This is a genomic window from Brevundimonas sp. NIBR10 (assembly GCF_027912515.1).
In the GTDB taxonomy this organism is placed as follows: domain Bacteria; phylum Pseudomonadota; class Alphaproteobacteria; order Caulobacterales; family Caulobacteraceae; genus Brevundimonas.
Genome location: NZ_CP115464.1, coordinates 958902 through 1180894, shown reverse-complemented (window position 1 = coordinate 1180894; position 221993 = coordinate 958902). Strand labels below are relative to the sequence as shown.

At 68.0% G+C, this 221993-nt stretch carries 226 protein-coding genes, 3 tRNA genes, 1 pseudogene and 2 riboswitches (1 of these 232 only partly in view); of the genes and pseudogenes, 136 read left to right on the top strand and 94 right to left on the bottom strand.

Annotated elements, in window-relative coordinates:
- Positions 1 to 1338 carry the 5' portion of a glycosyltransferase family 1 protein gene (locus tag O5K39_RS05735; protein ID WP_271146321.1) on the bottom strand. Its footprint begins 57 nt before the window's first position, so only the first 1338 of its 1395 coding nucleotides appear in the window; its start codon is at positions 1336 to 1338; its stop codon lies beyond the left edge, outside the window.
- Positions 1339 to 1475: 137 nt separating this feature from the next.
- Complete coding sequence (locus O5K39_RS05730; RefSeq protein WP_271146320.1) at positions 1476 to 5579, bottom strand: M10 family metallopeptidase C-terminal domain-containing protein; 4104 nt, start codon at positions 5577 to 5579, stop codon at positions 1476 to 1478.
- 167 nt (positions 5580 to 5746) lie between these two features.
- Here O5K39_RS05730 and argB point away from each other — a divergent pair, with 167 nt between their 5' ends.
- From argB to O5K39_RS05710, 4 genes are all read left to right on the top strand, one after another.
- Positions 5747 to 6688 (top strand): acetylglutamate kinase, encoded by a 942-nt coding sequence (gene argB, locus O5K39_RS05725; RefSeq protein ID WP_271147108.1) that lies wholly within the window; start codon positions 5747 to 5749, stop codon positions 6686 to 6688.
- Positions 6685 to 7347 (top strand): pyrimidine 5'-nucleotidase, encoded by a 663-nt coding sequence (locus O5K39_RS05720; RefSeq protein WP_271146319.1) that lies wholly within the window; start codon positions 6685 to 6687, stop codon positions 7345 to 7347. Before argB ends, O5K39_RS05720 begins: the two co-directional genes overlap by 4 nt.
- On the top strand, positions 7344 to 8201 hold the full coding sequence (dapD, locus tag O5K39_RS05715) for a 2,3,4,5-tetrahydropyridine-2,6-dicarboxylate N-succinyltransferase (RefSeq protein ID WP_271146318.1): 858 nt from the start codon (positions 7344 to 7346) through the stop codon (positions 8199 to 8201). The genes O5K39_RS05720 and dapD overlap by 4 nt, the downstream gene beginning before the upstream one ends.
- A gap of 113 nt (positions 8202 to 8314) precedes the next feature.
- Positions 8315 to 9295 (top strand): hypothetical protein, encoded by a 981-nt coding sequence (locus O5K39_RS05710; protein WP_271146317.1) that lies wholly within the window; start codon positions 8315 to 8317, stop codon positions 9293 to 9295.
- A gap of 51 nt (positions 9296 to 9346) precedes the next feature.
- Here the strand turns inward: O5K39_RS05710 and O5K39_RS05705 are convergent, their stop codons facing one another.
- Entirely contained in the window at positions 9347 to 10522 is a 1176-nt protein-coding gene (locus O5K39_RS05705; RefSeq protein ID WP_271146316.1) for an acetyl-CoA C-acetyltransferase, read from the bottom strand.
- A gap of 149 nt (positions 10523 to 10671) precedes the next feature.
- On the opposite strand from O5K39_RS05705, the gene O5K39_RS05700 reads away from it, so the two are divergent.
- The 5 genes from O5K39_RS05700 to O5K39_RS05680 all read left to right on the top strand — a co-directional run bounded on the left by O5K39_RS05700 (position 10672) and on the right by O5K39_RS05680 (position 13696).
- Positions 10672 to 11382 (top strand): hemolysin III family protein, encoded by a 711-nt coding sequence (locus O5K39_RS05700; protein ID WP_271146315.1) that lies wholly within the window; start codon positions 10672 to 10674, stop codon positions 11380 to 11382.
- Positions 11383 to 11474: 92 nt separating this feature from the next.
- Complete coding sequence (phaR, locus tag O5K39_RS05695) at positions 11475 to 12101, top strand: polyhydroxyalkanoate synthesis repressor PhaR (RefSeq protein ID WP_271146314.1); 627 nt, start codon at positions 11475 to 11477, stop codon at positions 12099 to 12101.
- A 13-nt stretch (positions 12102 to 12114) separates the two neighbouring features.
- Positions 12115 to 12489: a hypothetical protein gene (locus tag O5K39_RS05690; protein ID WP_271146313.1), complete on the top strand. Its 375-nt coding sequence runs from the start codon at positions 12115 to 12117 to the stop codon at positions 12487 to 12489.
- A gap of 227 nt (positions 12490 to 12716) precedes the next feature.
- A complete protein-coding gene (locus tag O5K39_RS05685; RefSeq protein ID WP_271146312.1) occupies positions 12717 to 13241 on the top strand; it encodes a hypothetical protein in 525 nt (174 codons plus the stop codon).
- A gap of 71 nt (positions 13242 to 13312) precedes the next feature.
- Entirely contained in the window at positions 13313 to 13696 is a 384-nt protein-coding gene (locus O5K39_RS05680; protein WP_271146311.1) for a hypothetical protein, read from the top strand.
- 166 nt (positions 13697 to 13862) lie between these two features.
- Here O5K39_RS05680 and O5K39_RS05675 read toward each other — a convergent pair whose 3' ends face one another.
- The 4 genes from O5K39_RS05675 to O5K39_RS05660 form a co-directional block, all read right to left on the bottom strand.
- On the bottom strand, positions 13863 to 14828 hold the full coding sequence (locus O5K39_RS05675; protein WP_271146310.1) for a hypothetical protein: 966 nt from the start codon (positions 14826 to 14828) through the stop codon (positions 13863 to 13865).
- 102 nt (positions 14829 to 14930) lie between these two features.
- Positions 14931 to 15212 (bottom strand): DUF427 domain-containing protein, encoded by a 282-nt coding sequence (locus O5K39_RS05670; protein ID WP_271146309.1) that lies wholly within the window; start codon positions 15210 to 15212, stop codon positions 14931 to 14933.
- Between the two features lie 12 nt (positions 15213 to 15224).
- A complete protein-coding gene (locus O5K39_RS05665) occupies positions 15225 to 15992 on the bottom strand; it encodes an ABC transporter permease (RefSeq protein ID WP_271146308.1) in 768 nt (255 codons plus the stop codon).
- Positions 15989 to 16945 (bottom strand): ABC transporter ATP-binding protein, encoded by a 957-nt coding sequence (locus tag O5K39_RS05660; protein ID WP_271146307.1) that lies wholly within the window; start codon positions 16943 to 16945, stop codon positions 15989 to 15991. Before O5K39_RS05660 ends, O5K39_RS05665 begins: the two co-directional genes overlap by 4 nt.
- Positions 16946 to 17103: 158 nt before the next feature.
- Between O5K39_RS05660 and O5K39_RS05655 the strand changes: the two genes are divergently transcribed.
- The 3 genes from O5K39_RS05655 (at position 17104) to O5K39_RS05645 (ending at position 19955) form a co-directional block, all read left to right on the top strand.
- The gene (locus O5K39_RS05655) at positions 17104 to 18009 is read left to right on the top strand and encodes a DUF1206 domain-containing protein (protein WP_271146306.1); all 906 of its coding nucleotides are present in this window, start codon (positions 17104 to 17106) and stop codon (positions 18007 to 18009) included.
- A 65-nt stretch (positions 18010 to 18074) separates the two neighbouring features.
- The gene (locus tag O5K39_RS05650; RefSeq protein ID WP_271146305.1) at positions 18075 to 18623 is read left to right on the top strand and encodes a lipocalin family protein; all 549 of its coding nucleotides are present in this window, start codon (positions 18075 to 18077) and stop codon (positions 18621 to 18623) included.
- Positions 18624 to 18638: 15 nt separating this feature from the next.
- Complete coding sequence (locus tag O5K39_RS05645; RefSeq protein ID WP_271146304.1) at positions 18639 to 19955, top strand: sorbosone dehydrogenase family protein; 1317 nt, start codon at positions 18639 to 18641, stop codon at positions 19953 to 19955.
- Between the two features lie 73 nt (positions 19956 to 20028).
- On the opposite strand, the gene O5K39_RS05640 is transcribed toward O5K39_RS05645, so the two are convergent.
- Positions 20029 to 20571 carry a hypothetical protein gene (locus O5K39_RS05640; protein ID WP_271146303.1) on the bottom strand — a complete coding sequence of 181 codons (543 nt, stop codon included), beginning with the start codon at positions 20569 to 20571 and terminating at the stop codon, positions 20029 to 20031.
- Positions 20572 to 20722: 151 nt separating this feature from the next.
- On the bottom strand, positions 20723 to 21199 hold the full coding sequence (locus O5K39_RS05635) for a hypothetical protein (protein ID WP_271146302.1): 477 nt from the start codon (positions 21197 to 21199) through the stop codon (positions 20723 to 20725).
- Positions 21200 to 21434: 235 nt separating this feature from the next.
- On the opposite strand from O5K39_RS05635, the gene O5K39_RS05630 reads away from it, so the two are divergent.
- The 7 genes from O5K39_RS05630 to mnmC all read left to right on the top strand — a co-directional run bounded on the left by O5K39_RS05630 (position 21435) and on the right by mnmC (position 27910).
- On the top strand, positions 21435 to 23237 hold the full coding sequence (locus tag O5K39_RS05630; RefSeq protein ID WP_271146301.1) for a long-chain-acyl-CoA synthetase: 1803 nt from the start codon (positions 21435 to 21437) through the stop codon (positions 23235 to 23237).
- A 252-nt stretch (positions 23238 to 23489) separates the two neighbouring features.
- On the top strand, positions 23490 to 24359 hold the full coding sequence (gene motA / locus O5K39_RS05625; protein WP_271146300.1) for a flagellar motor stator protein MotA: 870 nt from the start codon (positions 23490 to 23492) through the stop codon (positions 24357 to 24359).
- 123 nt (positions 24360 to 24482) lie between these two features.
- A complete protein-coding gene (locus O5K39_RS05620) occupies positions 24483 to 24878 on the top strand; it encodes a hypothetical protein (RefSeq protein WP_271146299.1) in 396 nt (131 codons plus the stop codon).
- A 93-nt stretch (positions 24879 to 24971) separates the two neighbouring features.
- On the top strand, positions 24972 to 25382 hold the full coding sequence (locus O5K39_RS05615) for a hypothetical protein (RefSeq protein WP_271146298.1): 411 nt from the start codon (positions 24972 to 24974) through the stop codon (positions 25380 to 25382).
- A gap of 13 nt (positions 25383 to 25395) precedes the next feature.
- Positions 25396 to 25593: a hypothetical protein gene (locus tag O5K39_RS05610; RefSeq protein WP_271146297.1), complete on the top strand. Its 198-nt coding sequence runs from the start codon at positions 25396 to 25398 to the stop codon at positions 25591 to 25593.
- 133 nt (positions 25594 to 25726) lie between these two features.
- Positions 25727 to 26029, top strand: a complete 303-nt coding sequence (locus O5K39_RS05605; protein WP_271146296.1) for a hypothetical protein — start codon at positions 25727 to 25729, stop codon at positions 26027 to 26029.
- A gap of 96 nt (positions 26030 to 26125) precedes the next feature.
- Complete coding sequence (mnmC, locus tag O5K39_RS05600; RefSeq protein ID WP_271146295.1) at positions 26126 to 27910, top strand: FAD-dependent 5-carboxymethylaminomethyl-2-thiouridine(34) oxidoreductase MnmC; 1785 nt, start codon at positions 26126 to 26128, stop codon at positions 27908 to 27910.
- Here mnmC and accD read toward each other — a convergent pair.
- From accD to O5K39_RS05550, 10 genes are read right to left on the bottom strand one after another with little or no spacing between them, the layout of a single operon-like run.
- On the bottom strand, positions 27907 to 28803 hold the full coding sequence (gene accD, locus O5K39_RS05595; RefSeq protein WP_271146294.1) for an acetyl-CoA carboxylase, carboxyltransferase subunit beta: 897 nt from the start codon (positions 28801 to 28803) through the stop codon (positions 27907 to 27909). The genes mnmC and accD overlap by 4 nt on opposite strands.
- Positions 28804 to 28813: 10 nt before the next feature.
- Positions 28814 to 29644 carry a tryptophan synthase subunit alpha gene (gene trpA, locus O5K39_RS05590; protein WP_271146293.1) on the bottom strand — a complete coding sequence of 277 codons (831 nt, stop codon included), beginning with the start codon at positions 29642 to 29644 and terminating at the stop codon, positions 28814 to 28816.
- The gene (locus O5K39_RS05585) at positions 29641 to 30090 is read right to left on the bottom strand and encodes a hypothetical protein (RefSeq protein ID WP_271146292.1); all 450 of its coding nucleotides are present in this window, start codon (positions 30088 to 30090) and stop codon (positions 29641 to 29643) included. The genes trpA and O5K39_RS05585 overlap by 4 nt, the downstream gene beginning before the upstream one ends.
- A complete protein-coding gene (locus O5K39_RS05580; protein WP_271146291.1) occupies positions 30087 to 30575 on the bottom strand; it encodes a hypothetical protein in 489 nt (162 codons plus the stop codon). Before O5K39_RS05580 ends, O5K39_RS05585 begins: the two co-directional genes overlap by 4 nt.
- 16 nt (positions 30576 to 30591) lie before the next feature.
- A complete protein-coding gene (trpB, locus tag O5K39_RS05575) occupies positions 30592 to 31806 on the bottom strand; it encodes a tryptophan synthase subunit beta (RefSeq protein ID WP_271146290.1) in 1215 nt (404 codons plus the stop codon).
- Positions 31807 to 31838: 32 nt separating this feature from the next.
- Positions 31839 to 32480 carry a phosphoribosylanthranilate isomerase gene (locus O5K39_RS05570; protein WP_271146289.1) on the bottom strand — a complete coding sequence of 214 codons (642 nt, stop codon included), beginning with the start codon at positions 32478 to 32480 and terminating at the stop codon, positions 31839 to 31841.
- A gap of 33 nt (positions 32481 to 32513) precedes the next feature.
- Positions 32514 to 33728: an FAD-binding oxidoreductase gene (locus O5K39_RS05565; protein ID WP_271146288.1), complete on the bottom strand. Its 1215-nt coding sequence runs from the start codon at positions 33726 to 33728 to the stop codon at positions 32514 to 32516.
- Between the two features lie 32 nt (positions 33729 to 33760).
- Entirely contained in the window at positions 33761 to 34513 is a 753-nt protein-coding gene (locus O5K39_RS05560; RefSeq protein WP_271146287.1) for a pseudouridine synthase, read from the bottom strand.
- Between the two features lie 25 nt (positions 34514 to 34538).
- Positions 34539 to 35450, bottom strand: a complete 912-nt coding sequence (locus tag O5K39_RS05555; protein WP_271146286.1) for a class I SAM-dependent methyltransferase — start codon at positions 35448 to 35450, stop codon at positions 34539 to 34541.
- 50 nt (positions 35451 to 35500) lie between these two features.
- A complete protein-coding gene (locus tag O5K39_RS05550; RefSeq protein WP_271146285.1) occupies positions 35501 to 35995 on the bottom strand; it encodes a hypothetical protein in 495 nt (164 codons plus the stop codon).
- 105 nt (positions 35996 to 36100) lie between these two features.
- Between O5K39_RS05550 and pgi the strand changes: the two genes are divergently transcribed.
- Complete coding sequence (gene pgi, locus O5K39_RS05545) at positions 36101 to 37717, top strand: glucose-6-phosphate isomerase (protein WP_271146284.1); 1617 nt, start codon at positions 36101 to 36103, stop codon at positions 37715 to 37717.
- 58 nt (positions 37718 to 37775) lie between these two features.
- Here pgi and O5K39_RS05540 read toward each other — a convergent pair whose 3' ends face one another.
- Positions 37776 to 38318: a hypothetical protein gene (locus O5K39_RS05540; RefSeq protein WP_271146283.1), complete on the bottom strand. Its 543-nt coding sequence runs from the start codon at positions 38316 to 38318 to the stop codon at positions 37776 to 37778.
- Between the two features lie 175 nt (positions 38319 to 38493).
- On the opposite strand from O5K39_RS05540, the gene O5K39_RS05535 reads away from it, so the two are divergent.
- From O5K39_RS05535 to O5K39_RS05520, 4 genes are all read left to right on the top strand, one after another.
- Positions 38494 to 39852: a tetratricopeptide repeat protein gene (locus tag O5K39_RS05535; protein WP_271146282.1), complete on the top strand. Its 1359-nt coding sequence runs from the start codon at positions 38494 to 38496 to the stop codon at positions 39850 to 39852.
- A 186-nt stretch (positions 39853 to 40038) separates the two neighbouring features.
- Complete coding sequence (gene groES / locus O5K39_RS05530) at positions 40039 to 40323, top strand: co-chaperone GroES (protein WP_271146281.1); 285 nt, start codon at positions 40039 to 40041, stop codon at positions 40321 to 40323.
- A gap of 55 nt (positions 40324 to 40378) precedes the next feature.
- Positions 40379 to 42025, top strand: a complete 1647-nt coding sequence (gene groL / locus O5K39_RS05525) for a chaperonin GroEL (protein WP_271146280.1) — start codon at positions 40379 to 40381, stop codon at positions 42023 to 42025.
- A 274-nt stretch (positions 42026 to 42299) separates the two neighbouring features.
- The gene (locus O5K39_RS05520) at positions 42300 to 43019 is read left to right on the top strand and encodes a cytochrome b/b6 domain-containing protein (protein ID WP_271146279.1); all 720 of its coding nucleotides are present in this window, start codon (positions 42300 to 42302) and stop codon (positions 43017 to 43019) included.
- Positions 43020 to 43038: 19 nt separating this feature from the next.
- On the opposite strand, the gene O5K39_RS05515 is transcribed toward O5K39_RS05520, so the two are convergent.
- Genes O5K39_RS05515 through O5K39_RS05495 form a run of 5 tightly spaced genes read right to left on the bottom strand, consistent with a single transcriptional unit; the run spans position 43039 to position 46341 of the window.
- Positions 43039 to 43740 carry a VIT family protein gene (locus O5K39_RS05515; protein ID WP_271146278.1) on the bottom strand — a complete coding sequence of 234 codons (702 nt, stop codon included), beginning with the start codon at positions 43738 to 43740 and terminating at the stop codon, positions 43039 to 43041.
- Positions 43727 to 44764 carry an ATP-binding protein gene (locus tag O5K39_RS05510; protein WP_271146277.1) on the bottom strand — a complete coding sequence of 346 codons (1038 nt, stop codon included), beginning with the start codon at positions 44762 to 44764 and terminating at the stop codon, positions 43727 to 43729. Before O5K39_RS05510 ends, O5K39_RS05515 begins: the two co-directional genes overlap by 14 nt.
- Positions 44761 to 45438: a response regulator transcription factor gene (locus tag O5K39_RS05505; RefSeq protein WP_271146276.1), complete on the bottom strand. Its 678-nt coding sequence runs from the start codon at positions 45436 to 45438 to the stop codon at positions 44761 to 44763. The genes O5K39_RS05510 and O5K39_RS05505 overlap by 4 nt, the downstream gene beginning before the upstream one ends.
- Positions 45419 to 46033, bottom strand: a complete 615-nt coding sequence (locus tag O5K39_RS05500; RefSeq protein ID WP_271146275.1) for a cytochrome b/b6 domain-containing protein — start codon at positions 46031 to 46033, stop codon at positions 45419 to 45421. Before O5K39_RS05500 ends, O5K39_RS05505 begins: the two co-directional genes overlap by 20 nt.
- 5 nt (positions 46034 to 46038) lie before the next feature.
- Positions 46039 to 46341, bottom strand: coding sequence for a PepSY domain-containing protein (locus O5K39_RS05495; RefSeq protein ID WP_271146274.1), 303 nt, complete (start codon positions 46339 to 46341; stop codon positions 46039 to 46041).
- Positions 46342 to 46549: 208 nt separating this feature from the next.
- Here O5K39_RS05495 and O5K39_RS05490 point away from each other — a divergent pair, with 208 nt between their 5' ends.
- A complete protein-coding gene (locus tag O5K39_RS05490) occupies positions 46550 to 47017 on the top strand; it encodes a rubrerythrin family protein (RefSeq protein WP_271146273.1) in 468 nt (155 codons plus the stop codon).
- A 300-nt stretch (positions 47018 to 47317) separates the two neighbouring features.
- Here O5K39_RS05490 and O5K39_RS05485 read toward each other — a convergent pair whose 3' ends face one another.
- From O5K39_RS05485 to O5K39_RS05475, 3 genes are all read right to left on the bottom strand, one after another.
- Positions 47318 to 47494 (bottom strand): DUF1328 domain-containing protein, encoded by a 177-nt coding sequence (locus tag O5K39_RS05485; RefSeq protein ID WP_271146272.1) that lies wholly within the window; start codon positions 47492 to 47494, stop codon positions 47318 to 47320.
- Between the two features lie 115 nt (positions 47495 to 47609).
- Positions 47610 to 48020: a hypothetical protein gene (locus tag O5K39_RS05480; RefSeq protein WP_271146271.1), complete on the bottom strand. Its 411-nt coding sequence runs from the start codon at positions 48018 to 48020 to the stop codon at positions 47610 to 47612.
- Positions 48020 to 48397, bottom strand: coding sequence for a DUF883 domain-containing protein (locus tag O5K39_RS05475; protein WP_271146270.1), 378 nt, complete (start codon positions 48395 to 48397; stop codon positions 48020 to 48022). Before O5K39_RS05475 ends, O5K39_RS05480 begins: the two co-directional genes overlap by 1 nt.
- A 203-nt stretch (positions 48398 to 48600) precedes the next feature.
- Here O5K39_RS05475 and O5K39_RS05470 point away from each other — a divergent pair, with 203 nt between their 5' ends.
- The 3 genes from O5K39_RS05470 (at position 48601) to O5K39_RS05460 (ending at position 51548) form a co-directional block, all read left to right on the top strand.
- Positions 48601 to 49503 carry an aldo/keto reductase gene (locus O5K39_RS05470; protein ID WP_271146269.1) on the top strand — a complete coding sequence of 301 codons (903 nt, stop codon included), beginning with the start codon at positions 48601 to 48603 and terminating at the stop codon, positions 49501 to 49503.
- A gap of 162 nt (positions 49504 to 49665) precedes the next feature.
- The gene (trpS, locus tag O5K39_RS05465) at positions 49666 to 50709 is read left to right on the top strand and encodes a tryptophan--tRNA ligase (protein WP_271146268.1); all 1044 of its coding nucleotides are present in this window, start codon (positions 49666 to 49668) and stop codon (positions 50707 to 50709) included.
- Positions 50710 to 50852: 143 nt separating this feature from the next.
- Positions 50853 to 51548, top strand: coding sequence for a GNAT family N-acetyltransferase (locus O5K39_RS05460; protein WP_348637126.1), 696 nt, complete (start codon positions 50853 to 50855; stop codon positions 51546 to 51548).
- 31 nt (positions 51549 to 51579) lie between these two features.
- Here the strand turns inward: O5K39_RS05460 and O5K39_RS05455 are convergent, their stop codons facing one another.
- From O5K39_RS05455 to O5K39_RS05445, 3 genes are all read right to left on the bottom strand, one after another.
- Complete coding sequence (locus tag O5K39_RS05455) at positions 51580 to 52320, bottom strand: dienelactone hydrolase family protein (protein WP_271146267.1); 741 nt, start codon at positions 52318 to 52320, stop codon at positions 51580 to 51582.
- Between the two features lie 312 nt (positions 52321 to 52632).
- Positions 52633 to 55080: an ATP-binding protein gene (locus tag O5K39_RS05450; protein ID WP_271146266.1), complete on the bottom strand. Its 2448-nt coding sequence runs from the start codon at positions 55078 to 55080 to the stop codon at positions 52633 to 52635.
- Positions 55081 to 55214: 134 nt separating this feature from the next.
- A complete protein-coding gene (locus tag O5K39_RS05445; protein WP_271146265.1) occupies positions 55215 to 55784 on the bottom strand; it encodes a hypothetical protein in 570 nt (189 codons plus the stop codon).
- A gap of 145 nt (positions 55785 to 55929) precedes the next feature.
- Between O5K39_RS05445 and O5K39_RS05440 the strand changes: the two genes are divergently transcribed.
- Complete coding sequence (locus O5K39_RS05440; protein WP_271146264.1) at positions 55930 to 57183, top strand: UbiH/UbiF/VisC/COQ6 family ubiquinone biosynthesis hydroxylase; 1254 nt, start codon at positions 55930 to 55932, stop codon at positions 57181 to 57183.
- Between the two features lie 6 nt (positions 57184 to 57189).
- Here the strand turns inward: O5K39_RS05440 and greA are convergent, their stop codons facing one another.
- Positions 57190 to 57666: a transcription elongation factor GreA gene (greA, locus tag O5K39_RS05435; RefSeq protein ID WP_271146263.1), complete on the bottom strand. Its 477-nt coding sequence runs from the start codon at positions 57664 to 57666 to the stop codon at positions 57190 to 57192.
- Positions 57667 to 57724: 58 nt separating this feature from the next.
- Here greA and O5K39_RS05430 point away from each other — a divergent pair, with 58 nt between their 5' ends.
- The 3 genes from O5K39_RS05430 (at position 57725) to O5K39_RS05420 (ending at position 60913) form a co-directional block, all read left to right on the top strand.
- Entirely contained in the window at positions 57725 to 58987 is a 1263-nt protein-coding gene (locus tag O5K39_RS05430) for a TIGR03862 family flavoprotein (protein WP_271146262.1), read from the top strand.
- A gap of 56 nt (positions 58988 to 59043) precedes the next feature.
- Positions 59044 to 59241, top strand: a riboswitch (yybP-ykoY riboswitch).
- A gap of 18 nt (positions 59242 to 59259) precedes the next feature.
- Positions 59260 to 59829 (top strand): TMEM165/GDT1 family protein, encoded by a 570-nt coding sequence (locus O5K39_RS05425; protein ID WP_271146261.1) that lies wholly within the window; start codon positions 59260 to 59262, stop codon positions 59827 to 59829.
- A gap of 85 nt (positions 59830 to 59914) precedes the next feature.
- On the top strand, positions 59915 to 60913 hold the full coding sequence (locus tag O5K39_RS05420; RefSeq protein ID WP_271146260.1) for a class 1 fructose-bisphosphatase: 999 nt from the start codon (positions 59915 to 59917) through the stop codon (positions 60911 to 60913).
- A 9-nt stretch (positions 60914 to 60922) separates the two neighbouring features.
- Here O5K39_RS05420 and O5K39_RS05415 read toward each other — a convergent pair whose 3' ends face one another.
- The 3 genes from O5K39_RS05415 to O5K39_RS05405 all read right to left on the bottom strand — a co-directional run bounded on the left by O5K39_RS05415 (position 60923) and on the right by O5K39_RS05405 (position 66770).
- Positions 60923 to 62134 (bottom strand): divergent polysaccharide deacetylase family protein, encoded by a 1212-nt coding sequence (locus tag O5K39_RS05415; protein ID WP_271147106.1) that lies wholly within the window; start codon positions 62132 to 62134, stop codon positions 60923 to 60925.
- Between the two features lie 116 nt (positions 62135 to 62250).
- A complete protein-coding gene (locus tag O5K39_RS05410; protein WP_271146259.1) occupies positions 62251 to 63684 on the bottom strand; it encodes a S41 family peptidase in 1434 nt (477 codons plus the stop codon).
- 209 nt (positions 63685 to 63893) lie between these two features.
- Entirely contained in the window at positions 63894 to 66770 is a 2877-nt protein-coding gene (locus O5K39_RS05405) for an ATP-dependent DNA helicase (RefSeq protein WP_271146258.1), read from the bottom strand.
- Between the two features lie 101 nt (positions 66771 to 66871).
- On the opposite strand from O5K39_RS05405, the gene O5K39_RS05400 reads away from it, so the two are divergent.
- From O5K39_RS05400 to O5K39_RS05380, 5 genes are all read left to right on the top strand, one after another.
- Entirely contained in the window at positions 66872 to 67117 is a 246-nt protein-coding gene (locus O5K39_RS05400) for a type II toxin-antitoxin system Phd/YefM family antitoxin (RefSeq protein WP_271146257.1), read from the top strand.
- On the top strand, positions 67117 to 67533 hold the full coding sequence (locus O5K39_RS05395; RefSeq protein WP_271146256.1) for a type II toxin-antitoxin system VapC family toxin: 417 nt from the start codon (positions 67117 to 67119) through the stop codon (positions 67531 to 67533). Before O5K39_RS05400 ends, O5K39_RS05395 begins: the two co-directional genes overlap by 1 nt.
- Before the next feature lie 78 nt (positions 67534 to 67611).
- Positions 67612 to 69111: an altronate dehydratase family protein gene (locus O5K39_RS05390; protein WP_271146255.1), complete on the top strand. Its 1500-nt coding sequence runs from the start codon at positions 67612 to 67614 to the stop codon at positions 69109 to 69111.
- A gap of 122 nt (positions 69112 to 69233) precedes the next feature.
- Entirely contained in the window at positions 69234 to 69536 is a 303-nt protein-coding gene (locus tag O5K39_RS05385; RefSeq protein WP_271146254.1) for a hypothetical protein, read from the top strand.
- Positions 69533 to 69958 carry a type II toxin-antitoxin system VapC family toxin gene (locus O5K39_RS05380; RefSeq protein ID WP_271146253.1) on the top strand — a complete coding sequence of 142 codons (426 nt, stop codon included), beginning with the start codon at positions 69533 to 69535 and terminating at the stop codon, positions 69956 to 69958. Before O5K39_RS05385 ends, O5K39_RS05380 begins: the two co-directional genes overlap by 4 nt.
- A gap of 63 nt (positions 69959 to 70021) precedes the next feature.
- Here the strand turns inward: O5K39_RS05380 and O5K39_RS05375 are convergent.
- Positions 70022 to 70098, bottom strand: a tRNA-Arg gene (locus O5K39_RS05375).
- Between the two features lie 143 nt (positions 70099 to 70241).
- Here O5K39_RS05375 and O5K39_RS05370 point away from each other — a divergent pair.
- On the top strand, positions 70242 to 71573 hold the full coding sequence (locus O5K39_RS05370) for a hypothetical protein (protein ID WP_271146252.1): 1332 nt from the start codon (positions 70242 to 70244) through the stop codon (positions 71571 to 71573).
- A gap of 3 nt (positions 71574 to 71576) precedes the next feature.
- On the opposite strand, the gene O5K39_RS05365 is transcribed toward O5K39_RS05370, so the two are convergent.
- Together O5K39_RS05365 and O5K39_RS05360 are read right to left on the bottom strand one after the other, a co-directional pair.
- Positions 71577 to 72362 (bottom strand): SseB family protein, encoded by a 786-nt coding sequence (locus O5K39_RS05365; protein ID WP_271146251.1) that lies wholly within the window; start codon positions 72360 to 72362, stop codon positions 71577 to 71579.
- 35 nt (positions 72363 to 72397) lie between these two features.
- Positions 72398 to 72970, bottom strand: coding sequence for an OmpA family protein (locus O5K39_RS05360; protein WP_271146250.1), 573 nt, complete (start codon positions 72968 to 72970; stop codon positions 72398 to 72400).
- A gap of 360 nt (positions 72971 to 73330) precedes the next feature.
- On the opposite strand from O5K39_RS05360, the gene O5K39_RS05355 reads away from it, so the two are divergent.
- The gene (locus tag O5K39_RS05355; protein ID WP_271146249.1) at positions 73331 to 74098 is read left to right on the top strand and encodes a hypothetical protein; all 768 of its coding nucleotides are present in this window, start codon (positions 73331 to 73333) and stop codon (positions 74096 to 74098) included.
- On the opposite strand, the gene O5K39_RS05350 is transcribed toward O5K39_RS05355, so the two are convergent.
- Complete coding sequence (locus O5K39_RS05350; RefSeq protein WP_271146248.1) at positions 74095 to 75951, bottom strand: von Willebrand factor type A domain-containing protein; 1857 nt, start codon at positions 75949 to 75951, stop codon at positions 74095 to 74097. The two genes, O5K39_RS05355 and O5K39_RS05350, sit on opposite strands and share 4 nt — an antisense overlap.
- A gap of 214 nt (positions 75952 to 76165) precedes the next feature.
- Here O5K39_RS05350 and O5K39_RS05345 point away from each other — a divergent pair, with 214 nt between their 5' ends.
- Complete coding sequence (locus O5K39_RS05345; protein WP_271146247.1) at positions 76166 to 78055, top strand: monovalent cation:proton antiporter-2 (CPA2) family protein; 1890 nt, start codon at positions 76166 to 76168, stop codon at positions 78053 to 78055.
- A 10-nt stretch (positions 78056 to 78065) separates the two neighbouring features.
- Here O5K39_RS05345 and O5K39_RS05340 read toward each other — a convergent pair whose 3' ends face one another.
- Positions 78066 to 78578 carry a hypothetical protein gene (locus O5K39_RS05340; RefSeq protein WP_271146246.1) on the bottom strand — a complete coding sequence of 171 codons (513 nt, stop codon included), beginning with the start codon at positions 78576 to 78578 and terminating at the stop codon, positions 78066 to 78068.
- 181 nt (positions 78579 to 78759) lie between these two features.
- On the opposite strand from O5K39_RS05340, the gene O5K39_RS05335 reads away from it, so the two are divergent.
- Positions 78760 to 79077 carry a hypothetical protein gene (locus O5K39_RS05335; protein ID WP_271146245.1) on the top strand — a complete coding sequence of 106 codons (318 nt, stop codon included), beginning with the start codon at positions 78760 to 78762 and terminating at the stop codon, positions 79075 to 79077.
- A gap of 3 nt (positions 79078 to 79080) precedes the next feature.
- Here O5K39_RS05335 and O5K39_RS05330 read toward each other — a convergent pair whose 3' ends face one another.
- From O5K39_RS05330 to O5K39_RS05310, 5 genes are all read right to left on the bottom strand, one after another.
- On the bottom strand, positions 79081 to 79368 hold the full coding sequence (locus O5K39_RS05330; protein ID WP_271146244.1) for a GNAT family N-acetyltransferase: 288 nt from the start codon (positions 79366 to 79368) through the stop codon (positions 79081 to 79083).
- A gap of 74 nt (positions 79369 to 79442) precedes the next feature.
- Positions 79443 to 79832, bottom strand: a complete 390-nt coding sequence (locus O5K39_RS05325) for a hypothetical protein (protein ID WP_271146243.1) — start codon at positions 79830 to 79832, stop codon at positions 79443 to 79445.
- A 9-nt stretch (positions 79833 to 79841) separates the two neighbouring features.
- The gene (locus tag O5K39_RS05320; RefSeq protein WP_271146242.1) at positions 79842 to 80744 is read right to left on the bottom strand and encodes a hypothetical protein; all 903 of its coding nucleotides are present in this window, start codon (positions 80742 to 80744) and stop codon (positions 79842 to 79844) included.
- Between the two features lie 137 nt (positions 80745 to 80881).
- Entirely contained in the window at positions 80882 to 81271 is a 390-nt protein-coding gene (gene folB / locus O5K39_RS05315) for a dihydroneopterin aldolase (protein WP_271146241.1), read from the bottom strand.
- Positions 81272 to 81274: 3 nt separating this feature from the next.
- The gene (locus tag O5K39_RS05310; RefSeq protein ID WP_271146240.1) at positions 81275 to 82048 is read right to left on the bottom strand and encodes an SDR family oxidoreductase; all 774 of its coding nucleotides are present in this window, start codon (positions 82046 to 82048) and stop codon (positions 81275 to 81277) included.
- Between the two features lie 338 nt (positions 82049 to 82386).
- Between O5K39_RS05310 and O5K39_RS05305 the strand changes: the two genes are divergently transcribed.
- The 10 genes from O5K39_RS05305 to pgsA all read left to right on the top strand — a co-directional run bounded on the left by O5K39_RS05305 (position 82387) and on the right by pgsA (position 90879).
- Positions 82387 to 83868 (top strand): calcium-binding protein, encoded by a 1482-nt coding sequence (locus O5K39_RS05305; RefSeq protein ID WP_271146239.1) that lies wholly within the window; start codon positions 82387 to 82389, stop codon positions 83866 to 83868.
- Positions 83819 to 85447, top strand: coding sequence for a M10 family metallopeptidase C-terminal domain-containing protein (locus tag O5K39_RS05300; RefSeq protein WP_271146238.1), 1629 nt, complete (start codon positions 83819 to 83821; stop codon positions 85445 to 85447). The genes O5K39_RS05305 and O5K39_RS05300 overlap by 50 nt, the downstream gene beginning before the upstream one ends.
- 128 nt (positions 85448 to 85575) lie before the next feature.
- Positions 85576 to 86046, top strand: a complete 471-nt coding sequence (locus O5K39_RS05295) for an NUDIX domain-containing protein (RefSeq protein WP_271146237.1) — start codon at positions 85576 to 85578, stop codon at positions 86044 to 86046.
- A 45-nt stretch (positions 86047 to 86091) separates the two neighbouring features.
- The gene (locus O5K39_RS05290; protein WP_271146236.1) at positions 86092 to 86541 is read left to right on the top strand and encodes a DMT family transporter; all 450 of its coding nucleotides are present in this window, start codon (positions 86092 to 86094) and stop codon (positions 86539 to 86541) included.
- 40 nt (positions 86542 to 86581) lie between these two features.
- Positions 86582 to 88492: an excinuclease ABC subunit UvrC gene (gene uvrC / locus O5K39_RS05285; RefSeq protein ID WP_271146235.1), complete on the top strand. Its 1911-nt coding sequence runs from the start codon at positions 86582 to 86584 to the stop codon at positions 88490 to 88492.
- A 25-nt stretch (positions 88493 to 88517) separates the two neighbouring features.
- Positions 88518 to 88826, top strand: coding sequence for a YdeI/OmpD-associated family protein (locus O5K39_RS05280; RefSeq protein WP_271146234.1), 309 nt, complete (start codon positions 88518 to 88520; stop codon positions 88824 to 88826).
- A gap of 32 nt (positions 88827 to 88858) precedes the next feature.
- The gene (locus O5K39_RS05275) at positions 88859 to 89482 is read left to right on the top strand and encodes a carbonic anhydrase (RefSeq protein WP_271146233.1); all 624 of its coding nucleotides are present in this window, start codon (positions 88859 to 88861) and stop codon (positions 89480 to 89482) included.
- 19 nt (positions 89483 to 89501) lie between these two features.
- Positions 89502 to 89765: a type II toxin-antitoxin system prevent-host-death family antitoxin gene (locus O5K39_RS05270; RefSeq protein ID WP_271146232.1), complete on the top strand. Its 264-nt coding sequence runs from the start codon at positions 89502 to 89504 to the stop codon at positions 89763 to 89765.
- Positions 89762 to 90226, top strand: a complete 465-nt coding sequence (locus O5K39_RS05265; protein WP_271146231.1) for a PIN domain-containing protein — start codon at positions 89762 to 89764, stop codon at positions 90224 to 90226. The genes O5K39_RS05270 and O5K39_RS05265 overlap by 4 nt, the downstream gene beginning before the upstream one ends.
- Entirely contained in the window at positions 90223 to 90879 is a 657-nt protein-coding gene (gene pgsA / locus O5K39_RS05260) for a CDP-diacylglycerol--glycerol-3-phosphate 3-phosphatidyltransferase (protein ID WP_271146230.1), read from the top strand. Before O5K39_RS05265 ends, pgsA begins: the two co-directional genes overlap by 4 nt.
- Here pgsA and O5K39_RS05255 read toward each other — a convergent pair.
- The 3 genes from O5K39_RS05255 to O5K39_RS05245 form a co-directional block, all read right to left on the bottom strand.
- Positions 90874 to 91398: a GNAT family N-acetyltransferase gene (locus tag O5K39_RS05255; protein WP_271146229.1), complete on the bottom strand. Its 525-nt coding sequence runs from the start codon at positions 91396 to 91398 to the stop codon at positions 90874 to 90876. The genes pgsA and O5K39_RS05255 overlap by 6 nt on opposite strands.
- Positions 91395 to 93452, bottom strand: coding sequence for a S46 family peptidase (locus tag O5K39_RS05250; RefSeq protein ID WP_271146228.1), 2058 nt, complete (start codon positions 93450 to 93452; stop codon positions 91395 to 91397). The genes O5K39_RS05255 and O5K39_RS05250 overlap by 4 nt, the downstream gene beginning before the upstream one ends.
- Positions 93453 to 93643: 191 nt before the next feature.
- On the bottom strand, positions 93644 to 95725 hold the full coding sequence (locus O5K39_RS05245) for a S46 family peptidase (protein ID WP_271146227.1): 2082 nt from the start codon (positions 95723 to 95725) through the stop codon (positions 93644 to 93646).
- A gap of 145 nt (positions 95726 to 95870) precedes the next feature.
- Here O5K39_RS05245 and O5K39_RS05240 point away from each other — a divergent pair, with 145 nt between their 5' ends.
- Genes O5K39_RS05240 through O5K39_RS05230 form a run of 3 tightly spaced genes read left to right on the top strand, consistent with a single transcriptional unit; the run spans position 95871 to position 98847 of the window.
- Positions 95871 to 97043 carry an ABC transporter permease gene (locus O5K39_RS05240; protein ID WP_271146226.1) on the top strand — a complete coding sequence of 391 codons (1173 nt, stop codon included), beginning with the start codon at positions 95871 to 95873 and terminating at the stop codon, positions 97041 to 97043.
- Complete coding sequence (locus tag O5K39_RS05235; protein WP_271146225.1) at positions 97040 to 97804, top strand: ABC transporter ATP-binding protein; 765 nt, start codon at positions 97040 to 97042, stop codon at positions 97802 to 97804. Before O5K39_RS05240 ends, O5K39_RS05235 begins: the two co-directional genes overlap by 4 nt.
- Positions 97805 to 97836: 32 nt before the next feature.
- Positions 97837 to 98847, top strand: a complete 1011-nt coding sequence (locus O5K39_RS05230) for a biotin/lipoyl-binding protein (RefSeq protein ID WP_271146224.1) — start codon at positions 97837 to 97839, stop codon at positions 98845 to 98847.
- 65 nt (positions 98848 to 98912) lie between these two features.
- Here the strand turns inward: O5K39_RS05230 and lysA are convergent, their stop codons facing one another.
- From lysA to argH, 3 genes are all read right to left on the bottom strand, one after another.
- Positions 98913 to 100199 (bottom strand): diaminopimelate decarboxylase, encoded by a 1287-nt coding sequence (lysA, locus tag O5K39_RS05225; RefSeq protein ID WP_271146223.1) that lies wholly within the window; start codon positions 100197 to 100199, stop codon positions 98913 to 98915.
- 185 nt (positions 100200 to 100384) lie between these two features.
- Positions 100385 to 100621 carry a hypothetical protein gene (locus tag O5K39_RS05220; protein WP_271146222.1) on the bottom strand — a complete coding sequence of 79 codons (237 nt, stop codon included), beginning with the start codon at positions 100619 to 100621 and terminating at the stop codon, positions 100385 to 100387.
- Entirely contained in the window at positions 100618 to 101982 is a 1365-nt protein-coding gene (gene argH, locus O5K39_RS05215; protein ID WP_271147105.1) for an argininosuccinate lyase, read from the bottom strand. The genes O5K39_RS05220 and argH overlap by 4 nt, the downstream gene beginning before the upstream one ends.
- A 61-nt stretch (positions 101983 to 102043) precedes the next feature.
- On the opposite strand from argH, the gene O5K39_RS05210 reads away from it, so the two are divergent.
- From O5K39_RS05210 to O5K39_RS05200, 3 genes are all read left to right on the top strand, one after another.
- Entirely contained in the window at positions 102044 to 102670 is a 627-nt protein-coding gene (locus O5K39_RS05210; protein WP_271146221.1) for a TlpA disulfide reductase family protein, read from the top strand.
- Between the two features lie 115 nt (positions 102671 to 102785).
- Positions 102786 to 104144, top strand: a complete 1359-nt coding sequence (locus O5K39_RS05205) for a glutamate--cysteine ligase (protein WP_271146220.1) — start codon at positions 102786 to 102788, stop codon at positions 104142 to 104144.
- 67 nt (positions 104145 to 104211) lie between these two features.
- Positions 104212 to 104285 (top strand) — tRNA-Gly (locus O5K39_RS05200).
- A 187-nt stretch (positions 104286 to 104472) separates the two neighbouring features.
- Here O5K39_RS05200 and O5K39_RS05195 read toward each other — a convergent pair.
- The 5 genes and pseudogenes from O5K39_RS05195 to O5K39_RS05175 all read right to left on the bottom strand — a co-directional run.
- A pseudogene (locus O5K39_RS05195) lies at positions 104473 to 105546 on the bottom strand (IS1182 family transposase); the annotation flags it as partial.
- Between the two features lie 109 nt (positions 105547 to 105655).
- Entirely contained in the window at positions 105656 to 106384 is a 729-nt protein-coding gene (gene istB / locus O5K39_RS05190) for an IS21-like element helper ATPase IstB (protein WP_271143524.1), read from the bottom strand.
- Positions 106371 to 107882 (bottom strand): IS21 family transposase, encoded by a 1512-nt coding sequence (istA, locus tag O5K39_RS05185; RefSeq protein WP_271143525.1) that lies wholly within the window; start codon positions 107880 to 107882, stop codon positions 106371 to 106373. The genes istB and istA overlap by 14 nt, the downstream gene beginning before the upstream one ends.
- 761 nt (positions 107883 to 108643) lie before the next feature.
- Positions 108644 to 109249: a response regulator gene (locus O5K39_RS05180; RefSeq protein ID WP_271146219.1), complete on the bottom strand. Its 606-nt coding sequence runs from the start codon at positions 109247 to 109249 to the stop codon at positions 108644 to 108646.
- Positions 109246 to 110673, bottom strand: a complete 1428-nt coding sequence (locus tag O5K39_RS05175) for an ATP-binding protein (RefSeq protein WP_271146218.1) — start codon at positions 110671 to 110673, stop codon at positions 109246 to 109248. Before O5K39_RS05175 ends, O5K39_RS05180 begins: the two co-directional genes overlap by 4 nt.
- 461 nt (positions 110674 to 111134) lie before the next feature.
- On the opposite strand from O5K39_RS05175, the gene O5K39_RS05170 reads away from it, so the two are divergent.
- From O5K39_RS05170 to O5K39_RS05105, 14 genes are all read left to right on the top strand, one after another.
- Positions 111135 to 111824: a TorF family putative porin gene (locus O5K39_RS05170; protein ID WP_271146217.1), complete on the top strand. Its 690-nt coding sequence runs from the start codon at positions 111135 to 111137 to the stop codon at positions 111822 to 111824.
- A gap of 51 nt (positions 111825 to 111875) precedes the next feature.
- Positions 111876 to 113828, top strand: coding sequence for a methyl-accepting chemotaxis protein (locus tag O5K39_RS05165; protein WP_271146216.1), 1953 nt, complete (start codon positions 111876 to 111878; stop codon positions 113826 to 113828).
- A gap of 165 nt (positions 113829 to 113993) precedes the next feature.
- Positions 113994 to 115946, top strand: a complete 1953-nt coding sequence (locus O5K39_RS05160; protein WP_271146215.1) for a methyl-accepting chemotaxis protein — start codon at positions 113994 to 113996, stop codon at positions 115944 to 115946.
- On the top strand, positions 115946 to 116227 hold the full coding sequence (locus O5K39_RS05155; protein ID WP_271146214.1) for an STAS domain-containing protein: 282 nt from the start codon (positions 115946 to 115948) through the stop codon (positions 116225 to 116227). Before O5K39_RS05160 ends, O5K39_RS05155 begins: the two co-directional genes overlap by 1 nt.
- Entirely contained in the window at positions 116224 to 116589 is a 366-nt protein-coding gene (locus tag O5K39_RS05150) for a response regulator (protein ID WP_271146213.1), read from the top strand. The genes O5K39_RS05155 and O5K39_RS05150 overlap by 4 nt, the downstream gene beginning before the upstream one ends.
- A gap of 2 nt (positions 116590 to 116591) precedes the next feature.
- A complete protein-coding gene (locus O5K39_RS05145) occupies positions 116592 to 118910 on the top strand; it encodes a chemotaxis protein CheA (protein WP_271146212.1) in 2319 nt (772 codons plus the stop codon).
- 2 nt (positions 118911 to 118912) lie between these two features.
- Positions 118913 to 119374: a chemotaxis protein CheW gene (locus tag O5K39_RS05140; RefSeq protein WP_271146211.1), complete on the top strand. Its 462-nt coding sequence runs from the start codon at positions 118913 to 118915 to the stop codon at positions 119372 to 119374.
- Positions 119371 to 120240: a protein-glutamate O-methyltransferase gene (locus O5K39_RS05135; RefSeq protein WP_271146210.1), complete on the top strand. Its 870-nt coding sequence runs from the start codon at positions 119371 to 119373 to the stop codon at positions 120238 to 120240. The genes O5K39_RS05140 and O5K39_RS05135 overlap by 4 nt, the downstream gene beginning before the upstream one ends.
- Positions 120237 to 121283, top strand: coding sequence for a chemotaxis response regulator protein-glutamate methylesterase (locus tag O5K39_RS05130; RefSeq protein WP_271146209.1), 1047 nt, complete (start codon positions 120237 to 120239; stop codon positions 121281 to 121283). The genes O5K39_RS05135 and O5K39_RS05130 overlap by 4 nt, the downstream gene beginning before the upstream one ends.
- A gap of 11 nt (positions 121284 to 121294) precedes the next feature.
- Positions 121295 to 121684, top strand: coding sequence for a response regulator (locus O5K39_RS05125; protein WP_271146208.1), 390 nt, complete (start codon positions 121295 to 121297; stop codon positions 121682 to 121684).
- Complete coding sequence (locus O5K39_RS05120; RefSeq protein ID WP_271147104.1) at positions 121684 to 122223, top strand: chemotaxis protein CheD; 540 nt, start codon at positions 121684 to 121686, stop codon at positions 122221 to 122223. Before O5K39_RS05125 ends, O5K39_RS05120 begins: the two co-directional genes overlap by 1 nt.
- On the top strand, positions 122223 to 122558 hold the full coding sequence (locus O5K39_RS05115; RefSeq protein WP_271146207.1) for a hypothetical protein: 336 nt from the start codon (positions 122223 to 122225) through the stop codon (positions 122556 to 122558). The genes O5K39_RS05120 and O5K39_RS05115 overlap by 1 nt, the downstream gene beginning before the upstream one ends.
- Before the next feature lie 2 nt (positions 122559 to 122560).
- On the top strand, positions 122561 to 123163 hold the full coding sequence (locus tag O5K39_RS05110) for a response regulator (RefSeq protein WP_271146206.1): 603 nt from the start codon (positions 122561 to 122563) through the stop codon (positions 123161 to 123163).
- Positions 123160 to 123615: a chemotaxis protein CheE gene (locus O5K39_RS05105; protein WP_271146205.1), complete on the top strand. Its 456-nt coding sequence runs from the start codon at positions 123160 to 123162 to the stop codon at positions 123613 to 123615. Before O5K39_RS05110 ends, O5K39_RS05105 begins: the two co-directional genes overlap by 4 nt.
- An 18-nt stretch (positions 123616 to 123633) precedes the next feature.
- Here the strand turns inward: O5K39_RS05105 and O5K39_RS05100 are convergent, their stop codons facing one another.
- Positions 123634 to 123837, bottom strand: a complete 204-nt coding sequence (locus O5K39_RS05100; protein ID WP_271146204.1) for a DUF1674 domain-containing protein — start codon at positions 123835 to 123837, stop codon at positions 123634 to 123636.
- 155 nt (positions 123838 to 123992) lie between these two features.
- Here O5K39_RS05100 and tolB point away from each other — a divergent pair, with 155 nt between their 5' ends.
- The 7 genes from tolB (at position 123993) to ftsH (ending at position 132062) form a co-directional block, all read left to right on the top strand.
- Complete coding sequence (tolB, locus tag O5K39_RS05095; RefSeq protein WP_271146203.1) at positions 123993 to 125375, top strand: Tol-Pal system beta propeller repeat protein TolB; 1383 nt, start codon at positions 123993 to 123995, stop codon at positions 125373 to 125375.
- A gap of 101 nt (positions 125376 to 125476) precedes the next feature.
- On the top strand, positions 125477 to 126043 hold the full coding sequence (pal, locus tag O5K39_RS05090; RefSeq protein WP_271146202.1) for a peptidoglycan-associated lipoprotein Pal: 567 nt from the start codon (positions 125477 to 125479) through the stop codon (positions 126041 to 126043).
- Positions 126044 to 126136: 93 nt separating this feature from the next.
- The gene (locus O5K39_RS05085; protein ID WP_271146201.1) at positions 126137 to 126553 is read left to right on the top strand and encodes a hypothetical protein; all 417 of its coding nucleotides are present in this window, start codon (positions 126137 to 126139) and stop codon (positions 126551 to 126553) included.
- Positions 126554 to 126639: 86 nt separating this feature from the next.
- Positions 126640 to 127767, top strand: coding sequence for a DUF3667 domain-containing protein (locus tag O5K39_RS05080; protein WP_271146200.1), 1128 nt, complete (start codon positions 126640 to 126642; stop codon positions 127765 to 127767).
- 40 nt (positions 127768 to 127807) lie between these two features.
- Complete coding sequence (locus O5K39_RS05075) at positions 127808 to 128659, top strand: tetratricopeptide repeat protein (RefSeq protein WP_271146199.1); 852 nt, start codon at positions 127808 to 127810, stop codon at positions 128657 to 128659.
- Between the two features lie 11 nt (positions 128660 to 128670).
- Complete coding sequence (gene tilS / locus O5K39_RS05070) at positions 128671 to 130113, top strand: tRNA lysidine(34) synthetase TilS (protein WP_271146198.1); 1443 nt, start codon at positions 128671 to 128673, stop codon at positions 130111 to 130113.
- Entirely contained in the window at positions 130110 to 132062 is a 1953-nt protein-coding gene (gene ftsH / locus O5K39_RS05065) for an ATP-dependent zinc metalloprotease FtsH (RefSeq protein WP_271146197.1), read from the top strand. Before tilS ends, ftsH begins: the two co-directional genes overlap by 4 nt.
- A gap of 19 nt (positions 132063 to 132081) precedes the next feature.
- On the opposite strand, the gene O5K39_RS05060 is transcribed toward ftsH, so the two are convergent.
- On the bottom strand, positions 132082 to 132474 hold the full coding sequence (locus O5K39_RS05060; protein ID WP_271146196.1) for a hypothetical protein: 393 nt from the start codon (positions 132472 to 132474) through the stop codon (positions 132082 to 132084).
- A 193-nt stretch (positions 132475 to 132667) separates the two neighbouring features.
- Between O5K39_RS05060 and O5K39_RS05055 the strand changes: the two genes are divergently transcribed.
- Genes O5K39_RS05055 through O5K39_RS05020 form a run of 8 tightly spaced genes read left to right on the top strand, consistent with a single transcriptional unit; the run spans position 132668 to position 138054 of the window.
- Positions 132668 to 133888 (top strand): acyltransferase family protein, encoded by a 1221-nt coding sequence (locus tag O5K39_RS05055; RefSeq protein WP_271146195.1) that lies wholly within the window; start codon positions 132668 to 132670, stop codon positions 133886 to 133888.
- Positions 133889 to 133947: 59 nt separating this feature from the next.
- Positions 133948 to 134592: a hypothetical protein gene (locus O5K39_RS05050; protein ID WP_271146194.1), complete on the top strand. Its 645-nt coding sequence runs from the start codon at positions 133948 to 133950 to the stop codon at positions 134590 to 134592.
- A gap of 7 nt (positions 134593 to 134599) precedes the next feature.
- Positions 134600 to 134902, top strand: coding sequence for a transcriptional regulator (locus O5K39_RS05045; RefSeq protein WP_271146193.1), 303 nt, complete (start codon positions 134600 to 134602; stop codon positions 134900 to 134902).
- On the top strand, positions 134902 to 135501 hold the full coding sequence (locus tag O5K39_RS05040) for a YdeI/OmpD-associated family protein (protein ID WP_271146192.1): 600 nt from the start codon (positions 134902 to 134904) through the stop codon (positions 135499 to 135501). Before O5K39_RS05045 ends, O5K39_RS05040 begins: the two co-directional genes overlap by 1 nt.
- Positions 135498 to 136301, top strand: a complete 804-nt coding sequence (gene folP, locus O5K39_RS05035; RefSeq protein WP_271146191.1) for a dihydropteroate synthase — start codon at positions 135498 to 135500, stop codon at positions 136299 to 136301. Before O5K39_RS05040 ends, folP begins: the two co-directional genes overlap by 4 nt.
- Before the next feature lie 39 nt (positions 136302 to 136340).
- Entirely contained in the window at positions 136341 to 136679 is a 339-nt protein-coding gene (locus O5K39_RS05030) for a multidrug efflux SMR transporter (protein ID WP_271146190.1), read from the top strand.
- A complete protein-coding gene (gene thiD / locus O5K39_RS05025) occupies positions 136679 to 137485 on the top strand; it encodes a bifunctional hydroxymethylpyrimidine kinase/phosphomethylpyrimidine kinase (protein WP_271146189.1) in 807 nt (268 codons plus the stop codon). The genes O5K39_RS05030 and thiD overlap by 1 nt, the downstream gene beginning before the upstream one ends.
- Entirely contained in the window at positions 137482 to 138054 is a 573-nt protein-coding gene (locus O5K39_RS05020) for a nucleotidyltransferase family protein (RefSeq protein ID WP_271146188.1), read from the top strand. Before thiD ends, O5K39_RS05020 begins: the two co-directional genes overlap by 4 nt.
- A gap of 61 nt (positions 138055 to 138115) precedes the next feature.
- Here the strand turns inward: O5K39_RS05020 and O5K39_RS05015 are convergent, their stop codons facing one another.
- From O5K39_RS05015 to O5K39_RS04995, 5 genes are all read right to left on the bottom strand, one after another.
- Positions 138116 to 138508: a hypothetical protein gene (locus O5K39_RS05015; protein WP_271146187.1), complete on the bottom strand. Its 393-nt coding sequence runs from the start codon at positions 138506 to 138508 to the stop codon at positions 138116 to 138118.
- A 149-nt stretch (positions 138509 to 138657) separates the two neighbouring features.
- Positions 138658 to 139620, bottom strand: a complete 963-nt coding sequence (locus tag O5K39_RS05010; protein ID WP_271146186.1) for a right-handed parallel beta-helix repeat-containing protein — start codon at positions 139618 to 139620, stop codon at positions 138658 to 138660.
- A gap of 1 nt (position 139621) precedes the next feature.
- Complete coding sequence (locus O5K39_RS05005; protein ID WP_271146185.1) at positions 139622 to 140464, bottom strand: phosphatase PAP2 family protein; 843 nt, start codon at positions 140462 to 140464, stop codon at positions 139622 to 139624.
- Entirely contained in the window at positions 140461 to 140940 is a 480-nt protein-coding gene (locus O5K39_RS05000) for a hypothetical protein (protein ID WP_271146184.1), read from the bottom strand. Before O5K39_RS05000 ends, O5K39_RS05005 begins: the two co-directional genes overlap by 4 nt.
- Positions 140941 to 141068: 128 nt before the next feature.
- Positions 141069 to 141404, bottom strand: coding sequence for a ribonuclease (locus O5K39_RS04995; RefSeq protein WP_271146183.1), 336 nt, complete (start codon positions 141402 to 141404; stop codon positions 141069 to 141071).
- 138 nt (positions 141405 to 141542) lie between these two features.
- Here O5K39_RS04995 and O5K39_RS04990 point away from each other — a divergent pair, with 138 nt between their 5' ends.
- The 4 genes from O5K39_RS04990 to thiC all read left to right on the top strand — a co-directional run bounded on the left by O5K39_RS04990 (position 141543) and on the right by thiC (position 146462).
- On the top strand, positions 141543 to 142160 hold the full coding sequence (locus tag O5K39_RS04990; protein WP_271146182.1) for a PadR family transcriptional regulator: 618 nt from the start codon (positions 141543 to 141545) through the stop codon (positions 142158 to 142160).
- A 312-nt stretch (positions 142161 to 142472) separates the two neighbouring features.
- The gene (locus O5K39_RS04985) at positions 142473 to 143456 is read left to right on the top strand and encodes an agmatine deiminase family protein (protein WP_271146181.1); all 984 of its coding nucleotides are present in this window, start codon (positions 142473 to 142475) and stop codon (positions 143454 to 143456) included.
- Positions 143456 to 144331, top strand: coding sequence for an N-carbamoylputrescine amidase (gene aguB / locus O5K39_RS04980; protein WP_271146180.1), 876 nt, complete (start codon positions 143456 to 143458; stop codon positions 144329 to 144331). Before O5K39_RS04985 ends, aguB begins: the two co-directional genes overlap by 1 nt.
- A 27-nt stretch (positions 144332 to 144358) precedes the next feature.
- Positions 144359 to 144467, top strand: a riboswitch (TPP riboswitch).
- A 165-nt stretch (positions 144468 to 144632) separates the two neighbouring features.
- Complete coding sequence (gene thiC / locus O5K39_RS04975; RefSeq protein ID WP_271147228.1) at positions 144633 to 146462, top strand: phosphomethylpyrimidine synthase ThiC; 1830 nt, start codon at positions 144633 to 144635, stop codon at positions 146460 to 146462.
- Between the two features lie 24 nt (positions 146463 to 146486).
- Here thiC and O5K39_RS04970 read toward each other — a convergent pair whose 3' ends face one another.
- Positions 146487 to 147506 carry a hypothetical protein gene (locus O5K39_RS04970; RefSeq protein ID WP_271146179.1) on the bottom strand — a complete coding sequence of 340 codons (1020 nt, stop codon included), beginning with the start codon at positions 147504 to 147506 and terminating at the stop codon, positions 146487 to 146489.
- Between the two features lie 131 nt (positions 147507 to 147637).
- Between O5K39_RS04970 and O5K39_RS04965 the strand changes: the two genes are divergently transcribed.
- Complete coding sequence (locus O5K39_RS04965) at positions 147638 to 148585, top strand: hypothetical protein (protein WP_271146178.1); 948 nt, start codon at positions 147638 to 147640, stop codon at positions 148583 to 148585.
- Here O5K39_RS04965 and O5K39_RS04960 read toward each other — a convergent pair.
- Positions 148582 to 149262 carry a DsbA family oxidoreductase gene (locus tag O5K39_RS04960; RefSeq protein ID WP_271146177.1) on the bottom strand — a complete coding sequence of 227 codons (681 nt, stop codon included), beginning with the start codon at positions 149260 to 149262 and terminating at the stop codon, positions 148582 to 148584. The genes O5K39_RS04965 and O5K39_RS04960 overlap by 4 nt on opposite strands.
- Before the next feature lie 259 nt (positions 149263 to 149521).
- Here O5K39_RS04960 and O5K39_RS04955 point away from each other — a divergent pair, with 259 nt between their 5' ends.
- From O5K39_RS04955 to gyrB, 4 genes are all read left to right on the top strand, one after another.
- Positions 149522 to 150055, top strand: a complete 534-nt coding sequence (locus O5K39_RS04955; protein ID WP_271146176.1) for a zeta toxin family protein — start codon at positions 149522 to 149524, stop codon at positions 150053 to 150055.
- Positions 150052 to 150234 (top strand): hypothetical protein, encoded by a 183-nt coding sequence (locus O5K39_RS04950; RefSeq protein ID WP_271146175.1) that lies wholly within the window; start codon positions 150052 to 150054, stop codon positions 150232 to 150234. The genes O5K39_RS04955 and O5K39_RS04950 overlap by 4 nt, the downstream gene beginning before the upstream one ends.
- A 351-nt stretch (positions 150235 to 150585) precedes the next feature.
- Entirely contained in the window at positions 150586 to 151626 is a 1041-nt protein-coding gene (locus tag O5K39_RS04945; RefSeq protein ID WP_271146174.1) for a hypothetical protein, read from the top strand.
- A 26-nt stretch (positions 151627 to 151652) separates the two neighbouring features.
- A complete protein-coding gene (gyrB, locus tag O5K39_RS04940) occupies positions 151653 to 154100 on the top strand; it encodes a DNA topoisomerase (ATP-hydrolyzing) subunit B (RefSeq protein ID WP_271146173.1) in 2448 nt (815 codons plus the stop codon).
- On the opposite strand, the gene O5K39_RS04935 is transcribed toward gyrB, so the two are convergent.
- Complete coding sequence (locus tag O5K39_RS04935) at positions 154097 to 154618, bottom strand: hypothetical protein (RefSeq protein WP_271146172.1); 522 nt, start codon at positions 154616 to 154618, stop codon at positions 154097 to 154099. The genes gyrB and O5K39_RS04935 overlap by 4 nt on opposite strands.
- A 116-nt stretch (positions 154619 to 154734) precedes the next feature.
- Between O5K39_RS04935 and O5K39_RS04930 the strand changes: the two genes are divergently transcribed.
- Positions 154735 to 154944 (top strand): hypothetical protein, encoded by a 210-nt coding sequence (locus O5K39_RS04930; RefSeq protein ID WP_271146171.1) that lies wholly within the window; start codon positions 154735 to 154737, stop codon positions 154942 to 154944.
- Positions 154945 to 154953: 9 nt separating this feature from the next.
- Here O5K39_RS04930 and O5K39_RS04925 read toward each other — a convergent pair whose 3' ends face one another.
- Positions 154954 to 155811, bottom strand: a complete 858-nt coding sequence (locus O5K39_RS04925) for an aspartate/glutamate racemase family protein (RefSeq protein WP_271146170.1) — start codon at positions 155809 to 155811, stop codon at positions 154954 to 154956.
- A 205-nt stretch (positions 155812 to 156016) separates the two neighbouring features.
- On the opposite strand from O5K39_RS04925, the gene O5K39_RS04920 reads away from it, so the two are divergent.
- A tRNA-Val gene (locus tag O5K39_RS04920) sits at positions 156017 to 156091 on the top strand.
- 52 nt (positions 156092 to 156143) lie between these two features.
- Here the strand turns inward: O5K39_RS04920 and O5K39_RS04915 are convergent.
- Both O5K39_RS04915 and O5K39_RS04910 read right to left on the bottom strand, forming a co-directional pair.
- Positions 156144 to 156761 (bottom strand): DUF6655 family protein, encoded by a 618-nt coding sequence (locus tag O5K39_RS04915; protein WP_271146169.1) that lies wholly within the window; start codon positions 156759 to 156761, stop codon positions 156144 to 156146.
- On the bottom strand, positions 156761 to 157201 hold the full coding sequence (locus O5K39_RS04910; protein ID WP_271146168.1) for a VOC family protein: 441 nt from the start codon (positions 157199 to 157201) through the stop codon (positions 156761 to 156763). The genes O5K39_RS04915 and O5K39_RS04910 overlap by 1 nt, the downstream gene beginning before the upstream one ends.
- A gap of 206 nt (positions 157202 to 157407) precedes the next feature.
- On the opposite strand from O5K39_RS04910, the gene O5K39_RS04905 reads away from it, so the two are divergent.
- On the top strand, positions 157408 to 159396 hold the full coding sequence (locus tag O5K39_RS04905; protein ID WP_271146167.1) for a hypothetical protein: 1989 nt from the start codon (positions 157408 to 157410) through the stop codon (positions 159394 to 159396).
- 4 nt (positions 159397 to 159400) lie between these two features.
- Here the strand turns inward: O5K39_RS04905 and nth are convergent, their stop codons facing one another.
- The gene (gene nth / locus O5K39_RS04900; RefSeq protein ID WP_271147227.1) at positions 159401 to 160090 is read right to left on the bottom strand and encodes an endonuclease III; all 690 of its coding nucleotides are present in this window, start codon (positions 160088 to 160090) and stop codon (positions 159401 to 159403) included.
- Between the two features lie 65 nt (positions 160091 to 160155).
- A complete protein-coding gene (locus tag O5K39_RS04895; protein ID WP_271146166.1) occupies positions 160156 to 161481 on the bottom strand; it encodes an NAD(P)/FAD-dependent oxidoreductase in 1326 nt (441 codons plus the stop codon).
- Positions 161482 to 161628: 147 nt separating this feature from the next.
- On the opposite strand from O5K39_RS04895, the gene O5K39_RS04890 reads away from it, so the two are divergent.
- The 5 genes from O5K39_RS04890 (at position 161629) to O5K39_RS04870 (ending at position 166374) form a co-directional block, all read left to right on the top strand.
- Positions 161629 to 162744 (top strand): HlyD family secretion protein, encoded by a 1116-nt coding sequence (locus tag O5K39_RS04890; RefSeq protein ID WP_271146165.1) that lies wholly within the window; start codon positions 161629 to 161631, stop codon positions 162742 to 162744.
- A 71-nt stretch (positions 162745 to 162815) separates the two neighbouring features.
- Positions 162816 to 164348 (top strand): DHA2 family efflux MFS transporter permease subunit, encoded by a 1533-nt coding sequence (locus O5K39_RS04885; RefSeq protein ID WP_271147226.1) that lies wholly within the window; start codon positions 162816 to 162818, stop codon positions 164346 to 164348.
- A 51-nt stretch (positions 164349 to 164399) separates the two neighbouring features.
- Complete coding sequence (locus O5K39_RS04880; protein WP_271146164.1) at positions 164400 to 164993, top strand: TetR/AcrR family transcriptional regulator; 594 nt, start codon at positions 164400 to 164402, stop codon at positions 164991 to 164993.
- A gap of 73 nt (positions 164994 to 165066) precedes the next feature.
- On the top strand, positions 165067 to 165837 hold the full coding sequence (locus O5K39_RS04875) for a creatininase family protein (protein WP_271146163.1): 771 nt from the start codon (positions 165067 to 165069) through the stop codon (positions 165835 to 165837).
- A 24-nt stretch (positions 165838 to 165861) separates the two neighbouring features.
- Positions 165862 to 166374, top strand: a complete 513-nt coding sequence (locus O5K39_RS04870) for a phasin family protein (protein WP_271146162.1) — start codon at positions 165862 to 165864, stop codon at positions 166372 to 166374.
- A 33-nt stretch (positions 166375 to 166407) separates the two neighbouring features.
- Here the strand turns inward: O5K39_RS04870 and purH are convergent, their stop codons facing one another.
- On the bottom strand, positions 166408 to 168012 hold the full coding sequence (gene purH, locus O5K39_RS04865) for a bifunctional phosphoribosylaminoimidazolecarboxamide formyltransferase/IMP cyclohydrolase (RefSeq protein WP_271146161.1): 1605 nt from the start codon (positions 168010 to 168012) through the stop codon (positions 166408 to 166410).
- Positions 168013 to 168132: 120 nt separating this feature from the next.
- On the opposite strand from purH, the gene O5K39_RS04860 reads away from it, so the two are divergent.
- The 13 genes from O5K39_RS04860 (at position 168133) to O5K39_RS04800 (ending at position 177370) form a co-directional block, all read left to right on the top strand.
- Positions 168133 to 168687: a NifU family protein gene (locus O5K39_RS04860; protein ID WP_271146160.1), complete on the top strand. Its 555-nt coding sequence runs from the start codon at positions 168133 to 168135 to the stop codon at positions 168685 to 168687.
- Between the two features lie 69 nt (positions 168688 to 168756).
- On the top strand, positions 168757 to 169356 hold the full coding sequence (locus O5K39_RS04855; protein ID WP_271146159.1) for a helix-turn-helix transcriptional regulator: 600 nt from the start codon (positions 168757 to 168759) through the stop codon (positions 169354 to 169356).
- Between the two features lie 66 nt (positions 169357 to 169422).
- Positions 169423 to 169806: a helix-turn-helix transcriptional regulator gene (locus O5K39_RS04850; protein WP_271146158.1), complete on the top strand. Its 384-nt coding sequence runs from the start codon at positions 169423 to 169425 to the stop codon at positions 169804 to 169806.
- A gap of 52 nt (positions 169807 to 169858) precedes the next feature.
- Positions 169859 to 170614, top strand: coding sequence for a tRNA (adenosine(37)-N6)-threonylcarbamoyltransferase complex dimerization subunit type 1 TsaB (gene tsaB / locus O5K39_RS04845; RefSeq protein ID WP_271146157.1), 756 nt, complete (start codon positions 169859 to 169861; stop codon positions 170612 to 170614).
- The gene (rimI, locus tag O5K39_RS04840; RefSeq protein WP_271146156.1) at positions 170611 to 171105 is read left to right on the top strand and encodes a ribosomal protein S18-alanine N-acetyltransferase; all 495 of its coding nucleotides are present in this window, start codon (positions 170611 to 170613) and stop codon (positions 171103 to 171105) included. Before tsaB ends, rimI begins: the two co-directional genes overlap by 4 nt.
- A 5-nt stretch (positions 171106 to 171110) precedes the next feature.
- Entirely contained in the window at positions 171111 to 171578 is a 468-nt protein-coding gene (locus tag O5K39_RS04835) for a Fur family transcriptional regulator (RefSeq protein WP_271147225.1), read from the top strand.
- A gap of 2 nt (positions 171579 to 171580) precedes the next feature.
- Positions 171581 to 171892 (top strand): hypothetical protein, encoded by a 312-nt coding sequence (locus O5K39_RS04830; protein WP_271146155.1) that lies wholly within the window; start codon positions 171581 to 171583, stop codon positions 171890 to 171892.
- The gene (gene miaB / locus O5K39_RS04825) at positions 171885 to 173279 is read left to right on the top strand and encodes a tRNA (N6-isopentenyl adenosine(37)-C2)-methylthiotransferase MiaB (RefSeq protein ID WP_271146154.1); all 1395 of its coding nucleotides are present in this window, start codon (positions 171885 to 171887) and stop codon (positions 173277 to 173279) included. The genes O5K39_RS04830 and miaB overlap by 8 nt, the downstream gene beginning before the upstream one ends.
- Complete coding sequence (locus tag O5K39_RS04820) at positions 173279 to 174268, top strand: PhoH family protein (protein WP_271146153.1); 990 nt, start codon at positions 173279 to 173281, stop codon at positions 174266 to 174268. The genes miaB and O5K39_RS04820 overlap by 1 nt, the downstream gene beginning before the upstream one ends.
- Before the next feature lie 11 nt (positions 174269 to 174279).
- Complete coding sequence (ybeY, locus tag O5K39_RS04815; RefSeq protein WP_271146152.1) at positions 174280 to 174741, top strand: rRNA maturation RNase YbeY; 462 nt, start codon at positions 174280 to 174282, stop codon at positions 174739 to 174741.
- Positions 174731 to 176377 carry an apolipoprotein N-acyltransferase gene (gene lnt, locus O5K39_RS04810; protein ID WP_271146151.1) on the top strand — a complete coding sequence of 549 codons (1647 nt, stop codon included), beginning with the start codon at positions 174731 to 174733 and terminating at the stop codon, positions 176375 to 176377. Before ybeY ends, lnt begins: the two co-directional genes overlap by 11 nt.
- Positions 176374 to 176817, top strand: coding sequence for a helix-turn-helix transcriptional regulator (locus O5K39_RS04805; protein ID WP_271146150.1), 444 nt, complete (start codon positions 176374 to 176376; stop codon positions 176815 to 176817). Before lnt ends, O5K39_RS04805 begins: the two co-directional genes overlap by 4 nt.
- 136 nt (positions 176818 to 176953) lie before the next feature.
- On the top strand, positions 176954 to 177370 hold the full coding sequence (locus O5K39_RS04800; RefSeq protein ID WP_271146149.1) for a helix-turn-helix domain-containing protein: 417 nt from the start codon (positions 176954 to 176956) through the stop codon (positions 177368 to 177370).
- A 106-nt stretch (positions 177371 to 177476) separates the two neighbouring features.
- On the opposite strand, the gene O5K39_RS04795 is transcribed toward O5K39_RS04800, so the two are convergent.
- Positions 177477 to 178004, bottom strand: coding sequence for an S-type pyocin family protein (locus tag O5K39_RS04795; protein ID WP_271146148.1), 528 nt, complete (start codon positions 178002 to 178004; stop codon positions 177477 to 177479).
- Positions 178005 to 178119: 115 nt separating this feature from the next.
- Between O5K39_RS04795 and coaBC the strand changes: the two genes are divergently transcribed.
- Genes coaBC through O5K39_RS04780 form a run of 3 tightly spaced genes read left to right on the top strand, consistent with a single transcriptional unit; the run spans position 178120 to position 180298 of the window.
- Entirely contained in the window at positions 178120 to 179346 is a 1227-nt protein-coding gene (gene coaBC / locus O5K39_RS04790) for a bifunctional phosphopantothenoylcysteine decarboxylase/phosphopantothenate--cysteine ligase CoaBC (protein WP_271146147.1), read from the top strand.
- A gap of 4 nt (positions 179347 to 179350) precedes the next feature.
- Positions 179351 to 179800 (top strand): dUTP diphosphatase, encoded by a 450-nt coding sequence (gene dut / locus O5K39_RS04785; protein ID WP_271146146.1) that lies wholly within the window; start codon positions 179351 to 179353, stop codon positions 179798 to 179800.
- 3 nt (positions 179801 to 179803) lie between these two features.
- Positions 179804 to 180298, top strand: coding sequence for a hypothetical protein (locus O5K39_RS04780; protein ID WP_271146145.1), 495 nt, complete (start codon positions 179804 to 179806; stop codon positions 180296 to 180298).
- On the opposite strand, the gene O5K39_RS04775 is transcribed toward O5K39_RS04780, so the two are convergent.
- The 3 genes from O5K39_RS04775 to O5K39_RS04765 form a co-directional block, all read right to left on the bottom strand.
- A complete protein-coding gene (locus O5K39_RS04775) occupies positions 180295 to 181236 on the bottom strand; it encodes a DMT family transporter (protein ID WP_271146144.1) in 942 nt (313 codons plus the stop codon). The genes O5K39_RS04780 and O5K39_RS04775 overlap by 4 nt on opposite strands.
- Positions 181237 to 181323: 87 nt before the next feature.
- Complete coding sequence (locus O5K39_RS04770) at positions 181324 to 181689, bottom strand: hypothetical protein (protein ID WP_271146143.1); 366 nt, start codon at positions 181687 to 181689, stop codon at positions 181324 to 181326.
- On the bottom strand, positions 181689 to 183302 hold the full coding sequence (locus O5K39_RS04765) for a helicase HerA-like domain-containing protein (protein WP_271146142.1): 1614 nt from the start codon (positions 183300 to 183302) through the stop codon (positions 181689 to 181691). The genes O5K39_RS04770 and O5K39_RS04765 overlap by 1 nt, the downstream gene beginning before the upstream one ends.
- A gap of 101 nt (positions 183303 to 183403) precedes the next feature.
- Between O5K39_RS04765 and O5K39_RS04760 the strand changes: the two genes are divergently transcribed.
- From O5K39_RS04760 to O5K39_RS04730, 7 genes are all read left to right on the top strand, one after another.
- Complete coding sequence (locus tag O5K39_RS04760; RefSeq protein WP_271146141.1) at positions 183404 to 184540, top strand: AI-2E family transporter; 1137 nt, start codon at positions 183404 to 183406, stop codon at positions 184538 to 184540.
- Positions 184541 to 184850: 310 nt separating this feature from the next.
- Entirely contained in the window at positions 184851 to 185720 is an 870-nt protein-coding gene (locus O5K39_RS04755; protein ID WP_271146140.1) for an outer membrane beta-barrel protein, read from the top strand.
- Between the two features lie 204 nt (positions 185721 to 185924).
- Positions 185925 to 190781, top strand: coding sequence for an NAD-glutamate dehydrogenase (locus tag O5K39_RS04750; protein WP_271146139.1), 4857 nt, complete (start codon positions 185925 to 185927; stop codon positions 190779 to 190781).
- Between the two features lie 136 nt (positions 190782 to 190917).
- On the top strand, positions 190918 to 191385 hold the full coding sequence (locus O5K39_RS04745) for a universal stress protein (protein WP_271146138.1): 468 nt from the start codon (positions 190918 to 190920) through the stop codon (positions 191383 to 191385).
- A 74-nt stretch (positions 191386 to 191459) separates the two neighbouring features.
- Positions 191460 to 192281, top strand: a complete 822-nt coding sequence (locus O5K39_RS04740; RefSeq protein WP_271146137.1) for an enoyl-ACP reductase — start codon at positions 191460 to 191462, stop codon at positions 192279 to 192281.
- A 276-nt stretch (positions 192282 to 192557) separates the two neighbouring features.
- Positions 192558 to 192773, top strand: a complete 216-nt coding sequence (locus tag O5K39_RS04735; protein WP_271146136.1) for a hypothetical protein — start codon at positions 192558 to 192560, stop codon at positions 192771 to 192773.
- 455 nt (positions 192774 to 193228) lie between these two features.
- Positions 193229 to 195508: an NADP-dependent malic enzyme gene (locus O5K39_RS04730; protein ID WP_271146135.1), complete on the top strand. Its 2280-nt coding sequence runs from the start codon at positions 193229 to 193231 to the stop codon at positions 195506 to 195508.
- A gap of 358 nt (positions 195509 to 195866) precedes the next feature.
- Here the strand turns inward: O5K39_RS04730 and O5K39_RS04725 are convergent, their stop codons facing one another.
- From O5K39_RS04725 to gshB, 4 genes are all read right to left on the bottom strand, one after another.
- Entirely contained in the window at positions 195867 to 197546 is a 1680-nt protein-coding gene (locus tag O5K39_RS04725) for a beta-lactamase induction signal transducer (RefSeq protein ID WP_271146134.1), read from the bottom strand.
- Between the two features lie 55 nt (positions 197547 to 197601).
- Positions 197602 to 199134, bottom strand: coding sequence for a response regulator (locus tag O5K39_RS04720; RefSeq protein ID WP_271146133.1), 1533 nt, complete (start codon positions 199132 to 199134; stop codon positions 197602 to 197604).
- Positions 199135 to 199322: 188 nt separating this feature from the next.
- The gene (locus O5K39_RS04715; RefSeq protein ID WP_271146132.1) at positions 199323 to 200918 is read right to left on the bottom strand and encodes a YifB family Mg chelatase-like AAA ATPase; all 1596 of its coding nucleotides are present in this window, start codon (positions 200916 to 200918) and stop codon (positions 199323 to 199325) included.
- A gap of 59 nt (positions 200919 to 200977) precedes the next feature.
- On the bottom strand, positions 200978 to 201925 hold the full coding sequence (gshB, locus tag O5K39_RS04710; RefSeq protein WP_271146131.1) for a glutathione synthase: 948 nt from the start codon (positions 201923 to 201925) through the stop codon (positions 200978 to 200980).
- Between the two features lie 141 nt (positions 201926 to 202066).
- Between gshB and O5K39_RS04705 the strand changes: the two genes are divergently transcribed.
- A complete protein-coding gene (locus O5K39_RS04705) occupies positions 202067 to 202405 on the top strand; it encodes a hypothetical protein (RefSeq protein ID WP_271146130.1) in 339 nt (112 codons plus the stop codon).
- Between the two features lie 41 nt (positions 202406 to 202446).
- On the opposite strand, the gene O5K39_RS04700 is transcribed toward O5K39_RS04705, so the two are convergent.
- From O5K39_RS04700 to rdgB, 5 genes are read right to left on the bottom strand one after another with little or no spacing between them, the layout of a single operon-like run.
- On the bottom strand, positions 202447 to 203262 hold the full coding sequence (locus tag O5K39_RS04700; protein ID WP_271146129.1) for a transglutaminase family protein: 816 nt from the start codon (positions 203260 to 203262) through the stop codon (positions 202447 to 202449).
- Entirely contained in the window at positions 203259 to 203690 is a 432-nt protein-coding gene (locus O5K39_RS04695; protein ID WP_271146128.1) for a YraN family protein, read from the bottom strand. The genes O5K39_RS04700 and O5K39_RS04695 overlap by 4 nt, the downstream gene beginning before the upstream one ends.
- On the bottom strand, positions 203687 to 204562 hold the full coding sequence (gene rsmI / locus O5K39_RS04690) for a 16S rRNA (cytidine(1402)-2'-O)-methyltransferase (RefSeq protein WP_271146127.1): 876 nt from the start codon (positions 204560 to 204562) through the stop codon (positions 203687 to 203689). The genes O5K39_RS04695 and rsmI overlap by 4 nt, the downstream gene beginning before the upstream one ends.
- Before the next feature lie 25 nt (positions 204563 to 204587).
- The gene (gene hemW, locus O5K39_RS04685) at positions 204588 to 205739 is read right to left on the bottom strand and encodes a radical SAM family heme chaperone HemW (protein WP_271146126.1); all 1152 of its coding nucleotides are present in this window, start codon (positions 205737 to 205739) and stop codon (positions 204588 to 204590) included.
- Positions 205732 to 206331, bottom strand: a complete 600-nt coding sequence (rdgB, locus tag O5K39_RS04680; RefSeq protein WP_271146125.1) for an RdgB/HAM1 family non-canonical purine NTP pyrophosphatase — start codon at positions 206329 to 206331, stop codon at positions 205732 to 205734. The genes hemW and rdgB overlap by 8 nt, the downstream gene beginning before the upstream one ends.
- A 572-nt stretch (positions 206332 to 206903) precedes the next feature.
- Between rdgB and O5K39_RS04675 the strand changes: the two genes are divergently transcribed.
- From O5K39_RS04675 to O5K39_RS04665, 3 genes are read left to right on the top strand one after another with little or no spacing between them, the layout of a single operon-like run.
- Positions 206904 to 207506: a DUF2975 domain-containing protein gene (locus O5K39_RS04675; RefSeq protein ID WP_271147224.1), complete on the top strand. Its 603-nt coding sequence runs from the start codon at positions 206904 to 206906 to the stop codon at positions 207504 to 207506.
- Positions 207507 to 207518: 12 nt separating this feature from the next.
- Entirely contained in the window at positions 207519 to 207755 is a 237-nt protein-coding gene (locus tag O5K39_RS04670) for a helix-turn-helix transcriptional regulator (RefSeq protein ID WP_271146124.1), read from the top strand.
- Between the two features lies 1 nt (position 207756).
- A complete protein-coding gene (locus tag O5K39_RS04665) occupies positions 207757 to 208320 on the top strand; it encodes a Smr/MutS family protein (protein WP_271146123.1) in 564 nt (187 codons plus the stop codon).
- On the opposite strand, the gene O5K39_RS04660 is transcribed toward O5K39_RS04665, so the two are convergent.
- From O5K39_RS04660 to ccmA, 3 genes are all read right to left on the bottom strand, one after another.
- A complete protein-coding gene (locus O5K39_RS04660; RefSeq protein WP_271146122.1) occupies positions 208317 to 209675 on the bottom strand; it encodes an ATP-binding protein in 1359 nt (452 codons plus the stop codon). The two genes, O5K39_RS04665 and O5K39_RS04660, sit on opposite strands and share 4 nt — an antisense overlap.
- A gap of 69 nt (positions 209676 to 209744) precedes the next feature.
- Positions 209745 to 210497 (bottom strand): heme exporter protein CcmB, encoded by a 753-nt coding sequence (ccmB, locus tag O5K39_RS04655; protein ID WP_271146121.1) that lies wholly within the window; start codon positions 210495 to 210497, stop codon positions 209745 to 209747.
- Complete coding sequence (gene ccmA / locus O5K39_RS04650; protein ID WP_271146120.1) at positions 210494 to 211117, bottom strand: heme ABC exporter ATP-binding protein CcmA; 624 nt, start codon at positions 211115 to 211117, stop codon at positions 210494 to 210496. The genes ccmB and ccmA overlap by 4 nt, the downstream gene beginning before the upstream one ends.
- Positions 211118 to 211316: 199 nt before the next feature.
- On the opposite strand from ccmA, the gene acnA reads away from it, so the two are divergent.
- Complete coding sequence (acnA, locus tag O5K39_RS04645) at positions 211317 to 214058, top strand: aconitate hydratase AcnA (protein ID WP_271146119.1); 2742 nt, start codon at positions 211317 to 211319, stop codon at positions 214056 to 214058.
- Between the two features lie 68 nt (positions 214059 to 214126).
- Here acnA and O5K39_RS04640 read toward each other — a convergent pair whose 3' ends face one another.
- From O5K39_RS04640 to O5K39_RS04630, 3 genes are all read right to left on the bottom strand, one after another.
- Complete coding sequence (locus O5K39_RS04640) at positions 214127 to 214534, bottom strand: hypothetical protein (RefSeq protein ID WP_271146118.1); 408 nt, start codon at positions 214532 to 214534, stop codon at positions 214127 to 214129.
- 53 nt (positions 214535 to 214587) lie between these two features.
- On the bottom strand, positions 214588 to 215487 hold the full coding sequence (locus tag O5K39_RS04635) for a hydrogen peroxide-inducible genes activator (protein WP_271147223.1): 900 nt from the start codon (positions 215485 to 215487) through the stop codon (positions 214588 to 214590).
- A 375-nt stretch (positions 215488 to 215862) separates the two neighbouring features.
- Positions 215863 to 216606 (bottom strand): class I SAM-dependent methyltransferase, encoded by a 744-nt coding sequence (locus O5K39_RS04630; RefSeq protein ID WP_271146117.1) that lies wholly within the window; start codon positions 216604 to 216606, stop codon positions 215863 to 215865.
- A 112-nt stretch (positions 216607 to 216718) separates the two neighbouring features.
- On the opposite strand from O5K39_RS04630, the gene O5K39_RS04625 reads away from it, so the two are divergent.
- Genes O5K39_RS04625 through O5K39_RS04605 form a run of 5 tightly spaced genes read left to right on the top strand, consistent with a single transcriptional unit; the run spans position 216719 to position 220404 of the window.
- Entirely contained in the window at positions 216719 to 217303 is a 585-nt protein-coding gene (locus tag O5K39_RS04625; RefSeq protein ID WP_271146116.1) for a hypothetical protein, read from the top strand.
- 14 nt (positions 217304 to 217317) lie between these two features.
- Complete coding sequence (locus O5K39_RS04620) at positions 217318 to 217956, top strand: hypothetical protein (RefSeq protein ID WP_271146115.1); 639 nt, start codon at positions 217318 to 217320, stop codon at positions 217954 to 217956.
- Positions 217956 to 218264 carry a transcriptional regulator gene (locus O5K39_RS04615; RefSeq protein ID WP_271146114.1) on the top strand — a complete coding sequence of 103 codons (309 nt, stop codon included), beginning with the start codon at positions 217956 to 217958 and terminating at the stop codon, positions 218262 to 218264. Before O5K39_RS04620 ends, O5K39_RS04615 begins: the two co-directional genes overlap by 1 nt.
- Positions 218265 to 218314: 50 nt before the next feature.
- On the top strand, positions 218315 to 219094 hold the full coding sequence (locus O5K39_RS04610) for a tyrosine-protein phosphatase (RefSeq protein ID WP_271146113.1): 780 nt from the start codon (positions 218315 to 218317) through the stop codon (positions 219092 to 219094).
- Complete coding sequence (locus O5K39_RS04605) at positions 219091 to 220404, top strand: chorismate-binding protein (protein WP_271146112.1); 1314 nt, start codon at positions 219091 to 219093, stop codon at positions 220402 to 220404. The genes O5K39_RS04610 and O5K39_RS04605 overlap by 4 nt, the downstream gene beginning before the upstream one ends.
- A gap of 12 nt (positions 220405 to 220416) precedes the next feature.
- On the opposite strand, the gene O5K39_RS04600 is transcribed toward O5K39_RS04605, so the two are convergent.
- From O5K39_RS04600 to O5K39_RS04590, 3 genes are read right to left on the bottom strand one after another with little or no spacing between them, the layout of a single operon-like run.
- Complete coding sequence (locus O5K39_RS04600) at positions 220417 to 220977, bottom strand: TadE/TadG family type IV pilus assembly protein (protein ID WP_271146111.1); 561 nt, start codon at positions 220975 to 220977, stop codon at positions 220417 to 220419.
- Entirely contained in the window at positions 220974 to 221513 is a 540-nt protein-coding gene (locus O5K39_RS04595; RefSeq protein ID WP_271146110.1) for a TadE/TadG family type IV pilus assembly protein, read from the bottom strand. Before O5K39_RS04595 ends, O5K39_RS04600 begins: the two co-directional genes overlap by 4 nt.
- 13 nt (positions 221514 to 221526) lie before the next feature.
- On the bottom strand, positions 221527 to 221964 hold the full coding sequence (locus O5K39_RS04590) for a pilus assembly protein N-terminal domain-containing protein (protein WP_271146109.1): 438 nt from the start codon (positions 221962 to 221964) through the stop codon (positions 221527 to 221529).
- Positions 221965 to 221993 lie beyond the last annotated feature (29 nt).

Here is a 221993-nt window from a genome sequence, read left to right as displayed (position 1 = left end):
GTCCCAGGTCACAGGCTTGTATTCCGTCAGGGAACGCTTCTCGAGCTTGGCGATCATGGCGTCGTCGGTAAAGGCGGAGATCAGGGCGTCGGTCCATTTCCGCAGATCGACCGGATCGATATAGAGCGGCGCCGTGCCACCAACCTCGCGCAGCGATCCCGCTTCGCTGCTGAGACAGGCCTTGCCCAGGGCCATCGCCTCGACCAGCGACAGGCCATAGCCTTCGTACTTCGACGGGAAGACCACGAACCGGGCCCTGCGGTACAACTCCGTCAGATCCTCATCCGGGATCCCCGACAGGATCAGGACCCGGTCGGCGATCAGGGGATTGGTGCGGATTTCCTGGACCAGGTTGTCCGTGTTCCAGCCCACCCGACCGACGAAGACGCACATGGCGTCGTCCGGCATCGCGCCGGACCGGACGCCATACTCGAACGCATCGACGATGGTTCGGTGGCTCTTCCTGGGCTCGATCGTCGAGACGTAGAGGAGGTATTGCTTGCCGGCCAGGGCGGTCGGGAAACCCGGCTGGGTCCCGGCGGCGGCTTCCACGATGTCGCTGCCGAGAGGCCAGGCTTCCAGCGGCATGGCCGGCAGTCGCCATTCCGACAGATGACGCGCCACATCGGCCTTGGTCGTCTCGGAGATGCAGAAGGCGTAGTCGGCCGTCCAGAACAGTTCGCCGAAATACTTCTTCAGCAGGTCCACATAGAAGGGCACCACATACTGGGGGTACAGCAGCGGAATGATGTCGTAGATGATGGCCAGGTATTTGAAGCCGGTCTTCTTGCGGATCTTGCGCATCCCGCGGACGTTCTTGTGTTCCCAGTCCAGACCGCCGTTGATGATCCAGGTCTTGGCGTTCATCGGGACCGGGCCGGACACCACCTGGCTGACACTGACCAGGCTGCGGCGACCGTCGGCGTTGACGTTTACGAAGCGGTTCTCTTCGCGCAGTTGCAACAGATCGGCCAAGGGTAGATCGGCCAGTCGCGACCGCAGCGCCAGAACCGCCTCGGCTCCCGTCATGTCCGTCGGCATGTCATCGAGGACATTGCCGCGTTCCGAGATCGACCGATCAAGGCGCAGGCCACGCATGTCGTCCAGGGCGATCCAGCATTCGCCGGCAAGGACCCGCTCGGCGAAGGCCGGCTGGATCACATAGTAGCGCTGGGTCGCCTGGTGGAAGAAACAGTACCGGACCGGCGAGGCGCAGCGGCCCTGGGCACGGCGAGCGATCTCTCGCTCGACCCGCGTGATGCCGACCGGCGCGCCGCCCCATGAAATGGAGGTCGTGATGTCGAAATAGATCGTCGTCATCGCGGGAGCGGACACCATCGGTCGTCGGTCATGTGAAAGCGCGGGCGTAGCGACGGCAATCCCCCCGGCCGGCCCGCGCTTCATGCCTAACGATCAATGACCTTGCTGGCAATCACTGCCGACGACAGCCGACATCGGATCGCGTTGCCCAGAAGCTACAACAGCCAGTCGCTGGGCTGACCTAGGACCGGGTGGAAGGCCGGATCGATCAGGACGACGTCCGGATCGCTGGGCAGGGTCAGGGCCGACGATGTCCAGTAGGCCCCCTTCAGCGAGGCGGCATCCATTGGGTCCGTGTCGAAGGCGTCGAAGGCCATCGGCGAGGCATCTGCGCCCAGGTCGAGCTCGGTCGGCCAGACGAAGACATCCGCCTGGGGCAGGGTCTCGACCACGGACTTGGCGACCGGCTCCAGCGCGCCGGCCCCGGCCGTCCACAGGATGTCGCTGGCGGTGACCGTGGCCCCCGCGACCTGGATCAGCATGTCGTTGGTGCCGTTGCCGCCGATGTCCACGAAGATGAACGAGCTGCCGCCGGTGTAGGCGATGCTGAAGACGTCCGTGCTGCTGGCGCGAACCGACTTGAGGTCGATCTTGTCCGTACCGACCGTGAAGCCGAACAGGGTATCGGCGGCCGATACGCTGGAGTCCGACGCGGCGAAATACAGGAAGGTGTCGGCCCCCGCCTCGCCGAACAACACATCCGCACCGCCGCCGCCGACCAGGATGTCGTTCCCGGCCCCGCCATAGATCGGATCCGCCAGACTGGATCCGACCAGAACGTCGGCGTTGCCCGAGCCGATCATGTAGATACCGTGGGTGTTGCCGTACAGGATATCACGGCCGTTCACGGCCAGGTTGGCGGCCGTCGTCAGGAACGCCCCTGTCGGGGTCTCGGCGAAGACGAAGGTCGAGCCGTTGTCGGTGCGGATCAGGCTGATGGAGGTGGTGCCCAGCTCCCTCAGGTCGATGAAGTCCGTGCCGGTCAGGAAGTCGTAAAGGTTGTCGAAGCCGGTCGTCTGGTTGGAGTCCGAGGCGAGGCGATACTCGAAGATATCCGCGCCCGCCCCGCCCGAGATGGCATCGGCACCGCGGCCGCCGATCAGGATGTCGTTGCCCCCGTTACCGACCAGGGGATCGGCGAAGCCCGTCCCGACCATGGTCTCGCCGGCCTCGGAGCCGATCATGAAGACGCCGTGCGTGGTCGCGTAGTTCAAATCCGACCCGTTGATCTCGCGTCCGATGGCCGCAAGCTGGAAGGCCCCCGCCGGGGTCTCGGCGAACAACACGCTGGAGCCATTGATGCGGGCGATGCTGACCGAGGTGGTGTTCAGGGCGTTGAGATCGATCCGGTCGATACCGGTCTGGAAGTCCGCGAGATTGTCCTGGGCGGCGGCCGTGGAATCGCTGGTGGCTTCGTAGACGAAGTAGTCGACGCCGCCGCCGCCGATCAGGGTGTCGGCGCCGCCACGGCCGGTGATGTAGTTGACGCCCGAAGTGCCTGTGAGGGTTTCGCCGGCAGCCGTGCCAAACAGATTGGTCGGCGTGGAGCCCGGCGTCACCAGCAGGATATCGGACTGGCTCACCGCTCCCTGGACCCGCACCGAGAACAGCCCGGCCGCCGTCGTGCCGGTGACGATGTTGTAGATGCCCGAGGCGGTGATCGCCACGCTGGTCAGGTTCAGCGCGATCAGGTCGATCCTGTCGACGCCCGTCTGGAAATCGCTGATGACGTCGTCGGCGACGCCTGTGTCGATGTAGGAATCCGCTCGTGAGTTGAAGCGGAAGGTGTCGGCACCCGCGCCCCCGGTCAGCAGGTCGTTGCCCCCGCCGCCGATCACAGTGTCGTCGCCGGCTCCGCCGATCAACCAGTCAGTGCCCGCTCCGCCGGTCAAGGCGTCATTGCCGTCGCCGCCATCCAGGGTCGATCCGCCCGAGGTCGGCGTGACCACGGCATGGCCCGGCACGGACACGTGCAGCGCATAGGTCGATCCCGCCACCATGGCACCGCTGGTGAAGGTGTTGTTGGCGTTGGTCAGCCACAGGGCGACCTGGATGTAATAGGTACCGGCCGTGGTGAAGGTGTAGCTGAGCGCCGAGTTCGTCGACTCCTCGCCGACGTCGGCGGCGTCGTCGTTCTGGGCCAGTTCGGTGCCGCCCCCGTCGAACAGCCGCAGGGTCGAATCGAACGAGGCCCCGTCGATGTCGAACCGCACCGTCTGCCCGGCTCCCACGGTCACCGCATAGTATTCGACGCCCGCATGCGCCGTGGCGACGACCGTGGCGTGGGGAATGGTCGTGGGATTGGTCACGCCGTCGCGCGCCAGCAGGTCGAAGCCGCCGTCCAGCGACACGGCTGTCGCGATGGTGTTGTTGGCCTCACTGGCAGTCTTGACGATGTCGGGCGCGCCGCCGCTGGTGCCCGGCGCTCCGGCGGTCAGGACGTCGTTGCCGCCCAGGCCGAAGATCGTATCGATCCCGCCGCCGCCCTGAATGGTGTTGGCCACGCCGTCGCCGGTCAGGGTGTCGTTGAAGGTCGAGCCTGTCAGGTTCTCGATCGAGATCAGGGTATCGGCCCCTTCCGTGCCGCTGGAGGTATTGGTCGTCAGACTGACCACCACGCCACCGCTGGCTCCGGCGTAGGAAGCCGTGTCCGTTCCCGCGCCGCCGTCAATCGTATCGTTGCCCAACCCGCCGAAGATTGTGTCGTTGCCGTTGACGCCTGCCAGGGCGTCGTTGCCCAGACCGCCCTCAATGGTGTCGTTGCCGTCCCCACCCACGATGGCGTCGTTGCCGCCCAGTCCCCGCAGGGTGTCTGCGAACGCCGTGCCGACGATGGAGTTGGCGGTGATGTCGCCGACGGCCGTGATGCCACCGGTCGGTGCCGGTGCCGCGACCGTCTGGTCCGAGAAACGCAACGCCTCGACGTTCGAGATCGTGTCGGTGCCCTCCGGCCCCACGACCGTCGCGGTGGTGCCGTTCCAGGTGATCGTATAGGCCGAGCGCAGGCCGCTGAAGACTGCGGTGTCATTGCCCAGACCGCCGTCAATGACGTCGTTTCCTTCGCCACCGGTCAGCAGGTTGTCACCCGCGTTGCCGAAGATGGTGTCGGCCCCGGACCCGCCGATGGCGATCTCGATCGAAGCTCCCACGGCGATGGAAACATTGCCCGTCTGGCCGCCGACGTTGGAAAAACTGCCCTGGCGCAGGTCGATGATCTGGGTCTCGCCATAGCCCGAGAAGTCGAGCGTATCGGTCCCGCCCGCATCCCAGACGCAGAACACGACCCGGCTCGCGCCCGACGTCGCCGAATAGTAGGCCCGGCCGGAGTTGGAGTTGAAGCCATAGACGGTATCGCCCGTCCGCGTCGTCATGTTCGCGCCGTACAGCCGCTGGGCCGCTGCGATGTCGTCCATCAGCGGCGCGGACGCATAGGTGCTGGTTCCGAAAGACCCGCCCGTGTTCGATTCGCTGAAGTAGCTCATCACCGTGTATTGGCGAGAGTCCTCGTAATAGGTCGCGTCGTTGGCATAGGTGATCGATACCCCGTCCGAGGCGTTATAGTCGGCCGGGTGGTGCAGGCCGATGGCGTGGCCGATCTCGTGCGTCAGGGTGTGCTGGCCATAGTTGAGCCCGACGGGGTTTATATTGGCCGTGAGCGAGATATTGACCCAGACGTCGCCGGCGTTCGACGTGTTCCGGGTATCTCCGGGGCCATAGGCGAAGGCGGCGGAACCCGCCGAGCCCGCCCCATAGTTGCCGAACAGGATCGAGGCGCTGTCCGAGTAGCCCGTCCCGGTGTCCTGGCGCACGAAGGTGATGTTGGCCACGTCGGACCAGGCGGCCAGCGCCACCAGGGTCGCGGCGATCTGGGCCGCGTTGAACTGGCTGAAGATCGAGGTGTCGCTGGGCATGGTCGCCGGGTCCGTGGCGCGGAACGCATAGGTCACGGTCGCGGCGGTTCCGAGGGCACCAGAGCCCCAGTGCAGGTTGTTGCGCGTGATCTGGACCCCGGCGGCATCGGTGGTCAGAGACGGCCTCGACCCCACCAGTCCGCCGCGATCGTCGGCGTTCAGGAAGGACAGGGGATCGTCCGCCGTCGTGTCGAGAACGGTATGGAATCCCCCGCAGCAGGCACAGGTCTGATAGCTGGCGATGTCGCCGAACACCCGTGTCGAAGGTCCGTCAGACACGCCGCCGCTGCCGACAGGCGTTGCGAAATCGAGCGATGTTCCGCCCTCTGCCGTTGCGAAGCCGAACATCTGATTTCCTACTCTGAAACGCCCCGGAGGTCAGCTTATCAAGCGCACCGAGTTCGGCAAGGCGCAAAGGACGGCACAGCTTGACACAGAGGGTTAACGTCGCGGGAGCGGCCCGGACCCGATTGACCGTGACAGACACGCCTCCCACCGCTATCAGCCCGCGCGTGATGGAAGACAACGACCGGCAATCCGAAGATCAGGCGCGCGACGCCCAGGCCTGGGCGACGGCCAAGACCCTGGCCGAGGCCCTGCCCTATATCCAGATCTATGACCGCGAGACGGTCGTCATCAAATACGGCGGCCATGCCATGGGCGAGACCGCCGTGGCCAGACAGTTCGCCGCCGACGTCGTCCTGTTGAAGCTGATGGGCGTCAATCCCGTCGTGGTGCATGGTGGCGGGCCCCAGATCAGCGCCATGCTGGAAAGAGCGGGCGTCAAGTCGAACTTCATCGACGGCCTGCGGGTCACCGATCGCGACACGATGGCCGTCGCCGAGATGGTCCTGTCGGGTGCCGTCAACAAGGAGATCGCCCACTGGATCAGCGTCGCGGGCAAGGAGGCGGACGTGCGCGGCGTCGGCCTGTCGGGCAAGGACGCCGGACTACTGACGGTCGAAAAGACCACCCGCACCCGCCGCGACCCTGACAGCCTGATCGAGCACGAGGTCGATCTGGGCTTCGTGGGCGAACCGACCCGGGTCGATCCCAAGCTGATCGCCGGCCTGATCGCTTCGGAGACTGACGACTGGGTGCCGGTCATCGCCCCGATCGGGGTCGCCGAGGACGGCCAGACCTATAACGTCAACGCCGATACCGTCGCGGGCGCCGTGGCCGGCTCGCTGAACGCCAAGCGGATGCTGCTGCTGACCGACGTGAAGGGCGTGCTGGACGGCGACGGCAACCTTATCCGCCAGATGTCGGTGGCCGAGGCGCAAGGGCTGATCGACACCGGCGTCGCCACCGGCGGCATGATCCCCAAGCTGCTGACGGCCATGGACGCCGTGCGCTCCGGCGTCGAGGCTGTCGTCATCCTGGACGGCCGCCGCCCCCACGCCATGCTGGTCGAGCTGTTCACCGAACACGGGGCCGGGACACTGGTGACGGCGTGACGCTGGATCTGTCGCACATCGACACCTGGGTCTTCGATCTGGACGACACCCTGTATCCGCGCGAGCAGGGGGTGATGGGTCTGGTCCAGGCCCGGATCAACGCCTTCATGGTGGACGCGGTCGGGTTGCCCGCCGACGAGGCGAAGGTGCTTCAGAAGCAGTTCCTGACCGAATACGGCACCTCACTGGCCGGGCTGATGGCCAACTATGCGGTCGATCCGGCCAAATTCCTGCGCGAGGTGCATGACGTGCCCCTGGACAGTCTGGAACCCAACCCGCGTCTGGCCGATGTTCTGGCCGGACTGCCGGGCCGCAAATTCGTCCTGACCAACGGCGCGCGCTTCCATGCCGCCCGCGTCATGGAGCGGATCGGGCTCACCGATCTGTTCGACGGCGTCTTCGCCATCGAGGACATGGACCTGACGCCCAAGCCCGCCCCCTCGACCTATCGCCATTTCGTCGAGCGGTTCGACATCGATACCCACCGCGCCGTCTTCTTCGAGGACACGCCCCGCAATCTCCAGCCCGCCAGGTCGCTCGGCATGGCCACCGTCCTGATCGGCGACGGTCATGGCCACGAGATCGGCCCGTGGGTCGATGCAACGGCCCCCGACCTGCTCGACTTCCTGACCCCCTATTCGCTCAAGGCCGCCGCATGACTGACCTCGCCCATCTGGAAACCGTCGTCGAACAGGCTTGGGAGGACCGCGCCGACATCTCGCCTGCGACGCACGGTGAGGTCCGCCACGCCGTCGAACAGGCGCTGGCCCTGCTGGATTCCGGCCAGGCCCGCGTCGCCACGCGCGGCGAGGATGGCGTCTGGACCACGCACCAGTGGCTGAAGAAGGCCGTGCTGCTGTCGTTCCGGCTAAACGAGAACGTCATCATGCGCACGGGCGATCGCGGCCCGACCTCGCACGCGCCCGGCGTCGGTCCCTACTGGGACAAGGTGCCCAACAAGTTCGGCGACTGGGCCGCCTCCGACTATCAGGCCGCCGGTTTCCGCTCGGTGCCCGGTGCCATCGTCCGGCATGGCGCGCACATCGCGAAGAATGTCGTCCTGATGCCGTCCTTCGTGAACATCGGCGCCTTCGTCGATGAGGGCTCGATGGTCGACGCCTGGGCCACGGTCGGCTCCTGCGCCCAGATCGGCAAGAACGTCCACCTGTCCGGCGGTGCCGGCATCGGCGGTGTGCTGGAGCCGCTCCAGGCCAATCCGACGATCATCGAGGACGGCTGCTTCATCGGCGCCCGCGCCGAGGTCGCCGAGGGCGTCATCGTCCGCGAGGGCGCGGTCCTGGCCATGGGGGTCTATCTGTCGGGCTCCACCAAGATCATCGACCGGGCCACCGGCGAGGTGTTCCGGGGCGAGGTGCCGGCCTACAGCGTCGTCGTTCCCGGCACCTTGCCCGACCCGAAGGGCGGTCCGTCGCTGTACTGCGCGGTTATCGTCAAGCGCGTCGACGCCCAGACCCGCGCCAAGACCGGCGTCAACGAACTGCTGCGCGACTGATTCCGCCCCACAGCTTGCGGGCGTTTTGGGCTTGACGCGACAACCGCCCCGCAACAGGACTGCATCCGGCCTCCACCGAGGCCTTCCTAATGATTTCCGGAGTCGATTTTCCGATGGCCGCCCTGCACGAAATGCACCCTTCGACGATCGAAGAGGCCCTGCCCGCCCTGGAGACCGACGTCTTCCGCGGCTATCTGGGTGACGACCCCGAGCGGATCCGCGCCATCATGCCGACCGACACCCCGGTCGATCCCACCTGCTTCACCGACGCCATGGGCGTGAAGGTGTCGCTCGACTACTGCCCCTGGATCTGGGACCGCACGGGCGTCGTCGAGACCCGCATTCCGATCCCGACCGACACCTACCTGGGCGAGGCGATCGAGTATGTCGGCTTTGCCGTCGCGGTTGAGAGAGCCACCGGCCGTGACACCCTGACGGTCGTCGAACTGGGCGCCGGCTGGGGTCCGTGGGTGTCGCTGGGCTCGGTGAATGCGCACCGGCTGGGCTTCCCCAACGCCCGCATCGTCGCCTTCGAGGCCGACGGCGACCGATACAACGCCCTGCGCCAGCATCTGGCGCTCAACAACATCGTCCCGGCCGACGCCCCCGCCGAGGGCGAGGGGAACGGCTATCAGTGGAAGCTGCATCACGCCGCCGCCCACTGGGAAGACAGTGTCCTGTATTGGCCCGCCGAGTCGAATGTGCTGGACGCCGGCATGGCCGCGATCACCGACCCCGACGCGACCAACGACTATCGCGGCCAGCCGATCGCCACCATCGAGGTCAAGGCCGTCAGCGTGACCCGCGCCCTGTCTCACCTCGACATCATCGATTTCATGCACATCGACATCCAGGGCGGCGAGGAAGACCTGCTGCCCCGCATCATCGACGACCTTGAGACCAAGGTCCGTGTGCTGTTCCTGGGCACCCACAGCCGCAAGATCGAGGGCGACTTCATCCAGATGCTGGGCGACCGCGGCTGGCACCTGTTCCGCGAGCGGCCCTGCCAGTTCTATCCGATGTCGGAGGCCCCGACCCTGGTCGGCCGCACCTACATGGACGGCGCCCAGCTGTGGATCAATCCGCGCCTCTGATCGGTTGACCGGACGGGCGGCTCGCCCGCCCGATCCGGCCGCTCACGGGCCTTAGGCCCGCTCCACGCACATCGCCACGCCCATGCCGCCGCCGATGCAGAGCGTGGCCAGACCCTTCTTGCCGCCGGAACGCTTCAGCTCGTGCAGCAGGGTGGTCAGGATGCGGGCGCCCGAGGCGCCGATCGGGTGGCCGATGGCGATGGCGCCGCCGTTGACGTTCACCTTGGCCGTATCCAGTCCCAGTTCCTTGACGACGCACAGGGCCTGGGCCGCGAAAGCCTCGTTGGACTCGATCAGGTCCAGGTCGGCGACGGTCCAGCCCGCCTTCTCCAGCGCCTTCTTCGAGGCCGGGATGGGCCCCGTGCCCATGATCGACGGATCGACGCCCGCCGAGGCCCAGGACACGATACGGGCCAGGGGTTCGATCCCGCGCGCCTTGGCCTCATCAGCTGACATCAGCACCAGTGCGGCGGCTCCGTCGTTCAGGCCCGAGGCGTTGGCGGCCGTCACCGAGCCCTCCTTGGTGAAGGCCGGACGCAGTTTCTCCATCGCCTCAATGGTCGCGCCGTGGCGGATGAACTCGTCCTTGTCGACGACGGTATCGCCCTTCTTGCCGGGGATGGTCACGGCGACGATCTCGTCGTCGAACCGGCCGGCCTTCTGCGCGGCTTCGGCGCGGTTCTGGGAGGTCACGGCGAACCCGTCCTGGGCGGCGCGGGTGATCTGCCACTTGTCGGCGATGTTCTCGGCGGTCTGGCCCATGTGATAGCCGTGGAAGGCGTCGATCAGCCCGTCCTTCAGCATGGTGTCGGTGAACTCGAGCGCGCCCATCTTCTGGCCGCTGCGCAGGAAGGCCGAATGCTGGGCCTGGCTCATGCTCTCCTGGCCGCCGGCGACGACGATGGCGGCGTCGCCCTGCATGATCTGCTGGTAGCCCAGCGCGACCGCGCGCAGGCCCGAGCCGCACAGCTGGTTCAGGCTCCAGGCCGGGGTTTCGATCGGCAGGCCGGCACCGATCGAGGCCTGGCGCGCCGGTCCCTGACCCGTCCCGGCCTGCAAGACCTGGCCCAGGATCACCTCGTCGACGTCGGCGGCGTCCACGCCCGCGCGCTCCAGAGCGCCCTTGATCGCGATCTCGCCCAGTTTGGACGCCGGCAGGCTGGACAGCCCGCCCATGAAGGATCCGACCGGGGTGCGGGCGGCGGAGACGATGACGACGTCAGTCATGGGTATTCATCCGGAGCTGAAATATTGCGTGGCGTTTCTGCCGCATAGGACGGCTTTCGTCACGCCCCATACGCCGGATTCAGCAGATGGTCATCGGCTTGCGTCCAGATGGAGGGAACGAACCGAACGGTCGGCGGCTTGATGGAGCCATGAGGATGCGCCTGAAGTCATTGTTTACCCATGTCTGCACGCCCGACGCGCTGGACATGATCGATCACTACCAGACCCGGGCCGAGCGCCTGGCCGATCTGTGGGTCCATATCACCGGCCTGTCCCTGGCCAGCGTCGGCGGCATCGTCCTGGCGGTGCTGGCGGCGATCTACGGCGGACCCGGAGCGGTCATCGCCACGGCGGTCTATGCGATCTGCCTGATCGCCATGCTGACCACTTCGACCATCTACAACTGGACCAACCCATGCGCCGCCCGGCCCGTGCTGAGGCGGATGGACGAGGCGGCGATCTTTCTGATGATCGCGGGCAGCTATACCCCCTTTACGACCCAGAGATTCGAGGGGATGTGGGCCATCGGCTTCACCCTGGTGGTCTGGGCCATCGCTGCGGCGGGCGTGGCGGTCAAGCTGGTCGCGCCCCGCATCTCCGACGCCTTCTGGAGCGGGGTCTATATCCTGTTCGGCTGGCTGGCGGTGGTGGCGATGAAGCCCATGCTGGAGACGGTTCATCCCATCGCCCTGGCCCTGCTGGTGCTGGGCGGGCTGATCTACACCACCGGCGTGTTCGTCTTCATCAGTCCCCGGGTGAAGTTCCGCCGTGCCATCTGGCACGGGTTCGTGGTGGCGGGTGCCGCCGTTCACTGGGTCGCAGTCCTCGTCGGGGTCGTCCTGGCCCCACAGCTGGCCTGATGTCGGGGTCCCGGAACGCGGTGCAACAAGCCTCTGGCGTCCGTCTTCGCACTGCGGGATACTGATCAAAATCGACAGGGAGCTGGATCGGCGTGGCTGACGACAAACCCAACACTGGCAAGGCCAAGGACGGCGACGTCGTCGTCATCAAGAAATACGCCAACCGCCGCCTCTACAACACTCGCACTAGCGCCTACGTCACCCTGGAAGACCTCGCCAAGATGGTCCGCGAGGGCACCGACTTCGTGGTCTTCGACGCCAAGACCAACGAGGAGCTGACCCGCCAGATCCTGACCCAGATCATCTTCGAGGAAGAGAGCCGGGGCGAGGCCCTGTTGCCGGTCCAGTTCCTGCGCCAGCTGATCGGCTTCTACGGCGGCCAGATGCAGGGGGTGCTGCCCTCGTATCTGGAGATGTCGCTGGAGAGCTTCTCGCGCCAGCAGGAGCAGTACCGCACCCAGGTCGCCAAGGCCTTCTCCAGCGGTCCGACCGGCAATCTGATGGAGGAGGCCGTCAAGCAGAACATGGCCATCTTCCAGAACGCCATGAAGATGTTCCCGGCCTTCTCGACCTACACCGCCGCCCGTCCCGAGCCCGAGGCCCCTCAGGAGGCCGCGCCGGCAGCCCCCTCCGGCCCCGATCCGCTGGACGAGATGCGCCGTCAGATGGAAGAGATGCGGGCCCAGATCGAGCGCATCGCCTCAACCCCCAAGCCGTGAGGACCGCCGGGCGATGACCGACGGCGTCCGACCCATTCCCCCGATCGCGGGCAATGAGCGTCGCTCCGGCGATCGTCGCGCGTCCCAGCGGCGCAGGCCCGGCGAAGGCCCCGCCTCTCGCGCCCTCGTTCCGACAGACATCGAGCCCGACCCTGCACAGGATGGCCCGGCAGAGCCTGCCCAGCGCGCCACCCTGATCCGCGACGTCAGTGCCGCCCCCGCAGCCGCCTTCGCAGCCCAGTTGATCGGCCAGGGCGGGCAGCGCACCGGCATTCGGGGCGGCCCGCCGGTCATGGATGCGGCCCGATCGACCTATCTGGGGGCCGAGTATTCGGGCGAGAAGGAGCGCCGCCCCCCCGTCGGCAAGACCGGCAAGACCGAGGTCTGATCCACCGACCCACGCGCCGTTTCGCCTGATGCGCGATCTGGCCTGGGGCTTGCAGCGAACGGGGCCTCTGTCCCGATCCAGCGGTCCCAGCCCATGTCATTCCTCCCTTCCGCCTTTCGCGCCTTCGACGTCATGGTGGTCGCCGTCCTGTTCGCCGCCCTGCTCTGACTTGACGCGGGCACGGGCCGGGCGGAGATCCGGTCCATGTCCCGCGCCCACGCCCCGTCATGAGTAACGCCCGCGCCATCCAGGCCATCGCCCTGGTCCTCGTCGCCGGGGGTGCCCTGGCCGTGCGCCTGTTGCAGGAGCGCAAGCCTGAACCCGCGCCCGACGACGAGACTGCCCGGCTCACCCCGGAGATCCGCACTCGCCTGACGGCCCTGCGTGCCGAAGCGCGCGACTGGACCCTGGGCCCCGACGCCGCCTCGCCCAAGGTCGTGCGCCGGGTCGAGACCGCCCTGAACACCCTGATCGACGACATCCTGTCCGAACCGGACGGCCCGCTGGAGGCCGCCGACGTCGCGGGTCGGCTGGGCCTGGGCCTGGCCGCCCTGAAGACGGCCCCCGCGCCGATGACGGCCCTGGCCTGGGGCCGGATGATCGAGGTCTGGTATGTGCTGGGGTTCCGCTCACCCACCGGCTATTTCAACCACGACCCGGCCGACCTGCCCGAGGGCTGGGGCGAACCCCTGCCACCCGGGTGGACCGCGCCGGACCGGCCCCGGCCGGTGGCCACTGGAACAGATCGTTAACCGGCGAGGCGCACCCTCAGGCCCTGACGCCCCCGTTTCCGCCCCCCGCTCCCCGCCCCATGGGTCTGACGATGTCGAGTATCCTCACCGGTTCCACCCGCCGCTCGCGCGACCATTTCGAGCCGCAGGATTCCGATCCGCACGAGCAGCGCCGCCTGCGCGGCCTGCTGGAGCAGATCGACTACACCGCCTTCATCTCCAACCGCGAGGTCATCGCCGCCTCCCTGTCGGTGATCGACGCGGCCATGTTCCAGCGCCTGGCCGTCTCGGTCGCCACGGCCCGCACGAAATGGGTCTCGGAGGCCCTGCGCCTATCCGAATCCGGCTCACCCGTCACCCCCGACCAGACCGCCCGCCTCACCGCCTTCCGCAGCGCCTATGAGGAACTGTCGGAGGCCTATGAGGGCCTGCGCCGCATGGTCGAGCGCGGCTACCTGACCCTGCGTACGGCCTGAGCGCTGATCCGAACGGCCGATAAAAAGCGTCGATCGTTTCAACCGTTTCAACCGTTTGAAAGCCGACGGCGACGGTCGCTATCCACCCCACATAGCTGCTGCCGGCCCATGCGCAAGGAGGCGGAAGGAATAAATTCCTTCCGCATGGCGTCGCCCTGCGTTCGCCTCAGTCCAGCGGCTGGGGCCGGGTCGAGATCGGGGCGTCGGGATCGGCCTGCGACGGCCTCGCGGCGGTCGGTGGCGGCGGCGCGGGGACGATCAGGGGCTGGGTCTCGATCGCGGGAGGGGCGACGGGCTCCGGCGTCGAGGCGACAGGCGCTCGCGTGGGCGCGGATGAGCGGGACGGCGCGGGTTGGGAGGCGGCCCTGGTCGGAGAGGTGGTCGGCATTGGTGGAACCGCGCGGGGCGCAAGCGCGGGCGTGGACGTGGGCGTGGGCGTGGTCACAGCAGCCTCGAGCGCTGAGGCGACCTCGGGCGGCGCGACCGGTGTCACCGGCACGGATGCCGGCGCAGACACCGGGGCCGTGACCTCGGCCGCCACGGGGGTCTCGATCGGAACCGTGCGGGTGGCGAGCCAGACCCCGCCTGCGGCCAGCAGCAGAACCGCCACCGCGCCACCGGCATAGAGGGGCATCCTGGACTTCGGCGCGGGCCGGGGTCGCACACCGATCGCGGCGGATGGGGCGACCGTTTCCGGCGCCGACGGGGGCGTCACCGTGGGCGCCAGGGGTACGGGCGATATCCGGGGCGCGGGCGGCAGGGGGCGGACCTCTGCGTCGATGGCGAGCCTCGCGGGTGCAGCGACGTGCGTGGACGCCGCCGTGGGGGCAACCGGTTGGGGCGTGGTCGGAGCGGCCGCCGGAGCGGCGGGCCGGGCCGGAGCCGCGCGGGGGATCATCGATCCGCTGAGAATGGACGAGGCCGAACCCGACGGGCGCGGGGCGGCGACCGGTGCCCGCATCGGCGGGGGCTCGGGCAGGGGCGGAAGCGGCGTCGCCTTCGGCAGGGGCCCGACCTGGAAGATCTGCGACGGCGGCCGACCCCACTGGGCCTGACGGCGCACGAAGGGCTGGTGCGCGATCTGGGACGGGGTCTGGGGGGTGTCTTCGGTCGCGTCGTCTCGATCGGTCATGGCGGGCTCACGCGGGGGTCTTCGTACGGGGCCGGAAGGCTTGCCCTCGAACCGGGTCGGATTCATGACCCGCTCCCCGGGGCGACTGTCGCGGCCCGCCGGTCAGCGGACCTGAACGCCCTTCCAGAAGGCGATGCGGTCGGCGATCTCGGCCGCCGCCGACTTGGGTTCGGGATAGTACCAGGCGGCGTCGGTGTTGGTTTTCCCGTCCACCTCGATCGAGTGATAGGACGCGGTCCCCTTCCAGCCACAGACGCTGGTCGTCGCGCTGGGTTTCAGCACGGCGGCGTCCACGGCCGCGCGCGGGAAATAGTGGTTGCCCTCGACCACGACGGTGTCGTCAGACCGCGCGATGACGGCCCCGTTCCAGACGGCTTCGACCATGACGATGTCTCCCTACGCCTTCAGGCGGTAGCCGGTCTTGAACATCCAGCCGACGATCAGCAGACAGACCCCGAGGAAACCCAGGGTCGCCAGAACGCTCCACCCCACCGCAACGTCCCCCGAGCCGTAAAAGGTCCAGCGGAAGCCCGAGATCAGATAGACCACCGGGTTGAACAGGGTGATGGTCCGCCACACCGGCGGCAGCATGTCGATCGAATAGAAGGACCCGCCCAGAAACGTCAGGGGTGTCACCACCAGCATGGGGATCATCTGCAGCTGTTCGAACCCGTCCGCCCAGATGCCGATGATGAAGCCGAACAGGCTGAAGGTGACCGAGATCAGCACCAGCATGGCGAACATCGCCACCGGATGCAGCACCTGCAAGGGCACGAAGAAGGCCGCCGTGGCCAGGATGATCAGCCCCAGCACCGCCGACTTGGTCGCCGCCGCCCCGACATAGGCGATGACGATCTCCATGGGCGACACGGGCGCCGACAGGATCTCGTAGATCGTGCCGGTAAACTTGGGAAAATAGATGCCGAACGAGGCGTTGAAGATCGACTGGGTGAACAGGCTCAGCATGATCAGGCCCGGCACGATGAAGGCGCCGTAGGCCACGCCGTCCACCTCGGTCATCCGCCCGCCGATGGCCGAGCCGAAGACGACGAAATAGAGCGCCGTGGTGATCACCGGCGTGACCACCGACTGCCACAGGGTACGCAGGGCCCGCGCCATCTCGAACCGGTAGATCGCCCAGACGCCGTATGCGTTGAAAGTCATGCGGCCGCTCCTGCCGAGAGGGTGGGCGTCTTGTCGCGATGCACGAGGCTGACGAAGATGTCCTCCAGCGAGCTCTGTTTGGTGTTCAGGTCCTTGAAGCCGATACCCAGCTCTTCCAGCGCGCGGATCAGGGACGGCACCCCGGTGTCCTCGGCATTGGCGTCGAACTCATAGACCAGCTCGTGGGCCTCGGCGTTCAGGCTGACGTTCCAGCGCGCCAGTTCGGGCGGCACGGCGGCCAGCGTCTCGGTCAGGTTCAGCGTCAGGGTCTTCCTGCCCAGCTTCTTCATCAGGGTGGCGGTCTGTTCGACGAGGATCAGTTCGCCCTTCAGGATCACCCCCACCCGATCGGCCATTTCCTCGGCCTCCTCGATATAGTGGGTGGTCAGGATGATGGTGACGCCGCGATCGCGCAGCTTTCGGACCAGCCCCCACATGTCACGGCGCAGCTCGACATCGACGCCAGCGGTCGGCTCGTCCAGGAACAGGATATCGGGCTCGTGAGACAGGGCCTTGGCGATCATCACCCGCCGCTTCATGCCGCCCGACAGCGTCATGATCTTTGAGTCCTTCTTGTCCCACAGCGACAGGTCCTTGAGCACCTGCTCGATGAAGGCCGGGTTCGGCGACTTTCCGAACAGACCGCGCGAGAAGGTCACGGTCGCCAGCACGGTCTCGAAGGCGTCGGTGGTCAGTTCCTGCGGCACCAGGCCGATCTTCGACCGCGCCAGCCGATAGTCCTTCTGGATGTCGTGCCCGTCGGCGATGACCGTGCCGGTCGAGGGCGAGACGATGCCGCAGACGATCGAGATCAGGGTCGTCTTGCCTGCCCCGTTCGGACCCAGCAGGGCGAAGATCTCGCCGCGTTCGATGGTCAGATCGACCTGTTTCAGGGCCTGCAGACCCGACTTGTAGGTCTTGGTCAGACCCGTGATGGTGATGGCGGACGGCATGGAGGCTCCCCGGTGCCCGACGTTGTCGTCCGGCCCGCCCGCGCAATATGGCGACGTTCGCTCGCCGCTCAAGACGCAAGGCGCGCCTTTGCCCTCCACGCCGCTGCATGGAGCCTTTGGGCACCGGAGGTGTTCATGCCGGTCGGGAGGCGCGCCACGTGAGAATCATCGACACCGCGCGGACCCGCCTCGACCGCTGGGTCCACCGCCTGCCTCTGGTGAAGACCCTGATCCCGGCCAGACGCCGCCCCGTCCACCACGCGATCGAGACGGCGGCCCGCATCGGCTATGGGGCGCTCGGCTTCGTCTATCTGTCGGCCGGTGTCCTGACCCTGCTGGCCGCCCTGGGGGTGCTCGACGATGCGGCAGGATCGCAGGAGACCACCCTCTGGCTGGCCGCCCAGCCGCTGGGCCGGGTCTGGTTGCTTCTTCTGGGGCTTGGGCTTCTGGCGTTCGTCCAGTGGTGCGTGCTGCAATCCGTCTTCGACGCCGACCACGAAGGCCGCTCTCGCGACGGACTGATGAAGCGGGCGGGACAGGGCGCCAACGGCCTGGTCCACCTGGCGCTGGCGCTGACGGCCCTTCGCCTGCTGTGGATCGACCGCCCGGCCGAGGCCCGGATCGAGGGCGCCGTCGCGACCCATGACGCCGCCGCGCGGGTCCTGGCCTTTCCGTCGGGCGACCTGCTGCTGATCGGGGTTGGACTGATCATCATCGGGATCGGGATCGGCAACGTCGTCAACGGTCTGCGCGCCGACTTCACCGGCAGGCTGACCTGTTCGGAGACCCTGTGCCGACGGCTGTCGCCCCTGGCCAAGGCCGGCAATGTCGCCAAGGGGGTGTCCCTGTTGCCGCTCGGCGTGTTCGTGGTGCTGGGCGGCCTGAGCTCACGCGCGTCCGAGGTCCGCACCTTCGGCGACGCCCTGGACGGACTGGCGGCCCAGCCGGCGGGGCCCTGGGTGCTGGGATGCGTGGCCCTGGGCTTCATCGCCTTCGGGCTGTTTTCCTTCATCGAGGCGCGCTTTCGCCGGATCAGCCCGCCCCGCGATCTGAGCGTCGGCTGAGGCCGCGTCCGTCGGCGGAACCTCGACGTAGCTGCGGGATTGCAGATGCGCTTATGGAGCGGACCATGTCCCTGAGAACCCTTCTGGTCGCGGCGACCGCCGCGATGGCCCTGTCGGCCTGCGTGACCGCCCCGCCCATGTCCGCCTACCGCGCGCCCCAGCCGGCCAAGGCGGTGGACGCCGAGCGCCTGTACAGTGGCCGCTGGCTCGAGATCGGGCGCACCCCGATGCGGCTGACCGACGGCTGCGTCGCCGGCACGACCAGCTACAGCCTGACCGGTCCCGACAGCCTGACCCTGCGCGACACCTGTCAGGACAAGACCCCGACCGGCAAGGAGAAGGCCATCGGGGCCCGCGCCACCATCCTGGACCCCGGGGCCAACACCAAATTCCGTGCCCGCTATTTCGGGGGCCTGGTGACCTGGGACTTCTGGATCCTGGATCACGACGAGGCCTACAGCTGGTTCATCTCGGCGGATCCGACCTTCGATCGGCTGTGGATCTATACCCGCACCGCGCCCTCGCCGGCGGAGCTGGAGCGGCTGGTCCAGCGGGCCCGCGCCTTGGGCTATGATACCGACCGTCTCGAGTTTCCCGCTCCGCTTCCGAACTGACCCGAAAGCCCGACCATGTCCCGACACGCCCTGATCCTGGTCTCGACCGCCGCCCTGGCCCTGGCGGCCTGTGGAGGGCCCGCGCCCCTGCCCCCCTCGGCCGGGTTCGGAAGCAATCCGACCCTGCCCGAGCCGCACAGAGGGCTGTTCCCGACCGTGAAGGTCGCCGACGCGGTGGGCTGGCCGGCGGGTGCCACGCCGATCGCGGCACCGGGGCTGAGGGTGCAGGCCTTTGCAAGCGGGCTGGACCATCCGCGCTGGATCTACCGCCTGCCCAACGGCGACATCCTGGTCGCCGAAAGCGCCGCCCCGCCCAAGCCCGAGGGTCTCAAGAAGGACGAGGGCATCAAGGGCTTCTTCCAGACCCTGTTCATGAAGAAGGCCGGGTCGGTCACGCCCAGCGCCAACCGGATCAGCCTGCTGCGCGACGCCGACGGCGACGGGATCGCCGAGATGAAATCCGTCTTCCTCTCGGGCCTGACCTCGCCCTTCGGCATGGCCCTCGCGGGGGGACGGCTGTACGTCGCCAACGCCGATTCCGTGGTCAGCGTCCCCTATCAGGACGGCCAGACCGAGGCCTCGGAGCCCCCGACCCGGCTCACCGACCTGCCGGCCCAGCGCAACCACCACTGGACCAAGAGCCTGGTCGCCAGTGCGGACGGATCCAAACTCTATGTCGGGGTGGGGTCCAACTCCAACATCGCCGACCACGGCATGGCGGAAGAGACGAACCGCGCCGCCATCCTGGAAATCGACCGGATGACGGGCGTCAGCCGCATCCATGCCGGGGGCCTGCGCAACCCGGTCGGCATGGCCTGGAACCCCGAAAGCGGGATGCTGTGGGTTGCTGTCAACGAGCGTGACGAACTGGGGGATGACCTGGTCCCCGATTACATGACCTCGGTGACACCGGGGGCCTTCTATGGCTGGCCCTGGAGCTATTACGGCCAGACCGTCGATGAGCGGGTCAAGCCCGCCAATCCCGCGATGGTAGCGTCTGCCATCCGTCCGGACTATGCGCTGGGGGCGCACACGGCGTCGCTGGGCCTGACCTTCTATGACGGCACGACCATGCCCCGGTTCAGGAACGGGGCCTTCATCGGCCAGCACGGCTCGTGGAACCGCAGCGAGCCCAGCGGCTACAAGGTCATCTTCGTGCCGTTCGCAGGCGGAAAGCCTTCTGGCCCGCCCCAGGACGTCCTGACCGGCTTCCTGAATGCGCAGAGCCAGGCCCAGGGTCGCCCGGTCGGAGTCCAGTCCGACCGGACCGGCGCGCTTCTGGTCGCCGATGACGTCGGCAACGTCATCTGGCGGGTCAGCCCCGCCGCCTGACGCGGCGTCAGTGGGACGCAGAAAGGCCCCGGCGGAGCGATCCGCCGGGGCCTTTTTTGTCTCTATAGAACCCTTAGGTCAGGGGCTGGACCGTGATCGCCGGGGCGGGCGGGGTCACGGGAGCGGGGGTCGGGACCGTGGGGCTGGAGGTCGGGGCCGCGACCGAGGGCGACCAGGCCTGCGGGCCGGTCGGTTCGGCCGGGGCCTGAACGCGCGGAGCGGGAGTGGCCTCAGCCGCCGGTGCGGAACGGGTCACGGGCGCGGCGCGGCGGACCGGCGCCGCTTCACGCGCCGCCGGGGCCGGGGCGACGGCAACCGGAGCAGGCGTCGTGGCCACGGGCGTCGAGCTCAGCGGCGGGCTGACGGTCGCCGGAGCTAGTGGCGTCGAGGCCACGGCGGTCGGGGCGGGCTCAGCCAAGGGCTGGGCTTCGTCACCGCCGCTCAGCAGCATCGTCGCGGCTCCACCGATCAGGGCCAAGGCACCGATGGGGGCCAGCACCATCCAGGTCTTCAGCTTCTTCTGCTTGGTCGGGCGACGCGCATAGGACGGCGTGAAGACGGCGTCCTGTTCTGCGGCAACAGGAGCCAGAGTGTCTTGAGTATAGGTGTAGGTCATCGTGATCCTCCAGAAACTTGGACCACAAAAACCAACCCGATCGATCGAGGTTCCGCCAAATCGACCATGACGCGAAGAAACACCATTCGCGCCACAATCGTGACACTTGGCGATTGTGGCAGCCTATACTCAAGAAGACGGCCGTCTCACCTTAGAAGCTGGTCACTTCCGAGATCGACAGAACGGCGCGCTTGGTCTCGCCTTCGGAATAGGTGCCGACCCAGATTTCATAGCGGCCGTTCATCGGCGACAGTTCCACGACCGGGTTGGAATCCTCGCCCGAATCGTCATCGCAATACCACCGCCCGTCCGGGCCGTTGACGATGAGGGTCGTGTCCGCATTCGAGATGGCCGAGATCTTGATGTTCGGCGCGCCCTTTGAGCTGCCGCTCCAGAACAGACGGACGTCGGGGCTTTCGGTGATATAGCCGGTGCAGCCGTCGAACCGGTCGTCGGCGTCGACACTGCCACCCGCCAGCAGGCTGAGCAGGGCGGGGTCGGGGGTGAAGCCGGCCGACAGATTGAGCTCGCCGTAGTTGGTGTCGCTGTCATAGTCCTGGGCCGAGACGCCACCGGCTCCCAATACGGTCATGCCCGCGACAAGGGCGCTCAGGATCAGGTTTCGCATCGTTTCGGGTCCCCATCCGCGTCGGCCAGCCCGAACGACGGTTGGCGGCGATCCTATGCGCGCCGCACCGTCTCCTTCAAGGCCACGCTTCCTGACGCGGCGTCACCGGCGCAACGGCGCCACGGCGGGGCTGAAAACCGTCCTGTGACGGCAAGTCCCTACTACGCGAGTTGACCCGGACCCGGCGGATGTCCCATCACAGCCTCAAGGCGACGTATCAGGAGTGACGACAACCATGGGTCTCGCAGCGAACATTCGGCGCGACCTCAAGTTCGCCCTCGGCCTGCGTGCGCTGCTCAACCGCATCAAGCCGATCCAGCTCGACAGCGACGTCCTGGTCTGTGACGACTTCGAGGAGGCGGTCGACAAATTCGGCGACAATGTCGCGGTCGAGGACGAGCATCGCTCCCTGACCTATCGCGAGCTGGACGCCCTGGCCAACCGCTATGCGACCTGGGCGCGGGGCCGGAACCTGCGCCGCTCGGACGTGATCGGTCTGGTCATGACCAACCGCGCCGAATATCTCGCCGCCTGGATCGGCTTCTCCAAGGTCGGAATCGCCACGGCCCTGATCAACACCAATCTGTCGGGTCAGGCGCTGGCCCACTGCCTGAACATCGTCAATGTCGCCCAGGTGGTCGCCGACGAGGACACCTGGAAACAGGTCGAGACCGCCCGCGCCCATGTGAACCGCACCGTGCTGCTCTGGGTCGTCGGCCTGAAGACCGAGGACGAGGCGTCGGAGCGGCGCAATCTCGATAATGCGGTACGCAGCGGCTCGTCGGTGCGCCCGCCCAAGACCGTGCGCGCCGGCCTGACCAACCGCGACACGGCCCTGTATATCTACACGTCGGGAACCACCGGCCTGCCCAAGGCCGCGCGCATCCCGCATTCGCGCGCCCGCACCTATATGCGCGCCTTCGCCGGCTGCACGAAGTCGGGGCCGGAGGACCGGATCTACAACGTCCTGCCGCTGTATCACTCGACCGGCGGTCTGGTCGGGGTAGGCCCCGCCCTGCTGAACGGCGGCCGGCTGATCCTGCGCAAGCGGTTTTCCGCGACCCATTTCTGGAGCGACGTGAAGACCTCCCAGGCGACGATGTTCGTCTATATCGGCGAACTGTGCCGCTACCTGGTCAACTGCCCGCCCCACGACGACGAGCGCGCGCACAAACTGACCCTCGCCTACGGCAACGGCCTGCGCCCCGACGTCTGGACCGACTTCCAGTCGCGGTTCGCCATTCCCCGCATCCTGGAATTCTACGGCTCGACCGAGGGCAATGTCTCGCTGTTCAATTTCGACGGCAAGGCGGGGGCCATCGGGCGGGTGCCCAAATTCCTCAAGAAGCAGATCAACATCCGTCTGGCCCGCTTCGACGTCGACACCGACGAGGTCGTGCGCGGCAACAACGGCCTGGTCCAGGAGGCCCGCGTCGGCGAGATCGGCGAGGCCATCGGCGCCATCGCCAACGACATCCGTCACGACTTCTCCGGCTATGCCGACAAGGCGGCGTCGGAAAAGAAGATCCTGACCGACGTCTTCGCGCGCGGCGACCGCTGGTTCCGCACCGGCGACCTGATGCGCCAGGATTCGGAGGGGTATTTCTACTTCATCGACCGGATCGGCGACACCTTCCGCTGGAAGGGCGAGAACGTCTCGACCTCCGAGGTCGAGCAACGCCTGACCGAGGCACCGGGCGTCAAGGAGGTCATCGCTTACGGCGTCCCCGTCCCGGGTCAGGAGGGCAAGGCGGGGATGGTCACCCTGGTGCTGGACGGCAGCCGCTTCAACGCCACCAGCTTCAACGCCTATGCCGCCGAACACCTGCCCGCCTATGCCCGGCCTGTGTTCGTGCGCATCGCCAAGACGCTGGAGACCACCGGCACCTTCAAATACCGCAAGGTTGATCTGGTCGCCGACGGCTTCGATCCGGCCAAGGTCGATGGGTCGGTCTATGTTCGCGGCGGCAAGGCCGGCTATCAGAAGCTGACGCCCGCCGGGTACGAGGAAATCATCTCGGGCGCGTTCCGGCTGTAGAGCCAGCATTCTTCCCCCGCTTGCGGGGGAAAGCGGTCCGTCGTCGAGCGAAGCGAGACCAGGACCGATGGGGGAAGTCTTCCTTCTTCGCCCTGCGCGCCACTGCCCCCATCGTCGCTGGATCGCTTCGCGATCGACGCGACACTTCCCCCGCAAGCGGGGGAAGAACAGAGCAGCCGTCCCGTACAGCTAACAGCCCCTTAAGCATTAACGGTCATGGTCGGCGCACTTCCCGCGCGCCCCGGACCCAATATGTTTCAGATCATCGGCCTCGTCCTGCTGTTCGGCCTCGTGTTCGGCAGCTATGCGATCTCGGGCGGCAAGTTCGACGTGATCACCCACGCGGCCCCGCACGAACTGATGGCCATCGGCGGCGCGGGCTTTGCGGCCTTCCTGATCTCCAACGGCGTGCCGGTGCTCAAGTCCTCGCTGGCCGGCTTCGGCAAGGCCTTCGCGGGCCCGAAATGGAAGAAGCAAGACTACAAGGACCTGCTGTCGCTGCTGTTCCAACTGACCAAGACGATGAAGTCCAAGGGCGTCATCGCCTTGGAAAGCCACATCGAAAAGCCGGGCGAGAGCGCGATCTTCCAGAAATACCCCAAGGTCATGAAGGACCATTTCGCCATCGACTTCATCTGCGACACCCTGCGGATGATGACGATGAACCTCGAGGATCCTCACCAGATCGAGGACGCGATGGAAAAGCAGCTCGAGAAACACCACCACGAGGCCGCCGCCGCCCCCCACGCCATCCAGAACCTGGCCGACGCCTTGCCGGCCCTGGGCATCGTCGCGGCCGTGCTGGGCGTCATCAAGACCATGGGCTCGATCACCGAGCCGCCGGAAGTCCTGGGCGGCATGATCGGCGGCGCCCTGGTCGGCACCTTCATGGGGGTGTTCATGGCCTATGGCATCGTCGGCCCCCTGGCTGCGCGCCTGCAGGCCATCGTCGATGAGGAAGCCGCCTTCTACAAGATCATCCAGTCGGTCCTGGTCGCCCACCTGCACGGCAACGCCGCCCAGATCTCGGTCGAGATCGGACGGGGCGACATCCCGTCCTCGGCCCAGCCCTCGTTCAGTGAGATGGAAGAGGCCCTCGCGGCGGCTCCGACCGACGCGTAGCAGAATGCCGGCGGCTCCAACCGACGCCTGAACCACCCCGCGCTGAAGCGTTGCGGGAACAGAGCTCGCCGACGGCCGTTTCGTCTCCACCAGCGACCGCGAGGTCGCGAAGGAGACCGTGCCATGAAGACCGCCATGCTGATCGCCGCCGCTGCCGCCGCCCTGACCCTGGCCGCCTGCAACAAGCCCGCCGAGGAAACCGCCGACACCTCCACCTCCGTCGTGCCCGCCGAGGCCACCCCCTCCGACAGTGCGATGGCTCCCGCCGACGGCGCGATGGCGTCGGGTTCCGCCGCGTCTGGCGCAGATCCAGCAGGCCCGATGTCCGCCCGCGCGCCTTCGACCGGGAACGCCGGCTCGGGCCAGGAGACGATGCGTCCCGCCGGGTCGGGCGCGATGTCGGGCCAGCCCATGGCCTCGACGGTGCCGAACGCCCAGGAGACGATCGCGGCCACCAAGCCGACCCTGTCGCCCGGCGGCGCCTCAAGCGGCCCGACGGCACCCCCCCCGGCCAACTGACGACAAGGAGCGGCGCGTCCGATTTCGCGCCGCTCCGCTCTTGCCTCGCGCGCCCGGCCGGAGGATTGTCCGCGCCGGGACGGGGGCGCAACCATGATGAACCGCACAACGGCGACGGCAACGAGCGTTCTGGCTTTTGCAGCCCTGGTTCTGGTCGGTTGCGGTCAGCAGGCCTCGGTGCCGGGTGCACCTGGCCAGACTGCGGAATCCTCGCTCGAGCCGATCGACGCTGTGCCCCTGCCGCTCGACGACAATCCCCTGACCCCGTCGCCTATGGTCGAGCAGCCCAGGGCCGAGGCGAAGAGCGACGACAAGCCCGAGGCCGCGACGGCGGAAGCCGCCGCTCCGACCACGGCAACCGAACCCGAAACGGCGTCGACCACAGCCGCCATGAACGCAGAGCCTGCGCCTCGCCCCCGTGTCGCGCCCGTGCCTGCTCCGAGGGACGCCTCGCCTCCGCCGCCTGAAAAGAGCGAGCCGGAAAAACCCGTCCTGAATTTCTGACCGGAGGCCCGTGATGCGTGTGTCCCTGATCCTGCTGGCCGGGCTCGCCCTTGCGGCGGCCGGCTGCGACCGCAAGCCGGAACCGCCTGCGCCGGCCGCGACGGCCCCGGACCCGGCTGCACCCGCCCCCGGCACCCAGGCGGCAGAGGCCATCGGCGCGGATTCCGACGACAACGCCGCCGTTCTGCCGCCCGACAAGAAGCCGCACTGACCTGACGTGCCGATCACGGATGATCACAGGCGATCACGGGCGCGTGAGAAATTCACTTGCGATTTGTCGCGACCCGTCCCTATCCTCCCCTCGCGGGGCTTCAAGATCCCGTGACATAGGAAGGAATTCCACGATGACCATTCGCCAACTGCTGGCCGTTTCGGCCGCCGGTCTCGCCGCAGTCGCCCTGGCGGCCTGCACGCCCAAGGCCGAGGAAAAGGCCGCCGACGCCGCCGCCGATTCGGCTGCCGCCGCCGACACCGCCGCTGACGCCGCGGCTACCGCCGACGCCGCTGCCACCGACGCCGCCGCCGCCGCCGGTGAGGCTGCATCGGCCGCTGCCGCCGCTGCACCCGCCGCCGCCGACTCGGCCATGGCGCCGGCCACGGGGGCCATGGCCCCGACCGCCGCAGCCCCGGCCGCCGAGAAGCACTAGAAGGCATCGTCCGGCGCATCCTTTCGGGTGCTCTGACGGATCGGGGGTCGCACGTCGTGCGGCCCCTTTTTCGTGTGAAAATGCTAAGCGAGCGCCGTGCCCCCTCCTCCCGACACCGCCGACGACGACGCCTCCCCCCGCCTGACCTGGGCCGAGGACGGGGCACCGCGTTCAGGCCGGTTCGGCGACGTCTATTTCTCGGCCGACGACGGCCTGGCCGAGAGCCGGGCGGTTTTCCTCCAAGGCTGTGGCCTGCCCCAGGCCTGGGCGGGGCGCGCGACCTTCACCGTCGCCGAGCTGGGATTCGGCACGGGGCTAAACATACTGTCCCTGCTCGACCTGTGGCGGCGCGAGGGGCCGGCGAACGCCCGCCTGCACGTCTTCACCGTCGAGGGCTTTCCCCTGAGCCGCGACGAGGCGGCCCGCGCCCTCGCCGCCTGGCCCGAACTGGCCGAGATTTCGGGCGTCCTGCTGGATCGCTGGCCCGCCGGCGATCCCGGTGTCCACCGGATCGACCTGCCCGGGTTCAACGCCGTGATCGACGTCGCGGTCGGCGAGGTCGTCGATGTCCTGTCCGCCTGGACCGGCCGCGCCGACGCCTGGTTCCTCGACGGATTCTCCCCCGCCCTGAACCCCGGGATGTGGTCCGAGCCCGTGCTCGACCTGATCGCCGCCCGGTCCGCGCCCGGTGCCCGCCTGGCCACCTTCACCGTCGCCGGGTTCGTCCGGCGTGGCCTGACGCAGCGCGGCTTCCAGGTCGACAAACGCCCCGGCCACGGCCGCAAGCGCGAGCGGCTGGAGGCGACCTTGCGTCCCACCGTCGCCGTCATCGGCGCAGGCATCGCCGGGGCCTCGGTCGCCCGCGCCCTGATCGCGGCCGGCTGCATCGTCACCGTGGTCGAGGCCGACCGGCCGGGCGCGGGAGGTTCGGGCTTCCCCGCCGCCCTCGTCACACCCCGTCTCGATGCCGGCGACGTCGGTATCGCGTCCTTCCACGCCCAGGCGCTGGACCGCGCCCGCGAACTGTATGCCACCGTCCCGGACGCCATTGTCGGCGAGGGGGTGGTCCAGCTCCATCAGACCGACCGCGACGCCGCCCGTTTCGACAGGATCGCCGCCCAGTCCTGGTGGTCACCCGGGGCCATGACCGTCATCGACGTCGCCGGGGCCACGGCCCGTCTGGGCGAAGAGACAAACACGGGCGGCCTGCTGATGGCCGGGGCCCTCGCGGTGGCCCCCGCCCCCATCCTGTCCGCCTGGATCGAGGGCGCTCGCCGCATGACCGGCACCGTCGCCGCAATCACGCCCGGCGAGAGCGGCGGCCGGTCCCTGACCGACCCCGACGGCGTCGTCATCGCCGAGGTCGACAGCGTCGTCATCACGGCGGGATGGGGCGCAGCCGCCCTCGCGCCCGATCTCGATCTGCGCCCCGTGCGCGGTCAGGCGAGCTGGGTCGAAGGGGGCACGACGCCCGCCGTCGCCTGGGGCGGTTACGCCGTGCCGACCACGGACGGCCTGTTGTTCGGTGCCACCCACGATCGCGACGACGTCGGGACGGATGTTCGCCCCGCCGATACCGAGCGCAATCTCCAGACCCTGGCCGCCCGCCTGCCCCGTCTGGCGCAGGTGGTTGGGACGGCCGGGCCGATTCAGGCGCGCGCCGCCGTCCGCGCCACGACCCGCGATCGCCTGCCGGTCTGTGGTGCCCTGTCCGATCAGCCGGGCCTGTACGTGCTCGGCGGCCTCGGCTCACGCGGATTCTGCGTCGCACCGCTGCTGGGCGAGCACATCGCGGCCGTGGTCACGGGGGTGGCATCCCCCATGGCGGACGATATGGCCGAACGTCTCGCGCCTGGCCGGTTCGCTGGAAGGCGCCCCTAGGCGGCGCGCCGACGCCCATCCATCAGCATGGACAGAACTCCGCCCAGCACGGCCGCCATCTCGGGGCGGCTGACGACGCGGTCGACCATGCCCTTTTCCTGAAGATATTCGGCGCGCTGGAAGCCGGGGGGCAGTTTCTCGCGGATCGTGCTTTCGATCACCCGCGCGCCTGCGAACCCGATCAGGGCCCCCGGCTCGGCCAGGTGAACGTCGCCCAGCATGGCATAGCTGGCCGTCACCCCGCCGGTAGTCGGGTCGGTCAGGACGACGACGTAGGGCAGCTGCGCGTCCTTCAGCTCCTGCACCGCCAGGGTGGAGCGGGCCATCTGCATCAGGCTGAGCGCGCCCTCCTGCATCCGGGCCCCACCGGCGGCGGTGAAACAGACCAGGGGCACGCCGCGTTCGATCGCGGCGTGGGCGGCGGCGATGAAGGCCTCGCCCGCAGCGGTGCCCAGCGACCCGCCCATGAAGCTGAAGTCCTGGACGATGGCGACGGCGGGGGTTCCGGCAATCTCGCCCGCCCCGATCATCATCGTGTCCTTGCGTCCGGCGGCTTTCCGCGCCGCGCTCAGCCGGTCCTTGTAGGACTTGCCGTCCGAGAATTTCAGCGGGTCCTCGGGCACGTCGGGCGTGGCGATGGCCTCATAGCGGCCGTCGTCGAAGGTGAAGCGCAGCCGCGTCTCGGCATTGATCCGCATGTGGCGGCCGGACGGCGTGACCCACAAGGCCGTCTCCAGATCCGGCCGGTAGAGCATGTCGCCCGAATCCGGATCCTTGACCCACAGGTTGTCGGGGGTGTCGTTGCTGCGGCGGCTGACGATCTTGCGCACGCCGGGAGCGAAACGGCTGAGCCATCCGCCACGTTTGGGTTCTGTCGATTTGTTGTCGGGCATGGTCGTGCCTTTAGACGGTTTCCGCCACGCGCGCACCTCGGACCGCATCGCCCAGAACCTTGACCTTGGCCAGCACGGCATCCACCGCCGAGGTTCCGGCCGACAGCGCGCCCGCGACCTCCTCGACCAGGACCGAGCCGACGACCACGGCATCGGCGACACGAGCGATCTCGGCGGCCCGTTCCGGCGTCTTGACCCCGAAGCCGACCGCGACTGGCAGGCCCGACGCCGCCCGCACCCGCTCGACCGCCGGCGCGACCGACACGGCCTGCGCCTCCTTGACCCCCGTCACGCCCGCGACCGAGACATAGTAGACAAAGCCCGAGGTACGCCGTGCGATGATCTTCAGCCGCGCATCGTCCGACGTCGGCGTGGCCAGCCGGATCAGCGAGACCTGGGCCGCATCCAGCGCGTCCGACAGGGGATCGGCCTCCTCCGGTGGGCAATCCACGACGATGCAGCCGTCCACCCCCGCCGCCGCCGCATCGCGCGCGAAGGCGTCGTATCCATAGGATTCGATCGGATTGAGATAGCCCATCAGGATCAGGGGGGTCTCGGCGTCGCCCTCGCGGAACGCCTTCGCCAGATCGAGCGTGCCGCGAAGCGTCAGCCCGGCCTTAAGCCCGCGCAGCGCCGCCCGCTGGATCGGCGGCCCCTCGGCCATCGGATCGCTGAACGGAAAGCCCAGTTCGATGATGTCGGCCCCGGCTGCAGGCAGGCCGCGTAGGATCTCCAGCGCCTCGTCGCGCGTGGGATCGCCGGCCATCACATAGGCCACGAACCCGGCCCGGCCCTCGGCCTTCAGAGCAGCGAAACGGGCGTCGATACGGGCGGTGGTCATTCGGCGGGTCTCGGAGGCGTCGGGCTTAGGGAAGCGGCAGGGCGGGGCGGGGGGCAGGTCCCCGCCGGGTCGACCGCAAACAGCAGATAGGCGGGGTCGCCGGGTGCCATGGCCTCGGTGCCGGGGAAGGCGGCGATCGACAGGCGCTGGCAGCCGCCGTCGTCCAGCGGACGGATCATCATCAGGGCGTTGGCGGCCCCTCCGGCGTCCTGCCAGCCCCGCGCCTTGGCAGCCTCGATATATTGAAAGGCCCGTTCGTTGCCGAGGGCGACGGTCGTGGCCAGACAGTCGAACGGCTTGCCCAGGCCCTCGAACCGCTCGCGCAGGCCCATGCATTCCGCAGATCGCGTCGTCCCGTCGAGCATCGGCAGTCCCAGGGCTTCGGGCAAAACCACGGCGGGCGTGGTCTGCACCGCCAACGCAGCCATCAGGGCCAGGACGCTCATTGGGCGGTCGATCCGGGGGGAGCCGCGCAGACATTGCCCGGAATGGTCGCGAAGCCGAGATAGCCCAGGCTGGTGGGTGAAGCCGGACGCGTGGTGTCGTAGAAGGCCTGCATCTGCATGCCGTCGCAGCCGCCGCCGTCACGACGACGCACGAAGACGACCCGGTTGTCGTCGCCGCCGGCCGCCAGCCAGCCCCTGGTCTCCAGATCGGCGATATAGGCCTCGGCGACCGTCCCGACATTGGCCATCAGGGCGGCGACGCAGAAGGCCTTGCCGTTCAGGCCGTACAGATTGCCGCAATCCGGCGCGAGTTCCGCACCCGGAAGCAGGGGTATGTCCGTCGCAGGCCCGCCCTGGGGCCCGATCGGCTGGGGCACGATGGGCGCGGGCGCGGTGGTCTGCACGCCATCCTGAACCGGTGCCTGGGCCTGGGCCACGCCGCAGACCGCGAGGGTGGCGGCGAGAGCTGCGATCACTGTCTTCATAAGCAACATTCGAGCCCTAGAGCTCGACTCCCAGATGTTTGGCCACCGCGAAGATGTCCTTGTCGCCCCGCCCGCACATGTTCAGCACCACGTCGCCGCCGGTGCCGACCTCGGCCGCGATCTCGCCGATGCGGGCCAAGGCGTGGCTGGGTTCCAGCGCCGGAATGATCCCCTCCAGCTTCGAGCACAGCTGGAAGGCTTCCAGCGCCTCCGCATCCGTCGCCGCGCGATACTCGGCCCGGCCGATGTCCTTGAGCCAGGCGTGTTCCGGCCCGATGCCCGGATAGTCGAGGCCCGCCGAGATCGAATGCCCCTCCAGTATCTGGCCGTCCTCGTCCTGGAGCAGGTACGTCCGGTTGCCGTGTAGCACGCCCGGCCGTCCGCCCTGGATCGAGGCCGCATGGTCCGGCCCGTCCAGCCCGCGCCCGGCCGCTTCGACACCGATCAGCCGCACGCCCGCGTCCTCGATGAAGGGATGGAACAGGCCGATGGCGTTCGACCCGCCGCCGATCGCGGCCACACAGGCGTCGGGCAGTTTTTCGCGCCTGGCCAGCATCTGGATCCGCGTCTCCTTGCCGATCACGCTCTGGAAGTCGCGCACCATGGCCGGATAGGGGTGCGGTCCCGCCGCCGTGCCGATCAGATAGTAGGTGTCGCCGACATTGGTGACCCAGTCGCGCATCGCCTCGTTCATCGCGTCCTTCAGCGTGCCGCGACCGCTCGTCACCGGCACCACCTCGGCGCCCAGCAGCTTCATGCGGAAGACGTTCGGCGACTGACGCTCGACGTCGGTCGCGCCCATATAGACCACGCACTGCAGGCCGAACCGGGCACAGACCGTCGCCGTGGCCACGCCGTGCTGGCCGGCGCCGGTCTCGGCGATGATCCGCTTCTTGCCCATCCGCATGGCCAGCAGGATCTGGCCCATGCAGTTGTTGATCTTGTGCGCGCCCGTGTGGTTCAGCTCGTCGCGCTTGAACCAGATGTTGGCCCCGCCGTGATGCTGGGTCAGCCGCTCGGCCAGATACAGAGGGCTGGGCCGCCCGACATAGTGGGTCAGGAAGTCGTCGAGCTCGGCCTGGAACGTTGGGTCAGCCTTGCACGCCTCGTACGCCGTGTTCAGCTCCAGCACGAGCGGCATCAGGGTCTCGGCCACGAACCGCCCGCCATAGGGGCCGAACCGGCCCTCCGCGTCGGGCATGGCGTACTGGTTGGGGATGATGGCGTTCACGGGCAGGACCTTCACGCGGGGAGGCGTCGGAATTAGGACCGGGCCACAGCCTTCAGAAAGGCCGCGATCCGGCCGGCGTCCTTAACACCCGGCGCGCTTTCGACGCCAGAGGACACATCGACCAGCGGTGCGCCCGAAACCCGCACGGCTTCGGCCACATTGTCGGGGTTGAGCCCCCCCGCCAGGAACCAGGGCTTCTGGAACGTCCGTCCGGCCAGCAGCCCCCAGTCGAACCGCGCCCCGACCCCGCCGGGCAGGGCCGATCCCTCCAGCGGCTTCGCGTCGAACATCAGGTGATCGGCGACCGGCTCCCAGTCCGCCACGCTCGCGAAATCCGCCTCGGTCCTGATCGGCAGGGCCTTGATGATCCCCGCCCCCGTCAGCCGCCGGATCTCCGCTGCTCGCTCAGGCGTTTCCGACCCGTGCAACTGGATGAAGTCCGGCCTCAGGATCAGCCCGATCTCGGTCAGCAGCATGTCGCCCGGATCGACCACCACCGCCACCACCTTCGCCCGCCCCCGCGCCCGCTCGAACAGGGTCGCAGCGTGCAGCGGCTCGAGATGACGCGGGCTCTTCTCGAAAATCACCGCGCCGACGAACGCCGCCCCGTGGTCGAGCGCCGCATCAAGGGTTTCAGGCGCGGTCAGGCCGCAAATTTTGGCACGGGTCGTCATGGATGTGGGAGGTGCGTGGCCCCACGCTGCCCGTCAAGCCCGATAAAGTCCCGCATCCGGATCACTCCCGCCGCGCACCTCCGCCGCCACGATCTGGGAGGCGATGACCGAATAGGTGATGCCGTTGCCGCCGAAGCCCATGACCGCCCAGGCGTGGTCCATGCCCTCGACCGGGCCGATCGAGGGCAGGCCGGTAGCACTCTCGCCGAAGGCCCCGGCCCAGCTGTAGTCGACCTCGAACTCGACCTGCGGCAGCAGCCGTTTCAGCTTGTCGGCGATGGTCGCGCATTTCCGGCGGCCCTTGGCCTCGTCCTCGTGGGCGGTCGGGGAGGCCTCGTCCTCGCCGCCGACGATCAGCCGGCCGTCCCCACCCATGCGGAAATACAGATACGGATCCGACGCCTCCCAGACCAGCATGTCGCGCAGCCAAGCCGGGCACCGCTGGCGCGGTTTGGACGCCATGGCCCAGGTCGAGATAACCTTCGCACCCGGCGTCGGCACCCCCTTGGGGAACTCATAGCCGCAGCAGAAGATCACCGACTTCGCCCGCACCGCATGGCCCGCGTCGGTCAACAGGGTGACGCCGTCGGGATCACTGGCCGCCTCCAGCACTTCGACCTGCGAATAGACTTTTGCCCCCCGCGCCTGCGCCCGCCGCAGCAGACCGGCCGCCAGCCGGGCCGGATCGCCGCTCGCCGAGCCCGCCGAGACGATGGCACCCGTCCGCTCGATCCCGAACTGTTCGCGCAAGGCCGCCGGGCCGACGTATTCGCTCTCCAGCCCGATCCCGGCCCGCGCCTCGGCCTCGGCCTCCAGCGCGCGATGTCCGTATTCGTCGCCCGCCAGATAGAGTGACGACTTGTCCTTCAGGCCGCAGACGATCCGTTCCTCCGCCACGATCGTCTTCAGCGCATCCACCGCCGAGCGCGACCGCAGATAGGCCCGCTTCGCACTGGCCATGCCGATCTTCTCGGCCAGGGCGGTCAGCGGCAGGTCGATCTCCCATTGCAGCAGGGCGGTCGAGGCCACGGTCGATCCCATCAGCGGCGGCCTGCGGTCCAGCACGGCGACCGACCCGTCCTTCGACAGCTCATAGGCCATGAAGGCCCCGCTGATCCCCGCCCCGATGATGGCGACATCGACGCTGATGGCCCGAGCCAGCGGCCGCACAGGCACGCCCAGGCCGGGACTATCCGCCCACAGCGACCGGCCGGTCCTGAGATCGCGTTTGAGGGTGGCACCGGTCATGGAAGTCTCCGATCAAGCGGAGCCTTAGCCGTTCAGCGTGCGATCGGTTCCGCCGCGAAGATCAGATCGATCTGCGCCGCATCCAGCAGCCGCCATTCCCCCGGCGCCAGATCGTCGGGCAGGACCAGCCCGCCCATCCGCTCGCGGTGCAGGGCCTCGACGTGATTGCCGACGGCCGCGAACATCCGCCGCACCATGTGATAGCGCCCCTCGGTGACCGTCAGCCGCGCCTCGGTCGGCGAGATCACCTCCAGCGACGCGGGCGCCAGCGGCTTGTCCTCACCCTCCAGCACCAGCCCGCCCGCCGCGAACAGATCGCCCTCGGTCCCGGCCAGCGGCCGCGCCAGCGTCGCGCGATAGACCTTGGCCACATGCTTCTTTGGACTGATGACCCGGTGCAGCAGGTCGCCGTCGTCGGTCAGCAGCAGCAGTCCCGAGGTCTGCTTGTCCAGCCGCCCGATGGTCGAGATCGCCGGATCGCGCCGACGCCACCGATCCGGCAGGACGTCATAGACCAGGGCCCCGTCCTCCTTCCTCGAACAGGTCATCCCCAGTGGCTTGTTCAGCATCATGACCAGGCCGGGCACGGGGTCGAGCGCCTCGCCGTCGATCTCCATCCGCTTCGACAGGTCCGGCGTCACCGCGATCCGCTGGGACACATCGGTCAGATCCGCGCCGTCCAGCACGATCCCCCCGACCTTGCCCAGCCGCGCGATCTCGGTCCGCGAGCCATAGCCCATGGAGCCGAGGAGTTTATCGACGCGGGATGTCGGGGTTTTCGTCATCGCGCTGCTTGCGGCCACAGGGGGGTCACTTTACGCACTCGAACAGCTTGTAGGGCCCGCCGTCGCCGGCCGGGGTGACCCGCTTGAACGACGCCTTCAGTTCCGCCTCATAAGGCAGGTGCCGGTTGGCCACGAGCCACAGGACGCCGCCCTTGCCCAGCATCTCGGCCGCCTTCTTGATGAAGGCCTGGCCCAGACGACGGTCCTCGGCCCCGCCGTCATGGAAGGGCGGGTTCATCACGATGAAATCCAGATCGCCGGTCGCTTCGAGCGTCCGCGCATCCGCCCAGTCGAACCCAGCCCGCTGATCCTCGACATTGCGCCGGGCCGCCTCGACCGCCCGCCGATCCACATCGACCAGCCGCAGCGAGGTCACCGCCGCCGACCTCAGCACCACCGTCGCCAGCGCGCCGTAGCCGCAACCCAGATCGGCACCCGCCCCCTTCAGCGGTGGCATCGTCTGCGCCAGCAGGGCCGATCCGGCGTCGATACGATCCCAGGCGAACACGCCCGGTTGCGACCAGGCGTCCAGCCCGTCCACCCGCTGCATCGCCCCTGCCGCGATCGCCTCATCGATACCCGTCATGATCTCCGGCCGGATCACGACACAGCGCCGGTGGTGAGCCTTGGCTGTCTCGCCGACCTCGACGCCGAACGCCGTCAGTTCCTTCTTGAGCCGCGATCCGCCCTTGTCCTTGGGCGCCATGACGTCCAGCCGCCCGCCGGCCTTCAGGGCCCGCAGCGCCAGCGCCAATGTGTATCGCCGCTCGAGCACGCCCGGAGGCGCATAGATCATGGCCTCGTCGAGCGACCCGGTCTCCAGGCTCTCCAGCGCGGTCGATCCGGGGATCAGGGGGGAGGTCTGGGTCGCGCCGCCCTCACCGGTGGCGGGCGGATCGAACACCAGCGGGGGCCGGCCATAAAGGATTGTGGTCATCGCCCGGACTTAACCGTCCGGCGCGCCCGCGTCACCCTCGATGCTTGAACCTAGCCCGGGACGCCGGACTGGGCGTCGGGCTGGGGCGGGGTGGTGATGACCTCGACATTGTCGTTCAGCAGATAGGACAGCTCCTCCAGCGCCACGGCACGGGCGGCCGGGGTGGCGGCGGTCTCGACGGCTTGGAGCTTTTTCGGAATATCCTCGGAAATGCCGCGCAGGATGCATTTCAGGTCGCCGTCGGTTCCCCGCTCCTTGAGGATCAGATGGGCCTGCATGTCGGTGGTCGACAGGGCGACGGCGCGGGTCTTGAACGCGGCATAGTCGGGCCCGGCGAAGAAGCCGGAGGCATCCGCCGAACCGTCGGCCTTCCAGGCATCGACCACGGCCTTCAGCCCGCTGGACCGGGTCACGATGTCCATGAACAGGGGCTCGTTCGCGACTGAGACGGGGGCACCGAGGACGGCGGGGGGCTGGGCGGCGGCCAGGACAACATTGGGGTCGCCCATCATCAGGGCCAGGCTGAGTGCGATGCCGCAGGACATGGAGGTCTCCTTCGCGATCACTTCGGGAGTCGACAGGGACAAAGCGATTGAACCGACTTACGCCTGACCCGTAAACGAGACCTTGAGAACCGTTAAGGATACGCGATGCCCGCAGCCACCTCCCACGCCGACTGGACCGCCTTCGACGCCGCTGCCGCACGCGACGCCGATGCCCGAATCGTCGATCAGTTCGCGGCAGACCCCGCCCGGCTGGAGCGGATGAGCGTCGAGGCGGCGGGCCTGTATCTGGACCTGTCGAAGCAAAGCTGGACGACGTCGGCGTTCGAGGCCTGTTTGGAACTGGCGCGCACGGCCGGGGTCGAGGCGGCGCGCGACCGGCTGTTCGGCGGCGAGGCGATCAACTCGACCGAGGGCCGGGCCGTGCTGCATCCGGCGCTGCGGGCCCGGATCGGTTCGGATTACAAGGCCCTGGGCGAACCGGTGTCAGCCGAGGTGGATGACGTGCGCCGCGCCATGGCCGACTATGCCAATGCCGTGCGGTCGGGGTCCGAGTCCGGCGCGACCGGACGCCCCTTCACCGCCATCGTCCACGTCGGCATCGGCGGCTCGGACCTGGGGCCTCGCGTGGTCTGGGACGCCCTGCGCCCCTTGCAGCCTGCGATCGACCTCCGGTTCGTCGCCAACATCGACCCGCGCGACATGGCCGAGGCCCTGACCGGGCTCGATCCCGAGACCACCCTGGTCATCGTCGTGTCCAAGACCTTCACCACGCAAGAGACATTGGCCAATGCCGAGGTCGCCAAGGCCTGGCTGGCGGCGGCGCTGCCCGAGACCGGCCGCGAGCGGCATTTCATCGGGGTCACGGCGGCCCCCGAGCGCGCCCAGGCCTTCGGCTGCGGACGCACCTTCGCCTTCCGCGACTGGGTCGGGGGGCGGTATTCGCTATGGTCGGCGGTGTCCCTGAGCTGCGTCATCGCCCTGGGCCCCGAGGTGTTCGAGGCCCTGCTGGCCGGCGCGGCCGAGATGGACGACCATTTTGTCGCCGCACCGCTGGACCGCAACGCGCCCGTTCTGCTGGCCCTGGCCCAGGTCTGGAACGTGGACGGTCTGAACCGCCCCGCCCGGACGGTCGCCCCCTATGCCCACGCCCTGCGCCGCCTGCCGGCCTTCCTGCAGCAACTCGAGATGGAGTCGAACGGCAAGCGGGTGTTTCGCGACGGATCGCCGGTCACGCGCCAGACCTGTCCGGTCGTCTTCGGCGAACCCGGCACCAACGGCCAGCACGCCTTCTTCCAGCAGATCCACCAGGGACCGCAGGTCGTGCCCGCCGAGTTCGTGATCGTGGCGAAGACGCACGAGGACGCTCCGGAATCGCCACTCTGGTCCAACGCCCTGGCCCAGGGCCAGGCCCTGATGCTGGGCAAGAGCACCGAAGAAGCGCGCGCCGAGTTGCTGGCCTCCGGGGCCGAAGCGGTCGAGGCCGACCGGCTGGCCACGCACAAGACCTTCCCCGGCAACCGCCCCTCGACCGCAATCGTCATGGACCGGCTGACACCCCGGACCCTGGGGGCGCTGCTGGCCCTCTATGAGCACAAGACCTTCGTCGAGGGCGTGATCTGGGACATCAACAGCTTCGACCAGTGGGGCGTCGAACTGGGCAAGGTCTTGGCCAAGGCGATCCTGAAGGACGTCGACGCGGGCGGGCCTTCGGCGGCGCTCGATCCCTCGACGGCCGGGCTGCTGACGCGGTTGCTGGGCTGACCGACATGAAAACGGGCGCCGAAGCGCCCGTTTCCCGATCCTGACGCTAGAGGCCCGCCTACCAGCGACGGTCGCGACGGTCCCGGCGGTCGTCCCGACGGTCGCCCCGGCGGTCACGGCGGTCGTCACGCAGCTGGCGACGCTCGTAGCGGTCATAGCCGTCGCGGCTGTTGATGCCGTGCTCACGCTCCCAGTGACCCTGGTTGCGCCAGCAGCGGCCGTCGCGGCGATATCCGCAGTCATCGCGGTAGCCCGAACCATAATAGCCGTTGCCGTAGCCGTAGTTGCTGCCGTAGCCGCTGCCGTAATAGCCGGGCGCATAGCCGTAGCTGTAGGATCCGCCGCGATAGGAACGGTTGTCGCTGGATGCCACAGCGCCCAGCGCCGCCCCGGCCAGGGCACCGCCCGCGACATACGAACCGTCGCCGTTGCCGATGATGGCCCCGGCGACCCCGCCGACCACGGCACCCAGAAGCGCGTTCTCGGCAGTGTTGTCGTTGCGGTCGCGATGGCGGCTCTGGGCATCGGCGGGCGCGGCGGCCAGCAGGGTCAGGGCCAGGGCCGGCGCGGCGACGGCAGCGAGTTTGGCGAACATCTTCATTTCTGGTCTCCTCCAAGAGCCCGTCGGCGCCCGCCGATGGTGTTGCATAAGGTCTAGCTTGGCCAGTCTGAACGCCTTTGCAGAATGCCGTTCATCTGGCGTTCATCGAGCGGCGGTCGATCGGGTCTTGTCGGCACCTTAGCCTCACCCTACCGTCAGGGTGAAAGGCTCTGAAATGACGCGACTTCCCGCCATCCTGATCGGAGCCGGACTGGCCTGCGCCGTCCTGTCGTCGATGCCGGCCCGGGCCGCCGTCGTTCAGGAATCCGCCGTTCAGACCGACGATGGCATCGCCGCCGCCCGGGCCCTGGCCGACGCTGGCGACGTCAAGGGCGCGGTCGACGCCTATCTGGCGGCCGCGACCACGCTTCGCGACGCCGACAAGTTCGACGAGGCCGCCACCGCAGTGGAGGCGGCGATCGCCTTGTCGCAAACCGTGGTGCCGCTCGGGGCCCTGGCCCGGCTGCGTCAGGACCAGGGCCGGTACGACGACGCGCGGGCCCTGCTCGACCGAGCCCTGGCCATCGCCGACGGTGATCCAGTGCAGGAGGGCCAGCTTCGCTACGACCAGGCCAAGGCCTACGATTCCTTGGGTCGCAACGAGGAGGCCGAGGTCGCGGCCCGCGCCAGCTACGACCTGCGCCGGATCAACATCGGACAGGTCCATGAAAAGACCGCCGACGCCCTGAACCTGTACGCCAATGCCCTGTCGGCCCAAGGGCGGCATGCCGAGGCCGACCCCGCCTATCGCCAGGTGTTGGGGATGTACGAGGTCCTGTATGGCCCCAAGGATTTCCACTTGGCCATCGTCCTGTCCAACCTCGGCAACTCCCTGCGTCGAACGGGCCGGGGGCGGCAGGCCAATCCCCTGTATCGCCGTGCGGTCTCGGTCGCCGAGGTGTCGGGGGACAAGGTGCTGCTGGCCCAGTGCCTGACCAACTACGGCTGGTATCTGCATACGCAAGGGGATGGTCGAAAGTCGGAGGCCATGTTCCAGCGTGCCCTGGCCTTGGCGCTCGACATCGTCGGCCCCGACCATCCCTTCACGGGGGTCGTTCGCGCCAACATCGGCTATGCCCTGGCCGATCAGGGCAGATACGCCGAGGCCGAAGTCGCCTTCGCCGAAGGGCAGCGGCTGCTGGAGGCAGGCCTGGGTGCCGACAGTCCCGACATCGTCGACACCCTCGCGGGCCACGCCGACGTTCTGGCCGCGCTCGACCGGTCGGATGAGGCCGAGACCCTGTATCGCCGCGTCCGGGCCATCACCACCAGCCGCCTGGCCCCGGACCACCCCGACACCCTGGGCGAATCCAGCCGCTATGCCCGCTTCCTGCTGACCCGCGACCGGCCCGGGGACGCTCTCGGCGAGCTCCGCACCTCCCTCGCAGCGCTGATCGGGCGCGAAGGTGGCGGCCGCGACTGGCGCACCAGCGTCCGCGGCGCCGGCCCCCTGTTCGAACGGCGGGTCGAGGCCAGCTGGCGGCTGGCGGCGCAAGCCCCTTCCGCCGGGGCCGCGACCGTCTTCGCCCACTGACGTTTTCGCGGTCGCGGCCGCTCCGCGTCACCGAAAATTCGCAAGCCCGGCCGATCCGCTCGTCTTGACGCTGGGGTGTCACCCCCCTACTTGCACCTCGCGTTAGCACTCGTGAGGCCCGGCTGCCAAAAGCTGGCCCCGAGCGTTACGAGGAAACTTTTAGAAGTCACATCGGAGAATACACAGATGGCGTTTCGTCCTCTCGGCGATCGCGTGCTGGTCAAGCGCGTGGAAGAAGAGTCCAAGACCAAGGGCGGGATCATCATCCCCGACACGGCCAAGGAAAAGCCTCAGGAAGGCGAAGTCATCGCCGTCGGCCCCGGCGTCCGTGACGACAAGGGCGTCGTCAATGCCCTCGAACTGAAGGCCGGCGACCGCATCCTGTTCGGCAAATGGTCGGGCACCGAGGTCAAGCTGGAAGGCGAAGACCTGATCATCATGAAGGAATCCGACGTCCTGGGCGTGCTGTAAGCACCCCGACGCTTCGACCTTCTTCAACGAAATCAATATTTAGGAGCTGCCCTCAATGGCTGCCAAGATCGTACAGTTCAACACCGATGCGCGTGACAAGATGCTGCGCGGCGTCAACGTCCTCGCCAATGCCGTCAAGGTGACCCTGGGTCCCAAGGGCCGCAACGTCGTGATCCAGAAGTCCTTCGGCGCCCCGCGCTCGACCAAGGACGGCGTCTCGGTCGCCAAAGAGATCGAGTTGGAAGACGCCTTCGAGAACATGGGCGCCCAGATGATCCGCGAAGTCGCTTCGAAGACGAACGACAAGGCGGGTGACGGCACCACCACCGCGACCGTGCTCGCCCAGTCCATCGTCCAGGAAGGCCTCAAGGCCGTCGCCGCCGGCATGAACCCGATGGACCTGAAGCGCGGCATCGACAAGGCGGTCACCGCCGTCCTCGCCGACATCAAGGCCTCGGCCAAGAAGGTCGAGAACAACTCCGAGATCGCCCAGGTCGGCACCATCTCCGCCAACGGCGACGCCGAAGTCGGCGAGATGATCGCCAAGGCCATGGACAAGGTCGGCAACGAAGGCGTCATCACCGTCGAAGAGGCCAAGACCGCCGAGACCGAACTCGACGTCGTCGAGGGGATGCAGTTCGACCGCGGCTACCTGTCGCCCTACTTCATCACCAATGCCGACAAGATGGAGGTTCAACTCGAAGAGCCCCTCATCCTGCTGTTCGAAAAGAAGCTGACCTCGCTGCAAGCCATGCTGCCGATCCTGGAAGCCGTGGTCCAAAGCGGCCGTCCGCTGCTGATCATCGCCGAGGACATCGAGGGCGAGGCCCTGGCCACCCTGGTGGTCAACAAGCTGCGCGGTGGCCTGCGCGTCGCCGCCGTCAAGGCGCCGGGCTTCGGCGATCGCCGCAAGGCCATGCTGGAGGACATCTCGGTCCTGACCGGCGGCCAGGTCATCAGTGAAGACCTGGGCATCAAGCTCGAGAACGTCACCCTCGACATGCTCGGCAAGGCCAAGAAGGTCACCATCACCAAGGACGACACCACCATCGTGGACGGCGTCGGCGGCAAGGACGAGATCGAGGCCCGCATCGGCCAGATCAAGAAGCAGATCGAGGACACCACCTCGGACTACGACAAGGAAAAGCTGCAGGAACGTCTGGCCAAGCTGGCCGGCGGCGTCGCCGTCATCCGCGTCGGCGGCTCGACGGAAGTCGAAGTCAAGGAAAAGAAGGACCGCGTCGACGACGCCCTGAACGCAACGCGCGCCGCAGTTGAAGAAGGCATCGTCCCCGGCGGCGGCATCGCCCTGCTGAAGGCGACCCGCGCGCTTGAAGGCCTGACCGGCGACAACGCCGACCAGACTGCCGGCATCGCCATCATCCGTCGCGCCATCCAGGCCCCGATCCGCCAGATCGTGGAAAACGCCGGCGTCGAAGGCTCGATCGTGGTCGGCAAGGTGCTTGAAAACAGCTCGCCCACCTTCGGCTTCAATGCCCAGACCGAAGAGTACGGCGACCTGGTCGCCATGGGCGTGATCGACCCGGCCAAGGTGGTCCGCACCGCCCTGACCGACGCCGCCTCGGTGGCCTCGATCCTGATCACGACCGAAGCGGCCGTGGCCGACGCCCCCAAGAAGGGCGGCGGCGGCGCCCCCGACATGGGCGGCGGCATGGGCGGCATGGGCGGCATGGACTTCTAGTCCACGTCACTCAGACGCCAGAAAAAAGGGAGGGCGGGTCCGGCGACGGGCCCGCCCTTTTCTTTGGTCAGTTGCTGCACAAGGCAGTTTTTGGAACTCCGGCTTTCCGGCTGCGACCGCCTGTGTGAGGGCGCGTTCGCGCTCTTCCAGAACATCTACCTTCCACGGCCCCAGCCGCCTGCAAGCAACTCTTGAACTGAGCCAACGTACGACCCGCTCGATGTCAGGCTGTCGTCAGGTTCTGCGACCAGTCTCCCTTCAAACGGAGGTTTCAATGACCAGCACGGCTCCCCAGGCGATCAGAACTATCAAGACCTGGGACTGGGGCATCCGCCTGTTCCACTGGTTCCTCGTAGCCGCCATCGCGGTCGCCTTCCTGTCCTCGGAAGAGGGCAGCGCCCTGTCGCCCTGGCATGTGCCGGCGGGCTGGGTGGCGGCGATCCTGATCGCCTTCAGGCTGGTCTGGGGCTTTGTGGGAGGAGAACATGCCCGCTTTGTGAATCTGATCCGTCCGTCGCGGATGGCGGGCCACGTGAGGGGACTGTTCGCGGGCCGCGTTCATGCTTCGCTCGGCCACAACCCGCTAGGCGGGATAGCCGTGCTGGCGCTTCTGGCCCTCGTCGCCGCGACGACCTTCACCGGGATCACGGGCGGCGAGGGCGGGCACGAAGCCATCGCCTACATCCTCCTGGCGATGATCGCGCTGCATGTCGTCGCTGTGGCGGCGATGTCATTCCTGACGCGAGACAATCTGATCGGGGCCATGATCACCGGCCGCAAGAAGACGACGCATTTCCCCAATGCCCAGGACGCCGCTCCGCCGGCGCGCGTGGCCATTCCCCTGGCCGTCCTGGTCGTCGCGGGCGCCGCCTATGCAGCGACGCGTGTCGATCCGCTGGCCTTCACACCGGGCGCACACGGGGAAGCCGGCGAAGGGGGTGAGGGCGGCGAGGCTGGCGAGGGCGGCGAGGCCGGGGAAGCGGACGAGGACTGAACCGCCTTACACGGTCGGGCTAGATGAAGGTCCCGAACAGGTGACCGATGCCGGCGGTCAGCCCCATGGCGAACGCCCCCCAGAAGGTGACCCGCAGGACGGCCTTGGCGATACCGGCCCCGCCGACCCTGGCGCCGATGCCGCCCAGCAGGGCCAGTCCGATGAGGGCCGAGCCCGACACCAGCACGACGAGCAGCGATCCGGGCGCCACAACCACCACCGCCAGCGGCAGGACCGCTCCCACCGCGAAGGTCGCGGCCGAGGTCAGGGCCGCCTGGATCGGACGCGCGGCTGTATGCTCCGAGAGACCGAGTTCGTCACGCGCGTGCGCGCCCAGCGCATCATGGATCATCAACTGGCGCGCGACCTCCAGCGACACCTGCGCATCGACGCCCCGGCTGCGATAGATCGCGGCCAGCTCGCGGGTCTCGGCCTCGGGATCGGCGTCAAGCTCGGCGCGCTCACGCGCCATATCGGCGGCCTCGGTATCACCCTGGGAGCTGACCGAGACGTATTCGCCCGCCGCCATGGACATGGCACCGGCGACCAGCCCCGCGACGCCGGCGATCAGGATGCCTGTCTTGTCCGTCTGCGCAGCCGCCACACCGACAATCAGACTGGCGGTCGACACCAGCCCATCGTTGGCCCCCAGCACCGCAGCGCGTAGCCAGCCGATCCGGGAGACCAGGTGGCGTTCGGGATGGCGCTCAAGTCGGCTCATGGTCGGTTCTCGATAAAGGGGCAAAGACGAGGATCAGTTCGGACCGATCCGGCCGGGTCTCGATCCGTCCACCATGCGCCGCCATGATTCGCGAGACGATGGCCAATCCCAGACCGGCTCCACTTGTGCTGGCGTGATCTCCACGGCGATAGCGCTGGGAGAGTTCTGCGAGGCGCTCCGGCGTAAGTCCGCCCCCGCCATCGATCACCGAAAGCCTTGCGCCGGAACCAGCCGTCACCGTCACCGTCCCTCCCGGCGGCGTCACTCGAAGCCCGTTCTCGACGAGGTTCCGAAGCGCGGCGGCGATGGCTTCACGTCTGCCTCCAATCCGGACTCCGCCGTCCAGCTCGAGCGCCAAGGACTTGTTTTCTGCGACCGCGAGGGGGGCGTACTGCGAGACGATTTCCGTGGCGATGCCCGCCAGATCGACCGAGGTCGCCGTCACCGGCGCCGCTGCCTGGGCATCCAGTTGAGCCAGCACCAGAAGCTGATCGACCAGCCGCGACATCGCCGAGACATCCCGCTTCAGCCTGTGTGCCTCGGGCGAATCCAGCCGGTCCAGCTCAAGCCCCAGAACTGCAAGAGGCGTTCTCAACTCATGCGCAACGTCGGCGGCGAACGCTTCCTGGCGGGTCGCGGCCTCATCGAGGCGCGCCAGCAATCCATTCACGGCGTCAGCGAAGCCGGTCGCCTCGATGGGAAAGTCTTGCAGATCGACCCGGAAACCCTTGTCAGCGGCCTGGGCGGCCTCGATCCGCGCACCGGCGAGGCTCAACGGCCGAAGGGATGAGCGGATGACCCAGAGCGCGGCCAGGGTCATGGGTATGATGAGCACCAGCAGCGGCACGACGACATGGTCGGCGACCTCGTTCGCGATCCCCGCGAACTGGATCTCGTCCCGCCTCGCGCGGGAGGACAGGCCGTATTCGACGCCGACGAACAGAAGCAGGATGAAGCCGCCGATGACGCTCATCAGGGCGAACCCCAGCATCAGGCGCTGGAAAATGGAGGGCGTACGGGTCACGCGACGGCATCCCGCATCAGATAGCCAAGGCCTCGAACCGTGTGCAGCATCCCCGTGCAGCCCGCCTCGTCGAGCTTGCGACGAAGTCGGGAGACAGCCACTTCAACCGCATTGGGTGTGACCGGTTCGTTGAACGCATAGAGAGACTCTTCCAATGACCCGCGGGTCACCACCGAACCCGCGCGGCGCATCAGCGTCTCCAGAAGGTCGCCTTCGCGGCGGGACAGTTCGATCGGCAGATCACCGTGCACCGCCTGGCGCGACGCGACGTCGAACGCGAGTGGTCCCACACGAAGCACCGGAGTCATCCGCTGACCGGGCCGACGCAGGATCGCGCGACACCGCGCCGAAAGCTCCGAAGCCTCGAACGGCTTGACCAGATAGTCGTCTGCGCCGGCGTCCAGCCCCGTAACCCGATCGTCGAGCCCACCGCGCGCGGTGAGCACCAGAATGGGCGTCAGGTCGGTCGCGCGTCGCAGGGTCCTCACCCAGTCGAGCCCGTCGCCATCCGGCAGTCCGAGGTCCAGAAGGATCAGATCGTAGGTCGCGCTGGCGACCGCCTCCGCCGCACCCTCGATGTCCTGACGCCAGTCGACGACGAAGCCATCGCGGCCGAGCCCTTCGCTGAGGAGCTCGCCCAGTCGGATAGTGTCTTCAACGAGGAGGAGACGCATGATCGACATCCGTTCCGCTGGCGGAACGCTTCCAGCCGGTCACCATCGACATGACCAGATTTTCGCGGTGACGCCAGCTTTCCACGAGGGCCGCAAGCACATGCAGGATCGCGAGGGCCATGATGGTTTTTGCGGCCGTCTCGTGCGTGGCTTCCAGCCATGGCGCGCCCCAGAAGGCGTCCAGACCCATCATCCAGCCTGTCACGCCGCAGAAAAGCGACAGCAGGATCAGCGCCAGCATCATCAGGCCGCCCGCCGGGTTGTGGCCGATGTAGCGTGGCTCACGCCGCTGGATCATGGCCTTGAGATATCCGATCAGGCGACGCGGCCGAGCCACGAAATCGGCGAACCGGGCGTGGCGCGGGCCGATGAATCCCCACACCAGCCGGATGGTGATGGCTGCGACGATGACATAGCCGACATAGCGGTGAACCGACTTCAGTTCGCGAAACACGGTCAGATTGGCGACGATGCCCAGAACGAGGGTCCAGTGAAACAGGCGCACGACCGGATCCCAGACCTTGGTTCGCCTTGGCACCAATGCAGGGGATGGGACGACCGTCCCATCCCCCAGAACCACGGTTGCCTTGGTCACAGGACTCAGTCCTCGTTGTTCTGGACGACCGCACCGGTCACCGGGTTGAAATACACCTCGGCGCGACGGCCGTTCGCGGCACGAGCATAGATTTCGTAGCAGCTGCCGCTGACCTGAAAGACGCGAATGCTGGTGTAGCCCAGTCGTGCGATGCGCTCCCGCATCTGGGCTTCGGTGAGCCATTGGGCGCGGGGGGCGGTGGTGCAGACCGGACCGGCCGAGGCCGAGGTCGCAAAGCCGGTCATGGCCACGCCGACGGTTGCGGCCAGGGACAAGGCGATGGCCGAAGGGATCAGGAACTTCTTCATGAGGAGCCTCGAGAAAGATGGATGTGTCGCCGGACGACATCGCCCGGTGACGCCGACCTGACGTCCGAAGCTGACGGCCACCTGACGGCTCGATCGACACCGCGCCGAGCGCGAATGCCCGATACAATGGCGTCGTCAGGCTCCGGTCAGGCTTCGCGCCCAGACGGCACCGGCGCATCGGGCGCACCCCAGACACCGGAACCTTCTCGTGACCCTCAAGAGCCTTCTGACCACAGCCTTCACCGCCATCGCCCTGTCGGCCGGGGCGGCATCCGCCCAGGACCTGAATCCGCACACGCGGGCCAATCTGGAAGCCGCCATGCACGGCGAGGCCTTCGCCAACCTGAAATATCTTCGCTACGCCGAGGTCGCACGAGAGAGCGGCAACGTCGAACTGGCCCAGCTGTTCGAAAGCTCGGCTAACGTGGAGGCCAACGAACATTTCGCGCGCGAAGCCGACGCCCTGAAGCTGGATGGCACGAACGACGCCAATCTGGTGGATGCGATGGCTGGCGAGCAATACGAGAACGTGACCATGTATATCGGCTTTGCGGACCAGGCCGAAGCCGTGGGCGACACCCGCGCCGCCGCGATGTTCCGCCAGATCGCGTCCGACGAGGGCGATCATTACGAGCGCTATCGCGCGGCCGCCGAACTCCTCCGTCAATCTCGCTAGCCTCTTTTCCTTCGCTCCCCTCGCCAGAGGCCGCGAGGGGAGCGACGGCCTGGGCGTCGCCGCCTCGGTGGCCTCGATCCTGATCACCACTCGGGCGGCCGTGGCCGACCCCCCCAAGAAGGGCGGCGGCATGAGCGGTATGGACTTCTAGTCCACGTCACTCAGACGCCCGAAACAGGGAGGGCGGGTCCGGCGACGGGCCCCGCCCTTTCTGCTGCGTGAGTTCTCGAGCAGCACCCAATGAAAAAGGCCGCCGCCCTGTCGGGCGGCGGCCTTGAGCGTTTCGACCCGCAGGAGTCGCTAGATTCGAGTGCCGCGACCGCGCATGCCGTTCATGACGAGCGATACCACGAACAGGATCACGGCGATGATGGCCACGAACTTGGCGATCTCGAAGGACATGCCGGCGATGCCGCCGAAGCCCAGAACTGCCGCGATCAGTGCGACGACGAAGAAGAATATAGCCCAGCGAAGCATGATAGCCTCCAAGTAATCGGTGAATGAAAGATGCGACGAACATTTGGCGCCGCCGTCTCTCGGCACCGCGACGATTCAACGCAGCGCCTCACGCACCGTTCCATGGTCGCCGTTATTAACGGCGGCGCTTGCGACCGTAGCCCCGGCTCTCCATCCGCTTTTCGGTGATCATGCTGGCGGCGATGGCGGCCAGGGCCGGATTGCGCAGCAGCAGGAAGAGCGCGCCCAGCCCCCCGACAGCGCCCAGGATGGGGCGTTCGCGGACCATGTGAACGGCCTTCTGGACGAAGGTTTCGGGTTCTTCCTCCTCCTCGGCATGGCCGAAGCCGTCGCCCTTGAGGAAGACCAGGGCGATCACGAGCGCGACGAGGGCGAACACCCCGAAGGTGATCGCCGCCGCGCCCAGGGCCGGAAGCACCAGATCCAGCGCGAAGAACAGCGTGGCCCCCAGCGCCACGATCGCCACGAACAGGCTGGCGCCGGCCGCGAGACCGGCGACGACCTTTGAGACCACGCCCTTCAGCATCAGCGGCGACGACCGGCGAGCAGCAGGCCCAGCACGACGCCGACGCCGAGCGCGATGGCGGTCGACTGCACGGGGCGCTCCTGGACCCGTTCGGTGATGTAGCGCTGGGCTTCGTCGAACCGCTCGGAGGCGTCGTCATAGTATTCGCGGCCGCGCACGCGGGCCTGGTCGTAATAGCCGCGGGCCTGTTCGCGGACCTCCTCGGCGCGGGCGCGCAGGACGGCTTCGCTCTCGGAGGCCTTTTCGGTCAGGCGGGCCTTGGCCTCGGCGGCCTTTTCCTTCAGGCGCGCGGTTTCCTCGCGGGCGCCGGTCTTCAGATCGTCCTTCAGGGTCTTGAGGTCGTTCTTGATGTCTTCTCGAGCCTTGGTGGTTGCCATGGTGCGCGCTCCGGGGTTTCAGCTTGACCGTAAATAGAGGTCTTGCGCCCTGAACGCCACTCCTGCGCCACGGTTCCCGCATCGCAGCATGGATAAGGCCGCATCGCCCCCGGCAGGGACACACCCACAACGCTGCTATTCCAGTAAGGTCTTGGGAACTTCCGGGTCAGCCTCCCTTAAACTTTATGGGGCAGGGTAGGCTGGTGCTGCTGAACCCTTCCCATTCGCCCGTCGCCCGGCTGGCCCTCGCCGTGGTGACCGAGCCCGAGCGCGCGACACCTGCGCCCGTCGGTGCGCGCGAGGAGGCGATGCGGCTGCTGCTGTCGACGGGGGCGGACGCGGGCGTCGGCATCGTCGCCACCCGGCCCGAGGCCGACACCGAACGCCTGCTGGGCCAGGCCTGGCCCTTCCCCTCCCCGTTTCGCGTCACCGTGCGCACCGTGCCCCTGTCCGAAGGGATCGACCGGGTCGAGGCCCGGGCAAGGCGCTCGCTGGAGCGTCTGGGTCTGCCGCGCGGGGACGCCGTCCTGGTGTCCAGCGCCCATGACCTGGCCGGTGCCGACGGCCGCGCCCTGTGGGACCGGCTGAGGGCGCTCAAGGATCGCGGCCTGTTCAAGCGGATCGGCTTCTGCGCCACCATGGAGGACGGCCCGACCCTGCTGGCGCGCCGGTTCCAGCCCGACATCGTCCAGATGCCCTGCAACCTGCTGGACCAGCGACCGGTTTCCGAAGGGGTCATTTCCGACCTGGCCGGAATGGGCGTCGACGTCCACATCTCCTCGATCTTTGCGCGCGGCCTGCTGTTCGCCGCGCGCGAGCATCTGCCCGATCACCTGGCCGAGCACGGCGCGGCCCTGTCGCGGACGCGACGTCGGCTGGCCGAGGCGCGGGTCGATCCGATGCAGGCGGCCCTGGCCTTTGCGCTGGGCCTGCCGCCGGTCAGCGCCGCCATCGCCTCGGTGGCCTCGGCCGCCGAACTGCGCGCCATCCTCGCCGCCGCCCACGCCCCCCGGCCCGACCTGGACTGGGACGCCCTGGCCCTGACCGAACCCGCCGCCTGTTCGCTGAGCCGGTCGGTGCGCGTGCCCGCCAGCCGGGCGGCCTGAACCCGACGTCGGCGCGACCCGCCGCCCTCACCGGCCAGGTTCCCTCGCCCCCTCCGTCTCCTCGCCAAGCGGCTCGGATCCACCTCCCCATCGGCCAAGCGCCGACGGGGAGGAGATGCGCGACGCTTGCCCTTCCGGCCTCGCTAGGGCATCTGCCGCCCCATGTCTGATGCTGCTCCCCCAGCCGTTCCCGCCTACACCGGCCCGCGCCGGGTGCTGTCCGGCATCCAGGCCTCGGGTGCGCTTCACCTCGGCAACTATCTGGGTGCGCTGAAGCGGTTCACCGAGCTTCAGGACGCGGGCGCCCCCTGTTTCCTGTTCGTCGCCGACCTGCATGCCATCACCGTCTGGCAGGACCCCGCCAAACTGGCCGCCCAGACGCGCGAGATCGCCGCCGCCTATCTGGCCAGCGGCCTCGACCCGGCCCGTTCGATCATCTGGCCGCAGTCGGCGGTGCGCGCCCATTCGGAGCTGGCCTGGGTGCTCAACTGCGTCGCCCGCCTCGGCTGGCTGGACCGGATGACCCAGTTCAAGGAGAAGTCGGGCAAGCACAAGGAACGGTCGAGCGTCGGCCTCTATACCTATCCGGTGCTCCAGGCGGCCGACATCCTGCTGTACAAGGCGACCGAGGTGCCGACCGGCGAGGACCAGAAACAGCATCTGGAACTGACCCGTGACATCGCCGCCAAGTTCAACACCGACTTCGGCGTGCCCGGCTTCTTCCCCCTGCCCGAACCCCTGACCCAGGGGCCCGCGCCCCGCGTCATGAGCCTGCGCGACGGGGCGGCCAAGATGAGCAAGTCCGATCCGTCGGACCAGAGCCGCATCAACCTGACCGACGACGCCGACACCATCGCCGGCAAGATCCGGAAGTCCAAGACCGACATGGGGGTGATGCCCGAGGTCGGCGAAGCCCTGGACGACCGGCCCGAGGTCAGGAACCTGATCGCCATCTATGCCGCCCTGTCGGACCAGACGAAGGAGGCCGTCACCGCCGAGTTCGCTGGCCAGGGCTTCGGCGCCTTCAAGCCCCGCCTGGCCGACCTCGCCGTCGCCTCGCTCGCGCCCGTTACCGAACAGATGCGACGCCTGATGGCTGACCCCGCCGAGATCGACCGCGTCCTGAAGGACGGTGCCGAGCGGGCCGCCGCCATCGCCGACCCGGTGGTGGACGAGGTGAAGTCCATTGTCGGCTTCTGGCGCTAGGGCCTTCGCAAGCTGAGTTGGGTCGTGCCTTGGGAAGGTTCATCACCCCGACGGAGCGGTGATTGTGTTCGTCGTCAGCGGCTTTCGGACCTGACGTTCGCCGGCGACTGGTCGCCGTCTCTCGACCCCGGCATTCTGCGCCCATGACCCTGGACCATCCTCTCGACCGCGCTGTCTGGAACGGCCTGACGAGCCGGCTGGCAGGATTCGCCACGTCGGACTCCGGCCCCCGGGCAGTCCGCATCGATCCGGAGGTCGGGGTCTTCCTGTCGGGCGCGGACGCCGAACCCGAGACCCTGGCGGTCATGGCCGACCTGGCCCGACGTCACCCGGGTGCGGGGATGGTCGAGAAGGCGGACGGGCCGATGGCCGGGATCGACCTGGCAGGCGTCGAGGTCGTCAGCCGCGTTCCCCTGGTCCAGATGGTCGCCTCGGCCCTGACGCCCGGTGGTCCGGATATCGCGTTCGAGACCCTGACTGAGACGGACGCGCCCGAGATGCTGGCGCTGGCCACCCTGACCCGGCCGGGTCCCTTCCGCTCGGCCACGCGGCGGCTGGGACCGTTCATCGGGGTCAAGCAGGGCGGGCGGCTGGTCGCCATGGCCGGGCGGCGGTTGAGGGTCGACGGATTCACCGAACTGAGCGGTGTCTGCACCCATCCCGACTGGCGGGGGCGCGGCTATGCCGCCGGCCTGTCGCGGGTGGTGGCCGGTGAAATCCTGGCCACCGGAGAAGGCGTCTTCCTGCACGCCTTCGCCGAACACCATGCCACCATCGCCTTCTACCGCTCGCTGGGCTTCGAAGTCCGGGCCGAGATGACCTATACGATCCTGAAGTAGGCGACGGCGTCCACAGGACCTGAAACCGCGGCTAGAGCCCCCGCAGGAAGGCCTCGAACCGGCCCACCGCAACCTGGGTCAGGGCGGGGTCATGGCGCATGGGCATGGCCCCGGTCGGTTCGTCGAAGGAGTGGGTGCCCTCGGCGATCCAGGTTTCGATACGGGCACCCTGATTGCGGTGATCGGCGAAGATGCGTTCGGCGTTGCGCACCGTGGTCAGGTGGTCGCTGCGCGCGATGACCACCTCGGTGCGGGGCTTGTGCCGCCACGGCCGGGCGCGGGCCGTCGCCATGAAGCCCACATAGGGGTAGGCCAGCCAGGCCCCCTTCAGTCCCGCCAGCGAGGCCGACCCGGTGTCGGCGACGCCCAGTTCGCCGGGCCGGGTCCGGGGGGCGGCCAACAGTTCCATGATGCCCCAGCCGCCGTGGCTCCAGCCCGCGACGGCGATCTTGCTCGCATCGACGTCCGCGCGGGCCGAGACGCCCTGGATCGCCGCCAGCACATCGCCGCCCCGGTCATGGCCCCTCAGGGTCGCGCCGGTGCAGACCATGGACAGGGCGAACATGCGGCCCCAGCCGCGCGGCGCGTAGCTGTCGACGATGAAGGCCCGCCACCCGGCCGCCTTGGCCGCCGCCGCATAGAGCGGCAGATGCGGCCGCATCCCGCCGCAGCCGTGGAACAGGATCACCGCCGGTCGAGGGCGGGCGTCGTCGGGCCCGACGACGATGGTGTTGGGCAAGAGCTTGGCCCAGCGTTGGGAGAGGGTGTCCATGGGGTGATCCTAAGCTGTTCTCGGCCGTCGGGTCGAGAAGCCAGAGGGCCGTCTACCTCTCCGTTCGCGAAGCGGTCAGGATGAGGGACGCGGTCTCACCGGTAAAGGACTCGGCCTGCTCCCCGGGCATCCTTCTCCCCTTGCGGGAGAAGGTGGCAGCCGAAGGCTGACGGATGAGGGGTCGCACGGTTGAATGGAGTGGGTTGAGCGAGCGCCGATTCCGAAGGTCTGCGTGACCCCTCATCCGACTTCGCTTCGCTCAGCCACCTTCTCCCGCAAGGGGAGAAGGAAATCTCGCTTGTCCGACCCCCCTTACGCCGCGCGGGCCTGGTCGATCGTGAGCTCGGCGGGGCGCATCACCGGCAGGTCGAAGCTGACCACCGTGCCGCTGCCGGGTTCGCTGTCCATGGTCATCAGGCCGTGGTGCATCTCGATCAGGGACTTGGTCAGGGCCAGGCCCAGTCCGGTGCCCTGGGTGGTCTTGGAATGCTGGCCCTCGACCTGTTCGAACGGGCGGGCCAGCCGGCCCAGGTCCTCGGCGGCGATGCCGATGCCGGTGTCGGCGACCGAGACCTTCTGGCGGCCGCGTTCGATCTCGCGCACCGAGACGGTGACCGACCCGCCCTCGGGCGTGAATTTGATGGCGTTGGAGATCAGGTTCAGCATCACCTGCTTCATCCCGCGCTGGTCGGCGTCGATGTCGGGCAGGTCGGGCGCGTCCAGCACCAGGGTCAGGCCCGCTTCCTCGGCCTTGCCGCGCATCAGCCTGAGCGCGTCCTCGCAGACCTCCTTCAGCGACACCTTTTCGTAGTGCAGGGTCATCTTGCCGGCCTCGATCTTGGCCATGTCGAGGATGTCGTTGATCAGGCTGAGCAGATGCTGGCCCGACTTCAGGATGTCGCCCGCATAGCCCTTGTAGCGGGCGTCGCCGACGGGGCCGAACATCTCGCCGGCCATGATCTCCGAGAAGCCGTTGATGGCGTTCAGGGGGGTGCGCAACTCGTGGCTCATATTGGCCAGGAACTCGGACTTGGCCTGGTTGGCGGCCTCGGCGCGGGTCATGGCGATCTCGTATTTGCGGGCCAGCAGGCTGAGTTTTTCCTGGCTCGATTCCAGCTGGTCGACCGTGGCGCGCAGGGAGGCGGCGGCGCGCTGGGTTTCGGCCTCCTGGCGCTTGATGGTGGTCAGGTCGGTGGCGGTGACCACCGCCCCGCCGTCCGAGGTGAACCGCTCCGACAGCTGAAGCCAGCGGCCGTCGTGCAGCTCGACCTCATGCACCCCGGCCCGGTCGCTGGAGGCCGGGTGTTCGCATTTGATGGCCAGGGCCGCGATCCGGTTCAGCTCGTCCTTGGAGGCGCCGCGCCGGGTCATCTCGGGCTGGAGGCCGAAGGCGTCCTTGAAGGCCTGGTTGCACAGGATCAGCCGGCCCTGGCGGTCGAACAGGGCAAAGGCGTCGGACACGCTCTCGATCCCGTCGCGCAGCCGGCTCTCGGCGGCCTGGGCATGGGCCTTGGCGCGGCGGGCCTCGGTGATGTCGAGGGCGACGCCCAGGATCGATGCGAACCCTTCCTCGGTGCGGGCCCCGCGCGCCTGGCCCCGGGCGTCGATCCAGCGCACGGTCCCGTCGGGGCCGGTGACGGGGAAGGTGGTCTCGAAGGCGCCGAAGGTCGCGGCCTGGCTCAGGGCATGCTGGACGATCTCGCGGTATTTGGGATGGACCTGGGCGAACACATCCTCGGCCGCGACCACCCCGCCCTGGGGCAGGCCCAGCAGGGTCGCCATATAGTCGGAGATCACCACCTCCTCGAGCTCGAGATCCCATTCCCATACGCCGCAACGCGCCGCCTCGACGGCGACGCGAAACCGGTGCTCGGTCTCGGCCCAGTCGCGACCGGCGCGCTTCTGTCGCCAGCGTTGCAACAGCAGAAGGACGATCACCAGTAGGCCGAGGGCGATGGGGGCGGCCAGGACCCAGACGTCGCCCAGCAGGCTGGTGGCCCCTCCGGCACGACGCGAGGCCAGGGCGTGAAGACCGCTGGACCCGAGCGGAGCGGCGACGGTGTGCAGGGCGAGGCCGTTCGGACTGCGCGTATCGATCGACCCGGTGGCTGCGGACAGGGTCGAGCCATCGATCGCGGGATGATCGACCCCGGCGACCGGGACGACCTGACCTCCGGCCAGGGCCAGCGACAGGGAGACCCCGTCCTCGCCCCCAGATCCGGCCGGAGCGGTCAAGGGAATCCGCGCGGCCATCCGGTTGCCGTTGCCCGCCGAGCGCTGCACCAGGGCTTTGCCGTCGGTCGCGACGCCGAGTGCGGGCGGTGCCGATGCCGGTGTGGTGCCGGTCTGGACAAAGGCCCCGCCCGGTGCGCCCGCGGCGGCCAGGGTCTCGCCGGTCGGGGACATGACGGCGAAGGCGGTTTCGGGGGCCAGCACGCGGGCCGCCTCGATGGCGTCCAGCGGGCGGGTCGGACGGGCGCGCAGAGCCACGGCCCCGGCCGTCATCGCCGCATCGGTCGCCCGAAGCCGGGCGTCCATCTCGGCGGCGAACAGCCGGGCGTCGTCGGCGATGACGCGGGCGCGCAACGTCTCCAGCTCACGCTCGGGCCGGGCCGTCTCTCGCGCGACCAGCAGGACATAGGCAGCGACGCACAGGGCCAGGGTCAGGACACCGACGCGGATCCATCCGGCCAGCGTTCCGCCACCGGCGTCCGAAGCCCGGCGGCCTGCTCCCTGATAGCGGCGCTCCGTGCCCCGCAAGGCCTTCTCCCCGTTCGTCCAGACGCATTACAGGCCGATGCGGACCTTCGGGCGCGCACGATTCGCTGAAGCCTGGAATCTAGGCTGCGTCGCGGAATCCTGTCGAGGCTTGGTTAACCAAACCTTTGGACGATTCAGGCGGCGACGCGGGGCCTCGACGCGGCCTGTTCGGGCGGCGGGGCCAGGACGTCGGTGACGGTCTTGAGCACGTCGCGGGCCCTGCGGGCCAGGGCCAGGGTCTCGGGCGGGGCGTCGTCGGGGCTTTCGGCGACGCTGTCGACCAGGGCCTGAGCCAGGGCCATCAGGCGCGGCGCGGCCGCGATCAGCCGGGCCTGAAACTCGATCCGCTCGGGATCGCGGTCGTATTCGGCTCCCGGCACCCGCCAGCCGCCCCAGTCGGCCGGATCGGTGACCACGACGGGATAGGTGCCCGGCACGGGATGATGCGGCACGTCGTCCGCCTGTTGCCACTTGTTCCTGGCCCGCAGCAGCCGCCAGTCGCCCAAGTCCGACCCCGCCTCGTCCTCGACCGGCAGCATCAGCTCATTGGCCATGAACTCCCGGCCCAGGCCGATGTCGTAGGTGACACGCACCGGTTCGTCGAAACCCTTGGCCCAGACCGGCTGGACCTTTTCGATACTGGCCCATGCGCCGACGCATTCGACCCAGACCTTCTGGCCCTTTTGAAACTGTGCGCGCGCCATTCTGGCCCTCCGATATCAACCGGCACCCTAGGCACGGCCGTCTTGACGCCCGGTGTGCGGAAAGGGTGAAGCGAAGGTGAACGGCTTTCAGGGTCTGCGACCTCCCGCCACTGGACGTCGGGCTGCTGCGGCGCGACAAGCGGCCATGGCCTCGCCCTTCACCCATGACGTCATCATCGCCGGCGCCGGAATGGCCGGCGCGACATTCGCCCTCGCCGCCGCGCAAGGCGGGCTGAAGGTCGTGCTGATCGACCCCCAGCCCTTCTCCGCCCAGCTCGCGCCGACCTTCGACGGGCGATCGACGGCGGTGGCCTATTCGACCTTCCGGATGCTGGATGCGCTGGGGGTCGGCGAGGCCTTGCGACCGAACGCCTGTCGCATGGATCACATCCTGGTCACCGACGGACGCAGGCCCGGCGCGGCGTCGAAAGCCATGTCCCCGGCCTATCTGCGATTCGACGCGGCCGAGATCGGTGACGCCAACGGGGGGGAACCCCTCGGATACATGGTCGAGAACCGCCACATCCGCGCCGCCCTGGCGCAGGGCGTGACGGATGCCGGGATCGAGGTGCGGGCGCCTGCGTCGGTCGCGTCGGTCGCCACCGACGGCTTCGGGGCGAGCGTGGGTCTGGCGGACGGCGCGGTCCTGCGCGCACCCCTGGTCGTCGGGGCCGAGGGGCGGGGTTCGGTCGTGCGCAAGGCCGCCGGCATCGGCACGGTCGGCTGGGCCTATGGCCAGAGCGGGGTCGTGGCCACGGTCCGGCTGGGTCGCCCCCACGGCGGGGTCGCCCACGAGTATTTCCTGCCCTCGGGCCCGTTCGCCATCCTGCCGCTGACCGACCAGCGCGCCAGCCTGGTCTGGACCGAGACGACCCGGGCGGCCGAGGCCCTGCGCGACTGCTCGGACGAGGCCTTTCAGTCGCACCTGATGCGGCGCTTCGGCGAGTTCCTGGACGGCGCGACGCCTGAGGGGCCCCGCTTCGTCTATCCGCTGGCGCTCGACCTGGCCGAGGCCCTGACCGCGCCGCGTACCGCCCTGATCGGCGACGCGGCCCACGGGGTGCATCCGGTCGCGGGCCAAGGGCTGAACATGGGCCTGAAGGACGCCGCCGCCCTGGCCGAGGTGCTGATCGAGGCGATGCGGCTGGGGCTCGATATCGGCTCGGTCGGGGTGCTGGAGCAGTACGCCCGCTGGCGCCGGTTCGACAATGCGGCGCTGGCCGCCGGGTTCGACGGCTTCGTGCGGCTGTTCTCCAACGACCACGCCCCGATCCGGCTGGCCCGCGACCTCGGCATGGCCGCCGTGAATCGCATCGGCCCGCTGCGCCGCGCCTTCATGCGCGAAGCCGGCGGCGCGACGGGCGATCTGCCGAGGCTGCTGCGGGGCGAGGTGGTCTGACCCCGGTCAGTCCACCGCGACGACCTCGACCGACTGACCCGCCACCACCGCCTCGTCGCCGACCCGCTTGCCGGTGAGGGCGCGGGCGAGGGGGGAGACGTGGCTGACGGAGCCGGTGGCGGGATCGGCCTCGTCCTCGCCGACGATGGCCCAGGTCTGGGTGCGGCCGTCCTCGCGTTCGATGGTGACCGAGCCGCCGAAGCGGACCGTGCCGTCGGCCGTGGTCTCGACCAGCTGGGCATTGGCGCGGCGGGCGGACCAGTAGCGGAGGTCGCGGGTCGCGCGGGCCATGGCGGTGCGGTCGGCCTCGATCGAGCCGTGGGCCTGAGCACCGCTGTAGGCCGCGCGGGCCGAGGCCAGTTCGCGTTCGATCGCCGCCAGACCGTCAGGGGTGACGAGGTTGGCGTGGGGGGAAATCGGACGGTCGGGAAGATCGGCGGCCGTGGCCTCCAGGTCTTCCTCACGGGTGAAGGCGACGCTCATGACCCAGTGTATAGCCTGTAGGCCCTGCAAGTTCCCAGCGGATCGGCTAGGAGGGCCCATGTCCGACATTCCCACCGCCTCCGCCCCGTCCGTCACCGTCATCGGGGCGGGCCCCGCCGGGCTGATGGCCGCCGAGGTCCTGGCCCGGGCCGGGGCCGTGGTGACCGTGCACGAGCGGATGCCGTCGCCGGCGCGTAAGCTGTTGCTGGCCGGGCGCGGGGGGCTGAACCTGACCCATACCGAGGAACAGACCGCGTTTCTGAGCCGATACGGCGAGCGGGCGGGGGTGGTGTCGGACTGGCTCGACGCCTTTTCGCCGGACGACCTGACGGCCTGGGCCGAGGGGCTGGGCCAGCCGACCTTCGTGGGGTCGAGCGGCCGGGTGTTTCCGCGCGCGATGAAGGCCTCGCCCCTGGTCCGGGCCTGGCTGGCGCGGCTCGGGGAGCTGGGGGTCACACTTCGGACCCGGTCGCGCTGGACGGGCTGGGCCGAGGACGGCGTGACGTTCGACACGGCCGAAGGCCCGGTGGTCGAGCGGCCCGACGCGGTCGTGCTGGCGCTGGGCGGCGCGAGCTGGCCCCGGCTCGGGTCGGACGGGGCCTGGGTCGGCGATCTCGAGGGGGCGGGGGCGGAGGTTTCGCCGCTCCGGCCCGCCAACGCCGGGTTCGACGTGGCCTGGTCGCCGATCCTGATCGAGCGGGCGGCGGGACAGCCGTTGAAGGCGGTCTCTCTCAGCATCGCGGACCCCCGGCCTCAAGCAGCGCAAGGCGCGGTAGGCCCAGTGAAAGGCGAGGTGATGTTGACCCGCTATGGGCTGGAGGGGGGCGCGGTCTATGCCCTGTCGGGGCCGTTGCGCGAGGCGATCGCGCGGGACGGGTCGGCGGTGCTGACGATCGACCTGAGACCGGACCTGAGCGTCGAGGCCCTGGCCGCGCGGCTGGACGACGCGCGGTCCAAGGACAGTATGAACAACCTGTTGCGCAAGGCCGGCGGCCTGTCGCCCGCGGCCATCGCCGTGCTGCGCGAGATCCCCGGAGCAATCCCGACGGGGTCCGACAAGCTGGCGCGCCGGATCAAGGCCGTGCGCCTGACCCTGACGGGAATGCAGGGGCTGGACCGGGCCATCTCCACCGCCGGCGGAGTGCAGTTCGAAAGTCTGGATGAACGGCTGATGCTGGCCTCGCGGCCGGGGGTCTTCATCGCCGGAGAAATGCTGGACTGGGAGGCTCCGACCGGGGGCTATCTGCTCCAGGCCTCGCTGGCGTCTGGGCTGGTGGCGGCGAATGGGGCGCTGGACTGGTTGATATCGCAGCCGCGCTGACGGGACTTTGCGAGTCGCTCTCGCTTGCCCCGACGGCACCGACGCCGCTAAAGCCGCGACCTGTCATCGGGGAGTAGCCGCCCGCAGTTCTCAGCGGGGCCCGCGTCAACATACTTCCTCTCCCCGGAGAGGATGGCGCGGGAAGGAGACTTCGATCGCTCGATCGAGGTCGTCACGGCAAGACCGCTGGTTTTCGCAAGGGTGCTTCACGCGGGGCCTCGGTTGCGAACGCCTTGGTCTGTCCGCCGACGCCCCGCGCATGACGTGCCCGAATGGAAGCTTTCCTTGTTTCGACCGGTCTGGTCGCCATCGCCGAGATCGGCGACAAGACCATGCTGCTGGCCATTGCGCTCGCCGCGACATGGCGACGGCCCGTGCCGATCATCGCCGGAATTCTGATCGCCACCCTGGCCAACCACGCCCTGGCCGCCCTGGCCGGGACCCTGTTCGCGCATTTCCTGAGCGGGCCGTGGATGAGGTGGATCGTCGGGATCGCCTTTCTGGGGTTCGCCGCCTGGGCCCTGATCCCCGACACGCTCGACGACGACGAGGGCGGGGTGAAACCGCAGAAAACCGCGCTGGCCGTCTTCTGGGCCACCACGGTCGCCTTCTTCCTGGTCGAGATGGGCGACAAGACCCAGATCGCCACCGCCGCCCTGGCCGCCCGGTTCGAGACCCTGCCTCTGGTGGTCGCCGGATCCACACTGGGGATGATGCTGGTCAACGGGCCCGCCGTCTTCATGGGCGAGGCGGCGGCGAAGCGGTTGCCGCTGAAATACATCCGCATGGCGGCGGCGGCGGGGTTCGCCCTGACCGGGCTGTGGGTGCTGATCGCCCCCTAGCCTCAGAGAGGGTGACGGCTTCTCAGGTGACGAAGGCGGCGGGTCGCGATAGGACACCCTCGTTCGACAGCACGGATTGCCGCCCATGACCGCCGCCTACCCTACACTCGACGATCACCTGGCCGGACAGGATGTACCCGAGGCCCTGAAGGTCGTGGTCGCAGCCATCGCCACCGAGTGCGTGGCCATCGCGGGCGTCGTGCGACTGGGCGGGCTGGCCGGGGCGCTGGGGCTGGCGGGCACGGCCAATGTGCAGGACGAGGAGCAGAAGAAGCTCGACGTCATGACCAACGACATGCTGACCGAACGGCTGAAGGCCTGTCAGCCCGTCGCCGCCGTGGGGTCCGAGGAGATGGACCTGATCGAGCCGACCGGCCGCACGGGCGGTTACCTGGTCACCTTCGATCCGCTCGACGGATCATCCAATATCGACATCAATGCGCCGGTGGGGACCATCTTCTCCATCCTGCCGGCGCCCGAGGGTCGCGCGCCCGTCGAGGCCGACTTCCTGATCGGGGGCCGCAAACAGGTCGGGGCCGGCTATGCGGTCTATGGGGCACAGACCATGCTGGTGCTGACCCTGTCGGGCGGGGTGACGGGCTTTACCCTGGACGCGCAAGGGCGCTGGCATCTGACCAACCCCGATATCGTCGTGCCGGCCGATACGAAGGAGTTCGCCATCAACATGTCGAACCGCCGCCACTGGGCCCCGGCGGTGCGCGCCTATATCGACGACTGCCTGGCGGGCAAGACCGGGCCCCGGGGCAAGGATTTCAACATGCGGTGGGTCGCGGCCATGGTCGCGGACGTTCACCGCGTCCTGATGCGCGGCGGGGTTTTCCTCTATCCGTGGGACCAGCGCGAGCCCGATCGGCCCGGCAAGCTGCGGCTGCTGTACGAAGGCGCGCCCATGGCCCTGTTGATCGAACGCGCAGGGGGCAAGGCCACCACCGACGGCGTGACCCCGATCCTCGACGTCATCCCCCGGAACCTGCACGAGCGCTGCGCCGTCGCCCTGGGCTCGGCCAACGAAATCGACGCCTATGCCGGGACCCCGGCGGGGAACGACCTGAGGCAGGTTTGACGACGCCGCTCAGCGGCCGGGGCGCTGGGTCATGGATGAAGCGGGGGCCAACTGGAGTCCTCGTGATTCGAGGCCTGCGGTCCAGCGGGCGGCGGCCTCGACCGTGACGGGATAGCTGAAGCCGGTGCCCAGCGCAGCGCCGCGTTGCTTGGCGGCGGCCTCCAGCACATTCAGGCGACCGATGATGGCGGCGGGGGTCTGGGTCTCGTCGATGATGGTGTCGGCGCTGGCGCGGGCCCAGGCGCCGGGGCGGCGACGCGCCGATCCGTCGTCGAGGAAGGCCAGGCCTCGCTGGCGCAGGATTCCCATGAAGGCCCCCATGCCGGTGTCGGAGGTCACGAACCGGTCGCCGAGATAGTTCGTCACCCCGAAATAGCCGGTCGCGCGACCCAGCAGCCAGGCCATCCGCGCCTCGATGTCGTCGGGCGTGCCGGAGGACAGCAGGGTCTGGGGGCCCGGATCGTTGTCGGGATAGCCGGTCGGCTCCATCGGGATCTCGATCATGACCTCATGGCCCTGGGCGCGGGCCAGGTCGATCCAGCCCTGCAAGCCCTCGGCATAGGGGACGAAGCTCAGGGTGACCTCGGCCGGCAGGCGTTCGATGGCGGCGCGGGTGGTCACGGCATTGAGGCCGAGACCGCCGACGATGAGGGCGACGCGGGGCTTGCCGTTGGGACGGAAGGGACGGGCATAGGCCTGGGCCGGGACGCGGCCGTCGGCGGCGATGACCGGCAGGGGACCGGCCGGGCCGGGCTGGCTGAGGCCTGCGATGGGGGCGGCCGGAAGGGGCGAGGCGGGGCGGACGGGGGCGCTGATCGCCGATCCGCCGCCGGACACGGTCGCGCCGTCGGGCAGGGTGATCAGGGCGTCGCCGCCGGCCGCACCGCCCATCAGGGCCGGGTCCATGGTGGGGTCGCCGCCGAGATCCTGCCACGCTCCGAAACCGTCGAAGCCGAAGGCCTCTGCGCCGGTCGGGGCGGGAGCGGCGGCCGGGGCGGCGCGGGTCAGGCTGGCGCGGGCGGTGGGGGTTCCGGCGCGGGGATCACCGAGCACGGTCAGGAACAGGGCGGCGGCCGCGATCAGCGACAGGCCGGCGACGCCCACGGCGACGGGCGGACGCTTCAGGACGGCGGCGATCTGGGCGAGGTTCAACCCCGGGCCGCGCGGCTGGGGCGGGCTGCCGGCGGTGGCGGCCAGGGCGGACTGACGTTTGGCGAACATGGACACGGACGAACGCTCGGTAGGCCTTTGGCGGAACCGCGATGACGGCTCCTTCCGGCTCACTGTGGCGTGCGGCGGTTAAGAAAGCCTAACGGGGCATTAGCCATGAAGGACGGCTAACGGCGGCGTTCCTGGGGAGTCGGGACGTTGCCGGGCGTGATCTCCGGAGCGCGCTGGGGCGAGGCCGGGGGCGTTTCGGTCGCCTCCGCGGTCTCGACCGGGGCCGCGTTCGGATCGGTGACGACGACGCCCGTGGGCGCGGCGGCCAGCCGGGTCAGGTCGCCGCCGGCGCGAAGCACGTCGAGCGCGCGTTCCAGCTGATAGTCCTTGTCCTTGTCGAAGTCGGGACCGGGGGCTTCGCGCGGCACGTGGGGCCCCTTGCGTTCGGCCCCGATGGAGGCGTCCAGCGCCGTGGAATAGGCGGCCTCGGAATAGATGAAGCTGGAGCGCGAGACGATCTTCGCCTCGGCTTCCGTGCGGGCGACCTCGAGGTCGGGCTCGATGCCGATCTTCTGGATCGAGGCGCCGGAGGGGGTGTAGTAGCGCGCCGTGGTGATCGACAGGGCCCCGTCGCGGCCGCCGCCCAGCGGGATCACCGTCTGGACCGAGCCCTTGCCGAAGCTGGTCAGGCCGACGATCGTGGCCCGCTCATGGTCCTTCAGCGCACCGGCGACGATCTCGGACGCCGAGGCCGAGCCGTAGTTGACCAGCACCACCAGAGGCAGGCCGCCGCTCAGGTCGCCGGGCTTGGCGGCATAACGTTCGATCTGTTCGGGCTTGCGGCCCCGCTGGCTGACGATCTCGCCGCGTTCGAGGAAGGCGTCGGACACGTCGATGGCGGCGGTCAGCAGGCCGCCGCCGTTGTTGCGCAGGTCCAGCACGAAGCCCTTGAGGCCGGGACGTTCGGCCTTAAGCCGGGTGATGGTCTCGGTCAGTTCGCGGCCGGTGTTCTCGTTGAAGGTCGAGATGCGCAGATAGCCGAAGTCGCCTTCCAGACGGCCGGTGACGCTCTCGACCTTGATGACCTCGCGGGTCAGGACGACCTCGCGGGCCTCCTCGCCGTCGCGCAGGAAGGTCACGGTCACGGATGTACCCATGGCGCCGCGCAGTTTCTCGGAGACCTGAGAGACCGTCATGCCCGCTGCGTTCTGGCCGTCGATGGCCGAGATCACGTCGCCGGCCTGGACGCCCGCGCGACCGGCCGGGGAGTTGTCCATCGGCGAGATCACCTTCACCAGCCCGCCCTCGGCGGTGATGGTCAGGCCGACGCCGGAGTATTCGCCGCTCGTCCGCTCCTGCAGATCCTCATAGCCGTCCGGCGGCAGATAGTTGGAGTGGGGATCCAGCGCCGTCATCATCCCGGCCAGGGCCGCCTCGACCAGCTTCTTGTTGTCGACGGGCACGACATAGGCCTGTTCGACCACGGCGATGACGTCGCCGAACAGTTGCAGCATGCGGAAGGTTTCGTTGCGCGGCGTCTGGGTCGCCACGGTCATGCCGGTCAGGCCGAGCGCAATCACGACGCCGCCGGCCAGGAATCTCTTACGCATTCGGTCTCTTTCGCGATCCAACGGCATTCCGAAGCCTCTGGAGCGTCCGGTAGGCCTTCAGTGTGGGGAAGGATGGGGCCACAGGCAAGCGGGAGTGGGGGTTGGGAGGTGGTTGGTGGCTGGTGGGTGGTGATCGCCGCGTCCTCGACGCCACGGTCATGGGACGCAACAGAAGCCGCTCAGAGATGCTCATCGCAAGCCACCAGCCACTAATCACGACCTTCCAGAAACCCCTTCGTCAGCTCGATCGCGTCGACCAGGCCCATGCGCTGGACCTCGGCGCCGGGGGGCAGGCTGGCGAACAGGCGGGTGGGGGTGGCGGCGTCGAGCATGACGAAGACCCCCTTGTCGTCGGCACGGCGGATCAGGCGGCCGAACGCCTGGGCGATGCGGGCGCGGGCGAGCGAGTCGTCATAGCCGCGTCCGGCGGCGGCTTCCCCGCCGAACTTGAGGCGCCGGGCCTTGTGCAGCAGGTCGGGGCGGGGCCAGGGGACGCGGTCGAAGGCGAGGAGCCGCAGGCTTCGGCCGGGCACGTCGACCCCGTCGCGGACCGCATCGGTGCCCAACAGGCAGCTGTCCTGTTCGGCGCGGAAGATATCGACCAGGGCACCGACCTCCAGCGGATCGACGTGCTGGGCGTAGAGGGGGATCTGGGCCTTCGCCAGATCGGGCCCGAGCCGTTCATAGACGGCCTTCAGCCGGCGAATGGCGGTGAACAGGCCCAGCGACCCGCCGCCGGCCGCCAGGAACAGTTCGCGCATGGCCGCCGCCGTCTGGCGCGGATCGTCCTTGGCCACGTCGGTGACGACGATGACCCGGCTGTTCGAGGCATAGTCGAACGGGCTTTCGACCTTCAGCGTACGCGGCGGGTCGATCAGCCGGGCCGAGCCGGTGCGCATCCGCGCCATGTCGAACAGGTCGCCGCCACCGGCCTCGGCGAGCGGATCGGACAGGGTCGCCGAGGTCACCAGCACGCCGTGCGAGGGCAGGATGACGGCGGCTTCCAGCGGCACGGTCGGGTCGATCCAGTGGCGGCGCAGGGCCACGTCGTGGATGCGGCCGAACGCCGTCTCGACCGACAGCCAGTCGACGAAATCGGGATCGGGCTGGTCGCCCGCGTCCTGAAGCGCCGCCAGCATGGAGCGCCAACCGGGCAGGGTCATGCGGGCGCGACGGTCCAGACCGCGCAGGGCCCCCTCGATCCGGGCGCGCGATGCCGGTTCCAGCTCAGCCGCCTCGTCGTCGAGGATATCTTCCAGATGCCGGGCCAAGGCCAGCAGGGGCGCTTCCAGCGCGGCGATGGCCTGCGCTGCGCCGCGCGCGGTCTCCAGCAAGGGCTCGGTGGCGGGGCGGACCGCGCATTCGGTACCGAACTCGGATGACGCCGACGACGCGGCCTCTGAGGTGCGGGCGCGGATCTGTTCCAGGGCGGCCATCAGGAACTGTTCGATCGGGCCGACGGGGTTCACCTCGCCCGACGGCGGGGCGATCCGGCCGGAGATGCCTTCGCCCGGGAAGGCGGCGGCGGCGCGGATGGCGTCCTGAAGGGCTTTCTGTGCGGCCGAGTCGTCGCCGACGAGGTCACCGAGCCGCTGTTCCAGCCCCCTGCCCCGCCGCCCGCGCCCCTCCGGACCCCGGATCCAGCGGCGCAGCTCGGCCGCCTCCTGACCCGACAGACAGGCGGAGAAGGCTGAGTCGGCCGCGTCGAACAGATGATGGCCCTCGTCGAAGACGATGCGTTTCAGGGCGGCGGTCTCGTTGTCCTGTTTCAGGCCGCGCGCGGTGCGGGCGCCGTCGAAGGCGGCCTGCGTCATGACGAGTGCATGATTGGCGACGACCAGATCGGCCCGGCGGCTGGCGCGGATGGTCTTTTCCACGAAACAGGTGCGGTAGTGAGGACAGGCGGCGTGGACGCATTCGCCGCGCCGATCCACCAGATTGCCCGCCGACGCCTGCTGCCCCGCGCCCACGGCGAACAGGCCGGGCAGCCAGCCGGGGAAGTCGCCGCCGGTCATGTCGCCGTCGCGACTGTGCAGGGCCCAGCGACTGGTCAGGGCCAGGCCGATCAGGTCGCCGTTGCCCAGCTGGGCCGCCTGGACCATGTCCTGAAGGTTCAGCAGACAGAGGTAGTTCTCGCGGCCCTTGCGCACGACGGTCTTCTTCTTGCGCACCTCGGGATCGGGCCACAGGGCGGCGCTCTCGCGGTCGATCTGGCGTTGCAGGGCGCGGGTATAGGTCGAGACCCAGGCGGCGCCCTGGTTGCGCTCGGCCCAGACGGAGGCGGCGGCCAGATAGCCCAGCGTCTTTCCCGTGCCGGTCCCCGCTTCGGCCAGAAGGACGCGCGGGCGGCCCTCCTCGTCGCGCGGCGAGAAGGCGTAGGCGGCCTCGGCGGCATAGTCGGACTGGGTCGGACGGGTCTCGTCGAGGCCCGAGGCCTGAAGCAGCTTGGCCAGACGGATGCGGGTCGACTCGCTGTCGACGGCGGCGGACCCGGCCTCGCCACGCGGGGCCTCGTCCTCCCACTCCGGCAGGCGCGACCAGGCGTCGAGGCCCGAGCCGCGATACTTCCGCTCGCGCATCGGCGCATGCTGGAGCGCGCCCGAGACCCGCCAGGCCCAAGCCCAGTTCGCGCGACCGAGCGTCTCGGCCAGGGTGAAGGCGTCCTCGCGATGCGGATAGGCCGGGTCGGCCAGTTCGCGCAGCAGGGCCCCGGCGGCGTGCCTCAGGGCCTCGGCCTGGGCCTCCGCCCCCTTGGGTTCCGACAGACCGAGCGCGAGGGCCAGGCCGCTCGGCGACGGCGCGCAGAACCGCGCGGGGCGGACGAAGGCGTGCAGCTCCAGCACGTCCAGCAGGTCCGGCGACCGCGCGGGAGGCGACAACCCCAGCCGCCGCGCCGTCAGGCTGGCGTGGGCTACCAGCACGGCTTGGCTCGTGAACACCCCCTCGGCCGCCCCCCGCCCGATCCGCCGCGCCCCCTCGTCATCACAGATCGCCCCCGCGCCCGGGGGCACGGCCAAGGCAGGCGGCAGGACCAGCCACGGCTCGGTGCCGGTCAGTACGGAAGGGGCGAGAATGGCGGGGGTCACGGGTCGAGGATAGCTGTTCTCTGGACGAAACGGAACGGGAACATTCTTGACCCGATCCATCGATCCGATTATGGCCATAAGAGATAGCCATGGAGCGGCCCATGAACTGGAGTTTGGCCAAGGCCAAGGACAACCTGTCGGAAGTCGTTCGCCGAGCCGCCAACGAAGGCGCTCAGACGATCACCGTGCATGGAGAGCGAGCCGGTGTGATCCTGTCGCCGGAAGACTACGATCGCCTGATCAGCCCCTATGCCGCAATGGGCTTCAAAGACCTTTTGAAGGCGATGAATTTCGACGGCGTCGACCTGACGCGAGACCCGACACCCAGCCGGGACGTCGAGTTGTAGTGTATCTGCTGGATACAAATGCCGTCAGCGAGCCGGGTCGTCTACACCCCGACGCCGGATTTCTGGCCTGGTTCGACGCAACGCCCGAACCCTTGCAGTATGTCAGCGTTCTCACGATCGGAGAGTTGCGCCATGGGACCCAGGCGATGGTTGCCGGTCGACAGCGCGCATTTCTCGAAGGTCTGCAAGTCATTCTGACGACCCGACATCGCGCGAGAGTGCTGGACGTCGATATAGCCGTCGTCAAACTGTGGGCCGACATCGCTCTCGAGAACAAGCGCAACGGCCGGAGGCCCGGTGCGATCGACGAGTTGATCGCGGCGACCGCGCTACTCTACGACTTTACGGTCGTCACTCGAAACGTCCGCGATTTCCAGACCAGCGGCTGCAAGCTGCTAAGCCCCTGGACCGGCTAGTCGCAAGGTCCGCTGAGCCCACCAATCGATACCGCCTCTGACTTTGCGCAATATGTCCACCGGTGGCAAAGAGGCGGGATGAGCCGTGTCCTGATCCTCAATGCCGCCGATGACATCGCCGTGGCGCTCGACGACGTCACCGCCGGTGAGACGCCGGAAGGGCTGGACGTCGCGGCGACGGCCGACATCGCCCAGGGGCACAAGGTCGCGCGCCATGCGGTGGCGCAGGGCGGGCTGGTGCGGCGTTACGGGCAGGTGATCGGGCGGGCGAGGCTTACCATCGCGGCGGGGGATCATGTCCACGTCCACAACCTGGCCATGGCCGACGACGGGCGCGAGGCCGAGGTCGGGGCGGATGTGCGGGCACCGGTGCCGCTCGACGGCGCGACGTTCGAGGGCATCGTGCGCAGGGACGGCCGGGTCGGGACGCGAAACTATATCGGGGTGCTGACCAGCGTGAACTGTTCGGCGACGGTGGCGCGGCGGATCGCCGATGCGTTCCCGGACGCGAGTCTGCCCGAGGGTGTGGACGGGGTGGTGGCCTTCACCCATCAGGGCGGATGCGGGGGATCGTCCCTGTCGACCGACGTCGAACTGTTGCAGCGGACCCTGGCCGGCTATGCGCGGCATCCGAACTTCGCCGCCATCCTGATCGTCGGCCTGGGCTGTGAGGCCAACCAGATTCCCGACTGGCTGGCGAAGACGGGGCTGGAGACCGGCACCACCCTGCGGGCCATGACCATTCAGGAGGCCGGCGGCACGGCCCGCGCGATCGAGGCCGGGATCGGGATCGTGCGCGACCTCGTGGACGAGGCGGCGAAGGTGAAGCGCCAGACGGCGTCGGCCTCGCACCTGACGGTCGGCCTGCAATGCGGCGGGTCGGACGGATGGTCGGGGGTCACGGCCAATCCGGCGCTGGGGGCGGCGGTCGATCTGCTGGTCGCGCACGGCGGCTCGGCCATGCTGTCGGAGACGCCCGAGATCTGGGGGGCCGAACACCTGTTGCTGCGTCGCGCGGTGTCGCAGGGGGTGGCGGACAAGCTGAACGCCCGGCTGGAATGGTGGCGCGCCTATGCCGACCGGCACGGGATGGAGCTGAACAACAACCCCTCGCCCGGCAATCTGAAGGGGGGGCTGACCACCATCCTGGAGAAGTCGCTGGGGGCCGTGGCCAAGTCGGGATCGACGCCGCTGAACGACGTGATCGGATACGCCGAGCCGCTGGCCGCGCCGGGCCTGACCTTCATGGACAGCCCGGGCTACGACCCCTGTTCGGCGACGGGCCAGATCGCCTCGGGGGCCAATCTGATCGTCTTCACCACCGGGCGGGGTTCGGTTTTCGGAGCCAAGCCCGCGCCCTCGATCAAGGTGGCATCGAACGCAAAACTGGCGTCCTGGATGGACGAAGACATGGACATCGACGCCTCCCCCGTCCTGACCGGCACGCCGATCGCCGATGTGGGCGCGGAAATCTTCGCGCGGATGCTGGCGGTCGCGTCCGGCGAGCCGTCCAAGTCCGAGGCGCTCGGCATCGGCGACAACGAGTTCGTCCCCTGGGCGGTCGGTGCCTATTTGTAGGGAGTAGCCTTGCGCCCGGTCGGCGACGGCGGTGCGCTTCCGGTGGCCTCAGCCGGGTCAGCCGTTGTTTTCGATCAGCGCATGGGATATATATCCGGTCATATCCGATCGGAGCGTGTCTGGTGAGCAATACGGCGCAAAAGCGGGCGGTCAGGTCTTATCGGGATCGGCAGACCCAGCGGGGTATCGCTCGCTTCGAGGTGCAGGCCCTCGATATCGACCGCGATCTGATTCGTGCCCTTGCACGTCAGCTTGCCGACGACGGCCCCGAGGCCGCACAGGCCCGAACGGCGGTCCAGCAGATCGTGTCGGGTGAGCCGCCTCAACGCGGCGGAATTCTCAAGGCATTGCAGCGGTCGCCTCTTGTCGGCGAAGGTCTTGATTTCAGCCGGGATCGCGAAGAGGGGCGGATCCTCGATCTGTGACCCGCTATCTGCTCGATACCAACATTATCAGTAATGTGGTCAAGCCGAACCCTTCGGCCTCCCTGCTTGACTGGATGGCGACCCAGCAGGACGAAGACGTGTTCATCGCGTCCCTGACCGTCGCCGAAATTCGTCGCGGCATACTCGAGAAGCCCGCAGGGCAGAAGCGCGAGTTGCTTGAGACATGGTTCTCCGGTCCGGAAGGTCCGCAGGCCCTGTTTGCGGGACGGATCCTGTCTTTCGACGATCGCGCGGCCTTGATCTGGGCGCGGCTTATGGCCGAGGGAAAATCCAGCGGAAGACCCCGGAACGGTCTCGACATGATCGTCGCTGCCGTCGCCCTGGCCAACGGATGCATCGTCGTCACCGACAATGAAAAGGATTTCCTGGGGCTGGAGATCATCAACCCCCTGCGTGGCTAGGCTTGCGTGAACCGCAACAGCCTGTGCGACCAGCGAGGCGAGGTAGCCTCAACGGAAAAGAGGTGGCGCACCCGAGAGGATTCGAACCTCTGACCCCTGCCTTCGGAGGGCAGTACTCTATCCAGCTGAGCTACGGGTGCATCATGGCGCGGACGCCGGAGGCAGGGCCTTACAGCAGGCGGGGCTCCGCCTCAATCCCTTTGACGGCGACCGGATGGATGCGAACGCTTGGCGGGCGATCCCGGGACCGCTAGCGTCCGCGACGTCTGTATGGAGAGCGTCAATGCGCCGGATCGCCCTGTGTCTGTTGCTGAGCGTCGGGGCGTGCGCGCCGGGGATGGAAGCGGGACCTCGCCCGGCAGCCCAGGCCGTGACGGCCGAGGCCTTGGCCACGGATAGTCTGACGCTTATCGCCGAGGACTATGTGAAGCTGATCCTGGGGATCGGCGAGGTCGAGCCCGGTTATGTCGATGCCTACTACGGCCCGGCGGAATGGGCGACGGCGGCCAAGGCTGCGCCGCGCAACGCCGCCCTGCTGTCGGCGGATGCCGCCGACCTGGCCGATCGGCTGAATGACCTGCCGCGCACCGGAGGATCGACGCCGCTGTCGCCGGACGAGCGCCAGCGCGTCGCCTATCTGAAGGCCCATGTCTCGGCGGCGCAGGCGCGGTTGCGGATGTTGCAGGGCGAGAAACTGGGGTTCGCCGATCAGGCCGAGGCCCTGTTCGGGGTGCGGCCGGAGCTGAAGCCGCTGTCGGACTATGATCCGGTCCTTCAGCGGATCGAGGCGCTGGTGCCCGGCGAGGGGCCGCTGATCGACCGGGTCACGGCGTTTCGGGCGGCCTTCGTCATCCCCAAGGACCGGCTGGATGCGGTGATGCGCGCGGCCATCGCCGAGTGCCGGGCGCGGACGGTGCGCCACATCACCCTGCCCGCCGACGAGAACTTCACCCTGGCCCTCGTCACCGACAAGCCGTGGTCCGGCTACAACTATTTCCAGGGCGGTGCGGCGTCGAAGATCGAGATCAACACCGACTTCCCGATCTATACGGAACGCGCGATCGACCTGGGATGCCACGAGGGATACCCGGGTCACCACGTCTACAACGCCCTGCTGGAACAGACCTTCGTGCGCGAGAAGGGGTGGGTGGAGATGAGCGTCTATCCGCTGTTCTCGCCGATGTCGTTCGTGGCGGAAGGCAGCGCCAACTACGGCATCGACCTCGCCTTTCCGGGCGATGAGGGCACGGCGTTCGAGCGCGATGCGCTGATGCCCCTGGCCGGTCTGGCGCCCGCCGATGTCGCGAAGAAGAACGCGCTGCTGGCCCTGATCCGTCAGTTGGGGCGGTCGGAATACACCATCGCCGACGACTATCTGGCCGGGCGGATCACGCGGGAGCAGGCGGCGGCCCTGCTGTCGAAATACACCCTGACGGCCCCGGACAAGGCGGCCCAGCGGGTGCGGTTCATCGACACCTACGGCAGCTACGTCATCAACTACGGCCTCGGGCGCGACACGGTCCAGGCCTGGGTCGAGCGACAGGGGCCGGACCACTGGCGGAGCATGGAGACCCTGCTGGCCAGCCAGATCCTGCCCGTAGATATCGTGGAATAGGCGTCAGACGATCCGGAGACCGACGCCGTCCGGAGTGCCCGGGCGATCGACGGCGACGTCGAGGGTTTCCTGGCCGAAGGAGACGCCGGTGACGGCGCGGCCGACCTTGGCCTGGATCTCGTCCATCGGACGAGCGGTGCGGACATCGACGTACCAGCCCCAGCGGTTGACCTCGGCCCAGTGGGCGCGGGCCAGCCAGGCGGCGGTGATGCCGGTGCCGCCGACCGGTCCGAAGGCCGCCTTGAGCCGCTCCAGCAGAATGGTGGGTTCGATGTCGGGGGCACCCAGTTGCACCGTGCCGGTGGGGCGACCTCCGGCCTGAAGCCCCTGCCCGGCAGCCTTGTCGGCGGCGGCCAGCAGGGCGGCGATGTCGTCCTTCTGGAACAGCAGGATGCGCGGCGAGCCGGGATTGAGGATGATCGGCCCCTCGCGGAACAGGGCCAGCACCTGATGGCCGTTCATGGCGATGAAGACGGTGTCCTCGCCCCAGGCCGATTTCAGCCGTTCGGGATCGGTGAAGACGCCCGCCGCGACCCGGCCGTCGTCCAGGGTCACGCCCTTGACGTCGATCGCCTGGTCCGTGCGCATCGTGCGCATGCCGGTCGCGCCGGGCTCGATCCCCTTCAGCATCTCGCCGTCGGGGGCCAGGAACAGGTCTACGGTCGGCAGCAGGGCCTCGAACGCGCGCCAGTGGGCGGGGTCGGCCATGGCGGCCTCGATGACCTGTTCCAGGCCGTTGCGAGGCGCATCGAGGGGGGTGTTCAGCGGGGCGGTGATCAGATCGGACATTCCAGACCCATCGTCCGCCCCGCCGTCGGCGTCAACTAGCTCAGGACGACGATCGCCACCCGCCGGTTCTGGGCCCGGCCTTCGGGGGTGTCGTTCGGGGCCACCGGCGATTCCTCGCCGTAGGAGATGGTGGCCATGCGGTTCAGGGCGATGCCCTGGCGGCTCAACGAGCGACGAACCGCCTCGGCCCGCGACTGACCCAGTTGCTGGTTGTAGCCTTCAGGGCCCGAGGCGTCGGTATAGCCCTGGATTTCCAGATAGACGTTGCGGTTCTCGGCCTTCAGGCGCTGGGCCAGTTCGGTCAGACGCTGTTCGGCCTCGGGCGACAGGGCATCGACGTCGGTCGGGAATTTCACCGAGTCGTCCGACAGGACCACTTCATAGAGGAACTTGCCCTCGGCCAGTTTCTGGGCGGCCGTGGCGCGTTGCAGGGCCTCGCCGGCGGTGCCTTCGACGCGGGCGACGTTCTGGTCGGTCTGGTCGACGCGGGCGTCGACGACGGCCAGGTTCTCACGCACGAATTTGTGGCTGGCGCAGCCGGAGGCCGCGAGGCCGAGCGCGAGGACGGAGCCCATGACGGCGGCGGTCTTGAGGGTCGAAATCTTCAACTTCAGTCTCCCTGGGAGGTGGGGGGTCAGGCCGGATGGCGACATAACCGGATGAAACTAAAGTAGGGCGGACGGCCAAATGAGGTCGGGCAAACGGCCAAAACACGTCAGCTTGACCGTAGGTGAAGCGGGGCCGTTAGCTTGGCTGGAGAGAGGCGGAAGGGCGGCGATGCGGGTCACGATCCTGACGTGTCGCCGTGGTCGGTAAGGCAGCGTCTCGCCCCCCGGCCGCGCGGCTTCGACACCGGCCGATCCGTTCAACCCTCTCTGACCAAACAGGATTTAGCAGACGTGACCGTACCCGAGCCCAGGCCTGTGCGCAGGGGGAAGACGCGCTCACGACGGCGTCCGGGACTGGCCGTGGCGATCAGTCTGGGGGCGCATCTGGCTCTGCTTCCGCTGTTGTTTCTGGTGCCCGCCGACCCGCCGGCTTTTTCGTCGATCGATGACGATTTCGACGCCGTGATCCTGAATCTGGAGCCTCCGCCGCGGCCGATCCCACTGCCGGAGCCGGAACTCACTCCCGAACCGGCCCCCGATCCGACGCCGGAAACGACACCGTCAGCCGCCTCGCCTGCTCCTCCGTCACCACACCCGGCACCACCGCCTCCGCTCCGCACCCGGGCACCGCGCCCGGCCCCGGCAAATGTCGAAACCGTCGTGGCCAGCGTCGCGCCTCCCGTCACCTTCGTCGGCCTAGGCGCAGAGGCCTTGGGCGGGGCGACCGTCGCCGGGTCGGGCTCGGGCGAGGGCTCGGGCACCGGATCAGGCGACGGCACGGGCGCGGGGTCGGGCGGTCGTTGCGACATGGTCCGTCGCCTTCAGGACGCCTTGCGCGACGACGCCGACATCCGGCGCACGGCCGCCGAGGCGCAAGGGTCGATCGGCCGGGATCGCGCCCTGCTGCTGTGGGACGGCGACTGGCTGATGACGCCGGGACAGGCCGGGCGCGGGCTGGCGGGGGTACGCCAGGCCATCGCGGTCGAGATCGCCTTTTCGCCCCCCGCCTGTCGCCGGCAGACGATGCGAGGCTATGCCCTGATCACCCTGGGCGACGCACCCGGCAGCCCCCGCATCGCCCTGGGCGCCCCGAACTGGCGCTGGTCCGACCTGGCGGGCGGCCGCTAGGGCCGGGACCGCGCCGGAAGGCGATCGGCCGCCCGCACCATCTGCACGAAGGCCGCGCGTTCGCCGTAGGGGTCGTCGCCGCGCGCGCCTTGCGCCAGGTTCAGGATGGCTGCGTTGTCGAAGTCGGCGCTCATCCACGGATCGCCGCGCAGACGCTGGCCGAAGGCGGCGACGGCCATGGCCCAGCGGGTGGCCTCGGGGGCCTGGGCCGAGACGGGGCCCGATCCCGCATTGGACACCACCTTCTGCAGCAGGCGCGACGTGGGCTGGCCCGGCAGTTTGTAGCGGACCTGGACGAAGCCGACCTCGCCGTCCGGATCGCCGCCGCCGACACCCAGAGAATTGTCCGGCCGATTGCCGTCATAGCGCCGCTCGGGGATCTGGCTGGGGCCGCCCACCGGCGTGATCTCGTACAGGGCGGTGACGGAGGCACCCGACCCGACCTCGCCCGCATCGACGGCGTCGTTGCTGAAATCCTCCTCGTTCAGGAGGCGGGTCTCGTAGCCGATCAGTCGGTATTCGCTGACACGGGCGGGGTTGAACTCGACCTGGATCTTGACGTCATCGGCGATGGGGAAGGCGCCCCGGTCGAAGGCCGGGCCGAACAGGCGGCGCGCCTCGTTCAGATCATCCACATAGGCTGCGATGCCGTTGCCGGCCTGGGCGATCGTCTGCATCCGCGCGTCCTGATAGTTGCCGCGTCCGAAGCCGTAGACCGACAGATAGATGCCGGTGCCGCGCTTGTCGGCGACATAGTCCTCGATCCGCTTGTCGTCGGTGACACCGACGTTGAAGTCCCCGTCGGTGAACATCAGAATGCGGTTGACCTTGTCCCGTCCGAAGGCGGCCTCGGCCTGTTCATAGGCGTTGACCATCCCCTGGGCCCCGGCGGTCGAGCCCCCGGCGTTCAGGGCGGCGACGGCGCAGCGCAGCTTCAGCTTCTGCGACCCCGGCGTCGGCCCGACCGCCGTGCCGACGTCGGAGGCGTAGTAGGTCACCGCCACCCGGTCCTCGGGACGCAGCTTGTCGATGATCAGGTTCATGGTCTGCTGGGCCAGACCCAGCTTGTCCGGCGACTGCATGGAGCCGGAGACATCGACCATGAAGGTCAGGTTCAACGGCTTCCTCTCGGCCGCCGGCAGTTCGTACCCCTGAAGCCCGATGTGGACGATCTGACGACCCTGTGACCAGGGCGAGGCCGCGACGGCGGTGGTGATGGCGAAGGGCTCGGCGGCGCTGGTCGGCCGGGCGTAGCCGTAGTCGAAATAGTTGATCATCTCCTCGACCCGCACCGCGTCCTTCGGCGGGGTCGCGCCCTCGGAAATGAAGCGGCGGACGTTGGAATAGGCGGCGGTGTCCACGTCGATCGAGAAGGTCGAGACCGGCTCATCGGTGACGCGCTTCACCGGGTTCGGTGTGGCGTCCGGATAGCGTTCGGTGTCGGCGGGACGGACCGGATGGGGCATGACCATGCCCACAGGTGGGGCATGGGCCGTCATCATCGGCGCGGGCGGAGGCGGCGGGGCCGGTGGGGCGACATAGGGCGGCGGCGGGGCGCGGAACTCGACCCGGTCTTCCTTCTTCGTCGGTTCGATGGGCATGGTGATGGGCGGCGGGGCGATGGAGGCTGGCGCGGGCATGGCCATCCGTGCGCCGGTGACCATGATGGACTCCGTCTGCCTCGGGTCGCGCAGTCGGATGCCGACCGCCTCGCAAGCGGCCTGGCTGACCACGCCGTCACCGTCCTCGAACGCGCGCCCGGTCTGTGGCGGTGATACGGGCATCACGGCCGGTGCCGCCACCGACAGGCCGAGCACGGCCGCCACCCCCTGTTTCAGCATGGTCGCCAGCATCGCATCCTCCCGGGTTATGTCGTTGCCTGCATGAGACCGACTGGCGTTCGTCGAAACTGTGGCGTGTATCGGCGCGAAATAGGGCGCGTCGCGGCTGTGATATTTCTGTCCCCTCCGCCGTCCGGCACCAGGCGGTCGCACAATGTGAAGCCGCCCGGGTCGCAAAGCGTCGCCATCGCCCCCACAATGCAGGAGAGAACGACGGGGCGACGGCATGGCTGATCCGACAGGAATGGGACTGGGGCACGGGGTCGCCCTTCTGGCAGCCGCCGTGGTCGCCGTTCCCCTGTTCAAGAAGTTCAAGCTGGGGGCCGTTCTGGGTTATCTAGCCGCAGGTCTTATCCTGGGGCCCTCGGTGCTGGGCGTGGTGTCCGAACCCGAGACCATGCTGCACGTCGCCGAGATCGGCATCGTGCTGTTCCTGTTCATCATCGGCCTGGAAATGCGGCCGGCCCGGCTGTGGAGCCTGAGGCGCGAAATCTTCGGCCTGGGTGCGATCCAGGTCCTGACCTGCGGGGCCCTGCTGACCGGGGCGGCCATGCTGGCGGGACTGGCCTGGTACGCGGCGCTGGTGGCGGGTTTCGGCTTCGCCCTGTCGTCCACCGCCATCGTCATGCAGTTGCTGGACGAGCGTAACGAACAGTCGGAGCCGGCGGGACAGAGGGTCGTGTCGATCCTGCTGTTCGAGGACATCTCGATCGTGCCCCTGCTGGCCCTGGTCGCGGTACTCGGCGTCGCCTACGGCGGCGTGGTCGAGGACGCGCGGCCGGTCTGGCAGACGATCGGTCTGGCGGTCGGGGCGGTGGCGGTGGTCTATGTCGCCGGGCGCTGGCTGGTGAACCCCCTGTTCCGCATCCTGGCCACATACGGCGGGCGCGAGGTCATGACCATGGGGGCCCTGGTCGTCGTTCTGGGCGCCGCCTGGATGATGTCGCTGGGCGGGCTGTCCATGGCCATGGGCGCCTTCCTGGCCGGGGTCCTGTTGTCCGAAAGCAGCTTCCGCCATCAGCTTGAGGCCGACGTCGAACCGTTCCGGGGCATATTGCTGGGCCTGTTCTTCCTGGCCATCGGCATGTCGCTGGACCTGAACGTCGTGGTCCGCGACTGGGCCTGGGTTCTGGGAGGAGTGGCAGCCTTCTCGGCGGCCAAGATGGTCGGCGTCTATGTCGTCGCGCGGCTGAAACAGTCGCACGGCGAGGGCCTGCTGCGCGCCGCCCTTATGGGGGAGGGGGGCGAGTTCGCCTTCGTCCTGTATTCCACCGCCGCCGTCGCTGGCCTGTTCGACCCGCGCACCGCCGCCATCCTGTCGGCCGTCGTGATCCTGTCCATGGCCCTGACGCCGCTGCGCCTCGCAATCGCCGACAAGCTGCGCCCCGACGACACGGTCTCGGTCGATGATCTCGATGACGTCGATCGCGCCGAGGGCCTGCGCGAACGGGTGCTGATCATCGGCTTCGGCCGCTTCGCCCAGGTCGCGGCCCAGACCCTGCTTTGGCGCGACGTGGACGTCTCGATCGTCGATTCCGACGTCGAGATGATCCAGGCCGCCGGCAAGTTCGGGTTCAAGGTCTATTACGGCGACGGCACCCGGCTGGACGTGCTGCGCGCCTCGGGCGTCGAGACGGCCGAGACCGTGCTGGTCTGCGTCGACAAACCCGAGGCCGCCGACCGGATCGTCGAACTGGTCCAGTCCGAGTTCCCGCTCGTGAAGCTGTTCGTGCGCGCCTATGACCGGGGCCATTCGATCCGGTTGATCAATGCCGGCGTCGAGTTCCACATCCGAGAGACCTTCGAGAGCGCCCTGGCGTTCGGCGAACACGTGCTCAAGGACCTGGGCTTCTCCGAGGACGAGGCGCGCGAGACCATCGAGGACGTCCGCCGTCGCGACGAGGAACGGCTGACCCTTCAGGTCGCGGGGGGCTTGCAGGCCGGGCGGTCGCTGTGGCGCAACAACACCTCGACCCCGCAGCCCGAACCCTATGTCAAACCCCGCCGCGAGGGCCGCGCCCTCAACGACCAGGCCGCCGAGGTGCTGGAGGAAGAGCAGGACGGCCAACGGGCCGACAGCCGGGTCGATCACATGGCCGACGCCGGGACGCTGTGATCCGCAAACCTCAGCCCGTGCCGGGCGATCCGGTCGCTGTCTTGGGCGGATAGACCGTCTCCTGGGCAGCCCAGACCGCATCGATGAAGGCGCGGAGCTGGTACCGCATGTGGGCGCGGGTGACGCCGCCCTCCAGCGAACCCATGCGCCAGACGTCCAGATACCCGTCATCGCTCGACTGGTCGGCCAGCCAGTTGATCGCCAGGTCACGCTCGTAACGCGCGGCCTCTTCCTCGCCGTCGAACCTGAAATAGGCGACAAACTCGTACCGCACACAGGACTTGGCCTCGCCCACGCCGCGACAGTCGAAGCCCTTGAGCTTGAACGGCAGCTTGTCGGAAGAGCGGACGGTCATGACGTACTCACCGGTCTCGGTATCGACGACCTGTTCGACCTTGCCGCCTTCGCCTTCGACCAGGTCCCGGGCCTGGCCGACGCTCATCCTTTGCCAGACGGGTTCGGCATGAGCGGCGATCGGCCAGATCAAGGTCGCCAGCAATCCCGAAATCAATGCAGCCCGCATACCTTGCCTCGTCCTTGTCTGTGCAATCTAGACGCGACGGCCGGAACTTGTCACGACCACCGATCCGACGCCGCCGACCTGATGCGCGGCCGCCACAGTCTGATACCTTCACCCAAAGGGCCCCGTCGGGCGGGAACGGTCAAGCTGGATCGGCATTCGATGCTGACGAAGGAATCCCGTCATGCCAAAATCGTCCAGCACGCCCAGCAAACCCGACCTGCGCCTCGTCGCGGCCCAGAGCGAGGTCTATGACCTGATGCGGGCACCCGAGACCACGTCCGAACGCGTCAAGCGGCTGCAGCTCGAGGCCCGGGCCCTGGCGCTCGAACAGGTCGAGGCGCTGGAAAAGGTGCTGTTCCAGGCCGCCGAAATGGCCAAGGAGATCGCCGAGGGCGGTGACGCCTATCCGGTCGGCGCGCGCGAGATCGCGTCCCGGCTGATGGTCGATCTGCCCCAGAAGGCCGAGACGATGAAGACCATCGTCAGCCGCCTGCCCTGAGCCCTACGCCAGGACGTCACACTGGTCCGGATGGCGACGGAACCAGGCGACCGCATAGCTGCACCGGGGGATCAGCTTGATCTTCTGTGACCGGGCATGGTCGGCAAGGCTGGCCATGAAGCGACCTGCCGCACCTGAGCCGCGCAGTTGGTCCTCGGCCTCGACGTGCAGGATGGCGCGGACCTCGCCCTGGATCGCATAGTCGGCCCAGACGCGGCGAAGCGCGCCGTCGGCATCGGTGACCCCCTGCTCGAACCGCTGTTCGGCCGTTACGTCGCGGAAATCGGTCATGGGGTGGGTCCTTGAAGGCTGCCGGGGTGGCACAGGATCAACCACCGGCGCGCCCGCCTGTTCCTCGAAAAGCCTCAGGGGGCCTTGTCGGAGAACAGATTGATCAGCCCCAGCAAGCTCTTCACCGTGAACCAGATGTGCAGCAGGAACAGCAGCAGTAGGCCGACAAATCCCAGCGGGAACAGGATCACAGTGGCGAAGGCCACGATCGTCACGATCCACAGGCCGATGGTCCACCAGAAGACGGACCAGAACAGGGCGATCTGGGCCTCGATATGATCCCGCGCCACGCCCGTCGCCGACCCGCGACCGGCGTAGGCGACGACCAGGCCGACGATGACCAGCAGGTTCGCGCTGGGGATCGACAGGATATACAGCGCCCAGGCGATGATGGCGGCGGGCTTGCCCTCCGACGGGTGCAGGCCTTCGCCGAGGCGGGGCTGGTTCGGTCCGGTGTCGGTCATGAGGGGCTCCTAGATCGTCCAGGTCAGCGGGTTCTTGACGGGGCGGCCGGCGGCCAGGCGGATCAGGCCGGCCGCGCCGCGCACGATGACCCAGAGCGCCATCCCGACGAGGACGAAGACCCCCAGGTTCACGGCGATCAGCACGACGCCGATCGCGGCCCCGAACGCGGCGATCCACAGGGTGCGCTTCTGGAAGATGAAATGGCTGGCGGCCAGATCCTGAGACGGCACGGGCCGGCTTATGACCGAGACCAGGGCGATCATGGCGGCCAGTCCGAACGTCGGCACGGCGAACAGGATCAGGGCATAGACGGCATACAGGCTCATCGCCCCTTCGGGCGGGGCCGCACGCTGGGCGCGGCCGAAGGCGGACGATCCGGGCTTGGGCGGCCGGGGCGTCTCGCGCGCCCAGGCGGGCAGGACAGAGGGGTCGGCGGCCGGTGTCGCAGCGGGCCGGGGTGCCGGCGGGGCGTCGAAATCGGCGTTGGCCGGGCGCGGCGGGACGGATGCGGCCGCGATGGGGGCAGCCACCACGGGCGCGACGGCCGGAATGGCTGTCCCGGGCGTGAACAGGGGCCCGAGGTCATCGGCGGCCTCGGTCTGCACCACCGGTTCGGGCGACGGCTCCGTCTCGGCCACCGGCACTTCGGACACGGTCGGAGCGGCGGCCGGGGCCGCGTCGTCGTCGAACAGGTCGTCGGTCGGGTCGTCGCGGTAGCGCGGGGTGGACGCGGTCCAGGATGCGGCCACGGGCGGCTCGGCTCTGGGTGGTTCAGCCCTGGGCGGCTCAGCCTTGAGCGGCTCAGCCTTGAGCGGTTCCGGGGTCCGCGCGGCGCCGGCCAGCGACCCCGGCGAGGTGAAGCCGATCAGGTCGTCGTGATCGTGGGACGAGGGATCGCCGGGTTCGGCCATCGGTCTTCTCCGGCGTCGCGCGACCTTGCGCTCGACCTAATGCGTTGCAGCGTCGCCGGGGCCGCAGCCGCGATCGACGCCAGGATCATCGTGGGACAATGGCCGTCCGGCCGCGCAGGCGCAACCGCCGCCCGTCGTCAGCGCGCGTAAACGACCTCGCACCCGGCGGCCTCGGCAGCCTCGAGCGCACCCGGCTTCTCGACCCGGACGGTGACCCGGCGCACCCGGGCGTCGCTCAGGGCATCCAGCGCCAGCCGTTCGGCAAAGCTTTCGACCAGCCCGACATGACCCTCGGCGACGATGGCGCGGGCGGCCTCGGCGATGGTCTCGTAGTTGACCGTGTCGGCCAGCCGCTCGACGTCGTGGGGCGAAAGCTCCAGCGTCACATCGATGATCAGGGTCTGAAGCCGACCGTGCTCGTGGTCGTAGACGCCGATCCCCGCCTCGACCCGAAGCCCGCGCACGAAGACCTTCAGCCCCTCCTGTCGGGCGGCGTCGGTACTGGGAAAGGCGGCGAGCGCGGTCATGCTTTACTCGATATCTACGATGTCGGGGGTCTGCCAGGCCAGATGCTGGCCGCCGTCGACGGCGATCATCTGGCCCGTCACGAGGTCGGCGTCCACCAGCCAGGCGACAGCGTCGGCGATGGCCTCGGGCGAGCCGGGGCGCTGCAACAGGGTGGCGGCGGCCTCGGCGGCGAACTCTTCCGGGGTCTGGTGGATCGACGGCAGGGTGGGCCCAGGGCCGACGCCGTTGACCCGGATGCGGGGTGCCAGGGCCTGGGCCAGGGTCCGCGTCGCCCACCACAGGCCGTTCCGCGACAGGGCATAGGAGATGAAGCGCGGATCGGGCTTGAGCACCCGCTGGTCCAGCAGGTTGACGATCGAGGCACCGTCCACCGCCACCGCCGCGAAGGCCTCGGCCAGCACGATCGGCGCCCGCAGATTGGTCTCCATATGCCGGTCCCAGCTCTCGCGGCTCAGGGATCCGACCCGGTCGTCCTCGAACACCGAGGCGTTGTTGACCAGCACCGACAGGGGCCCCAGCGCCTCGACGGCCGCCGGAATCAACGCCCGCACCTCGGCCTCGTCGGTCAGGTCGGCGCGAACGATGGCGGCGCGACGGCCGAGCGCACGAACCTCATCCGCCGTGGCCTTGGCCTCGTCCGGATCGGAGCGATAATGCAGGGCGACATCGAACCCGGCCCGCGCCAGCCTCAGACAGATCGCCCGCCCGATCCGCTTGCCGCCCCCGGTGACGAGCGCGGCGCCGTTGCGGACGGTCTGGCCCGTGGGCTCAGTCAACCCGGCCGAACTCGAACCAGTTGATGGCGCCGACCACGACGACGAAACCGATGATGATGCCGAGAGCCAGCATGGGATGCTCCTGTTCCTTGAGCGCGGGGAATAGAGCGGGCGGGGCGCGGGTTCAAGGGCCGCCGGAGCGGGAGTGAGGTGGCAGGGCTTTCGGTCCTGGCTGCGGAATGTCGGCTTTCGGCGTCGGCGCCGTTGGCTGGTCTCGACCCGTGCCCGCCGTTGCGTCAGGGCGCAAGGTACTCTCCGGTTGCAGAGATTGACAGTTCGGCGCAACGGTGGGGCTGGGACGCAGGTCTGATCTGCGCCGTTGCGCGGGAGATTGTGACATGCCCACCTTCACCGGAACAGGCGGTGCCGACACCCTCAACGGGACCAACGGCGACGACATCATCAACGGCGGCGGCGGCGGTGACCGTCTTTCAGGTCTGGCCGGAAACGACATCCTGAACGGCGAGGATGGCGATGACACCCTGGTCGGGGATGACGGCGACGACAGCCTGAATGGCGGCGCGGGCGATGACCTCTTGTCGGCCGGGGCGGGCCGCAACGTGCTGGATGGGGGACCCGGCGGCGGCGATGACATCGCCTACTACGACAACGCGACGACGGGCGTCACGGTCTCGCTCGCGATCACGGATTATCAGTTCACGGGTTACAGCACCGATCTGCTGGTCAACATCCGTCATATCGTAGGATCGAGGTTCGGCGACACTTTGATCGGAAGCGCCGGGGACGACTATCTTGATCCCGGCCTGAGACAGACCGGCAGCGACGTCGACTATGTTTACGGCGGCGACGGAAACGACACGATCTGGGAGTCCGGCATTTCCGACGGAGATTTTCTGTACGGCCAAGGCGGCGACGACATCATCTTCCTTAACTTCGGTTCGGGTGGTGGCACAGGAAATCTCGTTGCCGGCACCGGCGCACCGGCCACTGTCTCCGGCGGCGCAGGCAACGATCGCATCACGGCTGAAAGTCACGCCATAATTGATGGGGGCGACGGTGACGATGTGATCCGCCTCGGGATTGGCGTCGTCAACCAGGGCGGCAAATTCGTGACCTACACGGTCCCCGACGGAGCGGACAGGACCATCCGCGTCACCGGCGGTCTCGGAGCCGACCTGTTCCAGGTGGCTAACCCGATCGGCGTCGTGGTGATCTCCGACTTCCAGGCTGGCATTGATCGGATCGATCTGACCGGAACCTCGAGTCGCGCGGTCTACTACCAGAACGGCGCTGACACCGTCGTCGCCAGCGAGGCGGCGCCGTGGTTGGTCTACGCACGTTTGCTGGGGGTCAGCGCGGCGACACTGCCGTCTGGGGCGATCTTCACGACCGGGACGGTGACCATGAGAGCGGCTCCGTTTGAGCTGCTGACCGAGGGGCCCGACGAGGTTCACAACACCATCCTCGCTTTTGGAGCCGGTGGGGACGACCGCTTGTACGCGTCGGAGAGCGGCGCGACCCTGGGCGGAGGGGATGGAAACGATCTTCTGGTCGGCGGTGCCGGCGTCGATACCCTCAATGGGGATGCCGGAAGCGACGTCCTGAGCGGCGGCGCGGCCAATGACAGATTGAATGGAGGCGAGGGCGACGACCGGCTCGACGGCGGGATCGGCAACGACGCGCTGGACGGTGGGACCGGGACGGACACGATCGATTACAGCGCGGCGAGCGGCGCGGTCCGGTGTCAATCTCGCGACCGGCCTGGCGGGAGGAGCGGCGGGCTCCGACACTCTGAACAGCTTCGAGATCGTGATCGGTTCGGCATTCGGCGACACCGTGATCGGCAGCCGGTTTGCTGATGTGCTGATCGGAGGGAGAGGCAGCGACATCCTGACCGGGGGCACGGGGGCAGATCGATTTGTCTATGCGATCGGCGATTCCACTGCGGTTGCGGCCGACGTGATCACCGACTTTTCGACCGGCTCGGACAAGCTCGACTTCACGGCTTTAGGGAGCGTCGTGGTGACCCTGGCGCCGAACGGAGCCGGCAGGACCACGGTCACCGCGGTAGACGCCGCGGGCGGGACGACCGTCGTCGATGTTCAGGGCACGGTCCTGTTCTCCGACGTCATCTACACGCCCATCCCTGCCCCGATGACCCTGAACGGAACCTCAGGACAGGATACCCTGGTCGGCGGTCCGCTGAACGACGTCCTGATCGGTGGCGGCGGGCGTGACACTCTGACTGGCGGCGCCGGCGCGGACATCTTCCGGTATCTGGAGACCTCCGATTCCAGGGTAGGCGCACTCGACGCAATCACCGACTTTGAGACCGGGATCGATCTGATCGACTTGACCGCGATCAATCCGACATCAGTCAGCGCGATCCGCTTCGCAGGCGGGGGCAGTGTCGTGTTCGCGGAAACGCCGGGCGGGGCCTTCCAATTGCTGGCTCCCATCGCCGGGCTGAACGCGACCGATTTCCTCTACAACGGGACCTTCGGCGTCTATGTCGTCGGCTCGACCGATGCGGACACCATAATCGGGTCGTTGCGGCCAGACCCCCTTGTCGGCGAGGGTGGCGACGACACCATCACCGGTGGCGGCGGGGCCGACGCGATCGCGGGCGGGGCCGGGCGGGATGTGTTCCGCTATGTCTCCCAGGGCGATTCCAACCAGACAGCCGGCTTCGACAATCTGTACGACTTCGTCACGGGCGAGGACCGGATCGACCTGCAACTGATCGGTGCGACCTCGATCTCGATCCTGAGGACCGATAATGGCTCCAGCTTCGTCTATGCCGAGACGGCGGCGGGCAGTTTCCTGACCACGGCGGCGGGACGGGCGATCAACGGCACCGACTTCATCTATTCGGGCGGGTTCGGCATCTACATGGTCGGGTCGGGGGTCGCCGACATCCTCATCGGGACCAGCCTGGCCGATCCGATTGTCGGCGGTGCGGGCAACGACACCATCACCGGCGGCGGCGGAGCGGACGCGATGTTCGGGGACGCGGGTGCCGATACATTCGTCTATGCGGCGGCATCGGATTCGACCGTCGCGGCTGCGGACGGCATATTCGGATTCGTTTCAGGCCAGGACCGGATCGACTTGACCCAGGTGCGTACAGGTAGCGCCGACACATTCGGCATCGCCTACCTGGATGGGGGCAGCTTTCTCTTTGTCGATCTGGGCGGGAACGGTTCCAACGACATGCTGATCCAACTGGCAGGGACAACGCTGGTGGCGTCGGACATTCGCTGGAGCACGAGCACGGGCGAGTTGGAACCGACTGTGAAGCACAGCGGGCCTTCCGTATTGCCCGCGTCAGACGACGCAGACGGCTGGAACCGATTGAGCGCGACAGACGATAGTGGGATGCCGTTGCTCGCTGATGGCGGACCGGCCTCGGCCCGAGGACATGACTGGTATCTGTGAATCCCCGAGGTTCGCTTTCCCGCCATAGCAGACCTTCGGAATGTCAGCTTTGCAACAGCATGGCATCGACGTGCCACGCTGACTCGTCCAGCATGATCCTGACCACCCGCCTGCGGACAAGCGCTACGATGAACTGGCGTACCCTGATCGAGCCCTTCACCCGGCCGCTGTTCTTTGCGGTCTCGCGGGCGACGCGCGGGATGACGCTCGGGGTACGCGTCGTGGCGACCGATCCCGAGGGGCGGGTGATGCTGGTACGACACACCTATCTGGCCGGCTGGTGGTTGCCCGGCGGCGGGGTGGATCGTGGCGAGACGACGCAGGATGCGGCGGTGCGCGAACTGCGCGAAGAGACCGGGCTGGTGGCGGCGGCGGCGCCCCGGCTGATCTCGATCCATTCCAACGAGCGGTTCTTTCGCGGCGATCATGTGCTGGTTTACGGCATCGATGCCTGGACGTCGGGCGAGCGCACCAGCCATGGCGAAATCGCGGAGGTCGGCTGGTTTCATCCGGACGCCCTGCCCGAGGACGCGCATCGCTCGACGCGGGCCCGGCTGGGCGAAATCTTCGGCGGGGTTGATGCGACGCACGACTGGTGACGGTGCCCAGGTGCGCATCCTCGCGCACCGTGTTAGCTCCGCGCCATGAACCCGATGACCTATCTGATCCTGCTGGGCGTCATCCTCGCGGGCGGGGCGACGGCCTTGCAGGCGCCGACCAACGCCCGGCTGGCGGCCGCCGTGGGGTCGCCGGTCAATGCGGCCTTCGTGTCCTTTGCCATCGGGACCGTGGCGCTGGGCCTGCTGGCGGCCGTGCTGCATGTGCGACCGGACATGGGCGCGACGCGGGCCATGCCCGCCTGGGCCTGGATGGGCGGGCTGTACGGCTGCGTCTTCGTGATCACCGCCGCCTGGGCCGTGCCCCGGCTGGGGGCGGCCCTGACCATCACCCTGATGGTGGCGGGCCAGTTGCTGGTCAGCCTGGCGCTGGACCATTTCGGGGCGCTTGGCGTGCCACGCCAGCCGGTCGGCCTGACCAAGCTGGCCGGGGTCGTTCTGGTCTTCGTCGGCGTCCTGCTGGTCCGGCGCGGCTGAACGGTCGCGAAGGTCGCCTGCGCCGCCTATATTGGCCGCGATGACCGACGATGCCGTCACCGCTGATTCGCCCGCCGAAAGCGTGCTCAAGGCCGCCGACCTGATCCGCGACGAGGCCCGGCGCGCGCCCGACAAGCCCGGCGTCTATCGGATGTACGGCGAGGACGGGACCTGCCTGTATGTCGGCAAGGCCCGCTCGATCAAGAAGCGCATCCTGCAGTACGCACAGGGGCGGTTCCACACCCAGCGCATCGGCCTGATGGTCTCGTTGACCCGCTCGATGGAGCTGGTGGTCACGGCGTCGGAGACCGAAGCGCTGCTGCTGGAATCCAACTTCATCAAGAAGCTGAAGCCCCGGTTCAACGTCGTCCTGCGCGACGACAAGTCCTTCGCCGAACTGATGATCCGCAAGGACCACCGCGCGCCCCAGGTGCGGAAGCATCGCGGCGCCCACACGACGCCGGGCGACTATTTCGGGCCGTTCGCCTCGACCTGGGCGGTGAACCGGACGCTGAACACCTTGCAGAAGGCGTTTCTGCTGCGGTCGTGTTCGGACAGCGTCTACGAGACCCGGACGCGGCCCTGCATGCTGCATCAGATCAAGCGCTGCTCGGCACCCTGCACCGGCCTGATCTCGCTGGAAGACTATGCCGGCATGGTCGAGGAGGCCTCGGCCTTTCTGAAGGGCAAGTCGCGCGCCGTGATCGGCCGCCTGTCGCAGGAGATGACGACGGCCGCCGAGGCCATGGACTACGAACAGGCCGCCCGCGTCCGCGACCGCATCCGCGCCCTGTCGGCCATCACCATGGAGAACTCGGTCAGCGCCGACAGCGTAGCCGAGGCCGATGTCTTCGCCCTGTTCTCTGAAGCCGGTCAGGCCTGCGTCCAGGTCTTCTTCTATCGCGGCGGCCAGAACTGGGGCGGCCGGGCCTATTTCCCGCGCGTGGACCGGTCCGACACCGACCCGGAGATCCTGTCAGCCTTCCTGGGGCAGTTCTATGAGGACAAGCCGGTCCCGCGCCTGATCCTGTCCAACGTCGTGCCGTTCGAGAAGGAACTGCTGGAGGAGGCCTTCTCGATGAAGGCCAAGACGACGGACGGCCGCCGTGTCGTCTCGATCGAACGCCCCCTGCGCGGCGACAAGACCTCGCTCGTCGATCACGCCCTGACCAACGCCCGCGAGGCCCTGGGTCGCAAGATGGCCGAAAGCTCCGCCCAGGGTAAGATCCTGTCGGAGGTCTGCGAAGCCTTCGGGCTGGAGGGGACGCCCGAGCGGATCGAGGTTTACGACAACGCCCACATCCAGGGGACCAATGCGGTCGGCGGCATGATCGTGGCCGGACCCGAGGGCTTCCAGAAATCGCAGTACCGCAAGTTCAACATCCGGGGCACCGACCTGACCCCCGGCGACGACTACGGCATGATGCGCGAGGTCATGCGTCGCCGCTTCGGCCGGCTGGTCAAGGACGAGGAGGAAGGCGTCGAGGAGGTGGTTCGCCCCGACCTGCTTCTGATCGACGGCGGCGCGGGACAGCTGGCCGAGGTGCAGGCGGTGCTGGCCGATCTGGGTCTGGACGACATCCTCGCCGTCGGCGTGGCCAAGGGCCCGGATCGCGATGCCGGGATGGAGCGGTTCTTCGTGCCCGGCAGACCGCCCTTCATGCTGCCGCTCAAGTCCCCTGCCCTCTATTACATCCAGCGGCTGCGCGACGAGGCGCACCGCTTCGCCAACGGGGCCCACCGGACCCGCCGATCGATGGACATCAAGAAGAACCCGCTGGATGAAATCGAGGGCGTCGGACCGGGTCGCAAGAAGGCCCTGCTGCACGCCTTCGGCTCGGCCAAGGGCGTGGGGCGCGCCGCCGTCGTCGATCTGGAAAAGGTCGAGGGCATCAACCGGGCGATGGCCGAACGCATCTATGGCTTTTTCCATCCGCAGGCCCAGGGTTAGGCTGGGGCATCCCGGAGGTTTCGGAATGAGCGAGTTCGCACAGGGCACAGTTCATCAGGCCCGGCCTGACCTGCAAGCCGCCGTGCAGTCGGACGAGGCCGTGCTCGCCCTCTGGCAGGGCCTGACGCCGCTGGGCCGCAACGAGTTCATCTGCTGGGTGGACGACGCGAAACAGGCGAAGACGCGCGAGCGGCGGATCGGCCGGACGGTCGAGGAACTGCTGGAAGGCAAGAAGCGCCCCTGCTGCTGGGCCGGCTGCATCCACCGCACCGACAAGGCCCCGAGCCGGTGGCAGCAGGCCGTGCTGATCGACAAGACGCCACGCGGGGCCTGACAAGGCCACCCTCGACTGCCTATAGGAGCGCCATGACCGACACCCCCGACGAACTGACCGCCGGTTACCGCCGGTTCCGCGCCGATCACTGGCCCGCCGCGCGCGCCGAGTACGAGACCCTGGCCGCGAAGGGCCAGAAGCCGCACACATTGATCGTGGCCTGTTCCGACAGCCGGGCCGATCCGGCGCTGATCTTCGATTCGGCGCCGGGCGAGCTGTTCGTGGTGCGCAACGTGGCCAACCTGGTGCCGCCTTATGAGCCGGACGGGCAGTTGCACGGGGTCTCGGCGGCGCTGGAGTTCGGGGTCAAGGTTCTGGGCGTGTCGCGCATCGTGGTCATGGGCCATGCCCACTGCGGCGGCGTCGCGGCCATGCGGGCCGGGGCTCCCGACACCTGCCAGGATTTCGTCGCCCCCTGGATCGCGCAAGGCACGCCAGCCGTCCGCGCCGTCGCCCAGGTGGTCGAGCCCGACGACGTCGAACAGGCGACCGAAGAGGCCGTGGTGCGTCTGTCGCTCCAGAACCTGCGCAGCTTCCCCTGGATCGCCGAGCGCGAGGCGGCGGGTGAACTGACACTGACCGGTCTGCATTTCGGCATCGCCGACGGCGTCCTGCGCGCCCTGACCGACAAGCCGAGGTTCGAGCCGCTCGGCTAGGTTTGCCGAAAGTAGTGAGATGCACTACATTCGCGGGATGGAACGCTCCATCTCCGCTACCGACGCCAACCGCGAGTTCTCGCGCGTCCTGAACGAGGTCGCGGGCGGCGAGACCTATATCGTGACCTCGCGTGGCAAGCCGGTCGCAAAGTTTGTTCCGATGACAGTCGATGAGGCTGACCGTATCGAGCGTAATCGCCGGATGCGGGCCCTGCTTGAGCGGCTGGCGCGGGAACCCGCACGGAACCTCGGCCGCGTCACGCGTGACGACGGCTACGAGTGAAGGTCGCGCTCGACACGAATGTCCTCGCCTACGCCGCCGGGGTGAATGACGTCGAACGGCGCGACCGGGCCAACCGGATCATGGCCGCCATGGACGCCGTCGATGTCGTTCTTCCGAGTCAGGTCGCCGGAGAACTGTTCAACGTGCTCACCCGGAAGGATCGTCGGTCGCGCGCCGAAGCCGCAGACGTCGTTGATGAATGGATTCAGGCCCTGGATCTGGCGACCTATACGCCAGCGACCTTCTCCGCCGCCCTTCGGTTGGCCCACGAGCATGAATTTCAGATCTGGGACGCTCTGATCCTCTGCACGGCCGCAGAAGCCGGGTGTCATCTGCTGCTTTCCGAAGACATGCACGAAGGCTTCCTTTATCGCGGCGTGACGATTGCCAATCCGTTCGCGGAACAGCTTCACCCCTTGCTGGCTTCATTGCTGGAAGCCTCGCCCGGACCGAACACATGAACCCCAATCCCCACGCCAACCCCATCCCCAACATCCTGACCGGCCTGCGTCTGGTCGCCGGGGTGGTGATGTTCCTGATCCTGGCGGGCGCGACGGGGGGCTTGCCCTATCTGTCGGCCTATCTGAGCCCGGAGGATCAGTTCGGCCTGTACCGGGCGGCGTTCTGGATCTTCGTGGTGGCGGCCTCGACCGACTGGATCGACGGCTATCTGGCCCGGCGCTGGAATGCCACGACCCGGTGGGGCGCGATCCTGGATCCGATCGCCGACAAGATCCTGGTCACCGGAGCCATCCTGGGCGTTCTGACCAGCGGCAGCGTGCCCCAGATCGCCATTCCCTGCGGCCTGATCCTGTTCCGGGAGTTCGCGGTTTCGGCCCTGCGCGAGACCACGGCCGGCAAGGTCAAGCTGGAGGTCACCCTGCTGGCCAAGTGGAAGACGACCCTCCAACTGGTGGCCCTGGGCGCGCAACTGCTGGCCCGCAACTGGGACGGTTTCGGCTGGGACTTCGACTATCTGGTGTGGTTCCAGCAGTTCGCCGACTACCTGATCTGGGCTGCGGCGATTGTCACCCTGTGGACCGGCTGGCAGTATTTCGCCAAGGCCAAGACCCAGCTGAATCCGCCCGAGGAAAAGTCGTTCGAGCCCCTATAGGGCCCTGTCCATGACCACAAACTCCAGCGTTTGGGGCGGCAGGTCACCGAAGTTCTGAACCTCGGCGGGAAAGGGCGCGGTCCGGCCGGTCAGGCGATAGCCGCGCCGTTCATACCAGGCGATCAGCTCCGATCGGGTCGAGATCACCGTCATCTCCATCCGGCCGACGCCGAACCGGGTTCGCGCCTCGGCTTCGGCGGCCTCCAGCAGGGTGCGGCCCATGCCCCCCGCCTGACGCACCGGATCGACGGTCAGCATCCCCAGATACGCCGATCCGTCTCCCTGCCGCATCACCCGCACGCAGCCGATCAGGACGCCGCCGGACAGGGCCAGCAGGATCACCTGGTCCGGGTCGGCGACGATGCCGGACAGTTCCTCCGCACTGGTTCTCTGGCCGCCCAGCAGGTCCGCCTCGTGGGTCCAGCCCTTCTTGGCCGACTCGCCGCGATACCCGCGCTCGATCAGGGCGTGGAGCGCCGGGATGTCCTCGGCTGTCGCGGGACGCAGGCCGAGGCTCACCGGACGCCCAGCTCCGCCACCAGCCCGTCCATGCCGTAGACGTCGCGGAGCGCCGTGGTCACCGCGCCGGTCGTGACGATCACGCTGCGGTTGACGTTGCGGTCATAGCCGTAGGCGTTCCTCTGGGTCAGGACGGTGGAATCGAAGTTCGCGCCGACGATCTCGCCCGCCGCCGTGACCACGGGCGAGCCCGACGAGCCGCCGATGGTGTCGGACGAGACGGTCATGTTGATCACGGTGTCGCCCGCGATCCGGTCCTTCGCGGCCAGCAGCTTCGGCGCGACATCGAACGGCGGAGCGCCGGTGGCCCGGTCCCACAGGCCGGCGAAGGTGGTGAAGGGCCCCCAGCGCTGACCGGGCACGTCCGAGCCCTCGATCAGTCCGTAGGTCAGCCGCAGCGTCCCGGTCGCATCCGGATAGACCGCGTCGCCATAGGCCGCGAAACGTGCGGCGGCGAGCTGTTCGGAAGCGCGGTCGGTCGGGGCCTGGACCTTCTCCTCCCATTCGGTGCGAACGGCACGGGTCGGCTCCTGGACCGCCAGCAGATACTGGATCAGCGGATCGTCCGACGCCTCGACGGCGGACAGACCGCCCTCCCACAGCGCGCGACGCACCGCGGGATCGGCCAGTTTCGTGCCCTCGATCAGGCGCGCCGACCGCTGCTCAGGCGATTCCTTGCCCAGCAGGGCGGGGATATAGGGGTGGTCGACGGTCAGCCATTCTCGGGTCTTCGACAGCCACCATTCCATCCGGACCTGTTCCAGCCCCGGATAGACCGGCCGGTTGGCGAACAGCGCGGTCTGGGCCGCCGACAGGCGCGCGTCGCCGAACTCAGGCAGGCGCTCGGCCGAGGGTTTGGCCCGTTCCTGGGCTCCGCGCACGATGGTCCGCGCCCAGGCGAACAGCTGTGATCCGCCCGCGACCGGGGTGGTGCCGACACCGGTGCCGCCTTCCAGCAGCGCCATGGCTGGGTAGAGTTCGCGCAGGGTCGGCTGGATGGCGGACAGGTCGGCGAAGACCCGATCGCCCGCCTTGGAGCGGAAATCGGTCTCGGCGGCGACCCGGGCCGCCATGAAGCCTGGATCGGTCAGCGCCCGCATCCGGCCCAGACCGCGCTTGTAGGTGTTCTCCAGGCCGACGATGGGGTCCATCGCCTCGAAGACCTGACGCTCGCCCTCTTCGGAATAGCGAATCAGCCGGCCGCGCAGTTCGGACGCGATCAACTGATCCATCGGCAGGACGACGTCGCGGATCGTCATCAGCTGGTCCTGGGTCAGCAGCCGCTGGGTCGCGCCGGGGCTGCCGGAGACGAAGACGGGCGTGCCCTCGACCGGCTTGTCGGCCTTCCAGACGAAATGGGTCGGGGTCGAAGCGGGGGCGTCGTTCTCGTACAGCCGGATGAAGGCCGCATCGATGGCGAAGCGCGGGAAGGAGAAGTTGTCCAGATCGCCACCGAAGGTCGCGGCCCGGTCCTCGGGTGCAAAGGCCAGGCGGACGTCGCTATATTTGCGATAGGTATAGAGCTTGAACTGACCGCCCCGGTACAGGCTGACGACCTGGCACCGTTTGTCGGTGGCAGGCCCACAGGCCTCGCTCTCGATCCGCCCGGCCTCGGCGTCGCGGGAACGGGTGAAGGCGGACCCCGACAGGCCTTCGCCGGCCTTGTGCATCCGCTCCGTCACGTCGGCGATGTCGGTCAGGACCTCGGCGGTCGCGCCCGGGCATTTGACCTCTTCGTCGCGCGCTTTCGGGGTGAAACCGGTCTCGGCGTAGTTGACCGCCTGCGTCGACAGATTGGCCACGCAGGTCGCGACGCAGTGGTTGTTGGTCATGACCAGACCGGCGTCCGACACGATCCCCGCCGAACACCCCCCGAACCGCACCGACGACAGCCGCACCCGGTCGAGGAAGGCCTGATCGATCGTCGTGCCGAGCGTGGCGTTGGCCTGCGCGATCGGGAAGTTGTCGAAGGTCCACATGCCCTCTTCGGCGCTGGCCGAGGACGCGGCGGCGAAGGCGAGGACGGCGAGGGAGGCGGAGAGGGTGAGACGCATCGAATACTCCTTCCCTTCTCCCCTTGCGGGAGAAGGTGGCAGCCGAAGGCTGACGGATGAGGGGTCACGCCGACGAGGACGTGATCTAGGCGCGCACCATGAAAGACAAAGGGGCCGACCGGCAAGACCGGTGCGACCCCTCATCCGTCACGCTTCGCGCGCCACCTTCTCCCGCAAGGGGAGAAGGAAGATTAGCGCACCCCCAGCTCGGCCAGCAGACGCGGCTGATCATAGATGTTGCGCAGCGCCTCGGTGATGGCGGCGGTGGAGACCGTCACCGTGCGATTCAGCGTGCCGTCATAGCCGTACGACCCGCCCAGCGAGTGGATGTTGCCGTCGAAGGCCGCGCCGATGACTTCGCCGGCCGCGTTGATCACGGGCGAGCCCGAGTTGCCGCCGATGATGTCGTTGGTCGAGACGAAGTCGTAGACGGTCTCCTTGTTCACCTTGTCCTCGGCGGCGACGAAGGCGGCGGCGGCGTTGAACGGCTCCGATCCCGTGGCCCGCTCGTACAGCCCGCCCATGTAGGTGAAGGGCGGCACGGTGACGCCGCGATAGGTCCAGCCCTCGACCGCCCCGTAGGACAGACGCAGGGAGAAGGTCGCGTCCGGATACAGGTTCGATCCATAGACCGCGAAGCGGGCCTGAGCGATCTTCTCGGCGGCCTTGGCGGTCGGGCCGTTGACCGCCGAGTCCCACTGGGCGCGGACGGCCTGGGCCGCGTCGTCATTGGCCATCACGAAGGCGATCAACGGGTCGCCCGAGGCGGCCAGTTGTTCGGGCGTCATGGCGAACAGGCGGGCGCGCTCGGCCGGATCGTTCAGCTTCGTGCCGGTCACCACGCGGTCGGCGATGGCGGCGGGCGCGTCCTTGCCCAGCATGGCCTTCACCTGGGCGTTGTCGACGGTCAGGTATTCGCGGGTCTTCAGCAGCCAGTGGGTCAGGTAGATCTCCTCCAGACCGGCGTCGATCGGGGTGACCTCGGCCAGGCGGCGACCGGTCTGGGCGATGGCGGCGTCGGTGTAACCGGCGCGGCGCTCGGCGACGGGCTTGGCCCGTTCCTTGGCGGTGCGGACGATGGCGCGGGCATAGTTGTACAGGGTCGAACCGCCGCCGGCCGAGGCCTCGAGCTGGCGGTAGGGCAGGTACAGGTCACGCGCGGCCGACTGGACCTTTTCCAGGTCGCCCCAGGGATCGCCGATCCGGGCGGCGATGGCGGGATCGGCGGCGACGCGCTGGCGCAGCTCGGCCTCTTCCTCGCGCTTCTTGCCGAGGAAAGCGGGGTCGGTCAGGGCCCCCTGCTGGCCGTACCAGACCTTGAAGGAGTTCTCGAGACCGAACAGGGGATCGACCGAGACGCGCTTGGCCTCTTCCGAGGTCGTCGCATACTCCTGGATCCGGCCGCGCAGTTCCGAGCCCTGGATCAGGGTGACGGGCAGCTGCTGGTCGCGCAGACGCTCGAGCTGCGAGATGGTCAGCAGGCGCGAGGTCGAGCCCGGATTGCCGGCGACGAAGACGGGATCGCCTTCCTTGGGCGGAGCCGGATTCCAGGTCAGGTGGTTCGGCGTCACCACCGGCTTGCCGTCCTCGTAGATGCGCAGGAAACCGGCATCCAGGGCGTAGCGGGGGAAGTTGAAGTTGTCGGGGTCGCCGCCGAAGAAGGCCGCCTGGAACTCGGGCGCGAAGGCCAGCCGGACGTCCTCGTATTTGCGGAACTTGTACAGGGCGTAGCGACCGCCCCGATAGAAGCTGATGACCTGGCAGGTCTCGGTTTCCTTGGAGGTGCAGGCCGCGTCCTCAATGGCGGTGGTCGCGGCGCCCCGGGCCTGGACGAAGGCGGCGCCTTCCAGGCCCGCACCGGCCGCCAGCACCTGGTCGGTCACGTCGGTGATGTCGGTCAGGATCTCGGCGGTCTGGCCGACGCACTCACGCTCCTCGGCGCGGGTGGCGACCATGAAGCCGTCCTTGACGTAGTCCTTCTCGGCCGTGGACAGGTCCTGCACGCACTGGACGATGCAGTGGTGGTTGGTCAGCACCAGGCCCTCGCCCGACACCAGCGAGGCCGAGCAGCCGTTCAGGCGCACGGCGGCGTTGCGGACCCGGTCCAGCCAGGCCTGATCGATGCGGGTGCCGTATTTGTCGTTGACGGTCTGGATCGGGAAATTGTCGAAGGTCCACATGCCTTCATCAGCCTTGGCGGGGCTGGCGGCGACGGACAGGACGGCGGCGGACGCGGCCGACGCAAGAAGCGAGACGTTAAGACGAAGCGACATTTTGGAACGAACTCCGAAAGGGGACGCGGATTGCTATCCCCATCGTCCGGCCCCGTCCATGCCCGCCTTCGAACCCTTACCCCGATTTAACTCGACCCCGGCGAACGCCGTCGTCAGATAGGGCCAACACTCGGGGTTGAACATCTTGTCGCTCGCACTGTCCACGCTGCTCTATGAGTGGCGCCGCTATATGGCCGCCGTCATGGCGCTCGCCTTGTCCGGCCTGCTGGTCCTGGCCATGACCGGTGTCTTCATCGGCATCGGCAAGGGCTTTACCGCCACGATCGAGCGGTCGAGCGCCGACATCATCATCATGCAGCCCGGCGCCAAGTCGCTGATGGGCGGACCCTCGGGCGTGCCGCGCCGGTTCATCCCGCTCGCCTACAACCATCCCGACGTGGTCGAGGTTCAGCCGCTGGACGGAGCCGGCGGCTCGTTCCAGTCGATCAAGGACATCGATCCGACGATGAGCCAGGCCGACCGCGCCAAACAGGGCGCCCCGCGCCAGCAGTTCGTCCAAGCCTCGATCATCGACACCACCCCGGGCGCGGTGACCATTCCGACCGACTATTCCCAGGACCTGATCGACGCCCTGCGCCAGCCCTATACGGTTGCGATCGACGAGACGGCGCTGAAGCCCTTGGGCGTCAAACTGGGCGACAAGGCCATGTACAACGGCCAGACGGTGACGGTCGTCGCCATCCTGCGCGGCTATCCCAACATGATGCAGTCCAACATCGTGATGTCGCGCGACACCCTGCGGATGCTGGGTCAGGCCGATACCGGACCCCGCGTCGGCCCCCTGATGATCAAGCTGCGCGATCCGGCCCGCGCCCAGGTCGTCGCCGGTCAGCTGAACCAGATGGGCGACGGCAAGTGGAAGGCCTGGACGCGCCAGGAACTGGCCGACGCCAACGCCGGCGCCATGTTCGAGGAAGGCATCCTTGTGATCATCATCGGCGGCTGCGTGGTGCTGGGCACCATCATCGGCATCGCCATCACCTGGCAAACCCTGCAAGGGGCGATCCTGGCCAACATCAAGGAGTTCGCCTCGCTGCGGGCGCTCGGCGTCGGCATGGGCTCGCTGAACCGGATCGTGATGGAGCTCAGCTTCTGGGTCGGAATCGTGGGGGTCATGGCCGCCATCGGCCTGACCTATCTTGTGTCCCTGCTGGCCATGGCCAATGCGGTGATCATCGCCCTGCCGCCGGTCCTGCTGATCGTCGTCGGCGGGGGGCTGGTCATCATCGCCATGGTATCGGGCCTGCTGTCCATGGGCGTCCTTAAGAAGAGCCAACCGGCGGACCTGCTGCGATGACCGATTTTTCCCAGCACACGAAAGTCCACGGCAAGCATGGCGATTTCGCCATCGAGGCCAAGGCCCTGGTCAAGCGCTTCAAGTCCGGCAAGGGCTTCGTCGAGGTCCTGAAAGGCGTCGATTTCGATGCGCGGCACGGCGACCTGACCATGGTCATGGGGCCGTCCGGCTCGGGCAAGTCCACCCTGATCGCGGCCCTGTCCGGCCTGCTCAAGCCCGAGGAGGGCCGCGTCGATTGCCTGGACGTCGATGATCTGTGGAAGCTGTCGAACGGCAAGATCGACAAGTTCCGCCTGGATCACTGCGGCTTCATCTTCCAGGGCTTCAACCTGTTCCCGGCCCTGACCGCCCTGCAACAGGTAACGACCGTGCTGAAGTTCCAGGGCATGTCGGCGGGGGCCGCAAGGAAGCGCGCCACCGAGGCCTTGGTCGAGGTGGGTCTGGGTCACCGGCTGAACCAGCGCCCGTCCCTGCTGTCGGGCGGCGAGAAGCAGCGCGTCGCCATCGCCCGCGCCCTGGCCAAGGACCCCAAGATCCTGTTCGCCGACGAACCGACCTCGGCGCTGGACGGCGAGAACGGCCAGATCGTCATCAAGCTGCTGCGCCGCGCCGCCACCGAACACGGAGCCGCCGTCATCTGCGTGACCCACGACCCGCGCCTCGAGGCCTGGGCCGACCGGGTGATCAAGATCGAGGACGGGATCATCGCCTCGGACGAACGCCGCATTCCCGATCCCAACGCCGTACTCGCCTCTCACTGAACCGCCCAAAAAGATCCATCAGGACCGACATCATGCCCGCCTTCCTCAAGAACAAATGGACCTGGATCGGCGTCCTGCTGATCCTCGTCATCGTCGTCGGCTTCATCATGTTCCAGAAGGCTGGCGCGACGAAGAAGGCCGAGGCCGAGAAGGCCGCCGCCACCAAGGTTGAAAGCCCCTATGCGGCCATCGCCAACGGCAAGGTCGATGTCGAGGGCGGCATCATCCAGGTCGCGGCCCGTCGCGGCGGCATCATCCGCGAAGTCCTGGTCCAGGAAGGCGACCGTGTCGTCGCCGGCCAGATCCTGGCCCGCCAGGAGGACGACGAAGCCCGCCTCGCCGTCCAGTCCAGCCGCGCCGCCGTCGCTCAGGCCGAGAGCCAGCTGGCCTCGCTCCGCGTAGACATCAACACCGCCCAGCGCGAATACGATCGTCTCGAGAAGCTGGTCGCCACAAACTTCGTCGCCGGGGCCCGGATGGATCAGGCGCGCGACGCCATCGCCACCGCCCAGGCCCGTCTCGGCTCGCAATCGGCCGCCGTCCAGACCGCCCGCGCCCAGCTGGCCCAGGCCCAGTACAATCAGGAACTGACCGTCATCCGGTCACCGGCCAACGGCCGGATCGCCCGCCGCTATGCCAACCCCGGCGCCGGCGCCTCGACCCTGAACGTCTCGGCCATGTTCGACCTGGAGCCCGATGCCCCGCGCATCGCCCGCGCAGAGATCGTCGAGAGCGACATCCCCAACATCGCCACCGGTCAGGCCGTCGAGATCACCCCCGAGGGCGATCCGTCCAAGGTCTATATCGGCGCCGTGCTCCGTCGCGCCGCCGTCTTCGGTGCCCGCAAACTGGCCTCGGACGATCCTTCGCAACGCACCGACGAACGGGTGGTCGAGGTCGTCGTCTCGGCCGGAGACGCGCCCCTGCTGATCGGCCAGCGCGTCCTGGTCAAGTTCATGAAGCCGGGCGAGACCGCCGGCGCGCCCCGCCCCGTCACCGCCGGCGTCCCCGCCGATCAGGCGATGCGCACGCCGGGGGCCTGAGCTTAGGTTTCTGTCCTGACCCGCTCCTCCCGGCTTTCGCCGGGATGAGCGGACCTTTGCTGGCGCTACAACCACTCCGCCATCGGTTCGCGGGCCAGCATCTCGTCATAGGTGGGGCGGGGGCGGATGAGGGCCCAGCGGTCGCCGTCGACCATGACCTCGGCCACCAGCGGCCGGGTGTTGTATTCGCTGGACATCACCGCGCCGTATGCCCCGGCCCCAGTGAACACCACCAGATCCCCCGCCTGTAACGGCGGCAGGTCGCGACCGCGCGCGAAGGTGTCGCCGGTCTCGCAGATGGGCCCGACGATGTCATAGGCGGTCGGGGCGTTGTGCCCGCCCAGCGGTCGTGGCCGGACCGGCTGAACCTCGTGGAAACTGTCGTACATGGCGGGCCGAATCAGGTCGTTCATCGCCGCATCCAGCACCAGGAAGCGCCGTCCATCGGCCCGTTCGGTCACCTGGATCACCCGGCTCAGCAGCACGCCCGCATTGGCCGCCAGCAGCCGCCCCGGCTCGAAGGCCGCCTCGACGCCGAGCCCGTCCAGCACCCGTGCCGCCATGGCCATATAGTCGGCCGGGGACGCGGTCGGCGCACCCCCGACATAGGGGACGCCGAGGCCTCCGCCGAGGTCGAGCCGGGTCACGGTCTGCCCGCGCGCGCGCAGCTGCTCGGTCATCGACCGCAACAGTTTGAACGCGGCCTCCAGCGGGGCCAGGTCGGTGATCTGGCTGCCGATGTGACAGGCGAGGCCCACCGGCGTCACATGGGGCGAGGCGGCGGCGCGGACATAGAGGTCCATGGCCTCGTCGGCGGGGACGCCGAACTTGTCGCCCTCGCCGCCGGTCGTGATCTTGGCGTGACCTCCGGCCCCGATCTTGGGGTTCACCCGGATGGCGATCTCGGGGACGGCATCCATGCGTTCGGCGATAGCGATCAGCCGGTCCAGCTCGGCCGGGCTCTCGACATTGATCTGGCGCACCCCCGCCTCGATGGCGAAGGCCAGTTCGGTATCGGTCTTGCCCACGCCGGAGAAGATGATCCTGTCGGCCGGAACCCCGGCCCTGAGCGCGCGCCGGATCTCGCCCTCCGACACCGTATCGGCACCGCAGCCCAGCTTCGCCAGGGTCGCCAGCACCGACAGGTTGGAGTTGGCCTTGACCGCGAACGCGATCAGGGCGTCCCCCAGGGCACCGCGATGCGCATCGGCCGCCCCACGCAACACCTGATAGTGCCGCTCCAAGGTCGCGGTCGAATAGACATAGGCGGGGGTCCCGACCTGATCCGCCAGCCCCTCAAGCGCGACGCCCTCGGCGTACAACGCGCCGTCCTTCAGATCGAAATGGTGCAAGGTCTGGGTCCGGGGTTGGTTCTCCTCCCCGTCCGCCGCTTGGCGGATGGGGAGGTGGATCGGAAGGCCGCTTGGCCGACGAGACGGAGGGGGCGACACGGTGTGTGGAGTTAGGGCTGACGGCTATCGGATCGGACAGACCGGGCCGCGCCACTCCCCATTCCTGCGGAACGGGGAGGAGAAGGCTACTGCGGTCGCGCGGCCGCCGGCCCGCCGAGCGGATTGGTCGGCCCCCCGTCGATCGGAACCTGGCTGGAGGGGCGGTTGACGGTGGCGGGGTCGGGCAGGTCGCGGGCCCAGGCGTCGCGCGGCGCGCGTTCGCTCTCGCGCGGGGCCGGGGCTTCGAGGTCGGCCATGCGACCACAGGCCGATGCGGACACGGCGATCAGGGCGGCGACGCCCGTGACGAGGATCTTTTTCATAGGCGCGTCTTCCAATCGGCGATGCGCGCGCGGACCTGTTCCGGCGCGGTTCCCCCGAAACTCTGGCGGCTGGCGCAGGAGGCCTCGGGAGAGAGCACCTTGTAAACCGCCTCGGTGATGCCGGGTTCAAGGCTCTGCAATTCGGCGAGCGACAGTTGCGCCAGACCCACGCCTTTGCCTTCCGCCACCTTCACCGCCGCGCCCGTGACGTGGTGCGCCCGGCGGAACGGCAGGTCGATCTCGCGCACCAGCCAGTCGGCCAGATCGGTCGCGGTCGAGAACCCCGCCCCGGCCGCCGCGGCCATCCGCTGCGTGTTCGGCACGATCGCCGTGACCATGGCCGTCATGGCCGTCAGGGCCAGATCCAGAGCGTCGAACGCCTCGAACACCGGCGGCTTGTCCTCCTGCATGTCCTTGGAATAGGCGAGCGGCAGACCCTTCATCACGGTCGACAGGGCCACGAACGCGCCGATGATCCGCCCGGTCTTGGCCCGGACCAGTTCGGCGGCGTCGGGGTTCCTCTTCTGCGGCATGATCGAGGAGCCGGTGGTCAGATCGTCGGGAAGCGACGCGAAGCCGAACATCGGCGTCATCCACACCACGATCTCTTCGGCCAGCCGCGACAGATGCCCGGCCGTGATCGAGGCAGCGGCCAGGCTCTCCAGCGCGAAATCCCGATCGGACACGGCGTCCAGCGAGTTCGCCATCGGCCGGTCGAACCCCAGCTCGGCCGCCGTCGCATGACGATCGATGGGGAAGGGCGATCCGGCCAGGGCCGCGGCCCCCAGCGGGTTCTCGTTCATCCGTTTGCGCGCATCGGCGAACCGCGATGCATCGCGCCCGAACATCTCGACATAGGCCATCAGATGATGCCCGAAGGTCACCGGCTGGGCCGTCTGCAGATGGGTGAAGCCCGGCATCAGGTCGCCCGCATGTTGTTCGGCCCGCGCCAGCAGCGCCTTCTGCAAGGCCGCCAGCTGATGCCCCGTCCGGTCGCAGGCGTCGCGGACCCACAGGCGGAAATCGGTCGCCACCTGGTCGTTCCTGCTTCGCGCCGTATGCAGCCGCCCCGACGGCTCGCCGATCAGCTCGGACAGCCGCGCCTCCACATTCATGTGGATGTCCTCGAAGGCGTCGCGGAACGGAAACGACCCGCCCTCGATCTCGCCCTGAATGGTATCGAGCCCTGACAGGATCGCCGCGCCGTCGTCCGCGCGGATGATCTTCTGCGCGATCAGCATGCGGCAATGGGCCCGCGATCCGGCCAGGTCCTGGGCCCACAGGCGCCTGTCCACGCCGATGGAGACATTGATGGCCTGCATGATGTCGGCGGGGCGCGACGAAAAGCGCCCGCCCCACATGTCTTGACCGGCGGGCTTCTGTTCCGCCTTAGTCGTTTCTTCCGGGGTGGTGTTGTCGGTCATGAGCGGCTCGAAGACGGCGATAGGCGTGGTTGCGGGGGTGTTGCTGATCGCGGCGATCGGCGGCGGCGCGTTCCTATACGCCAAGCCGGACGTCGTCGCCAAAGTTTCCGCGCCGCCTCAGGTCGCCCCCAAAAGCGACCTCGCCCGTTTCGCCACCGGATCCCTGGCCCGGCTGGAGACGCCCGCCGCCATCCCTGCCGCCCCCGCCTATGTCTTCAAGACCCGCGACGGTGCCGACACCACCTTCGCCGACTTCCGGGGCAAGGTGGTCCTGGTCAATCTGTGGGCCATGTGGTGCGCGCCTTGCCGCACCGAGATGCCGACCATCGCCGCGCTCGCCACCACCTATGCCGACAGGCCGCTGGTGGTCCTGCCCATCAATGTCGACACCGGCGCCGACAAGATCGCCGACGCCACCTCCTTCATCGACGTTCATGAACCCCTGCCCCTCTACAGCGACCCGAAATTCCAGCTGCCGTTCGAGTTTCCGGGCAAGGGCAAGATGCCCCAGACCATCCTGCTGGACCGCCAGGGCCGTATCCGCGCGTCCTTCTCGGGCGAGGCCGACTGGAACAGCCCCGAGGCCCACGCCCTGATCGACGCCCTGCTGGCCGAACCAGGCTGACCTCCACCGCCGCTATTAGAAATCCTCTCGGCCCACAGGCTTGATGCGGCACGGTTTCCCGCCCATCTAGCCGCCACAGGGACCGATACGGTTTGCGTATCGGAAGGGACGACCCATGGCCAATCCGCCGCTTACCCGCGAACAGCTGGTCTCCGTCATGTCGGGCGGGGCCAAGCCGCGTGACCAGTGGCGCGTCGGCGCCGAGCACGAGAAATTCGGCTTCGACAAATCCACCCTGCGCCGCCCGGCCTATGAGGGGCCCAACGGCATCCACGCCATGCTCACCGGCCTGCAACGTTTCGGCTGGGCCCCGGTCGAGGAGGGCGGCCACCTGATCGCCCTGACCCGCAAGAACGCGGAGGGCATGACCGCCTCGATCAGCCTGGAGCCCGGCGGCCAGTTCGAGCTGTCGGGCGCGCCGCTCCTCACCATCCACGACATCTGCAACGAGACCGGCCAGCATCTGATGGAGGTCAAGCAGGTCGCCGATCAGCTAAATCTCGGTTTCCTCGGTGCCGGCTTCGATCCCCTGTGGACCCGGGCCGACGTTCCCGTCATGCCCAAGGGCCGCTATGACATCATGCGCGCCTACATGCCCAAGAAGGGCAATCTGGGTCTGGACATGATGCTGCGCACCTGCACCATCCAGGCCAATCTCGACTATGAGTCCGAGGCGGACATGGTGCTCAAGTTCCGCACCTCGCTCGCGCTCCAGCCCGTCGGCACCGCCCTGTTCGCCTGTTCACCGTTTACAGAGGGCAAGCCGAACGGCTTCCTGTCGGCCCGCGCCAACGTCTGGACCGACACCGATCCCGACCGCACCGGCATGATCGATTTCGTCTTCCAGGACGGCTTCGGCTACGAACGCTATGCCGACTATGCGCTCGATACCCCGATGTATTTCGTCAAGCGCGACGGGAAATACCTCGACGCCTCGGGCCTGTCGTTCCGCGACTTCATGGCCGGGAAACTGTCGATCCTGCCGGGCGAATACCCCACCATGGCCGACTGGAACGACCACCTGACCACCCTCTTCCCCGAGGTCCGGCTGAAGTCGTACCTTGAGATGCGCGGGTCGGACGGCGGCCCGTGGAGCCGGATCTGCGCCCTGCCCGCCCTGTGGACCGGCATCTTCTACGACGCCCCGTCGCTCGCCGCCGCCTGGGACCTGTGCAAGGACTGGGACATCGGCGACCACGAGCGCCTGCGCCGCGACGTGACACGTCTGGGCCTGAAGGCCGAGGTCGCGGGCCGATCCTTGCGCGACGTCGCCGTCGACATGGTCGCCATCGCCCGCGAGGGCCTCAAGAACCGGGCCCGGTTCAGCGGCGGCATGGTCGACGAGCGCGGCTATCTGTCGGAACTGGAAGACATCGCCGACTCCGGCCTGACCCCCGCCGACCGGCTTCTGGCCCTGTATCACGGCGACTGGCAGGGCGACGTCACCCGCATCTACCGCGACTTCGCCTACTGAAGCGCGCTGGACGGGGTGCGAAACCCTTTGCCTTCGCGCCCTCCCGGTCTATATCGCCGGTGCTTCCGCGGGCGTGATGTAGTGGTAGCCTGAAAGCTTCCCAAGCTTTTCGTGCGGGTTCGATTCCCGCCGCCCGCTCCAAAAATCAATGACTTAGAGAGATTATTGGTCCGAATACGGATCATAGTTTTGCTTTTTTGCTTTTGTTTTGCAAAATGGCGGGCAGAGCAGGCGCGAGGGCGGATGTCCGCTTCTGACTGAGGCCGTGTAAAAACGCGCGGCGCTGTCGGGGATCCCCTCGGGTGTCGGGGCGCGAGGCATCATCCTTTCAGGCCCTGATCGCCTCTATAAGTGGCGTGGTTCCCAGCACTGCCATCACCCGTTTCATGTTGTAGGCCAGGATGTGGAGGCTGATCTCGGTCTTCACGTTGGGTAGTCGCTTCATCAGGAAGTGGGAGTGGCCCATCCAGGCCTTGATCGTTCCGAACGGGTGTTCGACCAGGCTTCGCCGTTCGCGCATGGCTCGGGACCTCAGGTCCATCCGGGTCTGGAGCGCGTCGATCACCGCTTCATGCTCCCAGCGCGTGACCTTTCGCTCGACGGCAGGCGTGCACTGAGCCTTGATGCTACAGCCTGTACAGCTGGCCCGGTCCCAGTATCGATGCAGCGTCATGCCCTTCTCGATGACGGTCATGTGGAAAGGAAGCAGAGAGCCGGCAGGGCATCGGTAGACGTCCTGATCGGGCAGGTAGACGAAGTCCTGCTTGCCGAAGCGGCCGTTCGCCTTAGCCCCTGACGTCAGCGGCTTGGGCACGAACGGCGTCACGCCCAAGGCCTCACAGGCCACGATTTCCTCGCCGGAGAAGTAGTCCCGGTCCGCCAGCACATCGAGCCTTTCCACGCCCATGGCGTCCTTGGCCTGACCCGCCATGTTCGCCAGCTGTTGCTTGTCCGAGCCGGTCATCACCACCTCGTGGGCGACGATTAGGTGATGCTCGCCCTCGACGGCGGACTGGACGTTGTAGCCGACGATGCCGCTCCCTCGGCCTGATGTCGCCATGGCGCGAGCGTCGGGATCGGTCAGGGACACCTGGCCGTCAGGCGACGCTTCGACCTCAGCCTCCATGACCTTCAACATCGCCATCTGGGCACGAAGGCGATCGATCTTCTCGACCAGCCTCACCGACCGTGCCTCCACGCCATCCCCCTCGTGCCGATCGGCCGTATCGAGGTCCTCGAAGTAGCTGGCGATGTGCTCGGCAACCTGTTCGATCCGCCGCTTCACCTTGTAGACGGTGAAGTTCTTGTCGCGGGTGTTCACCGCCTTGAACTTGGAGCCGTCGATGGCTGTCAATCGGCGTCTAAAAGGGACCCCTTATCGGCGTGCAATAGGGACCCCCTTTTGGGGTTCGTGATGGACGTCACGAGCGCACCGCTTGCGAGGGTTGGGGCGTAGGGAGGGCGTAGCCCGACCGGAGGCTCAACCCTCGCTTGGCGTTCTTCGTGGTGGGTCAGCTGCGGTGTTTGAAGCGCCAGCTGTCGTTGCCGGTCTCGACGATGTCGCAGTGGTGGGTGATGCGGTCGAGCAGGGCCGTGGTCATCTTGGGATCGCCGAACACGGTCGGCCATTCGCCGAAGGCGAGGTTGGTCGTGACGATCACCGAGGTCCGCTCGTAGAGCTTGCTGATCAGGTGGAACAGCAACTGACCGCCCGAGCGGGCGAACGGCAGGTAGCCGAGCTCGTCGAGGACCACGACGTCGAGGCGGCAGAGGTGAGCAGCCAGCGCACCGGCCTTGCCCAGGCGGGTCTCCTCCTCGAGGCGGTTCACCAGGTCGACGGTGTTGAAGTAGCGGCCACGCGCCCCGGCGCGCACGACGTTGGCGATGATGGCCGTGGCCAAGTGGGTCTTGCCCGTGCCGGTCCCGCCGACCAGCACGATGTTGCGCCGGTTCGCCAGGAAGGAGCCGCTGTGAAGCGAGCGCACCAGTCCCTCGTTGATCGGCGTGCCGTCGAACACGAAGGCGTCGAGGTCCTTCACGGCCGGCAGCTTGGCTGCCGCCATCCGGTACCGGATGGAAGCCGCATGCCGGTGGGTCGTCTCGGCGCGGAGCAGGTCGGCGAGGATCTCCATGGTCGTACGCTTGCGCTGCAGGCCCGTGGTGACCGCTTCGTCGAAGGCGCCGGCCATGCCCTTGAGGCCCAGGCCGGTCAGGGCCGCCATCATCTCATGCCGCTGCATGCAGGCCTCGCAAGCTGTCGTAGCGGTCGCAGTCCGCCAGAGGCGGATGCCGCAGCGCCAGGTCGTCCGGTGTGACGATGCTCAGCGGCCGGGGCGGTTCGCGCCGGCGCGCCAGGATGTTGAGGATGACGTCGTCGCTGACGGTCCCGGCGGCGAGCGCCTCGCGCGCGGCAGCCTCGACCGGCTCCAGGCCGTCTTCCAGCACCGCCGCCAGCACCCGCACGAACCGGCGATCGGCCTCGTCGCCTGAGCCCAGCTTGCGGCGCAGGCGCGCCAGCGCGGGCGGCAACTCCCAGTCCTGGAACGGCGCGCCATTGCGCAGGGCCCCGGGCTTGGTCGCCAGCACCGGCAGGTAATGCCAGGGATCGTAGAGGGTCCGGTCGCGACCGAAGAACCGACGATGGTCGGCGATGACCTCTCCCTCGCAGCGCACGACGATCCGGTCGGCATAGGCGCGGACCTGCACCGTGCGTCGCCCGGCTCTGGCCATCACCGAGTAGCGGTTGCGGTCGAAGCTGATCAGGCAGGTCCCCGTCACCGCGTGTTCGCTCTCGTGGAAGCCGTCGAACGGGCCCAGCATGGGCTGCAGCGCCGGACGCTCGGCGGCCAGGGCCTGAGCGACCGTCAGGTCCTTCTGCTCGGGATGCTGGCGCAGCTCGCCCCAGCGACGGCATTCTGCCTCCAGCCAGCCGTTCAGCTCCTCCAGGCTGGTGAAGCGCAGGCGCGGCTGGAAGAACCGTCCCCGCGCCGTCTGGACCTGGTGCTCGACCTGGCCCTTCTCCCAGCCGGCCGCTGGCGAACAGGCCGTCGGTTCGACCATGTAGTGGCTCGCCATGACCAGGAAGCGCCGGTTGAACAGCCGGTCCTTGCCCGTGAACACCGTCGTCACCGCCGTCTTCATGTTGTCGTAGATCCCGCGCGTCGGCACCCCGCCGAAGAAGGCGAACGCCCGCGCATGCGCGTCGAACAGCATCTCCTGGGTCTCGCGCGGGTAGGCCCGAACATAGATCGCGCGTGACGCGCACAGTCGCATGTGCGCCACCTTCACCCGCATCGGCTTGCCCGCGATCTCCACGTCCTCGTGGCTCCAGTCGAACTGGTAGGCTTCGCCCGGCTGGAACATCAGCGGGATGAACGTCGGCGCATCGGCTACGCCCCGGCGTCGCTTCAGCCGCCACCCCGCCGCGTAGCGCCGGACCGCGTCGTACGACCCGTCGAACCCCTCGCGCACCAGCAGGTCATGGACCCGCGTCATCCGCAGCTTCTCGCGCCGCGGCCGCGCCTCGTCCTCTTCCAGCAGTTCATCGAGCCTGGCCTGGAACGGCGCCAGCCTCGGCAACGGCTGCACCGCCCGCCGATAGGCGAACTCCGCATCAGGCTCCCGGATCGCCTTGCGCACCACCTTGCGCGACAATCGAAGGTCACGCGCGATCGCCTTGATCGCCTTCCCGGACGCAAACTCGCGCCGGATCCTCAACACCGTCTCCAACACCAACATCCCGAACTCGCCGCCTGACATCCGCCAAGCCGCCACCGTTAGACCTCAGGGATGAGGGGTCCTTATTCGACGCCGATCACACCGCTAACGGGGTCCCTTTTCCACGCCGATCCACAGCGTCTTCCTTGGCGCGGAGGTGAGCAGCCGGTTCGGGAACGGCTATTCAAACCGCTTCTTCGGCGAGGGCCTGATCATCCTCGGATGGGTCGCCAATTGGCGGCCGATCCAGATATTTCTCTACGACTGGTAGCCGTTGGCGCGTCAACGCAGCCTGTACAACCGACTGGCCCAGTCTGAGGTGCAGCTCCGACCAGACCTGTGTTGAATTGCTCTTCGAACGAAGTAACCCAGCCCACTCGTGATTCCGCGAGGAAAAGCTGCCGCATCTCAATCCGACTTTTCCGACCGTTGACCTTGGAGACGCTCTCGAAGCGTTGAGCACGGCTGAAGGGTTTCGCAAATAGTCGACAGAAGTGGGTAATGTCTCCACGGTGCCAGTCCATCGCACCGAATATCCGACTTTCCAAACCGCCGCTTTGAGTCACAAAAGGTCATTGGCTTCCACTTCGAAAGCCGGGCGCTGTCGCTAAAACCCGTTTTGCGAACCGCCTCTAACTCGTTGATCTGCTTAAAGCGCCTTCGACCGAGTTTTGCATCTAAACGGTTGCTTACTTGAGAAAAGCCCAAGCTTCCCAAGCTTTTCGTGCGGGTTCGATTCCCGCCGCCCGCTCCAAGGCTCATCCGATCTTCGGCGATCAGCCTCAGCTCAATCCCAAGCTCATCCGGACCAGGGCCGACAGGTTCGGGGCCTCCATCTTGGACATCACCTTGGCGCGGAAGATTTCGACCGTGCGGGGGCTGATCGTCAGGCTGGCGGCGATTTCCTTGTTGGACAGGCCCTCGACGAGTTGGTCGAAGACCTGCCGCTCGCGCACCGTCAGTTGCGCCAGTCGGTGCTCGATCACGGCCCGCTTGTCGATGTCCGCACGGACCTGATGCACCCGGCTCAGGCAGCCCTTCAACGTCTCGATCAATCGATGCGGCTCGAACGGCTTTTCGATGAAATCGGTGACGCCGGCTTTCATCAGGTCGACGGCCAGTGAAATATCACCATGGCCCGTGATGACGATGATGGGCCAGGATTCGCCATACAGGGCCTTGATCCGCTTCACGACCTCGGTTCCGTCCATGCCCGGCATGTGCAGATCGGTGACCACACAGGCGATCTTGTCGGCGGGCAGATTGTCGAAGAAGTCGACGCCGCTGGCGAACCCCCGCGCGCGCAGGCCCTCGGCGCGAAGCAGGGTCACGAGGGAATCGCGGACGGCGAAATCGTCTTCGATCACGAATACGGACGTCGTCATCATGGCAGGGGCTCCGGCAGTCGCTGCAGGCTGAAGGCGAAGGCGGCCCCGCCCAGATCGCTGGTCTGGACGCTGAGGGCGCCGCCGTGGCGCTCCACGATGGTGCGGGTGACCGACAGACCCAGACCCATGCCCCCCGCCTTGGTGGTCATCAGAGGCTTGAACATCCGGTCGATCTGATCGGGCGCGATGCCGGGGCCGCTGTCCTCGACGCTTATGCGATACCCGGTCGTGGAAAGCGCCTGGCCCAGGATGACGACGTTTCTCCGCGGCTGATCGGCGACGGCCTCGATGGCGTTGCGGACCAGGTTCACGATCGCCTGCTGGAACTGGATCCGGTCGGCCAGGACCCAGTCCGCCTGATCCTCGACGGCGATCCGGAGCTGGGCACCGGCGGCCGGGCCGAGAAGCTGGAGGATCGGTTCGAGGTCGTCGATCATCGAGGAAACCCTCTGCGGGTCCAGTCGGTGCTCGTCCCCGGCCAGCAGGCTGCGCGCCCGGCGGATGATGTCGCCGGCCCTGAGGACCTGGTTCTTGGCCAGTTCGACGGTGCGGCTGGCGCTGTCGGCGAAGACGCCGGCACGACCTAGATCGGCCTGGGTAGCCTGCAGGTAGCTTGCGGCGGCCGTCAGCGGCTGGTTGAGTTCGTGGGACAGGGTCGCGGCGATCTCGCCCAGGGAGTTCAGCCGCCAGACCTGGTTCAGCTGATCCCTGAGTTCCTGATTGCGTGCTTCTGCCGAACGCCACCGGCTGAGGTCCGTGAGCGTGAGGATGGTGTCCGGCGGCCCCTCCGGATTCTCGATCGACGCCGTGTGGATCCCGACGGGAAAGACCTCACCGTCGCGCCGACGACCCGGCCAATAGAACTCGTCGGCACCGCTGGTGCGCTCCGCGGCGCTGTCGAAGAACTCGACGAAATCACTGAACGGTCGGCCCAGAACATCCGGCTCGCGGACCCCGAACAAGGCACAGGCCGGCTCGCTCATGGACAGGATACGCGATCGGCGGTCCACGCTCACGACCGCAGCGGAAGCCAGAATGGCACCTATGGTGGCGTCGCGGGTGGAGAGCCGTGCCGACAGGGCCCGGGCGTTCGCCCTCGCGGCGCGTCCGATCCGTCCGAACTCGCCGATCGCGAGGCCGACGCAGGCGAAGAGGACGGCGTTGACGGCACCGTCGACGACGCTTTCACGCGGCACCAGGGCGACATTGGCCGCGATCGACAGGATGATGGCCAGCACCGTCGCGCCACGCGACGCCAGCAGCGCCGGCAGCATGACCGCCGGGATCAGCGGCAGGTAATAGAACTTCCCGAACGCCTCCAGCCCGAGGCGTGCGAGCAGGGCCGCCCCGACCGCCACCACCGCCAGGACATAGCCATTAGCCCCCCGCGACGCGAAGGTCGCGATCCCGCCCAATCGGGTCATCAACGATGACTTTTCCGTGGCCATCATAAGCAAGCCGTCGAACTCTAGCGGTCGATTTCAGGCGTTCTGGCCTGATGGAAAGCTATCAGTCAGACAAATGCGGGTAAATACCCAATCAATGCCGCGAAAGCTTTGGGTTGCAGGTGTCGGCATTTCACCGGTTTGATCACCGGTTTGAAAGACAACATTTGCCTTTTCGGCCAGACAACTGAACACCGTTTAGTTGTCTGGCTTTGAATGTTGCGGATACCGCACCTGTTGCGGATAGCGTCCGTAGCGTCGGCATCAACCCATCCAGAGGATGCAGGCCGGGAGACAAGGCCGATCACGAGGCCCGGAATCGCCCGCGCGACGGTGCGTTAAGTATTCTTACGTAGGTAGCGGTTCACGAAGAATATTCGCCACGTCGTCAACCTTAACGGCGAAATCGGGCCAGAACGGCTCTCTGAAAAACGAAAACCATGACGAACAATGTAATCCGAATCGCCGGCCTGATGATGGGCTTTGGCGCTGCCACCGTCGCCTGTGACGCACAGGCCAGCGACCCGTTCTCGTTCCAGGTGGGCGTCGCCAGCCAGTATATGGGCAAGGGCGTCGGCAAGAGTAACGAAGAGCCCAGCGTCTCCGGCTCGGTCGAAGTCACCCACAACGGATTCTACGCCAGCCTGTTCGGCGCCACCGCCGAACTGTCGCAAGGGTCCGACGCCGAAATCCTGACCACGGTCGGATATCGCACGACCGTCGCCGGCACCGGACTGGACTTTGCCGTCATCAACCGCGACCTGCCGGGCACCCGCCCCGGCGTCGATGCCAACTACACCGAGTACCAGGCCGACCTGTCGCGCAAGATCGGACCCGTCTCGACCCGGTTCCGCGTCAACTACACCGCCGACGGCTTTGCGGCGACGCAGGAGGCCTGGTGGATCGAGTTGCAGGGCGGCGTCGCCCTGGACGCCAACACCCGGGCCACCGCAGCCATCGCCGAGCGCACCGCCGACGGCGGCGCGGAATACACGGCCTGGAACGTCGGCGTGAAGCGCAAACTGCCCCACGATCTGTCTCTCGACCTGCGCTGGTACGACACCGACGGCCATCGTTTCGGCGAAAGCTACGAAGGTCGGCTGGTGGCCGCCCTGACGCTGTCCCTCTGATTTCGTCCTGAATTACCCGTCCCGTTAGCGTCCCTCGACCAGGAATCTGTCATGCACCTGAGCAATGTCCCGATCGGCAAGAAGCTGATCCTCGCCTTCGCCGTCGTCCTTCTGGCGATCGGGGCCATGGGCGCCACCATCTTCTTCAACCTTCAGGCCCTGGCCAAGGCCGGCGAGGCACGAAGCGCGGCCAATGCGATCGTGCGCGACACTGCGAGGGTTGAGTTCAAGATGGCACGCCAGGAGAACAGCTATCGCGGCTTCCTGGTTTCCGGCGACCGGTACTATCTGGAGCGGCTGGATTCCCACCGCGCCGACTTCAAGGCCGGACTTGAGGCGCTGCGCAGCAACGGCGGTGCCGAGATGGACCGTCTGGCGGATGTCATCGAACAAGGTGGGGACGCCTGGTTCGAGAACGTCGTCACCGCCGGTGTCGCCCTGGCCGCCAATCCGGCGACCCATGCCCAGGCCGTCGCCATGGTCGGTCAGGACGGTACCGCCGACAACTACACCAATGTCGTCGAGGAGGGTCTGGACGCCCTGAACACCCAGAACATGGCCGCGCTCGAGAGCACGCGAAACGCCCAGGCCGCCGCCGCCAAGACGGCCCAGATCGCCCTTCTGGTCGGCCTGGTCGCGGCCTTGCTGATCTCCGCCGGCGCCGCCTGGATCCTGACCCGCGGCATCGTCGGTCCCGTGACGATCATGATCGGCCATATGCGCCGCCTGATCGGCGGGGACACCGGCTTCGACGTCGCCGAAAGCACCCGCAAGGACGAATTCGGCGAAATGGGCCGCGCGGTCCTGGCCTTCCGCGACGCCGCCATCGAGAAGACCCGCCTGGAAGCCGAGGGTGCTGCCCTGCGCGGCCAGTCGGATGAGGAACGCGCCCGCAACCAGCGCGCCGCCGAGGCCGCCGCCCGCGAACAGGCGGCCGTCGTTTCCGCCCTGGGCGAGGGCCTGGACCACCTGACCCGTGGCAACCTGACCTACACCCTGACCCAGCCCTTCCCGGAGGACTACGTCAAGCTGAAGGACGACTTCAACACGGCCATCGGCCAGCTGCGGGACGCCATGTCGGTGGTCGTCACCAACGTCTCGGCCATCCGCTCGGGTTCGGGCGAGATCAGCCAGGCCGCCGACGACCTGTCGCGCCGTACCGAGCAACAGGCCGCGTCGCTGGAAGAAACCGCCGCTGCGCTCGACGAGATCACCGCCACCGTCAACCGCACGGCCTCGGGTGCCCGTCAGGCCTCCGACACCGTCCAGGCGGCCAAGGGCGATGCCGAGACCAGCGGCAACGTCGTCCGCGACGCCGTCAGTGCGATGGGTGCGATCGAAAAATCGGCCCAGGAAATCAGCCAGATCATCGGCGTCATCGACGAGATCGCCTTCCAGACCAACCTCTTGGCCCTGAACGCCGGGGTTGAAGCCGCCCGTGCCGGCGACGCAGGCCGCGGCTTCGCGGTCGTGGCCTCCGAGGTCCGGGCCCTGGCCCAGCGTTCGGCGGAAGCTGCCAAGGAGATCAAGGTCCTGATCTCGGCCTCGACCTCCCAGGTCAACACCGGCGTCAATCTGGTCGGTCAGACGGGCGAGGCGCTGCAACGCATCGTCAGCCGCGTCGCCGAGATCGACGGCCTGGTGTCGGAAATCGCCGCCTCCGCCCAGGAACAGGCCACCGGCCTCCAGCAGGTCAACACCGCCGTCAACCAGATGGACCAGGTGACCCAGCAGAACGCCGCCATGGTCGAGCAATCGACGGCCGCCAGCCACTCCCTGTCGCAGGAGGCCGAAAGCCTGGCCCAGTCGGTGTCGCGCTTCCAGATCGGCAGCGCGGCCCCGCAGGCGACCCGCTCGGCCCCGCGCGCCGCGCCCCGTCCTGCCGCACACCGTCCCGCCGCCCCCGCACAACGCCCCGTCGCCGCCCTGCGCACCACGGGTCACGGCGGTGCCGCCCGCCGACCCGAACCCGTCGCAGCCGCCGACGGATGGGAGGAGTTCTGATCACCAGCCGATCGGTGTCCTGGCAGGCTGAGGACACCGATCTAGGTAGTCCTACGTACGGCGAAATTCATCATTAAGAGCGGCGTCGAAGGTTAGTTAACTCTTGGCTCACCAGATGTCGTCAGCATCTGGACTGAAAGACGGGGGGAAGAGATGTTCAAGCGCATGAAGATACGAGCCCAACTGGCCTGGGGATTCGGGGGCGTACTCCTGATGTCGGTCGTGGTGGGTGTCGTCGCGATCGAGCAAGTGGCCCAGATCGAGGCCAATCTGACGACGATCAACGACGTCAACAGCGTCAAGCAGCGTTATGCCATCAACTTCCGTGGCAGCGTCCATGACCGGGCCATCAGCCTGAGGGACGTCACCCTGGTCTCGACAGCCGCCGAGATGGATGCCGCCGTCGAAAGCATCGAGACCCTCGCAGCCGCCTATGCCGCTTCCGCCGGTCCCCTGGACGCCATGATGACCGGCGAGGGCGTCACCTCCGACGAGGCCGCCATCCTGGCCAGCATCAAGGAGACCGAGGCCCGCACCAATCCCATGGTCGAGCGCGTCGTGGCCCTGCAAGCGGCCGGTGACGCCGACGGCGCCAAACGCCTGCTGATGGAAGAGGCCCGGCCCGCGTTCGTCGAGTGGCTGGCGCGCATCAACCAGTTCATCGACCTTCAGGAGGCGCGCAACAAGGCGATCGGCGCCGAGACCCGCGAGACGGCGTCGCACTTCACCTGGCTGATCGTCGGCCTGTGCGGTCTGGGTCTGCTGATCGGCGCCGCGATCGCCTTCTGGGCCACGCGCGCCATCGCGCCGCTGAACCGGCTGACTGTGGTGATGCAGGACATGGCCAAGGGCGAGCTGTCCCAGATCGTGCCTTCGCGTGAGCGGGGCGACGAGGTCGGCGCCATCGCCAACGCCGTCGAGGTGCTGCGCCAGTCGAGCCTGGAGGCCGCCGTGCTCAAACAGGAGGCCCACGGCTTCCAGACCGAGCTGGACCGTCGCCTGAAGAGCAAGGAAGTCGAGTTCGAGAACGCCACCCACACCCAGGCCGCCGTGGCCGCCGCCCTGGCGGAAGGCCTGTCGCATCTGTCGCAGGGCGACCTGACCTATCGGATCGCCGATACCCTGCCGGCCGAGGCCGCACAGGTCCGGTCGGACTTCAACGCCACGGTCGCCAACCTGCAGGAGACCATTTCGGAGGTGGTGAACAACGTCTCGGCCATCCGCTCGGGTTCGGGCGAGATCAGCCAGGCCGCAGACGACCTGTCGCGCCGCACCGAGCAACAGGCCGCCTCGCTCGAGGAAACCGCTGCCGCTCTGGACGAGATCACCGCCACCGTCAACCGCACGGCCTCGGGTGCCCGTCAGGCCTCGGACACCGTCCAGGCGGCCAAGGGCGATGCCGAGACCAGCGGCAAAGTCGTCCGCGACGCCGTCAGTGCGATGGGTGCGATCGAGAAATCGGCCCAGGAAATCAGCCAGATCATCGGCGTCATCGACGAGATCGCCTTCCAGACCAACCTCTTGGCCCTGAACGCCGGGGTTGAAGCCGCCCGTGCCGGCGACGCAGGCCGCGGCTTCGCGGTCGTGGCCTCCGAGGTCCGGGCCCTGGCCCAGCGTTCGGCGGAAGCTGCCAAGGAGATCAAGGTCCTGATCTCGGCCTCGACCTCCCAGGTCAACACCGGCGTCAATCTGGTCGGTCAGACGGGCGAGGCGCTGCAACGCATCGTCAGCCGCGTCGCCGAGATCGACGGCCTGGTGTCGGAAATCGCCGCCTCCGCCCAGGAACAGGCCACCGGCCTCCAGCAGGTCAACACCGCCGTCAACCAGATGGACCAGGTGACCCAGCAGAACGCCGCCATGGTCGAGCAATCGACGGCCGCCAGCCACTCCCTGTCGCAGGAGGCCGAAAGCCTGGCCCAGTCGGTGTCGCGCTTCCAGATCGGCAGCGCGGCCCCGCAGGCGACCCGCTCGGCCCCGCGCGCCGCGCCCCGTCCTGCCGCACACCGTCCCGCCGCCCCCGCACAACGCCCCGTCGCCGCCCTGCGCACCACGGGTCACGGCGGTGCCGCCCGCCGACCCGAACCCGTCGCAGCCGCCGACGGATGGGAGGAGTTCTGATGCCCGACGCCCATGTGATCCTGCCGCCCGTTCTCGACCTCCAGTACGCCGAGCCCCTGCGGGCCGAGCTTCTGGCCCTGCGCGGGCAACCGGTGACGATCGACGGCTCGGCCGTCGAACGCCTCGGCGGGCTGTGCCTGCAGGTGCTCATCTCAGCCCAGCAGAGCTGGGCGAGCGACGGACAGACCCTGGTCATCGACCGGGTGTCGCAAGCCTTTGCTGATCAATGGAATGCCTTCGGGGCCGCCCTCATGGCCCCTGAAATCGGAGAAGCCGCGTGACCAAAACCATCCTCACCATCGACGATTCGCGCACCATGCGTGACATGCTGATGATGGCCCTCGTCGAGGCGGGCTATAACGTCATCCAGGCGGTCGACGGCATCGACGGTCTGGAAACGCTGAGCGCCGAGGGCGCCGACGTCATCATCACTGACATCAACATGCCCCGTCTCGACGGGTTCGGGGTCATCGAGGGCGTCCGCGCCGATCCCAACCACCGTGCGACCCCGGTGCTGGTCCTGACCACCGAAAGCGACGCCGCCAAGAAGCAGCGGGCCCGCGACGCAGGTGCGACCGGCTGGATCGTCAAGCCGTTCGATCCGGCCAAGCTGGTCGAAGCCGTCCGGCGCGTGGCGGCCTGATCATGAGTGACGCCGTGGATCCGTTCGAGGCCATCAAGGTCGTCTTCTTTCAGGAGTGCGACGAACTGCTCGGCGACCTGGAAGCGGGCCTGCTGGCGATCGAGTCCGGCACGGCCGACGACGAGACCGTCCACGCCGTGTTCCGGGCCGTTCATTCCGTCAAGGGCGGGGCCGGGGCCTTCGGCCTCGACGCCCTGGTGCGCTTCGCCCACGTCTTCGAGACCCTGATGGACGAGATCCGTTCGGGGCGGAAATCCTGTGACGACGTGACGGTGAAGACCCTGCTGCGGGCCGCCGATGTCCTGGCCGATCACATCGCCGCCGCCCGTGGCCAGGCCGCGCCTGTCGATGAAGCCCGCTCGGCGGGCCTTGTCGCCGAACTGGAAATGCTGACCCACGGCGAGGCGAGCGCGCCCGTCACAATAAGCCCCACCGTCGCTGAAACGCCCGTGGCTGACGCTGTCGTCGATGAGGATGATTTCGGCTTCCGCCCCGTCGCCTTCAGCTTCGCCGGCCTGGGCGAGGACGCCCCGGTCGAGGCCCCGGCCGGCCAGGTCTGGCGCGTCGTGTTCCGTCCGCACGGTCGGATGTACGTCAACGCCAACGAATCCGGCCTGCTGCTGCGCGAACTCTCGCGTTTGGGCGAGATGACAGTGTCGCTGGACGCCTCCGCCATACCCGACCTGTCCGAACTGGTCGCCGAGGAAGGCTATCTGGCCTGGACGGTCGATCTGACGACCGAGGCCGGCGAGGCCGCCATCCGGGACGTGTTCGACTTCGTCGAGAGCGACTGCGACGTGGCCATCATGCCGGCATCGGCCGGGTCGGAGCCCGTCGAAGATGCGCCTGCGCCCGCCGCCGATTTCGACATCGCCGCCCTGTTGGCCCGCGCCCAGGCCGAGGTCGCCACGACCGTCGCGCCCGAGCCGGAGTTCACACCCATGGCCGCTCCGGTGACGCTCGAAGCGCCCGAGCCGGTCGCGGCCCCGATCGCTGAACCCGCACCGCCGGTCGCCCCGGCCCCGGCCCCACACGCCGCCGCGCCCGCCGCACCTGCCGCAGTTGCCGCAGCTGCCGCAGCGGCAGCGCCCGCCGCGCCGGCGGCTGTCACCATCCGCGTCGACCTCGACCGGGTCGACCGGTTGATCAACGTCGTCGGCGAACTGGTCATCCAGCAGGCCATGCTAGCCCAGCGCGTGATCGAGAGCGGCCTGGCGCGATCGTCCGGCGTGTCGGTCGGGCTCGAGGATCTGGAACTGCTGACCCGGGAGATCCAGGACAGCGTCATGGCCATCCGGGCCCAGCCGGTGAAATCGGTGTTCCAGCGCATGCCGCGCCTTGTTCGCGAAGTCGGCGAGATGACCGGCAAACGCGTCCGTCTGGTCACCGCCGGCGAGGATACCGAGGTCGACAAGACCGTGGTGGAACGTCTGGCCGAGCCGATCACCCACATGCTGCGCAACGCCATCGACCACGGGCTGGAAAGCCCGGACGCTCGCGTCGCCGCCGGCAAGCCGGCCGAGGGCACGGTTCGCCTGGCCGCCCTGCACCGCTCGGGCCGGATCGTCATCGAGATTTCCGACGACGGCGCCGGCATCAACCGCGAACGGGTCAAGGGCATCGCCGTCTCGCGCGGCCTGATCAGCGAGGACGCGGTCCTGACCGACGAGGAGATCGACAACCTGATCTTCCTGCCGGGCTTCTCGACCGCCGAGACGATCACGGACGTTTCAGGCCGGGGCGTGGGCATGGACGTGGTCCGGCGCTCGATCCAGGCCCTAGGCGGCCGCATCTCCATCTCGTCCAACCCGGGCAAGGGTTCGACCTTCACCCTCAGCCTACCGCTGACCCTGGCGGTGCTGGACGGCATGGTGGTCACCGGTGCCGAACAGACCCTGGTCGCGCCCCTGACGGCCATCGTCGAGAGCCTGACACCGCGTACTCAGGACATCCACTACGTCGGGGGCCACGACCCCGTGATCCGCTTCCGCGACCAGTTCGTGCCCCTGATCGACGTCGCCCTGGGGATGGGTTTCCGCGACACGCCCGCCGTGCCGGAAAAGGGCGTCGCCGTGGTCATCGAGACCGAGGCCGGTGCCCGCGCCGCCCTGCTGTTCGACGCCATCCAGGGCCAGCGCCAGGTGGTCATCAAGAGCCTGGAGACCAACTACCAGCAGGTCGAGGGTGTGGCCGCCGCGACCATCCTGGGCGACGGCCGGGTCGCGCTGATCCTCGACGTCGACGCCATCGTCACCTCATGGCGCAAGAAGGCGGTGCGTATCGACGCCGCCTCTCGTCCTGACCTCAAACTCGCGAGTTGATCATGAACGAAGTTTCCAACGCCGCCGCCACGCGTGAACTGATCGCCTTCCGTATCGGCGAGCAGGAGTTCTGCGTCGACATCATGGCGGTCCGCGAGATCCGCGGCTGGACGCCCGCGACGCCCCTGCCCCGCGCCCCGGGCTATATGAAGGGCGTCATCAATCTGCGCGGCGCGGTCCTGCCGATCATCGACCTGGGCGCCCGCTTCGGCCTGCGCACCTCCGAGCCGTCGGCGCGTCACGTGATCATGGTCGCCCACATCGGCGGCCGCATGGTCGGCCTTCTGGTCGACGCCGTGTCCGACATCATCCAGCTGACCGACGAGGCCGTCCAGCCGACCCCCGACATTGCCAGCGAACAGGTGAAGTCCTTCGTGAAGGGCCTGTTCGCCATCGACGGCCGGATGATCAGCCTGATCGAACTCGACCGGATCATCCCCGAGATCGAGGCCGAAGCCGCATGACGAACTCCGCCGGACGCAAATCCCTGGTCGAAGGCGAGTTCGTCTTCACCGCCGAGGATTTCCGCAATATCGCCCAGATCCTGCACAGCCACGCCGGCATCGCGCTAAACGAGGGCAAGGCCGCCCTCGTGTACTCGCGACTGGCAAAGCGGCTGCGCACCCTGGGCCTGCGCAGCTTCCGGGACTACTGCGCCCTGATCGAGGGCGTCCAGGGCGTGGACGAGCGTCAGGCGATGACGGCGGCCCTGACCACCAACGTCACGCGCTTCTTTCGCGAACCCCATCATTTCGATCACCTGCGCGATCAGGTCATGCCTGCCCTGGCCGAGCGCGCGCGCAGCGGCGGCCGGGTCCGCCTGTGGTCGGCCGCCTGTTCCAACGGCCAGGAGCCCTATTCCATGGCCATGACCGTCCTGGCGGTCCTGCCCGAGGCCGCCGATCTGGACGTGCGAATCCTGGCCACGGACATCGACCCCAACATGGTCGCGGAGGGCGCCATCGGCGTCTATCCGGAAGAGGCGCTCGAACCGGCCCCGCCGGTGCTGCGTCACCGGTTCTTCGACAAGGAAGTCGGCCCCACGGGCCAGACCCTGCTGTCGGCCAACTCGACCCTGCGCGATCTCGTTTCCTTCCGGGAACTGAACCTGATCGGCGACTGGCCCATGCGCGGCCGGTTCGACGTCATCTTCTGCCGCAACGTGGTCATCTATTTCGACGATGCGACCCAGGAGCGGGTCTGGAGCCGGTTCACGCCGCTGATGAACCCGGGCTCCACCCTCTATATCGGCCACTCCGAACGCGTCAGTGGTCCGGCGACGAAACAGCTGCAGACCAGCGGCCTTACAACCTACAGGCTTGGCGCATGACCAGTCCCGTCCGTGTCCTGGTGGTGGACGATTCGCCGACGATGCGCGGCCTGATAACGGCCGCTCTCCGGCGCGACCCTGAGATCGAGGTCATCGGCACCGCCTCCGATCCGATCGAGGCCCGCGCCCTGATCAAGGAACTGAATCCCGACGTCATCACCCTGGACATCGAGATGCCCAATATGAACGGTCTGGAGTTCCTCGAAAAGATCATGCGGCTGCGGCCCATGCCCGTAGTTATGGTCTCCACCCTGACCCAGGCCGGTGCCGACATCACGATCGAGGCGCTCGAAATGGGTGCGGTCGATGCGGTCGGAAAGCCGGGCGCCGGCGTCACGGCGACCGAAGCCTTCGCCGAGCTGACGCTCAAGGTAAAGACAGCCGCCCGGTCCCGCGTCCGGGCCCGCGAAGCCGGCGAGGTGTCGCGTCCGCGCACTGACTACCGCCCCGCCGCCGATCACATCCTGGCCATCGGCGCCTCGACCGGCGGCGTGGAAGCCCTGTTGACCATCGTGTCCGCCTTCCCGGCCAACTGCCCGGCGACCGTGATCACCCAGCATATGCCGGCGACCTTCACCCCCAGCTTCGCGGCCCGGCTCAACAAGATGTCCGCCGCCACGGTCAGCGAGGCCGTCGACGGCGCGCCCCTGATGCCCGGCCACATCTATCTGGCCCCCGGCGGCGTCGCCCATCTGGAGGTGTTCGGAACCACGCCGCGCTGCCGCCTGAGCCACGGCGACACCGTCAGCGGACACCGTCCCTCGGTCGATGTCCTGTTCCGTTCGATCGCCCGCATGCGTCGTCCCATGACCGGGGTGATCCTGACCGGCATGGGTCGCGACGGCGCGCAGGGGTTGCTTGAGATGCGCAACGCCGGTGCCCACACCCTGGGTCAGGACGAGGCCTCCTCCGTCGTCTACGGCATGCCGCGCGTCGCCCAAGAGATCGGTGCCGTCGAGCGCCAGTTGCCCCTGACCCGCCTTTCGTCCGCAATCCTCGACCTGTGCGCCGCGCCCTCCCGCGACGCCCATGTCGCCGCCTGAGGTCCCCCAGAATGCCCGCCGCTTCCGCCATCCATACCCTGATCGTCGACGACCAGATGTCGATGCGCGCCCTGATCCGCAACAGCCTGCAACAGCTCGGCTTTCGTGAGTTCCGCGAGGCCGCGGACGGCGAGGCCGGCCTGCGCGAGATGATCACCAAACCCGCGCACCTGGTGATCTCGGACTTCAACATGCCCAAGCTCGACGGCCTGGGCCTTCTGCGCGCCGTGCGGTCGCACCCACCGACGCAAGGCGCCGCCTTCATCATGCTGACAGGGCGTGCCGACAAGGAGCTGGTCGCCCGGGCGGTGCAGTTCGGGGTCAACAACTATCTGGTCAAGCCGTTCACCGTCACCCAGCTGAAAGACAAGCTGGAAGGCGTTTTCGGACCCCTGACATGATGTCCGCTGCCGCCCTGGCGACCGAACAGCGGATCCACGTGGGCCAGGGCGAGCACCATGTGACGTCGGATCCCAATGTGATGCTGACCACCATCCTGGGCAGTTGCGTCGCCATGTGCCTGCGCGATCCCGACACCGGGGTGGGAGGCATGAACCACTTCCTGCTGCCGGAAGGTGCCGGGGCCGGCACCGACGCAGGCCGCCGCTACGGCGCCTATGCGATGGAACTGCTGATCAACGACGTGCTCAAGGCCGGCGCACGCCGCGACCGGCTGGAGGCCAAGCTTTTCGGCGGCGGACGGATGTTCGACTCGCTCAGGGACGTGGGCCTGGCTAACGCCGATTTCGCCGAGCGCTTCCTGCGCGACGAGGGCATTCCCGTGGTCGGCGGCAGTCTGCGGGGCTCGGGCGGACGGCGTCTGCACTACTGGCCCGTGAGCGGCCGCGCCCTGCAACGCGCCGTGACGGACAGCCACATCCCGACCCAAGCGCCACCGCGCGCCCAGCCCGTCGCATCCGGCGCCGTGGAACTGTTCTGATGAGCCTGGACCGCGACCACATCCTGCTCAGCGCCGTCGCCGACGAGATGGGCGATATCCGCGCGGATTTCGACAGCCTGTCCGGACTGATCACCGAGCTGATGGCCTGGTGTCCGGCCGAGGCCCGGGCCGACGCCCTGCCACAGATCCAGAGCTTCGATCTGCTGCTGCAACGCCTTGAGGGCCTCAGCGGCCTCGTCGCCGCCCTCGGCGCAGGCGTGCCGATCGACGTCGCCCTGCATGTCCTGACCCTGTCCGATCAGACCGCCCGGCTGACCGGCGGCCTCGCGTCCGGCGCCTCGGCGGTGTCGGGCGACGTCATGCTGTTCGACTGACGATGGCCCGGGTCGCATCACCATCGGATCGGATCAATCTGGCGCACTCCTCGGTGCTGCTGGTGGATCACAACCAGAGATCGCTCGACATGCTGAGCTCGATCTTTCAGGGCTTCGGCGTGCGCGAGCAGACCAAATGCGGATCGTCCACCGATGCGGTCCGGCTGGTCCAGACGCGCAGCATCGACCTGATCCTGATCGATAGCGCGATGCCCGAGATGGACGGATGCGACTTCACCCGCTGGCTCCGGCGCGAGACCGAGGCCCCGCTTCGCCATACGCCGCTGATCATGCTGACCGGCCATGCGGCCTCGTCGCAGGTCCTCAAGAGCCGGGACTGCGGGGCCAGTTTCGTCGTGACCAAGCCGCTGACGCCTACAATCTTGTTGCAACGGATCCTCTGGCTGGGTGCCGACGAGCGCAACTTCATCGAATGCGAAACCTATTGCGGCCCTGATCGCCGGGTTCGTAATCTCGGACCGCCGGTGGGGATGACCGGGCGCCGTTCCGGTGACCTGTCCGAACATGTCGGTGAAGCCACCGGGGCCAATATGGACCAGGCCGCAATCGACATGATGATGAAACCGATGAGGGTCGCCCTGTGAGCGAGGTCCGCACTTACAAGATCAAGAGCCCCCTGGCCCGGCAGCTGCGCAGGCCCGGCGGCCGCACGGTGCAGGACATCACTCGCCTGGCCGATGGGAAGCTGGAAGACCATCGCGACGGCGTGATGGCGACGATCGCAGATACCCTGGACGAGCTGGACCGGGTCGCGACCGCTGCGGCCCCGGATACGGGTCCGCAGGTCTATCAACTGGCCTCGAGCGTCATCGACCTCGGTGGCTTCTTCGACACCGGCCCCCTGCATGAGGCCGCATACAGCCTGTGCGACACGGCGGACCGGATGATCGGGGCGGACGCCTGGCACTGGCCTTCGGTCCGTGTGCATCTTCAGGCAATGCGGCTGATCATGGCGGGGGGCTGTCGTCCCGGCCGTACCAGCGAGGTCCTGCTGGAAGGCCTGCGCTCGGTCAGCCAGCGACCGCTGGCCACCTGAGACCTGCGGTCGTCGCCGTCAGAAATCGACGGCCAGCCCCTTCTTCTCCCAGTCTCCATAGCGGGTCGGCTCCGGTCCGGTCGGTCCGCCGTGTTCGGTCGCCGGGACCGCCTCGGCCTCGGCGGCGCGGCGGGCCTCGGCCTCGGCCAGGGCGCGTTGGGCGGCGGGGGTCAGGACGCGGGGCGGAACGGGTTCGGCGGCGTCGATCGGTTCGTCGGTCATGGTGCGAATGTAGGGTCCCGCGAGCCCCACGTCACCCGCCGGGCAAAACCTGCCGTCCCGAAAGTCGCCCCAATCAGGGCCAAGCTGGCATTTGTCATACGGTCTGGCGATAAGGACCGAACGATCCGCCTTACACGTCCGGGAGCGCCCACTTCATGCGTCTGAACCTTCTGCTCGCCTCGGCCTGCATGATCGCCGTCGGCGCGTCCTCGCTGGCCACCGCCCAGAGCACGCCGGTCCCCGGCGCGGCCCCGCCGCAGCAGCAGGGCCCGATCGAGGTCGAGATCGATCAGGGCGTCATCCGCCCCTTCCAGATCGCCGTCGCTCCCTTCAGCGGCCAGAACGGCGCCGACCTGGCCGGCGTCATCTCCGGCGATCTGGCCCGTTCGGGCTTCTTCCAGCCGATCAATCCGCGCAGCTTCGTCGAGACCGGCCTGACCCTGGCCAACGCGCCGGACTTCCCGAAGTGGACCAGTATCGGTGCCCAGGCGGTGCTCTACGGCTCGGTCACGCCGCGACCCGATGGCCGCAACAACGTCGGTTTCCGCCTCTATGACCCCTATCGCCAGTGCCAGCTGGTCTCCTACCAGTTCACCGCCACGCCCGAGCAGTGGCGCCGGATAGCGCACAAGATCGCCGACGTCGTCTATCAGCGCATGACGGGCGAGAGCGGCTTCTTCGACAGCCGCATCATCTATGTCGCCGAAAGCGGCACCGAGCTGAACCGCCTCAGCCGCCTCGCGATCGTGGACCAGGACGGCTACAACCCCGTCTTCCTGACCGACGGCAGTGAGATCATCCTGACGCCGCGCTTCTCGTCCAACCCCGACGAGATCACCTATATGGCGCTGGGCCGGGACTACAGCCGGATCTACCTCTACAACCTGTCGACCGGCCGCCGAGAAAGCCTGGGCGAGTTCGACGGTCAGGCCCTGGCGCCGCGCTATTCGCCGGACGGGACCAAGGTCGCCTTCTCGATCATCCGGGGCGGCAACACCGACGTCTATGTGATGGATCTGCGCAGCCGCCAGCTGTCGCGCCTGACCTCCGACCCCGGCATCGACACCTCGCCGTCCTTCAGCCCCGACGCGTCCCAGATCGTGTTCAACTCCGACCGATCGGGCACCCCGCGCCTGTACGTCATGAACGCCAACGGTTCGAACCAGCGGCCGATCTCCAGGGGCGGCGGCTCCTACACCGCCCCGTCCTGGAGCCCGCGCGGCGACATGATCGCCTTCACCAAGTCCTCGGGCGGCCGGTTCAGCATCGGCGTCATGAACACCGACGGCTCGGGCGAGCGCAGCCTGTCGTCCTCCTATTTCGAGGAGGGCCCGTCCTGGGCCCCCAACGGCCGCTACATCATGTTCGCGCGCCAGACGCGGGGCGGGAACACCAATCTGTGGATGGTCGATCTGTCGGGCCGGGTCATCGCCCAGTCCGGCTATCAGGGCCGGGGCTCCGATCCCGCCTGGTCGCCCCTGCTGGACGCGCCGCCCGCCGGTCTCGGCAGTTCGGGCCCCGACAGCTGCGGGACCTGATACCTCAACTGTGCGTTACCGACCCGAGCGCCACAGACACGACACGAACGCCTGAGTTAAATGGCCACGCTTGAAGGCCCCGCCGACCCGAGGAGACCCCGATGACCCGCCCGATCAGCCGCCTGCCCCTGAAGATCGCCGCCATCGGCCTGTCCGTCGTGGCCTTGGCCGCCTGTACGCCAAAGCGCGCGGTCGAAACGGCGACGCCGGGTGGCCCCACGGCCCCCTATGACAACAACCCCGTCTATCCCGGGGCCGGCGGCAATGTCGGCGGCTCGGACATGAGCGGTTCGTCGCGCCCCGGCTCTGAACAGGATTTCGCCATCAACGTCGGCGACCGCATCTATTTCGAGCTCGATTCCTATCAGGTCAGCCCGGAGGCCTATCCGCGCCTCGACGCCCAGGCCCAGTGGCTGGCCCGCTATCCCCAGATCGGGGTGCGGATCGAGGGCAATGCCGACGAACGCGGCACCCGCGAGTACAACCTGGCCCTGGGTGCCCGCCGCGCCGAATCGATCCGCAACTACCTGATCCAGCGCGGCGTCTCGGCCGGCCGCATCGACACCATTTCCTTCGGCAAGGAGCGCCCCATTGCAGAGGGTTCGACCGAGGACAGCTGGGCCCGCAACCGCAACGGCCACACCGCCATCGTCAGCGGCGCGCAGTAGGTCAGGTTTCTTCGCCTGTGTCTCCGCACCGACTTGTGCGGAGACCGGCCCCGGCTATTCTCACGCGATACCGTCCGGGGAGTTGACGAGGCCATGAGTGACGGACCCCCACCCCTGACGCAGGCCGATCCAGCCATCGGCAAGGACGACGCCGTGTCACGCACCGGTTTCGCCGAACCGGCCCTGGCCTATGACTATTTCAAGAGCATGGTGTCGCTCAGCGTCGCGACCCTTGGCGGCGTGCTGACCCTCAGCGGAACCGTCTTCGGTGCCCGGATCAGCCCCTTGCAGATGGCGATGGCGGTCCTGCCCGTGGCCGTCTCAGGTCTGCTGGCCCTTCAGGCTCAGACCGACATCACTCAGCTGAGCCTGGGCGTCAAACCGCCGCTGAACAGCTCCAGGCTGGCGCTTCGGCTGGTTCCGTCGTTCTACGGTCTGGGACTCGGAATTTTTCTGGCCTGCCTGCTGCTGTCCTACATCTCGCCGGAAGCTGCTGCCGCGCCGCGCTGAGGATCAGCGCGTCTGCGCCCTTTCCTTTTGACCCAACCGCTGCCACCCGTCAGATTGTGCGCTGCACAGTCAGGGCGGGGGCGGACGTGGATATCGAAGCAGCGGGCGGCGCGATCACGGGCGGCCTGATCGCCGGAGCGGTCGAGGCCCCGACGGGCAAGGCGGGCGAGCACGAGACCCGCGTCTGCAGCGACTGCGGTGAACCGGTCTCGGGAAATTTCTGCGCCAACTGCGGCCAGCCGACACACGTCCACCGCACCCTGCTGCACCTCGGCGAAGAGCTGCTGCACGGGGTCATGCATTTCGACGCCCGCATCTGGCGCACCCTGCCCCTGCTGGCCCTGAACCCCGGCAAGCTGACCCGCGAGTGGATCGAGGGCAAACGCACCCGCTACGTCTCGCCCCTGGCGATGTTCCTGTTCACCGTCTTCCTGATGTTCTTCATCCTGAGTTTCAGCGGGGGTTCGACGCTCGGCGTCAACCAGGCCCCTCTGGACGAACGGATCGCCGACGCGCGAGCCGATGTCGACGAGGCGAAGGCCGAGCTGGCGCGGGCGCAGGCCGCCTCCAACGGAGAACCGGGCGATGAAGGCGTGGTGGCCGGCGCCACGGCCGCGGTTGGTGGTGCCGAGCGTTCCCTTCGCGTCCTCGAGGACGCCAGGGCCGCCGGACCCCGCGCCGACGGTCTGGCTCCCGGCAGCTTCCAGGCCGCGATCGCCGACGCCGCTCACGACGGCAACATCACGATCGGCGTCGGCGACAAGAAGATGAAGGACAAGATCCTCCACAAGCTCGCGAACCCCGACCTGGCGATCTACAAGATCCAGCAGACGGTCTACAAATACGCCTTCCTCCTGGTGCCCCTGTCGATCCCCTTCGTCTGGCTGCTGTTCGCCTGGAAGCGAGGCTTCACCTGGTACGACCACGGCGTCTTCGTCCTCTATTCCCTGACCTTCATGGCGATTCTCGGGATGGCCATGGCCGTGATCGGCGCGATCGCAGCGGCCTCGCCGCCCTGGATCGCCCCCGTGTTCGGCATCCTGTCGGCGGTTCTGGTCTTCGCCCCTCCCGTCCATATGTTCGCCCAGTTGAAGGGGACCTACGGCCTGTCGATCTTCTCGGCCCTGTGGCGCACGATCCTGCTGCTTCTCTTCTGCATCTTTGTCGTCAGCCTGTTCCTCGTCGCCATCATCCTCCTGGGTCTGGGCGTCTGACGCCTTGCGACGGCCCCAAATCGGTGGAACGAAAGCGGGCATGACGATCAAGCCTCTCGCCCTGTCCCTGATGCTCGCCACGGCCGCCGGCTGCGCCCTCGCCGGAGGCATTGCGGTCTCCCAGACCCAGCCCCTGCCCGCCGTCCAGTGGGACGTCCGTCGGCTCGACACCCTGGACCGCAACGTCCGCCGCCTCGAACGCGCCCTGACCCAGAGAAACGCGGTCGGCCAGCCCGTCCTGGTCGAGTCCGATCCCGAGGTCGTCACCCTGATGGGCCAGGTCGAGACCATCGGCCGACGCCTCGGCGACCTTGAGGAAACCGTCCAGCGCATCAACGGCGACCTGGAACGCGCCAGTTTCGCCGCCGACGAAAGCGCGAGTGAAACCGCCGCCCTGCGCACCCGCCTGAACCAGGCCGAGACCCGCCTCAAGGCCATGGAGGACGCGGCTCGCGCCGCCGCCGAACGGGCCGAAGCCGAGGCCGAGGCGTTGCGCTCCCCTACGGGCGATGCGGCGGGCGATCTGGCCGCCGCACAAGGGTTGATGCCCGCCGATCCGGCCGGTGCCGGCCGCGCCTATGAGATGCTCATCGAGAACTGGCCCGACACGCCCCAGGCCCGCGAGGCCGGCTGGCGTCTGGGCGACATCCGCCGTGCGGCGGGCGATCAGGCCGGTGCAGTCACCGCCTATGCCCAGGCCCTGAACGGCTGGCCCACTACCGCCTGGGCCGGCGAGACCACCCTGAAACTGGCCCGCGCCCTCGTCGCCACCGAGCGCGACACCCAGGCCTGCGGGGCGCTGGGCGAGTTCAACCGGCGCTATGCGGCGGCGGCCTCGGCTCAGCTCAAGACCATCGCCGGCCAGATCCGCACCCAGGCCGCCTGCCGCTGACCGGGAGCCCCATGAGCGTGGGGGGCCGCGACGATGACCTGGCGGTGCGCGTCGGCGCTTGTCTCGACGCTCGACTACAGCATGCGGTCGAGCACCCTGTCGTCCTGGCCCTGTCCGGCGGCGGCGACTCCATGGCCCTGCTGCACATCGCCGCCGACTGGGCGAAGGCGCGGGGCCGCCGCCTCCTCGCCGTCACCGTCGACCACGCCCTGAATCCCGACAGCTCCGGCTGGAGCGAGACCTGCCGCCACGCCTGCGAGGCCCTGAACGTCGCCTGGACCGAGCGCCGCTGGACCGGTGACAAGCCGACCACCGGCCTCCCTGCCGCCGCCCGCCACGCCCGCCACGCCCTGCTGGCCGACGCGGCGCGAGAGGCGGGGGCGAAGGTCATCCTGCTGGCCCACACCGCCGACGACATCGCCGAGGGCGACTGGATGCGAGAGCGAGGGTCCAACCTGGGCACCCTGCGCGAATGGTCGCCCTCCCCGTCCTGGCCCGAGGGGCGGGGGCTGATGCTGCTTCGGCCCATGCTGGGGGAAGGGCGGGAGGCGCTCAGGGCCTGTCTTCGCGCACGACAGGCCATCTGGATCGAAGACCCCGCCAACGCCGACCTGCGCTTTGGCCGAAGCCGAGCCCGCCACACCCTGACCCCTCTCCCATCGGGAGAGGGCTTGAGCGCCCGAGAGCGTCAGCGATCGGACTTGCGCGAAAGGGTGAGGGGTTCGGTGCCAACCGTTGAGGGCGGAACCCCTCACCCTTTCGGCTTGGCGCATCGCTTCGCTCTGCGAGCCTCAAGCCCTCTCCCTCTGGGAGAGGGGGTCACTCTCCAGAACCCCTCTCCCCCAACCCTCTCCGCCGCCATCGTCTGCACCTCCGGCGGCACCGCCATCCCACGCCCCGACAGGATCGCCACCCTTACCGCCCGCCTCGTCCCCGGACAGCCCTTCACCGCCAGCCTCTCCGGCGCACGCATCACCACCGACGGCACAACCGTCACCCTGACCCGCGAGCCCGGAGACCTGCGCCGCCGCCCCGTCCCCGACCGACCCCTGACCCCCGGTCGCCCCGCCGTCTGGGACGGCCGCTACGAGATCACCACCACTGAACCCGGCTGGACCGTCACCGCCGCCCAGGGGCACCTCGCCGCGCTCAGCCCCGCCGACCGCGCCGTCATCCGCACCGTCGCTCCCCAAGCCCGCGCCGCCTTGCCTGTCCTGATCCGGAACGACCATCGCGGCCCGGTTCTCGCATGGAGGCTTGCGGAGGTTCGTGCGCTTGTGCCGCGCCGTCTGGATCTGGCGCTGTCTGCGCTGGGAATGGGCGAAACGACGCATGAAGCCGACCTCTTTCGCCCCCTCCATGGCGAAACGCCGCCGTCTGACCTATTTTCCTCTGCAAGACATGAAACCGACGCGCGCCATGCGGTGCCGCCGAAGGACCGAGAACCGAAATGAACCTGCGAAATCTGGCGATCTGGGGCGTCATCCTTCTGGGGCTGGTGGCCGTCTATGCGGCGATCAGCCAGACCGGCGGGGCCCTGATGCCCGGCGCGGCCGCCACCTCGCCCAACGCCGCCGCCCGGCCCGAACCGATCAGCTATTCCCAGTTGGTCCAGGCCATCGACGCCAAGACCATCAAGTCGGTCATGGTGCGTGGCGATCAGGTCACGGGTCAGTTCAACGACGAGAAGCGCTTCACCACCACCACCCCGCTTCAGAACGAGGGCGTGATCGAGGCGATCCGCCAGTCGGGCGCCCAGGTCGAGGTCAAGACCACTCGCCAGTCGGTCTGGATGAGCATCCTGATGGGCCTGCTGCCGATCCTGCTGCTGGTCGGCGTCTGGATCTTCTTCATGCGCCAGATGCAGGGCGGCGCGCGCGGCGCCATGGGCTTCGGCAAGTCCAAGGCCAAGCTGCTGACCGAGCACAAGGGCCGCAAGATGTTCGAGGACGTCGCCGGCGTCGACGAGGCCAAGGAAGAGCTCCAGGAGGTCGTCGACTTCCTCAAGGACCCGGCCAAGTTCCAGCGTCTGGGCGGCAAGATTCCCAAGGGCGCCCTGCTGGTGGGCCCTCCCGGCACCGGCAAGACGCTTCTGGCCCGCGCCGTCGCGGGAGAGGCGGGCGTGCCCTTCTTCTCCATCTCGGGCTCGGACTTCGTCGAGATGTTCGTCGGCGTCGGCGCCAGCCGTGTCCGCGACATGTTCGAACAGGCCAAGAAGAACGCCCCCTGCATCATCTTCATCGACGAGATCGACGCCGTCGGTCGTCACCGGGGCGCAGGCCTGGGCGGCGGCAATGACGAGCGCGAGCAGACCCTCAACCAGCTGCTCGTCGAGATGGACGGCTTCGAATCCAACGAAGGCATCATCCTGATCGCCGCGACCAACCGTCCTGACGTGCTGGACCCGGCCCTGCTGCGTCCCGGCCGTTTCGACCGCCAGGTCGTGGTGCCCAACCCAGACGTCAACGGTCGCGAGAAGATCCTGCGCGTCCACATGAAGGACGTGCCGCTCGCCGCCGACGTCAACACCAAGACCATCGCGCGCGGCACCCCCGGCTTCTCGGGGGCCGATCTGGCCAACCTCGTGAACGAGGCGGCCCTGATGGCGGCGCGCAAGGACCGCCGCATGGTCACCCACCGCGACTTCGAGGACGCCAAGGACAAGGTCATGATGGGCGCCGAACGCCGCTCCATGGCCATGAACGAGGAAGAAAAGCGCCTGACCGCCTACCACGAGGGCGGCCACGCCATCGTCGCCATGAACGTCAAGATGGCCGATCCCGTCCACAAGGCCACCATCGTCCCGCGCGGACAGGCGCTGGGCATGGTCATGCAACTGCCCGAGGGCGACCGCTATTCGATGAAGTACCAGCAGATGGTCGACCGCATCGCCATCATGGCCGGCGGCCGCGTGGCCGAGGAGATCATCTTCGGCAAGGAGAACATCACTTCGGGTGCCAGTTCTGACATCCAGCAGGCGACCAAGCTGGCCAAGCGGATGGTCACCCAGTGGGGCTTCTCCGACGTGCTGGGCACGGTGGCCTATGGCGAGAACGAGCAGGAGGTCTTCTTGGGCCACTCCGTCGCCCGCAGCCAGAACATCAGCGAGGAGACCGCCCGGATCATCGACGCCGAGGTCAAGCGGCTTGTCACCTCCGGCTGGGACGAGGCCCGCCAGATCCTCACCGACAAGGCCGACGACCTGGAAAAACTGGCCCAGGCCCTGCTCGAGTACGAAACCCTGTCCGGCCAGGAGATCAAGGACCTGCTGGAGAAGGGCGCGACCCCCAACCGCGACGAAAACAACTTCCCCAACTCCGGCCCCTCGGTCTCGGTCCCCGTCACCCCGATGCCCGAGGCGATCCCGGCCCCCGCCGCGACCAGCGTCCCGACCGTCCACTGAGGCGTGGAGGCGGCGGCGGCTACCAGCCGTCGTCGTCTTCGGACACGATCTGGTGCGGCGAAGCGCCGAAGTGAGCGACGCACCGGCTGAAGATGTCGGCCGCTTGCTGATCCGTCCCGGCCCGTGCCTGGGTGGTGATCAGCGCTCTCAGGTGATCGACTTCGGCCTGGGGAGCCTGGATCAGGGCCAGGGCAGCGGCGGTTCCGGCGGGCCAGTCCTGACCGAAGCGCACGGCCTGGTCGTGGGCCGAGGCGGTTTCCATGACCTGTTCCAGTTCCGGCGGCCGAAGATAGGCCGCTGTTGACGCCAGTTGCGCCGCCGCGACCTGGCATTTGATGCGCTCGATGGCATCCTGCTGCTGAGGCGTCGGGCCGCTTTGGAGCGCGGCGATCAGGGCAAGCATGATGAGCATGGCGGTTCTCCCGCCGCCACACTGAAACGCGGCACGCTGCGATCGTAGTGACTTTTTCTGACAGCCGGATCTGACGCCTTTCGGGCCGAGGACACCCGTGGACCTGCGCTGGGAACATGCCCTCCCTCGCGAACTTGTTTGCATTTCAAACAGGTCTGTGGGATACGGCTTCGTGAAGAGGGGAGCCGTTCTCATGTCGTCATCCGAAACCCGTTCGCCCGAGCGCCTCCATGGCCTCGACGCCCTGCGCGGGACCGCCCTGCTGCTGGGCGTCGTCCTTCATGCGTCCATGTCCTATTTCCCGGTCACCATCTGGATCGTGCCCGACACCGACAACTCCCCGGTGGCCGGTGCCCTCTTCTTCGCCATCCACCTGTTCCGGATGACCAGCTTCTTCCTGATCGCCGGTCTGTTCGCCCATATGATGCTCGGCCGCCGGGGGACTGTCGGCTTCATCAGGGACCGGCTGATCCGCATCGCCGGACCGCTGGCGACCTTCTGGTTTCCGGTCCTTGCCGCCATCATCGCGGGCCTGATCTGGATGGCCGCCATCCGCAACGGCGGGACGATCCCGACCGACGGACCGCCCCCGCCGCCCCTGACGCTCGAGACCTTTCCCCTGACCCATCTGTGGTTCCTGTGGGTGCTGCTGATCCTCTATGTCGGCCTGCTGGTCCTGCGCGCGCCGTTCGCCCTGCTGGACCGCGAGGGCGGCTGGGGCCGCGTCAGCGACCGGATCACCGGTGCCCTGATCGGGCCGTGGACGCCGCTTGTGATGGCCGCGCCTCTGGCCCTGGCCTTCTGGCTCGCGCCGAACTGGACGCCCTTCTTCGGCATCCCGACGCCGGACACCGGGCTGGTTCCCAATGCCGTGGCCCTGACCGCCTTTGGCAGTGCCTTCGGGCTCGGCGTCCTGCTGGATCGCCGCCGCGACCTGCTGGGCCGTATCGAGCGGCTGTGGCCGGCGTTCACGGTCCTGGCCCTGGGCACAGGGACGGCCGCCCTGATCATGGTGGGCGGGCCGGTCCCGGACCTGGCACCGGTCACCGAGCCCGCGCTGAAGGCCCGGCTGGCGGCGATCATGGCCCTGGCCGTCTTCGCCTCGACCTTCGCGGTCCTGTCCCTGGCCCTGCGCTTCGCTTCGGGACACAGCGCCATCCGCCGCTACCTCGCCGACGCCTCCTACTGGGTCTATATCGTCCACCTGCCTCTGGTCATGGTCGGACAGATCCTGGTGGTGAACCAGACCTGGCCCTGGTTCATCAAGTTCGGCGTCGTCATCGGCGGAACCCTGACGATCAGCCTGCTGACCTATGAACTTCTGGTCCGCCACAGCTTCGTCGGTGGATGGCTGAACGGCCGCCGCGTCCCCTGGCGCCGCGCGTCCGAACCCGAACTCGCCCCTGCCGAATAGCTTGCCAAGACCTGCCGGCTCGTCCACCCCAGAGACGAGCCGGCTCCGGAGAGACAATCATGCCCGCCAAGCCCCGCCTGCACTCGCCCGAGGACGACCTCGCCTTCATGCGTTCGATCGTCGAGGGCGGCGGACGGCCGCCGATGACCCTGGCGGTCTGCTATCTGGCGGGTGGCCTGCTGTACGGTCTCCAGTGCCTGTTCCACCTCGGCCAGGCGATCGGACTGATCCGCTGGCCCGACCTCGCCACACTGGCCTTCGTGGTCGGCATCACCGTCGCCTTCCTGTCGATCCTGACCTGGGCCATCCTCAGGGACCGCAAGGACGGCGGCGCCAACCGGGGCCCGATGGCCAGCCGCACCCTGAACGCAGCCTTCAGCGCCACCGGCATGACGAATACGGCCGTCATCATCGTCTTCGGCGTCGGCGCGATGCGGGATCAGGATTTCGCCGTCTGGCTCTACTACGCCGCCATCGTCTTCGCGCTTCAGGCGGCGGCCTGGTATGTGGCCTGGACCCTGAAGCGAAAGGGCTGGATGCTGGCCACGGCGCTCGGCGGCTGGGCCACGGCGGTGGCGCTGGGTGTGCTGGTGCGCGAACCCCTGTGGTATCTCGACGTCTGCACCGTCGCCCTGTTCGCCCTGTTCGCCCTGCCCGGCTGGATCCTGTTCCGCGACGCCCGCGCCGCCCCCAGGGGAGCCTGAGCGCGCCATGGGTCTGGCCGATCTGGGACGGATCGATGAGGTCATCCACGGCCGCATGCGGCTGGGGATCATGGTCTATCTGGCCGACGCCGAACGCGCCGACTTCACCGAGCTGAAGACCGTGCTCGACGCCACCCAGGGCAATCTGTCGGTCCATCTGAAGAAGCTGGAAGAGGCCGGCTTCGTCGCCATCGACAAGAGCTTCAGGGACAACAAGCCCCTGACCCGGGTGTCGATCACGGATGAGGGCCGCCGGGCCTTCTCCGCCTATCTCGATGCCATCGGCAGCCTGATCGGGGGCCGGGACTGATGGCCCCGATGGTCGTCGATCCGGCGCGCGTCAGGGAGTTCGTCGATTTCCAGGCCTTCCACGACTGGCTCGCGCACCATCACGACCGCGAGCCCGAGGTCTGGATCAGGACGCACAAGAAGGGATCCGGCCTGGCCTCCATCGACTGGGGCCAGGCGGTGGACGCCGCCCTGTGCTGGGGCTGGGTCGACGGGATCAGGAAGAGTCTCGATGACCGCAGCTTCCTGCAACGCCTGACCCCGCGTGGACCGAAAAGCAGTTGGTCGAAGATCAATGTCGACAAGGTCGCGACCCTGACCGCCGCCGGCCTGATGACGGCGCACGGCCTGAAGCACGTCGAGACGGCCAGGGCCGACGGCCGCTGGGATGCCGCCTATCGCGTCAAGGGCGCGGAAGTCCCCGCCGACCTCCAGGCCGCCATCGACGCCGACCCGCAGGCCACGGCGACCTTCGCAGGCCTGACCGCCCAGAACCGCTTCGCCCTGATCTTTCGGACCGAGCAGATGAAGACGCCGGCGGGTCGCGCGCGAAAGATCGCCGACCTGACCGCCATGCTCGCACGCGGCGAGACGCCCCATCCGCAGCAGGCGAAGCCATGAGCCGCACCCGCGTCATGGGCATCGTCAACGTGACCCCCGACAGCTTCTCGGACGGCGGGCGGCTGACCTCGACGCAGGCGGCCGTCGCCCACGCCCTGGCCCTCGTCGAACAGGGTGCCGACATCCTTGACATCGGCGGCGAGAGCACCCGCCCGGGTGCCGACCCCGTCCCGGTCGCCGACGAGATCGCCCGCGCGGTCCCCGTGATCGAGGGCATCCGCGCCCTGTGGCCCGGTCCCGTCAGCATCGACACCATGAAGCCCGAGGTCGCCCGCGCTGCCGTCGCCGCCGGGGCGACGATGTGGAACGACGTCACCGCCCTGAGTTTTTCGACCGACAGCCTGGCCACCGCCGCCGACCTCGGCTGCGACGTCGTTCTGATGCACATGAGGGGCGAGCCCCGCACCATGCAGGCGGCCCCCGCCTATGACGACGTGGTCACCGAGGTCTGCGCCGAACTGGCCGAACGCGCCCAGGCCGCCCTGGCCGCAGGCGTGGCGCGCGAGCGGATCTGGCTGGATCCCGGCATCGGCTTCGGCAAGACGGTTCAGCACAACCTGGCCCTGACCCGGAACCTGCCCGCCCTGGCGGCGCTCGGCTTTCCGATACTGTTCGGTGCCAGCCGAAAGCGGATGATCCAGGGCCTGGACGCCACGGCGACCGACCCCACCGACCGGCTGGGCGGCTCGATCGCTCTGGCGCTGGAGGCCGCCCGGCGCGGGGCCGACATCGTCCGGGTCCACGATGTCCGAGAGACCATGCAGGCGCTCAAGGTCCAGGCGGCCCTGACCGGCGAATAACCGCTTGCCCCGACCGTCGGCCTGTCCCATCTGGACCCGATGAACGTATCGTGGATCAACCCCTGGGTCGCCCTGGTGGTCGCCGGGGCGCTGGAAATCGTCTGGGCGTCCGGCTTCAAATACGTCGGGCCCCAGCGTCCGCTGATCTCGCTCGGCGTCGGCGTCGCCATGCTGCTGAGCTTCTACTTCCTGTGGCTGGCGACCCAGAAGCTGCCGATCGGCACGGCCTATGCCATCTGGACCGGCATCGGCGCGGTCGGTGCGGCCAGCGTCGGCATCCTCGTATTCGGAGAGCCCGCGACGGCCCTGCGGATCGCCTGCATCGTCCTGATCGTCGCCGGAATCGTCGGGCTGAAGCTCTTCTCGGGCGCTCACTGATGGCAGGCTCGCCGCTCGGACGCGTCCTGATCATCGCCGGTTCGGACTCCGGCGGTGGCGCCGGCATCCAGGCCGACATCAAGACCGTGACCCTGCTGGGCGGTTACGCCGCCACCGCCGTTACCGCCATCACGGTCCAGAACACCCTGGGCGTCCAGCACGTCTTTGCCCTGCCGCTCGACCTTATCGAAGCCCAGGCCCGCGCGGTGCTGGACGATATCGGCGCCGACGCCATCAAGACCGGGATGCTGGGCTCTATAGAGGTGGTCGAACGCGTCGCCGCCATACTCGACACCTGCACCGCCCCCGCCGTCATCGACCCCGTCATGGTCGCCAAGGGCGGCGCGCCCCTGCTGGACCGTGACGCGATCGAGGCCGTCCGTACCCTGATGATCCCCCGCGCCGCCCTCCTGACCCCCAATGCACCGGAGGCGCAGGCCCTGACCGGCATCGCGGTCAACGGCCTGGACGGCCAGCGGCGCGCCGGCGAGGCCCTGATGGCCATGGGCGCGCGGGCCGTGCTGATGAAGGGCGGCCATGTGCCGGGTCCGCGCGTGGTCGATCTGTTGCTGACGGCCCAGGGCGAGACCCTGATGGCCGGACCCCGGCTGAACACCACCTCGACCCACGGCACCGGCTGCACCCTGGCCAGCGCCTGCGCCGTCGGCCTGGCCAAGGGCCTGCAGATGGAAACCGCCGTCTCCAACGCCCGCGCCTATGTCGCCGAGGCCATCCGCCGCGCGCCGGGTCTGGGCGGCGGTCACGGCCCCCTCGATCACGGCTGGCCGCTGCGGGAACGGCAATGAGCGATCTGGAGGCCCGGCTGATCGCAATCGTCCGCGCCGACCCCGGCCTGATGCACGTCCTGACCACAGTGCGCGGCCTCGGTCTGCCGGACTGGCGGGTGTTCTCGGGCGCGGTCTATCAGAGCGTCTGGAATGCCGTTACCGGCCGCCCGGTCGGCTATGGCCGCAAGGATTTCGACCTCGGCTATTTCGACCCCGACACCTCCTGGGACGCCGAGGACGTCGTGATCGGCCGCGTCGCAGCCGCCTTCGACGAACCGTTCCGCTCCGAGGTCGAGGTCCGCAATCAGGCGCGGGTCCACATCTGGTTCCCCGACCGGTTCGGCGAGACCTACGAGCCCCTGCCAGACACCGACACGGCGCTCCGCCGCTTCGTTGCCCCCGCCTTCGCCGTCGGGGTTCGGCTGGAGGCTGACGACAGTATCAGCGTCGCCGCCCCCTTCGGCCTGGACGACCTGTTCGCCCTGACGCTGCGTCCCAATCCCGACCGGCCGCTCGCCAGGGGCTGGGACCGCGTCGTCGCCAGCGCGACCGAGCGCTGGCCCGAGATCCGGATCGTCACCGCCTGACGCATGCGAAAAGGGCGCGACCCTTTCGGATCGCGCCCCTCTCATTCAAGGCCTGTCAGCCTCAGCCGCGGCGGTTGTCGCGGTCCCAGCGTTCGTTGCGGATCTGGGCCGACAGCCGGTCGAAGCGGCGGTCCAGGTCGGCGCGTTCCCAGCCGGACAGGCCACCACGGCGATAGCTCTGCTCCAGACGGGCGATGCCGTTGAACTCGGCGCGCAGGCGGCCGGCTTCCCGGCGGCTCAGCGAACCGTTGCGGACGCCCTGGTCGATGCGGCGGTCGAGCTGGACCTGGCGCTGGTTGATCGACTGCCAGTTGCCGTAGCCGGCGTTCTGATAGCCACGGTCATGGCCTCGGCCGTAGTCACGGTCCTGATGGCCCCAGGACTGGGCGGCGGCGGGCAGGGCGGCCGACGTCGCGGCCAGGACGAGGGCGGGGACAAGCATCTTCTTGAACATCGGATCTCTCCTTGCTGGTGTTCTGTCGGGGGCCGGGGTGGCCAGCGATGACTTGAGATAACCACCGCGCGGCTGATCCCGACCTGAACAGGCCGCGTCAGGTTCGGTTCATCAGCATGACAAATGCGAAAGGCGCAGCAGGACGCGCCTCAGCGCACCGTGCGGTTCCGCTGCACCGTATTGCCGGTCGCGAGGTCGCGGTCGTCGGCGCTGGACCCGAACGGATAGCCCCGGTCGTCGCCACAGTACCTGCGCCCGCCGTTGCGCGACCCGACCACCACCGACCGCGCGGTCGAGCCCGAAAAGACATTGTCGGTGATCACATTGCCCGAAGGCGTCTGGTGCCGGATCACGCCGTCCTCGCCACAGTTCCTGTACAGGAACACCCCGCCCCGCCCGCGCAGGACGAAGCGGTTGCCGCTGATCAGGTTGCGCGCCGAGCCGTCCACAGCGATCTGCTCGCGCGGGGTGGTGATGTCGAAGGCGACGTTGCGGATCGCCGCCCCCGCGCTCTCGGCGTCCAGATAGATCGCCGCCGAATCCGACCGTCCTGCGAACCGCCCGCCGTTCAGGCTGACCCCCGTCACCCCCGGCCCGACATAGAAGGGGATCGATCCGGTCCCCAGCAGGGTCGTCCCCGTCACCGCGATCCGCGTCGGTGCCGAAGCCTGTGCCGCCGCCGTGTGGCCCGGCGTCCGCGACGAGGCCCGCAGGTCTTCGATCCGGCTCAGCGCCCCCATGCCCCAGATACGGATGTTGCCATGGATGGTGCAGTTGGCGATCGACAGGTCGGTGGGACGGCTCCAGCGCGGGACCGGTCCGTCGATCCGCCGCGACCAGATCGCCACCGTCGGCGCCTGGGTCGAGGTCTGGACGCCCGGTCGACCGATCGAACCGCCGCCGCAGTCGATCCCCGCGCCCGAGGCCTCCGCCCCCTCGATCAGGACCCGCCGCGTCACCGACCGTCCGCCGAGAACGGCCCGGCACGTCAGCCGGTAGGGTTCGGCCGAGGCCGTGGTCAGGGCCGTGATCTCCGCCGCCGAACAGGGCCGGGCGGCAGGCAGAGCGCCCGCCTGGCCCTGAAGCGCCGCGAGGATCAGCGTCGCGATCATCTCAGGGCAGGGGCAGGGCCAGGGCCGCCCGCTCGGCCGCGCATCCGGGGTTGGTCAGGCCGGTGGCCCGCACCGCCGCCAGCTCGGCCCGCGCTGCCTCCAGATCGGCCTGAAACGCGGGCGTGGCGGCGATCTGTGCAAACACCGCCCGGCCCAGAACCTCGCCGGCCGCCGCATCGGCCGGATAGTGCATGCCGCAGACGACCCGACTGACCGCGATCTGATGGCCGATCTCACGCGCGGCGGCGGCATGGGCGGGATCCAGCGCGGCCATGGCCTCGCCATAGGCCGAGCCGACCGTGGCGCTACCGGACGGATAGGAGGCGCTGGCCCGGCCGGCCGCGCTGACAGTCGTGCAGGCGGCGCGGCTCGGATCGACGCCCACGGGCCGGGGGCGAAACACGCGGGTCTTGGCCAACTCCGCCGCGCCGTTGGCGTCCTTCAGGACCTTGTCGAACAGGGCGGTCAGGCGCGGCGTCGGCGCGGACGCGAACCGCGCGTTCAGGGCGCAATCGAAATGCTGGGCCGCCAGTCTTGGCGACAGTTCGGCATGGGCCGTAGCCAGCAACCACCGGTCCCCGCCCTCATAGGCACGGTAGCGGTCCGACAGGGCCCGGTCCGCCGCCTGTTCGGCCGAGCTGTCGGCGAACGGCGCCGGCACAGATCCTGCGAGGGCTTCGACCCGTTCGACCGCCAGATAGCCGCCTGCATGCGCCGGCGCTGACATCGCGGCAGGCGCGGCGACCGCCGAGGCCACCGGGGCCCCGAACGGCGTGCTGGAACAGCCCGCCAGAAGAGCCGTCACGGCCAGGGCCGCCGCCGAAACCGCCGGCGACCCCCTCACTGACCCGCGCTCCAGGTCAGCTGCACCGAGGTCCGGCCCTCTGACGGCGCGGCCACGACATTGATGTTGGCGCCGCTGGCCTGGTTCTGGGCGCCGTAAGCCCGCGCCTCGCCCTGATTCATCGACGAGATGATGGCCATGCCCGCCCCTTCTGCGCGTTCGCGATAGAAGGCGATCACGGCGTCCGGATCGGCGTCGGTGGTAAAGGTCACGACCCCGCCCGGGCCCGCCGGCCCGGTCGCGGCCAGCGGCGGCCCATCGAGCTCGGCTCCGGGATAGAGGGCCGCGAAAGCCGGCGCGGCGGCGACCGCCGATGCGGCCGGTTCGGTGACCGGAGCGGGCGAAACGGGGGCGGGCGTCGGGGCGACTTCGACCGCAGCGGGCGCTTCGGCCGGTGCCGGAGCCTCGCCGGGCCGGTCGCAACCCGCGATCGCGAGGGTCAGCAACAGGGCACCCCCCGCAAGACTGCACTTCATATCCGCATACGCCCCATAAACCGTTGAACCGACACCGTTCGACTTCCCCGTACCGTGGCCCATCGTCAAGGCGACGGCAAGGCGACGGCGGGCCCCGGCCGGTCCACGCGCGGCAACGGCGCCACAGGTCAGCCGGTCGCGGCCTCGGTCTTGTCCCCGGCGGACGTCTCGGCCCCGGGTTCGGCACCCGTATTCTTGACCGTGTCCGGTCCGCCCGACGACGGCGTCGGGGCGTCGGCCGAGACCATGCCCTCGCTGGCCAGGGCCTGGTTGATGATGTCCGAATCCGGGTCGTCGTCCGATCCGGTCGCCGCCCCGCCCTGCAACGAGCCCGCGCGCGTGTCGGACCCCGAGTCGGAGCCGGTCAGGGCCTCGATCATCGCATCGGGCGTGCGGCCCAGATCGGGTTTTTCGCCCGTCGCTTCGGCTTCGCGGGCGTCCTGGGTCTCTGGCTGGTCGGTCATGGGCGGCTCCTGTTCAGGACACAGGAATGACCGGGCTGCACCGCCAGTTCCTCATTTCATAAAGATATATCTCAAGACCCTTGCTTTGCGTTTCGAAAGATATATCTTGGCCTCATGAAAACAGAAGAAAGACACAGAATGTTTGGTTTCAAGAGCGAGATGCGCGGCCGCGGCGGCCGTCACTGGTGCGGCCCGTCCGAGGGCGGCGAAGGCCGGGGCCGTTCCGGGTTTTCCAAGGGCCCCTGGGGTCGGGGCGGCCGTGGAGCGGGCGGCGGCGAGGGCCGTGGCCCCGGACGGGGCCGGCGGATGTTCGGCCCCGGCGACCTGCGGCTGGTGCTGCTGGCCCTGGTCGAGCAGGAACCGCGCCACGGCTATGATCTGATCAAGGCCATCGAGACGGCCTTCGGCGGCGGCTATGCCCCCTCGCCCGGCGTCGTCTATCCGACCCTGTCCCTGCTGGCCGACGAAGGCCTGATCGCGGGCGTCGAGGACAGCACCGGCAAACGGGTCTTTTCCATCACCGAGGCCGGCAAGGCCTGGCTGGACGAGAACCGCGCGGCGGTGGACGGCGTCATGCAGCGCATGGCCCTGGCCGCCCGCCTCGTCTCGGGCGAACAGACCCCCGAGGTGGTCCGCGAGGCCTTCCACACCCTGCGCCACGCCGTCCAGATGAAGCCCGGCGGCTGGTCCGACCCCGAAACCGCCAAGGTCGTCGAGGCCCTGATGAAGGCTGTCCGCGAGATCAGCGGGGAGTAGTCTTCCAAAACTTTCGTCATTCCGGGCAAGCCGCGCTTGCGGCGCTGACCCGGAACCTACGTCATCCTCCGGCCGAGCAAAGCTCGGACCGGGGGACGGCCTGCGCGAGCAGGAAGCTGTCGAGGACGCAGCCGGCGGATATTGTGCCTGAACAGATCGCCTATCGGCGCCGCCCTGTTCCGGGTCTCCGCTGCGCTTCGCCCGGAATGACGAAAGGAAGGGGCGCAAAGGGGGGCGCCACCCCCGTCACATTGAAGTCGCCGCTCTCGCCCACTATCTGGGTCCGCCCGCCGCTTCAGGACCGCTCCGACCATGCCCACGCCGATCCCCGCCGAATGGTCGCCTCACCGGGCGATGTGGGTCGGCTGGCCCAGCCACGCCGATCTCTGGGAGGACAATCTCGAGCCGGCGCAATCTGAGGTCGAGGCCCTGATCCGCGCCCTCGCCGGTCCCGGCCGCGAGCAGGTCAAACTGCTGGTCGGCAACGACGAGGCGCTGACGGACGCGCAAGGCAGGTTCGCGGACGTGGACGGCGTCACCGTCGTCCCCGGCCGCTTCGGCGACATCTGGCTGCGCGACACCGGCCCCATCTTCGGTGCGGGCTCGACCCGCGCCGCCGCCTTCCGCTTCAACGGCTGGGGCGGCAAGTACGAACTCGAATTCGACGACACCGTCGCCGACCAGATCGGAAAGGCCTCGGGCACGACGCTCGACCGCCACGCCTTCATCCTGGAGGGCGGCGCCGTCGACCACGACGGGGCCGGCACTCTCCTGACCACCCGCCAGTGCGTCCTCAACCCCAACCGCAACCCCGGCTGGACCGACACCGCGGCCGAAGCCGCCCTGACCGCATCGCTCAGCGCGACCCGCATCGTCTGGCTGGGCGAAGGCCTGCTCAACGACCACACCGACGGCCACGTCGACAACCTGGCCCGTTTCGTCACCCCCGATACCGTCGCCGTTCCCATCGCCTTCGGCCGCAAGGATCCCAACGCCGACGCCTATGACGCCGCCGCCGCCGCCATCGCCGAGGCCGGCTTCAAGCCTCTGCGCATCCCGTCGCCCGGCCTGATCCTCGACGAGGACGAACGCCCGGTCCCGGCCAGCCACATGAATTTCCTCATCGCCAACGGCGCCGTCATCGTCCCCACCTACGGCGATCCCCTGGCGTCCCGCCTCGCCTGCGAAGCCCTCGCCACCGTCTTCCCCGACCGCGAGATCATCCCCCTGCCGTCGATCGCCATCCTGTCGGGCGGCGGATCGTTTCATTGCATCTCCCAGCAGGAGCCCGCCTGATGGCCCGCACCGTTTCCGTCGCCGCCATCCAGACCTCCTATGCCTCCGAGGACATCCAGGCGAACATCGACAAGACCATCGGCTTCGTGCGCGAGGCCGCGTCCAAGGGTGCCCAGGTCATCCTCCCGTCCGAGTTGTTCCAGGGCCCCTATTTCTGCGTCAGCCAGGAAGAGACGTGGTTCGGGACCGCCTATCCCTGGCGCGAGCATCCGGCCGTGGTCCAACTGGCACCCGTCGCCGCCGAACTCGGCGTCGCCATCCCCGTCTCGATCTTCGAGCGCGAGGGGCCGCACTACTACAACAGCCTGGTGATGCTCGACGCCGACGGATCCCCGCTGGGCGTCTATCGCAAGAGCCACATCCCCGACGGCCCCGGCTATCAGGAGAAATACTATTTCCGCCCCGGCGACACCGGCTTCAAGGTCTGGTCCACCCGGTTCGGGCGGATCGGCGTCGGCATCTGCTGGGACCAGTGGTACCCGGAGACCGCCCGCGCCATGATGCTTCAGGGGGCCGAGATCCTGATGTACCCCACCGCCATCGGCACCGAGCCCCACGACGACAGCCTCGACACCGCCGAGCCGTGGCGGCGCGCGATGCAGGGTCATGCGGTGTCCAACGTCGTCCCTGTCGTCGGCGCCAACCGCATCGGTCACGAACAGCTCACGGCGGCGGGCCAGACCTTCTATGGCCACTCCTTCATCGCCGACCATCGCGGCGACCTGGTCGAGAGCTTCGGCCGCGAGGACGAGGGCGCCCTGGTCCACACCTTCGACCTGGACTTCCTGGACCGCCACCGCGCCGCCTGGGGCTTCTTCCGCGATCGCCGCACGGATCTGTACGGCGCCCTGGCCGCGCCGCGCCCGGTCGCTTGAGCCTCCGCCCCGATCGCGCTAGGGTCGCCCCGTTCTCCCGGGGGCGGCGCCTGAGCCGCTGAGATAGAGGTAATCCTCTGACCGGCCGAACCTGATCCGGGTCATGCCGGCGAAGGGATGAGACGCTCCGCTCACGGCGGAGCCTTGTCATCCCCGCGAAAGCGGGGACCGGCGTCGGCGCGATCCTCTGACACGCACAGAGGCCGCCATGAACATCGCCGTCACCCCGCCTAAGACCGCCACCGCCCTGCCGGAGGAGCCGAACGTCGAGCTCGCCCTCAAAGACGCCCGCGAGCAGGTGATGGCCGAGACGGGCACCATCCCGACCGGCGAGCGCGCCGGCTCCCGCAAGGTGTACGTCCAGGGCGAACTCTACCCCGACATCCGCGTCCCCTTCCGCGAGGTCGCCGTCCACCCGTCGGCCAACGAGCCGCCGGTGACGATCTATGACTCGTCGGGCCCCTACACCGACCCGACCGTCACCATCGACATCAAGCGCGGCCTGCCCCTGGTCAAATCCAGCTGGCAGCTGGATCGCGGCGACATCGCCCCCGTCCTGAACCCCCGCGAGGTCAAGCCTGAGGACAACGGCCACGCCAGCGGCAAGAACCTCGCCCCCCGCTTCGACGTCTCGAACCACAAGGTCTTCAAGGGCGTCGCGGGCCGCCCCGTGACCCAGTACGAATACGCCCAGGCCGGCATCATCACGCCCGAGATGGAATACGTCGCCATCCGCGAGAACCTGCGCCGCGAGCAGACCGCCCCCTGCATCCGCGACGGCGAGGATTTCGGCGCCTCGATCCCCGACTTCGTGACCCCCGAGTTCGTGCGTCAGGAGATCGCGCGCGGCCGCGCCATCATCCCGCACAACATCAACCACCCCGAAGTCGAGCCGATGATCATCGGCCGCAACTTCCTGGTGAAGATCAACGCCAACATCGGCAACTCGGCCGTCCTGTCCTCGGTGGACGACGAGGTCGACAAGCTGGTCTGGGCCACCCGCTGGGGCGCCGACAACGTCATGGACCTGTCGACGGGCAGGAACATCCACAACATCCGCGACTGGATCATCCGCAACTCGTCCGTCCCCATCGGCACCGTGCCGATCTACCAGGCGCTGGAGAAGGTCAACGGGATCGCCGAGGACCTGACCTGGGAGGTGTTTCGCGACACCCTGATCGAACAGGCCGAACAGGGCGTGGACTATTTCACCATCCACGCGGGCGTCCGCCTGCCCTTCGTGCCGATGACGGCCAAGCGCGTGACCGGCATCGTGTCGCGCGGCGGCTCCATCATGGCCAAATGGTGCCTCAGCCATCACCGCGAGAGCTTCCTCTATGAGCATTTCGAGGACATCTGCGACATCATGCGGGCCTACGACGTGTCGTTCAGCCTCGGCGACGGCCTGCGCCCCGGCTCCATCGCCGACGCCAATGACGAGGCCCAGTTCGCCGAGCTGCGCACCCTGGGCGAACTGACGAAGATCGCCTGGGCCAAGGGCTGCCAGGTCATGATCGAGGGCCCCGGCCACGTGCCGATGCACAAGATCAAGGCCAATATGGATGAGCAGCTGAAGCACTGCCACGAGGCGCCCTTCTATACGCTGGGGCCGCTGACGACCGACATCGCGCCGGGCTACGACCACATCACCTCGGCCATCGGCGCGGCCATGATCGGCTGGTTCGGCACGGCCATGCTCTGCTACGTCACGCCCAAGGAGCATCTGGGCCTGCCCGACCGTCAGGACGTCAAGGACGGCGTCATCACCTACAAGATCGCCGCCCACGCCGCCGACCTGGCCAAGGGCCACCCCGCCGCCCGGATGCACGACGACGCCCTGTCGCGCGCCCGGTTCGAGTTCCGCTGGGAAGACCAGTTCAACCTGGGCCTCGACCCCGAAACCGCCCGCAAATACCACGACGCCACCCTGCCCAAGGAAGCCCACAAGACAGCCCACTTCTGCTCCATGTGCGGCCCGAAATTCTGCTCCATGAAGATCAGCCAGGACATCCGCCGGGATGCGGCGGCGCAGAACGACGCGGGCGGCTCGCTGGCGGACGCGGAAGCCGGGATGGCGGAGATGAGCGCGAAATTCCGGGCGGGGGGGAGTGTGGTGGAGGTGAAGGTGTGAGGGCGAGGGTGCGCACCTCGCTGGCTAGTAAGATGCGCTCCACACTGCATCATCTACCTTTGCCTTAACGTCCGCAAAGTTACGCCGCATTATGCAAAAAGCTTTGTATCTGTGAATGGTGTCCGCGTTCGGTAAGTCGGAGTCATTGAAGCTCCAGGTTCCATAAAAACTCTCCTGCGGAGTAGAGAGTATCGTCGCCATCAGGTCGTCCCCGTCTGCGTAACGCGACGCGTGGAACGCCCAAAGCTTAACGGCTGTTCGCCACTGATGTTCGTTCTGCTGCCAAACGTCCCATTTGGTATCGCGAATACCTTCGGCCTCTGGGAAGTAGAGAAGGGCATCGAAATTCTTGATGCGTTCTTCCAGACTATCTAGTGCGATGCGCGTTTTTTGGGCCTCGCGGCTGCGCAGAAGCACATCGACCGTCTTTTCCAAAGCCTGCATGTGCGATTTCTGCTCAGCAAAGATATGAAGATGCCCCGCGAGGCGTCCATCCACGGTGTCGGCTGTTTTTGCGGTTGCTTTGGCGGCTTCAAGCGCCTCAGCCGCTGTTGCGTTCGCTGTAACAATGTCACCGCGAATGTCATCAAACAGGACCCTCAGCTCTTCAAATCGAGCTTGGGATCGACTGAGCTGATCGCTGGTGAGCAACGCCTGCTTTTTGATATCGTCCGTGGATTGCCAAACAGCTTCCAAAGTTTGGATCGCTTCTCCAGGCCAACCCTCCGAGTCAAAATCGCCGGTGATCTCGTCCTTCGCGCGACCGAGTTTGAGAGAGGTTCCCCAGCCCTCGCGGCTCAACAAGAAAATTGCGACCAACAGCACAAACCAAGAGATTGGCGTTTGCGCTACGCTGGCGATTTGCCGCGCAAAAACGGGAAAGGTTGTGGCTAGAGGTGTCCAGAAAATCCCAGAAAAAATGAAAATTCCAGATCCTGCGGCGAACGTGTAGCGCAACCGTCCCTGCGCCTTCACTGCCTCGACTCCCAGTAGGAGAGCAGAAGCAAAGAAGAAAAGGACGATTGTGAGCGTATTTTGGTCCATGCGCTCACCTTCACCGCGAATCGGCCGACTCGCAAATTTCCTGGTGCTGCCCTTCCCTCCTTACCGTCCTTGTGGACGGGAAAAATTGTCTTCCTCAACAGCGTCCTGCATCAGCAGGCTGAGGCGTTTCCATGAACGAAGATGTTTCCGAACTTATGGCTTTAGGGCGAGTGCGAGCGCGCCTACATGCGAAGGCTAACGACTACTTTTTTTATGACTTGCAGCGCTGGGACAGGGCGAATTGGAGATTGTTCTTTGGGGCAACCGATGCCCTGCTGGATACCGAATTTGCCCTGTCGAATGTCGCGAGAGGAATTCCGGCAGACAAGCAGCACGCGATCCTAGCCTGCTATGGCTATCTTCAGGCGTTGTACATCCAACAGGACGCCGTGGCACTGATCTGGAGAGCGCTAAATCTGGCTGGAGAACCGCTCGCCGATGCCAAGGTTAGGCGCGTTCGAGAACTGCGAAACCGTATCGCAGGGCATCCTGCTCGAGCCGAGAAGGTGGGTTCTGGTAAACGGCCCTCGTCTTCTATCATCAACCTTCACGATATTGATCGATCGAGTGGCTTTAAGGCTGTGATCTACTATGACGATGATATGGACGTGGTTGACGTTTCTTTTTCTCAGCTACTCGCAGACAACTGCTGTGGACTTACGGAATCGCTATTGGAGGCCGAGCGTACAATGGACGAACGAGAAGCTGCATTTCGGCAGGCCGAGAAAGCTCAACCGCTGTCCGCAGCCTTCGAAAATGGCCTGACGTATACCCTTGAGAAGCTCCGTTCCGGACCAGGCGATAGCCGTCGAGAAATGGCGATGCGGATGCTTGAACGCAGTCTCAATGACCTTGAGGCACAGCTGAAAGACCGCAAATTTTGGTACGAGGCGTCCGAGTACCCGATCGTTTCAATACGCGCTGGACTCAGGTTGGGTGAGCGCTTGCACGAAATCGCTGAAGCGGACCGGATCGAACAGACGTGGTGGGTGATTAGCGAAGGCATCGATTCCCACGTTCAGAATCTGCTCAGACATCTGCGCGCGGTTGATGAGAAGCTCGCTGAGACACCCGGCTAGAGCTCCCCCGCCATCCCCCGCAACGCCTCTTCAAACACCGCCGCCGGCTGCCCGCCCGAGATCAGCCACTTCCCCTCCACCACCACGGCGGGCACGCTGTTGATGCCGCGCGAGACCCACAGGGCCTCGGCCGCCCGCACCTCGGCGGCATACAGGTCGTCGGCCAGGACCTCGACCGCCTTGTCGCGCGACAGCCCCGCCGCCGCCGCCGCGTCAGCCAGGACGCCGGGGTCCGTCATCGTCCGGCCCTCGGTGAAATGGGCCACGAACAGGGCGGTCTTCAGCGCCTTCTGTTCGGCCGGGCCGATCGTGGCGGCCCAGTGCAGCAGCCGGTGGGCGTCGAAGGTGTTCCAGATGCGGCTGTCCGGCCCCATCCGCATCTCGAAAGCCTTCCCCTCCGCGAAGTTGGGCCAGGCCTCCGCCGCCCGCTGGGTGATCATGGCCCGGTTGGCGGCCGACTGTTCGGGGGTCGAGCCGTATTTGCGGCCGATGTGATCGACGATGTTCTCGCCCTCGGCCGGCATCTGCGGGTTCAGCTCGAACGGCTGGAAATGCACCTGCGCCTCTATCCCCTCGCCCTTCAGCGTCTCCAGCGCCGCCTGCAACCCGCCCAGCCCCACCACGCACCAGGGGCAGACGATGTCGGACACGAAGTCGATGTGCAGGGTGCGGGTCATGGGGAGAGCTCCTTGGGGGCCTTCATATAGACTTCGGGGCCGTTGGTTCATCACAACGACCACAACGAGGGCACAACGAACACCACGGGGCCGGCGGCTCCCGCAGGGAGACGCAACCGATCGATGGCGGGCAAGGGCCCGCGACCGCGACCTCCACTCCCCCTCCCGTCGTGTTCGTTGTGCCCCGTCGTGCCCGTTGTGATGAACCCACTGACCGCCTCACTTGCAAACGCCCGGAAGACGCGAATAGGTTGCGTCCATGCCCGCCCTTGTCCTCCTCGCCGGTCCGAACGGAGCCGGGAAGACCACCTTCATCAACCGCTTCCTGCGTCAGCGCACAGAAACGTTCCAGTTCGTCAATCCCGACGAGGTGGCGCGCAGCCTCGTCACCCTCGGGCTTGACCCGGGTGCCGGTGCCGGTCCCGCCCGCGATCTGGCGGCCGGGCGGCTGGTGATCGAGCGGCTGGACCAGTTGTTCATGGATCGCGCCGACGTGGTTCTGGAGACCACCCTCGCCACCCGCTCCCACGCCGTGCGCATCCGCGAGTGGCGGGCGGCCGGGTATCGGGTCGAGCTGGTCTATCTCAAGGTTCCTTCGGCAGACTTCTCAGTCGCGCGCGTCGCCCACAGGGTCGCTGAAGGGGGTCATGGCATTCCTGAAGATGCCCTGCGCCGCCGCTTCCTGCTCAGCCTCGAATACCTGGAGACCGTCTACAAGCCGATCGTGGACCGCTGGCAGGTCTACGCCAGTAGCGACGAGGGCCTTGATCTGCTAGAAGAGTGGCCGTCATGAGCATCATCTTCGACACCGAAACCGTGATCAAGGCCGGGCGCGACGCCGCCTGGATCGCCAAGCACGGCACGCGCGAGGAAAAGTCCGGCAAGTTCCTGCCGCCCCCCGGCTGGACCGGGCATCTGGTCACCGCCGCCGACGTCGCGCCGAAGCCGGCGAAGAAGGGGCGGGCGGCGTAACTCTCCTCCCCGTGCGCAGCATGGGGAGGTGGCAGCGAGCCTCTTGCGAGCTGACGGAGGGGGCGACGGGGTCTCACCGAGCGAGCACCGCAAACCCTCACTTCAAACACCGTGTCGCCCCCTCCGTCTCGGCGCGAAGATGCGCCGATCCACCTCCCCATCGCTTCGCGACGGGGAGGAGAGGTCGCCGATCCGGCTGGTCCGGGGCCCCCAGGTTTCAAACTTCGCGGCTCCAATCCCTTGCGCCACAAGGGATCGCACCGAAAAACACCCCCTCGGACGCGCCCAGGTCCGCGCGGCCCTCATCATGGTCTCGCCCCGCGCATGGGGCGGCGCGTGGGAGGACGCATCATGGATTGGGATCAGGACACACGCCGGCGCCAGCCGCGCATCGTGGCGCGCGGGGCGTGGAGCCAGGACGAGTATGGGGACACCACCTATTATCCGGAGAGCTGCCGGCCCGAGGTGTTTGCGCCCCACGACGACGCCGGCGACGCGCCGGCGAACGGCCTGACCGGCTGGGGCGATCTGGATCACGGGATCGAGCGCAACCTGTCGCCGGACGAGGCGGCGCGGGCGACGGGGCAGCGCGGCGGGTACGCCATCCGTTCCGGCGACGTCTGGGACCAGGCGCGGGCCGACTATCTGGCCGGGGACAGTGCCCGGACCGTCTGCGAACGTTATCTGATCAAGCGCGCCACCTTTTGGGACCGGGCCCAGCGCGAGGGCTGGCGGCGCCAGGACCAGCCGGACCCGGATCCGGTCGAGACCCCGTCGTCTGCGGCCGGGGCCTTCGACATGGAGGCGGCGCTGGCGGGCCCGGCGCCCGATCCGGTCGACATGGCCGCCCGCGCCCTGATCCACGCCCAGCGCGCCATCGACGCGGGCCGGGCGGCGGAGGCCGCGTCCTGGCTGAGATCGCATCGCCAGCTGACCCGGATGATCACCGAAACTGCCCGCGCTGAGCAGGGGCCGCCCGAGCCCGATCCGCTGGACCTGATCACCCTGAGGATGAAGGCCGTGGGCGAGGTGGCGAAGGCCGCCACGGGCCTGTCGGAGGACAATGCCGCCGGTCATGCCGCCATCACCGGCCTGATCGAGATGCTCAGGACCATGCCTTCGGGCCGCCCGACCCCGCCCGCCGAACCCCCGGTTTCGGACCATTCGGACCTTTCGGACCCTGTTTTTCCCGTCGCCGACGACGACGCCCCGTCTGACGACCCCGGGGCATCGCCCGACGGGGGTCCGAGCCCGGCCGCCGGCACGGGCGACGCCGCTTTCCCTCGCTTTTATCGTCCGGATTCCTGTATAGTGGACCCAGTCGCGCGGCCTGAATCGGTCGCAGCCCCACCACTGTCTCCAGCGGGTCCGATGGCCCTGTCGCCATCCTGAGCCACCCGCGTCTTTCGGACCCCTGAATGACCGATCTGCCCGAAACCGCCCGCAACGAAGATACGGCCGAAGAAGCCGCCTACGGCGCGGAATCCATCAAGGTTCTCAAGGGGCTGGATGCCGTTCGCAAACGGCCGGGCATGTATATCGGCGACACCGACGACGGGTCGGGCCTGCACCACATGGTCTATGAGGTGGTCGACAACGCCATCGACGAGGCCCTGGCCGGCCACGCCGACCTGGTCGAGGTGATCCTGAACGCCGACGGCTCGGTCACCGTCACCGACAACGGGCGCGGCATCCCCACCGACATCCATGCCGAGGAAGGCGTCAGTGCCGCCGAGGTCATCATGACCCAGCTGCACGCCGGCGGGAAGTTCGACCAGAACTCCTACAAGGTCTCCGGCGGCCTGCACGGCGTCGGCGTCTCGGTGGTCAATGCCCTGTCGGACTGGCTCAAGCTGGTCATCTTCCGGAACGGCAAGCGCCACGAGATGAAGTTCGAGCGCGGCGACACGGTCGAGAGCCTGAAGGTCACCGGCGACGCCCCGATGCGCGACAACGGCAAGGTGCTGTCGGGCACCCAGGTCACCTTCTACCCCTCGGTCACGACCTTCAGCCACATCGACTTCGACCTGAAGACGCTGGAGCACCGTCTGCGCGAGCTGGCCTTCCTCAACTCGGGCGTGGTCATCAAGCTGCAGGACCATCGCGGGGCCGAGGCCGTCGACATCCTGCTGCACTATGAGGGCGGCGTGGAGGCCTTCGTGCGCCACCTGGACAAGTCCAAGTCGCCGATCCTCAAGGACGTCATCGTCATCCGGGGGAAGAAGGACAATATCGAGATCGACCTGGCCCTGTGGTGGAACGATTCCTACCACGAGACCATGTTGTGCTTCACCAACAACATCCCCCAGCGCGACGGCGGCACCCACCTGTCGGCCTTCCGCACCAGCCTGACCCGGGTCATGAGCGCCTATATGGAAAGCTCGGGCGCGCTGAAAAAGGAAAAGGTCGCGCCGTCCGGCGAGGACGCGCGCGAGGGCCTGACCTGCGTGCTTTCGGTCAAGGTGCCGGACCCGAAATTCTCTTCGCAAACAAAGGACAAGCTGGTCTCCTCCGAGGTCCGCCCCGCCGTCGAGGGCCTCTGCACCGAGGGCCTGTCCCAGTGGTTCGAGGAACATCCGGTCGAGGCCAAGCAGGTGGTCGCCAAGATCATCGAGGCCGCCTCCGCCCGTGAAGCCGCCCGCAAGGCCCGCGACCTGACCCGGCGCAAGTCGGCGCTGGACATCAGCTCCCTGCCCGGCAAGCTGGCCGACTGTCAGGAGCGCGACCCGGCCAAGTCCGAGCTGTTCATCGTCGAGGGCGATTCCGCCGGCGGCTCGGCCAAACAGGCGAGGAACCGCGAGAACCAGGCCGTCCTGCCCCTGCGGGGCAAGATCCTGAACGTCGAGCGCGCCCGGTTCGACCGGATGCTGTCGTCGGAGCTGATCGGCACCCTGATCCTGGCCCTGGGCACCGGCATCGGCCGCGACGACTTCAACGCCGACAAGCTGCGCTATCACAAGATCATCCTGATGGCCGACGCCGACGTCGACGGCGCCCACATCCGGACCCTGCTGCTGACCTTCTTCTATCGCCAGATGCCGGAACTGATCGAGCGCGGCCACATCTACATCGCCCAGCCGCCGCTCTATAAGGTGTCGAAGGGCAAGAGCTTCCGCTACCTGAAGGATCAGTCCGAAATGGACTCCTACCTGATCGAGGAGGGGTCGTCCGAGGCGTCGCTGGACCTGCCCAACGGCGAGCGCCGCAGCGGTCAGGACCTCCAGGCCCTGGTCCGTGAGGCCAAGGCGTTCAAGGCCCTGGCCGACCGCCTGTCGCAACGCGCACCCCTGTTCGCCATCGAGCAGTCGGCCTTGGCCGGCCTGTTCGCCGAAGAGGGCGACCATACGGTGTCGGCGGCGGCCTCGGCGACCCGCCTGGACCTCTATGCCGAGGAGGGCGACGGCTCCTGGAGCGGCTTCCCCGGCGAACAGGGGGCGGTGGTCTTCGGTCGCACGCGCCGCGCCGTGAAGGAGAGCGTCGTCCTGGAGGAGGCTCTGATCCGCTCGCTGGATGCGCGTCGCCTGGCCGAGCGCGCCCTGGCCTTCGAGGGGGTGTTCGACACCCCCGCCGTCTATCGCCGCAAGGACAAGTCCACGACCATTCGTGGCCCGATCGACCTGCTCAACGCCGTGCTGGATGCGGGCAAGAAGGGTCTGGCCATCCAGCGCTACAAGGGCCTGGGCGAGATGAACCCCGAACAGCTGTGGGAGACGACGCTGGACGCCAACGCCCGCACCCTGTTGCAGGTCAAGGTCGACCACGCCGACGACGCCGACGACCTGTTCGCCAAGCTGATGGGCGACGTCGTCGAACCCCGCCGCGAGTTCATCCAGGCCAATGCGCTGGACGCGGCGGTGGACGTCTAGGGGATCTCGCCAGTCTCGACGTAGCGGACCCAGCGGGCGAACTGATCGCCCATGACCCCGTCCACGGGCCCGGCGAAGGCACCGAGGCCCGGCCCCTCGACCGTGAAGGTCATGGCCAGCGTCAGTCCCGGCCCCTCGCTCGCCCAGGTCAGGCCCAGATCAGCCCGGGTCGCCTTGCCCTTGAGCGGACCCAGCGGGGCGTCGAGCGCCACGCCGGCCTGCGGGTCCGCCCGGGTCACCCGGCCATGCTCGAAGGTCGTGCCGTCGGCCAGGGCCTCGCACAGGCATCCGCCGACCTCGAGCGGCAGGGTCATGTTGGTCGCAGACCCCGAATAGGTGTGGCCGCCGTTCCACCAGCGCCCGACCTCGCCCACGGCGACCCAGGCATCGTCCGGCGTCGTCTCTAAGGCGACCTCGTAGCGCAGGACGAAGCCGTCGGCGGTTCGCGACAGGACCTCGGCCGACGCGCCGGTCGCCATCAGCATGACCGCCAGCGCGGCCGACAGGGTGCGGATCATGGGCGGTCTCCCTTGCGGCTGATGAGGCCGGAACCGCACAGCTGCGTCAAGCGCTTGCATCGCGAACGACGACGGTGCTGTGGTCGCTCTCACCGTCCTTCTGCGCAGGAGCCGCCATGTCCGTTCTCGACCACCCCGAAGGCGAAGGCGTCTGGACCCTGCTTCAGGGCCATATCAAACACGCGATGTGGCAGCAGGACGAGACCGATGCGGCCGGCGGCGTCATCAGCCGGTTCTGGATCGTCAACCCGCCCGAGGAACTGGTCTACGAGACGTTCGACGAGGCCGAGGCCATGTTCGAGACCCTGGCCCAGGACCAGGACTGAGCCAGCACGTCAGATCGCCTCGAAGGCCAGGGGCGCGCCCCAGAACTGGTTGACCATGTCCGACTGCGGCCCGGCCGTGCCGCTGGTCAGGAAGGACCGCCGGCCGGATGACCCCAGGTCATACTCGGGATGACGGGCGAAATAGCGCTCCAGCGCATCCGCCACCGCCGTCGGCTGATGGATCAGGGGCGTACCGGGCGGAAGCGCCCCTGCGAACAGGTCCGCCACGATCTCATAGTGGGTGCAGCCCAGGATGGCCGTGTCGGGATGGCGACCGATGCGACGGCGCAGGGCGTCGACATGCTCGTCCACGACGACCTTCAACTCCTCGGTGGTGGCGCCCAGCTCGATCAAGCCCGCCAGCCCCGGACAGGGCTCGGAAAAGACCGCCAGGTCCTCGCGTCGCTTGTCGATCTCGATCTCATAGACCCGGCTGATCGCCGTCGCGGCCGTCGAGAACACGCCGGTGATGTCGATGGCCTCGACCTTGTCGTCGCGCGCCGTCAGGTCGGCCTCATAGGTCCACGGCAGGCCGGTCGCCGCCTCGATGGTCGGCACGATGATGCCCAGCACATTGACCGGCCGCCCGTAGCGCGCCTTCTGCTCGGGGATCCAGGTCTGTTGAAGCCGACGAAGGGCCACAGCCGAGGCCGTGTTGCAGGCCAGGACGACCAGGCTGGCCCCGGCATCGAACAGGGTCTCGCACCCGCCGCGGGTCAGATCGACGATCTGCTCGCCGGTCTTGCCGCCGATCGGCGCATTGGCCTGGTCAGCGAAGTAGATGAAGTCCCGATCAGGGAACCGGTTGACCAGTTCACGGTGGACCGTCAGTCCGCCGACGCCGGAATCGAAGACACCTATCGCCATGCTCGCGCCTTTAGCCGCAGGCGGCCCGGCCGTCCATGACAATGAAAACGGCTCCGCTAACGGCTGCGCTTCCGCGCCGTCGGGTTGGTGCCCGTACGGGGGAATCAGTTGTTCGAAGGGCCTTGCGATCCGATGGGCCGGTGGGCTATAGACCGCTCCTTCCCGTTCCGGACCCCGCTCGCGGTCAGCCCGGAACCGTCTTGGCGGATGCGTAGCTCAGCGGGAGAGCACCTCGTTGACATCGAGGGGGTCACAGGTTCAATCCCTGTCGCGTCCACCATTCCTTTCCTACATCCTCACCGCCGCCGGGCCATGTCAGGCCTCGTGACGGTTCAGAACTGGCGCCAGCTGTCGCCGGGGTCGCGCTCGCCGGGATCGACGGACTGCTGGCCCCAGGCGATCACCATCAGCACCTTGTGGCTGCGGATGCGGAACTGACCGATCATGGGGGCCACGGCACCCAGGGGTGCGCCAGTCCTAGCGTCGTAGACGAAGCCCGTGAACTCGGCGACGCCGACCCGGTCGCGGCGGCTGTAGAGCGACAGTTCGGGCAGGGAGACGACGTTGAAGGTCTCGTTGATCGGTACGGCCAGCGGCGGCAGGCCGACGACACGGCGCATCTGCTCCAGCGACAGGGCTCCGGCGCGCATCTCGAACACCACCTCGGCGTTCTCGCGCTTGTCGGCCAGGGCATAGCCGGCCTCCGACAGGGCATGCCGGACCGCGCTGACCGCATAGGGAGCGTTCTCGGAACGGAAATAGGCGTCGTCGACGAAGACCGACTTGCCGCGCGGCACCGGCAGGGTCAGCCCCTCGACCGCGCGGTCGGCGGCGCGGGCGATCAGCAGCTGTTCGGTCGCCGTGCGGCCCGGGTTGCTTTCGGTCGTCGAGGCACAGGCGGTGACGAGGCCGGCCATACCGGCCACAACGGCATAGACGGCGACCCTCATCACCATGCGCCCGTGTTCGGCATCGAGATCCAGGGCTCGACCGGTTCCAGCGCCTCGCCCTCCTGAAGCAGTTCGATGGAGATGCCGTCGGGCGAGCGGACGAAGGCCATATGCCCGTCGCGGGGCGGCCGGTTGATGACCACGCCGCCGTCCATCAACCGCTGGCAGGCCGCGTGGATGTCGTCGATCTTGTAGGCCAGGTGTCCGAAATTGCGGCCGCCGGCATAGACCTCCGGATCCCAGTTGTACGTCAACTCGACCTCGGGCGACCGCTCGGCCTGGCTGCGCGGCACATCGGCGTCGGCGGCCAGGAAGACCAAGGTGAACCGGCCCTTTTCGTTGTCGATCCGGCGGGTCTCGACCAGACCCAGCAGGTCGCGCCAGAAATGCAGGGCTGCGTCCAGGTCGGCCACCCGGACCATGGTGTGAAGGTATCGCATGTCTGTCCCCCGGTTACCGCACGGTGTCTTTGCGCCGTCATAGTCCGAAATCTGCGCTTTCTAAAGCGTCCGGCTTGGGCGTATTCATAACGCGGTTCAACGCCTTCGACGCTTCGCGTATCGGGCCGAGATCGCCGGTCAGGGGATCGGCGGACATCACGACGCCGCGCGGGGGAATGCGCGGCGGGGGGACAATCAGACACACCATGGGATCACTGACTCGTGCGAACGCGGCCCGCGCCGCGTCCAAGGGCGCGGCCGCGCCGAAGCCGAACACCACCAAGGGACAACAGTTGGGCGAGGTCAGCCTGGCCGAGAAGCTCAAGTACGAGTTCGACAAGTCGATGGCCGCCGGGCCGATCGCCCTGGTCGGCTGGCTGTCGCTGGTGACCTTCATCGTCATCCTGTTCGCCGCCACCCTGCTGGCCCTGACGCGACTGGGGCCCGACGGGGGGTTCAACTTCTTCGAGGCGGCGTGGCAGTCGCTGATGCGGACGATGGACGCCGGCACCATGGGCGGAGACTCAGGCTGGCCGTTCCGGTTCCTGACCCTTTTCGTGACGCTGATGGGGATCCTGGTCTTCTCCGCCCTGATTTCCATCATCTCAGCGGGCCTGGATTCGGCGCTGGAAGCCCTGCGCAAGGGGCGGTCGCGGGTGCTGGAGGCGGATCACACAGTGATCCTGAACTGGTCGCCGTCGATCTTCGACATCATCTCCGAGCTGGTCGTCGCCAACGAGAGCCGCAAGAAGCCGCGCATCGTCATCATGGCCAACAAGGACAAGGTCGAAATGGAGGACGAGATCGCCGACAAGGTGTCCGACCTCAAGAACACCCGCATCATCTGTCGTTCCGGTGATCCGACGGACCTGTTCGACCTGTCACTGATCAACGCCCAGACCTGCCGCTCGATCATCGTGGTGTCGCCCGAAGGCGCCGAGGACCCCGACAGCCAGGTCATCAAGACCGTCCTGGCCCTGACCAACGACCCCAAGCGCCGGGACGAACGCTACCGGATCGCGGCCGAACTGCGTGACGCCAAGAACGCCGAGGTCGCCCGCATCGTCGGGGGCGACGAGGTCCAGCTGGTGCTGGCCGACGACCTGATCGCCCGCATCGTGGTCCAGTCCAGCCGCCAGGCGGGGCTTTCGGCCGTCTATTCCGAACTGCTCGATTTCGACGGCTGTGAAATCTACACCACCGAACTCGAGGAGTTGGTCGGCGTCACCTACGGCGATGCCGTCATGGGCTACGAGGATTCGGCCCTGATCGGCCTGCGCTATGCGGACGGGCGGGTGAAGATGAACCCGCCGATGGATCAGGTCATCGTCGCGGGAACCCGCGCCATCATCATCGCCGAGGACGATGAGGCCATCAAACTGACGCCCATGCCCGACGACGCCGTCGAGCCCACGGCGATCAGGAAGCGCAAGGCCGTGCGGCGCACCGCCGAACGCACCCTGATCATCGGCTGGAACCGTCGCGGGCCGATGATTGCCCATGAGCTGTCGAAATACGTGAAGCCCGGCTCGGTCCTGACCGTCGCCGGCGACATTCCCGACTTCGAGGCCGAGATCCTGTCCATGCCGATGGGGTCGAAGAACATGAAGGTCGAGGCCCGCCGGATCGACACCAGCCACGCCGCGTCGCTGGAGGCGCTGGAGCCCCTGTCCTACGACTCAGTCATGGTGCTGGGCTATTCCGACCACATGGAGGCGCAGTCGGCGGATACGCGCACGCTGATCACCCTTCTGCACCTCAGGAAACTGTCCGAACGGCTCGGAGAGCACATCTCGGTGGTTTCGGAGATGATCGACATCAGGAACCGCGAGCTGGCCGAGGTCACCCGCGCCGACGACTTCGTGGTGTCCAACAAGCTGGTCAGCCTGATGCTGGCCCAGGCGTCGGAGAACGAATACCTGTCGGCGATCTTCGACGACCTGCTGGATGAGGACGGTTCGGAAATCTACATGCGGCCGGTCGGCGACTATGTGGACCTGGCCCTGCCGCTGAGCTTCTACACCATCGCGGCGGCGGCCCGTCAGCGGGGCGAGACCGCCATCGGCTATCGGCGCAAGCGCACGGACGGCGATGACGACGGCCGCAACATGGGCGGGGTGGTGGTCAATCCGTCCAAGTCCGAAATGCTGGAGTATCTGCCCGAGGACCGGGTGATCGTCCTGGCCGAGGACTGACGGATCAGGCCTTCGCCTCTCCCGCCGCCATCAGCCCGGCACGGGAGGGGCAGAGGTCGGAAATCAGGCAGCCGCCGCAGTTCGGCTTTCGCGCCGTGCATGTGTAGCGGCCGTGCAGGATCAGCCAGTGGTGGGCCTTGGGCAGGAAGGCCTCGGGCACGACCTTGAACAGCTGGGCCTCGACCTTGTCGGGCGTCGCGGCATTGGCCAGGCCCAGGCGGTGCGAGACGCGAAAGACGTGGGTGTCGACCGCAATAGCCGCCTCGATGCCCAGTTCATTCAGGACGACACTGGCGGTCTTGCGCCCCACGCCCGGCAGGGCCTGGAGCGCGTCGCGGGTCAGGGGAACCTCGCCGCCGTACTGTTCCATGACGATGCGGCTCAGGGCGATGACGTTGCGCGCCTTGCCGCGATAAAGGCCGATCGCGGCGATGAACGGGATTAGGCCCTCTTCGCCCAGGGCCAGCATCTTTCCCGGTGTTTCGGCGACCGCGAACAGCCGGTCGGTGGCCTTGTTGACCGAGACGTCCGTCGCCTGGGCCGACAGGGCGACGGCGACGACCAGGGTGTAGGGGCTGTGGAAGGTGAGCTCTGTCTTCGGTTCCGGCATGACCCGCGCCAGCCGCTCGAAGATCTGATCGACCCGGTCCTCGTCCGGCGGCCAGCCCCAAGTCGGAATGACCGCGCCGGTCATGACGGCCGGGCGTTTCACCGGCGCGGGCGCGGCTTTCCGGCCCCTGGCTTTCGGCTTGGGCGGCTTCATGCCTCGTCGTATCCGCCGGTCTCGCGCGGGTCGATGCCGAGCGAGACCAGGGCCTCGACGGCGGCGCGCTGCCCCTCCTCCCAAGCCCCGTGGGCGGTGCCATAGAAGGCTTCGGCGGTGGCTTCGCCGGCGATGAAGATGCGGTCCTCGACCGGTTGCTTGAGCCTGCGACGCGCGTCGGCCTGGCCGGGCAGGCAGTGGGAATAGGCGCCGCGCGACCAGTCCTCCGCCCCCCACATCGAGGTGGCTATAGGGGCGAGGCGTCGGCGGAAGCTGGAGCCCAGCAGGTTCGACAGTTCGGTCGCGGCGAAGTCGAAGAAGGAGGCCTCCCCCTCGCCTTCCAGCCCCCAGGCCAGGTCGCCACCGAAATAGCCCTCGATCATCGGACGTCCGAACGGCCTGAGATGATAGCCGCCGGTCTGGGCCGTGTCGGTACGTCCCCAGAGCTGGCTGTCGGCGGGAAAATCCTCAGGCGTCTCGACCGTCATGTGAAGCTTGGACGCCAGCCCGAGGGGTGCGCCCAGGGCCGCCTCGACCAGGGCCGGGACCGGCGGGTCGATGCGGATCGTCTCGGCACCGATCAGGCTGGTCGGCACGGTCAGGATCACGGCGCGGGCCAGCACCGTTCCGCGTGGCGTCACGATCCGCAAAGGCGCGCCGGAGCGGTCGATGCGGGTGACGGGACAATCCAGCACGACCGGGGCATCGCGGCCGAGGGCGGCGACCAGCCGGCCATAGCCCTCGCGCACCCGCCAGTTGACGCCGGTATCGCGGTAGGCGTCGTAGTCGAGGGTCGAGACCTGGGCGAACCTGGCCCCGTTCAGAGCACCCGAGATGGCGTCCATCCGGGCGTTCCAGCGGGCCTCGTCGCTGGCGGGCGGGGCGAAATGGTCCGAGGCGGGGCCGTCCTCGCCCCTTGCGGCCGCCTGGGTAATGCGGTCGTCGAACGCCTCGAAGGCAACGCCGAATGCCGATTGTTCTGCAGGGGTCAGGCCCAGGTTGAACGCCTGGCGGCGCCAGGGCGGCGGGGTTTCGTCGATGGTGAAGCCGGCGTCGCGGCCCAGTTCCGCGAGCGCATTCTCGTCGGCCGAATGGAGCCAGCCGCAGCCGAGGTCCAGCGCCATGACCTCGCTACCGCCGCGATGACGGGTCTGACGATGGTCGATCGTGTGAGCGCGGCCACCGATCCGGTCGCGGGCCTCCAGCACCACGACCGACAGTCCCGTTCCCGCCAACCGACGCGCGGCCCCCAGCCCTGCGGCACCGGCACCGATCACCACGATATCGGCGTTGAACGGCAAGGGCGCGGAGGAGGCGGTCACGAGGCTGGAATAGCCGGAAACACGACGTGTTCACGAGTCTTCTTCGCGGCGGATTGATTTTTAGACGATTGGGTCTATTTTTGCGGCTGTCCTCCCCGGGACCGTTCCTCCCCGAACGCCGCGCGTCCCGTCTGATCGAGTTGCCCCATGGCCGTCTCTCCTGCCCTCAAGAAGCGTCTGCCCCTGATCGCGGCGGGCGTGGTCGTCATTGTCCTGGTCATCGGCGGGTTCTTCTGGTGGCAGGGCAAGCAGCGGTGGGAGGCGACCGACAACGCCTTCGTCCAGGCCGACACCACCATCGTCAGCCCCCAGATCAACGGCTATGTCACCGAGGTCCTGGTCAGCGACAACCAGCGGGTCGAGCCCGGCCAGATCCTCGTCCGACTGGACGATTCCGACGCCCGCGCCCAGCTGGCCCAGGCCGAGGCCAACCTGGCCGCCCTGTTGTCCGCCGTAGACAACGTCGATGCTCGCGCCGCCCAGGAACAGGCCCTGATCGCCTCGCGCGCCGCCGGCGTGACCCAGGCCCAGGCCCAGGCCGGTCTGGCCCGCGCCCAGGTCGATCGCTACGGCAAGCTGGCGGAACAGGGCTGGGTTTCGCAGCAGCGCATCCAGACCGAACAGGCCGGCGCCACCTCGGCCGCTGCCACCGTGGCTCAGGCCCAGGCCGCCCTGGTCGCCGAACAGCGCACCGCCGCCGTGCTCGGCTCGACGCGGCAACAGTCGCTCGCCGCCGTCGAACAGGCCCGCGCCCAGGTCGAGGTCGCGCGCACCAACCTGGACCGCACCGTCATCCGCGCCGCCACGGCCGGGGTGGTCGGCGCGCGAGGCGTGCGCCCCGGCCAGTATGTGCGCACCGGCGGCCAGCTGCTGTCGATCGTGCCCCTGGGCGACGTCTATGTGGTCGCCAACTTCAAGGAAACCCAGTTGGGACGGCTTCGTCTGGGCCAGACCGTCGAGATCGGTGCCGACGCCTTTCCGGGCCAGCACATCACTGGCCGTATCGACAGCTTCGCCCCCGCGACGGGGTCCGAGTTCGCCCTGATCCCGGTCGAGAACGCCACCGGCAACTTCACCAAGATCACGCAGAGGGTGCCGGTCCGTATCGTCGTCGATCGCGCGGCGGGCGGAGCGGCCTTGCGGCCCGGCCTGTCGGTCGAGGTCAAGGTCGATCTCAAGAGCCCGGGCGGCGCCTCCTTCGCCGAGGCCGCCCTGGGCCAGACCCGGCTGGCCGACGCGACCGCATCTGGCGCGCACCAGTGACAGCCGCAGCGCCCCCCGCGGGCGGGGCGGCGACCACCGACGCCGTCGGTGCGCCTCCGGCCCAGCCGGCCATCAACTGGACCGTCCTGATCCTGGGCTTCGCCGGGATGGTCATTGGCCAGTTCATGGCCATCCTGGACATCCAGATCGTCGCTTCGTCCCTGCCCCAGATCCAGTCGGGCGTCGGGGCATCGGCTGACCAGATCAGCTGGATCCAAACCGCCTATCTGATCCCCGAGGTCGTGATGATCCCGCTGTCGGGCTATCTGTCGCGGCTGTGGGGCACCCAGAAGGTGTTCCTGATGAGCTGCGCCGGCTTCGTCATCATGAGCGTCGCCGTTGGCCTGTCGACCTCGGTCGAGGTCATGATCGTGTTCCGGGCTATTCAGGGCTTCGTCGGCGGGGCCATGATCCCGACCGTCTTCGCCGTGGCCTTCACGGCGTTCCCTCCCTCGAAGCGGGTCACGGCGAGCGTCTTCATCGGCCTGATCGTCACGCTCGCGCCTACCATCGGTCCGACGCTCGGGGGACATCTGACCGAGGCGTTGAGCTGGCACTGGCTGTTCTTCATCAATGTGCCTTTCGGCGTTCTGTCGTTCTTTCTGGTGTGGCGCTGGGGTAATTTCGACAAGGGTGATCCGAGCCTCTCCAAGGGCTTCGACTGGTGGGGTCTGGGCTTGATGGCCACCTTTCTGATGAGCCTGCAGTTCGTGCTGGAGGAAGGCTCCAAGAACGACTGGTTAGCCGACGATCTGATCCTGCTGCTGGCGACGGTGGCGGCCATTACCGGGCCGGCCTTCGTGTGGCGCTCGCTGGTCTACTGGAATCCGGTCGTCGAGCTGAGGGCGTTCAACAACAGGAATTTCCTCGTCGGCATCGTCATGACCTTCATCGTGGGCGCGGCGCTGTTCGGCGGCAGCTTTCTTTTGCCCCTGTTCCTGTCGCGGGTGCGTGACTATTCGCCGGCCGAGGTCGGCACGACCCTGGTGGTCTCGGGCCTGGCGATGTTCGCGACGGCACCGATCGCCGGCCGTCTGGTGCGCGTCCTCGATCTGCGGGTCCTGATGTTCGGCGGCTTCGTCATGGCCTCATGGGGGATGTGGGATGCCCATGCGGTGACCACCGACTGGGGCTTCTGGGAGTTCGCAAGCATCCAGGCCCTGCGCGGGTCCGGCATCATGATGGCCATGCTGGCGGCCCAGCAGGTCACCATGTCGACCATGCCGGTCCATATGGTGAAGAACGCCTCGGGGCTGGTGAACCTGTTCCGCAACGTCGGCGGGGCCTTCGGCCTGGCCTTCCTGAACACGTCGCTGACCACGAACACGGCAGCGCACATGGGCGAGCTGACCAGTGCCATCCCGGTGTCGGACACCCGGATGCAGGACATGCTGACGGCCATGGCGGAGCGGATGAGCGGCTCGATCGATCCGGACGGCGCGGCGCTGAAGGCCGTCTACGGCATACTGAACCGCCAGGCGACGACCCTGGCGTTCGGCGACGCCTTCGCCATCCTGGCCGTCGGCTGCGCCTTCGCAGCCGTCGTGACCCTGTTCGCCCAACCGGTGAAGCCGGGGTCGGTCACTGTCACGGACGCGCACTGATGTGTCGTGCTCATGATCGGGGCGCGACCCCGCACGGCTTGAGGCCCTGAGATGCCCCGCGTCGCCGGACAGATCGATCACAAGAAGCGCGAGGCCATCCTCGACGCCGCCCTGGCGCTGTTCTCGGAGCGCGGCGTCACCGTCTCGATGGAGGAGATCGCGCGCCGGGCGGGGGTGTCGAAACAGACCCTCTACAACCGCTTCGCCTCCAAGGTGGAGCTGGCGCGGGCCCTGGCCGGCCGGCGCGCGGATGACATCACGGCACCGCTGCGGACCGATGGAGCACCCGTAGCCATCCTGACCGCCCTGGCGCTTACCCTGCTGGAAAAGCTGTTGAGGACGGACCGGGGGGAGGGTCTACGCGGCGTCGCCCTGATGTCTCCTGCCGCGCCCGAGATTGCGCTGGCCATCTATGACGGCGGGCCTCGCGAATCGTTGCGCCGCCTGTCGGAATGGCTGGTCCTTCAGGACCGAAAGGGGGTGCTGACGATCCCCGATCCTGATTCGGCGGCAGAGATGTTCACCGGCATGGTGCTGGGGCATAGCCATCTCCGCGCGATGCTGGGCGTGCCCCACCCGCCGATCGCGCTTGAGGCGCGCGCAGCCGAAGCCGCCCGGCGCTTTGTCACAGCTTTCGCACCCTGATTACGGCTTCACCGTTCCGGCGAGCCGCAGGCCGGGCTAACCTGTAACGCCTCGGCCTGATTTCGGAGTTCCCATGCTGATCCATATGTCGTCCTGGCCCGAGATCGACGCGCGGCTGAACGCGGGTGCCCCCCTGTCGAAGACAGTGATCGTGCCGATCGGGTCCAACGAACAGCATGGGCCGACCGGCCTTCTCGGCACCGACTGGCTATGCCCGGAAATCATCGCCCATGCCGCCGAGGCGGGCGACGACAGCCTGACCGTCGCGCCGACCTTCAACATCGGCATGGCCCAGCACCACCTGGCCTTCGCCGGCACCATCTCCTATCGCCCCTCGACCTTCATGGCGGCGATCTCGGACTGGGTGGCGTCGCTGAGCCGGCACGGGTTCGAGCGGATCTATTTCCTGAACGGCCATGGCGGCAACGTCGCCACCATCGAGGCGACCTTCAGCGAGATCTATGCGGCCCATTCATTCCAAGGCGAGGACGCACCCTTCATCCTGAAGCTGCGCAACTGGTGGGACCTGCCCGGCGTCAACGGCCTGTGCAACTCGATCTTCCCGACCGGTCACGGCATGCATGCCACCCCATCCGAGATCGCCGTGACCCAGGCCGCCTATCCCGACCGGATCAAGACCGCCACCTATTCACCCCAGATCGCGCCGAACGGGCCGATCCGCTCCGCGCTCGACTATCGCGCCCGGTTCCCCGACGGCCGCATCGGTTCGGACCCCGGCCAGGCCTCGCCCGAGAAGGGCCAGAGGATCATCGACGCGGCTGTCCCTGCCCTGATCCGGGACGTCACCGGGTTCGCCGCCGAGACATCCCCGCTTGCGCCCTGAGTGAACGGGGTTCAGGAACGACGCATGACCGCAACCAGCCAGCTCGACCGTTTCCTGCGCGACACCCGCGCCGTGGGCAAGAATGCCTCCTCCGCGACCGCCACGGCGGTGGCCGGCGGCGAGATGATGAAGGCGGCCGGGGACGTCATCGCCGCCCGTCTCGAAATCCTGGCGACCGGTGTCGCCGACCCCCGCAAGACCGACCTCAAGGAAATCGCGCTGATGAGCTCGGAGAAGTCCGAGGCCATGGCCGAGTCGGCGGCGTCTCTGACCCGCAACCTGGAGGCCCTGTCCGAGCGCCTGTCGCACACGGCGGCCGACGAAATGGCCCGCGCGGGCAAAGCCGCCTCGGCCATGGCCACATCGGCCAGCCCCCAGGCCTTCGCCGCCGTCCAGTATGACTATGCGCTGGGCTGGTGGAGCCGTGCGGCGGCCCAGATGCTGACCCTCAACACCGAGATGCTGAAGGCCCAGTCCGAGGCCCTTAAGCCCATCCACCGCACCGCTGTCGCCAATGCGGCGCGCCTGAAGCGATAAACACGGCCGCTCCCCGCCCGGAGCGGGCTTTTCTCAGTGCCGGAAAACCCGCACGCCGGTGAAGGCCATGGCGATGCCCTGTTCGTCGGCCGCGGCGATGACCTCGGCGTCGCGCATGGAGCCACCCGGCTGGATCACCGAGGTGGCCCCGGCCGCGACGGCTTCCAGCAGACCGTCGGCGAAGGGGAAGAAGGCCTCGGACGCGCAGGCCGACCCTTGCGCGAGCGAGTGCGACAGGCCCTTGGCTTCACCGGCCTCGCGAGCGCGGATGGCGGCGATGCGGGCCGAGTCTCGGCGGTTCATCTGGCCCGCCCCGATACCCGCCGTCTGGCCGTCCTTGGCATAGACGATGGCGTTGGACTTGACGTGCTTGGCGATCGTGAAAGCGAACAGCATGTCCTCGATCTCCTGAGGCGTCGGCTGGCGGCGGGTGACGATCTTGAGGTCGGCGGGCGTGATCCGCGACCGGTCGCGCGACTGGACCAGGAAGCCACCGGCGACGCTGCGGAACACCTCGCCCGGACCGTGCGGATCGGGCAGGCCATCGGTGATCAGCAGGCGCAGGTTCTTCTTGGCCGCGAAGATGGCCTTGGCTTCCTCGTCGGCACCGGGGGCGATCACGACCTCTGTGAAGATGTCGGTGATGGCCCGGGCGTCAGCCGCATTCAGCGGACGGTTGACGGCGATCACCCCACCGAAGGCCGAAACCGCGTCGCACTCCAGAGCGCGGGCATAGGCCTCCGACAGGTCGCCCCCGACCGCGACGCCGCAAGGGTTGGCGTGTTTGACGATGACACAGGCCGGGGCCTCGAACTCGGCGACCAGCTCATAGGCGGCGTCGGCGTCGGCGATATTGTTGTAACCCAGCTCCTTGCCCTGGATCTGCTGGGCATGGGCGACGCCCGGCCGGGTCTCGCCGGTGCGGTAGAAGGCCCCGGTCTGATGCGGGTTCTCGCCGTAGCGCAGGGTCTGGGCCAGGGAGCCGGCGATGGATTTGCGGGCCGGGGCGGCGTCTTCCAGCTGTCCTGCGAACCAGCCAGACACGGCGGCGTCATAGGCGGCGGTACGGGCAAAGGCACGGGCGGCCAGCCGCTTGCGCAGCGCCAGAGAGGTCGAGCCGTCAGCCTTCAGAGCGGCGACGATCTCGCCGATCGAGTCCGCGTCGACGGCAACGGCGACATAGCCGTGGTTCTTGGAGCCCGAGCGGATCATGGCCGGGCCGCCGATGTCGATGTTCTCGATGACGGCGTCGAAACCGGCACCCGAAGCAACGGTGGACTCAAAAGGATAGAGATCGATCCAGACGATATCGATGGGCCCGATGCCGTGCTCATCCATGGCCGCCTTGTGCTCGGCCGCGTCGCGCACGCCCAGCAGGCCGCCGTGGACCACGGGATGCAGGGTCTTGACCCGGCCGTCCATCATCTCGGGAAAGCCGGTCAGGTCGGCGACGTCCTTCACCGGCAGGCCGAAACCGGCGATGGCGGCGCGCGTGCCTCCGGTCGAGACCAGTTCGACCCCGGCCTCGTGCATGGCGCGCGCCGCATCCTCCAGCCCCGCCTTGTCCGACAGGGAAATCAGGGCGCGGACGGGTTTGACGACATCGGGAGCGGGCGGAAAATCGGGGGCTGCGGGCATAGCGAGTCCTGGGGGGCGAATCCGGCGGGGAGGGGACGGGCGCGCCTCTAGCACCGATCGAGGTCTCGGGTCACCCCGCCCGCCCTTGCGATCCGCCGCGCGCAGGCGCATTTCCCGCCCATGTTCATCCAGACCGAACCCACGCCCAATCCGAACGTGCTCAAGTTCCTGCCGGGACGCGACGTCGCCCCCCACGGCGCGCGCGAGTTCCTGAACGTCGATCAGGCGACGGCCTCTCCTTTGGCCGAGGCCCTGTTCCAGCAGGAGGACGTCGCCGGCGTCTTCTTCGGCACGGATTATATCGCCGTGACCAAGGCCGGGCACGGCTTGGACTGGTCGGAGATGAAGGCGCCGATCCTGGCCGCCATCATGGACCACTACACGTCCGGCGCGCCCATGCTGCGCGATGCGCCCGAGGCTTCATCGGACAGCGAAGATTCCGAGGTCGTCGCCGAGATCAAGGCCCTGCTCGACAGCCGGGTCCGTCCGGCGGTGGCCCAGGATGGTGGCGACATCCTGTTCGATGCCTTCGACGAAGAGACCGGCGTGCTGACGCTGAAGATGCGCGGCGCCTGTTCCGGCTGCCCGTCCTCGGCCATGACGCTGAAGTCCGGCGTCGAGCAGATGATGAAACACTATGTGCCCGAGGTGACGCGGGTCGAGCAGGTGGTGTAGCCACGGCTGCCGTCCGAGCGCGATCCGCCGTTCCGTTTCACCTGAAACGCTTTTGTGTCACTGTGCGCCATGTCGCGGTTTGAGCAGGACGAGACGGTACGTGCCTTGGGAGAGGCGCTCGCGACCTTGCGGCGTGAACGCGGGCTGAGCCAGGCCGAGGCCGGAGCTGCGCTGGGCATGACCAGCCAGGGCTGGGGACTCTACGAAGCCGGCAAGCGCCCCGGTCTGTATCGTCCCGATGTCCAGCGTCGTCTGACCGGCGCGCTCGGCCTCTCGGTCGAGGATCTGGGAATGGCCGCCGCCCGCCTGACCGGCCCGGGGGCAGCCGCCGCACCCACAGGGGTCGCGAGCCCTGGCCGAGCGTTCAGCCCCCATCAGCCGACAGCGCCGCAACGGTCTCGCGAGCGACTGCAGCTGTCCAACGACGATCTCGCGCCCTGGGCCGCTTCAGGAGTGGAGCTGGAGTTCGATCCGGGTCGCTGGCCCCGTCGGGACCAGGGATGCGTGATCGACCTGTGCGATGGTCGCCGCCTGGTGCGGCTGTATGACCGCGCCGATGCGGATCGCCTGTATGTGCGTGGCGGTTCCGGAGGGCTCTCGACCCTCACCGAGCTTGAACGGACCGAGATCGAGAGAGTGGCGGCGGTTACCGCGAGATTTGATGAATGAAACGAAAAAGTTGCACGTTAAGTCGTTTCATGAAACACTCCTTGAGCGCAAAGAGGATAGATCGCCATGCCCAGGACGCCGGACTGGATCGACAGCCTTGTCGGCAGCCGTATCCTGGCCCTGCGCACCGATGCGGGGATGTCCCAGGCGCAACTGGCGAAACGTCTCGGCATCAGCTTCCAGCAGATCCAGAAGTACGAGGTTGGGGCCAACCGGGTGTCCGCCTCACGCCTGCATCAGCTGGCCACCATCTTCGACACCCCGATCGAGACCTTTTTTCCCCCAAGACCGATCTCCCTGCCGGGCGATCCCTCGGGCCAGCAGGGGGCGCGCTTCATGACGGCGAGCGCCGAGGGACGGATGGTCGCGGCTGGATTCAACCTGATCGACGACCGGGAGGTTCGACGCGCCCTCGCCGTGCTCGTCGGCGCACTGGCCAGGGCGGCTTGACCACGTCGTTTCTGGCCTCTGGTTCTGCACGGTCCTCAGCGCGAGGTTGGGCATGAAGGTTCTGGTCATCGACACCGCCCTGGGGGCCTGCACCGTCGGGGTGTTCGAGGACGATCGGCCGCTAGCGGTGCGCTCCGAATGCATGGTCAAGGGTCATTCCGAGCGCATCGGCGGCTTCGTACGCGACGCGGTGGCTGAGGCCGGTGATGCGTTGGGCGGGTTCGAGTCGCTGGACCGGATCGGTGTGACGATCGGGCCCGGCTCGTTCACCGGTCTGCGCGTCGGACTGGCGTTTGCGCAGGGACTGGGGGCGGCGCTGGGTATTCCGGTGGTCGGGGTCTCGACGCTGGCAGCGCTGGCACGGTCAAAACACCCTGAGCCGACCGACTCCATGGGCGTCGCCGCCACGATCGACGCGCGGCGCGGGCAGGTCTACCTGCAAACCTTTCACGAGGGCCTTGCGGACGAGCCTGCGCAGGCCTTGAGCGTGGACGCTGCATGCGCCCTGTTGGTGAAATCGCCGGACAATTTCGCGTGGTCCCTGGTCGGGAGCGGCGCGCCTCTGATCGTGGACGCCCTGCCGCGCCATTGGCCGACGCCGGCCGAGCAGGCGCCGACGCCTGAGCGAATGCCATCGGAAGAGGCAACCGGGTTGATCGCCAATCCCACGGCCGAGGCCCTCGCCGCTCTGACCCTCGCGGCCGATCCGGCAGATCATCCGCCCAGCCCGCTCTATCTGCGCGCGCCGGACGCCACGCCGCCGACCCGCCTGCCCGGTCAGGCGCGACCGCCACGACAACAGACGTGACCGGGACGACGATGCGCACCAACGGCGGCTCCCTGGGTCTTGCGACCCCGGCCGACGCCGACACCCTGGCAGCCGTCCACGCCGAGGCGTTCGACCATCCCTGGGACGAAGCGGCCATCGCGGACCTGCTGGGTCAGGCGGGGGTGTTCGGGATCGCGGCGACGGGCGGCTTCATCCTGTGTCGGGTCGTGCTGGACGAGGCCGAAATCCTGACCCTGGCCGTCCGCCCTGACGCGCGGCGACGCGGTCTGGCCCGGCGGCTGGTCGAGGCGGGCGGGGCCATGGCCCGCAGCGCGGGTGCCGAACGACTGTTTCTGGAGGTGGCCGAGGACAATGTCGCGGCGCGCGGCTTGTACGCCGACGCAGGCTTCGTCGAGACCGGGCGACGGCGGGCCTACTATGAAACCGCGCAGGGACGCACCGACGCACTCATTCTCGTTCTCAACTTGTGTGGCGACGCTTCCCACGACGCCCCCGCAGCCCTATCGTGAGCGCCATGGACCGTATCGAGAAACTCTGCGCCGACCGCGGCATGCGCATGACCGAACAGCGGCGCGTGATCGCGCGCGTCCTGTCCCACGCCGAGGATCACCCGGACGTCGAGGAACTGTATCGCCGCGCCTCCTCGATCGACCCCCATATCTCGATCGCCACCGTCTATCGCACCGTCCGCCTGTTCGAGGAGGCCGGGGTCGTCGAGAAGCACGATTTCGGTGACGGCCGGTCGCGGTACGAAGAGGCCGGCGAGGATCACCACGACCATTTGATCGACACCCGCACCGGCGAGGTCATCGAATTCTTTGACGCCGAGATCGAGCGTCTGAAGGACGAGATCGCCCGGCGGCTCGGCTTCGAGCTGATCGGCCACAAGCTGGAACTCTATGGCAAGGCCATAGAGGGGGCCGAGCCCGAGGCCCGCGAGGGTCTGGTCTTCAAGCGGCACGCGGCGCGGGCAGAAGCCTGACAGTGATCTGGTGGATCGCTCCCATAGCGGGTTTGGGAGTGATCGGTCTTTGCAGGTTCGGATACCGGATTGAGCGTTTCAGCGAACTTTCGTGGCGAGCGGCCTTTGTTGCTTTGCTGTTTGGTGGCGTGGCGGCTGCAGATTCCCTGAACAGGCAATCATTCTCCGGTTTGCTGTCGTTCGTTGGATGGGTCTTGGTCGGGCTTGCGCTTGGGGCCGCATGGGAGGCGACGCGGTTACTCAAGCTCCATCGCCGCCGACAAGCGCGCCTTGCCCTTGCCGACATCGGCGATCATAAGCCGCGCGATGACTGAAACCCTTGCCACGCCTGACGTCGAACGCGCACCCAAACGCCTGTTCATCAAGACCTATGGCTGTCAGATGAACGTCTATGATTCCGAGCGCATGGCCGATGTCCTGCGCCCGCTCGGCTATGCAACCACGGACGCGCCCGAGGGGGCCGATTTCGTCATTCTGAACACCTGCCATATCCGCGAGAAGGCGGCCGAGAAGGTCTATTCCGAGCTCGGCAAGCTGAAGCTGATGAAGCAAGACAAGGCGGCCGCAGGACTGGGCGTCATGACCATCGCCGTCGCCGGCTGCGTCGCCCAGGCCGAGGGCGAGGAGATCATGCGCCGCCAACCGGCCGTCGATCTTGTCGTCGGCCCCCAGGCCTATCACCAGCTGCCCGAACTGCTGACCAGGACTGCCCGCGCGCGCGGCGAGCGGATCGGCGCCGACTTCGCCCCCAACGCCAAATTCGATGCCATGCCTGAGGTTCGCGGCGTCAACGGCCCGACCGCCTTTTTGACGGTGCAGGAGGGTTGCGACAAGTTCTGCACCTTCTGCGTGGTGCCCTACACCCGGGGCGCGGAGTGGTCGCGACCGGCCGCCGACATCCTGGCCGAGGCGCGAGGTCTGGCCGCCCAGGGGGTGCGCGAACTGACCCTGCTCGGCCAGAACGTGAATGCCTATGACGGGGCCGCCGACGGGGTCGGCGAGGCCGGCGTCTGGTCCCTGGCGCAGTTGGCGACGGGCCTGGCGACCATCCCCGGCATAGACCGCATCCGCTATACGACCAGCCATCCCAACGACATGGCCGAGGACCTGATCGCCGCCCATGCGCAGAACCCCGCCCTGATGCCCTATCTGCACCTGCCCGTGCAGTCGGGGTCGGATCGCATCCTGCGGCTGATGAACCGCAAGCACGGTCGGGCGAAATACATCGAGCTGATCGGCCGCATCCGCGAAGCGCGCCCTGACATGGCGATCTCGGGCGACTTCATCGTCGGCTTCCCCGGCGAGACCGACCGGGATTTCGAGGACACGATGGATCTGGTGCGCCAGGTCCGATACGCCTCGGCCTTCTCCTTCATGTATTCGCCCCGTCCGGGCACGCCGGCCTCGACCATGGCCGCCCCGGTTCCGGCGGACGTCGCGCTCGCCCGTCTGCACGCGCTCCAGGCCCTGCTGCTGGAACAACAGGCGGCGTTCAACGCCTCCCAGGCCGGGCGGACGCTGGACGTCCTGTTCGAGAAGAAGGGCCGTCACGGCCGTCAGGCCATCGGCCGCTCGCCCTATCTGCAATCGGTTCACGTCGAGGACGCGGATCATCTGATCGGCCAGATCGTTCCGGTCCATATCGCCAGTGGCGAGCAGAACAGTTTGACGGGGCGGTTGCTCCAGCAGAAGGCGGCTTAGTGGCCAGAGAGTCAGAATTTCTTGCATTGGAAGACGACGCCCTGCGCGCCGTCATCGGGCCGAACAGCCGTCACGTCGCCCTGATCGAGGACGCGTTCAAGGTGCTGATCGAGGCCCCGGGAGGCGGCATCTCCATCAACGGCGGTGCGCGCGACCGGGCCAATGCCAAACAGGTCATCGAGACCCTGGCGGATCGGGCGGAAAAGCGCGCCGAGGTCAACGAGGCCGACGTCCGCGCCGCCATCGGCACGGCGCGCACCGGCGTCACCGGCGGGGGCCGCCGCGTCGATCCCATGGCCCTGCCGATCGGCAAGCGCGGCGCCATCGTGCCCAAGACCGACGCCCAGGCGCGGTATCTGGACGTTCTGGCCAACCATGAACTCAGCTTCGGCGTGGGTCCTGCGGGGACGGGCAAGACGTTTCTGGCCGCCGCCTATGGCGCGTCCCTGCTGCGGCGGGGCCAGGTGGACCGACTAGTCATCACCCGGCCGGCGGTCGAGGCGGGCGAGAAGCTGGGCTTCCTGCCCGGCGACCTGAACGAGAAGGTCGATCCCTATCTGGCCCCGATCTGGGAGGCGCTGAACGACATCCTGGGGGCCGAAGATGTCCAGCGCCGTCGCGACAAGGGCGAGATCGAGGCGGCGCCGATCGCCTTCATGCGCGGTCGGACCCTGAGCCACGCCTTTGTCATCGTCGACGAGGCCCAGAACACCAGCCGGCTGCAGATGAAGATGGTCCTGACCCGACTGGGCGAGGGCGCGCGGATGGTCGTCACCGGTGACCCTTCACAGATCGACCTGCTCAATCCCCGCGACTCCGGCCTGGCCCACGCCCTGCGCATCCTGAAGGACGTCAAGGGCGTCGGGGTGCTGGAGTTCGCGGCCCAGGACGTTGTGCGCCACGCCATGGTCGAGCGGATCGTGCGCGCCTATGACGCCGACGCCGCGCAGGGTCGGCCCAGGCCCGACCTCGATGCCCCGGCCGGCTGACGCCCGCAGCGATGATAGAGATCGAGATCGAATCCGACGCCTGGACCGTGGCGCTGCCGGACGCGGGAGCGGTCGTTGAGCGAGCGGCGACGGCCGGGCTGGGGTCGGTCGAGGGCGGCCTGGTCGTGCTGCTGACCGACGATGCGACCGTTCGCGATCTCAATACCCGGTTCCGGGGCAAGGACCGGCCGACCAATGTGCTGTCATTTCCCGGCGGCGACATGCCTATGCCGGGCCAGCCCCTGCATCTGGGCGACATCGTCCTGGCGTTCGAGACCTGCCGCGCCGAGGCGGAGGCGCAGGGGAAATCCCTGGCCAATCACCTGACGCATCTGGTCGTCCATGGCGTCCTTCACCTGCTGGGGCGCGATCACGAGGACGAGACCGAGGCCGAGGCGATGGAGGCGGAAGAGCGCACCCTGCTTGCCAGCCTGGGCGTGGCGGACCCATACAGCCTGCCTGATGACCACTGAAACGACCCCCGATCCGAAGCACATCCCGCTCGAAGCCCCCGCCGAGCCGCTCGACACCGGCAACGGTAGCCAGGACCGGCGACGGTGCCTGATCATCCGGTTTGGCCGGATCGCTCTGGCCTTGCTGGCCGGCGCGATCGCGGCCCTGGCTCATCCGCCGTTCGGCATCCTGCCCGGACTGATCGGCTATCCCCTGCTGATGCTGCTCAGCGAGCGAGCGACGACGACGCGCGGCGCGTTCTGGATGGGGTGGCTGTCGGGGTTCGGCTATTTCTTCATCGGCTGCTGGTGGGTGGCCGAGGCCTTCGCGGTAGACCCGGCCCAGGCCTGGATGGCACCGTTCGCGGCCAGCCTGTTGCCGGCGGGGCTAGGACTGTTCTGGGGCGCCGCCTGCGCCCTCTATCGTCGGTTTGCTCCGTCCGGCGTGGTGCGGGTGATGCTGTTCGCAGCCCTGTTCTGCCTGTTCGAGTGGCTCAGAGGTCATGTCCTGACCGGGTTTCCGTGGAACCCGGCCGGGGCGACCTGGGCGGCGGGATCGGCGGGGTCTCAACTTGCCTCAGTCGTCGGCGTCTATGGATTGAGCGTGGTGACGGTTGCATCAGTGGCGGCGTTCGGGCCGCTGGCCGGACCGGGACGCCGTGAGGCGCGGATCGGCGCGGCCTTCGTCGGAGCGCTGGTCCTGGTCGGCCTGATCGTGTTCGGGTCCGTGCGGTTGTCGAGCGCACGGCTGACCCTGACCGACACCCTCGTCCGCATCGTCCAGGCCGATGTGGCCCAGGAGTCGAAATGGACGCCCGAGGCCTATCAGGGAATCGTCGATCGCTATGTGAACCTGACCGCGCGGCCTGCATCGGCCCTGCCTGACGTGATCGTCTGGCCCGAAGGTGCCCTTCCGGCCAGCGCCAACTCCGTCTTCGCCGCCGGAGCCCCCGAGGCCGACGCCATCGCCCGCGCCGTCTCGCCGGGGCAGACCCTGCTGATCGGCCTGGCGCGTGGAGAGCCGGGCGCAGGAGGCGGGCCCGACCGATATTTCAACAGTCTGTTCGCCCTCCATGACGAGGGGGGACCGGGACTGCGGGTGGCGGGGGTATACGATAAGTACCGGTTGGTGCCGTTCGGCGAATACCTGCCGCTGGGCGGGCTGATGAATGCCCTTGGCGTGCGCAGCCTGGTGCATATGCCGGCCGACTTCAGCGCGGGGGCCAGACCGGCACCGATCTCCCTGCCCAATGCGCCGACGGTGCAGCCGCTGATCTGCTACGAGAGCCTGTATCCGGGCTTCACCCCGGGTGGGACGGGGCGACCGCGCTGGATCGTCAATGTGTCGAACGACGCCTGGTTCGGGCGCACCTCAGGACCGCTCCAGCACCTCAACCTGGCCAGCTATCGCGCCATCGAGACCGGCCTGCCGGTCGTGCGGGCCACGCCGACGGGCGTGTCGGCGATGATCGATCCCTGGGGACGGGTGGTGCAGGATCAGCGGCTGGAGCCCGGCGAAAGCGGCGTGATCGACGCCCGTCTGCCAGAGCCCGCGGCACCCACCCCGTACGGCCGGTTCGGGGACCTGATCTTCTGGCTGATGATCGCAGGCGGCCTGCTGTCGCCCGGGCTTGCCGTCCTCAGGAGCCGTCGATGAAGGGAAAACGGGGGCAGGACAGCCTTGATCGGCTGAAGACGGAGCATATCGACACCACCCTGGGCCTGCGTTTGCGCCGGGTGCGCGAGACGATGAACCTCAGCCGCCGCGAGGTGGCAGCCGCTCTGGATGTGTCGGAAACCCGGATCAAGAACTATGAGGACGGCCTGCGCATCCCGGCGTCCCGGCTGTGGCAGTTCTGTGGGCGCTACGGGCTGGATGTGACGCAACTGTTCGCCGAACTGCCCCACCATGTGGGGCCACCGACCAAAGCCCTGTCCGTCACCGGCGTGGCCGAGACGGCTGCGGCGTTCGATCATGAGACGGACGACGTTCTCAAGGCCATTGCCGTCGCCGCCGCCGATCTCGACCCGGCGGACCGGACCCTGGCCCTGGCCGCGCTACGGGGCATGGGCGTGCGAAAACTGCGGCGTCCATAGGCCGCTGAAATCGCCGTTTCCGCCTTTGTGCTTGCGTCTACCCCCAAGCGGGGCCGTATACGAAAAGTATGATGACAACCGCGTGCGAGCGGCGCATTGAAAACGCAGCACGATATGGCTGAACGGCAGGAAGACAATGGCTAGAGGTACGGGGGAAGACGGTCCGCATCCGGTAGACCGGCATGTGGGGCGCAGGGTCTGCGAGAAGCGGATCAGCCTGGGATACAATCAGAGCGACCTGGGCCGCGCGCTGGGCCTGACGTTCCAGCAGATCCAGAAATACGAGAAGGGTGCCAACCGGATCTCGGCGTCCAAGCTCTGGGACATCGCCCGCTTCTTCAAGGTCGACATCGGCTATTTCTTCCAGGGCATCGCCCAGGGTCAGCCTGGCGTGGCCGAGGACGGCGCGCCAGCCTTCGACCACGACTTCCCCTCGACCCGCTACTCGATCGAGATTTCGCGCCTGGCACCGCAGCTGTCGACCCGGCAACAGAAGCTGGCGCTGGACCTCATCCGAGAGATGGCCGACCGCCCCGACGCCGAAACGGCTTAACTTCGGGGCGCTTCCGCTCGCCGCGCGGCGGCGCGCTGCATGAGCGCAGTTAGCCTTTTGGGCGCTATCGCTCGCCGCGCGGCGGCGCGCTGCATGAGCGCGATGGTCAGTTCTGACTGGACCCTGAGCTGGCGCGTGACTGGCCGAAGGTCGGGGCGCGTTCCTTCTGCTGGGCCCAATAGGTGGGGCCGTCGTCCGGCTTGAACATGGTCCGGGGCGTCCCGTCGCGCGACACCACCGCAAAGGTGTTGGTCGAGGCCTGATAGAACAGGGTGTCGCCGTTGGGCCGGCTGACCGTCTCGACCCCTGCGGGTGGCGTCTCGGTGAAGGCCTTGATCCGCGCCAGATAATCCTCGGGCGTCCGCGCCCCGAAGGCCTGGCCGTTGCGCTCATACAGTCGGGTGATCTTGGCATCGACGCTTTCGCGACGGTTGGCCGTCAGCACCGGCTTGATCGTGTCCGCCGTTGCCGCCTCGGCCGGGGTCGCGCCGGTCGCCGCCGTCAGGGCCGCCTCGGCGACCTGGGCACTGCGATCCCGCGTCTCGACCGCCGACGGCCCGTTGTCGCACGCCGTCAGCGCCAGCCCCGCCATCACGACAGCCAACGCCATCGTCCCCTGTTTCCGCGTCCTCATGACCCGCTCTCCCTCGATGAAACCCGCATAGGATGTTTGGCACAACCCACATGTTCCTGCAATGTTCTTTTTTGCCTTCCTCGACGGTTCGCCTCTTGGCCGCTAGACAGGCCCCATGACCGACAGCCCCCTGAGCGCGCGCAAGATCCTGCTGATCGTCGGCGGCGGCATCGCGGCCTACAAGGCGCTGGAGCTGGTGCGACTGATCCGGAAGGCGGGGGGCGAGGTCCGGGCCCTGCTGACCCCGGCGGGTGCCGAGTTCGTGACGCCCCTGTCGCTGGCCTCCCTGACCGGCCACCCGGTGCGCCAGACCCTGTTCATGCCCGACGACGAGACGACCATGGGTCATATCGAGCTGTCGCGCTGGGCCGACCTGGTGGTCGTGGCGCCCGCGACGGCGGGGCTGATCGCCAAGGCGGCCAACGGCATGGCCGACGACCTGGCCTCGACCACACTGCTGGCGACCGACAAGCGGGTCCTGCTGGCCCCGGCGATGAACGTTCGGATGTGGCTGCACCCGGCGGTTCACGCCAATGTCGAACGGCTGAAGGGGTTCGAGGGCGATCACGGCATGGCGGTCGTCGGGCCAGACGACGGCGAGATGGCCTGTGGCGAGTTCGGGCCGGGGCGTATGGCCGAACCCGCTGCGATCCTCGACGCAATCATCGAAACGTTGCGGGGCCCGGCCGACCGCCCTCTGGCTGGCAAGCGTGCGGTCGTCACGGCCGGGCCGACCTTTGAGGCCATCGACCCGGTGCGCGGCCTGACCAACCGGTCCAGCGGCAAACAGGGCTATGCCATCGCAGCGGCCCTTGCCGCGTTGGGCTGTGAAGTGACCCTGGTGTCCGGCCCCACCGCACTGGCGACCCCGAACGGCGTGAAACGGATCGACGTCGAGGGGGCGCTGGAGATGCAGGCGGCGACTGAGGCCGCCCTGCCCGCCGACGTCGCGGTGTTGTCGGCGGCCGTCGCGGACTGGCGCGTGGATACGATCGCCGGCGGCAAGATCAAGAAGGGACCGGGCGGCCCGCCGACCCTCAGCCTGATCGAAAACCCCGACATCCTGGCCGGGATCGCCGCGCCGGGGCCCAGACGACCCGCCCTGGTCATCGGTTTCGCGGCCGAGACCACCGATCTGGAGGCCAATGCGCGCTCCAAGCTGTCAAGGAAGGGCTGCGACTGGATCGTCGGCAATGACGTCTCGGCCGACGTCTTCGGCTCGGACGGCAATACGGTGCTGCTGGTCACGGCCGGGGCGACCGAAAGCTGGCCGCGTCAGTCCAAGGCCGAAATCGCGCGGGCCCTGGCACTGCGCATCGCCGACCATCTGTCGAAGGCCTGAGCTCATGACCACCCTGCGCATCCAGCGGCTTCCGCATGCCGAGGGCCTGGCCCTGCCCGCCTATGAGACGAGCGGTTCGGCCGGGATGGATCTGCGCGCCGCCGTGCCGGACGATGCCCCAGTGACCCTTGAACCGGGGTCGCGGGCGCTGGTGCCGACAGGGCTGAAGATGGCGCTGGAGCCGGGCTGGGAGGCGCAGGTGCGGCCCCGGTCGGGTCTGGCGCTCAAGCACGGGATCACCTGCCTGAACTCGCCCGGCACCATCGACAGCGACTATCGCGGCGAGGTGGGGGTCATCCTGATCAACCACGGCTCGGAGCCCTTCGTGATCCGGCGCGGCGAACGCATCGCCCAGATGGTGATCGCGGCGCATGCGCAGGCTGTCGTGGAAGAGGTCGAGACCCTGGATGAGACGGCTCGCGGCACGGGCGGCTTCGGCTCGACGGGGCGGTAGGCTTTGGCGCCGCTTCTGCCAGAACCCATTCTATCGGCCGACAGCTCCCTGCTTCTCGTCAAGATTGGGGAGCCATCGTCCAACGACCTTCGGCTCATACTTGTGGAAGCAAAACCACAATCCATTGTCGTTGTTACAGAACTCGGACCTGCGAACCCGATCGAGCCGGATCAAACCAGTCGTGGCTTTGAACTGACATGGTGGCGCTATGTGGCCTATAGCGTCCGCAACGAGAGCTACTTTAGTCCGGAGGACGGGGCCAATTTCAGCCCCGGTTTGATCGGAATAGTCACGAGCTCCGCCTACCTCGCCTATGTGCGCGCCACGACATTCGCAACAAACGACTATCCAGGGCCGCTCACCCACTGGTTCGTGAATACGGAATGGCATTGCGTCGATGTCATCAGCGATACCCCGCCCGAAGTCCGGGAACTCACGCCTGAGCAAAGGGCGAGGGCACTCGAGGGCTATGAAAGCGGACCGCTGTTGCGCCGCTAGACCGGCGCTGACGTGCTCTGGATCATCCGTTCCTTGTGCCGGACGCGTTCGCGCCAGACGGTGTAGAGGCCGCTGGCGGCAATGAGGGCGGCACCGGCCAGGGTGTTCATCGTCGGCGTCGTTGACAGCAGCCACCAGCCGAACAGCACCGCACCCACGATCTGGAGATAGTCGAACGGGGCGATGACCGCGACCGGGGCCTGGCGCAGGGAGGCGGTCATGCAGATCTGGGCCAGACCCCCGGCGACACCGCCGCCGGCCAGCATGGCCATGACCGCCGGCCCGTGCCACGATCCGAAGAAGGGCAACAGCACCGCCCCGACGCCGATCGAGGCGACGAAGAACCAGAAGACGATGGCCGCGACCTGTTCGGTATCCTTGAGCTGGCGCAGGGTGACGGTGACGCCTGCGGTACCCAGCGCCCCGACCAGACCCACGGCGACACCGACCAGCGACGGTCCGACGTGCGGACCCGATCCGCCGTGCAGCACCACCGCCACCCCCACGAAGCCGATCAGCACCGCCGCCCAGCGATGGCGACCCACCGCCTCCTTGAGGATCAGGCCGGACAATAGGGTGGCGAAGATCGGGGCGGTGAAGCCGATGGTCGTCGCATCGGCCAGGGCCAGCATGCTGAGCGCCTGGAAATTGCACGTCAGAGCGCTGATCCCCAGCACGCAGCGAAAGACGTGGACCCCCGGCCGCTGGGCCTTGAGCGAGGCGATCCCCCCTTGCGTGGTAAGTGCCCAGACCACCACGACCGGCAGGCCGAACAGGGCGCGCCAGAACACCAGCTCGGGCGCCACGACCCCATGCGTCGTCGCCAGCTTGAGCAGGGCCGCCATCACCGAGAACAGCCCCGCCGCCGCGACCCGCAGGGCGATGCCGCCGGCGATGGTGTCCTCGCGGTCAGCTCTGCGGCCCTCTGTAGAAGTCAACGGGCCCTCATCGACGCTTCAGTCCACTGCGAGTTGGAAACGCAACGCCATCCGCATGGAATGTCACGGCCAGTCCCCGGATGATTGTCAGGTCGGTGCTGCAATGACTTCCAGATACTGCTCGATCGACCCGTCGGGCTGCCTGCCAAAAAGGGCCTCGAGTGTCGGTGAGGCCTGGCCCCCGTCCTGAAAGCGAACGCTGACCTTGAAACGACATTTCATGATGTCTTCGCTGGGCTCGCAAACCACGTCCTTGACTGATTGAAGTGTGTTCGCTGTCCACGGTCGTCCCGCGAGGTAAGCTGCCCGCATGGTGAAGTCCGGCCAGTGACCGGTCACATAGTCTGTGATCTCGCGATCACTCGCGAGACCATCGACCTTCGGTGCAGAAGCACAGGATACCGATCCCGCCACAGCCATGGCCACGATCAGGCTTCGGTCAAAGTTTCTCATCAACGCTTCAAGCCTCCCAGAATCCCGCGCAACAGTTCCCGCGTGATGGTCGATCCGGCCGTGCGAAGGACCGACTTGGTCAGGGCCTCCATCGGGGTCTGGCGGCTGGAGGCGCGGGGTTTGGCCGGCGCGCGGGTGCGCGCGGTTTCGCGGTCGTAGCGGGCGCGTTCGGCGGCCTGGTCGCGGGCGGCCTTGTCCGCTGCCTTGTCGGCCGCCTTCTGGTCGGCGTCGCGCTGTTTGGCGGCGGCGGCGTCGGCACGCGCCTTCGCCTCGGCGGCCTCGCGGTCGGCCTCGGCGGCACCGGCGGCGGCGTGGCGGGCGGCGAGAACCTCCTCGGCCGACTCACGGTCGATGGTGGTTTCATAGGCGCTCTTGAACGGGCTGGCCGCGATGATCGCCGCACGCTCGACGTCGGTGGCAGGGCCCAGGCGGCTGTCGGGCGGGCGGATCAGGGTCCGGGCCGTGATCGTCGGGGCCCCCTTCTCGTCCAGCAGGGAGACGATGGCCTCGCCGGTGCCCAGGGCCTGGATCGCGTCCTTGGTGTCGAAGGCGGGGTTGGCGCGGAAACTTTCCGACGCCGCCTTCAGGCCGCGCTGTTCGGCCGGGGTGTAGGCGCGGAGCGCATGCTGGATGCGGTTGCCGAGCTGGGCCAGGACGCTGTCGGGGATGTCGGCCGGGTTCTGGGTGATGAAATAGATCCCGACCCCCTTGGACCGTATCAGGCGCACGACCTGTTCGATCTTTTCCAGCAGGGGTTTGGGCGCGTCGCGGAACAGCAGGTGAGCTTCGTCGAAGAAGAAGACCATCTTCGGCTTTTCGGGATCGCCGACCTCGGGCAGTTGCTCGAACAGTTCGGACATCAGCCACAGCAGGAAGGCCCCGTACAGGCGCGGGCTGTTCATCAGCCGGGTCGAATCCAGCACATTGACCTGACCCCTGCCGTCCGGGGCGACCTGTATCAGGTCGGTCAGTTTCAGCGCCGGCTCGCCGAAGAAGACGTCGCCGCCGTCCTGTTCCAGCTGCAGGATGGCCCGCTGGATCGAGGCGATGGAGGCGGGGGCCACATTGCCGACCTCGCGCCCGATCACGGCCGCGTTCTCTCCGACATAGGCCAGCAGGGACCGCAGGTCGTCGAGGTCGAGCAGCAGCAGCCCCTCCTTGTCCGCGACATGGAAGGCGACGGCCAGTACCCCCTCCTGCACCTCGTTCAGGTCCATCATCCGGGCGAGCAGCAGGGGCCCGATCTCGGAGATGGTGGCGCGGACGGGATGGCCCTTCACCCCGTACAGGTCCCAGAACACCACCGGCGCGGCCTTGGGCGTCAGGGTCAGGCCGATCTGGGCGGCGCGGGCCAGCAGCTTTTCGTTCGGCGTCCCGACCTGGCTGATCCCCGACAGGTCGCCCTTCACGTCGGCGCAGAAGACCGGAACGCCCGCGTCGGAGAACCCCTGGGCCATGATCTGGAGCGTCACCGTCTTGCCGGTGCCGGTCGCCCCGGCGATCACGCCGTGCCGGTTGGCGCGGTGGAACAGCAGGGTCTGGGCGGTGGCGACGTCTGCGTCATTCGACTGACCGACGAAAAGGCCGGGAAGGAGCGGGGCGGCGTCGGGCATCAGAAGTCTCCGTTGGAACCTCCCGCTTAGCGCAGCCTTATCCGCCTCTCCAGAGCCAAGGCCGATTGACGGACCTTCGCCGTGCCATGACAACGGATTCCATGAAAACGCCTGTCGTCGTCCCCAGCCCCACCGTCGCCCGCAACGCCCTGGTCCTGATCGCGGTCGTGGTGACCGCGGCCGCCCTGGTCTGGCTGTCCGACATCCTGACGCCCCTGGCCATGGCCATCTTCCTGTTGATCGTCATCGACGGCGTGAAGCGGACCATCGAGCAAAAGACGCCCCTGCCCCATCGCTGGGCCGGGCTCGCGGCCCTGCTGGCGGTGGTCCTGATTTTTGCGGGGTCGATCGCCATCATCGTCTATGGCGCAGCGGGCTTCTTCGGCCAGGCCTCGGGCGTGGCGACCAATATCGGACCGCGCATCGACCAGATCATCGCCGACGTCTACGGCGTGTTACGGATCGCCTCTCCGCCAACGGCCCAGGACGTGATCAACGGCCTGGACATCCGCTCCTATCTGGCCAGCGCCGCCGTACAGGCCCAGGGCGTGGTGTCGGGCGCCTTCTTCGTCCTGGTCTATCTGGGCTTCCTGCTGGCCTCGCAGGGCGGGTTTCGCAGAAAGCTGGTCGCCATGTTCCCGGACGGCGCTCAGCGCGACGAGGCCTTGCAGGTGTTCCATCGTGTACGCGGCGGCGTCGAGGGCTATATCTGGGTCCAGTCAGTGACGGGCGCGATGATCTGCGTGGCCGCCTGGATCCTGATGAAGGCGGTGGGCCTCCAGAATGCGGAGTTCTGGACCTTCGTCATCTTCATCGTGGGCTTCATTCCCGTGCTGGGCGGGGCCGTGGGCGGGCTGGCACCGCCCGTCTTCGCCCTGGTCCAGTTCGAGAGCTACTGGCCGGCTCTGATCCTGCTGGTTGGTCTTCAGCTCATCCTGTTCATCGTCGGCAACATGGTCCAGCCCCGAATGCAGGGCGACAACCAGAATATCGACGCCGTCGCCGTGCTGCTGTCGCTGGCCCTGTTCGGCAAGATGTGGGGTGTGGTCGGAATGTTCCTCTCGACGCCCCTGGCCGTCATGGCCATGGCCATTCTGGCCGAGTTCCAGGGATCCCGCTGGATGGCGATCCTGTTGTCTGGAGACGGCAAGCCCTATGAGGCCGAAGAACGCGAGGCCGAGACCCGGAAAGCCCGACAGCGCGGCGTCCGGTCGCAGGTCGACGACGCGAAAGCCTAATTCCCTGCCCTTGCAACGCCATGATCCCACCCCATCTCGGGGTCTGACGCCGACCCCATCCCCTCCGGGCCGGCGTTCACCGACCGGCGCGCCCTCCCCCTCCTAGCGCCGGATCGTGGATGAGGCCGTCGGACCCCCCGTCCGGCGGCCTTTTTCTCGCCCACCACCCAGACGTGTTGCAGATTGGTCGCACAGCCTTCCGCAGAGTCAAACCCGTGTGCATCCGCGGGAACAGCGCTGCCGTAGTTCCGTTCAAGCGTCCGTCAGGACCGCTCTCCTCATTCACCGATCCACGGGATACGCCACCGCCATGAACCGCTCGACCAAGACGCTCCTGACCGCCGCCGCTGCCGCGGCCTTCTTCGCCTCCGCCGGCGCCGCCTCGGCCCAGAGCGGGATGTGGGGCTATACGCCCGACACCTGGACCGGCCCCTATGTCGGCGCTTTCGGCGGCTTCACCCAGCAGAACGGCGAAGGCAACGAGCGCATCCGCTTCGACCGTAACCTGGACGGCAACTATGGCGATCCCGTCCTGCTGGCCGGTGCCGCGCGTGCCGACGCCTTCAGCCCCGGCTTCTGCGACGGCAATGCCGCGAACGCCGTCGCCGCCAGCGGCTGTGACGAGGATGCCGGCGGAACCCAGGGCGGCATCCGCGCCGGTTACGACTACCAGCTCGGCAGCTTCGTCGTCGGCGGCGTGGTCGACTACAGCTTCGTGAACCAGGAAGATTCGGTCACGGGCTTCAGCACCACTCCGGCCTACTACACCTTCACCCGGACGCTCCAGCAACTGGCGGCCGTCCGCGCCCGTCTCGGCTACGCCTACGGCCCGGCGCTCGCCTATGTGACGGGTGGCTATGCGACCGGCGAGCTGGACAACAGCTACATCACCTCGAACGGTGCCAACTCCTTCCGCGCCAGCGTCGACGACGACAAGGCTGACGGCTACCAGCTGGGTGGCGGCGTCGAATACGCCCTGGCTCCGAACCTGAGCCTGACGGGCGAGTACCTCTATACCTCGCTGGACGCGGGCGACTATGTGATCCGCACCGGCGCGGGCACGGCCCCGGCGACCAACCCCTTCATCCTGGCCCCCTTCACCACGGGCACCGACCAGATCCGGTCGAACTCGCGTTTCGGGATGCACGGCTTCAACCTCGGCATGAGCTACCGCTTCTAGGATCGAGGCGACTGAGCCTGCCGTGCCGGCAGGGTCGAAAAACATCGCCGGACTCGCGAAAGCGGGTCCGGTTTTGTTTGTCTGGCCATATTCTCGGCTCTGACGCGGCATAATCCGCCCGGCCTTGCACAGCCCTTGCGAGGCTCTACGGTGTCGTCATCCAAAGGCGGCCACAAGAGCCGCGCTTTCCAAGAGACACTGCCCATGTCCGGCGACCTCCGCACCGTCCCTCAGGCGTTTTCGCTGGAGGCGCTGGCGACAGCCTTCCAAGGCAGCGGTGGACCGGACGGGGAGACGGCGCGGTCCTTCCTGGCCCAGGCGCACGAGGACTATGCGGCCGACGAGACGCCGGATCTGGGGGTCACGGCCTTCGCCGCCCTCCTCGGCGCGGTCTGGACTGCCGTCGAGGCGCGCAAGGCCGGCCAGGACCCCTCGATCGAAGTCCGCCCCCTGGCCTCGTCGGACGGCGCGACGGCCTATGACGTCGTGATCATCCTCCAGGACGACCGACCCTTCCTGGTCGATAGCGTGATGGGCGAGATGGCCGACGCGGGCGTGTCGGTCCGGGCCCTGTATCACCCTGTTGTCGCCTCGACCTTCGGGCGGATCTCGACGATCGTGGTGGTGATCGACCCCCTGCCCGCCGAACGGCGCGAGGTGCTGACGGCCGAGCTGTCCACGGCCATGACCGACGTGCGGTGGGCGGTCGAGGATCACACTGCCATGTCGGACCTGATGGAGCGATCGATCACCCATCTCGAGGCCTGCCCCGGCTCGGTGTCGCCGGAGGTCGCGGCCGAGAACATCGCCTTCCTGAACTGGATGCGGGACGACCATTTCGTCTTCCTCGGCGCGCGTGACTACGCCTATCCGCGCACGGCGGACGGCGGCTATGCGGCCGAAGAACCCCTGGGTCAGGTGGCGGAGGGCGTCGGCGTGCTGCGCGACCGCCAGCGGACGGTGCTCCGTCGCACCTCCGAACCCGCGATCCTGACGGCCCAGATGAAACGGCAAATGGACCTGTCGGAGCCGGTGACGGTGGCCAAGGCCAACCTGCGCAGTCGGGTCCACCGTCGCGCCTATATGGACTACGTCGGGGTCAAGCGTTACGGCGAGGACGGCCGGCCCGCCGGGGAGACCCGCTTCGTGGGCCTGTTCACCGCCGAGGCCTATGACCGTGCCGCCTCCGAGGTGCCGCTGGTCCGGCGCAAGGTGGCCAACGCCCTGGCCCGCGCCGGCAAGGCACCCGGCAGCCACAACGAGAAGCGGCTGAAGAACATCCTCGAGAACTATCCCCGGGACGAGCTGTTTCAGATCACCGAGGACGAGCTGCTGTCGATCTCGCTCGGCATCCTGCACCTCTATGACCGGCCCCGGATCAAGACCTTCACGCGCAAGGACCCGTTCGACCGGTTCGTCTCGGTCCTGGCCTTCATCCCGCGCGAGCGGTTCGACGCCTCGGTGCGTGAGCGGATCGGCGTCATCCTGGCCCGGGCCTGGGGTGGGCGGATGTCGGCCTGGTATCCGCAACTGTCGGACACCCCGCTGGTGCGGGTCCACTATATCCTGGGCGTGACGCCCGGCGATCACCCGACCCCGGATCCGGTCGCGCTCGAGGCCGCGATCACCGAGGCCGGACGCAGCTGGATCGACCGGTTCGAGACCGCCGCGCGCGAGGCCGATATCGCCGACGCAGAGATCGGCGCCCTGTCCACGAAGTGGGCCGAGGCTTTCGGGGCGGGCTATCGCGCCCGCTATGACGCCGCCGAGGCCGTTGCCGACCTGCAGGAGATCGACCGGCTGAACGCCGGGGCAGGTACAGGAGCCGGCGAACCGGTCGCCGTGCGCGCCTTCCGCGTGTCGGGGGACAGCGAGCTGCAATTCCGGTTCAAGCTCTACCATCGCGGCGCGGCCGTACCGCTGTCCGACGTCCTGCCGATCCTGGCCGACATGGGGCTGAAGACGCTCGAGGAATTCGGTCACGCCATCCGACCCGTCGGCGACCCCGAGATCCACGTCCACGAGTTCCTGCTGGAGGATCCGCGCGGCGGATCGCTGGTGTTTGCCGACGTGAAGGCACCGTTCGAGGCCGCCTTCACCGCCGTCTGGAACAGGACCACCGAAAGCGACGGCTTCAACCGTCTGGTGCTCGAACTGGGTGTCGACTGGCGCGAGGCGGCCCTGGTGCGGACCCTGGCCCGCTATCGCCAGCAGACCGGCCTCGACCCGTCCCAGGCCGTTCAGGAAGAGGCCCTGCGCGACTATCCCGACGTCGCCCGCGCCCTGATCAGCCTGTTCGCCTGCAAATTCGACCCCGCCTATGGCGGAGCAGCCGCGACCCGCGAGGCAGACACGGCCGAACTCGTGACCAAGATCACGGCCCTGCTCCAGGACGTGAAGTCGCTGGACCACGACCGGGTGCTGCGCCGACTGATGCTGCTGATCGGCGCGATCAAGCGCACAAACTTCTATCAGGTCGGGCCCGACGGCGCGCCCAAGCCGCACATCTCGATCAAGATCGCCTCGCGCGAGCTCGACGACCTGCCCCTGCCCAAACCCTATCGCGAGATCTTCGTCTGGGCCCCGCATATCGAGGGCGTTCACCTGAGATTCGGACCCGTGGCGCGGGGCGGCCTGCGCTGGTCCGACCGTCGCGACGACTTCCGCACCGAGGTGCTGGGTCTGGTCAAGGCACAGCAGGTCAAGAACGCGGTCATCGTGCCCGTCGGCTCCAAGGGCGGATTCTTCCCGAAATATCTGGCCGGACTGGTCCGCGCCGGGGCCGATCGCGATGCGCAACAGGCCGAGGCCATCCGCGCCTACAAGACCTTCCTTTCCGGCCTTCTGGACATCACCGACAATATCGCCGCCGACGGGTCGGTGATCCATCCAGCCAATGTCATCGCCTGGGAAGGCGATGATCCCTATCTGGTGGTCGCGGCCGACAAGGGTACGGCGACCTTCTCCGACATCGCCAACGGGGTGTCGGCCGACTACGGCTTCTGGCTGGGCGACGCCTTCGCCTCGGGCGGGTCGATCGGGTACGACCACAAGGCCATGGGGATCACGGCGCGGGGGGCCTGGGAGGCGGTGAAGCGCCACTTCCGCGAACTGGGCCACGACATCCAGAGCCAACCCTTCACGGCCGTCGGCGTCGGCGACATGTCGGGCGACGTGTTCGGCAACGGCCTGTTGCTGTCGAAAGCGACGAAACTGGTCGCCGCCTTCGACCACCGCGACATCTTCATCGATCCGACGCCCGATCCGGCCACGTCCTGGGCCGAGCGCAAGCGGATGTTCGACCTGCCGCGCTCGTCCTGGCAGGACTATGACAAGGGCCTGATCTCGGAAGGCGGCGGCGTCTTCTCGCGCCAGGCCAAGTCGATCGCCCTGACGCCCCAGATCAAGACCCTGCTCGACATCACAGAGGACAGCGTCGATCCGGTCACCCTGATGCGTGCCATCCTGAAGGCGAACGCGGACCTGCTCTATCTCGGCGGCATCGGGACCTATGTGAAGGCCCCGAACGAGACCGATGCCCAGGTCGGCGACAAGGGCACCGACGCCCTGCGGATCGACGCCACGGAACTGAGGGTCAAGGTGGTGGGTGAAGGCGCGAACCTCGGCTTCACCCAGGCCGGCCGCATCGCCTTTGCGGCAAACGGCGGGCGGATGAACACCGACGCCATCGACAACTCGGCCGGTGTCGACACCTCCGATCACGAGGTCAACATCAAGATCCTGGTCGGGTCGGCCGTGACCAACGGCGTCCTGCCGGCCGATGAGCGCAACGGCCTGCTGGCCTCCATGACGGACGAGGTGGGCCTGAAGGTTCTGGCCCACAACTACGACCAGACCCTGGCCCTGACCCTGCAACAGGCGGAAGGGCCCGGCGGCCTCGACGCCCAGCAGCGGTTCATGCAGTCGCTGGTCGCGCGCGGCAAGCTGGACCGAAAGGTCGAGGGCCTGCCCGGCGACATCCAGATCGGCGAGATGCGGGCGACGGGCAAGGCCCTGACCCGGCCCGAACTGGCCGTGCTGATGGCCTATGCCAAGCTGGAACTGGCCGACGAGATCGTGGCGTCCGACGCGCCGGAGGACCCCTTCTTCGAGGAAACCCTGGTCCGTTACTTCCCCGAGCCGCTCGCCCGGTTCGAGGACCAGATGAAGGGCCACCGGCTGCGGCGCGAGATCGTCGCGACGGTGCTGTGCAACGAGATCGTCAACATGACGGGGCCGACCTTCCCCGACCGGCTGCGGTCAGCGGCGGAATGCGACACCACCGCCTTCGTCGTCGCCTTCGAGGCGGCGCGGCGGGTGTTCCGCCTGGACGAGGCCTGGGACGCGGTCAATGCGCTCGACCTCAAGGTCCCGGCCGAGACCCAGACGGCGCTTTATCGCGAGATCGCGGTCGTGCTGCGTCGCCAGACCTTCTGGCTGGCGCGGCGGGCCACGCGCGAAGGGGCGACCGTCCAGGGGTTGATCGACACCTATCGCCCCGCCGCCGATGCGCTGCGGGCCGACGGCGGGGCGGTGCTGTCGCGGTTCGAGCAGGACCGCTTGGCCAAGCGCACGGACGGCTTCGTCGCCGGCGGAGCGCCCGAGGACCTGTCGCGCACCGTGGCTCTGATGCGGTCGCTGGTTTCGACGCTCGACATCGGCGATCTGGCAGGCGAATCCGCCTGGTCCGAAGCCGGTATGGCGCGGCTGTACCACCAGGTCGGTGCGGCGTTCGAGTTCGACCGGCTGCGGGCGGCGGCGGGATCGATCCCGTCCAACGACCATTTCGACCGGCTGGCCGTGCGTCGCCTGATCGAGGATCTGATGAGCGAGCAGGTCGCCCTGACCCGCGCGGTGGCCAAGGCGTCCGAACCCTCGGTCGGCGCCGCCGAAGCGACGGCCGAGGCCGCCGTGGATGCCTGGATCGGGTCGCGGCAGGAGATGGTCGACGCCCTTCGGGCCTCGGTCGACGAGATCGACGCCTCGGGTGCCGGCTGGACCTTCGCCAAGCTGACCATCGCCAACGGCGCGATCCGGAGTATCGTCAGTTCCGCGACTTGAGAGACGGCGCGTGATCAGGTGATTGGTGCTAGTGCTGGTGAGCCAGGATGAGCGTGGCTGTCTTGCTCACTAGTCACGAGCACTAGCACTCGAAACAGGCGCGATCTCAACGCGCAGGTCAGGTTGGGGAGCCGATATGCCACGCAAATTCCTGGTCGTCGTCGACGACAGTCCTGAGTTCGAGGCCGCCCTGCGCTATGCGTCGCGGCGGGCTCGCTCGACCGGCGGGCGGGTGGTCATGCTGCGCGTCATCCCCGACACCTCGGATGAGCACTGGTCGGGGGTCCGCGAGGAAATCCAGCGCGAGCAGCGGGCCGAGGCTGAAAGCCTGCTCAACACCCTGGGTGCCGAGGCCCAGGAACGCTCGGGGGCCCAGCCGGTCTTCGTCATCGAGGAAGGCGACCCCCAGGCGGCGATCCGCAAGGTCGTCGGCGCCGATCCCGAGATCAAGATCCTGGTCCTGGCCTCGGCCGGCGGCGGCAAGGCCTCGGGGCCGCTCGTCTCGGCCATGCTGAAACAGGGCGCGGCCTTCACCGGGCGCAAGCTGCCGGTGACCATCGTGCCCGGCGAATTGACCGACAGCGAGATCGAGGATCTGGCCTGACCCCGGGCACCCGACGCTTGGCCCCCGCCCCGGTCGCTGCTAACCCTCGCGCAAATCAAGAAGGAACCTCCACCATGGCCACCGAATCCGCCTGGACCATGCCCAAGGGCGAACTGATGAAGGGCAAGAAGGGCCTGATCATGGGGGTGGCCAACGCCAACTCGATCGCCTGGGGTATCGCCTCGCAACTGGCCGCCCAGGGCGCCGAACTGGCTTTCACCTATCTGGGCGAGGGACTGGAGCGCCGGGTGCGGCCGCTGGCCGAGAGCGTGGGTGCCAAGCTGCTGATCCCCGCAGACGTCACCGACGACGCCTCGATGGACGCCGCCTTCGAGGCCTTGGAGAAGGAATTCGGCACCATCGACTTCGTGGTCCACTCGGTCGCCTTCGCCAACAAGGATGAGCTCAAGGGATCGTTCATCGACAATACGACCCGCGACAGCTTCCTGCTGGCCATGAACATCAGCTGCTTCAGCTTCGTCGACGTCGCCCGGCGCGCGGCGAAGATCATGCCGAACGGCGGGTCGATGATCACCATGACCTATCTCGGGTCGGAACGGGCCATCCCGAACTACAACACCATGGGCGTGGCCAAGGCCGCGCTGGAGGCCGCGACCCGCTATATCGCCCGCGATCTTGGGCCCAAAGGCATCCGCGTCAACGCCATCTCGGCCGGTGCCATGCGCACGCTCAGCCTGGCCGGCATTTCGGGCGGTCGCGGCATGATCGCGCAAGGGCGCGCCATGTCGGCCATGAAGGAGGACACCTCGATGGAGGGCGTCGCCGGTGCAGCCCTGTGGCTGTGCTCGGACCTGGGCCTGTCCACCACGGGCGAAGTCATCCACGTCGACGCCGGCTTCCACATGATGGGCCTGGCGGGCGACGAAGAGGGCTGAGCGCCTACTCGACGGGAAAGGCGAAGGCCTGACGACGGGGCGATTACGTCGCCGTTACGTCGATGGGCCGCTTTCGAATGGAGGCATTATGCCCTTTCGTCGTCTTCTGACGACGAAAGGAACCGCCGTCATGCCTGAACTCCCACAAACATCTTCGCCCGCCGAGCCGCTTCGATGGAGCATCTGGCAGATGACGCTCGCCGTCCTGGGTTCGGCCTTTGGGGTCGCGCCGAACTCTGGCTCGCGCTCGCCCGAGGCCGGTCGGAGGGTCGCGAAATGATGTCCGGTCTCGCTTCCCCGCGCCCCGTTCCGGTCCTGGCACCCCCGCGCCGCTATGACGTCGTCGCCCGTGGCGGCGGCTGGAGCATCGTCCTCGGCGGTGCCTGCACTCGGCCATTTCGCAGTCGCCGCGCCGCAGAGCGCATCGCCCGCACTCTTCAGCGGCAAGCCGACGCCCTGCACGGGGTGAAGCGGCCCCGCAAGGTCCACTGAGGTGGCAAACGCCCATTCTGAAGCGCCGGCGGCGGTCATCGAAATCCTGCCCGACGGCCGCTGCTGGCGGCTCAGGTCCAGCGACGCCCTGTTCAGCGGTCTGTTCCTGGACCGACGGTCCGCCGTCCGCCATGCCGAGGCGGAAGCTGAATGTCATCCGGGCCATGTTATCGTGGTTCGGTCCATGCGCCCGGCTTGAAGGGCTGTCCGAAGATCCGCTCGCGGGCGGGGTGAGTCGGGCGGTTTTCCAGACAAAGGAGAGAGGCCTGATCGATAGCCCCTCATAGGGGAAGTCCCACGCAAGTCACAAGGACGGCTCTCCGTCCGGGTTTGAGCGGGTGATCGCAGATTACCCGCCGCCCATGCACCCGACGACGCCCTTGGCGGTTGTCCCTTCGCAAGCTGGGCTCTAGGAACGGGGCGGCCCCACGCCGTCTCGTTCGCGAAAGCCCGCCATGCCCGATCAGACCGACAAACAGACCTTCTCCGATCAGGACGCGCTGGATTTCCACCGCATCCCGACCCCGGGCAAGATCTCCATGGCCCCGACCAAGCCGATGGCGACGCAGCGCGACCTGTCCCTCGCCTATTCGCCGGGCGTGGCCATCCCGGTCCTGGCCATCGCCAGGGATCCCGACCTCGCCTACGAATACACGGCCAAGGGCAATCTGGTCGCGGTGATCTCGAACGGCACGGCGATCCTGGGGCTGGGCAACCTGGGCCACATGGCGTCCAAGCCGGTGATGGAGGGCAAATCCGTCCTGTTCAAACGGTTCGCCGACGTCGACAGCTTCGACGTCGAGGTCAAGACCACCGATCCGGACGAGTTCATCACCGTCGTCAAGAACATCGGCGACACCTGGGGCGGCATCAATCTGGAGGACATCAAGTCCCCCGAATGTTTCGTGATCGAGAGCGAGCTTCAGGACCTGCTGGACATCCCCGTCTTTCACGACGACCAGCACGGCACGGCCATCATCTCGACCGCCGGCCTGATCAACGCCGCCCATATCGTCGGCAAGAAGCTGGAGGACCTCAAGGTCGTGCTGGCGGGCGCAGGCGCGGCCGGTCTGTCGTCCATCGGCCTGATGAAGGCGGCCGGCGTCCGGGCCGAGAACACCGTGATCGTTGACCGGGACGGCGTGGTCTACAAGGGCCGACCCACCGGCATGGACCAGTGGAAGGCCGCCCACGCCACTGACACGCCCCACCGGACCCTGGCCGAGGCCATGGTCGGTGCCGACGTCGTGCTGGGTCTGTCGGCCAAGGGCGCGATCACCAAGGAGATGGTGGCCTCCATGGCCCCCAATCCGATCATCTTCGCCATGGCCAATCCGGACCCGGAAATCACGCCCGAGGACGTGCTGTCGGTCCGCTCCGACGCCATCATCGCCACGGGGCGGTCCGACTATGTGAACCAGGTCAACAACGTCCTGGCCTTCCCCTATCTGTTCCGGGGCGCGCTGGACGTCCGGGCGCGGCGCGTCAATCACGAGATGAAGGTCGCCTGCGCCCAGGCCATCGCCGCCCTGGCCCGCGAAGACGTGCCAGACGAGGTCGCCGCGGCCTATTCGGGCAGGAAGCTCAAGTTCGGTCCCGACTACATCATCCCGACGCCGTTCGATCCGCGCCTGATCTGGTACATCCCGCCCTTCATCGCCCAGGCCGCCATGGATACCGGCGTGGCCCGCGTCGCCATCCCCGACATGGACGCCTATCGCGCCCAGTTGCGCGAGCGGGTCGATCCGTCGGCCGCCCTGATGCAGAAGATCTCGTCCTCGGTCCGCGCGGCGCCGAACAAGCGGATCGTCTTCGCCGAGGGCGAGGAACCCACCGTCATCCGCGCCGCCTGGGCCTTCAAACAGTCCGAACTGGGCACGCCGATCCTGGTCGGGCGCGAGGATCTGATCCGCCAGAACGCGCATGAGGCCGGTCTGGATTTCGACGCCCTGGGCATCGAGATATTCAACGCCCGGCTCAGCCACAAGAACGTCGAATACACCGACTTCCTGTACGAGCGGCTGCAACGGCGGGGCTATCTGCGCCGCGACGTCCAGCGGATGATCAATCAGGACCGCAACTATTTCGCCGCCGCCATGGTGGCCCTGGGCGACGCCGACGCCGTGGTTTCGGGCACGACCCGGAACTTCAACATGGTGCTGCGCGAAATCCGCCGCGTCATCGACGTCAAGGACCGGCTGATCGGGGTCTCGATCCTGCTGGCCCGTGGGCGCACACTTTTCGTCGCAGACACCTCAATCAACGAACTGCCCGACGCCCAGGAACTGGCCGAGATCGCCGTCCAGGCCGCCGCGACCGTGCGCAAACTGGGCCGCACACCGCGCGTCGCCTTCCTCAGCCACTCAACCTTCGGCGACCCTCCCGGCGAGCGCGGCGAGAAGGTGCGCGAGGCGATCCGCATCCTCGACGCCATGAAGGTCGATTTCGAGTACGAGGGCGACATGCCGCCCGAACTGGCGCTGAACCCGGAGGCCCGCGCCAACTATCCGTTCATGCGCCTGTCGGCCGACGCCAATGTCCTGGTCATGCCGGCCATCCAGTCGGCGTCGATCTCGACCCGGCTGGTCCAGGAACTGGGCGGCGCCACCGTGATCGGCCCCCTGCTGGTCGGGCTCGAGAAGTCGGTCCAGATCGTCAGCCTGGGCGCCTCGGTGTCCGAGATCATCACGGCGGCGACCTTCGCCGCCTACGAACGGGCGGCCGACGCGGGGTGACCCGAACCCATCCGCAGACGCGCTGAAAAGGTTCAATATTTGCTACTTCTGGACGCTTCGACGTGCCCAGGGTCGGGCCGGTGGTAGGCTGCCTGTTCTCGCGCTTTGACGCCGCCGACGGACGCCAAAACTCCGGGGTGAACTGAGCCATCGGAGCCATCGGAGCCTGGTTTCGAGTCCGGACTCGTGCGGTAAAACCGCCGAACCCTGACGCCGTCTCTCCTCGCCGTTCGCCCCGTGGCGAATGGGGCTGCGGGCGGCTCGTATACGAGCCGCCCTGAGGCGCGGCCCGGCCTCGGGCCGTGACGGAGGGGGAGACACGGTCTCGACGACCGGCCTCCAATCACGCCTTCGTCGTCTAGGCCTCCCGACCAAGACCGCGAGCGACCCGACGGAGCTCGAAGCCCAGACGGGCCCATTCGATCAGCACGAAGACGATCGCGGCGACGCCCAACCAGGCGGCGATCACGAACATGGCGGCATAGCCCTGGGCCTCGATCAGTTCGCCCAGAGCGCCCCGTCCCAAAACACCGATCAATAGCCCCAGCGAGATGAAAACCGCGAACTGCACCGCCCCGAACATCCTGTTAGACAGGGCCGAGAGATAGGCGACGAAGGCGGCACCCGCGAACCCCCCGGCGATGTTCTCTCCCGCGATGGCCAGCATCAAGCGAGACAGGGGCTCGCCGATGCCGAACGCACCGAACGCCCCATACAGACCCGTCGCAGACATCAGCGCGCCCAGCGTCGGCGCCCCCAGCGCCAGGTCCATGAACAGCAGGTTGGTGGCCGCGGTCAGGACAGCTCCGAGCAAGAGGCTCCACATCCGGCCGATGACCAGAAGCGCCCAGCCCCCCAAAGCGATGCCGACGATCGTCATGATCACGCCGAAGGTCTTGGACGCCAATGCCACCTCGGCCTTGGTGTGGCCCAGCGCGCCGCCGGTGTCACCCATATAGAAGGGGAAGGCGAACGGCCCCCAGACCCCGTCTGTGATGCGGTAGGTCAGGATCAGCCCCAGCACGATCACCGCGCCCCATCCCAGCCGCCCCATCAGCTCGACCAGCGGGGCGAGAATGGCGTCGTACAAGGTGTCGGCGAACTGGGGCGCACGCACGGATTCGGCCTCGGTCGCGCCTCGGCCCTTCCAGACGATCAGGCCGGCGAGGGCGGCCGGAAGGATGACAGTGGCGATGATGATCCAAGGTCCCCAGGCAGCGGTGAACTCGCCCGCGCTCGGAGCGGGGCTGGTGGTCAAGGCGATGATCATGAAACGGATCAACATGAACGCAGCCCATCCCCAGGCCAGCAAGGTGGCGGCAAGGATGACCAGTCTCAGTCGGGGCGATCCACGGCGCTCTCGCGCCACGTGCGCCTGAGATGTTGGGGCCGGCTCCGGCGCGATCAAGGTGCCGATCAGGCCCAGCGTCATCAAGACACCCGCCGTGGCGAAGACGCCGGGCCAGCCGATCGCCTCGGCCAGCAGCAGGGACCCAGCACCTCCGGCCAGCGCGGCGGTGCGGTATCCTAGCTGATAGATGGTGGACAACAGGTCGATCGGGGTCGTGTCGTCGGCGACCTCGATGCGCCAAGCGTCGATGACGATATCCTGGGTCGCGAAGGCGAAGGCCCCGAGCGCCGCGCCCAGCGCAAGAGGGCCGAGCACGCCCGATTCCGGCCGCGACAGGGCGACGAGGCCCAAGGCTACGCCGATAATGATCTGAAGCACCAGCAACCAGCTACGGCGGCGGCCGAACCGTTTGCCGATCACCGGCGGCGTCCAACCGACGGCAGGCGACCACAGGAAGCGGAAGGCGCCGAACAGACCGATCCAACTGAGGATGCCGATGGTTGCTATCGGAACACCTGCCTCGGTCAGCCAGGCGTTCAGCGTGCCGATCAGCATGGCGAAGGGCAGGCCTGCCGAAAAACCCAGAAGCAGCATGGCCAGAGTGCGGCGCTCGCGGAAGGCGGCCTTCAGCACGCCCAGCCCCTTAGGCTTGACGTCGATCTCTGCGGGCGCGGCGGGTATGGTCATGGGCGGAGCCTTTTCTTGACGGGCTGCCGTTCTGATCGCCGGTTCAACCAATCCGTCAGGCGACCTTGGCGCGCTCCGGCCGGTTCGTCCAGCGGGCCAGGGCGGTCCGCAGCGGCTCGATCTCCAGCGGTTTGGTCAGGTGATCGTCCATCCCGGCCTCCAGACAGGCCTTTCGGTCCTCAGCGAAGGCGTTGGCGGTCAGGGCGACGATCGGGGTGCGGTCGCCGCGTGCGCGGATCGCCCGCGTCGCCGAGGGCCCGTCCATGCCAGGCATCCGCATGTCCATGAAGACCAGATCGAAGCGGGCGCGGGCCATGGCCGCCACGGCTTCATCGCCGCTGGCCGCCGTCTCGACGATGCAGCCTTCTCGGCGCAACAGGGTGCGGGCGAGCAACTGGCCGACCGGGTTGTCCTCGACCAGCAGGACGCGGGTCCCGGCGAAACGGACCGGGGTGATCCGGTCGTCCTCCGGCGCGGGGCCGGCGGTCGTCCGGGTCGAGGGCGTCTGGCCCGCCGCCGCGAGCAGGCGCTCGGCCACCGACTCGCGGCGCAGCGGCTTGATCAGATAGCCGTGGAAGCCCGCCGCCCGATAGCGGGCGATCAGGTCGCGCTCCGACGGGCGCAGCAGGATAACGCCCTCTCCGGTGGCGGGTCGCGCCGCCAGGGTGTCCGGGCCGGCGTCGGCGTGGTCGATCAGGGTGACGGCCCCGCTCTCGGCCACTTGGCCGCCGCTGGCCCGGATCTGATCCCGGGCGGCGCGGCGGACGAACGGGTTGCTGCTGACTATGGCGGCCGTGACACCGGTCAGGGTTCGCGAGCGCGGCGCGGCCCCCGCGGCGTCGAAGGGGGCCTCGAACCGGAAGCGGGACCCGCCGCCGGCCCCGTCTGCACCGGGTCGGTCCTCGACCGTGACCGACCCGCCCATGGCCTCGGCCAGACGCGCCACGACGGCGAGTCCCAGACCCGCGCCGCCGAAGCGGGTGGCATCCGAGGCGTCGACATGGCCGAACTCCTCGAAGATCCGCAGCCTGGCCTCGACCGGCACACCCGGCCCGGTGTCGTCGACGATGAAGGCCAGCCTGGGTCGGTTGCCGTCGCCGCCGGGAACCCGCTCGACCGCGATCCGCACGCCGCCGGTCGCGGTGAACTTGACCGCGTTGCCGGCCAGGTTGAACAGCACCTGTCGCAGCCGGCCCTCGTCGGCCATGACGTCGGGCGCGTCGGCGGCGACCGACCAGACGATCTCCAGTCCCTTGTCGTGGGCGCGCGGGCTCAGAAGCTCGCAAACTCCGCGCACGAGGCCTTCCAGATCGACGGGGCCGTTGTCGAACTCAAGTTTGCCGGCTTCGAGCCGCGCATAGTCCAGCAGGTCGTTGACGAGACCCAGCAGATGTTCGGCCGACGCCTGGGCCGCCTCGGCATAGGCGCGCTGCGGCCCGTCTAGCCGGGTCCGGCTGAGCAGGCCCAGCATCCCGATGACCCCGTTCAGGGGGGTCCGCATCTCGTGGCTCATCAGGCGCAGGAACTGGTCGGTGCCGCCTGCGCCTGCCGGTTCGATCCCGTGGGTCGTGGTCTTTCGCCGCGCCATGCCGCCTCCGTAGGGCTGCAGGATGCAGGAGGAGGGTTAAACTTTCTCCCTCCCCCTTGTGGGGAGGCGCGATCGCGTAGCGATCGCGGTGGGGAAGAGTGAAGCACACTCGGTGCATTTCGGACCCCACCCTGGCTTCGCTGCGCTGCGCCGTCCCTCCCCACTTCGGGGGAGGGAGAGCTACTGCCTCACCACGCCGGGACGTCACTCCGTCCATGCGACGCCGTCTGGCGGTCGAACTGGGCCTCGGCACCGACGGTGGTGCGGCGATAGATCAGGGCCTCGGCGATGTGGCGGCGCAGGATGCCGTCGGCGCCCTCGAGGTCTGCGATGGTGCGGGCCAGCCGCAGGGTCCGGGTCCAGCCGCGCGCGGTCAGGCCACCGGCCTCTCCCGCCCGCATCAGCAAGGCGCGGCCCGCTTCGTCCGGCGTGGCGAAACGCTCCAGCAGGTCGCCGGAGCAACGGGCGTTGATGCCCTGGTCGCGGGCCCGGGCGGGATCGAGCCCGGCCTGGATCACGCGCTCGGTCTGCATGGCGCGCGCCGTCGCCACCCGCGCGGCGGCCTCTGCCGTGCCTTCGGCGGGGGCAGGCAGGGCCATGTCGGCGGCGGTGACGGGCGGGGTCTCGACGGTCAGGTCGATCCGGTCGAACATCGGGCCGGAGATGCGGTTCTGATAGTCGCGCTGGCATTTCGGGGCTTTTCCACAAGCGCCTTTGCCGAAGCCGCCGACCCCGCAGCGGCAGGGGTTCATCGCCGCGATCAGCTGGAACCGGGCCGGGTATTTGACGTGGTGGTTGGCACGGGCGACGACGATCTCGCCCGTCTCCAAAGGCTGACGCAGGCTGTCGAGCGCCTGGGCCGAGTATTCGGGCAGCTCATCGAGGAACAGCACCCCGTTGTGGGCCAGGGACGCCTCGCCCGGCTTGGCCCGATGACCGCCGCCGGTCAGAGCAGCCATGGAGGCGGAATGGTGCGGCGAGCGGAAGGGCCGCTCGCGGGTCAGGGCACCGCGCTCGATCAGGCCGGCCACCGACCAGACCATCGAGGTCTCCAGCAGTTCGGTTGGGGTCAAGGGCGGCAACAGGCCCGGAAGGCGCGCCGCCATCATCGACTTGCCCGATCCCGGCGGGCCGATGAACAGCAGGTTGTGGCCCCCGGCGGCGGCGACCTCCAGCGCCCGCTTGGCACCCTCCTGACCCTTGACGTCGCGCAGGTCGGGGACGCGAGCGCCCATCTTCACGGGACCAGGTTCAGGCGGCCGCAGCACCTGAACGCCCTTGAAATGGTTGATCATCCCGATCAGTGAGCGCGGTGCCAGGATCGAGACGTCCCCGGCCCAGGCGGCCTCGGGCCCGTTTGCCTCGGGGCAGATCAACCCCAGCCCCATGGCGTGGGCGGCGACGGCGGCAGGCAGGGTCCCGCCGACCGGGGCGATCCGTCCGTCAAGCCCCAGTTCGCCCAGCGCCGCCCAACCCTCGAGCTGGTCGGGAGCGATGACCCCCATCGAGACCAGGAGGGCCAGGGCGATGGGGAGGTCGAAATGGCTGCCTTCCTTGGGCAGGTCGGCGGGGGCCAGGTTGGCGATGATCCGCTTGGCGGGCAGGGCCAGGCCGATCCCGGCAAAGGCACCGCGAACCCGTTCCCGGCTCTCGGCCACCGCCTTGTCGGGCAGGCCGACGATGGAGAAGATGCCGTGCTCGCCGCCGCTGAGTTGCTGGACCTGCACGTCCACGCGCCGCGCCTCGACCCCCTCGAACGCCACCGTCGCGATACTGGCCAGCATGACCCGCCCTCATGTTTCACATGGAACGAAACATGAACTCAAGCGAAATGCAACCCGCCTTATGCAACCGAGCGTTTCGCCTCGATCACGTCCCACATCAGGGCGGTCGCATCGATGCCCGTGAACCGCTTGAGCTGCTGTGCACCGGTGGGAGAGGTGACGTTGATCTCGGTCAGATAGTCGCCGATCACGTCGATGCCGACGAAGATCAGTCCCCTGGCCTTCAGGGTCGGGCCGATGGCCGCGCAGATTTCCAGATCGCGGGGCGTCAGCTCCACCGGCGCGGCCGTCCCGCCGACGTGCAGGTTCGACCGCACCGCCCCCTTGGCCGGAATGCGGTTGATGGCGCCGACGGGCTCGCCGTCGATCAGGATGATCCGCTTGTCGCCCTTGGACACCGCCGGGATGAATTTCTGGATCACCAGCGGGTCGCGCGATGCTCCCTGATGGATCTCGATCAGGGCGTCCAGATTGGGGTCGTCCGCGCGCAGCTTGATCACGCCCGAGCCGCCGTTGCCGTGAAGGGGCTTCAGCACCACGTCGCCGTGCTGTTTGTGGAAGGCGGTGAGGGCGATGGGGTCCGAGGTGATCAGGGTCGGGGGCTGCAGGCCCGGGAAGGCCGTGACCATCAGCTTCTCGGGTGCCGAACGGACCTCGGCCGGGTCGTTGACGACCAGGGTGCCGGGATGGACCGTCTCCAGCATATAGGTGGCGGTGACATAGGCCATGTCGAACGGCGGGTCCTGGCGCATCAGGATGACGTCGATGTCCTCGGCCAGGTCCAGCTTCACCCAGTCGCCGAAGGTCACGTGGTCGCCCGCGACATGTTGCAGCGTCACCGGCCGGGCGCGGCAGAACAGCCGGCCTTGCTCCAGGGCAAGGGCACGGAAGTCATAGACCCATTGGCGATGACCGCGATCCTGGGCCGTCATCATCATCAGCCAGGTCGTATCGACCTCGATATCGACCCCTTCGACGGGGTCCATCTGGATGGCAACTCTGAGCATCACGGCCCCTTCAACGGCGAGGCTTGGGGTATGGGTGGCCTGGCCTTCTCGCGCAAGGCATCGCCGACAGAACCGAGCTCGCACAGTGTCGGCCAGGCTAGCAGACGCTGGCGATCCGGCTCACTTGCGCTACCTTGGGCCATGGAGCAGACCGAACTTCGTCGTCGTTTGGGCGACCTCATCCAGCTTGAAGAAGCTGAAGTCGTTGATTGGCCGGAGGTCGAGGATCGGTGCCTCGCTCTGGCGGAGATGCTCAGGCACAACGAGGCGACTTATCCGGACGTCGTCCACCATTTCGTAGACGACGTTGATATCCGGCAGAAGGACAATGGCTATGCGCAGCGTCAGCGTGGCTTGATTCGCCGCTATGTTCTCACCGGGGAGATGGTGGAACACGCTCCCAGCGTGCGGATTCCTGGATGGTCCCTTGTTCCAGCGGTAGCAGTCCCTGCCTTGGTGCTGTGGCTGATACTTCGCTGACTCGATCGAAGTCCGGCAAGTGAGCCAGATTCCAGCTTTGGCTAGTTCAGCCGCATCCGAAGCCGGTCCATCACCGCAGGCTGAACCACCATGTCCTGACCCCCGACGATGCGCGCCCTCATCAAGGCCTCCAGCGCGCCGTTCAGCGCCCCCTGCTTCTCGCGGGCGGCGGCGACGTCGAGCCAGGGGCGGTGGTCCTCGGGATCGAGCAGGGCGCGCCTGAGGGCCGAGCGTTCGGCGGCGTCGAAATCCTCGGTGCGGATGGCGCGGGCGAACAGCAGGTTCTGCAGCCGGATCAGGGCCTGGCGATCCGAGACCGGCGCCATCAGCAGGTCCAGACGATCCGCGACGTGAGGCGTCAGCCCCGCTCGCAGCGCCCTGCGGCTGAGCTCGGACGGCAGGACGATCCTTCCCTGACTGAAGGGATCCAGCGCGACCGGCCCGGCGGGGGTCTCGACCCGCAGCATGAAGTGGTTGGGAAAGTCGACGCCCTGGGCCTTCAACCCTGCCCGCCTGGCCGCATCCAGATAGAAGACCGCCAGTGTCGCCGACAGGCCGCGCCGGCGCTCGGCCACGGCGATGATGTCGGTATTGGCCGGGTCGTCGTGATGCAGCAGGTCGCCGTTCAGCCTGAGATCGCCGGCCATGGTCTCGCTGAGGGCGTCGTCGGGGCTCTCGGTCGCAGCCCGCTCGCCGACCCGGTCGGCGGCGATGTCCGCCAGGTCGCGAACCGGCTGGGGGTCGCGGAACGGATAGTCGTGGATGGCACAGGCGATCGCCGCCTCCAGCAGGGGAAAGGCGTCGTCCTCGGCCAGTCCGGCCTCGGTCAGGATGGTTTCGGCCTCGTCTCGCGTCACGAGAAATCGCCCCGGCTCGTACTTATGGCTGAAACATGGCGCGGAAATCGGCCGGGAGCCAGCGCCACCATATCGATTCTGAGCTCATGTCCGGCCAGGCTGGGTCGTCCGTGCAACACCGCCCGCCCGGCGGCGAGCAATCGCCGACCCTGATCGGGCGTCACGGCGGTCAGGGCTTCATCGAGCGTCGCGCGCCGTTTTACCTCCACGACGGCCAGGACGCGGCCGCGCCGGGCCAGGATGTCGATCTCTCCCGCACGGCTTTTCAGCCGGAAGCCGAGGACCTGATAGCCCTTGAGCATCAGCCAGGCGGCGGCGATCCATTCCGAGGCGTGGCCCGCCCGGTGCGCCTGTCCGCCCAGGGCCTGCCGCCAGGCCGCCTTGGCGCGAGGTGCCGCTTTCGGCGCGCGGACACGAACGGGTTTCATCCCTTGCCCTGCAGTTCCAGCGCGCGCCGATAGAGGGGCTTTCTCGGCAGGTCGAGCGCGGCCGCCACCTCCGAGGCCGCCTCGCCGGTGGGCAGCCGGGCCAGGGCCTCGATCAGGGCCGCGTCGGCGTCGGCGGCGGATGCGACCTCGACCTCACCGGGTCCCACCACGACGACGATCTCGCCCTTGGGTCCGTCGCAGCGCGGATCGACGGCCAGTTCGGCCAGGGTCCCCCGGATCGCCTCCTCGTACAGCTTGGTCAGTTCGCGAGTCACGGCGGCGGGGCGCAGGCCCAGCACCTCGGCCATGTCGGCCAGGCTGGCGGCCAGTCGGGGCCCACTTTCGAAGAAGACCAGGGTCTGTCGCGCCGCCCTGACCTCGGCCAGCATGGTCTTTCTGGCACCCGACTTGACCGGCAGGAAGCCGGCGAACAGGAACCGGTCGCTGGGCTGGCCGGCGATGCACAGGGCCGCCAGCAGGCTGGACGCGCCCGGGATGGGATGTACCGGCAGGTCGGCGGCGATGAAGGCCCGCGCCACGACGAAGCCGGGGTCGCTGATCACCGGCGTGCCCGCATCGGACACCAGGGCCACCACCTGACCCTCGCGCACCCGTTCGATGGCGATCTCGGCGGCGCGGGCAGAGGCGTGGTCGTCGCAGCGTTCCAGCTTCGCTTTCAGCCCATAGGCGGCCAGCAGCTTGGCCGTCACCCGGGTATCCTCGGCCAGCACCAGATCGGCGGCCGCCAGCACATCCAGCGCCCGCAGCGTCATGTCCCTGAGGTTCCCGATGGGCGTCGCGACCAGGTAGAGGCCGGGCGAGACCCGTCTCGGTGGTGGCGCTGTCGGCGGGAAGGGGGAAGGCTCGGTCATCGCGCGCGACCGTGACAGCGGCCCCTCACGTCAGCAAGGCTTTCAGCACGCTATCGAGGATCGGGCGACCCTTGTCGGTCGCAACGACCCTGCCGTTCGCGACCACGAGGAAATCGTCCGCCACGAGGTCTGCGACGCGCCCCGTCGCTCCGAGCGTCTCGAAGGCCGCCAGCGGGGCTCCTTCGACCGTGCGCAGGCCCAGGAGTATCCGCTCCTCGGCGGCGGCGAGGTCGTCCATGGCCTCCCGCTCGACCCAGGAAGCATCCTCGGCGACGCCCGCGACATAGGCCCCAATCTTCCTCTGCGCGACCGTTGCCGTCCTCACCCCGTCCAGCGTCAGTCGCCCGTGCGCGCCCGGCCCGACCCCCACATAGTCGCCGCCGCGCCAGACGTGGATATTGTGCGCCGACCGGGCCACCGGTCCCTTCGCGTGGTTGGACACTTCATAGGCCTCGAACCCGGCGGCGGTCAGGACATCCTGGGTAGTTTCGTACAGTTCGGCGGCGGTGTCCTCGTCGGGCGGGGTACAGTCGCCGCGCGTGGCGGCGCGGCCGAAGGCGGTCATGGGCTCGATCGTCAGCTGATAGGGCGAGACATGCTCGAACCCCAGGCTTACCGCCTCGCGCAGTTCGGCGGCCCAGGCCTGCGGCGTCTGGCCGGGCAGGGCGTGGATCAGGTCGATCGACAGCCGGTCGAACGCCCGTCCTGCGACGTCGATAGCCCGCCGGGCCTCCGCCGCCGAGTGGTTGCGCCCCAGGAACTTCAACGCACCGTCGTCCAGCGACTGGACCCCCAGCGACAGCCGGTTGATGCCGGCGTCGGCCAGAGCTTCGAAATGGGCTGCCTCCGCGTCTGTCGGATTGGCCTCCAGCGTCACCTCGACCGAACGCTCGACCGGAAACAACGCCTGCGCCCGCGCGATCACCGCCGCCACATCGTCGGGCCGCATCAGCGACGGTGTGCCTCCGCCCAGAAAGATCGACGCCAGCCGACGCGGGCCGACCAGGGCCGCCTGCGCCGTCAGGTCGTCGAGGATCGCCGCGACCAGCCCGGCCTGTTCCTCACTCCGTCCGCGATCGCGCACGACATTGAAGTCGCAGTAGGGGCAGATGCGCGCGCAATAGGGCCAGTGGACATAGACGGCGACGTCAGATCCCGGATTGAGCGGATCAGTCAATCAGGGCGGCCCTGAGCCTGGCGAAGGCGCGCGCGCGGTGGCTGATCGCGTCCTTGGCCGCAGGCTCCATCTCGCCAAACGTCAGCTCGCCGGTTTCGGGGACGAAGATCGGGTCGTATCCAAAACCGCGGTCGCCGCGCGGGGGAAAGGTCAGGGTGCCGTCCACCCGGCCCTCGACCACGACACAGGGCCCATCCGGCCAGGCCACGGCCAGCGCCGAGGTGAACCAGGCGCTACGATCCGTGGCCCCGACCTCCTCCAGCCGCGTCTCGACCTTCTTCATGGCGATGGAGAAATCCTTCGCCGGTCCGGCCCAGCGCGCCGAGAACACGCCCGGTGCGCCGTCCAGTGCCGCGACCGACATCCCGGAATCGTCGGCGATGGCGACCTCGCTCGACAGAGCCGCCGCATGACGGGCCTTCAGCATCGCATTGCCGGTAAAGGTCGCCTCAGTTTCGTCGGGTTCAGGCAGATTCAGCTCACCCGCCGTGACGAACCTGTAATTTTCGCCCAGCAGGGCGGCGATTTCCGGCACCTTGCCGGGATTGTGGGTCGCGATGACGAGTGTCATCCCATTGATCAGTCGCAGCATTTTCTCGTCATCCTCGACCGTAACAATCCATTGCCAAAGTTTAATATCGTTAAACGATATGTAACGTGACGCAGCGGGTGGCAAGTCCTATCTATGTTCTCACGAACGGGGGCCGCACCGTTCCGGAGGAAGCCCGATAAGGACTTTTTCAACCCTGCGGAAACATCAAGCGGGCAATAAATGACCCGCATTCAGGAGAACTACGATGAGCACGATGAACGCCTCGCTTTTCATGGACCGCATTGGTGCAGTCCTCGTCAACGCCGCCCTGCTGGCCGCCCTGCCGACCGCCATGGTCGCCATCCTCGTCCAAGCATTCTAAACAGCCTCTGCCTACCGCTTCCCAGAAGCGGCGCCTACCGCGTCCGGCCCCTTGGCCGACACGCGAAACGCTGAAGCGGGCCACGACGGTCGACCCGGGATTCGTCCCCTCGACCGTCGGCCCCTCAAGGCAGAGAAAGATCACCCTTTGACGAGACCCTTCAAGACCGCGAAGACTTGCGCCGCGTCGGGGTTCGCCGGACCCCGCGTGGCGATCGCGCCCTCTGGTCCGGCCGGGTGACATGCGCACGATGCGCCTGCCGATTCTTCTGACATCCTCGACCCGGTTCGCCCGCATCCCCGGCTTCGCCCTGCGCGGTCCGCGCACGCTCGGCCCCGGCTCGGTGTCGAGTCTGCTCAAGATCGCTCTGGACGTCGCCTTCGTCCTGCTGATGCTGATCACCGCCATCCTGCTACTGGCCTTCGTCGCCGCCATCTTCATTCCGCTGAGCGACGTCAACATCACCGTCACTGACGACACGGGCGGGCTGCAACAACCCCTGACCCGAGCGCTGCTGCTGTTCGGCCTGGGCGCCCTGTCGGCCTGGTTCGGCGGATTTCTGCTGATCCTGCGTCACCTGCGCCTGATCTTCCGCAGCCTGACCCAGGGCGATCCGTTTCAGCCTGAGAATGTGCGTCGGTTGCGCGCGATCGGCCTGATCCTGGCCACGGTCACCGCCGGCGTCTGGGTCACGCAAGGCCTCGTCGCCGCCCGTCTCGCCCCCGGCGTGATGGACCCGCAGGGTGTCGGCGAACTGCTGACCCCGATCTTCTCCGTCCTCGTCGTCTTCGTCCTGGCCGAGGTGTTCCGCGAGGGCGCCCGGCTTCGTCGCGAATCCGAACTCACGATCTGATAGACCGCACTCATGGCCATTCGCATCCAGCTCGACCGCATCCTGCTCGAACGGCGCATGTCGCTGACGGAACTGGCCGATCGTGTCGGCGTGACCCTGGCCAATCTGTCGATTCTGAAGACGGGCAAGGCACGGGCCATCCGGTTCTCTACCCTGGACGCCCTGTGCCGCGAACTGGACTGCCAGCCCGGCGACCTGCTGGCCCATGAGCCGGGCCCCCAGGCGACCGGCGAAGGCGACGACGCCTGAGGTGGCGAAACCTCCCAAGGATCTGACGACCGAGGACCGCCGCATCTGGGCCCGCGTCACGGGCTCGGTGACGCCGCCGAAATTCCGCAAGGCGGCCCGCGTCATTCCCGGCGGAGCGCCCATCCCCGAAATCCTCGCCGTCGCGCCGGGCAAGGCTCCACCGAAGTCTCAGCCCCGACCCAAGCCCGTCATCGGAGCGGCACCGGTCTCGACGCCCCTGCCCGCCGCCGTCGCCCGCCCCGCGCCCCATGAACTGGAGCCCCGCCGCCAGCGCCGCCTGTCGCGCGAACGCGATCCGATCCAGGCCACCATCGACCTGCACGGCTTCGGCCGGTTCGAGGCCGAGGACCAGCTGCGGGCCTTCCTGTCGGGCTGTCAGGCGCGCGGCCTGTCTGCCGTTCTGGTCATCACCGGCCAGGGGCGCAGGGGCGGCGGCGTGATCCGCGCCTCGGTCCACGACTGGCTCCACGCCCCGGCCCTGCGCGGTGTCGTCTCCGGCTTCGCCTGGGCCCACCGCCGCCACGGCGGCGACGGCGCGATCTATGTCACCCTGCGAAAGCGCTAGGCCAGGCGACGGTCGGCCTCGGCGGCCTGGCCGACCTCGTTCAGGACGCGATTCAGGGCACGCGCAAAGGCCGGTATGTCGAGGGGCTTGGTCAGATAGTCGCGGAAGCCCGCCGTCTTGCCGGGTTTTATGTCGCTGGGCATGGCGCTGGCCGACAGGGCCAGGACCGGGATGCCGCGCGTCAGCGGATCGGCGTCCAATCCGGCCTTGAGCTCGAACCCGTTCAGTCCGGGCAGGTTGATGTCCAGAAGGATGATGTCGGGCCTCAGGTCGCGCGCCAGGGCCAGACCGTCGTGGCCGGTCTCCGCGACGTGCAGACGGATCGACCCCAGGGCTTCGATCACATGCCGCATCAGGGCGATGTTGGATGGGTTATCCTCGACATAAAGCATCGTCGCCGCGCCGCCAGGAAAGGCGGGAACGTCCAGTTCGGGAATCGCCGAGGCCACGATCTGCGGTGCCGTATGGCGGGCGACCGGCAGATGAAGCGTGAAGCACGACCCCTCGCCCTCGCGGCTGCTGGCTTCCAGCCGCCCGTTCATGGCCTCGGCCAGACGGCGCGACACGGTCAGGCCGATGCCTGCGCCCGCCAGCGTCGAGGCCTCGCGGCCGAGGCGGTTGAAGGGCTGAAACAGCTCGGCCATCCGGTCGGCGGGAATCCCGGCCCCGGTATCGCGTACCGACAGGATGACGCCGTCCCGCCCCTGGCGCAGTTCGACGATGACGTGGCCGCCGGGGCGGTTGTAGCGAATGGCGTTGGACACGAGATTGAGCAGGATCTGGCGCAGGCGGGTCCGGTCGGCAATGACGCCGAAGCCGGCGACGACGGGTGGCGCTCTCAGGGTCACGCCGGCGGCCGCGGCCTCGGGCTTCAGGGACTGACAGACCTGGCGCGCGACCAGATGGGGATCGACGGCCTCGATCGACATCGACAGCTTGCCGGCCTCGATCCGGGCGAGGTCCAGCACCTCCTCGATCAGAGCCAGCAGATGCTGGCCGGCACCCAGGATCTGATCCACCGCCTGGTGCTGGCGCAGGGTCAGGGGCTCGGTCGCAGAGTTCATCCGCATCAGGTCGGCAAAGCCGATGACGGCGTTCAGGGGGGTGCGCAGCTCATGGCTCATCCCGGCCAGAAAGTCGGTCTTGGCCTGGCTGGCGGCGGCGAGACCCCGCGCCTGCTGGTCGGACGTTGCCAGGGCCGCGCGCATCTCTCGGGTGGCCTCGGTAACGCGAGCCTCCAGCGAATTGTTGATCGCCCGCAGCCGGACGGCCTCGCCCCGCGCCCGCGTTGCCAGGCTGAGCCCGGCGAGGGCGGCGGTCAGCGCCACGGCGATAATGACCAGAAGAAATCCCATGAGCACGTCCTCCCACGACAGGGTAGACGGCCACAGGTTGCTTTATCGTAAAACCTTGAGTTGCAATCGCTAGCCCTGGGCGTTGCGAATAGCGGCGGCTCCGGCAAAGGGGCTGAGCAGGGCGGCGAACAGGCAGTAGGCACCGAGCAGGGCCAGGGCCGGGCCGACCGGCAATCCTTCTGCGGCCCGGGCCAGGGCGCCCGAACCGAACACCACCGGCGGGATGAACAGCGGGAGGACGACGACGGCGATCAGCAGGCCGCCCCGCCGCGCGCCGAGGGCCAACGCAGCCCCGAGGGCCCCGGTGAAGGCGAACCCCAACCCGCCGATCCCTGCCGTCAAGGCGGTCAGGGGCGCGAGATGAAGCGGCTGACCCAGCGCCAGGGCGGCGACGGGCGCGGCCAGGGCCAGTGGCAGGCCGGTGGCGACCCACTGGCTCAGCGCCTTGATCACGAAGACCGCCTCCAGCGACAGGTGGCCCGTAGCCAGCAGGTCCAGCCCGCCGTCCTCCAGATCGCGCTCGAACAACCGCTCCAGCGACAGCAAGGACGACAGGGCCAGGGCCAGCCAGGCCGCGCCGGCCGCCACGGGCCGCAGGGTCTCGACGGCCCCTCCCGCCGCCAGCGGCAGGATGGCGGTCAGGCAGGCGAAGAAGGCACAGGCCAGCAGGGGTCCGCCGCCGCCGCTCCAGGCCAGGGACAGCTCCCGCTCGAACAGCACACGCGTGCCGCCGCGTGGACCCGGCAGTTGCGGCTCGGGCGGGCCGGGCTCGGCCCCGTCGGGCTCGCCGTCTCCCCATTTCGGCAGGCGTGGCTCGCTCATGCCGGGCTCTCCAGCACAAGAGGGCGACTGGGGATGGGGAGGGGGTCGTGGACGGCGCAGACGATCAGGCCGCCGGCGGCAAGGTGACGGCGCATGATCTCGGCAAAGGCCTCTCGCCAGCGGGCGTCCAGCGGGCCGAACGGCTCGTCGAGCAACCACAGGGCGCGCGGCGACCCCAGCAACCGACCCAGGGCGAGGCGCCGCCGCTGGCCCGCCGACAGCTTGCGCACCTCGAGATCGAGCAGGGGCTTCAGACCGAAGGCCGCGACGGCGTCGCCATAGCCGTCCTGGGTGTGACCCAGCCAGTCGGACTGGAACATCAGTTCGTGCCGCGCCGTGCGAGCCCCTTTGAGGCCGTCGAGGTGACCCGCCAGATGCACCTCCCGGCCCCGGGCGTCGGTGGGATCGATCAGGTTCTGGTCGCCGTCGCGAAACGCGACCTCGCCGGACTCTGGCCGGATCAGACCTGCCACGGCGCGCAGAAGCGAGGTCTTGCCCGCCCCGTTCGGCCCGGTCAGGGCGATGCAGTCTCCGGCGGCGACGGTGAAATCGAGATCGCGAAACAGGGTCCGCTCGCCACGGGCCAGGGTCAGGGCGGAGAGGGAGAGGGTGTGGATCACGGGGCCACCCTCCTGCGATCCATTCTCAATGTCCTCACACCGGACGTGGATACATGGACGGCGACCTTGACCGGGGCTATAGCCGCCCCAGCCGCAGCAGGCGTTCGCCGCGCGCGTCGGGGACCTGTGCGCCCCGTCGTCGACCGCGCGAACGTGCAACCGGATTGTCGGGCGGCGTAGAGCAGAGGAAGCCTCTCGAATGCCGTCCAATGACAGCCTGAACACGCGCAAGGACCTCACGGTCGGTCGCAAGAAATACGCCTATTACAGCCTTCCCGCCGCCGAGGAAGCAGGCCTGACCGGGATTTCCCGCCTGCCGCGCTCCATGAAGGTGCTGCTGGAGAACCTGCTGCGCAACGAGGACGGGGTTTCGGTCACCGAAGCCGACCTCAAGGCGGTCGCCGCCTGGATCGACAACAAGGGCTCCGTCGAGCACGAGATCGCCTTCCGGCCCGCCCGCGTCCTGATGCAGGACTTCACGGGCGTGCCCGCCGTGGTCGACCTGGCCGCGATGCGCGACGCCATGACGGCGCTGGGCGCCGACCCCTCCAAGATCAATCCGCTGAACCCCGTCGACCTGGTCATCGACCACTCGGTCATGGTGGACAATTTCGGCACCGCGAAGGCCTTCGGTCAGAACGTCGAGCGCGAATACGAGCGCAACATCGAGCGCTACAACTTCCTGCGCTGGGGTTCGTCGGCGTTCGCCAACTTCCGCGTCGTGCCCCCCGGCACCGGCATCTGCCACCAGGTCAACCTTGAGAACCTGGCCCAGACCGTCTGGACGCTTGAAGAAGGCAAGAAGACCGTCGCCTATCCCGACACCGTGGTCGGCACCGACAGCCACACCACCATGATCAACGGCCTGGCCGTTCTGGGCTGGGGCGTCGGCGGGATCGAGGCCGAGGCGGCCATGCTGGGTCAGCCGATCCCGATGCTGATCCCCGAGGTCATCGGCTTCCGCCTGACCGGCCGCCTGCCTGAGGGGGCCACGGCCACCGACCTGGTCCTGACCGTCACCCAGATGCTGCGCAAGAAGGGCGTGGTCGGCAAGTTCGTCGAGTTCTTCGGCGACGCCCTGGCCGGCCTGACCCTGGAAGACCAGGCGACCATCGCCAACATGGCCCCGGAATACGGTGCCACCTGCGGCTTCTTCCCCGTGTCGCGTGCCACCATCGACTATCTGACCGCGACCGGCCGCGACAAGGCGCGCGTCGCCCTGGTCGAGGCCTATGCCAAGGCTCAAGGCCTGTGGATCGACGAAACGAGCGAAGACCCCGTCTTCACCGACACCCTGGAACTGGACCTCGCCTCGGTCGTGCCGTCGCTGGCCGGACCCAAGCGTCCCCAGGACCGGGTCGAACTGACCACCGCAGCCCCCGAGTTCGAGGCGCACCTGACCGGCACCTTCGCCCGCCCCGCCGACGCCGAGCGCGTTGCCGTGGATCGTGAGAAGTTCACGGTCGGCGACGGCGACGTCGTGATCGCAGCCATCACCTCCTGCACCAACACCTCCAACCCGTCGGTGCTGATCGCCGCCGGTCTGGTGGCAAGGAAGGCCAATGCCTTGGGCCTCAAGGCCAAGCCCTGGGTCAAGACCTCGCTGGCACCCGGTTCTCAGGTGGTCACCGACTATCTGAACGACGCGGGCCTGACCAAGGACCTGGACGCGCTCGGCTTCAACCTGGTCGGCTACGGCTGCACCACCTGCATCGGCAACTCGGGCCCGCTGTCGCCGGCCATCTCCAAGGCGATCAACGACAATGCCCTGGTCGCCACCAGCGTCCTGTCGGGCAACCGCAACTTTGAAGGCCGCGTGAACCCCGACGTCCAGGCCAACTACCTGGCCTCGCCCCCCTTGGTCGTGGCCTATGCCATCGCCGGCTCGATGCGGATCGACATCACCAAGGACCCGATCGGCCAGGACAAGAAGGGCAACGACGTCTTCCTGAAGGACGTCTGGCCGACCTCGGCCGAGGTCGCCGAGATCCAGCGCAAGTCCGTCACCCCGGCCATGTTCGCCAAACGCTACAAGGACGTCTTCAAGGGCGACAAGCACTGGCAGGGCATCAAGATCGAGGGCGGCCAGACCTACGACTGGGATTCCGAGTCCACCTACGTTCAGAACCCGCCCTATTTCGAGGGGCTGTCGATGGAGCCCACGCCGGTCACCGACATCGTCGAGGGTCGCGTCCTGGCCATCTTCGGCGACTCCATCACCACCGACCACATCTCCCCGGCCGGTTCGATCAAGACCTCGTCGCCGGCGGGCCAGTACCTGGTCAACAACGGCGTCGAGCCACTGGACTTCAACGGTTACGGCGCGCGTCGCGGCAACCACCAGGTCATGATGCGCGGCACCTTCGCCAACATCCGCATTCGCAACCGCATCACGCCCGACATCGAAGGCGGGGTCACCAAGCACTTCCCGTCGGGCGACACCATGTCGATCTATGACGCGGCCATGCGCTACCAGTCCGAAGGCCGGCCTCTGGTCGTGTTCGCCGGCAAGGAATACGGCACGGGCTCGTCGCGCGACTGGGCGGCCAAGGGCACCCGCCTGCTGGGCGTCCGCGCCGTCATCGCCGAAAGCTACGAACGGATCCACCGCTCCAACCTGGTCGGAATGGGCGTGGTGCCGCTGCAGTTCAAGGCGGACGGCTGGGTCAAGCTGGGCCTGACCGGCGAAGAGATCGTCACGGTGCGCGGCCTGTCGGACGTCAACATCGGCAAGCTGAAGCCGCGTCAGGACCTGTGGGTCGAGCTGTTCCGCCCGTCGGACGGCAAGATGGCCCGTTTCCCGGTCCGCTGCCGCATCGATAACCAGACCGAGTTGGACTACTTCAAGGCCGGCGGCGTCATGCCCTACGTCCTGCGCAACCTCGCCGGTGGCGCGGCCAATGCGCCCCTGCCCGAGCCGGAAGAGATCGCGGCGGAGTAGGTCCTCCGAGCAGACGAGAATGAGGGCCGGCGGATCGCTCCGCCGGCCCTTTTCGTTTGAGCCGCTGTTCAGTCCGCGCAGAGGGCCGGTTGGGCCTTGCCGTCCTCGACCTCGGAGAAACAGCCGAACTGGACGTTCTCGCGCTGGCAGACGCCGGTGGTGCGGGTGCCGACCCTGGAGATATCGAACTGGATGCACCGTCCGGTACAGTCGGCCTTGTCGGTGCAGACCTTGCCCGCGTCGGGCATGGGGATGACGCAGTAGGGCATGTTCATCAGCCCGACGCGCCGGATGGCTCCGCCGGCACGGCCGCAGAGAACAGGATCGCTGTCCCAGGCCGGGTCGTGTCCGGCCAGGCTGGGGGCCGGTCGATCGTCGGCAGGGTCCAGCGCCGGGCCGGATGTCGGCGCACAGGCGAGCACGCCGCCGATGAGCAGCAGGGAAGCCAGCCAGGCGGCAAGGGTGCGCAGGGTCATGGGGCCGACCCTACACACGAACCGACCGGTGGGAAGACCGTGATACGGGAGAATCAGTCCTGGGCCATCGCCTCGGCCAGAAGCCGGGCCTCGGCGGCGCGGCTGGAGCCGGATCGCCAGGCGACGACGATCTCGCGGCTGGGCACGGCGCGGGCTCCCTTGGGGGTGATGTGGCGGGTCACGACCGCCGGGTTGTCGGCCAGGCCCGCGCGCACGGCCATCTCGGGCAGGAAGGAGACCCCAAGACCCGATCCGACCATCTGGACCAAGGTGTGCAGGCTGGTGGCGGCGAAGACGTCATCGCCCTTCGGCGGGTCGATGTCGAAGGCGGCCAGGGCTTGATCGCGCAGGCAATGGCCGTCCTCCAGAAGGATCAGCTCGGACGAGGACAGGGAGCCCGGCCCGATCGCGCCGGGCACGGCCAGGGCATGGCCGACAGGGGCCACGGCCAGGATCTCGTCATGGCCGATGTGGGCGTGATCGATGCCCGGTGCATCATAGGGCAGGGCGATGATGGCGGCATCGAGCTGGCCCGCCTTGAGCCCGGCGATCAGGCGCGGCGTCAGGTCCTCGCGGATGAACAGGCGCAGGCCCGGATAGGCCGACTTCAGGCCCGGCAGGGTGGCGGGCAGAAGGAAGGGGGCGACGGTCGGGATGATCCCCAGCCGGAACCGGCCGGACAGGGGGCGGCCTGCACTCCGCGCGGCTTCGACCAGATCCTCGGTGCGGGCGAGCACGTCCTCGGCGCGGCGCACGGCCTCGGCTCCCACGGCGGTCAGCTGGACATTGCCCCGGGTCCGCTCGACGACGGGGGCACCCAGGATACGCTCAAGCTCCTGAACCCCGGCCGACAGGGCCGGCTGGCTGACGTGAGCGGCCTCGGCCGCCCGGCTGAACGAGGCATGCTCGGCGAGGAGTTTCAGATACTGGAGCTGGCGCAGGGTGGGGAGCATGGAAGCGGACATAGACGCTTCCTATGGAGATGGCGAGGACGATCGGCCTTTCTTGTTCGAGGTCGGCAAGCCCGGATGGCGGTGGCGGTCAAAAAAGTGACCGCCAAACCGCCAGAGCGCCAAATTGACAGAGATCGATCCGTCGTGTCGGGCGGCTTGAGTCACCCTGTCGGCGGGACGACCTCAGCCTAACCGCAGGTGCGGCTGGTGGGTCGGCTGGAAGGTTTCAAAGACCCGGACAAACAGATGGGACGCGGGAGACCGGGCGCAAGGGCTAATGAGGAAAGTATTCCTGTTTCCTTTGCACCTTTCAGCGAAGGCCAGGCGACATGTTCCGTCGGCCGTGGCTCGAACGGCCTCGCTCTCTGAAGGCGATCAGACTGGATTTCGTAGCAGATACAGGCCGAATCCCATGACCCCGCGTCCGAAATCGAACATCAGCTTCAACTGATGGGCGCGACCCGCGATGGCCGGGGCGTCCGGGTGGGTCGGGTTGGCGTCCAGCCAGCTGGCAACGGCGGACTGCATGGTGTCGCCGTAACGGTCCCAGCGGTCCTGGGTCGACAGGGCGGCCGAAACCACCTCGAACCCCGCAGCCTCGGCGGCGGCCTGCCAGCCGTCGTGGTCGGTGTAGAGGTTGTTCAGTTCGACCAGCTGGCGCAGCGGTCCCGGCGGTTCGTCCACCCAAGCCATATCGCCCCACAGCAGCCAGCCACCCGGCGACAGGTGGGCGCGCAGACCCTCCAGCATGGCCTGGGGGGCGCGGATGCCCGGCCCGGTCGGCTCGATCACCCCAAGGGCCACGATCAGGTCGAAGGGCGGCGAGGCCGTCAGCACCTCGGGCGATGTGCCCTCACGCAGCAGGACCCGACCGTCCAGCCCGGCCGAGGCGACACGGTCACGGGCCAGGTCGATGATGGCGGAGTCGATCTCGACCGCCTCGACCGACAGACCGAATCGCTGGGCCAGCCGGATCGAGACGGAGCCGTTGCCGCAGCCGATATCGAGCGCGCGCGCGCCCGGCGTCAGGTCGGTCAGGGCGATCGCGACCTCGATGGTGTCGAGGTCCACGGCGTTGCAGACCTCGAGCGCCTCATAGGCGATGCGGTGGAAGCTCATGCGCATGAGACGGTGTTAGCGCGTCCCGTGGCCCTGCCCAAGGCGCATTTAGAAAGCGCTTTACATTCCAAAGTCAATGAGAGATAAGGCGGGGACTTCAACGGAGCGCGCCATGACATCGACCCTCGCCTCTTCCGTCTCCCTGGGCCGCGCCGCAGCACCGGCCGACACCACCCTGGCCGTCGCCGCAGGTCGCAATCTGATCGCCGCCGGATCGATCTTCGCCGTGGCCAATGCGGTGCAGTGGGCGATCATGGGCGGGGCGCTGGACCTGCATCCGGCGGTGCTGTCCCTGACCTGGCCGATCGCGGTCGGAGCCTTCCTGGTCATCCTGCGCCAGTTGAGGGCCGCGGGCGGAGAGGCCGGTCGCCGCACCGCCGTCTGGTCGCGGTTCGCCATCCTGAGCCAGATCGGCGCGGCCCTCGTGCTGGTCGCCGCATCGGCCGCGACGGGTCAGTGGGGCCTGATGATGTGGACCTCGGTCGTCGGGTTGGCGCTGTATGGTGTGGCCTGGACGATCGCGGCGGTGCGGACGCGCAAGGCCTGGATCGGGGCGGTCGCACTGGGATGTCTGTGCGCGGCGGGCGGGGTCGCGACCCTTGTCGGGACGCCAGCCCAGTATCTGGCCTATGCCGGTGGCCTGCTCGCTTTTGCCCTGCTGCCCGGGCTGGCGCTGGTCTTCCGTGGCCGAATCTGAAGGGAATGACGACCATGACCGAACCTCACATTCCGGCCGAGGCCGCCGATATCGCCTGGATGCGCAATCTCGCGGCCGAGGGGGCGGCCGAACCCCTGCGCGGCGGGGCGACCCTGCTGGCCGCCGGTCTGCTGTTCGGCGGGGCCAGCCTGTATCAATGGGCGGTGCTGTCGCAGGTCTTGCCGATCGCGCCGTCCAGCCTGGCCATTGTCTGGCCGGTCATCACCGTCGCCTTCGTGGCCTTCGCGACGATCCATGGGATTCGGACGGGCCGGTCAGCCGGGGTCCGGACGGCCGCCAACCGGGCCTCCGCGACGGTCTGGAGCGCCGTGGGGCTGGGCATCTTCACCCTGTTCGTCTCCATGGGGCTGATGGGATGGCGCATGGGAGCCGAGGTCTCGGCCGTAGCGCTGGGCCTGATCCCGTCGGTCATCATGGTCTTCTACGGCCTCGGCTGGGCAGTCAGCGGGGCGATGTTCCGTTCCATCTTCCTCTGGCGGCTGTCGGTCGCGTCGTTCGTCGCCGCGCCGGTTCTGGCGGCCTTCACCGGATCGACCTGGCAGTATCTGGTCTATGCCCTGTGCCTGTTCGCCCTGATGGCCCTGCCGGGGTGGCTGCTCATGCAGAAGGTCCGGGCCGAAGGACAGGGCTGATGAGCGATCCGTCGTTCGACATCGGCCGCATCGACGAGGTCATCCACGGACGGATCCGGCTGGGGATCATGGCCGTGCTGGCCGGAGTCGACAGCGCCGACTTCAACACCCTGAAGGCCAGGCTCCAGACCACCGACGGCAATCTGTCGGTGCATCTGAGGAAGCTCGAGGACGCCGGGTTCGTGGCCATCGACAAGCGGTTCCAGGGGCGAAAGCCCCTGACCGAGGCCCGGATGACCGAGGCGGGGCGCAGCGCCTTCGTCGCCTATCTGGACGCCATGGCCGGCCTGACGGGTGCGGCGCGCTGACGCCACGACCGGGGCTGGCGGCCGGCCCTCGGAGCGACCTATAGAGGCGAATGACCTCGCGCCTGCTCAAGCTCGCCACCCTCGAAAACCTGCGCGACTACGGCGACTACGCCACGGCAGCGGGCGGGCGGGTGCGACCCGGACGGCTGTTCCGGTCGGGGCATCACGGCCGACTGGACGACGCCGACCTGGAGAGGCTGGGCGCGCTCGAGCTGGGCACGATCGTGGATCTGCGCCGCAAGGTGGAGCGGACCCAGCAACCGTCGCGTCGCCATGCCGCCTTCGACGGCCGGGTCATCGAGAGCGATCTGGATGCGGCGGGCGAGGCACCGCACGTCACCTTCCTGAAGACCGCCGACCTGACCGCCGACAGCGGTCGTGAGTTCATGACCGGCCTGTACCGCGACATGCCCTTCTCGCCGGCCCACATCGAGACCTTCGGCGGCTATTTCAGCAGCATCGCCGACAGCGACCGGCCCGTGCTGATCCACTGCGCGGCGGGCAAGGACCGCACCGGCCTGCTGGCCGCCCTCACCCATCACATCCTGGGGGTCGGGCATGACGATCTGCTGGATGACTATCTGCTGACCAATACGGCGGTCGACATGGAGCGGATCGCGCCGAAGATCGCGGCCAACCTGAAGAAGACGACGGGCCGCGAACCGTCGCACAGCGCCCTGGTCGCCTTTCTCGGCGTCGAGGCCGCCTATCTGGAGGCTGCGTGGAGCGCGATCACGGACCGGTACGGGTCGATCGACGCCTATCTGGAGACCGCGCTCGGCGTCGATACGGCCGTGCGTGACCGGATCGGCGAGCGGCTGGCGGCATGAGCGAGACCCGCGACGGCGGGCGTGTCCGTTGCGTCCGAACCCTGGACTGGCGTGAACCGCTGGAGGTCGCGGCGGGGCTGGCGATGCGGGACGGGGCCCTGTGTCTTCTGTCCGATCCGGCTCTGCCCGGCAGCCGGTCTTTCGTGGCCGTCGATCCGGAGTGGTCAACGACGCCGGACGCGGCCGAAGGTGGGCTGTTCGCCGGTCTGACGGGCGACGTCCTGACGGCCGGGGTTGTCGGGCTGGCCGGCTATGACGCCGGGGCGCGGGTCGCCACGGGGCCGCGCGAGACGGTGTGGCCCGATCTGATGCTGGCGCGGTATGCGGCGATCCTGGTGTTCGATCATGACGCAGGCGAGGTCCGGGCGATCGGCTGGGGCGAGGACGAGGCGGCGGCGAACGACGCCTGCGATCGCGCGCAGGGCTGGATGTCGGGGGCGAGATCACCGGACGCGCCCCCGCCGCCCGCCCCTGCCCTGATCCCCGATGCCGAGGACCAGGCCTATCTCGATGCGGTCGCCGAGGTGGTGGCGCGGATACGGGCGGGCGACCTGTTCCAGGCCAATATCGCGCGGGGATGGATGGCGGTGCTGGAGCCGGAGGCTGATCCGTTCGACGTCTTCGTGCGGCTGGCCCGGGGCGGGGCCGCGCCCTATGGGGCCTTCTGGCGGCTGGGCGAGCGGGCCCTGGTGTCGAACTCGCCCGAACTGTTCCTGACGCTGGATGCCATGAGCCGCCGCATCGAGACCCGGCCGATCAAGGGCACGCGGCCGCGCGATGCCGATCCGGTACGGGACGCCGCCCATGCCGCCGACCTGCTGGCCAGCGCCAAGGACCGGGCCGAGAACCTGATGATCGTCGACCTGATGCGAAACGACCTGTCGCGGGTCTGCGAGGCCGGATCGGTGCGCGTCGAAAAGCTGTTCGCCCAGGAAGCCCTGCCGACCGTGCATCATCTGGTCTCGACCGTTTCGGGGCGGCTGGCGGTGGACCATGACGCTGCCGACCTGTTGCAGGCGACCTTCCCGCCGGGGTCGATCACGGGTGCGCCCAAGCATCAGGCGATGAAGGTGATCGCCGCGCACGAACCGCCGCGCGGGGCCTGGTGCGGGTCGCTGTTCCTGATGGACGAGGATGCGAACCTGACCGCCTCGGTCCTGATCCGCACGGCCAGTTTCGAGAGAATCGAGGGTCGGTGGCGCGTCCGCACACAGGCCGGGGCCGGCATCGTCGCCGACAGCGATCCTGCTCAGGAACTGGCGGAAACCGAGGTCAAGATCGGGGCCCTGCGGCGCGCCCTGACCGGGTAGTCCAGTGCAGGATCAGCTGGTCGGGCAGTTGCTGCACAGCACCTTATCGACCCGACGGGGCCGCAGATAGAAGGCGCTCGAGAATTTGGTCACCGCCGGCATCAGGTATTTGATGGGCGAGGTGTAGTCATAGGTGGTCTCAGTCATCACCGCGCTCTCGCCGTTGGAGATGATGTCGGCCGGGACGGTGACGGTTCCGCCGGGCGTATAGGCGGTCACGCCGCTGGCGCGCGACCAGTCGACCTTGGCCACCCCGTTGGCGTCGCGGGTCACGCTGGAGATGCGGGTGGTCAGGGTCGTCGACGAGAACGGCTTCATCATCAGGCCGCCGATCGCGATGATGTCGTCCAGTTCGTCGTTGGTGACCACATCGGTCTGGGCCACCAGATCGGCGACCGCCGAGGCCGTATGGGCCATCCGCTTCTGGGCCATATAGCCCTGACAGAACTCGGCCAGGCCGAAGTAGAAGGCGATCATGATCGGCGCGATCAGGGCGAATTCGACCGCCGACACGCCGCGGCGATCGCCGCGCAGTCGCGACAGGAACCCCTGGGCTTTCCCGGGCCCGGTCATTGGTCCCAAGGCTCGTTACGGAAGGCCGTGGTCGCGGTCATGATGGTGTCGCCGTCACCGAGTTGCGACAGGGCCTGCTTCAGGAACGGAGTGAACAGGGGCTGTTTGTACCAGGTGCGGACCAGGATCAGGCTGCCGGGCTGGCCGGTCGTATAGGTCAGTTGCGACGGGTCGAAGCTGGTTCCGCTGGCCATGGGGTCCGGCGGGTTCTGGTTGCGGAACTGGGGGATCTCGCGGACGTCGACGGTGGCGCGCGACGCGCACTGGCCGCTGAAGATGCTCATCTTGCCGCACAGCTGGGTCTTGAACTCGGCTGCCGTCAGGTTCGATCCGGCCGCCTGTCCGGTGCGCACCAGCCGCCCGGTCTCGATCACCGCCGTCTCGAGCACGGAATCGGTGACGAACACCATTCCCAGTTCGATGATGGCGAACATCATGAAGAAGAAGGGGAAGGCCACCATCGCGAACTCGACCGCCGACGAGCCGTCGCGGTTACGACGGCGGCGAAAGGCAGCAAGGGTGGGACGGCGGATCATCGGTCGTCCGATCTCAAGGCGTCGGGACGCCCGAGGCGGCGGGGGCGGCCGAGGGATTTTCATAGGTCCGCAGCGACGGCGAACAGGTGGCGGCGCAGGCCATCTCGGTCGCCTGGCCACCGCGCCAGTAGCGAAGGCTGCCGGGCGAACCGCCCGAGACGATGATCTGGTTCTGGAACAGGGGGCGGCCGATGGCGTCGACCGCGAGAATCTCGGTCTGGCCGTAGCCCTTGCCGATGATCACGAGGGTGTTGGCGTCGACGACGGTCACGTCGGCGATGGCGGGGTTGGAGACGATCACCGACGACACCATTCCACGCAGGGAGACGCGCTGGGTGCGGTCGATGCCGACGCTCATCGACCCGGACTGGGCCAGCACCGGGGTGGCGGCCATGCACAGGGCGAACAGCGAGGCGGCGAGGATCGAGCGGGGCTTGGAAACCTGGGTCATTGAAATCTGTCCGGGCGCGCGATGCGACG

What these genes read in the sequence shown, in the direction of transcription:
- O5K39_RS05730 (WP_271146320.1), bottom strand. Translation starts at nt 5,579, where the DNA reads ATGTTCGGCTTCGCAACGGCAGAGGGCGGAACATCGCTCGATTTCGCA.
- argB (WP_271147108.1), top strand. Translation starts at nt 5,747, where the DNA reads ATGGAAGACAACGACCGGCAATCCGAAGATCAGGCGCGCGACGCCCAG.
- dapD (WP_271146318.1), top strand. Translation starts at nt 7,344, where the DNA reads ATGACTGACCTCGCCCATCTGGAAACCGTCGTCGAACAGGCTTGGGAG.
- O5K39_RS05710 (WP_271146317.1), top strand. Translation starts at nt 8,315, where the DNA reads ATGGCCGCCCTGCACGAAATGCACCCTTCGACGATCGAAGAGGCCCTG.
- O5K39_RS05705 (WP_271146316.1), bottom strand. Translation starts at nt 10,522, where the DNA reads ATGACTGACGTCGTCATCGTCTCCGCCGCCCGCACCCCGGTCGGATCC.
- O5K39_RS05700 (WP_271146315.1), top strand. Translation starts at nt 10,672, where the DNA reads ATGAGGATGCGCCTGAAGTCATTGTTTACCCATGTCTGCACGCCCGAC.
- O5K39_RS05690 (WP_271146313.1), top strand. Translation starts at nt 12,115, where the DNA reads ATGACCGACGGCGTCCGACCCATTCCCCCGATCGCGGGCAATGAGCGT.
- O5K39_RS05685 (WP_271146312.1), top strand. Translation starts at nt 12,717, where the DNA reads ATGAGTAACGCCCGCGCCATCCAGGCCATCGCCCTGGTCCTCGTCGCC.
- O5K39_RS05680 (WP_271146311.1), top strand. Translation starts at nt 13,313, where the DNA reads ATGTCGAGTATCCTCACCGGTTCCACCCGCCGCTCGCGCGACCATTTC.
- O5K39_RS05675 (WP_271146310.1), bottom strand. Translation starts at nt 14,828, where the DNA reads ATGACCGATCGAGACGACGCGACCGAAGACACCCCCCAGACCCCGTCC.
- O5K39_RS05670 (WP_271146309.1), bottom strand. Translation starts at nt 15,212, where the DNA reads ATGGTCGAAGCCGTCTGGAACGGGGCCGTCATCGCGCGGTCTGACGAC.
- O5K39_RS05665 (WP_271146308.1), bottom strand. Translation starts at nt 15,992, where the DNA reads ATGACTTTCAACGCATACGGCGTCTGGGCGATCTACCGGTTCGAGATG.
- O5K39_RS05660 (WP_271146307.1), bottom strand. Translation starts at nt 16,945, where the DNA reads ATGCCGTCCGCCATCACCATCACGGGTCTGACCAAGACCTACAAGTCG.
- O5K39_RS05650 (WP_271146305.1), top strand. Translation starts at nt 18,075, where the DNA reads ATGTCCCTGAGAACCCTTCTGGTCGCGGCGACCGCCGCGATGGCCCTG.
- O5K39_RS05645 (WP_271146304.1), top strand. Translation starts at nt 18,639, where the DNA reads ATGTCCCGACACGCCCTGATCCTGGTCTCGACCGCCGCCCTGGCCCTG.
- O5K39_RS05640 (WP_271146303.1), bottom strand. Translation starts at nt 20,571, where the DNA reads ATGACCTACACCTATACTCAAGACACTCTGGCTCCTGTTGCCGCAGAA.
- O5K39_RS05635 (WP_271146302.1), bottom strand. Translation starts at nt 21,199, where the DNA reads ATGCGAAACCTGATCCTGAGCGCCCTTGTCGCGGGCATGACCGTATTG.
- O5K39_RS05630 (WP_271146301.1), top strand. Translation starts at nt 21,435, where the DNA reads ATGGGTCTCGCAGCGAACATTCGGCGCGACCTCAAGTTCGCCCTCGGC.
- motA (WP_271146300.1), top strand. Translation starts at nt 23,490, where the DNA reads ATGTTTCAGATCATCGGCCTCGTCCTGCTGTTCGGCCTCGTGTTCGGC.
- O5K39_RS05620 (WP_271146299.1), top strand. Translation starts at nt 24,483, where the DNA reads ATGAAGACCGCCATGCTGATCGCCGCCGCTGCCGCCGCCCTGACCCTG.
- O5K39_RS05615 (WP_271146298.1), top strand. Translation starts at nt 24,972, where the DNA reads ATGATGAACCGCACAACGGCGACGGCAACGAGCGTTCTGGCTTTTGCA.
- O5K39_RS05610 (WP_271146297.1), top strand. Translation starts at nt 25,396, where the DNA reads ATGCGTGTGTCCCTGATCCTGCTGGCCGGGCTCGCCCTTGCGGCGGCC.
- O5K39_RS05605 (WP_271146296.1), top strand. Translation starts at nt 25,727, where the DNA reads ATGACCATTCGCCAACTGCTGGCCGTTTCGGCCGCCGGTCTCGCCGCA.
- accD (WP_271146294.1), bottom strand. Translation starts at nt 28,803, where the DNA reads ATGCCCGACAACAAATCGACAGAACCCAAACGTGGCGGATGGCTCAGC.
- trpA (WP_271146293.1), bottom strand. Translation starts at nt 29,644, where the DNA reads ATGACCACCGCCCGTATCGACGCCCGTTTCGCTGCTCTGAAGGCCGAG.
- O5K39_RS05585 (WP_271146292.1), bottom strand. Translation starts at nt 30,090, where the DNA reads ATGAGCGTCCTGGCCCTGATGGCTGCGTTGGCGGTGCAGACCACGCCC.
- O5K39_RS05580 (WP_271146291.1), bottom strand. Translation starts at nt 30,575, where the DNA reads ATGAAGACAGTGATCGCAGCTCTCGCCGCCACCCTCGCGGTCTGCGGC.
- O5K39_RS05570 (WP_271146289.1), bottom strand. Translation starts at nt 32,480, where the DNA reads ATGACGACCCGTGCCAAAATTTGCGGCCTGACCGCGCCTGAAACCCTT.
- O5K39_RS05565 (WP_271146288.1), bottom strand. Translation starts at nt 33,728, where the DNA reads ATGACCGGTGCCACCCTCAAACGCGATCTCAGGACCGGCCGGTCGCTG.
- O5K39_RS05560 (WP_271146287.1), bottom strand. Translation starts at nt 34,513, where the DNA reads ATGACGAAAACCCCGACATCCCGCGTCGATAAACTCCTCGGCTCCATG.
- O5K39_RS05555 (WP_271146286.1), bottom strand. Translation starts at nt 35,450, where the DNA reads ATGACCACAATCCTTTATGGCCGGCCCCCGCTGGTGTTCGATCCGCCC.
- O5K39_RS05550 (WP_271146285.1), bottom strand. Translation starts at nt 35,995, where the DNA reads ATGTCCTGCGGCATCGCACTCAGCCTGGCCCTGATGATGGGCGACCCC.
- pgi (WP_271146284.1), top strand. Translation starts at nt 36,101, where the DNA reads ATGCCCGCAGCCACCTCCCACGCCGACTGGACCGCCTTCGACGCCGCT.
- O5K39_RS05540 (WP_271146283.1), bottom strand. Translation starts at nt 38,318, where the DNA reads ATGAAGATGTTCGCCAAACTCGCTGCCGTCGCCGCGCCGGCCCTGGCC.
- O5K39_RS05535 (WP_271146282.1), top strand. Translation starts at nt 38,494, where the DNA reads ATGACGCGACTTCCCGCCATCCTGATCGGAGCCGGACTGGCCTGCGCC.
- groES (WP_271146281.1), top strand. Translation starts at nt 40,039, where the DNA reads ATGGCGTTTCGTCCTCTCGGCGATCGCGTGCTGGTCAAGCGCGTGGAA.
- groL (WP_271146280.1), top strand. Translation starts at nt 40,379, where the DNA reads ATGGCTGCCAAGATCGTACAGTTCAACACCGATGCGCGTGACAAGATG.
- O5K39_RS05520 (WP_271146279.1), top strand. Translation starts at nt 42,300, where the DNA reads ATGACCAGCACGGCTCCCCAGGCGATCAGAACTATCAAGACCTGGGAC.
- O5K39_RS05515 (WP_271146278.1), bottom strand. Translation starts at nt 43,740, where the DNA reads ATGAGCCGACTTGAGCGCCATCCCGAACGCCACCTGGTCTCCCGGATC.
- O5K39_RS05505 (WP_271146276.1), bottom strand. Translation starts at nt 45,438, where the DNA reads ATGCGTCTCCTCCTCGTTGAAGACACTATCCGACTGGGCGAGCTCCTC.
- O5K39_RS05495 (WP_271146274.1), bottom strand. Translation starts at nt 46,341, where the DNA reads ATGAAGAAGTTCCTGATCCCTTCGGCCATCGCCTTGTCCCTGGCCGCA.
- O5K39_RS05485 (WP_271146272.1), bottom strand. Translation starts at nt 47,494, where the DNA reads ATGCTTCGCTGGGCTATATTCTTCTTCGTCGTCGCACTGATCGCGGCA.
- O5K39_RS05480 (WP_271146271.1), bottom strand. Translation starts at nt 48,020, where the DNA reads ATGCTGAAGGGCGTGGTCTCAAAGGTCGTCGCCGGTCTCGCGGCCGGC.
- O5K39_RS05475 (WP_271146270.1), bottom strand. Translation starts at nt 48,397, where the DNA reads ATGGCAACCACCAAGGCTCGAGAAGACATCAAGAACGACCTCAAGACC.
- trpS (WP_271146268.1), top strand. Translation starts at nt 49,666, where the DNA reads ATGTCTGATGCTGCTCCCCCAGCCGTTCCCGCCTACACCGGCCCGCGC.
- O5K39_RS05460 (WP_348637126.1), top strand. Translation starts at nt 50,853, where the DNA reads ATGACCCTGGACCATCCTCTCGACCGCGCTGTCTGGAACGGCCTGACG.
- O5K39_RS05455 (WP_271146267.1), bottom strand. Translation starts at nt 52,320, where the DNA reads ATGGACACCCTCTCCCAACGCTGGGCCAAGCTCTTGCCCAACACCATC.
- O5K39_RS05445 (WP_271146265.1), bottom strand. Translation starts at nt 55,784, where the DNA reads ATGGCGCGCGCACAGTTTCAAAAGGGCCAGAAGGTCTGGGTCGAATGC.
- O5K39_RS05440 (WP_271146264.1), top strand. Translation starts at nt 55,930, where the DNA reads ATGGCCTCGCCCTTCACCCATGACGTCATCATCGCCGGCGCCGGAATG.
- greA (WP_271146263.1), bottom strand. Translation starts at nt 57,666, where the DNA reads ATGAGCGTCGCCTTCACCCGTGAGGAAGACCTGGAGGCCACGGCCGCC.
- O5K39_RS05430 (WP_271146262.1), top strand. Translation starts at nt 57,725, where the DNA reads ATGTCCGACATTCCCACCGCCTCCGCCCCGTCCGTCACCGTCATCGGG.
- O5K39_RS05425 (WP_271146261.1), top strand. Translation starts at nt 59,260, where the DNA reads ATGGAAGCTTTCCTTGTTTCGACCGGTCTGGTCGCCATCGCCGAGATC.
- O5K39_RS05420 (WP_271146260.1), top strand. Translation starts at nt 59,915, where the DNA reads ATGACCGCCGCCTACCCTACACTCGACGATCACCTGGCCGGACAGGAT.
- O5K39_RS05415 (WP_271147106.1), bottom strand. Translation starts at nt 62,134, where the DNA reads ATGTTCGCCAAACGTCAGTCCGCCCTGGCCGCCACCGCCGGCAGCCCG.
- O5K39_RS05410 (WP_271146259.1), bottom strand. Translation starts at nt 63,684, where the DNA reads ATGCGTAAGAGATTCCTGGCCGGCGGCGTCGTGATTGCGCTCGGCCTG.
- O5K39_RS05400 (WP_271146257.1), top strand. Translation starts at nt 66,872, where the DNA reads ATGAACTGGAGTTTGGCCAAGGCCAAGGACAACCTGTCGGAAGTCGTT.
- O5K39_RS05390 (WP_271146255.1), top strand. Translation starts at nt 67,612, where the DNA reads ATGAGCCGTGTCCTGATCCTCAATGCCGCCGATGACATCGCCGTGGCG.
- O5K39_RS05370 (WP_271146252.1), top strand. Translation starts at nt 70,242, where the DNA reads ATGCGCCGGATCGCCCTGTGTCTGTTGCTGAGCGTCGGGGCGTGCGCG.
- O5K39_RS05365 (WP_271146251.1), bottom strand. Translation starts at nt 72,362, where the DNA reads ATGTCCGATCTGATCACCGCCCCGCTGAACACCCCCCTCGATGCGCCT.
- O5K39_RS05350 (WP_271146248.1), bottom strand. Translation starts at nt 75,951, where the DNA reads ATGCTGGCGACCATGCTGAAACAGGGGGTGGCGGCCGTGCTCGGCCTG.
- O5K39_RS05345 (WP_271146247.1), top strand. Translation starts at nt 76,166, where the DNA reads ATGGCTGATCCGACAGGAATGGGACTGGGGCACGGGGTCGCCCTTCTG.
- O5K39_RS05340 (WP_271146246.1), bottom strand. Translation starts at nt 78,578, where the DNA reads ATGCGGGCTGCATTGATTTCGGGATTGCTGGCGACCTTGATCTGGCCG.
- O5K39_RS05335 (WP_271146245.1), top strand. Translation starts at nt 78,760, where the DNA reads ATGCCAAAATCGTCCAGCACGCCCAGCAAACCCGACCTGCGCCTCGTC.
- O5K39_RS05330 (WP_271146244.1), bottom strand. Translation starts at nt 79,368, where the DNA reads ATGACCGATTTCCGCGACGTAACGGCCGAACAGCGGTTCGAGCAGGGG.
- O5K39_RS05325 (WP_271146243.1), bottom strand. Translation starts at nt 79,832, where the DNA reads ATGACCGACACCGGACCGAACCAGCCCCGCCTCGGCGAAGGCCTGCAC.
- O5K39_RS05320 (WP_271146242.1), bottom strand. Translation starts at nt 80,744, where the DNA reads ATGGCCGAACCCGGCGATCCCTCGTCCCACGATCACGACGACCTGATC.
- folB (WP_271146241.1), bottom strand. Translation starts at nt 81,271, where the DNA reads ATGACCGCGCTCGCCGCCTTTCCCAGTACCGACGCCGCCCGACAGGAG.
- O5K39_RS05305 (WP_271146239.1), top strand. Translation starts at nt 82,387, where the DNA reads ATGCCCACCTTCACCGGAACAGGCGGTGCCGACACCCTCAACGGGACC.
- O5K39_RS05295 (WP_271146237.1), top strand. Translation starts at nt 85,576, where the DNA reads ATGAACTGGCGTACCCTGATCGAGCCCTTCACCCGGCCGCTGTTCTTT.
- O5K39_RS05290 (WP_271146236.1), top strand. Translation starts at nt 86,092, where the DNA reads ATGAACCCGATGACCTATCTGATCCTGCTGGGCGTCATCCTCGCGGGC.
- uvrC (WP_271146235.1), top strand. Translation starts at nt 86,582, where the DNA reads ATGACCGACGATGCCGTCACCGCTGATTCGCCCGCCGAAAGCGTGCTC.
- O5K39_RS05280 (WP_271146234.1), top strand. Translation starts at nt 88,518, where the DNA reads ATGAGCGAGTTCGCACAGGGCACAGTTCATCAGGCCCGGCCTGACCTG.
- O5K39_RS05275 (WP_271146233.1), top strand. Translation starts at nt 88,859, where the DNA reads ATGACCGACACCCCCGACGAACTGACCGCCGGTTACCGCCGGTTCCGC.
- O5K39_RS05270 (WP_271146232.1), top strand. Translation starts at nt 89,502, where the DNA reads ATGCACTACATTCGCGGGATGGAACGCTCCATCTCCGCTACCGACGCC.
- pgsA (WP_271146230.1), top strand. Translation starts at nt 90,223, where the DNA reads ATGAACCCCAATCCCCACGCCAACCCCATCCCCAACATCCTGACCGGC.
- O5K39_RS05250 (WP_271146228.1), bottom strand. Translation starts at nt 93,452, where the DNA reads ATGCGTCTCACCCTCTCCGCCTCCCTCGCCGTCCTCGCCTTCGCCGCC.
- O5K39_RS05245 (WP_271146227.1), bottom strand. Translation starts at nt 95,725, where the DNA reads ATGTCGCTTCGTCTTAACGTCTCGCTTCTTGCGTCGGCCGCGTCCGCC.
- O5K39_RS05235 (WP_271146225.1), top strand. Translation starts at nt 97,040, where the DNA reads ATGACCGATTTTTCCCAGCACACGAAAGTCCACGGCAAGCATGGCGAT.
- O5K39_RS05230 (WP_271146224.1), top strand. Translation starts at nt 97,837, where the DNA reads ATGCCCGCCTTCCTCAAGAACAAATGGACCTGGATCGGCGTCCTGCTG.
- O5K39_RS05220 (WP_271146222.1), bottom strand. Translation starts at nt 100,621, where the DNA reads ATGAAAAAGATCCTCGTCACGGGCGTCGCCGCCCTGATCGCCGTGTCC.
- argH (WP_271147105.1), bottom strand. Translation starts at nt 101,982, where the DNA reads ATGTGGGGCGGGCGCTTTTCGTCGCGCCCCGCCGACATCATGCAGGCC.
- O5K39_RS05210 (WP_271146221.1), top strand. Translation starts at nt 102,044, where the DNA reads ATGAGCGGCTCGAAGACGGCGATAGGCGTGGTTGCGGGGGTGTTGCTG.
- O5K39_RS05205 (WP_271146220.1), top strand. Translation starts at nt 102,786, where the DNA reads ATGGCCAATCCGCCGCTTACCCGCGAACAGCTGGTCTCCGTCATGTCG.
- istB (WP_271143524.1), bottom strand. Translation starts at nt 106,384, where the DNA reads ATGCAGCGGCATGAGATGATGGCGGCCCTGACCGGCCTGGGCCTCAAG.
- istA (WP_271143525.1), bottom strand. Translation starts at nt 107,882, where the DNA reads ATGTTGGTGTTGGAGACGGTGTTGAGGATCCGGCGCGAGTTTGCGTCC.
- O5K39_RS05180 (WP_271146219.1), bottom strand. Translation starts at nt 109,249, where the DNA reads ATGATGACGACGTCCGTATTCGTGATCGAAGACGATTTCGCCGTCCGC.
- O5K39_RS05175 (WP_271146218.1), bottom strand. Translation starts at nt 110,673, where the DNA reads ATGACCCGATTGGGCGGGATCGCGACCTTCGCGTCGCGGGGGGCTAAT.
- O5K39_RS05170 (WP_271146217.1), top strand. Translation starts at nt 111,135, where the DNA reads ATGACGAACAATGTAATCCGAATCGCCGGCCTGATGATGGGCTTTGGC.
- O5K39_RS05165 (WP_271146216.1), top strand. Translation starts at nt 111,876, where the DNA reads ATGCACCTGAGCAATGTCCCGATCGGCAAGAAGCTGATCCTCGCCTTC.
- O5K39_RS05160 (WP_271146215.1), top strand. Translation starts at nt 113,994, where the DNA reads ATGAAGATACGAGCCCAACTGGCCTGGGGATTCGGGGGCGTACTCCTG.
- O5K39_RS05155 (WP_271146214.1), top strand. Translation starts at nt 115,946, where the DNA reads ATGCCCGACGCCCATGTGATCCTGCCGCCCGTTCTCGACCTCCAGTAC.
- O5K39_RS05145 (WP_271146212.1), top strand. Translation starts at nt 116,592, where the DNA reads ATGAGTGACGCCGTGGATCCGTTCGAGGCCATCAAGGTCGTCTTCTTT.
- O5K39_RS05140 (WP_271146211.1), top strand. Translation starts at nt 118,913, where the DNA reads ATGAACGAAGTTTCCAACGCCGCCGCCACGCGTGAACTGATCGCCTTC.
- O5K39_RS05135 (WP_271146210.1), top strand. Translation starts at nt 119,371, where the DNA reads ATGACGAACTCCGCCGGACGCAAATCCCTGGTCGAAGGCGAGTTCGTC.
- O5K39_RS05130 (WP_271146209.1), top strand. Translation starts at nt 120,237, where the DNA reads ATGACCAGTCCCGTCCGTGTCCTGGTGGTGGACGATTCGCCGACGATG.
- O5K39_RS05125 (WP_271146208.1), top strand. Translation starts at nt 121,295, where the DNA reads ATGCCCGCCGCTTCCGCCATCCATACCCTGATCGTCGACGACCAGATG.
- O5K39_RS05120 (WP_271147104.1), top strand. Translation starts at nt 121,684, where the DNA reads ATGTCCGCTGCCGCCCTGGCGACCGAACAGCGGATCCACGTGGGCCAG.
- O5K39_RS05115 (WP_271146207.1), top strand. Translation starts at nt 122,223, where the DNA reads ATGAGCCTGGACCGCGACCACATCCTGCTCAGCGCCGTCGCCGACGAG.
- O5K39_RS05110 (WP_271146206.1), top strand. Translation starts at nt 122,561, where the DNA reads ATGGCCCGGGTCGCATCACCATCGGATCGGATCAATCTGGCGCACTCC.
- O5K39_RS05100 (WP_271146204.1), bottom strand. Translation starts at nt 123,837, where the DNA reads ATGACCGACGAACCGATCGACGCCGCCGAACCCGTTCCGCCCCGCGTC.
- tolB (WP_271146203.1), top strand. Translation starts at nt 123,993, where the DNA reads ATGCGTCTGAACCTTCTGCTCGCCTCGGCCTGCATGATCGCCGTCGGC.
- pal (WP_271146202.1), top strand. Translation starts at nt 125,477, where the DNA reads ATGACCCGCCCGATCAGCCGCCTGCCCCTGAAGATCGCCGCCATCGGC.
- O5K39_RS05085 (WP_271146201.1), top strand. Translation starts at nt 126,137, where the DNA reads ATGAGTGACGGACCCCCACCCCTGACGCAGGCCGATCCAGCCATCGGC.
- O5K39_RS05075 (WP_271146199.1), top strand. Translation starts at nt 127,808, where the DNA reads ATGACGATCAAGCCTCTCGCCCTGTCCCTGATGCTCGCCACGGCCGCC.
- tilS (WP_271146198.1), top strand. Translation starts at nt 128,671, where the DNA reads ATGAGCGTGGGGGGCCGCGACGATGACCTGGCGGTGCGCGTCGGCGCT.
- ftsH (WP_271146197.1), top strand. Translation starts at nt 130,110, where the DNA reads ATGAACCTGCGAAATCTGGCGATCTGGGGCGTCATCCTTCTGGGGCTG.
- O5K39_RS05060 (WP_271146196.1), bottom strand. Translation starts at nt 132,474, where the DNA reads ATGCTCATCATGCTTGCCCTGATCGCCGCGCTCCAAAGCGGCCCGACG.
- O5K39_RS05055 (WP_271146195.1), top strand. Translation starts at nt 132,668, where the DNA reads ATGTCGTCATCCGAAACCCGTTCGCCCGAGCGCCTCCATGGCCTCGAC.
- O5K39_RS05050 (WP_271146194.1), top strand. Translation starts at nt 133,948, where the DNA reads ATGCCCGCCAAGCCCCGCCTGCACTCGCCCGAGGACGACCTCGCCTTC.
- O5K39_RS05045 (WP_271146193.1), top strand. Translation starts at nt 134,600, where the DNA reads ATGGGTCTGGCCGATCTGGGACGGATCGATGAGGTCATCCACGGCCGC.
- O5K39_RS05040 (WP_271146192.1), top strand. Translation starts at nt 134,902, where the DNA reads ATGGCCCCGATGGTCGTCGATCCGGCGCGCGTCAGGGAGTTCGTCGAT.
- folP (WP_271146191.1), top strand. Translation starts at nt 135,498, where the DNA reads ATGAGCCGCACCCGCGTCATGGGCATCGTCAACGTGACCCCCGACAGC.
- O5K39_RS05030 (WP_271146190.1), top strand. Translation starts at nt 136,341, where the DNA reads ATGAACGTATCGTGGATCAACCCCTGGGTCGCCCTGGTGGTCGCCGGG.
- thiD (WP_271146189.1), top strand. Translation starts at nt 136,679, where the DNA reads ATGGCAGGCTCGCCGCTCGGACGCGTCCTGATCATCGCCGGTTCGGAC.
- O5K39_RS05020 (WP_271146188.1), top strand. Translation starts at nt 137,482, where the DNA reads ATGAGCGATCTGGAGGCCCGGCTGATCGCAATCGTCCGCGCCGACCCC.
- O5K39_RS05015 (WP_271146187.1), bottom strand. Translation starts at nt 138,508, where the DNA reads ATGTTCAAGAAGATGCTTGTCCCCGCCCTCGTCCTGGCCGCGACGTCG.
- O5K39_RS05010 (WP_271146186.1), bottom strand. Translation starts at nt 139,620, where the DNA reads ATGATCGCGACGCTGATCCTCGCGGCGCTTCAGGGCCAGGCGGGCGCT.
- O5K39_RS05000 (WP_271146184.1), bottom strand. Translation starts at nt 140,940, where the DNA reads ATGAAGTGCAGTCTTGCGGGGGGTGCCCTGTTGCTGACCCTCGCGATC.
- O5K39_RS04995 (WP_271146183.1), bottom strand. Translation starts at nt 141,404, where the DNA reads ATGACCGACCAGCCAGAGACCCAGGACGCCCGCGAAGCCGAAGCGACG.
- O5K39_RS04990 (WP_271146182.1), top strand. Translation starts at nt 141,543, where the DNA reads ATGTTTGGTTTCAAGAGCGAGATGCGCGGCCGCGGCGGCCGTCACTGG.
- O5K39_RS04985 (WP_271146181.1), top strand. Translation starts at nt 142,473, where the DNA reads ATGCCCACGCCGATCCCCGCCGAATGGTCGCCTCACCGGGCGATGTGG.
- aguB (WP_271146180.1), top strand. Translation starts at nt 143,456, where the DNA reads ATGGCCCGCACCGTTTCCGTCGCCGCCATCCAGACCTCCTATGCCTCC.
- thiC (WP_271147228.1), top strand. Translation starts at nt 144,633, where the DNA reads ATGGCCGAGACGGGCACCATCCCGACCGGCGAGCGCGCCGGCTCCCGC.
- O5K39_RS04970 (WP_271146179.1), bottom strand. Translation starts at nt 147,506, where the DNA reads ATGGACCAAAATACGCTCACAATCGTCCTTTTCTTCTTTGCTTCTGCT.
- O5K39_RS04965 (WP_271146178.1), top strand. Translation starts at nt 147,638, where the DNA reads ATGAACGAAGATGTTTCCGAACTTATGGCTTTAGGGCGAGTGCGAGCG.
- O5K39_RS04960 (WP_271146177.1), bottom strand. Translation starts at nt 149,262, where the DNA reads ATGACCCGCACCCTGCACATCGACTTCGTGTCCGACATCGTCTGCCCC.
- O5K39_RS04955 (WP_271146176.1), top strand. Translation starts at nt 149,522, where the DNA reads ATGCCCGCCCTTGTCCTCCTCGCCGGTCCGAACGGAGCCGGGAAGACC.
- O5K39_RS04950 (WP_271146175.1), top strand. Translation starts at nt 150,052, where the DNA reads ATGAGCATCATCTTCGACACCGAAACCGTGATCAAGGCCGGGCGCGAC.
- O5K39_RS04945 (WP_271146174.1), top strand. Translation starts at nt 150,586, where the DNA reads ATGGATTGGGATCAGGACACACGCCGGCGCCAGCCGCGCATCGTGGCG.
- gyrB (WP_271146173.1), top strand. Translation starts at nt 151,653, where the DNA reads ATGACCGATCTGCCCGAAACCGCCCGCAACGAAGATACGGCCGAAGAA.
- O5K39_RS04935 (WP_271146172.1), bottom strand. Translation starts at nt 154,618, where the DNA reads ATGATCCGCACCCTGTCGGCCGCGCTGGCGGTCATGCTGATGGCGACC.
- O5K39_RS04930 (WP_271146171.1), top strand. Translation starts at nt 154,735, where the DNA reads ATGTCCGTTCTCGACCACCCCGAAGGCGAAGGCGTCTGGACCCTGCTT.
- O5K39_RS04925 (WP_271146170.1), bottom strand. Translation starts at nt 155,811, where the DNA reads ATGGCGATAGGTGTCTTCGATTCCGGCGTCGGCGGACTGACGGTCCAC.
- O5K39_RS04915 (WP_271146169.1), bottom strand. Translation starts at nt 156,761, where the DNA reads ATGAGGGTCGCCGTCTATGCCGTTGTGGCCGGTATGGCCGGCCTCGTC.
- O5K39_RS04910 (WP_271146168.1), bottom strand. Translation starts at nt 157,201, where the DNA reads ATGCGATACCTTCACACCATGGTCCGGGTGGCCGACCTGGACGCAGCC.
- O5K39_RS04905 (WP_271146167.1), top strand. Translation starts at nt 157,408, where the DNA reads ATGGGATCACTGACTCGTGCGAACGCGGCCCGCGCCGCGTCCAAGGGC.
- nth (WP_271147227.1), bottom strand. Translation starts at nt 160,090, where the DNA reads ATGACCGGCGCGGTCATTCCGACTTGGGGCTGGCCGCCGGACGAGGAC.
- O5K39_RS04890 (WP_271146165.1), top strand. Translation starts at nt 161,629, where the DNA reads ATGGCCGTCTCTCCTGCCCTCAAGAAGCGTCTGCCCCTGATCGCGGCG.
- O5K39_RS04880 (WP_271146164.1), top strand. Translation starts at nt 164,400, where the DNA reads ATGCCCCGCGTCGCCGGACAGATCGATCACAAGAAGCGCGAGGCCATC.
- O5K39_RS04875 (WP_271146163.1), top strand. Translation starts at nt 165,067, where the DNA reads ATGCTGATCCATATGTCGTCCTGGCCCGAGATCGACGCGCGGCTGAAC.
- O5K39_RS04870 (WP_271146162.1), top strand. Translation starts at nt 165,862, where the DNA reads ATGACCGCAACCAGCCAGCTCGACCGTTTCCTGCGCGACACCCGCGCC.
- purH (WP_271146161.1), bottom strand. Translation starts at nt 168,012, where the DNA reads ATGCCCGCAGCCCCCGATTTTCCGCCCGCTCCCGATGTCGTCAAACCC.
- O5K39_RS04860 (WP_271146160.1), top strand. Translation starts at nt 168,133, where the DNA reads ATGTTCATCCAGACCGAACCCACGCCCAATCCGAACGTGCTCAAGTTC.
- O5K39_RS04855 (WP_271146159.1), top strand. Translation starts at nt 168,757, where the DNA reads ATGTCGCGGTTTGAGCAGGACGAGACGGTACGTGCCTTGGGAGAGGCG.
- O5K39_RS04850 (WP_271146158.1), top strand. Translation starts at nt 169,423, where the DNA reads ATGCCCAGGACGCCGGACTGGATCGACAGCCTTGTCGGCAGCCGTATC.
- tsaB (WP_271146157.1), top strand. Translation starts at nt 169,859, where the DNA reads ATGAAGGTTCTGGTCATCGACACCGCCCTGGGGGCCTGCACCGTCGGG.
- O5K39_RS04835 (WP_271147225.1), top strand. Translation starts at nt 171,111, where the DNA reads ATGGACCGTATCGAGAAACTCTGCGCCGACCGCGGCATGCGCATGACC.
- miaB (WP_271146154.1), top strand. Translation starts at nt 171,885, where the DNA reads ATGACTGAAACCCTTGCCACGCCTGACGTCGAACGCGCACCCAAACGC.
- ybeY (WP_271146152.1), top strand. Translation starts at nt 174,280, where the DNA reads ATGATAGAGATCGAGATCGAATCCGACGCCTGGACCGTGGCGCTGCCG.
- lnt (WP_271146151.1), top strand. Translation starts at nt 174,731, where the DNA reads ATGACCACTGAAACGACCCCCGATCCGAAGCACATCCCGCTCGAAGCC.
- O5K39_RS04805 (WP_271146150.1), top strand. Translation starts at nt 176,374, where the DNA reads ATGAAGGGAAAACGGGGGCAGGACAGCCTTGATCGGCTGAAGACGGAG.
- O5K39_RS04800 (WP_271146149.1), top strand. Translation starts at nt 176,954, where the DNA reads ATGGCTAGAGGTACGGGGGAAGACGGTCCGCATCCGGTAGACCGGCAT.
- O5K39_RS04795 (WP_271146148.1), bottom strand. Translation starts at nt 178,004, where the DNA reads ATGAGGACGCGGAAACAGGGGACGATGGCGTTGGCTGTCGTGATGGCG.
- coaBC (WP_271146147.1), top strand. Translation starts at nt 178,120, where the DNA reads ATGACCGACAGCCCCCTGAGCGCGCGCAAGATCCTGCTGATCGTCGGC.
- dut (WP_271146146.1), top strand. Translation starts at nt 179,351, where the DNA reads ATGACCACCCTGCGCATCCAGCGGCTTCCGCATGCCGAGGGCCTGGCC.
- O5K39_RS04770 (WP_271146143.1), bottom strand. Translation starts at nt 181,689, where the DNA reads ATGAGAAACTTTGACCGAAGCCTGATCGTGGCCATGGCTGTGGCGGGA.
- O5K39_RS04765 (WP_271146142.1), bottom strand. Translation starts at nt 183,302, where the DNA reads ATGCCCGACGCCGCCCCGCTCCTTCCCGGCCTTTTCGTCGGTCAGTCG.
- O5K39_RS04760 (WP_271146141.1), top strand. Translation starts at nt 183,404, where the DNA reads ATGAAAACGCCTGTCGTCGTCCCCAGCCCCACCGTCGCCCGCAACGCC.
- O5K39_RS04755 (WP_271146140.1), top strand. Translation starts at nt 184,851, where the DNA reads ATGAACCGCTCGACCAAGACGCTCCTGACCGCCGCCGCTGCCGCGGCC.
- O5K39_RS04750 (WP_271146139.1), top strand. Translation starts at nt 185,925, where the DNA reads ATGTCCGGCGACCTCCGCACCGTCCCTCAGGCGTTTTCGCTGGAGGCG.
- O5K39_RS04745 (WP_271146138.1), top strand. Translation starts at nt 190,918, where the DNA reads ATGCCACGCAAATTCCTGGTCGTCGTCGACGACAGTCCTGAGTTCGAG.
- O5K39_RS04740 (WP_271146137.1), top strand. Translation starts at nt 191,460, where the DNA reads ATGGCCACCGAATCCGCCTGGACCATGCCCAAGGGCGAACTGATGAAG.
- O5K39_RS04735 (WP_271146136.1), top strand. Translation starts at nt 192,558, where the DNA reads ATGATGTCCGGTCTCGCTTCCCCGCGCCCCGTTCCGGTCCTGGCACCC.
- O5K39_RS04730 (WP_271146135.1), top strand. Translation starts at nt 193,229, where the DNA reads ATGCCCGATCAGACCGACAAACAGACCTTCTCCGATCAGGACGCGCTG.
- O5K39_RS04725 (WP_271146134.1), bottom strand. Translation starts at nt 197,546, where the DNA reads ATGACCATACCCGCCGCGCCCGCAGAGATCGACGTCAAGCCTAAGGGG.
- O5K39_RS04720 (WP_271146133.1), bottom strand. Translation starts at nt 199,134, where the DNA reads ATGGCGCGGCGAAAGACCACGACCCACGGGATCGAACCGGCAGGCGCA.
- O5K39_RS04715 (WP_271146132.1), bottom strand. Translation starts at nt 200,918, where the DNA reads ATGCTGGCCAGTATCGCGACGGTGGCGTTCGAGGGGGTCGAGGCGCGG.
- gshB (WP_271146131.1), bottom strand. Translation starts at nt 201,925, where the DNA reads ATGCTCAGAGTTGCCATCCAGATGGACCCCGTCGAAGGGGTCGATATC.
- O5K39_RS04705 (WP_271146130.1), top strand. Translation starts at nt 202,067, where the DNA reads ATGGAGCAGACCGAACTTCGTCGTCGTTTGGGCGACCTCATCCAGCTT.
- O5K39_RS04695 (WP_271146128.1), bottom strand. Translation starts at nt 203,690, where the DNA reads ATGAAACCCGTTCGTGTCCGCGCGCCGAAAGCGGCACCTCGCGCCAAG.
- rsmI (WP_271146127.1), bottom strand. Translation starts at nt 204,562, where the DNA reads ATGACCGAGCCTTCCCCCTTCCCGCCGACAGCGCCACCACCGAGACGG.
- rdgB (WP_271146125.1), bottom strand. Translation starts at nt 206,331, where the DNA reads ATGCTGCGACTGATCAATGGGATGACACTCGTCATCGCGACCCACAAT.
- O5K39_RS04675 (WP_271147224.1), top strand. Translation starts at nt 206,904, where the DNA reads ATGCGCCTGCCGATTCTTCTGACATCCTCGACCCGGTTCGCCCGCATC.
- O5K39_RS04670 (WP_271146124.1), top strand. Translation starts at nt 207,519, where the DNA reads ATGGCCATTCGCATCCAGCTCGACCGCATCCTGCTCGAACGGCGCATG.
- O5K39_RS04660 (WP_271146122.1), bottom strand. Translation starts at nt 209,675, where the DNA reads ATGGGATTTCTTCTGGTCATTATCGCCGTGGCGCTGACCGCCGCCCTC.
- ccmB (WP_271146121.1), bottom strand. Translation starts at nt 210,497, where the DNA reads ATGAGCGAGCCACGCCTGCCGAAATGGGGAGACGGCGAGCCCGACGGG.
- acnA (WP_271146119.1), top strand. Translation starts at nt 211,317, where the DNA reads ATGCCGTCCAATGACAGCCTGAACACGCGCAAGGACCTCACGGTCGGT.
- O5K39_RS04640 (WP_271146118.1), bottom strand. Translation starts at nt 214,534, where the DNA reads ATGACCCTGCGCACCCTTGCCGCCTGGCTGGCTTCCCTGCTGCTCATC.
- O5K39_RS04635 (WP_271147223.1), bottom strand. Translation starts at nt 215,487, where the DNA reads ATGCTCCCCACCCTGCGCCAGCTCCAGTATCTGAAACTCCTCGCCGAG.
- O5K39_RS04630 (WP_271146117.1), bottom strand. Translation starts at nt 216,606, where the DNA reads ATGAGCTTCCACCGCATCGCCTATGAGGCGCTCGAGGTCTGCAACGCC.
- O5K39_RS04625 (WP_271146116.1), top strand. Translation starts at nt 216,719, where the DNA reads ATGACATCGACCCTCGCCTCTTCCGTCTCCCTGGGCCGCGCCGCAGCA.
- O5K39_RS04620 (WP_271146115.1), top strand. Translation starts at nt 217,318, where the DNA reads ATGACCGAACCTCACATTCCGGCCGAGGCCGCCGATATCGCCTGGATG.
- O5K39_RS04615 (WP_271146114.1), top strand. Translation starts at nt 217,956, where the DNA reads ATGAGCGATCCGTCGTTCGACATCGGCCGCATCGACGAGGTCATCCAC.
- O5K39_RS04610 (WP_271146113.1), top strand. Translation starts at nt 218,315, where the DNA reads ATGACCTCGCGCCTGCTCAAGCTCGCCACCCTCGAAAACCTGCGCGAC.
- O5K39_RS04605 (WP_271146112.1), top strand. Translation starts at nt 219,091, where the DNA reads ATGAGCGAGACCCGCGACGGCGGGCGTGTCCGTTGCGTCCGAACCCTG.
- O5K39_RS04600 (WP_271146111.1), bottom strand. Translation starts at nt 220,977, where the DNA reads ATGACCGGGCCCGGGAAAGCCCAGGGGTTCCTGTCGCGACTGCGCGGC.
- O5K39_RS04595 (WP_271146110.1), bottom strand. Translation starts at nt 221,513, where the DNA reads ATGATCCGCCGTCCCACCCTTGCTGCCTTTCGCCGCCGTCGTAACCGC.
- O5K39_RS04590 (WP_271146109.1), bottom strand. Translation starts at nt 221,964, where the DNA reads ATGACCCAGGTTTCCAAGCCCCGCTCGATCCTCGCCGCCTCGCTGTTC.